The organism is Haloplanus sp. HW8-1, from assembly GCF_023703795.1.
In the GTDB taxonomy this organism is placed as follows: Archaea; Halobacteriota; Halobacteria; order Halobacteriales; family Haloferacaceae; genus Haloplanus; species Haloplanus pelagicus.
The window spans coordinates 54,098-282,766 of the sequence record NZ_CP098518.1; the positions used below are offsets into that span (position 1 = coordinate 54,098).

Consider the following 228,669-nt stretch of genomic DNA (forward strand, 5'->3'; position numbering starts at 1 on the left):
GCGATCACGCCCCCCAGCGGCGGCGCCGATTCTCACACCTGAAAACACGAACGGCACGTTGAAACCTCCGGACCTCGACGGCTTCGACGAGACTTCCCCATGGATTCGACCGTCGGCCGATTCGCGTTCGCCACCCTGGTGGTCGCCGCCGGCGTCGTCGGCCTCGTTCCCACCGCGGACGTCGTCGGGGCGGCCTCGCCTGCCATCACCGTCACCGTCGACGGGACGAACGTGGCCGACGGTAACACCACCCTAATCGAGTCCGACCCGACCGTCGAGGTCAGCGTCGACGCCGAGCAGTCCATTCGCGTCGTCTCCGTACGCGTCGACGGGACGACCGAGCGGCGCTACACGCCGAACGCCACCTCGCTCGACGAGTCGTTCACGCTCGACCTGCAGAGCGGCGAACACACCCTCTCAGTCGTGGTGAAGACCGACGGCGTCACGACCCACGAGGTGACGGTGACGAAAGACACCGCACGACCCTACGTCGCCTACACCGCACCGTTCGAGACCGATGCCTACGATCCGCCGCCGACCAGCGTGACGGTGAACCGGTCGCGGATCACCCTCGCCGGCGAGTTCACGGACGTGACCGGCGTCGACCACCTCCGCATCGTCCGGACCACCGAGTATCAGGTCGGATCGCTCACCCAGACCGACCGCAAGGTCCACACCGCCACGAACCTGAGCGACTCGTTCGAACGGGAACTGTTCCTCGGCACCGGTCGGAACAACGTGACTGCGTGGTACTACGACGAACTCGGTCACGTCCGGATCCACCACCTCGAAATCACGGTTCAGGACACCGCGCCGCCGACGCTCGCGAACCTCTCGGCGATCAGGCAGGCGCCGGACTCCCTCCGTGTCAGGGGGGAGGCGACCGACAACAGTCAGATCCGGAGCGTCTCGATCACCCCCGTCGACGACGCCGGCACCACCTACCTGCTCCAGCCGGGACTCGGCCAGCCCGATCCCGACCGCCAGCGGACGACGTTCGACTCGAACGTCTCCCTCCACCCCGGGTCCAACGCCGTCGTCGTGCGCGCCACCGACGCGGCGGGGAACACCATCGAGCGAACCGTGACCGTCCAGCGGACCGTCGTGCCCGAACTCCGGTTCGACCGCGGTGGCACCCGCTACGTCAACGGCAGCACGGTCGTCGCCCGGGGTGTGGCGACCGACGGTGAAATCGTCGCTGCGAGCGTCGAGACGGTCGATCCCGAGACGGGCGAGGTAGTGGACATCGCGTCGCTCCACGGCGGCGGCATCGTGACCGACCTCACCTTCGAGCGACACCTCGACGCGCCCGAGGGCCGAACCGCAGTCGTCCGACTCCGCGTCATCGATTCTTCCGGAACCGAACACGTCACCCGGCTCGACCGGACGCTGACGGTCGAGACGCCGACCGTGGCGCCCGACGCGACGCCGACGGCGACCGCCACCCCGGCGAGGACGGCGTCCCCACCGATATCGACGCCGACGCCGACGCCGGCACCCGACTCGTCGGGGCTGACCGTTCCCGTGCTCGGTGTGACGATACCGGTGCCGTCGGTGCTGGGAGCGTCCGTCACCGTTCCGGCCCCGTTCGTCGGGCCGTTCGACGTTCCGATCGTGCCGGTGGCCGCACTGTTCGTCCTCGGCCTCGTGGCCGCCGGTCGCCGCCGATGACCGGACGGCGGTCCCGGAGTGGGTCCGCCACAGTCGTTTTCCGACAGCGACACCAATCCCGCGAGGAGGTGATGGTATCCTGTCCGATCCTCCCGTGGCGAGTACACTCCACCTGACCGACACGCCGACGACGGTCGAGGCACGCACGTGCGAAAGCGTCACACCTCCCGCCTGCACGGAGCAGGACACCCCGGGGATCATCGTCGTCGCCCTCGCGGGATCGCCGGTTCGGTGGCTCGACGGCTGGGAGTCGGCGATCGACACCGACACAGATCGGGCGACGTTCGTCGTCGACGAGGCCGCCTCGTGGCTGGCCGGCGACGCCAAAGACCGCCTCGACGCCGAAGCACCCCCCGCCACGGACGTGTGTGTCCGGACCGTCGCGTCGCCCGGCAACCTCACCGACCTCGGCGTGACGCTGACCGAGGCACTGGAGACGCAGTCGGCCGATCCAACGCTCCTCTGTTTTCAGTCGCTGACGGTCCTGTTACAGTACTCGCCGTCCGACGAAGTGTACCGGTTTCTCCACACGCTCGTTACACACGTCGACCGAGCCGACGTGACGGCACACTTTCACCTGCACGAGGGCGCCCACGAGGCGGAGACGGTCGCCACCCTGCGACCCCTCTTCGACCGGGTACGAAGCGACGGGCAGGCGTGATCAGGCGACCGCCACGTAGCCGAAGTACCCGCCGGCGAGGACGAAGACGAGGCCGAGACCCTGAACCAGGCGGCGCCAGCGGGCGGGCGGCGCCGCGTCGGCGCCGTACTCGCCGCCCCGGTCGTGTGGCCGACGTCCGACGGTGTGGACGCGCACCACGGCGCCGGGTGCCAGCAGACAGATCATCCCGAGCAGGAGTCCGAGCCCCGCCGCGAGGAGCGTCCGGAGGTCGGCCATCAGCTCCGGAGGCGTTCGATCCGCTTTTCGACCGGCGGGTGGGTCGACAGCAGGCTCCCGAGGCCGTCCCCGTCGCCGAAGATACAGAGCGCGTTCACCTGCTCGTCGACGCCGGCGTCATCGCGGCGCGTGGCGGTTCGGCTGATCTTCTCCAAGGCGTTCGCGAGCGGCTCGCCGCTGCCGATTTCTCGGGCTGCGTCGGCATCGGCGACGTACTCACGGTACCGCGAGATGGCGAAGACGAACAGCATCACCAGCATCTGTGTGAGTTGGCCGACGACGATGGCGAGAAAGAAGTCCGCGATGTCGTTGTCGCCAGTCAGGAGGACGGCCCACTGCGCGACGATGGCGACGATGGAAGCCACGCCCTGTCCCAGCACCATCATCACCACGTCACGGTTGCGGATGTGGGCGAGTTCGTGAGCCAACACGCCCTCCACCTCGTCGGGTTCGAGCTGTCGGAGGAGCTCCTGGCTCACGACGACCGTTCCGGCGCCCTTCCGCCCCACGGCGAAGGCGTTGGGGACGCCCATGCGTGCGATCATGAGGCGGGGCTTGTCGATGCCCATATCGCGTGAGAGTGACTCGACGCGGCGGTGGATCTCCGGATAGCGGTCCTCGGCGAGATCGTCGGCGCCGACGCTGCGCAGTGCCATCCACTTGCCGAGCTTGTACTGGACGGCCACGAAGGCGACGCTCCCGAGAAGGACGAGCGCGAGCGGCCAGCCGAACACCCCCATCACGACGACGGCGGCGACGGCGTAAAACGCGAACAGGATCGACCCGACGACCGCCATCCGTGCTTTCAGTCCAACGTGGCGCATATCCACGGGTCTCGCCCGAGGACACTAATGCTCGGCGGTTCGATCACGGTACTGGGTCCCACGCGTTCGGGTGTCACCCGACCCGCGTCCCCTCGATCCCCCGAGACCGGCCGACAGTGTGGATGTCTGACGTACCTTTATACGTCCAGGGACGCCTGGTAGGGGCATGAGCAACAGGGTGGAGGAGCTCGAATCGCAGGTCGCGGAACTCCAAGCCGCCGTCGACGGTCTCACCGAGGAACTGGTCGAGACGCGGGAACGGCTGCGCCAGCTCGAAGCCGACGAGGGCGTCGACCACTCCCGGGCGCCGGAGCGACGGGAGTCCGCCGGCGACGCAGATCCCGAGACCGACGACGAGCCCGCCGAGACGGCACACGGCGACGCCGAAGTCGGACCCTCCGACGCCGAGGCCGACCCCGAAACCGAAGCCGACGACGACTCCGATTCCGACGGGAACGACATCATCGTCGCCTGATCGGGGTCGCCACCCCTCATGCATATCACCGAGCTCGTACTCGACGATTTCAAGAGCTTCGGCCGGAAGACGCGGATCCCGTTTTACGAGGACTTCACCGTCATCACCGGTCCCAACGGCTCCGGCAAGAGCAACATCATCGACGGCGTCCTCTTCGCGCTCGGCCTGGCCCGAACCCGGGGCATCCGCGCCGAGAAGTTGACGGACCTCATCTACAACCCCGGTCACGAGGACGACGCGGAGCGGTCGGGCCCCCGCGAGGCAAGCGTCACCGTCGTCCTCGACAACGGCGACGGTACCCTCGACCGGTCGCAGGTGGTCAACGCTGCCGGCACCGAGGACGTCGGCGACGTGGACGAGATCGCGATCAAGCGACGGGTGAAAGAGACCGAGGACAACTACTACTCCTACTACTACCTCAACGGGCGGTCGGTCAACCTCTCGGACATCCGGGACCTGCTGGCGCAGGCGGGCGTGACCCCCGAGGGGTACAACGTCGTCATGCAGGGCGACGTGACCGAGATCATCAACATGTCCGCCGGGCAACGGCGCGGCATCATCGACGAGATCGCGGGCGTCGCGGAGTTCGACGCGAAAAAGGAGGACGCCTTCGAAGAACTCGACGTCGTCGAGGAGCGTATCGACGAGGCCGACCTCCGGATCGAGGAGAAGGAGGACCGCCTCGATCAGCTCGAAGACGAACGCGAGACGGCGCTGGAGTACCAGTCCCTCCGCGAGGAAAAAGAGGAGTACGAGGGATACCTGAAGGCCGCCGAACTGGAGGACAAGCGGGCGTCGCTGGAGCGCACCGAAAAGCGCATCGAGGCGACGGAGCAGGAACTCGCCGACCGGCGGGACACCCTGGCGGAGCGGGAGGCCGCCGTCGCGGATCTCGAAGACGACCTCGACGCCCTCACCCGCGAGATCGAGCGGAAAGGCGAGGACGAACAGCTCCGGATCAAAGGCGAGATCGAGGAGATCAAAGGCGAGATCGGCCGCCTCGAAGCGACCATCGAGAACCAGGAGGAGAAAATCGAGGCGGCCGAACAGGAACGCCGGGAGGCGTTCGTCACCCTCGATCGGAAGACGGAGAAACTCGACGACCTGGAAGCGGAGCAGCGATCGATCAAAGTGGAAAAGGCGTCGGTCAAAAGCGACATCGAGGCGAAAGAGGCGGAACTCGCCGAGGTCGAGGCCGAGATCGAAAACGTCGACACCGCGTTCGACGAACTCAAAGAGGAACTCGCGGCGCGCAAGGAGGAACTGGAGGAAAAGAAGACCGAACGCAACGACGCCCAGCGCGAGAAGGACCGCCTGCTCGACGAGGCGCGTCGTCGCTCCAACCGCATCAGCGAGGCCCAGTCGGAGCTCGAAGCCGCCCACGAGCGGATTCCGGACCTGAAGGCCGACCGCTCGGACCTGCACGGCGAACTCGACCGCGCGGAGCGGAACCGCGAGAAGATCGACTCGGCCATCGAGGAGTTGCGCGCGGAGAAGGCGGACCTGAACGAGGACCTCGACGAAATCGAGGACGACCTCCGCACCAAGCAAAACGAGTACGCGGAACTCGAGGCACGCGCGAGCCGCGACGGCGACGACTCCTGGCCGCGCTCGGTGACGACGGTCCTGAACGCGGGCATCGACGGCGTCCACGGCGCGGTCGGTCAGTTGGGGAGCGTCGACGCCGAGTACGCCACCGCCTGTGAGACCGCGGCTGGCGGCCGTCTGGCGAACGTCGTCGTCGACGACGACGGCGTCGGATCGACCTGTATCGACCACCTCAAATCGCGGTCGGCGGGACGGGCGACCTTTCTCCCCATCACCGAGATGGATCGGCGGGGACTCCCCCGCGAGCCGTCGCATCCGGGCGTCGTCGACTTCGCACGGAACCTCGTCGATTACGACGACCGCTACGCCGGGGTCTTCTCCTACGTTCTCGGATCGACGCTCGTCGTCGAGGACATGGACACCGCCCGTGAGTTCATGGGCGACTTCCGGATGGTGACCCTCGACGGCGACCTCGTCGAGAAGAGCGGCGCGATGACCGGCGGCTCCGGCGGCGGGTCGCGGTACTCCTTCACGAAAAGCGGGAAGGGGAAACTCGAACGCCTGGCCGAGGAGATCGAGAGTCTAGAGGACGACCGCCGGGCGGTCCGCGAGGAAATCCGCGACGTGGAGTCACGACTGGACGACGCCCGCGACCGCAAGGCCGACGCGGCCGAGCGGGTCCGCGAGGTCGAAGCGGAGATCGAGGACGTCGACGCCGACATCGAGGCGGCCAACGCCGAGATCGAGGAGCTGGAGGCGGAACTCGCCGATCTTCGCGAGGAGCGCGAGGCGGTCGACGAGCGGATGGGTGACCGCGAGGACCGCATCGCGACGCTCGACGACGAGATCGAGGCCATCGAAGCCGACATCGCGGAGCTGGAGGCGGAACTCGCGGACTCTCGGGTGCCCGAACTCACCGAGCGCAAGGAGGGGATCGAGGCCGACATCGCGGAGTTGGACGACCGGATGGACGACCTCGACGCCCGTCTCAACGAGACGGGACTGGAGGTCGAGTACACCGAAGAGGCCATCGACGACCTCGAAGCCACCATCGAGACGGCCCAGAACCGCAAGGCCAAAGCCCAAGAGCGGATCGACGAGGCCGAGTCCGAGATCGCGTCCCACGAGGAGACCCTCGAGAAGAAGCGGGCGGCCATCGAGGAGTTGGAGGACGAACTCGGGGATCTGAAAGCCGAGCGACGGGAGTTGCAGTCCGACCTCCGCGAGGCGAAAGGGACACGCGACGAGGCGCACGACCGGGTGACCGAGGTGGAATCGACAGTCGAGGACCTCGAAGAGGACGCCGAGCGCCTGCGCTGGGAGATCGACGAACTCGAGAGTGAGGTCGGCGACTACGACCCCGAGGCGATCCCGGACCACGAGGAGGTCGAACGGAACGTCGAGCGCCTCGAAGCCGCGATGCAGGAGCTAGAGCCCGTGAACATGCTCGCGATCGACGAGTACGACGAGGTGCAGGACGCCCTCGACGATCTGCAGGAGCGCCGTGACACGCTCGTCGACGAGCGCGACGCCATCGAGGAGCGTATCGAGGCCTACGAATCCCAGAAGAAGGCGACGTTCATGGAGGCGTTCGACGCCATCGACGAACAGTTCCAGGACATCTTCGAGCGGCTGTCGGCGGGGACCGGCGAACTCCACCTCGAAAACGGGGATGATCCCTTCGACGGCGGCCTGACGATGAAGGCCCAACCGGGGGATAAACCCATCCAGCGACTGGACGCGATGAGCGGCGGCGAGAAGTCCCTGACCGCCCTCGCTTTCATCTTCGCCATCCAGCGACACAACCCCGCACCCTTCTACGCGCTGGACGAGGTGGACGCCTTCCTCGATGCGGCCAACGCCGAGCGGGTGGGCGAGATGGTCGACGATCTGGCCGGCGAGGCACAGTTCGTCGTCGTCTCGCACCGCTCGGCGCTGCTCGACCGCTCGGAACGTGCGATCGGCGTCACGATGCAGGGTGACAACGTGAGCGCGGTCACGGGGATCCAGCTCGACGACGCTCCGGAGGTGACGGCGGATGACTGAGCACCTCCCGGACGACGTGGACCTCCCCGAGACCGACGACGACGAGGTCGAACCGGTCGAACTCCTCGTCCAGATGGCCGAGGACGGCGAGATCGACCCTTGGGACATCGACATCGTCGACGTGACCGACGCCTTCCTCGATCGCCTCGACGGGACGGACCTCCGCACGTCCGGTCGGGCGCTGTTCTACGCGAGCGTCCTCCTGCGGATGAAAAGCGACAGCGTCCTCGACGACGGAAGCGAGGAGGAGCCGGAGATGGAGCCGTGGGAGGTCGCCATGGAGGGCGGCGAGGACTCCCGGAGTCCCCACGGCCCGGACCCGATCGACGCGTTGGACGCCGAACTCGACCGGCGACTGGAGCGGAAACACGCCCGCGGATCGCCGGAGACGCTCGACGAACTCGTGCGCGAACTCCGGGAGGCCGAGCGGAACTCGTGGTGGAAGGAGTCCCGTTCCTACGACACGTCGGGGTCGCCCCACGGGTACGACCGCGGGACACAGACCCTCGACTACCACGCCGCCGACGACTTCCGGGAGGGTGGCGAACCGACCGAAGGCGACGTGACCGCCACGACCCACACCGAGGACATCGAGACGACCATCGACACCGTCCGGGACACCGTGCGCACCCACTACGACGCCGGCCGCGCCGAGGTGCTGTTCGCGGAGGTTCGGGGGGCGGGCGGCGCCCCGGTAGATACCTTCCTCGCCTTGCTCTTTCTGGCCCACCGTGGGGAGATCCATCTCCGGCAGGACGACCTGTTCGGGGACCTGTGGATCCGCGACCCGTCGGCGCCGACGGTCGGCGACGAGGCGGTCGCGGACTGAGACCGCAGGCGTGGCGTCGACGGTCGGCGACGAGGCGGTCGCAGACTGTACGGCCGGCCCCGAACGGATCGGTGTCCGATAAGCCGGTTCCGTCGATGGAAATATGTGTGACGATACCAACCCACGACCATGGTCTCTCGATCGCCGGGCGACATCTACGCCGAGACGCTGGCCGTCTTCGATCGGGACCGGTACGAACCGCTCACGACGCCTGAGGTGGCGGCGGCACTGGACGCCGAACGCCGGACCGTGTACGAACGGCTGCGAACGTTGGCCGACCGTGGCGAGTTGGAGACGAAGACGACCGGTTCGAACTCCCGCGTCTGGTGGCGACCGCCGACGGAAGATGGGACACGCGACGGCCGGGACTCCGAACCGCGGTCCCGGGCCATGGCCTCCGTCATGGACGGCGTGGGCATCGTCGGCGAGGACGGGACGTACCGCTACGTCAACGAGCCCCACGTGGAGGTGTACGGCTACGACGACCCGGAGGACTTCGTCGGCGAGAACTGGCGGATGTGCTACGACGAGGCGGAACTGGACCGGTTCGAGGCGGAGATCCTCCCGACGCTCTCCGAGGAGGGGTCGTGGCGGGGCGAGACGATCGGTGAACGCAAGGACGGCTCGACGTTTCCGCAGGAACTCTCCCTGACCGTCGCCGACGACGGTGGGATCCTCTGTGTCGTCCGCGACATCACCGACCGCAAGGAAGACGAACGGAAACTCCGCGACGCCCGCCGGTTCAACGAGGAACTGGTCGAGAACGCCCCCTTCGGGATGTTCCGCCTCGACGAGGACCTCCGAATCACCTACGAGAACCCGCGTGCGGAGGAGATCATCGGCCTGCCCGACGGGAAAGCGGAGTCGGACGCCATGGGTGTGGACATCAGCGAACTCCCGCCGATCGTCGAGACGGGGCAGGCCGACCTGTTCAAACGACTGCCGAACGGCGAGACGATCGAGTTCGCGTTCCCCTTCGAGTCGATCTACGGCAAGGAGGCGTACTTCACGGGGCGTGCCGTCCCGGTGTATCGCGACGGCGAGTTCGACGGCGCGATCCTGATGGCCACCGACATCTCGGAGCGCAGACAGTACGAACGGGAACTGGAACGCCAGCGCGAGCAGTTGGCCGCACTCGACGAACTCAACGACGTCGTGCGTGGCATCACCGAGGCGGTCATCGAGCAGTCCACCCGTGAGGAGATCGAACAGGTCGTCTGCGAACGCCTGGCGGACTCCGACTCGTATCGTCTCGCCTGGATCGGCGCGGTGAGGGCTGGACCGGAACTGGAACCACGGGTAGAGGTCGGGACCGACGGCTACCTCGACGACCTCCCGTTCTCGCCCGACCCGGACGGGGCGACGGATCGAGGGCCGGTCGGCGACGCCCTCCACAGTCAGGAGATCCGGATCGTCCGGAACGCCCGCGAGGCCGACGACGAGTCGGTCCGGGAGCGTGCGCGTGCGTTCGAGTACCGGTCCGCGGCCGTGATCCCGATCGTCCATCAGGAGGCGCTCTACGGGATCCTCGGCGTCTGCTCTGAGCGCCCCGACGCGTTCGCCGAGGCGGAGCGGGAGGTCGTCGGGCAGTTGGGTGACGTGATCGGACACGCCATCGCCGCGATCGATCGGAAACGCGCGCTCATGAGCGAGGAGGTCGTCGAACTCGACATCCGGGTACCGAGGCTGCTTCAGTCCCACGGCCTCCCGGCGCCGAACGACGGCGAGATCACGATCGAGCGGCTGACGCCCCTGGCCGGCGACGAGTATCTCGCGTACGGGACCGCGACCGGCGACGCCACGACGACGCTTCCCCTCTTCGGCGAGCACCTCCCGAACTGGACCGACGTGCGCACGTTCGACGAGACGGGATCCCAGGTGCGGTTCGAGGGACGTCTGACCGGTGCGCCGATGACCTCGATCCTCGCGGACCACGGGGGGAACTTCGAGCGCGGACGGATCGAGGACGGCAGCTACGCCGCGACGATCCAGCTACCACCCGGGACGGACGTACGGCGCGTCGTCGACGCCATCCAGGAGACGTACCCGACCGTTCGCGTCGCCCGTCAGCAACGGGTCGCACGCGAGGCGCCGTCGTCGGAACCGTTGCTGAGCGTCCTCGCGGAGGACCTGACCGAACGACAGCGGGTGGCGCTCGAAACGGGGTATTTCGGGGGCTTTTTCGACTGGCCGCGGCTCAGATCCGGCGAGGAGGTCGCGGATTCGATCGGCATCGGCGCCTCGACTTTCCACCAGCACGTGCGAAAGGCGGAGAAGAAGCTCCTCGATGCGGTGTTCGCCGACCGATAGCGACGATCACATATTTTGGGCGCCTGAATTATGCGCCTGTGCAGTGTGTCGTCTTGCATGGACAGTGAGCCGGAACCACCTCGGGGGGGGACGGAGTATCCTGCGGTGTCGTCGATACTCGGGGACCGCCGCCACCGTCTGACGGTCGCGATTTTACTGGAGCGGTCACGGCCAACGACGATCCACGACCTCGGCGTTCGACTCGCAGCCCGGGAGGCCGACGTCCCGCCGGCTGACGTCACCGCCGCGGAGAGCCGCTCGATTCGTGTCGACCTCGAACATCGGTGTCTCCCGAAACTCGAAGCGGTCGGCTGGATCGAACGCCGATCCGAAGGGGTCGTCGCCGCCGAGCCACCGTCTCTCGGGATCGAGGCGCTGTCGCTCCCCGACTTTCGGGACCCCGACCATCCCTCGTGGGACGCCATCGGCGTCCTCCTCGCACGGCCGCGTCGGCTGGATCTGGTGGCGATCCTGGCCGACCGGCGGCACCCACTCTCCCTGGACGATCTGATCGCCGAACTCCGCTCGTCCTCCCACCGGGACTGGCCCGACGACGACCGCACCCTGTCGACGACCCTCCACCACGTCGATCTGCCGGCGTTGGCGGCGGCCGGGCTGATCGAGTACGACGCCGACGACGGGATGGTCGCCCGCACCCGTCGCCTGTTGACGTTCGTCGAGCGGACGGCGTTCGATACCGACGCGCTCGAACTCGCGTCGGGGTGATCGACGTGGGCGGCGTCTCCGCCCGCCCGTGTCCTGCGATGTCGGCGGCCCGACTACTCCCGCGTGGGGACGCTGTCGGTGACGACGAGCAGAATGACGAGTCCGAGGAGCGCGAGCAGGACGACGGCGACTCGGACGTCAAGCAACAGGTCGACCGCGGCGGTGATGCCGGTCTCGTGGGCGATCTCGACCGTCTCACTCCGGACGACGCCGAACGGCGGGACGTGGACGGCTGTCAGGATCGCGACGACGACGACGAGCAGATAATCGAGACCGTCTCTCTCGCGCATTCGTCCGACATGGGTCGGCCCCCGGCTTAAACGTCGTGGCCCGCGTCTCAGAGAAGTATCCCCGACTGTAGGAGGGCGATGAGGGCCGTGAGGAGGGGAACGCTCAGGATCGTCGTGACGAGGACGGTCGTGCTGACGAACTCCGCGACAGAGAGGCCGTCGACGGTGGACTCACCCCCGAACTCGACGACGAGCAGAAGGGGGGTGATGGCCGCCGGCGTCGCACACTCGAGGACGAACGTGCGTGCGACGGTGGGGTTCCCGAACCCGACGAGAAGGGCGATGCCGGCGCCGACGACGGGCGCGACGACCATCTTCAGGAGTGTCGCCGTACCGACGCTCGACAGCGCCGCTCCGAAGTCGGTGTCCGCGAGTTGGATACCGAGAATCAGGAGGAGCAGCGGAATCGCGGCGTTACCGACGAGTTCGACCGTCGCCATCGCAGTGCCGTCGACGGGCGGGACGAGTCCGAAGTAGCGCGCGAGGAGGGCGGCGACGACGGCGTAGACGAGCGGAATCTCGAGGGCGCGCTTCATGCCGGCGAGTCCGCGGGACCCGCCGCTTCGCTGGGCGATGTAGATGCCGCCGGTGTAGACGAGGATCGCCTGGACGGTCAGGTAGATGACCGCGGTGTTCCGTCCGTCGGGGCCGAAGGCGAACCCCGAGAGCGGGATGCCGTAGTTGCCGGAGTTGGGGAAGGCGCTGACGAGGACGAGTGCGCTCAGGATGGGTTCGCGCACGTCCGTGAGTCGGCCGACGGCCTCCGCGACGACGACCATCACGAACAGGTAGGCCGCGGTGGCGACGCCGATGCGGGCCAGCGTCGATCCCGCGAGCGTCGCGGTGGTGATGCTGTGGAAGATGAGCGCGGGGACGAGGACGTACACCGTGACGGTGTTCAGGGGCGCGATGTCGACGTCGCGGAGGCGACCGAGAGCTACCCCGACCCCCGCGAGAGTGATGATGGGAAGGATCGCCGTCGCGAAGATCGAGAGCAGCGAACTCACGCGGGGGCTCCCGGGGGGAACGCCGTCTGTCGTCCCCGCCACGAGGGCGGCGCCGTTCGGCGCGGGTGGCGCACGTCAGGCCAGTTGCCAGGCGCCGTCCGCCGATTCGACGACGCCCCGGCGCTCCATCTCCGCGAGCACCTCGTCGAGGCGGTCGGGTTGAGCGATCTCCATCTCGATGCGCTGGATGTCGTGGTAGGTCGCCAGATAGCGCCGGATGTCCGCCCGTTCGAACCGCTTGTCGTCGGCGCGTTCCATGACCCCCTGGATCAGGTCGATCATGTCCTCGATGAAGTTCCACGGGTAGACGATCCACGCCCACTCCTCTAGGCGCTCGCCGACGAAATCGGGGTCGAACTCGCTGGTGTCGAGGAGTTGGAGGGTGGCCGTCCGGACCGCCGAGGGGTCGCGCTCGACGACGTACTCGTGGGCGTGGTGGAGCGACTCGCCGGTGTCGGCGATATCGTCGACGATCAGTACGTCCTTGCCCTCGACGCTCCCCTCGGGCATCGGATACCGCACCTCGGGATCGGACGCCTTCGCCGCCGTGCCGACGTAGTGTTCCATCTTCAGGCTGGTGAGGTCGTCAAGCCCGAGGAAGTCACAGCAACACCGGCCGGCGAACCAGCCGCCGCGGGCGAGGGCGACGATCACGTCCGGGTCGAACTCCGCGCTCCGAACCTCGTCGGCGACGTCCCGACAGAGGCCGTAAATGTACTCCCAGTTGGTGATCGTGCAGGTGAAGTCGTCCGGGAGGTCGCTCATGGACACGACTCCCACGCGCGTCGGGTAAGGGTTTACGGGACGCGCCGAACCCCCAACGTCTTGTCCTCCGCGCCACAGGACGGTGCCATGGATCTGGATACGCGCCGGACGCTCCTGATCGACGCCTTCACGGACGAACCGCTCGCCGGCAACGCGGCGGGTGTCGTCCCTGACGCCGCGGGTCTCGCCGCCGACCAGATGCAGGCCATCGCCCGCGAACTCTCGGCCAGCGAGACCGCCTTCCTCACCGACGATGCCGACGCCGACCGCCGGATTCGCTACTTCACGCCGACCCAGGAGGTCGACCTCTGTGGCCACGCGACCGTCGCGAGTCTGGCCCTCCTCCACGAGGAGGGCGCCCTCGACGCCGGCGAGGGGTCGCTCCGGACGAACGTCGGCGTCCTCGACGTCGCGGTGACCGAGGACGGGGTAGCGTGGATGACCCAGGACGAGCCGACGGTCGAGGTGGTCGATCTGGACCACGACCACGCTGGCTCGGCGCTCGGCGTCGATCCGGCGGCGCTGCGCGACGTGGGCGCCGACCTCCCCGCCGCCGTCGCCTCGACGGGCCTCCCCTTCCTGATCGTGCCGGTGAACTTCCTCGAACACCTCGGAAACGCCGACCCCGACATGGACGTACTGGCGGCGCTGGCGGCCGATCACGGCGCTACGGGGGTCTACGCCTTTACCTTCGATACGCTGGAGGCCGACTCGACGCTGCACGGGCGGATGTTCGCGCCGGGCGCCGGCGTGCCGGAGGATCCCGTCACTGGCACCGCGAGCGGTGCCTGCGGGGCGTACCTCCACGCCGTCGACGCCTTCGACGACCCGCCCGACGAGATGCGGTTCGAGCAGGGACATTTCGTCGACCGGTCCGGGATCGTCAGGGTGCGCGTGGCCGACGACGTCCGCGTGGGCGGGCGCGCGGTGACGGCACTCGACGGATCGATCACCGTCCCGCCGGCCGACGAGGACGACATTCTGGAGGCGTGACGACGCCGGGGTCCGGCAAACGGTCGATCGCGGGCTATCGCCGCAGAGAGTTCCTCTTCCGCCGGATACGTTCGTCGATCCCGGACCCGGCCGATGGCCGCCGTTGCGCGGTTCGAAACCTTCTTTATCGCTCTGGTGGGAGTTGCGGATACCAAATGGCTGTAGCTTGGCTGGAGGACGTGCGATCCACCGATCTGGGGACGGTCGGTGGGAAGGCGGCGTCGCTCGGCGAACTCACGGAGGCCGGGTTGCCCGTCCCGCCGGGATTCGTCGTGACGGCCGACACCTATCGAACGTTCATCGAGGAGGCTGGCATCGACGAGGAACTGTTCGAGGCCGTCGACGTCGACAGCGAGGATTCGGCGGCGCTCGCGGCGGGCCACGAACGCGCCCACGAACTCATCACGGGGACGGACGTTCCCGCGTCGGTGCGTGAGGAGATCCTCGACGCCTACCGGTCGATCGGCGACGGTGAGGCGTTCGTGGCCGTCCGCTCGTCGGCCACGGCCGAGGACCTCCCCGACGCCTCCTTCGCCGGGCAACAGGAGACGTTCCTCAACGTCACCGAGGACGACCTCGTCGAACGGGTCAAGGAGTGCTGGGCGTCGCTGTTCTCCCAGCGGGCCATCTACTACCGGAACAAGCAGGGGTTCCCACACGACGAGGTCGACATCGCCGTCGTCGTCCAGACGATGGTCGACGCCGAGAAGAGCGGCGTCATGTTCACGAGCCACCCCTCGACCGGCGATCCCCGGATCATCATCGAGGCTGCGTGGGGCCTCGGCGAGGCGGTCGTCTCCGGTTCCGTCTCCCCGGACAACTACGTCGTCGACCGGGAGACGGGCGAGGTCGAGACGGCGACCATCGCCACGAAGAAGCTAATGCACGTCAAAGACGACGAGACGGGCGAGACCGTCGAGCGCGAGGTGCCTGCGGACAAGCGGGACCAGCGCGTGCTCACCGACGCCGAGATCGAGCGACTGGTGGAACTCGGCAGGCGGGTCGAGGACCACTACGGCGACCCACAGGACGTGGAGTGGGCGGTCGCGGGCGGCGAGGTGTACATGCTCCAGTCCCGACCGATCACGACCATCGACGACGACGCCGGCGACGAGGCCGACGCGGGCGACGAGGGCGACGGTGACCACCTACTGACGGGACTCGGGGCCAGTCCGGGGACCGCGAGCGGCGCCGTCCGGATCGTCACGAAACTCGACCACCTCGATCAGGTGAGCGACGGCGACGTGATCGTCACCGAGATGACGATGCCGGACATGGTGCCCGCGATGAAACGGGCGTCGGCCATCGTCACCGACGAGGGGGGGATGACTTCCCACGCGGCCATCATCTCCCGGGAACTGGGCGTGCCGGCGATCGTCGGCACCGGCAGCGCCACTCGCGTCCTCGAGGACGGACAGGTCATCACCGTCGACGGCGAGCGGGGGACCGTCCGCGAGGGCCAAAGCGTGGCGGCCGACGCCGCGCCCACGACCGAATCGGCGCCGGCCGAGTCGGGGAGCGACGGTCCGTCGGCGGCCCCGGCCTCGAAGCCCACCCCCAACACGGCCACCGAGGTGAAGGTGAACGTCTCCATCCCCGAGGCCGCCGAACGGGCGGCCGCGACCGGCGCCGACGGTGTCGGCCTCCTGCGGATCGAGCATCTGGTCCTCTCGCTCGGCAAGACGCCGGAACGGTTCATCCGGGACGAGGGCGCCGACGCCTACGTGACGGCGCTGACCGAGGGCGTCCGGAAGGTGGCCGAGGAGTTCTATCCCCGGTCCGTCCGGGTGCGCACGCTCGATGCTCCGACCGACGAGTTCCGGCAACTCGAGGGTGGCGACGAGGAACCCCACGAACACAACCCGATGCTCGGCTACCGGGGGATCCGCCGTAGCCTCGACCGCCCCGACGCGTTCGAATACGAACTCGAGGCGTTCAAGCGCCTCTACGAGAAGGGCTACGAGAACCTCGAGATCATGTTCCCGCTCGTCAACGACGGCACCGACGTCGCTCGCGCCCGGGAACACATGGCGGCAGTCGGCATCGACCCCGAGAAACGCGAGTGGGGCGTGATGGTCGAGACGCCGGCAAGCGCCATCGGGATCGACGACATCGTCGACGAAGGCGTCGATTTCGTCTCCTTCGGGACGAACGACCTCACCCAGTACACGCTCGCGGTCGACCGCAACAACGAACACGTCTCGGATCGGTTCGACGAACTCCACCCCACGGTGCTCGATCTGATCGGCGAGGTCATCGAGAGCTGTCGGGCGGCGGACGTGGACACGAGTATCTGTGGCCAGGCCGGTTCCCATCCCGAGATGGTCGATTTCCTCGTCCGGAAGGGTGTCACCTCCATCAGTGCCAACATCGATGCGGTCGGCGATGTACTGGAGACCGCCGACAAGGTCGAGCGGCGTCTGATCCTCGAATCGGTGCGCTGAGAGCGGAACGGCTATACCCCGCCGTCGGTAGCCGTTAGGTATGCAGCAGGCGGCTCCACAGTCGTTCGATCGCGTCCTCTCGAGCATGTGTACGCGCCCCCACCCGACCGCGCGCGACGCGGCCGAACGATTCCTCGCGACCAACCCCGGCGATCCCGACACCTACCGGACCGTCGCCGACCTGGAGACGAGGGTGATCGCGGGGCTGGGCGAACTGACGGGGCTCGCCGACCCCCAGGGGTACGTCGCCAGCGGCGGGACGGAGGCGAACGTCCAGGCGGTGCGGGCGGCCCGCAACCGCGCCGACGCCGTCACGCCGAACGTCGTCGTCCCCGAGAGCGTGCACTTCAGTTTCCAGAAGGCCGCCGAGGTGCTCGACGTGTCGCTGCGGACGGTCCCCGTCGACGCCGATCGGCGGGCCGATCCGGACGCGATGGCCGACCGGATCGACGCCGACACGGTTCTGGTCGTCGGCGTCGCCGGCACCACGGAGTACGGCCGGGTCGACCCCATTCCGGCGCTCGCGGACCTCGCGGCGGACGCCGACGCCCGCTTCCACGTCGACGCCGCGTGGGGCGGGTTCGTCCTCCCCTTTACCGACCACGACTGGCACTTCTCGGATGCCCACGTCGACACGATGGCCATCGACCCACACAAGTTCGGGCAGGCGGCCGTGCCGGCGGGGGGATTTCTCGCCCGCGAGGCGGCGACACTCGACGCGCTGGCGGTCGAGACGCCGTATCTGGAGTCGACGTCCCAGGCGACGCTCACGGGCACCCGGAGCGGCGCGGGCGTCGCCAGCGCGGCCGCCGCCCTGGACGCCCTGTGGCCCGAGGGGTACCGCGAGACCTACGAGCGCGCGCAGTCGAATGCGGCGTGGATCGCCGACGAACTCGACGCCCGGGGGTTCGACGTCGTCGATCCCGTCCTGCCGCTGGTTGCGGTCGACCTGCCCGGGCACCTGTTCGACGCGCTGACCGAGCGTGGGTGGCGCCTCTCGCGGACCGCCCGCGGGGAGCTTCGACTCGTCTGTATGCCCCACGTCACTCGGGAGACGTTGCGCGAGTTCGTCCGGGACCTCGACGCGTGTCGCGATGCCCACTGAGTCGGGCGGTCGGCGGAACCTGAAAGACTTACGTCGCCCCCGTGGGAGAGTGGGGTGTGGAGACATTGGTCCCCCTCGTCGCGTTCGACCCTCCCGGACTCCACTGGTTGACGCGCCTCGTCGAGACGGCCACCGGCTGGGGCGGTCTCGCGATCATCTTCGTCTACTCGTTTCTCATCGCGTTCGCGCTCCCGGGCGTCAGCGAGGTGGTCCTGCTCGCCCCGCTCGACCTCGGTCTGTCGACCGAACTCCGACTGACGATCATTATCGTCGTCTCGGCGCTCGGCAAGGCCGCCGGCAGCGTCTTCGCCTTTCACATCGGACAGGAGGCCAAGGAGTCCGGCCCGCTGATCCGGTGGCTCCGGAACTCCCGCTTCGACGTGATCGGGTGGTCTGAACGCCGGACCGTCGAACTCGCGCGTCGCTGGGGCTACGCCGGCCTCGCGGTCGCGCTTTCGGTCCCCTTCTTCCCCGACACGCTCTCCATCTACGCGTTCGCTGTGTTGGAGGAGGATTACCTGCGCTTCGCGGCGGCGACTTTCGCCGGGAGCGTGGGGCGGTTGCTGGTGACACTTGGGTTGAGCGCCGGCGTGGTGGCCATCGTCTGAGGCGCGCGGTCGCCGCCGCCCGGGGCGGACCGACGCTCAGTCGCCCCGGAGGCGCTGGAGTTCGTTTCGCAACAACAGCACCGACTCGAACCGGTCGCCTTTCTCCTTTTCGAGTGCCGTGAGGAGCACGTCGTCGAGTTCGGGCGGCAGGGCCGCCACCTCGCTCGGGGGCGCGGGCTCCTCGTTGAGCACGCGGTGCATCGCCTCGGCGGGGGCTGTACCCTCGAACGGCGGCCGTCCCGTGAACAGTTCGTACAGCACCGCGCCGAGCTGATAGACGTCCGTGATGTCGTCGGCCGCCCCCCGGTCCGTGTCGAACTGTTCGGGCGCGGCGTACTGGGGGGAGAGCCCCTCGACGCTCTGGGAGTGGTCGAGCAGGTGCTTCGAGAGCCCCCAGTCGGCGACCTTGGGGACGTCCCACGCGCCCTCCACGCCGCGGAAGAGGACGTTCGCCGGCTTGAGGTCGAGATGGGCGACCCCGCGCCGGTGGGCGTGCCGGACGCCTTTGGTGATCGCGACGGCGGTCCAGAGCGCCTGGTCGAACTCGAGGTCGCCCGCCCGCTCCGAGAGGTCACCCCCGTCCATGTACTCCATGGCGATCCAGGGGACCGGCTGGGCGCCGTAGTCCACGACGCCCACGACGTGGTCGTGATCGTCGAGTTTGTCCCACGTTTCCGCTTCGTCGAGCATTCGATCGATCGCGTCGGTGTGGAGGGTTCCGCTCATCCGTGGCCGCTTGATCGCGAGGGTCACGTCACCGTTCGTGGTAGGAAGGGTCGCCCGCACCACGTCTGCGTTGCCGCCGGCACCGATCGGCTCCTCGTCGGTCAGCGCGTCGTAGTCGACCCTCACCGCCGGCGCTCGCGGAATCCGCGTCGGGGGACCGCCGGTCAGCGACGCCTCCGCGTCGGCCAGGAGGGAAGCCCGCTCGGATTCGAGGGCCGCCACCGTCTCCTGCAGGTCGTCGAAGCCCATCTCGCCGGCCCGGTCACCGAGGGCGCTGATTCGCGATTCGAGGGTCGACAGGCGCTCGCTGGCCCGTTCGGGGTCGTCGTCGACGCGGTCGGCGGCGTGGTCGAGGTCCGCCCGCAGCGCGTCGCGGCGGGCGGTCAGGCGGTCCCGACGGATCTCCCGACGGTCGTCGTCGACGGCCGTCAGTCGCCCCTCCGCCTTGCCGGCGTCGAGTCGGTCGGTCGAGCGCGCGGCATCGAGGGCGTCGAGGTACGCCGTCTCGGCGTCGTCGAGCCTCGCGAGCGCCTCGCGGTGGTCGCCGCGGTCGGCCAACGCCGCCGCCTCCTGCCGGCGCTCGTCGCCCGTTTCGAGGGCGTCGGCGTGTGTGTCGACGCCCGGTGGTGGCGAGTCGTCGACGACGGCGGCTCCCGCCGACCCTCCGCCCGGGGACCCCGTGTCGACGCCGCCCGATCCGGGGCCGTCGTCCGGGGTGGTCGCCGTCCGCGTCCCGCCGCCCGAGGTGTCCGCCGCCCGCGTCCCGCCGCCCGGCCGGTCGTCGGCGTCGGACTCCGTACTTCCCTGTCGCCGCCAGTACCAGAGCCCACCGAGGGCGGCGATGCCGCCACCGAGGGTGAGAATCGCTTCGGTCTGGCCGCTGCCGCCCGTGTCGCCACCGCCACCGCCACCGCCTCCGCCGCCCTCGCCGTCGCCGAACTCGTCGTCCGCGGGGACCGGGGTCGCCGTCGGCTCCGGCGTCGGCTCCGGCGTCGGCGTCGCGGTCTCGCCGGTCAGCGCGTACACGTTGCTGTCGTTGGCACCGATGTAGACGGTGCCGTTCGCCACCGCGGGCGACGAGACGACCGACTCCTCGCCCGTCCCGAAGGACCACTGCTCCGTCCCGTCGTCCGCCGACACCCCCACCACCTTTCCGCTGTCGTCGCCGACGTAGACGGTGCCGTCGACGACGGCCGGCGACGAACTCGGTCCGAACCCCGTATCGAACGACCAGCGTTCGGTGCCGTCGTCGGCGTCCAGTGCGTACAGATGGTCGTCCCAACTCCCGACGTAGACGGTGCCGTTGGCGACCGCCGGCGACGACTTTATGGTGTCGTCGGTCTCGAACGACCAGCGTTCGGTGCCGTCGTCGGCGTCCAGTGCGTACACGCTGTTGTCGCCGCTCCCGATGTAGAGCGTGCCGTCGACGACCGCGGGCGACGACTCCCATATCCTGTCGCCGGTCTCGAACGACCAGCGTTCCCGTCCGGTGTCCGCGTCGAGCGCGTACACGGTGCTATCGCCGCTGCCGATGTAGACGGTGCCGCCCACGACGGCCGGCGACGAGCGGACCGACGCCCCCGTTTCGAACGTCCAGCGTTCCCGTCCGGTGTCCGCATCGAGCGCGTACACCCGGCCGTTGCTGGACCCGACGTAGAGGGTGCCGTCGACGACCGTCGGCGACGAGTCGATGTCGTTCGGCCCCGACGCCGATTCCGAGAGATACTGCCACTGCTCCTCGCCGTCCGCCGCGTCCAGCGCGTACACGGAGTCGTCACTGCTTCCGATGTAGACGGTGCCGTCGGCGACCGCCGGCGACGACGTGACGCCGCCGTTCGTGACAAATCGCCACTCCTCGGTGCCGTCGTCGATGTCCACCGCGTACACCGTGTTGTCGACCTTCCGTCCGACGTAGAGCGTGCCGTCCACGACGGCCGGCGACGACCACTCCGCTCCGTCTTCTCCCAGGTTTTCCGACGTCTCGAAGACCCACTCCGGGGAGACGTCGGCTACCGGTCCGACGTTGCCCGGTGCGTTCCCCGTCCGCGAGTCGTCGTACCTGAACTGCGGCCACGACTCGCCGGTCTGACCGGTCGCGACGTCGGCAGTCCCCGACACCAGCGCCCCTCCGACCAGCGAGCCACCGATCGTCCGCAGCGTCCCCCGACGCGTCCACTCCGTCCCCGAATCGGCCATTACGTCACCGTGTCACACGATCCATAATAAGTGATTCCCCGTCCGACGCCGTCGCGTCGGGGCCCCGTCGCGCCGTTACTCCACCAGCGCCTCGGGCGGCCCGCCGGGCAGTCGGTCCCGGTCGTGACCCTCGGTGAAGTCGACGTCCGGACCGACGGGAACCAGTCGCTTCGGGTTCACGTCGCCGTGGCTCACGTAGTAGTGCCGGACGATGTGGTCCATGTTGACGGTGCGCTCGATACCGGGCGTCGTGTAGAGGTCCTTCGTGTACCCCCAGAGGTTGTCGTACTCGTGGATAGCCCGCCGGTTGCATTTGAAGTGGGTGTGGTAGACTAACGCCACTACTTTGTGAATAGTCCCTAATCTATAAGCCCCTCCGGTGTAACTGTGCGACCATGACGACGCCACGGGAGAACCTTCGTGAAGCCAAAGGAACGCTTCGCCGCGCCGCGGAGAGAGGCGACGTGTCGGAAGCCGACGCCGACCGTATTGGGGAACTGTGCGCCGCCTTCGACCCCGACGACATGACGACGCCGCTCCCAAGTGACGGGGAGTATGCCGAGGACACCAAGCCCAAGCAACCGAACACGCTCCGCGGCTGGATGCAGTACCTCAAGCGAACCGCCGAGCGACTTCAACGGGGCGAGTTCGATACCACCCTCTCCGACGCCGGCGCCGACACGATCAACCAGTTGATGACCGATATGCGGAGGGGGAACCACCCGGATGTGAAAGATAGCGGACTCTCGAATAACTCGATTCGGAACTATCAGGCGGCCGCCCGGCGGTTCTATCGCTATCACTCCGACCTCGGGGTCGACGCGCAGGATATTGTGCTCATCACGGGCGACGACACGCACGTCGACGACCGGGATATGCTCACGAAAGACGAGATTGAGGCCATTCGTGACGCCGCCGAACACCCCCGCGACTTGGCGATTTTCGACCTCCTCCTCTACACGGGGCAACGGAACACGGCCATCCGGTCGCTTCGGATCAAAGACATCGACTTGGACGAAGGTGTGTACTATCTGAACACCGACGCGGAAGGACTCAAAGGCGCCGACGAAAACGGGACGAAGCGCCCGCTCCTCGGTGCCGTGGGATCGATCCGCGAATGGCTCCGGTATCACCCTGCGCCCGACAACCCGGACGCCTACCTCATCACGCAAAAGCCGCGTTACCGGAACACGGACGGGACGGAGATGGTGTCGCGGAACACGCTCAACTACGCCATGCAACAATTGAAGGAGAAAGCCGAGGTGGACAAGCCGCTTAACCCTCATAGCGTCCGACACAACTTCGTCACGATAGCCAAGCGGGAATACAAGATGGACGACGCGACGGTCAAGCACCTTATCGGTCACTCTCCGGATTCGGACGTGATGGAATCGACGTATTCACACCTCTCCGACGAGGACCACATCCGCGCCGCCGAGGAGGCGGCCGGGATTCGTGACCCCGAGGAGCAGAGTAGCCTGTCGCCCGACATTTGTCACTGTGGCGAACCACTCCCGGACGCCGCGGCCGCGTGTCCGCGCTGTGGAACGGTCTACCGGCCGGACGCCCAAGCAGCTCAAGAGCAGATTCAGGACGACGTGAAACAAGACTACCGCGACACCGACCCCGAGGACACGGACACCCAAGACAAGATCGACACGCTTGACGAACTACTTGACGACCCCGAGGTGAAGGCCGCCCTGTTAAAGAAACTCAACGAGGAGTAGCTACTCGTCGGCGATATCAAACTCTTCGCGGATATTATCATCTGGACCATACATTCCTGCGTTGCTGTCAGATATGATCTGGTCACGGATACGGTTGATCCGATCCCGATATTTATCTGGTTTTGCTCCCTGTAGATCAAACATCTCGGTTATGGTGAGCGATTTTATCCCCTCACGTTCGATCTTCTCCTCTAAGGATGCTATGTATCCCTTTTTTCCTCTTCGCACACCTGTCTGTATTGCACCTTCTACGGCAAAGCCAGGTTTCGCGTCTCCAAGAAGATACAGCACGGTCACCAAGCTACTAATCCCCTCGGTCAATTCGGAGGGGGTGAAATCTTTCACTACTGTATTCTCATTAAGCTCGCCCTCCTCGAAAGCGTCTGCAATAAGTTCGGCGTCGGAAGTTATAGCCGCCCGGACTCGCTTATAAATTCTCTTCCGCATCTGCCGCTCATGCGCGACATCTTCGCCTTCCAACCACGCCCGTTGTGAATCCGTGAGGATCGAAGCACTATCGTCGTTTGCCATACACGATATTCTGTATACGCATAATAATAAATGTACGGTACATACGTATTCGTATGCCAGAGGCGCCAACCCGAGTCATCGAAGACGGTCGGATTACGATACCGGCTCATGTACGACGAGACCTCGGATTAGAGAAGGGCGACTACGTCATGGTCGACGTTCGTCCTCTTGAGGAGGCGAATGTCGATGATTGAGGCTGTCGAACGGAACCGCGACGACCTCGAAACCCTCGCCGAGCGTGACGACTTGCGGGTGTCGAAGTACGCTGAGGCACTCCTCGAAATGACGGAGACGGAGGGATAGTCGAATGGCCCGAAAGACGACGGCCGTGGGCGCGGCCGCCACCGGCGACGAAGTTGAGGACGACGACGTACACCGCCGGAGGTGTCTGCCGTCGTGAACGAGTACACACGCCGACACTTTGAAGATTGCGACGCTTCCCCAAGCGCCGGCTGGCGCGGCGTGTACGCCGCCATGCACGTTTCTACGGGAGGTGATGGCGGTGAGTGACGACCGTCCACCTCGGCCGACTCCGCTCGCGTTCTCTCCCGACCCGATCCCCGATGAACTACGCCGGCGCGAGCAGTGGGTCGCATGGCGCTACGAGTGGGACGCCGACCGCGACGAATGGACGAAAGTCCCGGTTGACGTCGACACCGGCAGGTACGCCTCGTCGATGGATTCGGACACATGGGCGTCTTTCGAGGACGCCGTCGCCTATCACGACCGTGACGGCATCGACACGGACGGTGTGGGATTCGTGGTATCTGACGATGACCTCCTCGTCGGGATTGACCTTGATGACTGTCGCGCCCCCGACACGGCTGCCTTCGAACCGTGGGCCGAGGAGTTAGTCGACGATGTCCCGACCTACGCCGAGGTGTCACCGAGCGGAACCGGCCTTCGACTATTCGCGTTCGGATTCGTCCCGGACGGAGGGAGCCGTGACGATGTCGACGGCGCGGAGGGTCACCTCGAAATGTACGACTCCGGCCGTTACCTGACTGTCACCGGCCACGCGCTCGATGACGCACCGGCGGATGTCCGTCAGGTGAACGATGAAATCAGCGAGGTTCATGCCGAGTATATCGCTGACGGACAAGCGGACGCTGAAGCGACGACGCCAGCCAGCGACGGCGGTGTGCAAGCCGATACTCCGGCCCCAAACCCTGGGCTTGAGGCTGGCGGATCGGGTTCCGGCGACGGGCCGGACGCCCTTTCCGACGACGAACTACTCCGGCGAGCGAAACGCGCCGATAATGGCGAGAAGTTCGCCCGCCTGTGGAACGGAGACACGTCGGCCCATCCATCTCACAGCGAAGCGGACTTGGCGCTGTGTTCGATGCTGGCCTTCTGGACGGCCGGCGACCGCGGACGGATCGAACGCCTGTTCCGCCGAAGTGGATTGTGTCGGGACAAATGGACCGAGCGAGAGGACTACCGCCGGCGCACAATCGACACGGCGTTGGACGGCGTTAGCGACGCCTACGATCCCGACCGCGACAACGGAGGCGACGTGTCGACGGCGCTCCCGAACGACCCCACACCACCGGAGGGCGCCGTTAGCGACGACGGTACGGGCACCGAACTACGTCCAACGACGGTGAAAGCCCAAGCGTCTCTCGGGGAGGACGGTCAGGTGTCAGACCTTAACGACCGGGAGAAAGCCGCGTGCGTGTGGGACTTGCTCAAGCACAGCGACCGCTATCACGTCCGCGTTCGGCGGGATAACGGATCGTTGTGGGCCTACGACGACGGCGTTTGGACGGCAACGGGCGAGCGGGCGCTCCGTCATGCGGGTCGGCAGGCGCTGGGGTCGATGAACTACGGATCGAACGTCTTGGGCGAACTGAAAGCCCAGGCGCGAGGTGACCCGGTGGCCGAAGTGGCGGCCGACGACTTCGGCGTGCAACCCGGAACCGTCGCCGTCGAGAACGGACTACTCGACCTTGACGCCGCCGCCGAGAACCACGGGACAGACGCACTCCGTGACCTTCGGCCCGACGACTACGCGCTTGCACAGCTGCCCGTCGAGTACGACCCGACCGCCACATACGACGAGTGGGCCGACTACGTCGACGAGTGGGCCGAGGACGGCCGTGCTGACGCGCTGCAAGAGTACGTCGGGTATTGCCTTCACGTCGGTGCCATGCCGATCCACCGGGCGCTACTGCTCGTCGGTTCGGGTGCGAACGGGAAGGGGACGTTCCTCTCGGTGGTCCGTGCCTTACTGGGGCGGGAGAACACGTCGTCTATCGAACTACAGACGCTTGCGAACGAATCGGACGCCGTGGCCGACTTCTACGGCTCCGTGGCGAACATCGACGACGACCTGTCCGCTCGAAAACTCGGCGCCGGCCTGGGGATGTTCAAGAAACTCGTCGCCGGCGACCGCGTGCGGGCGCGACGACTCTACGAAAACGGCTTCGAGTTCGACGCCACGGGGAAACACCTCTACGCCGCAAACGAAGTCCCCGACGTGAACGTCCCGGACGAGGACGAAGCGTTTTGGCGACGGTGGCTCCTCGTTGAGTTCCCGAACCACTACCCGCCGAACGACCGTGACCCGACCCTTCGGGACGAATTGACCACCGACGACGCCTTGTCCGGTGTGTTGAATTGGGCTATCGCCGGTTGGAAGCGCCTACTGGAACAGGGCCACTTCACGAACGAAGATCACCACGCCCACGCCAAACGCGAACGCTGGCAGGCGTGGGGTGACTCCGTTGAGCAGTTCGTTAGCGAGTGTGTTGAACACGACCCCGACGCGCCTCGGCTCACCACCCGTCAAGCCCACCGTCGTTATACGGCGTGGTGTCGGGCGAACGGCGAGGAGCCTGTCGGACAGCAGAAATTCACGAACACGCTCAAGAACGAAGATGTCGGCTACGGCCGCCACCGGATCGAGGGCAAAAGCCAGCGTGGGTACAAGGCGCTCGGCCTGTCCGACGATGTTCCCGATCCCGACGACGGTCCCGACGGAGGGCAGACGAATCTCACATGATCCCAACTCTCTCCGCATACCGACCGGCCCACTCCGGCAATTCGTGTCTGCAATCCGATAGGTGTGTGCGGCGTGTACGGCCTGGATTCACCCCTTCGCGTGACGCGCGCGGGAAATCTCCAGAAAAGAAGTATTGGCTTGTCCCCGTACACGCCGTACACACTTCTCCTTGTGTGACGACGTTCGAGCGACAGCGACGGCGCCCGCCACGGAGGCGCCAAACAAATATCTGGGGTCGTGCCGGCTTCGGCCGGTATCGTCGCCAGGGGCCGCCTCGTCACCGGCCCCTCGCTCATATCATGTCACGTCGGGAAGTCGGCCCCCGGTCAGGGTCCCCGGGCGGCCGCTCCCCGTCTCCCCACGCCGCGCCAGCCGGGTTCAACTCCCGGCGACGCGACGACGTTCAACCAACCAACTCACAACCATGACGACCGGACAAACACCCACTGAATCGGTTGTAGAGGATTGTGACGAGCCGAACTACTCGGCCGTTGACCTCCCCTCGAAAGACCGGACGGAGTACAGCTACGTCGAACGCCGCGCCGAGTTGCTACAACTCATCAAAGAGGCCGGCCACCCGCGAGCACTCAACCAAACGGAGGTGGCCGACCGCTACGGCGTCAGTCAGCAACAAATCTCGAAAGACCTCGACCGACTTGCCCGCCATATCCGCGAGCGTGTGGCTGACCGGAGTCGGCGGGCCTTCGTCGTCGACGCGACGGTCAACCGTGCGATCCGCGGGTTGCTCGACGAAGGCGAGTATCGGAAGGCCGCCCGGACGGCGATGGAATACGACGAGTGGGCGACCGAGTTCGCGGACTTGGAACGTCTCCAAGCCGAAGTGGACCGACTCAAAGAACGACAGGAGGACACCTAATGACTCGAAAGAGCCGACGCGACGTAGAGCGTGACCTTGACGCACTCAGGGACGGAGACGAACAGACGGAGACATTCATCCAGCAGGCGCTTGCCGTCGCGGCTGACGAGCGTGAACAGGTGACTGTCTCACCGCCGTCCAAGGACTTCCTCACACTTGTCGCGGCGGTCGCAAAGGCGGGTAGCGTCTCCCTTGCCGACGCCCACGCCGCGGTTGCGACGGCCGACGGTGTCGAACCGGAACCACTCGCTGACTTCACGGAGGCAGATACGTGACCCGGAAAACCCGGCGGGAGATAGAGGAGACACTTGAGGAGTTAGAGGAGGAGTTAGATTCGGATGAGGAGTTCGAGGCCATCGCACTGACTCCCGAGGAAAAAGAGTGGCTCGCCGAGGAGTTCGACGTAGACCCGTGGGAGGAGGGCAAAGAGATGGGGCTAACCGACCTCCTACTTGACGACAATACGGAGGACGCATGACCCGACGCTCAAAGCGGGAGTTAGAGCGCGCGCTCGACGACCTCGCCGGCGACGCCGATGACGACACCGATGCCGACGAGTACAACGTCACCGCCGACTGGGTCGAGTACGACGACAACGGCGACGACGCCGAGGTGGTGGCCAACTATCAGGTGGTCATGCGACGCGAGCGAGCCGAGCGCGAAGGGGTTGAGATACTGGGGCCGGTGGACGGCCCCGGCGATTTGGTTCGGATCGACTGGGACGAGAGGGCCGACCAGTGAAATTCAGACCCACCCGCGCCGTTGGGTACGACGCCGTCCTCCCCATCGACCCGAGTGTCTACGAAATCATCGAGGACGCCCGTGGCCGGGCCTACTGTTTCGACCTGGAGGAGAAGCGTGGGGCTGTCGGCGACGCTGTCCGTCGGGCGCTCGGCGACCATGCCGAGGCCGTCGAACGCCTCACTATCGAACCAGGCTACCTTCGGGTTAGGTACGCCCCGCGTGGCGACCCTGACCTGTCAGGATTCCTCGACTCGCTCAAACAGGTTGGAAGCGTCTACAACGATCACCATGCCAGGCGGGCGGACCTCGACGGCCTGACGGTTGACCGGGCGAACATCTACGTCGGCGCCTACACCCCCGAGGACACCCCGAGCGCCGAGGCGTTCCTCAACCGTCGCGTGACCGACGACCGCTATCCCGACGGCGACGACCCGGTGTATACCTACGAGCGCGATAGTGACAGAGACGTGTTTGGCGGCCCGCGCCGGTTCCGGTATCGGTTCCTGCTTCCCTTCGACCCGGAGATGTACGTTCCGAGCCAACCAAACAAAGTCGAAACGCCACCGGTGGACTGGCGCCGTGACGCTGTCCGCGACGCGCTGGAGAAAACAATCCAGCGGACCCCCGAGTGGCCAGGCTTGCCGAAAAGCTACCCTCGAATAGCGGTGTATCGGTCACACGTCGCCGTCAATCACTACACCTCCAGCCTCCAGGACCCCGCGGTCCGGGCGGCCAGGGCCGCCGGCGCGCTGCTGTGGTACAATCGCGTGCGACCGGAGCGGCCGGAGCTGGGTCCCGAAGACATGACGGTTCAACACTCCCCGTTGTCGTTCGCGAACAAACTATACCTCGGGGTTGTGGAGGGGCCAGGCACCGAGGAGTGGATTAGCGACCACGGTCTTGACGCTGTTGACGGCGAACCCTTCGACCCCGAGCCGGAGGACGCCGAGCAGAGCGACGACACGGGCGGGGTACTCAGTCGCTTCACCGGCTGAACAGGCCGCGCCGAGGGCCTGCTCGAAATTCTCGGGATACTGGTATAGGAGAGTTAACCAACAATCTGCCTACGACTATCGGGTGTTGGTTAAGACATATTTTGACCACCGCTCCGTTTCCATCGGCGTGGCTATCGGCCTCAACGAGGGATACCTTTCGGGCAGGAAGTGGAAACAGATGGCCTACGTTCTAATCAGGATACGGTGGTCACAACTCTGCCATCGACGCGTCAATAGATTCGTCTTTTTCAAATTCAATATGTAAGCTTGAGTCGTAATTGGCTGTGTAGTATTGATTCTTTTCTGCGATTAACGACGCTTCTGACACAGTGTCAGGGACACCCGTAAGAAGCCATCCGTTGTCACTCTCTCCCGGCTCAAGTAATGCACTTCCGAGTTGGTGTTTACCGAGAGGCATGTCGAACGTGTAGATCTGACCGGCCGCTTGAAGACCAAAAATGGCACTTACCAAATCGACATTTTCCTCACCGATGTTTTCAACGGACGCTCTCACAAGCACTAATTTCTCACTATCAGACGATTGAAACCCACCATTCATAAAATCAGGATTGACCGAGTTTTGGGTATTTGAATTGAAGTCGACTGTAAGTCGATAGATAGCATTACTATCGATTAAATCAACTGGGGAGACAGTCACCGAGTCGATATTGGGTGCTTCAGTTGTTCTAATGGGTGTGTCTGTTTCGGTTACAGTGTTGGTCGGCATATCTTGGGAAGTAGCGGACGGGGCGTCAGTTAGTGTCTTGGTTTCGGTGTCGGTGGCCGTCGGTTCCGGCGTTTCACTCTCCCCCCCACTACTACAACCAGCTCCTAACGCGCTAATCACCCCAAGGAATGCGCGCCGATCCATGTGGGGTACTGATCTGTCGTTTGATAAAAACGTGTCCCTGGCAATTCACAGATTATCCCGTCCGTGAGGTTCGGTTAGCCCCAAGTCGATGTCGTCCGGATCGTGGGTGTCCAAGTTCGGGGAACCGGGAGACGCATAGTGTCGGACGATATGATCCATGTTCACCGTCCGGTCGATTGAATCGGTCTGGTAGATGTCCCGCGTGTAGTTGAGGAGATTGTCGTAATCCCGGAGGCGCTTCCACTTCTCGGGACGTGGGTCGTCCACGCCACGGTAGTCTTTTGCGAAAGTAGTGGGGATAGTGTGGTAGACGTGATCGAAGCGCACGAGGGTGGCGAACATGGCGAGGTCCGCCTCGGTCAGTCGATCGCCGGCGAGATACCGCTGGTTCGCCAGTCGGTCGTCGTACCGATCGAGGGCGTCGAACAACTCCGTGACCGCCTCGTCGTAGGCGGCCTGTGAGTCCGCGAAGCCGGCGCGGTAGACGCCGTTGTTGATCGGATCGTAGATGTCGTCGATCAGACGGTCCACCTCGTCGCGGTAGCCCTCGGGGTAGAGGTCGACGTCCCGGGTCGCCAGTTCGTCGCCCGCTACGTCGAGCATTCGCATTATCTCTGCCGATTCGTTGTTGACGATGGTCTCCGTCTCCGTGTCCCAGAGGACGGGCACGGTCGGCCGGCCGGTGAAGTCCGAGTCGGCGCGGACGTAGATCTCTCTGAGGTACGCCTCGCCGTAGAGCGGGTCCGAATGCTCGTCCGAGAACTCCCAGCCCTCGTCGTAGCGTTCCGGCTGAACCAGGGAGAGCGAGATGGCGTCGTCCAGTCCCTTGAGCGCCCGCGTCATGGCGACGCGGTGGGCCCAGGGACACGCCCGACAGATGTAGAGGTGATAGCGCCCGGCCTCGATGGGGAACGATCCGTCGGGGCCGAGCCGGTTTCGGAACGCCTGTTCCTGGCGCTGGAACTCGCCGTCCTCGTCGGTCTCCAGATCCGCGTCGGCGATCCACTCGCCCTCGACGAGTCGACTCACCGCTCGCTCACCTCGTGCATACCACGGGGTTCGGGGGCAGCGGCGAAAAGCCTTCGGCGGCGTTGCACAAGCTATTTCCACCACCAAGTGTTACCACTGGATGGTATGTCTTCGTACGAGCAGTTCAGTCAGGTCGGCGAAGCGGACGTGACACGGGCGATCGGACAGGAGTGGACCGAGGAGTTCATGGATTTCTCGGACTCGGACGTCCTGATCGTCGGCGGCGGTCCCTCGGGACTGATGGCCGCGAAGGAGCTCTCCGAGCGCGGCGTGAAGACGATGGTCGTCGAGAAGAACAACTACCTTGGAGGCGGATTTTGGCTCGGCGGCTTCCTGATGAACAAGGTGACGGTGCGGGACCCGGCCCAGGACGTGTTGGAGGACCTCGACGTCGACTACAAGCCCGCCCAGGACACCGAGGGGCTGTACGTCGCCAACGGGCCGGAGGCGTGTTCCGGCCTGATCAAGGCCGCGTGCGACGCGGGGGCGAAGATGCAGAACATGACTGAGTTCACCGACATCGTGATCCGCGAGGATCACCGCGTCGGCGGCATCGTCATGAACTGGACGCCGGTCCACGCCCTGCCCCGGGAGATCACCTGCGTCGATCCCATCGCCGTCGAGGCGGATCTGGTCATCGACGCGACGGGTCACGACGCCGTCGCGGTCACCAAACTCGACGAGCGGGGCGTCCTCGACGCGCCGGGCATCCAGCACGCCAAGGAACACAACAAGGGGATGGACCAGACGGGCGACGACTCCTACGGCGCACCGGGCCACGACTCGCCGGGCCACGACTCGATGTGGGTCGGCGAGAGCGAGGACGCCGTGGTGGAGCACACGGGACTCGTCCACGACGGCCTGATCGCGACGGGGATGGCCGTCGCCACCACCTACGGCCTGCCGCGCATGGGGCCGACCTTCGGCGCGATGCTCGTCTCGGGTAAGCGTGCCGCCCAGGCCGCCATCGACGAACTCGGCGTCGACGCCGCCGACGTCGAACTCACGTCGCGCGCGCCCGCCGACGACTAGGCCCGATGGTCGAGACGGTCACGCTCTATCGCGCGCCGACGACGGCCGCGGACGCGGACGCCATCGCCGAGTGGCTTCGCGACCGGATCGACGCCGACGTCCGGGTGCGGGACCGACTACTCGGGCGTCTCGCCGGCGACGACCTCCCCGAGGCGCTGGCGGCGGCCCGCGTCACCGATCCCTACGATCGGGAGACCGGGAACACGATGGTCGGTATCGTCCGCTACGAGGAGCGGGCGCTCTCGGCCCCGGAGCGGGCGGGCGGCGTCGTCTACGACGGCCGCGCGGTCCAGCGGGCGCTGAACGCCCGCCTCCCCGGCGAGCAGGGACTCGATCACCTGCACGTCCCTCTGCTCGACCGGGTCATCGGAACTTGGGGCGAGCACGACGGCCGCTGGCACAAGCGCGTGGCCGTCCTCGGCCAACCGGCGCTCGTCTCGGTCCCCGGGCTCTACGAGGCGCCCGCGAAGCCGGAGGCCTACTACGAGGCAAAGAGCAAACACGCCATGCTGACGGGCGACGCGCCGCCCCGCGAGGTGCTGGAGGCCGAAATCGAGGGTGAGTTCCTCGTCGCCGACGACCCTCGGACGACCGAGGCGCTCCGGGGATACGTCCTCGCGGCGGTCGACTTCCTCGAGACGGGGACGGCGTTCTGTGACGAGGCGGACTGTCGGCTGTACGACGCCCACCGACAACCGGGCGTCGTGCGGGCGCAGTTGCGCGACCCCTCCTTCTGTGCGGCTCACGCCGCGCGGTACGGGTAGCCGTTCCCGGGACGGGCTACCGACGCCCGGCGCTCAGGTAGGCGAAGCCGCCGGCCCGCGTTTCGTGATCCGTCTCGACGCAGGCGTCGAGTACCGCCCGGTGTGCGGCGGCCACGCGCCGGTCGAGCACCCGGACGGGCGCGTCGTCGTGGTGGTCGCGCGTGCCCGGGGGCGCCGTCGCGGCGACGACGGCGCCGAAGGCGTGGTTCAGCGGGCGGCCGGGGAAGCGGTGGCTCCGGGCGAGATCGAGGAGGACGATCCGGTCCGGGTCGACCTCCGTCAGCCACGTCTCGACCGTCGCCCCCGGATCGGGAAGCATCCCCACGAGGAAGGTCGCGAGAACGGCGTCGGTGTCGTCGAGGGGAAGGCGGGTGGCGTCGCCCCGACAGACGTGGACGTTCTCCCACTCGGTCCGGGTCACGTAGTCGCGGGCCCGGGTCACGGCACCCGGAGCGAAGTCGACGCCGAGGACGGTCCCCGTCGGCCCCACCTGCTCGCGGAGGTGCGGGAGGTTCGCGCCCGTCCCACAGCCGACGTCGACGACGGTCTCACCGGAAACGAGGTCGAGGGTCGCGACGGCGTCGCGTCGGAGGCGGCGGACGCCCGGTGTGTGCCGGGCGAGTCCGTCGTAGAGACGCGCCCACCGCGAATAAAATCCCTGGGCTGCGGCCGCACGGTCGAGGTCGGGCGTCGCTCCCGTCACCGTCGGCAGTGGTCGCGGACGATCCGGGCCACCGCGGGGGCGTCGTCCCCGAGGACGTAGGTTATGGGTTCGATGCCGAAGCCGCCGGTCTGATAGAGGACGAACGGTGAGTCGGGACCGGCGTCGCCGACGGCGTCGACGACGCCCGCCCGGGTAGTCTCGCCGTCCTCTCTCCCCTCGCGCTCGACCGTGAACTCGACGGTTCGGTAGCCGGCCGCGCGCAGGTCCGCGATCAGGTCGGGATCGTAGCGGAGGTTGACCGCCCCCCGAACCGGCGCGCCGGCGGCGCGGGCCGACAGCAACACCGAGGCGACGTGTTCGCTGACGCCGAACTCGGGGTCTGAGGGCACCGTCGCGGTCCCCCGTACGTCGAAGATGCGCCCGGGGACGGCCGCCACGTCCTCGACGTCCGTCGCGTCGGGGAGACACTCGACGAGGTTCGACCCGACGTTGGGGACGAGAGCGGCGAACCCCGAGGTGTTCCGCAGGATGCGAAGTCCCCGACGCACCGACGAGCGGACCTCCTCGGTCGTTCGCACGGCGCTGTCAGGGTCGTGGACGTCGAAGTCGCCGCCGTGTTCGCGGAGTTCGGGCATGACCTCGCGGTGACGCTCGGCTAGGAGGTCACCGTCCTCCAGTCGGCGGATCGCTACCTCGATTTCGACCAGCGCCTGCACGCGGCTCATATCGCCCGTCGCCAGTCCCGTGCCGACCCGCTCGACGAGGTCCTGCACCCGGTCGTCCCCGCTGATCGCATCGCTCGTGGTCACGTCACCGTGGGCGTACTTCGAGACGGCGGACTGCGAGATCCCGAGGGCGTTGGCCACCTCGCGCTGGGTGAAGCCGCGGTCGCGGAGATCGGCCGCGAGCATGGAGCGGACCGTGGGCAGGAACTCCTCGACGACGATCTCCTCGATGAACTTCATGGCTCGAACTCGGGATCGTCACCGATGCGGGAGGCCTGTGGCCCCTCCTGGTCTTGGTACTTCGAGCCACGGTCGCTGCCGTAGGGACGGTCCGCCGGCGAGGAGAGTTCGGTGAAGACGAGTTGGGAGACGCGCATGCCGGGCGTGAGCGCGACGGGTGCGGTGCCGAGGTTCGACAGTTCGAGGGTCACCTGGCCGCGGTAGCCGGGATCGACGAAGCCGGCGGTGGCGTGGACGACGACCGCGAGTCGGCCGAGCGAGGAGCGGCCCTCGACGTTGGCGACGAGGTCACCCGGCATCTCGATGCGCTCCCGGGTCGTCCCCAGGACGAAGTCACCGGGGTGGAGGATGAACTCCTCGCCGTCCTCGACGACCGTCTCGGCGATGTACTCGCTGACTTCGCCCTCGCGGGTGGGATGGATACAGGAGATGTTCGTCCGCTGGAACTCCAGGAACTCCGCCCCCAGACGGAGGTCGACGCTGGCGGGCTGGACCTGCTGATCGACGTCGTCGAGCGGGTCGATCACGAGGTCACCCTCACCGAGACGAGCGAGGATGTCGGTGTCCGACAGGATCATACCTAGGCCGTAGCGCCGAGCGGTAAAATCTCCCCGGTCGACGGGGCGACGATCCCGGTCCCGGCTCCGGTACCGCCCCGGTCCGCGAGGCGGAGTGGTCCCCCGACTGCCCGGCGGTCGCGTTCGTGACGACGGAGTGAGGGGAAACGGCAACGCTTTTTTGAGACGGTTCGAAATCGGTAGGGTATGTCTGACGAGGTCAAGCGGGGGCTGGATGGCGTGACCGTCTCGGAGTCCCGGCTGAGCTACATCGACGGCGAGGCCGGCGAGTTGGGCTACCGCGGGTACGCCATCGAGGACTTCGCACGCGAGGCGAGCTACGAAGAGGTGCTGTCGTTGCTCTGGAACGGCGAGTGGCCGACGCGGTCCGAACGCGACGCGTTCGCCGCCAGACTGGCCGACCAGCGGACGCTCGACCCGGCCGTCCACGACCTCATTGCGGAACTCGCCGATCGAGACGCGAACCCGATGGCGGCGATGCGGACGGTCGTCTCGACGCTCTCGGCGTACGACCCCGACATCGGGGCCGATCCCGACGACCGAGAGGCCAACCTCTCGAAGGGCTGTCGGATCACCGCCAAACTGCCGACGGCACTCGCTGCCTTCGCCCGTCGTCGCAACGGCGAGGATCCCGTTTCCCCTCGGGCGGAACTGGATCACGCCGCGAACTTCCTCTACATGCTGAACGACGAGGGGCCCGAGGACGTGGCGGCCGAGGCGTTCGACACGGCGCTCGTCCTGCACGCCGACCACGGGTTGAACGCGTCGACGTTCTCCTCGATGGTGACCACGTCGACCATGTCCGATATCCACAGCGGCGTCACGAGCGCCATCGGAACGCTGGCCGGGGCCCTCCACGGCGGCGCCAACCAGAACGTCATGCGGATGCTGAAAGAAATCGACGACAGCGGGAAGGAACCCCGTGAGTGGATCGAGGATGCGGTCGCGGCGGGCGAGCGCGTCCCCGGATTCGGGCATCGCGTCTACAGCGTCCGCGACCCGCGGGCGGCCATCCTCGAAACCTACTCGAAGCGACTCGGCGAGACGGCCGGCGATCCCCGGTGGTACGACTACTCCGTCACCATCGAGGAGTATATGGCCGACGAGAAAGGTCTCTCCCCCAACGTCGACTTCTACTCCGCGTCCATGTACTACCAGATGGGGATTCCGATGGATCTCTATACGCCGATCTTCGCGGTCTCACGCGTGGGTGGTTGGATCGCTCACATGCTCGAACAGTACGAGGACAACCGCCTGATCCGGCCCCTCGCCCGGTACGTCGGCGAGCGCGACCGCGAGTTCGTCCCCATCGACGAGCGATAGCCCGCGGTCACCCATGGACGTGTTCGTCTACGGGACGCTCACCGAACCGGAGCGGGTGGGGGCCGTCCTCGACTCCTTCGTCTTCGTCGGTGCGGCGGTTCTCGAGGGCTGTCACCCCGTTGCCGGCCGGTATCCGACGCTCGCGCCCGGTGGCGAGACGGCCGGCCGTCTCCTCCGAACCGCCGAGGTCGACGCTCTCGACGCCTACGAGGGGGTCGACAGCGGTCTCTACGTGCGCGTGTCCGCGCCACGAACCGACGGGGGAACGGCCGCCGTCTACGTCGGTGATCCCGACGCGCTCGCGAGCGAGGAGTCGATCACGTGGCCCGGCACGGGACCGTTCGCCGAACGGGTTCGGCGCTACTTCGACGGCGGCGAGGTGGTCGTCCGACCGGTCCACTCCTGAGGCTCCTCCCACGCGCGCCGCTCGTCCGACTCGCCTCGGATCCCGATGCCGTCGGTTACTTTCACTTTCGCCCCGCCTTCATGACGTTTATATGCATCGCCGGTCATTATCCAAGCGCACGTCACACGCGTGCATTCCCCTTTCGACATCCCCGAGCGGCCGCCGGGGACGTCCGTACATAAACCGTTAACCAGCACCGTCGGGTATAGGGCGTATGCTCACCTTCGAGGACGTTCTCGACGCCCGGGACCGGGTGTCGGCCGTCGCCCGCCATACGCCGCTCGAGTACTCCTATGCGTTCTCCGATATGACCGGCGCCGACGTCCACCTCAAACTGGAGAACTTCCAGCGCACGGGCGCGTTCAAGATCCGTGGCGCGATGAACCGGATCGAGACGCTCGCCGAGACGGACAAAGAGGCCGGCGTCGTGACCGCGAGCGCCGGCAACCACGCCCAGGGTGTCGCGTTGGCGGCCACCCGCGCGGGCGTGGACTCGAAGATCGTCATGCCGGACCACGCTCCGGTGTCGAAAGTCAAGGCGACCGAACGCTACGGCGGCGAGGTCGTCCTGCACGGCGCCGACTACAGCGAGGCACAGGCCGAGGCCCACCGGATCGAAGCGGACGAAGGACGCACGTACGTCCACGCATTCGACGACGAGATGGTGATGGCCGGGCAGGGGACCATCGGTCTGGAGATCGTCGAGGACTGTCCCGACCTCGACACCGTGATCGTCCCCATCGGCGGCGGCGGCCTGATCTCGGGTATCGCCACCGCGGTGAAAGCCCACGACCCGGACGTGCGCGTGATCGGTGTCCAGGCGGAGGGTGCCTCCAGTGCGGCCGAATCACTCCGGAAGGGCGAAATCTACGAGCGTGAGGGCGTCGACACCATCGCGGACGGCATCGCGACCCGCCGCATCGGCGACCGTACCTTCGAGGTGATCAAAGAACGCGTCGACGAGGTGGTGACCGTCGACGACGAGTCCATCGCCATCGCGCTCACCTACCTGCTCGAACGCGAGAAGGCGCTCGCGGAGGGTGCCGGCGCCATCTCGCTGGCCGCGTTGCTCTCCGACGCCGTCGAATACGACGAGGGCGAGACCATCGTCCCCGCGCTCTGTGGGGGGAACATCGACCTCAACGTGTTGACGACGGTGGTGATGCGGGGACTGGTGGCCACCGGGCGGTACCTCCGGTTCCGGACCATCCTCAAGGACCAGCCCGGCGCGCTGGTCGAACTCGGGACGATCATCGCCGAACATCGCGCGAACATCACCGCCTTCCACCACGACCGCACCTCGCGGGACGTGGCGATGAACGACGCACGCGTCGAACTCGAAGTCGAGACCCGGGGGCCGGACCACGTCGACGAACTGCTGTCCGCGCTCCGGACGGCGGGCTACGAGGTCGAAATCGTCAACGGCTACCAGATGTCTGTCTGATTGGTCCTGCCCCCTCGACCGTGACCGACCGGCGGCGGCAGGAACGGCCGTAGGCGTGTACCTTTAACCGGATCCCGCGTGACTTCGGGGTGTGAAACGAACCATCAGTACCGACGACGCCCCCGCCGCGGTTGGCGCGTACAGTCAGGCGACGACCAACGGTTCGCTGCTCTTTACCGCGGGACAGCTCCCGCTGACGACCGACGGCGAACTGCTCGACGACGAATCGGTCGCGACACAGACCGAGCAGTCGCTCGACAACGTGCTGGCCATCCTCGCGGAGGAGGGCGCCGACGCGAGTGACCTGCTGAAGGTGACCATCTTCCTCGACGACATCGACGACTTCGACGAGATGAACGAAACCTACGGGACCTACTTCGACGCGGAGCCGCCGGCGCGAAGCGCCGTCGAAGTCGGGAACGTGCCGAAGGGCGCGGCCCTCGAGATCGAAGCCATCGCCGACGTGGAGTGACGACCCAGCGCACGTCCAGTCTCCTGTGGGGACTGGTGGGGACGCTCGCCTTCCTCGTGCTCGTGCAGGGATACCGGCTGGTCGTCGGCCCGATCGGTCCGGGGGCACTCGTCCTCGGCGGCGTCGCCGTCCTCGTCGGCGCCGCGTCTGCGGGACTCACCCACGTGCTGGAGCCACGGATGCGGGGAAACAAAAGGAGTTAAAGGGTCGAACGGGTATCCCTAACTGAGCCGGGATGGCCGAGTGGTAAGGCGCACGCCTGGAAAGCGTGTTCCCTCTGGGATCCGGGGTTCAAATCCCCGTCCCGGCGTTTTTCCGTGTAACCCACCCGAACGATGTCTCACGTCCGCGCTGTGTGGTACGTGCCGTCACGGATGTGGTGGGACTTGAACCACGCTCGTTCTGTTCTTCGTTTCATTCCCTGATTCAAATCCCACGAGGAGTTTAGCGTCCCTCGCTGTCGCTCGGGCACGCCGTCACGGATGCGGTGGGATTTGAACCACGCGAGACGAGCGTGAGCGAGTCTCGCCATCGGGTTCAAATCCCCGTCCCGGCGCTTCTCTAACTCATCGCGTCGCGTGGCATCACCAGGTCGCCGCCACAGGCGGGACATCGCGTGAACGACCCCGTCACGCCGGTCGTCGTCCGGTACTCGGCGTAGTCACAGTCGGTACAGACTGCCTCGGCGACGTATCTGCGAACGCCGGCTGGTTTCTCCTGACCGACCTCGGTCCCGCCCTCTTTCAGTGACATGGTAACGCTTCACACTCGATCCACTTAACACACACGGCGGGCTTTCGCGGCAGTCGGTGGCTGATCGTCGCTCGATCTCGACGATTATCCGCCGATCGAACGGTTCCGTGGGGTCCCGACGCGGAGAAAGGTTCATGTGGTGGGCGCCCGTCTCCTTGTATGACAATGCCTGACACGAAACGGGGTCGCGAACAAAACGGCCGGAACAAGCGCGCGCAACTGCGGCGGCGGCTCTACGAGGAAGAACTCGAAACCCTCGACGAAGATGCGGAACTGCCGGAGTTCGGCGAGGGGGAGGAGGCGGCGTTCGACGAACCGTAGTCGGGGTCGGCGCTCTTATGACGGCCCCGTCCCAACCGGTCGTCCGTGCCACCCTGTGCGAACTACGCGACGATGTTCGTCGGCGCGCAGCTCGCGCCGGAGCGCCGGCAACTGGATCTTGACTGGGCCGAGAACGCCGGCGACGAGACGGCCGCCCACGAGTTCGAGGTGCCGACCGACGACGCCTTCGACGGCTACGTCGGCATCCAGGCCTTCGACGTCGGCGAGTACGGCCACGACATCCTGATCAACGGCGACCCGATGAGCGGGTTCGACATCCCGCCCAACGACGGCTGGCAGTACTGGGTCGACACGTTCGGCGACGCCGTCGAACTCGTCGCCGGCACCAACGACCTCCGCATCGTCCGCGCCGGCGAGAGCGACGACGCCTTCGCCGTCGGGACGGTCACTGTCCACTGGAAGGAGCCCGAAGCCCCGTGACGGTCCGGCCGCCGTGAACACACTTACTTAAACACCGGTGAGCTGACGAGCGATCGCCACATCCTGGCCTGTGATAACAGTTGTCAGTCGCACCACGAGATCACTCACGTCTACCGATTTTTCACGAACGAGCGTGTCTGCTTGATCGTTACCGCTCTGCCGATGACCTCACCTTTTATATAGAAGGACAAACAATCAGTCGATGAACCATGAGTCAGCGAATGCAGCAGGGTCAGCCGATGATCATTATGGGCGAGGACGCCCAGCGCGTCAAGGACAAAGACGCTCAGGAGTACAACATCTCGGCGGCCCGCGCAGTCGCGGAGTCGGTACGCTCGACGCTCGGTCCGAAGGGGATGGACAAAATGCTCGTCGACTCGATGGGCAGTGTCACCATCACCAACGACGGCGTGACCATCCTCCAGGAGATGGACATCGACAACCCGACGGCAGAGATGATCGTCGAGGTCGCCGAAACACAGGAGGACGAGGCCGGCGACGGGACGACGACGGCCGTCGCCATCGCGGGAGAACTCCTGAAAAACGCCGAGGATCTCCTCGATCAGGACATCCACCCGACGGCCATCATCAAGGGATTCAATATGGCGGCCGAGCGTGCCCGCGAGGAGGTCAACGACGTCGCGGAGCGCGTCGATCCCACGGACGAGGACCTCCTGCGGAAGGTCGCGGAGACGTCGATGACGGGCAAGAGCTCGGAACTCGACAAGGATCTGCTCGCCCGGCTGGTCGTGGAGGCGGTGCAGGCTGTCACCGTCGAGGCCGAGGACGGGAGCCACGTCGTCGACCTCGAGTTCGTCGAGGTCGAGACCCAGACCGGCCGCTCCGCCGCGGAGTCCGAACTCCTCAACGGCGCGGTCATCGACAAGGACCCCGTCAACGACGACATGCCCGTCGAGTTCGACTCGGCGGACGTGCTCCTGTTGAACGAGGCGATCGAAGTCGAGGAGACCGACGCCGACGCGTCGGTCAACGTCGACAGCCCCGATCAACTCCAGCAGTTCCTCGACAGCGAGGAACAGCAACTTCGCGAGAAGGTCGACCAGATCGTCGCCACCGGCGCCGACGTGGTGTTCTGCCAGAAGGGCATCGACGACCTCGCGCAGTACCTGCTGGCCCAGGAGGGCGTCCTCGCGGTGCGCCGGACGAAGAAATCCGACATGGGCTTCCTGCAGGAGATCCTCGGCGCCGAGATCGTCTCCGATCTCGATGCCGCCACCGACGCCTACCTCGGCACCGGTCGGATCACCCGCGACGCCGACGCCGGCCTGTTCTACGTCGAGGGATCGGACGCCCACGGCGTGACGATCCTCCTGCGAGGCTCGACCGAGCACGTCGTCGACGAACTCGAACGCGGGATTCAGGACGCCCTCGACGTGGTGTCCTCGACCACGGCCGACGGTCGCGTCCTCGCGGGCGGCGGTGCCGTCGAGGTCGAACTCGCCGGTCGCCTGCGTGACTACGCCGACAGCGTCAGCGGCCGCGAGCAACTCGCGGTCGAGGCCTTCGCCGACGCCGTCGAGGTCGTGCCGCGCGTCCTCGCCAGCAACGCCGGCCTCGACAGCATCGACACGCTCGTCGACCTGCGTGCCGCCCACGAGTCGGGCGATACGCGCGCCGGCCTCAACGTCTTCACCGGCGACGTGGTCGACACCTTCGACGCCGGCGTCGTCGAACCCGCCCACTCGAAAGAGCAGGCACTCTCCTCGGCCACCGAGGCCGCGAACCTCGTGCTGAAAATCGACGACATCATCGCCGCGGGCGACCTCTCGACCTCCGGCGACGAGGACGAGGGTGCCGGCGGTCCCGGCGGCGGCATGGGTGGCATGGGTGGCATGGGCGGCGCGATGTGACGTAGGCATACGCCCACCTCCCTCGACACGTTCGTCCCCCGATCGACGCACGCTTTCTCCCCCGTCTTCGACACAAGGTCCTTACCCCCGACGCCGGTAGCCCGGCCTATGCCCTCCAGCAGACGGACGCTTCTCGCGAGTATCGGTACCGCGGCCGCGGGATTGGCCGGCTGTCTCGGTCCGTCCGGATCGACCGGGTCGCCGACGTCGACGCCGACATCGACGGCCACCCCCGGTTCCCCCGCGTCGGAGCCGGTCCCCCTCGGGCGGTCGGTCGACGTCAACGGCGTGACCGTCACCGTCTCCGACCCCGCCGTGGCCCACTCGGCCCGGTATCTGTCCGCCCCCGACGCGTTCGACGTCGTCGCGGCCGGCACCGACCAGTTCCTCTTCGTCACCGTGGCCGCGGAAGGCGGGAGCCGTCCCCCATCGCCCGACGCGTTCGGCGTCGTCGTTGCCGACGTGCGGTACGGTGCCGGAATCGAGGCGCTCGGTCCGGCGCGCGTCGACGCCCCCGTGAGCGGACGCCGATACGGCGACGCGGGGCGACACGGCTATCTCGCCTTCCGTCTCCCGGCCCCCGTCGCGACGACGGACCTCGCCGTCGTCCTCGGCGAGGGGGCGCGGTGGACCCTCCCCTCGTCGGCGGCCGAAGCCCTGCGGTCGCCGCCGCCCGCGTTCGAAACCGGCGTCGACGTCCCCGACGCCGTCCCGGCGGACGAACCGATCCCCGTCACCCTCGACGTGACCAACGCAGGCGACGGCCCCGGCGTCTTTCGCGGGGCGATCAACCACGGGGGACCGCTCTACTCGGCGGCCGGATTCGACCTGTCGCTCGCGTCCGGCGAGTCGACGACTCACGAGGTCACCGTCGACTACCACGTCGGGAGCGAGACGCCCCCCGACTGCGTCCAGTTCGCGGTGGTCGGTCCCGGGGTCGACCGGTCGTTCGAGGTGGGTATCGAGGGTGGCGGGACGGGGACCGGGGCCGGGTCGGGCACCGCCACCGGTACCGCGACCCGGTGACTCCCGCGAAACGGGTAACTCGCCGGAGGCGCTAGGGAGACCATGGAGACCCTGCTTCTGGACGGCGAGACCGTCGAGAACAACGCCCCCATGGAATCGCTCGTCGACGCCGTCGAGGCGGCCTTCGCAGCCTACGACCGTGGCGACGCGACCATGCCACCGAAGTCCTACGTCGACCTTCCGCAGTACGACGGCGACTTCCGGTCGATGCCGGCCTACCTCCGGGCCGACGACTGGGACGCCGCGGGCGTGAAGTGGGTGAACTCCCACCCGCACAACGAGGAGCGTCACGGCCTTCCGACGGTGATGGGGACGATGATCTACTCCGATCCCGAGACGGCGGTTCCCCTCGCGATCATGGACGGCACGGCGCTGACGACCCGGCGGACGGGCGCGGCCGCCGCCGTCGCCACCGACCATCTGGCGGTCGCGGATGCCACCTCGATGGGACTCGTCGGTGCGGGCGTCCAGTCGGTCGCCCAACTCGACGCCGTCGCGACGGTCCGCCCTATCGACACCGTCGTCGTCGCCGACGCCGACGCGGACCGGGCGCGGGCGTTCGTCGACGCGGTGAGCGACCGGTTCGACGCGCGCGTCGGGTCCATCGCCGAGGCGGCCGACTGCGACGTGCTCTCGACGGTGACCCCCGTCCGGGATCCGATCGTCGAGTCCGTCGGCGACCACACTCACGTCAACGCCGTCGGCGCCGACGCGCCCGGCAAACACGAACTCGCCGACGACCTGCTGGCGGTCGCGAAACTCGTCGTCGACGACCACGCCCAGTGTACCCACTCCGGCGAGATCAACGTCCCCTACGGGTCGGGACGGCTCACCGACGCCGACATCCACGCCGAACTCGGCGCGGTAGTGACCGGTACGAAGGCGGGCCGAACCCCCGAGGACGGCGTCACCGTCTTCGACAGCACTGGCCTCGCCATCCAGGACGTGGCCGCCGCCCACGTCGTCTACGAACGGGCCTCGGCCGCGGGCGCGGGGACGGCCTTCGACCTGCTCGGTCTCGGCCGTGACTCCGCATGACCGCGTCCAGTACCTCGACGATCAGTTGGGCGAGAACCAGAAACGCGAGCAGGGGGTGAGGAGGGTCAACATCCCCAAGCAGACACTCCAGCCGACCACGTCCCTCCCGGCGTCGGGCCGGGTGCGAAACCGCCCTCCGGGGGTTCGGTAGCCCGTCCCGCCCGCCTCGTCGTCGCTCGTGTCCCGTCGGTAGGCCTCCGTCCGACTGAATCCTGATCGGGTGGCTACTCGATGTAGATCGCCGGACGGAAGGGGACGGCGTCGCTCGCCTTCCCGCCCGGATCCGGCGGATCGGCGTCCTCGGCGTACACCGACACCTCGGCGTCGAACTCCCGTTCGAGGAAGGGTACGGCCGCCTCGTAGACCGCCATCTCGTCGAGGCCGCCCATGGCCGCGACCGTCTCGTCGTCCATATCGCGCACGAGGTCGACGAGTTCGCCCGCGAGGTCGTTGACCGCGTCGCCCCGTTCGCGCAGGTCGGGGTCGCTCATCGCCTCGCTCATCACCGCGCCCACGTCCGGGCCGACCTCGGCCACCGCGTCGAACACTGCCCGCTTCCAGTCGGCGGCGACGTACACCCACACGGCGTCGGGGTCGGTTCCAGTCACGTCGACGATGTCGTTGACGTCCTCGGTGAGGCGTTCGATCCGTCGCTCCTGCAGTTCCGTGTCGGTGCGCTCCAGGTCGGGGTCGGCCTCCGGCCACGGGACGTCCTCGGCCGGGTCGCCCGTCAACCGCTCGTGGAGTTCGTTCGCCATGAACGGGACGAAGGGCGCGAGGAGGCGCAGACGTGTCTCGAGGGCGTGGCGGAGCGTCCACTGCGCCCCCGGTCGATCCAGGTCCGTCCGGCGGCGGTACCACCGGAGCGACTCCTCGAACCCGTAGAAGGCGGTCTGGCTCGCGGTCCGCGTCTCCGCGCCCTCCATCGCCTCGGCCGTCTCGCGGACGGTCCGCTGGAGTTTCGAGAGCAGCCACCGGTCGATATGTTCGAGGTCCCGTGCCGCGGGGTCGTCGGCGAACGTCGACGCCGGCTCCTCGGGCAGCAGTTCGGTCGCGCGGTTCCAGAACCGTTCGAGCTGGTCGCGGACGCTCTCGACCTGGTCGGCGCGCCAGTCGTAGTCCTGCCACGGCTCCGCGGAGTTGAGCAGGAAAAAGCGCACCGTGTCGGCGCCGTACGCCTCGATGGCCTCGTCCGGAAGGACGACGTGACCCTTTGAGGAGGACATCTTCCGTCCCTCCAGCAGGCCCATGCCCATGATGACGATGCCCGCCGGCCACTGCGGTTCGTCGAACAGCTCCGCGTGGTGGAACAGATAGAAGGTGAGGTGATTCGAGATGAGGTCGTTCGCCGAGAAGCGGTAGTCGACGGGGTACCAGTAGCGCCACTCCTCCCGCAGGTCGAGCGCTCGCGGATCGGGGTCGTCGACGGCCTCGGGCCCGTAAAACAGCGCGTCGAAGAACTCGCGGTCGAGATCCTCGACGGGAATCTCGCGCAGGCGAGGCGCGAGCGTGTAGTAGGCCATGTAGATCGTCGAGTCCGAGAGGGGCTCGATGACGAAGTCGTCGTCCCACGGCAGCCGGGTCCCCAGCCCGTAGTTGCGGATGCAGGGCCACTCGTTGAGCCAGTCGATGGTGTGGTCGTACTCCCCGCGGGTGTTCTCGGGGATGCACTCCATGTTCTCGACGACCCGCTTGGTCGCTGCCTTCCAGTCCTCGTCGTTGTATCGGAGGAACCAGGTGTCCTGTTCGGCCACCTCGACGTCGCCGCCACACCGGCAGATCACCTCCTCGGAGAACTCGTACATGGTGTCGAAGTGACCGGCCTCGACACCCGCCGCTCGGTAGGCTTCGCGCACGTCCTCGATCACTTCGCCCGCGAACTCGCCGTAGTCGTCGTGGAGGCGACCCGTGTGGAACTCGCGGTTGTACAGTTCCTGGGTCACGTCCTCCAGTTCGGGGTCGTTCGAGGACGTGACGTCCGCCGACTCGACGGCGTCCCTCGCCGGGATCTTGCCGTACCCCTCGACGCCGAGGATCGGCACCGGATCGATAGCGGCGACGACGGCGGGGTCGACGCCGTAGCGCTCCATGCGTTCGTCGTCCGCCTTCGCCTCCTGGAGCGCCAGGTAGTCGTCCGGGGAGTGAGCGGGCACCGACATGACGACGCCAGTGGCGTTGTCGGGATCGACGAACGTCGCCGGCAGGATCGGCACCTCGTCGCCGGTCACGGGGTTGGTGACCGATCGACCGACCAGGTCCGCGCCGACGAACGTCTCCGTCACGCTCACGTCGTGTGCCTGTAGGCGGAGTTTCTCCGTTGCCGCCTCGGAGGCCAGCCACGTCTCGTCGTCGACCGTCGCCCGGACGTACGTGGCGTCGGGATCGACGTAGGCGTTCGTGACACCCCGGACCGTCTCGGGCCGCAGCGTCGCCATCGGCACCACCGCATCCTCCAGACCGAAGCGGATCAGGGTGTACTCCTGGTATTCGGCCTCCTCGCCCTCCAGCAGGTCGTGGGTGGTGACTGGCTGTTCCTCGTTCGTGCAGTATTTGACGGGGTGGAGCCCCTTCTCCAGGCGGTTACGCTCCCGCAGCGTCTCGTACTGCCAGGTGACGAACTTCGAGTAGCGGTCGTCGTTGGTGGTGAACTCGCGGCGCCAGTCGATGGAGAGCCCCAGCGACTTCATCCCCCGCTTGTAATGTTCCTCGATGAAGTAGCGGGCGTAGCCCATCGGCGTCTCCAGGTCCTGGAGGGTGTTCTCGGGGACGTCGTAGGTGTCCCGCAGTACCGACAGCTGCTCCGACTCGCCTTTCTTCAGGCGCTCGACGGCGCCGATGATCGGCGTGCCGGTGACGTGCCAGGCGATGGGAAAGAGGACGTTGTCGCCCTGCTGTCGACGGTAACGAGCGTACACGTCGGGGACGGTGTACGTCCGGACGTGGCCCATGTGCATCCCACCGCTCGGGTACGGGTAGGGGACGGTGATGAACGCCGCGTCCTCGCCGTCGCCGTCCGGGTCGGCCTCGTACCGGCCCGTCTCGGCCCAGCGCTCCCGCCAGCGCTCCTCGATGTCCTGCGGGTCGTAGTCCATATGCCGGATCAGGTCCCGCCGACCTAAAATAACTCCTATCCCGTCGGCCGACACGACGCCGGCACCGGCCGTCGTCGCAGCCCCCCGGATAAGAGTCATTACTCTCGGTCCGCGCGGCGGTAAGCGACCATTATCTATCCGTGTTCCCGACACAGGGGTTGGCGAATACAGTCGTGAGTGAGTCGTCGTCCGGACGGATCGCGGGCGCAGTGGGGCTCGTGAGCCTCGCCGGGGCGGTGCTCGGCGTCTGGATCGTCGCCCTCGACAGCGTGCCCTGGCGTGCGCTGTCGCCCGCGACCGCCGCGCCCACCGGACTGGTGCTCCTCCTCCTCGTTGCGGCCGGGTGGGTCCTCCGGAGCGACCTCGACGGCACGACCGCCCTCCACGTCCCAGTCGCGTCGCTCGCGGGGATGGTTACGTTCGGCGGCTTCGCGCGGGTCGTGATCCTCGATACCCTCGTCTCGGCGACCGGCGTTCGACCGACGCTGATCGTGTTGAACTTCGTGGGTGCCGGTGGTGCCGCCGGCCTCGTCGCTGGCCTGTTCACGGCGAAACAGTCGGCGACCATCCAGTCGCTCCGCAACGCCCGAAACGAGTACCGGGACCTCTTCGACGGCATCGGCGAGACGGTGTTCGTCCACGACACACGGGGCCGGATCCTCGCGATCAACGAAGGTGCGGTCGATCGACTCGGGTACGGCCCCCCGTCGCTCCGTGGCCGGTCCATCGACGACGTGGTGGGGAACGGCGAGGCTCGCGGGCGGTACGTCACCGACGACGATCGCATCGTCTACGAAACCGTCCAGCTGACCGCCGACGGGGAGGTCATCCCCGTCGAGGTCAGCGCCAGCGTCGTCCGGTATCACGGCGCGCCGGCGGTGCTCTCCGTCGCGCGGGACATCAGCGAACGCCGCGCCTCCGAGAACGAACTGGAGCGTGCACGCGACCAACTCCGCGCGCTCAACCGCGTGCTCCGTCACGACATCCGCAACGACATGCAGATCGTGACCGGGCTCGCCGACCTCCTCGACGAACACGTCGACGAACCGGGACGGGAGTACCTCGATACCATCACCGCGACCGGCGAACACGTGGTCGAACTCACCCGGAGTTCCCGGGAACTCGCCCGCACGGTCGCCGGGGAGACGGAACTCCCGCTGGAACCGGTGTCGCTCGCCGAGACGCTTCAGGGCGAACTCGACCGGCGACGCAAGGCCTTCGACCACGCCACCCTCGCCCTCGACGGCGAGATTCCGGACGTGCGGGTGCAGGCGAACGATCTGCTCGCCTCCGTGTTCCGGAACCTGCTGAACAACGCGGTCCAGCACAACGACCGCGAGGAGCCCACCGTCACCGTCTCTGCGGACCTGCTGCGTGGCGACCACCGGGTTCGGGTGCGAGTCGCCGACGACGGCCCCGGCATCCCGGCTGAACTGGAGGGGGACGTCTTCGGTAAGGGGGAGAAGGGCCTCGAGAGCGCGGGGACGGGGCTCGGTCTCTATCTCGTCGACTCGCTCGTCGATCACTACGGCGGCGAGGTGTGGATCGAGGAGAACGAGCCGCGGGGAACCGTCGTCGTCGTCGAACTCCCCCTCGCGGAGACCTGACGGCGGGCTACTCCACGTCGATGCGGTGGACGTCGTCGTCGCGTTCGACGGGGATCGTCACCGTGAGCACGCCGTTCCGGTAGGTCGCCGACGTGCCGTCGTGGTGGCCTCCGGCCGGTAGCTGAATCGTGCGGTGCATCGAGCGGTGGTGGCGCTCGCGGCGCAGGTAGGCGTCGTCTTCCGACGACTCCTCCAGTTCGGACTCGGCGTGGATCGTCAGGCGGTCGTCGTCGATGGAGACGTCGAGCGCCTCCCGCTCGAATCCGGGGACGTCCGCCGTCACGACGATTTCGTCGTCGTAGTGGGCGATGTCGACGGCGAAGTCACCGCTTCCCCCGGATCGGCTGCCCGTCCCGAGGCTCCGGTTCATCCGCTCGAACAGGTCGTCGAACTCACTGACGTAGTTGGGTTGCATGGGGTACGTCACCGACATCTCGTACGCTCGATGAGGGGATAAAGCTAGCAGGACGGGAGCTATCCACACGCACGGTAGCGGGACTGTACCTCGGAGTCACGCCGATTCAGACGACGTGTCGCGTGTCGTAGGACCCGAGTCGGCGAACCCACCCGTTGGCCGCGATATCCTCGACCTCCTCGACGGCGGCCGCGGCGTGGTCCTCGTACAGGCCGGCCTCGAAGTCGATGTGGAAGAGGTAGTCCCCGAGGCGGTCGCCCGTGGGCCGGGACTCCACGCGGGAGAGGTTGATGTCGCGGTTGGCGAAGGCCTCTAGCAACTCCAGGAGGAGTCCGGGGTAGTTGGCGTTCGGGTTGACGACGATCGTCGACTTGCCGCCGGCTGTGGACCGCTCCTCGGCGGGCGAGATGACGAAAAACCGGGTGGCGTTCGAGCTTCGGTCTTGGATGTCCTCGGCGAGGATCTGCAGGTCCTCGTCCGCGTTGTCGGGGTGAGCGATGGCGGCGACGCTTCCGTCCTCGCGGGCGTGTTCGACGCCGCGAGCCGTACTCGCGACGGCTTCGAGGGTCACGTCGGGGTACTCGGCTTCGAGGAACGTCCGGCACTGGGCGAGCGCCTGCGAGTGACTGGCGACGACGTCGAACGACTCCGACTGCGCCAGCAGGGCGTGTCGAATCGGCGTGACGACCTCCTCGACGACGCCCACGTCGTAGTCGGACAGGGCGTCCAGGGTCTCGGTGACGCTTCCCTCGATACTGTTCTCGATGGGGACGACACCGCGGCGGTACTCGCCGTCGGCGACCGCCTCGACGATGGCCGTCACCGACTCGCTGAACGTGACCTCGTCGGCGGCCGCCCGCGCGGCGCGGTGGGAGTAGGTCCCCGCCGGACCGAGCGTGATGGCTTCCATGGACCGAGGATCGCGTGGCGCGGTGAAAAACGCGTCGGGTCCGTCACGTCGCCAGGTCGAATCGGAGGGCAAACACGGTCCCGCGAGGGTCGTTGTCCTCGATCCACACCTCGCCGCCGTAATGATCGACGAGCGTGTACACCAGGTGAAGTCCCAGTCCCGTCCCCGCGCTCTCGAGGCCCTTCTCCCCCTTACCGAAGACCGTCTCCTTCCGGTCGTCGGGGATGCCGGGGCCGTCGTCGGTGACCCGGACGATCACGTCGTCACCCTCGACGGCGGCGGAGACGGTGACAGTGGGTTCCTCGCGATCGCTGTGCCGGACCGCGTTGTTCAGCAGGTTCCGGAACACCGATCCCAGCATGTCGTTGGCGACGATCTCGACGAGCGGGACGTTCCCCCGGCTACGGATCGCCGCGTCCGGATAGCTCGACTGGGCCTCCCGCACTTCCCGGTTCAAGACGTACGAGAGTTGCACCGGTTCGAGGGTCGAATCGGCTTCCGCGACGAGCGTCTCCATCAGCTCTCCCATCACGTCCGTCAGTTCGATCACGTGATCCGTGCGGCTACGGACCGTCTCGAGTTGTGGCCGGTTCGTCTCGCCGACGGCGGTGTCGAGCAGATCGGTCATCCCCTGGATGAGCTGCATGTCGTTGCGGATGTCGTGGCGAACGATCCGATTGAGGAGTTCGAGGCGTTCGTTCTGCTCTTCCAGCACCCGCTGGTACTCGCGGGTCTCGGTGACGTCCTTGATCGCACCGTCGATATACGACTCGCCGTCGGCAGGATCGAACCGACAGACGGTGAGCAGTCCCCAGAAGGTCTCGCCGTCGAGCGTCCGAAGCTCCAGTTTCTCGGTGACGACGCCGCTCTCGGCCACGGCGTCGAAGAACTCGCGACGGTCGTTCTGGTCGGCGTAGATGTCCGTCACCGGCGTCGAGAGCAGGCGGCCCCTGTCGTCGGCGCCGAACAGGTCGACCATGGTGGGGTTGACTTCGAGGAAGGTCCCGTCGGGGTCGTCGTGGGCCCGAAAGATGCCCGTCGGCACGTGTTCGACCAGTTCCTCGAACCGGCCGAGTTCGTCCCGCCGACGCTTCCGGTCGGTCACGTCCCGGACGGTCGACAGGACACACGACTCGCCGTCGAGTTCCACGGGCGACGCGGAGAGTTCGGCCCAGAAGGACTCCCCGTCGCGCCGGCCCAGTAACCACTCCACCGCCGCCGCGTCGCCTCGGGCGGCATCGAGCAGTCGGTCGGCGGGGGGTTCCGGTCGCCAGCCGTCGGCGACCAGATCCTCGACGTGTTGGCCGACGAGGACCTCCCGGTTGTACCCGGTCAGGTCGGCGAACCGACCGTTGGCGGCGCGAACGACGCCGGTGTCCGGGTCGTGAACCAGGACACCGTCCGGGAGCCGCTCGAAGAGGTCGCGGGCGTCGGAGCCGGTCGCAGTCGCGATCGATTCGTCCACGTCCTCCCTTCCGACGAGGTCAGTATAAAAATACGGCTCCGATTATCAGTCCGGAGAACAGATGTCGACGAAGTTTCGAAGGATCGTCAGTCCCGTCTCGCCGCTCTTTTCGGGGTGGAACTGCGTTCCGAAGACGGTTCCGTCATCGTTCGCGATAACGGCGGGGAAGGTGCGCCCGTGGTCGGTGGTAGCGACGACGGCCCGGTCGTCCTCGGGGACGGCGTAGTAAGAATGGACGAAGTAGGCGTATTCACCGTCGACGGAGCCGCCGCGGTCGCTCCCCGTGACACCCGTGACCAGCGGGTGATCGCGCTCGACCGACAGTTCGTTCCAGCCCATGTGGGGGACCGTCTGCCCTTCGTCGAACCGCACGTTTCGGCCGGGGACGAAGTCGAGGCCGACGACTTCGCCCTCGCCGGCGTGGTCGGCCTCCTCGCTCGACGTGAGGAGCATCTGCATCCCCAGGCAGATGCCGAAGACCGGTTGGCCACGGGACACGGCGTCGGCGAGGGCCTCGCGGTAGGGGCCGGCGTTCTCCATCCCCTCGCGGAACGCGCCGACGCCGGGCAACACGATGCCGTCGGCGGCGGCGAAGTCGTCGGGGTCGTCGGTGATGGTCACGGCCGCGCCGGCGCGTTCGAGGCCTCGCGTCGCCGACCGGAGGTTGCCGAGGCCGTAGTCGACGATGACCACGTCCGCGAGCGCCTCCGACGGGGGTTCGGACAGGCTCATACCCCCCACTCCGTGGGCGGGGGGCAAGTGACTTTTCGTTACGACGGCGACTCGTACGTATCGCCGCATCCGTCTCCCGGCGGACGACGGTCCGTCTCAGTAGTCGCCAAGCCGCGACTGGCCGCTTCCGTCGGTCGCGGCCCCCACGAGGTCGGCCGCCTTCGCCACCGCGTCGGTGAACGCGTCGCGCTGGCTCCGGTCGTACAGCGTCGCCGCCGGATGCAGACAGACGAGGACGCGTCGACTCTCGCCGCCGAGACGGGCGTCGACGACCGACCCCGCCTCCGTCGTCACCGCCACCGAGCGATCGAGCAGTCGCTCGCCGGGCACCTTGCCGAGCGTGACGATCAGGTCGGGGTCGACGTGTTCGATCTCGCGGTCCAGAAACCCGGCACAGTTGTCGAGTTCCGCGGCGTGTGGATCGCGGTTCTCGGGCGGGCGACACCGCACGCAGTTGGTGATGCGGACGTCCGCCCGCGAGAGGCCGGCCTCCCGGAGGGCGTCGTCGAACACCGATCCCGAGCGGCCGACGAAGGGTTCGCCCCGTTCGTCCTCGTCGGCTCCCGGCGCCTCGCCGACGAACAACAGGGCGGCGTCGGCCGGCCCGACCCCGTTGACGATGCGACTCCGTGACTCGACGAGTGCCGGACACCGTTCGCAGGCCGACACGTCGGGACCCTCGGATTCCACCATGCCGGGTTGGGGCTCGCCGCCGGCTTAAGTGTCCTCGTCCGCCCGGAGGCGTCGCGCGGCGCGTGCGGCCAGTCGCGCCACTCGGAGCGGTTCCGGCCGCCCACCTTCGGGGGTGAACGCCCGCACCAGGTCGGCGGCGCCCGCGTCGTCGACGCCGACGGCCCGGACGTACACGTCCTCGCCGTTTACCTCCAGTCGCCGACGCGGCGGGAGGGCGCGGTAGGTTCGGAGCCGACGGTCGAGGGCGTCCCCGGAGAACTGTTCGCGGAGCGCCGGTTCGAGGCCGGGACTGGCCTCGAACGACACCGAGAGCACCGGGCGGTCGGCGGCGTCGTGGACCGCCGACAGGTCGACGACGTTGAACCAGGCGGGTGCGACCCCCGCGATCAGGAGCGCGCGGACGTCCTCGCGGTCCAGCGCCGACCAGAGGTCCGCGACGGCGGCGGTGGCGTCGGTGCCACCGACGGTACACGAATCGAAGGCGAAGCCATCGGCGATGCGGTCGCGACGCAGAACGGCACCACAGAGTACGCTTCGATCCGCTTCGGAAAAGGATTCAGCGACGCCGAGCGCTCGCGCGCCTGACTTCACTCGTCTTTGATCTCTTTGAGACGGTCGATCAGTTCGTCGTTCGACGCCCCGATTTCGAACTCGACCGACCCCCGGTGGTCGTTCTCGGACGTCTCGACCCCCTCGTTGTCGTCGAGGTCGGCGTCTAACTCCTGGTTCTCCTGTTCGGATTCATCGTAGCTCCCGAAGCCCATACGAGTGAACGTAGCGCGTGCACGACCAAAAAAGATTTGCAGGGCGGGAACCACGTCTATCGGCCCGTTTTTTGTCCCCGGCCCCGGGAGGCTGTGGTATGGACGTGCACAACGTCACTGCGGACGCCGAGGAGTTCACGTGCAACGCGTATCTGGTCACGGGCGAGTGCCCGGCCCTCGTGGACGCGGGGTCGATGCCCGGCGTCGTCGACGTCATCGCCGACCACGTCGACGCCCTCGACCGGGTGGTGCTCACCCACCAACACCACGACCACGTCGGCGAACTCGACGCCGTCCTCGACGCGTTCGACGCCGATCTGTACGCCTACGCGGACCACCCGCGCCGCACTCACGACCTCTCGGACGGGGACGCGGTCGAGGTCGGCGACGAGTCCTTCGACGTCGTCCACACGCCGGGCCACGCCGACGACCACGTCTCCCTGGTGAGCGACCGCACCCTGTTCAGCGGCGACGTGGTCGTCTACAACGACGGCGCGTTCGACGACGGGAGTTTCGGCCGTACCGACATGGCCGGCCAGTCGCGCGAGCGCCTCATCGACAGTCTGGGGATGCTCCTCGACCGACTCCCGGATTCGGTGGCGGCGATGTACGCCGGCCACGGCGACCCATTCCACGCGGACGGCGAGAGCGTCCGAGCGGTGATCGAGCGGGCGCTCACGCGGGCGGAGCGACGGGAACCGAAGTACGACTAGAACTCAGGCGTTGCGCCGCTCTTTGGCCTTGGGTCGGAGCTTCTTGTATCCGCACTTCCGACAGCTCTCGGCGCGGGCGGCGTTGCGTGCGTTACACCGCATACAGATCTGTTTCTCGAGGATGCGCCGTTCCGCCTTCTCGAAGGTAGCCATACGCCTGGGTTCCGGGGCGACCGGCATAACGCTTGCGAGTGCGCGCGACCGGCGGTCGCCACAACGCAAGCGTTTAGACGACCGGTTGAGTACGTCGTGGTATGGCGAACTGTCCGCTCGCCGACGACTGCCCCAGTTTCTCGGAACGCATCCAGGGTATGGGGTGCCAGCACTACGGTGACCGCGGGGGTGCCGAGTGGTGTAACCACTACGATATGCCCATCTCCGACCTGAAACAGCAGCCGGTGAAACCGGGCGAGGAGCTCGTCGTCGAGGTGACCGACATCCACGAGAGCGGGTCCGGCGTCGGTCGCACCGAGGACGGCTTCATCGTCTTGGTCGACGGGACGCTCCCGCCGGCGCGAGCACGCGTCCGGATCCACCGGGTGAAGGCCAACCACGCGACCGCCGACGAGGTCGAACGTCTCCCGATGGACCCCGACGAGGACGAAACTGAGGGGGACGACGGGGACGCGAGCGCCGAGACCGACTCGGGGACGGCAGGGTCCGACGACGGGCCGGGTCGTCCCGATCAGCTGGGCAGCCGGGACAACTTCTGGGGCGGATAGGCGTCGACGCCCGGACGGCGTCGGGAGCGGACAGTCCGATGTGTAGCTTTTAGGTGCCGAACGCATACACCGAATCATGGAAGACGACCCGGACGCGGACGCGCTGCTCGAACGCGCCGGTTTCGATCCCGAGGAGAGCGTGTTGACACGTCGACAAGCGGAGGTGCTCGCGCTTCGCGAGCGGAACGTACGCCAGTCCACCATCGCGGACCTACTCGGTACGTCCCGCGCGAACGTCTCGAGCATCGAATCGAGCGCCCGCGACAACGTCGCGAAGGCCCGCGAGACCGTCGCGTTCGCCGAGGCGCTGACGGCGCCGGTTCGCGTCGAGGTCGACGAGGAGACCGACCTCTATAACGTCCCCAAACTCGTCTACGACGCCTGTGACACCGCCGGCGTCAAGGTCAACCACACGGCCCCGGATCTGATGAAACTCGTCAGCGACGAGGCGGGCGACGCGGTCAAGGGCCGGGAGATACAGGCGCCCCTGCTGGTCGGCGTGACCACCGACGGCACCGTCCGCGTCCGGCAGTCGAAGTGAGCCGACGACTCGATCAGAACTCCCCTCGGGACCGTAGCTCGGCCACCAGATCACGAACCCGCTGAGCCGCCGCCTTCGGCACCACGAGCACCCGGTCGTCGTACGCGACGACCGCCAGGTCCTCGACGCCGACCAGCGAGACGTGGACGTCGTCGCCCGCGACGACGTTGTTCGTCGCGTCCACCGCCGCCACGGTTGCGTCGCCGGCGACGACCGTTCCGTCCCCGTCGGCCGGCAGGAGGCGTTCGAGCGCGTCCCACGTCCCCAGGTCGTCCCACTCGACCGTGAGGGGAACGACGACGACGTCCCCCGCCCGCTCGAACACCGCGTGGTCGACGCTCACGGGGTCGACCGCCTCGAACCCCGCGTGGTCGACGCTCACGGGGTCGACCGCCTCGAACCCCGCGTCGGGGTCGTCCCGCTCGAGGGCGTCGACCAGCGGTGAGAGGGGGGAGTCGGCGGCCGCCGACAGGAAGGCAGCGGGCGTCCACGCGAAGAGGCCGGCGTTCCAGTAGTAGCCCCGGTCGACGTACCGTCGTGCCGTCCGGGCGTCCGGCTTCTCGTGGAACGCCGCCACCTCGGCGTAGCCGTCCCGCTCGGCCCCCGGTTCGATGTAGCCGTAGCCGGTGTCCGGGCGTTCCGGCTCGACGCCGAACGTGACCAGCGCGTCCGTCTCGGCGGCCACTCGCGCCCCCCGGCGGGCCGGCGTCTCGAAGTCGCCCGCGACGTGGTGGTCGCTCGGGAGGACGAACACGACGGGGTCGTCGAACCGTTCCGCGATCCGGTGGGTGGCGTAGGTCAGCGCCGGTCCGGTGTCCTTCCCCGCCGGTTCGACGAGCACCGACGCCTCGGGCACCGACTCGCGGACGGCGTCGGCGAACGCGGGTCGGGTCGAGACGATCACCTCGTCGGCGAAGGTGGCGCGGGCGACGGTCCGTTCGAGGAGCGTCTCCTCTCCCGCGAGCGCGAGCAACTGCTTCGGGCGGTGGCTCCGACTCGCGGGGTAGAGCCGTGAGCCGACGCCGCCCGCGAGCACGACTGCGACGACCGGTCGATCCATGGCAGTCATTGGGCGATTCGGGACAAAAGGACACCGTTCACCACGTCTCGACGACGCCCTCACGGACGTCCTCCAGACAGCCCTCGCAGTCGGGGTGGCCGCCCTCGAAACATTCGGGGCGGGCGTCGTCGTCGAGGGCGACGGCGCGACGTTCGGCCGCCCGGCGACAGACGATCCTGACGCGTCCGTCGTCGTCGTGGGGGAGGTCGACCGACGACTGCCCCTCGCGGTAGGCCCTGCGGGCCTCCGCGTAGCGGCGGCCGGCCGAGCGGAAGGTCGTCCGCACGAACCGTTCCAGTCGGTCGTCCATACACGGCCTTGCAGGGGCGGGCTCAAAGACCCGTCGGCGTCGTCGCGGGTACGCCACTCCGGCGCCGAACTTCACTTTCGCTCCGGTCGCGGAAGTTTTTATACCGTCCCGCACCAATCGGCGTGTGCCTCCCCACGAGAACAGACCGGAGGCGAGTGAAACCATGACTGATTTGCATACCCACGCGGAGGACATCGTCGCGCAGTTCTCGGATCATCTCGATCTGAGCGTCGACGAGGTCGAGGAGCGACTCGACAACCTCGTCAACGAGTACCGGGTCCCGGTCGACGAGGCCCGACGGAGCGTCGTGAACAGTTACCTCGACGAGGCCGGACTGGAGCGTGACGCCCTGGGCGGGGGCGACAACGCCTCCGTCGGTCTCGCCGAGATCGACCAGGACGAACAGTGGCTGGACGTGACCGCGAAGGTCGTCGAACTGTGGGAGCCACGGAGCGACTCCGTGGCCCAGGTCGGCCTGCTGGGCGACGAGTCGGGCACCACCAAGTTCGTCGCCTTCGAAACGTCTGATCTCCCCCACTTGGAGGAGGGGTCGGTCTACCGGCTGGAGAACTTGGTGACCGACGAGTACCAGGGCAACTTCTCGGTGAAGCTCAACCGGACGACGACCATCACCGAGGTCGACGAGGAGATCGAGGTCGGCGACGACGCCGAAACCGTCGAGGGCGCGCTGGTGGACATCCAGAGTGGGAGCGGCCTGATCAAGCGCTGCCCCGAGGACGACTGCACTCGCGTCCTCCAGAACGGCCGGTGTTCCGAACACGGCAGTGTCGAGGGCGAGTTCGACCTGCGAATCAAGGGCGTCCTCGACGACGGCGAGACGGTCCACGAGGTGATCTTCGACCGCGACGCCACCGAGTCTCTGACCGACATGACGCTGGAGGAGGCCAAGGACATGGCGATGGACGCCCTCGATACGACGGTCGTCGCCGACGAGATGCGCGCGGACACGCTCGGTCGGTACTACCGGGTGAGCGGGCCGCAGTTCGGCCGGTACGTGCTGGTCGACGAGTTCGAACGACTGAGCGATCCGGTCGACGCCGAGGCGGCCCTCATCGAAGCGAGGTCGATCTAACATGAGTCAGGCACCTTCCCGCGAAGTCGCACGCCGCGCCTTCGCCCGCGAGTTCAACGACGCGAGTCACACGTTCAAGGAGTCCGAGGACGAACGCGCCCCCGTCTACCTCCTCTTGCCGACCGGCGAGCGTGCCAACCGCGTCTTCCTCGTCGGTACCCTCACCGAGAAGGAAGACGTCGGCGAAGACGACGAGTACTGGCGGGGACGGATCGTCGATCCGACGGGGACGTTCTTCGTCTACGCCGGGCAGTACCAGCCCGACGCTGCCTCGACGCTCCGGGACCTCGAACCCCCGGCTTACGTCGCCGTCGTCGGGAAGCCACGCACCTACGAGACCGACGAGGGGAACGTCAACGTCTCGGTCCGTCCCGAATCGATCACCGCCGTCGACGCTACCACGCGCGACCGCTGGGTGGCCGAGACGGCGACCCGGACGCTCGAACGAGTCGCCGCATTCGACGACGAGGGAGCGGAGTACGCCCGGATGGCTCGCGAGGAGTACGACCCCGAAATCGACGACTACCGCGGGATGGCCCTCGCAGCCCTCGAAGGCCTCGACGAATCCGACGAACTCGGCGCCGACGGCGCCGCCGACGCCGACGTGCCCGCCGGGCAGTGAACGACGTCGGCCGCCACGTCAGCCGTCCGTCGGCGGTCCGTCACCCTTCCGTCTGACAAACCGTTAAGTGAGTCGCGGTTAGAAATCGGGGTGACAATGGGCAACAAAAACAAAACCATCTCGTTTCGCGTCAACGAAGACGCGTTCGAGACCCTGCGCGAGATCGCCGAGGAGCGCGACCTGTCGCTCTCGGCGGTGTTTCGCGACTACGTCGACATGCTCGTTGCCCACGACGGCCAGGTCCAGGTCGTCCCCGAACACGAACTGGAGAGTGGATCGGGCGACGGCACCAGCTTCCCACCCAAGGTGGAGGTGCCAAAGAGCTTCGTTCGTGAGCACGAACGCCTCGAACTCGAAGCCGAGCACCTGCGGGAGCAACTCGACGAGCACAAACGCTACGTCAACCACCTGCGTGAACAGTTGGAGGAGGGTGGCGAGGACGTCATCCAACTCGAGGACTTGGACGGCGGCGAGCGTGACGAACCGTCTTTCAGACTAGGCTGACAGGGTCCGGCGCGCCTCCGCGGCGCGGCGCTCCATCGCGTCGTCGCCCTCGACGGCGGCCAGCGACTCGACCGCCTCCAACCGCCGCACCGCCCGGTCCAGAAATGAGAGTACATCGCCCGGGTAGGCATAGAGCATATAGTCGTCGCTCATCACGTCGACGATGGCGTCCGGTCCCAGTCCCTGTGCCCGGAGATCCAGCAGATAGCGGACGAACTGCCGCTCCGGGTAACCGGTATAGAGGTCGTCGGGGTCCTCGCAGTCGAGGAAGTCGGTCGCGAAATCCAGCAGGCGGTCACGGGTAGCGTCGTCGAGTTTCGAGAGCCCATCGCCGCTGTAGAGCACCTCCATCGTCGCCCCCTTGAACGCCCCCTTGGGGATGGACGTGTCCAACTGTGAGACGATCTGCCGATGGTTCTTCAGATAAACCTTGTCGGTGATAGCCACTGGTCACCGGTAGGCGACTGTGAAACTAAAACGTCCCGACTCGACCGTGCGCCTCTCCCACATCCTCGTTCCGAGTCGTAACCTACTTTACTCACAGCGCAGTACGCTACTCCGTGTCCGGGTTAGGGTAGTGGTTATCCTTCAGCCTTGTGGAGGCTGAGACGCGGGTTCGATTCTCGCACCCGGACTTCTCACGACGACCGCAGGGAAGAGTCGAAAAGCCGTCGCACTCGGACTTCTCCGCGAAGAACGCCGTGGCGAGCGGCCGGTCCACCGTAAGCGACCCGAAGGGCAGTGGAACGACTGTGGGTCGATTCTCGTATCCGGGCCCTTCGTTCTCGCGTGATCGCTCGCTCTCCCTCTCGCCGGCGTTCCCCATCGTCGTCGAGAACGGCGCGATGAGTTCGACCTGGCCGCGACACGGGGCCAGTCCGGCATCACTACGTACGGTGACCCCGTGGACGTCGGCGGCGGAGCGGCCCGTCCCTTCACGACCGAGACGCTCTCCCGAGAACCGACCGGCGCGCAGACACTTCACCACGATTTTTCACCCATGCGGTGAATGACCCGGTAGACATGGACGAACGACGCGCGATCGTCGCCCTCTTCGGATTCCTCGTCATCGCCACCATCGGTTTCATCGCCTACCAGTTCGTCGCCGCTCTCACCATCGCCGTGTTCGTTTACTATTCGACACGACGATTCTACAGGGCACTCGGTCGCCTCCATCTCCCGAAGCGGGTTCGGGCAGTGGCGGTGATCCTCCTGCTTGCCCTCCCCTTACTCCTGTTGCTCAGTTACACCCTGGTCTTGCTCGTCACCGAGACGCGTCGGTTCGTCGATACGTATCCGGTCATCGAGACGGCCGCCGCCAACGTGGCGTGGCTGGAGGGTATGGAGGACCTTCCTAGCCTCACGTTCGCGGGCGTCGTCGAGGCGTATCGGGCGGGGCAGTTCGACGCGATCATCGACTTCCTGGTGGAGAACGCTGCCTTCCTGACCAGCGCGATCACGGGCTTTTTCCTCAACCTGTTCATCGTGGTGGTCGTCAGCTACTATCTCCTGATCGACGGCTCGCGGCTCCACGGCTGGCTCCGACGGTTCGACGACGACGCCATCGTCCGCGAGTTCCTGGAGGCCGCGGACCGTGAACTCGAAGCTATCCTCTTTGGCAACCTCCTGAACGTAATCGCCATCGCTCTGATCGGCGTCGGCGCGTTCAAAGGGTACAACGCGCTCGTCCCGGCGGCCGTCGAGGTTCCGTATCCAGCGCTGGCAGGCGTCCTCACGGGCGTCGCGAGCCTCGTCCCGGTCGTCGGGATGAAGATCGTCTACGTACCCATCGCCGCGGCGATGTCGGCGCCGATCGCCTTCCGCGGTGAGTACTCTCTGTTGGTGTATGTCGCCGCGTTCATAGCCGTAGCGGTCGTCGTCGTCGACACCATTCCCGACCTCGTCCTTCGGCCGTATCTCAGCGGCGAGCGAACCCACGTCGGCTTGCTGATGCTCGCGTACATCTTCGGCCCGGTCGTGTTCGGCTTCTACGGGCTCTTTTTTGCACCCATCATCCTCGCCCTCGGAGTGACCTTCGCCCACACGGCGCTCCCACGGCTCCTCGGCGGCGACGAGGCGGTCGACTCCGGACTCCCGCCGGACCAGCGCCGTCTCGACGACTTCTGACCGGGTCGATCGGCGCGGACCGACGCCGGTGACTCTGCCCGCCCGTCCGCTCGCCGTCGAGGAGCGGGCCGTCTATCGGCCGGGCACCGTAGGTTCACACTCCACGGGAGGTACCGCACCGCCGTGAGCTCCGACCGTCGCCGTTTCGCTTCGACCGACGAATACATACCAACTTACAATGTATTCTGTAATATATATATAATTCTGACGACGATCACGAACGCCGACACGAGAGAAGAGACCGGGAAAATATGATACAGTAGACAAATATGTTACAATATCCGGGAATAAAAAGAGAAAACTAGAAATAATGTCTTAATAAAGAAAATATATAAGTTTTGCACGCCTCGTTCTCGTACTGGCGGACATCGGTTCGGAGACTACGCTGTTCGGGACGAAAGACTACGAATACAGTGCTTTGGAGCCTGAAACGCTCGGTTTGTCCTCGTTCGTATCCTCTTCGGGGAGATCGACGACGAAGTAGCGACTACATCCCGCTTTCAGAATAATACAATAGAAAAATCACTACTGACAATACATACAAATACTGGTATATTTATCAGGAGGGGCAACGAGGGCGTCGTCGGCCAGTTGCCAGTATCTGCCCGGAACTACCGTGTCGCGACGCCGCTGCCATCAAATAACGAGTATAGTTTTGTTAGGATCTTTCTTCCCTGCGGGAACGATCCGGACGTGTCCGTCGTTCCCTTCGATTCCAAGAGATGCTACCGTGTCACCTAGAAGAGTTCGGCGATACTGAACGATAGGTGTGAACAGTTACGATCGTCGTCCCGATCTACAGTGCGCTACTGGCGAAAATTCACGATTATGGGGTAAGACCCCGACTCTCCCATTTGTGAACACTTCGATGCGTGAGTATAACGAACGAACACGACCGTGTGTGATAAATAATTAAAGTCACATTGGTGTTTTTGGCGCAAGCATGCCTCGATGTCGGGCCCTATACGCGATCATACTCTATGTTCTTTATATTCAGAATGGGTGAACAATGTTCCCACTCTAGTGAACGCGTTCCGTACAGCGATCTGATCGGAGATGGACATCCAATACCGTTTCTGGACTGTCTACGTACGATATATCGGTATCAACGCTGGTTTTCGGCGGCACGATCGTAGTCGGTCAGCCGAGCCGCCTACCCCCGTCCGTTCAGTATCGGTGTACGTGTTCGTAGTGGGTGGTGCTGTGAGAACGATCGCCCTCGAAGCGTTCCGGAGTCGGAACGAACGGGGCGTCTGTCCGCCCGATGATCGAGGAGAGAGACGGAGCAGGTCGGTGGTGTTACTCGACGTCGACCGTGCCACCGGTGTCGGGATCGCCGCGGGCGAACCGCTTTCCGGTGGTGGTGTTGAACAGGTACAGCGTCGGTACTTTGGGGAGGATCGTCGCGTGTTCGTCCTCCGGAATCACCTCTTCGACGGGGACGACGGCGCGCATCTCCCCCTGTGGCCCTTCGAGGTACATGTGTACCTCGTCACCGAGTGGCTCGTGTAGGTCCACGGTCGTCTGGATGCCGGGGGTGTCCGGATCGGGGGTTGCCTGAATCTTTCGCGGCCGGAAGCCGAGCTTGATGTCTTCGCTCGCCTCGTCGGGAAGGTACTCCCCGATGTTGAACGAGAACCGCGGACCGTCGTCGACGTCGACGACGGCCCGTTCGTCGTCGATATCGACGACCGTGGCGTCGAGCAGGTTGATCTCGGGCGATCCGATGAACTCGGCGACGAACGTGTTGTTGGGGATCCGGTAGACCTCCTCCGGGTGTCCGACCTGTTCGATCTGTCCGTCGTTCATCACCGCGATCTTGTCCGACATCGTCATCGCCTCCTCCTGGTCGTGGGTGACGTAGACGATGGTGGCGTCGAGTTCCTTGTGGATTCGGCTGAGCTCCTTGCGCATCTCGCGTTTGAGCTTCGCGTCCAGGTCGCTCATCGGCTCGTCCATCAGGAACGCGACCGGCTCGCGGACGATCGCCCGGCTGATGGCGATCCGCTGTTGTTGCCCGCCGGACAGCTCCCCGGGATACTTGTCGAGCAGCCCGTCGATCTGGACGATCTCGGCGGCCGTTTCGACCCGTTCGGTTCGCTGCTCCCGGGACATGCCGGCCAGCTTGAGCGGGTACTCGATGTTCTCCCGCGCCGTCATGTGGGGGTACAGTGCGATCCGCTGGAACACCATCGCGAGGTCGCGGTCCTGCGGGGAGGTGTCGATCGCTTCCTCGCCTTCCAGGTAGAGTGTCCCCTCCGTCGCCGTCTCGAGGCCGGCGATACAACGGAGAGTCGTGGTCTTCCCACATCCACTCGGGCCGACGAGGGTGACGAAGTCACCCTTCTGGATGTCGAGGTCGACGCCGTCGACCGCCACCTCGATGCCCGACGGGATGTCGAACTCCTTGCGAAGGTTCTGAAGCGATATCTGTGTCTGGTCGTCCGGCAACGAACTTCGGTTCCGATCTGTTTTGCTCATTGTTAGAGTCCTCCGGTGCGGAATCCTTCGAGGATGCTTTCCTGCAACTTGTACACCAACAGGAACGGCGGGATCGACATCAGCGTCGACGCCGCCATGATCTGCCCCCAGTAGACGTAGTTCTGCTGGACGAACGTCTGGACTGCGGGTGGCAGTGTCTGCATGGAACTATCCGGGAGCAGGATCGTCGCCATCGTGAAGTCGTTCCAGCTAACTGCGAACGTGAAGATGGCCACGGCGACCATTCCGGGTTTCGCCATCGGGATCGCCACGTCCTTGAACGAGTGGAACTGTGAGGCCCCGTTCATCCACGCGGCCTCCTCGTACGCGATGGGGACCGTCTGGAAGAACTTCCACATCATCCACATCGCGAACGGCAACGAAATGGCGATGTGAGCGACGCTGATCCCGATGTAGCTGTTCAGCAGGCCCAGCCGCCGCCAGATCTGGTACTGCGGGAACGCCAGCAGGATCGGCGGGAACATGTAGCTGAACAGGATCAGCCGGGCGAAGTTCTTTCGGCCGCGGAACTGGACCCGGGTCAGGCCGTAGCCCGCCAGCGTGGACGCGCCCACGGTCGAGACGATCGCGATCACGGCCACGAGGACGCTGTTGAAGTACCAGCGTTCGAAGTTACGGTCGGCGAACACGCTGATGTACGCGTCGATCTGCAGGGCGGCGAGCACCTGCGTCGGGAACCACGTCGGGGTCCGCACGATGTGGTCGTACGGCTGGACCGACGCCACCAGCATCCAGTACATCGGGAACATCATCACGGCACACGTCAGGACGACGACGGCGTACAGCGCCACCTTCCTCACCTGCAGGCGCTCCTGGTAGGGGAGGATTCCCGAGAGGGTCGACTGGATCCGGTTCGAGATCCTATCGGTGAATACCATCAGCGACCCACCTCCTCAGCGGGGTTGAAGCCGACGAAGTAGACGATGGCGCCAGCCCCGAGGAACGCGAACAGCGTCCCGGCGATCGCACCGGCCTGGCCGAGTTTGAAGTCGAGGAACGCCACCTCGAAGATGTAGATCGGGAGCGTCGTCGTCGCCGATCCCGGGCCACCGGTGGTCATGATGTAGATGATGTCGAACTTGTTGAACATCCAGATGCCCCGCAGCAGCAGCGTGAGCAGAATGACGCCCTTGATCTGGGGAAGTGTGATGTCCCGGAACTTCCGGAGCGGCCCCGCCCCGTTCATCGTGGCCGCCTCGTAGAACTCGTTGGGGATCGACTGTAGCCGGGCCAGCACCATGATCGTGATGAAGATGGCGAACTTCCAGGAGTTCGCGACGATCAGGGTCGGCAGGGCGATGTCACCCGACGACAGCCATCCGATGGGCTGGTTGATGAGCCCGATGTCGACGAGGAAGACGTTGATGATCCCGTAGTTCCCGTTGAGCATCAGCCGGAACACCATCCCGACCACCACGGTCGGAATGAGATACGGGAGGAAGATCATCGCTCGCGCGAGGACGACGCCCCGGAACTCCCGCGAGAGCATCAGCGCCGTGCCGACGCCGATGACGAGCTGGAGCGCGACCGAGCCGAAGCCGAACGAGACGCTGCGCCAGAACGCGTTCCAGTAAGACGGGCTGTTCAGCACGCCGATGTAGTTCTCGATACCCACCCACGTCCACGTCGGCGACAGGGCGCCTGCGTCGTAGAGGCTGAGATTGAGCGCCCACAGGATCGGCAGGAACGACGCGAACAACATCAACAGCGCGGCTGGCCCGACGGTCAACCCGATGAGGGCCTTCTTGTCCCCAAACAGGCTTTCGAGCAGTCCATCCCAGGATTTTTTCGGTATTCTGAACCAGTTATTAACTGTGTCTTGTAATGTACTCATGCTTTGTGTGTGTGGTTATCGGACACGTGGGGTTGGTTGTCGATATTCACAATAAAAATTTGTGGTAACGCTTCGGTCAGCGCGCGGGAGGACTGCGTGAGGCCAGTCTCACAGGGCGCCCTGCATCTGGGTGACTGCGGCCTCGATAGCGCTGTCCAGGGAGTTGCCTTGGTTGACGTACTCGTACACCAGGTCCCCGAGGCCGAAGGTCGTGAAGGCCGAGGAGGCCTTGTAGTTCGGCGGCTGGGTCTCCGCGGCGATCGGCTGTCCCTTCGGAATCTGGTCGAGGTAGAACCCGATCTGCTCCGACGTCATGGAATTGTTGACGAGGTCCACGTCCCACATCGGGTGGGACGGGTCACGCCGGGACTCGCTCAGCGGCGCGTTGTGCACCGGCGTGATCTGGTAGAACTCCGTGAGGAGGTCGTCGTCCATCATGATCATCGAGACGTACTCCTTGGCGGCTTCCGTCGCCTGGCCGCCATCCATGATCCCCCAGCCGGAGGGGAAGGTGTAGTCGACGTCGTTGTCGGCGTCGGGGTTGTTGGGGAAGGGCCCGAGTGTGACGTCTTGCGCCCAGGACCGGCCGCGCTTGTGTGCCTGCACCTGCGGGCGAGCGCCGCCGTAGAAGCTCTCGCCGACGTCGCCGTTGGCGAAGGCGTCGGTCGTCTCGGTCCAACTCCAGTTCGCCGTGTCGGCGGAGTACTCGTAGAAGTCCTTGAGGTAGTCGAGGGAGGCCTTGATCTCCTGTTTGTAATCGGGCAGGGCGGCCTCGATCTGTTCGTTGCTGTCGCTCGCCCACTGGGTGGTCCGGGCACCGCTCGCCCAGATGTGACAGAGCGTCGTGTTGGTCCCCAGGAACGTCGCCCCGGTGGCGATGCTCCCGCCCGCCATGTCGTCTTTCTCCTCGTCGACGGTCTGCATGAAGTCGCCCCACTCCTCGTAGGTGGTCGGCGTTCCGAGGGCGCTGGAGCCTTCGAAGCCGACTTCCTCCATGACGTCGCCGCGGTACCACCGAACGTTCGGAGCACAGAACGAGGGGAACCACCGATCGCCGCCCTCGTATTTGATCCGGTACTGGCTCGGGAAGTTGGTCTTCTCCTTGAAGTCGTCGACGACGTCGGTGACGTCGGCAAGCAGGTTCTGGGTGACGTACTGACCGACGTTGAACTCCTCGAGGTTGATGACGTCCGGCGGGTCACCCGCCTGGAGCAGTTGGGCGATCCGCTTGTTGTATCCCGTGTCCCACGCGTAGGTCACGTTGACCGACGTGCCGGTCTGTTCCTCGAACTGGCTCCCGGTCTTGTTCCAGAACTCCTTGAACGCCGGGGACTGCTCCATCGAGATGAAGTGGACGGTCTCGCTGGTGGAGGAGCCGCCACCGTCGCCGCCACCGCCGTCACCGCCGTCACCGCCGTCACCGCCGCCGCCGTCACCGCCGTCACCGCCGTCGCCGCCGTCGCCACCGCCGCCACCGCCGCCGGAACAACCGGCGAGCATCGTGGCGCCGCCCGCGGCAGCGGCCGAAACCCCTTTCAGGAAGTCCCGCCGCTCGGGGTCCTCTTCCGCTTGGCTTCCTTCCGGACTATTCATCACGTCGTCTACCGAGTCTGGCTGATCTGTCATAGGTTGCTCGCTATGTGTGACTCCCGTTCGTGGCAGGCTTTCACACTTCGGAACAACGATAGTGAGGTTGTTATAAAAAAATAACTATTATTTTAGGGTGCGATATGTAGTGATAAAATACAATGTATATCTCGTCGGCCGGGACGGGAGAAGTAGTAGTCAAACAAGCGAAAAATCTGGGGACTCCGAGACGCCGGGGCGTTCGAGATGTCTCAAACGGTCCCGATCCGTTCTGACCAGTACCGGACGGGGGTCGTCGGTCGGCCTCCGAATCCACGGTCGCTCGGGCGGGCCGAGGGAGGGACCCGCCGAGTTCCCTTCGCGGCACGCCGAACGGCTACTTTTCGAGGTCCGCCGGGTTCCCGTCCTCGTCGACGGTGTACGTATCCCCGTTCAGGACCGCGGGCGAGTGGATGAACATCGCCCGGAACGGCCCGTCACGGTCCGCCGGATTCCGCGGGTAGTGTGGCACTCCCGGCGGAATGAACACGAGGTGGTCGTCGGCGTGACAGGGCACCGACTCGCCGTCGACGACGATCTCACCTTCGCCGTCGAGTCCATAGAAGGTCTCCCCGCTATACCGGTGGACGTGCGGCGTGACCGATTCCCCCGGATCGACGGTGATGATCCCCTGATCGAACATCTGCGTGTCGCCCTGATCGACGTTCATCAGGAACTGAATGTCGATCCCGAGGCGGTCTCTGACTTCCGGTTCGTCGACGTCGTAGAGGTGGTACGACTGCGAGTGATCCATGGCTCCGGATTCCGTTTGTGAACGGACCGTGTTAACGACTGTCCATCGACGTGATCGGTCGTCGACGCCCCGACTGGCCCGGCCGACGGGGACGTCACTGCACCCGGAGCCAGCAGAGACACGCGGTGCTACCGAGAAAGAACGGCAGGAGCGCCGCGAAGGCGAGTTCGTAACTGAACGCCTGCGCCACCGTGCCGATGTACGTCGGTCCCAGACTCCCCAGGAAGATGAGGAGCGTTCGGGTGCCGCCGTAGTCTCCACCCATACTCGCGTCGGGAAAGAGGCCCATGAGATACGCGTTGACGACGGGCGGAAAGCCGGTGATCCCTACCGCGAGCAGTCCCAGACCGACGAGGACCGGTCCCGACGATTCCGCGACGAACAGGACGAGAAGTCCCGCCATCCCGACCAGCGCCGACCCGATGGCGACCGTAAGATGCCGTATCCGGTCGCCGAGCGCCCCCGCCACGACGCGGGCGACCGCACCGATCATGAAAAAGCCGATGAAGGCGTTGTTCGCGAACGTCTGTGGGTAGCCCTTCCCGAACCGGAGAAACGCTGGGAGAAACCCCAGGATGCCCTGAAAGATGAAACTGTACATAACGTAGGCCACGACGGTCCAGCGGACGAGCGGATTCCCCAGGATCCGCGAGACGGTCCCCCGCACGTTCAGTTCGCATCCTCGGATGCCGGTTTCGTAGGTCCCCCGGTGGTGGACGTGGAGCGCCGCGGCGACGCCGACGAGCACGATCACGACCGGAACGAACGAGACGTGCCACGTCGTCGCGACCGTGATGCCGCCGACCCGCCACGTCGTGACGGCGAGGACCCCAACCGCGAGCGCGCCAGACAGCGACGTGCCCGTGTCGATCGACGACGTGTAGAGGCCGAACGCCTGTCCCCGGCGCGCGTCGAACAGAGCCGCGAGCTGTGCGTACGAAGACGGCGTGAACAGTCCGGCTCCGAGGCCCATCACGACGAGGCCGCCGACGAACCCGGCGTACGTCGTGACCTGCGTGAGGAGCACGAACCCGGTCGACATGACCGCCATCGCCCCGATCAGCACCGTCTTGTACGATAGCTGGTCGGACAACAGGCCGCCGGGATACTGCGTGAGGGCGATCGAGGCCCACATCACGGTGAGTGCGATTCCTGCCTCGGCGGACGTGATGTCGAGCGTCTCGATGATCGCCGGCAGCAAGGGGCCGAAGATGTTTCGCCCGACGAAGGCGGCGACCGTCCCGACGAGGATCAACGTCAGGAGCCGTCCGGGGTAGCCGGTCAACAGCGGTTCCCGGTCCGTCTCCGTGTTCGTGGCTGAGTGGTCCGTCATTCTCTGGGTGACAGGTGTGTCGTGTCGCGCGCCGCGTTCGTCACGGCGTCGGTACGGCCTCGAAGAGCGTGCTGCCGACGGTTCAGGCGTCTTCAGGTCCCCACATGTCCTCGGTGGCTGGCGCGTGTTCCTGGAGGTTCGTATCGTCTCCTCCCGTTCGGGGGAGGATCGCGTCGGTGCGGAGCACCGACGACGCGAACTCCGTCGCGGTGTCGAGCGCGAGCCGTTTGATGCCGATGGGCTCGATGATCCCGGTCTCGTATGCCGACGTGACCTCGCCGGTGTCGACGTCGAGCGCGGCGTCGCGCTCGCCCGCGTCGTGGTCGCTTCGCAGACGGGGGAGTACGTCGAGCGGGTCGTACCCCGAGTTCCGTATCAACTGTGCGACCGGTGTCTCCAGCGCCTCGGCGAACGCGTCGACGGCCAGTTGCTTCTTGCCGGCCGTCTCGGCCGCCGACGCCCGGACGCCACTGGCGGCGACGAGTTCCGCCGCGCCGCCGCCGGGGATCGCACGCGGATCGGCGGACACGGATGCCAGCGCCCCGATCCCCTGCTTGAGGATGCGTTCGGTCAGATCGCCGCCGGTCGCCGTCCCCGCGTTGACGACGACCGACGCGATGTCGGTATCGGCGCAGTCGGCAAACAGGGTACCCTTGATCGATCCCGAGCCGAGTTCCGTCACCGTCACCCGCCCCGAGTGACCGAGCGTCGCGTCCGCGATACCGCCCGGTGCGGCGACGTCCCCTCCTACCGCCGCACGGACGCGGTCGAACTTCTCGTCCGTGAGTTGGTGGAACGCGAGGATCCCGGCGTCCGCGAGGGCGGCGAGGGTCTCACCGTTGAGGTGTCCCGCACAGACGACCACGTCCGCTCCGCTGTCACAGAGCGTTCCGAGAGCCGCCTCGTACTGCTCGTCGCGGGAGTCACTGATCGCGCTCATCGCTTCCGGTCCGGAGACGTCGACCCCGTCGATCGCGCTCAGATCCTCGACGTCGAGTCGGGAGACCGGGTCGGAAAGCAGGAGGACGTCCGCATCGACGACGTCCTGTGGCATCCCGTCGTGGGGTACGTCGCTGCGCAGGATCGTCCCCTGGATGACCCGCGACTGGTCGATCCCGAGTCGGATGTCTTGTTCGAAGTGGACGTCGTCGAGCGAGAAGTCCGGAGCCAGGACGCTGGCGACGTCGATGGACACCTGCCGGAGGTGATCGATCTGCGAGTCGACGAACCGGCCGTTGATCGCGGTGGTGACGAGTGCGTATCGCTCCCGATCGGTCCGTTCGAGTTGGAGCGCCACGTCGTCGAGGGCTTCGACCGCGGTCGTCGCCGCCCGTTCGTACCCCCGTGCGACCGTGACGGGAGATACCCCTCGTTCGACGAGTTCCTCGGCCTCGTCGATCAGTGCCGCGGCGAGCAGGACCCCGAAGGTCGACCCATCGGGGAGGCGGTCGGCGTCCCCACACGCGTCCACGAGCATTCCACCGACCGGATCGCGAACGTCGAGGCGATGGAGGATGTCGGAGCCCTGATTCGAGACGAAGCCGTCGCCGTGCGGGTCGACCATCAGTTTGTCCCGTCCGTGTGGCCCGTAGGTTGCCCGGACGATGTCCCCGAGGGAACGGACGGCTCCGAACGCTGCCTCCTGGAAGTCGTCGGCCTCGATGCGTTCCGCCGACGAGATCCGATTTACCTCTCGTTCACTCATCGTCCGGGCCGAGGACACCGAACCATTTGTATGTTCGGACACGCCGAGCGCCGGGCCGGCGCGTGTCGGGTCCGAGACTGGAGCGGCGAGGGGACGACTCGACCGGCGGCCGACCGCTCGTCCCCCCGATCAGGTTTCCGGGGTGAGCACCGCGTGGGTGATATCCGGCGTGAACTCGTCGCCGGGGAGTTGTTGTTTGATCGCCGTCTCGGCGTCGCTGACCGCGAACTCGTGGGTGTTGATCGCCGCGATGTCCTCGCCCCGTCTGGCGACGATGTCCATCGCGCGTTCGACGTTGAGTGCCTGCCCCCGACCGCCGATGAGCATGACTTCGTCGTGGACGAGGCTGTCGGTGTCTATCTCCGTCGTCTCCCCGACCAGTCCCGGCAGCACGACCCGTCCCTTGGGCTCGACGACCGACAGGCCGAGCTGGATGGCCTGCGAGGACGGGGCCGTCACCACGACGACCGACGCGCCGTCACCCCCGGTGAGGTCGTCGATCCGCTCTTCGGTGTTCGGTTCGTCGACGAACACGGTGTCCGTCGCGCCGAGCGACGTGCCGACGTCGAACCGATGGCCGTCCGTCGAGAGGCCGGCGAGGACGATCGGGTCCGCGCCCGCCTCGTCCGCGACGACGACGGACGCGAGCCCCTGAGCGCCCGGGCCGATGATCACCACGTCGTCTCCCGGATCCACGTCGCCTTTCTCGACGACCCATCGGACGCCGTTGCCGATCACCGAGCCGAGACAGGCGGCCTTCGCCGGCGTCGCCTCGTCGACCGCGTGGACGCGGGTGTTCGGCGGGAGATACATGTACTCGCCGTACCCGCCCCAGAGGTGTGGCGGTTCCGAACAGCTGATCGAGACGCCGAAACACCGGTTCTCCTCGCACATGTGGTAGTCCCCGGATTGGCAGTACTCACAGTCGTAACACGGAACGTACGGCTCGGGCATCACGCGGTCACCGACCTCGACGCCCATCTTCGCGAGGCTCTCCTCGGCCCCGTCGACGACGCGGCCGACGACCTCGTGACCCATGACGAGCGGCAGGTTGGAGAAGTGCTCCTGTCCGGAGTAGAGGCCGATGTCGGTCCCACAGACCGACGTCATCTCGACGTCGAGGAGCGCGCCCTCCGCCGAGACGTCCGGGACCTCGAACTCGCGAAGTTCGAGCGTTTCCGCGTCGGACAGCACCATCGACTCAGTCGTCTCGTTCGCTGGCATGTATGCCCGTGACACGCCCTCTGTAATAAATCCCTCCGCGGGGGACTTCGATTACAGCATTTCGAGGCGAAAGCCCCCCTTCAGGGGTGGGATGAAGCCGACAGCCGGCGAAACGTTGATTATGTCGGCGCTCGTCGGTCGTGGCGCCGAGTCCGAGGTAAGGATACGCACCCTTCGCGGGGGTAGATGAAGCCCGCTATCTCGGTCGGGGGCCGTACTGGCACGGCCCACAACCCCACCGCGTACGAGTGGGGAACCTCCCGCCGTGGACTGCCCGGCCTGTGGTCGGGAACCCCACGCCTTTAGCCGTGGGAGGATGTCAGACTTCGTGGCGGATGCCGAGGGTGAGGCCACCGTCGACGGTCAGCGTCGTCCCGGTGATGTACGACGATCGGTCGGAGACGAGAAACAGCGCCGCGTCGGCGTGGTCCTCGGGTTCCGCCCAGCGATCGAGCGGGATCTTCTCTCGCGTCTCGCTGCGCTCCTCCGGCGTCGTCAACTCCTCGATGAGCGGCGTGAGCGTCCCGCCGGGACAGAGCGCGTTGACGCGGATGCCGTACTCGGCGAGGTCCCACGCCATGTGTTTCGTGAGGCCGATGACACCCCACTTCGAGGCGGTGTAGTTCGCCGGCCCCTCGTAGCTGATGTTCTGGCCCGCGATCGAGGAGATGTTGAGGATCCGCCCGCCGTCCGCCTCGGCCATCTCCGGAGCCGCTTGGACCGAGCAGTTGTACACGCCGTTCAGGTTGACGTCCATGACCTGTTGCCACTCCTCGGGCGTGATGTCCTGGAAGCGCTCGCCACGCGAGATGCCGGCGTTGTTGACCAGGATGTCGAGGCTTCCGAACTCCTCGACCGTCCGCTCGACGAGTCGCTCCGCGTCCGCCATCGACGAGACGTCACACTCGACCGCGGTGGCCGTGATCCCCGACGATTCGAACTCGTCGGCGGTGTCGGCCGCCGCCGCGGCGTCGATGTCCGCGACGATCACGTCGGCCCCTTCGGTCCCGAGTTCCTCGGCGATCCGCCGACCGATTCCCTGCGCTGCACCGGTGACGATAGCCGTCCGTCCGGCCAATCGAGAACCCATACCCGCAGTGGCGTGTGACGTGGTATTAATTGTGGGGGTCTCGCGGCGACGGGCGTCCGGCCTCCGCGACGTCGTCGGCCCGCCCCGCGGACGGTCGACCGGTGGCGTGGCGTGTCATGGCAAACTATATTAGAGAGGCTGCTCCCCATTTGGACGATGTCAGCCGAACATCCCCAACCCGGAGGGCACTATATCGCCGGCCAGTGGCGAGACTCCGCCGGCACCGACTACACTGCCGTTCGCAATCCAGCGACCGAAGAGGTGCTCGAGGAGTATCCGAACGCGACCCCAGCGGAGGTTCGGGAGGCGATCGACGCCGCCAACCAGGCACAGGTCGACTGGGGGCGACGTCCGGCGAAGGAGCGTGGGGATCTCGTCCGCGAGGTTGCGGACCTACTGCTCGCCCACCAGGACGAACTCGCGAGTCTCCTCGTCGAGGAGCAGGGGAAGCCCCGCTCGGTCGCCGAGGGCGAAATCGCAGCCTCGGCCGATCTCGCGGAGTACATGGCCGAGTGGGATCGACGGATCGAGGGAGACATCCTCCCCGGCGACAGCCGGGACGAGAGCATCCACCTGCAGCGACAACCCGTCGGCGTCGTCGCTGGCATCATCCCGTGGAACTACCCCATCGCGGTCTTCATTCGGAAGTTCGCGCCGGCGCTGACCGCCGGGAACGCGCTGGTGGCGAAGCCGAGCGAGGTCACCCCGATGGCGACGATCCGCCTCGCCGAACTCATCGACGAACACGTCGACCTCCCGGACGGGGTGTTCAACCTCGTCCTCGGCGCCGGCGAGACCGGCGAGGAACTGGTGACCTCGCCGGACGTCGACATGATCTCGATGACCGGCAACGTCGAGACCGGGAAGCAGATTATGCGTCAGGCCGCCGACAACCTCACCGAGGTATCGCTCGAACTCGGCGGGAAGGCCCCCGCTATCGTCTGGAAGGATGCCGACATCGACGCGGCCGTTGAGGACGTCCTGACCGCCCGCATCACGAACACCGGACAGGTGTGTACGTGCGCGGAGCGCGTGTACGTCCACTCTAGCGTCCGCGAGGAGTTCGAGGAGAAGTACCTCGACGCGGCCCGGGAGATCAGCGTCGGCCCGCCCGAGGACGACCCCGATATGGGTCCACAGGTCAACGAACGCGAGTTCGAGAAGACCGAGGCGGCCGTCCAGCGTGCCCGGGAACAGGGTGCCGAGGTCCGTCTCGGCGGGAGCGAACCCTCGGGTGAGGCGTTCGAGCGGGGATACTGGTACGAGCCGACCGTCGTCACCGGCGTCGAACAGGACATGGACATCATGCAACAGGAGGTCTTCGGCCCGGTGACCCCGATCATGGAGATCGACTCCCTCGACCAGGCCATCGAGTACGCCAACGACTCCCGGTACGGGCTGTCCGCGTACCTCTTCACCAACGACTACCGGGTCGCGATGCGTGCCGCCGAGGACCTCGAGTTCGGCGAGACGTACATCAACCGGACGCTGGGGGAGTCCTGGCAGGCCCACCACATCGGCTGGAACGAGTCCGGCATGGGCGGCGAGGACGGCAAGTACGGCTTCCTCAAGTACACCCAACTGAAGACCGTCTACCACAACTACTCGTGAGCGCGCGAGCCAACCGCACCGACCGACGACCACGACCGACCGACAGCGAACCTATCCACGACACGACAACATGATCGGAACATCCCACCACTACGGCGTTACCGTATCGGACATGGACGAAGCGCTCGAGTTCTACCGGGACACGCTCGGTATGGAACAGATGGACAGCCTCTCCTTTGCGAGCGAGGAGTTCAGCAAGTTCGTCGGCGTCGAGGGCGTCGACGTCGACCTGACGTTCCTCGACGCGGACGGCTGTGCCGTCGAACTGCTCGAATACCACGAACCCCCGGGCGGCGACGCGAACGAAGGCGTCTCCAACAACGACGTCGGGGCCGCACACTTCTGTCTCGAAGTCGACGATATCGACGCCGTCTACGAGGACCTCTCGGACGAGGTCGAGTTCGTCAATCCGCCCCAGACGCTCGCGAACGGCGCGGAAGTCGCCTACATGCACGATCCCGACGGTAACATCGTCGAACTGCTCTCCGAGTAACTCCTCCGGCCGCTGCGCCGGACACGGCGCCGTGTCGCCGTGATTCCACCCCGCCACCATTTTTTCGACCGCTCTCCCGCCGCCGCGGCGTCCCGTCTCCCGATCGTGAGGCGTGTCAGTCCGGTAGCTTGATTAGACGAGATACAGACAGTGGGAGTGATGTTCGAGCAAGTGCACCACGTAGCTTATACCGTGGACGACCTCGACTCGTATCAGACGTTCTTCGGTGACGTCCTCGAGATGGAGAAGGTGGACTACCGGGAGATGCCCGACGACGGATACAAGGCGGCGGTGTACGATGTCGGCGGCGTCTACATCGAGGTTCAAGAACCGATGGGTGAGGACACCGACATCAAAGCCGAGATGGACGAGTTCCTCGAAGAGCAGGGGAACGGCCTCAACCACGTCGCCTACGAAGTCGACGACATCGAGGCCGCCGTCGAGCGGTGCGAATCCGAGAAGGGGATCCAGCGCGAGTGGGACGAGCCCATCGTGGCCCCCACGTTCCCCGACTGCAAGCTGATCGACATGGATCCCGACACCAGTCGCGGCATCTACCTGCAACTCGTCGAGGAGATGGACTGACCGGCGATGCTCAACCTCCCACCGCAGCTTCAGGACCGAGACGAACCGATCGACGTCGGCGTCATCGGCGCCGGCCTGTTCGGGACGAAACTCGTCGACCAGATCGAGCGGGTCACCGGTATGCGGACGGCCGCCATCGCCGACCTCGACCTCGACAAGGCCCAGCAGGCGTACCGGGAGTCCGGCGTTCCCGTCGCCGACGTGACCGAGACCGACGGCCTCGCCGGGCTGAACGCGGCCATCGCCGACGGGCAACAGGCCCTGATCGACGACGGTCCCACCCTCGCCCGAAGCGACGTCGACGTGATCGTCGAGTCGACCGGCATCCCCGAGGTCGGTGCACACCACGCCTACACCGCCATCATGGAGGAGACCCACGTCGTGATGGTGAACGTCGAAGCCGACACGGTGGTCGGCCCCACTCTGGCCGACCTCGCGGAGAAAGCCGGCGTCACCTACTCGATGGCGTACGGCGATCAGCCGTCGCTGCTCGCCGAACTGTACGACTGGGCCCAGACCGTCGGCCTCGACGTCGTCGCCGCCGGAAAGGGCAACCCGTTCGTCGAGGAGTACCGGTACGGGACGCCGGACGACGTCTTCGACCGATGGGGGTTCGACGAGGATTTCGTCGAGGAACACGACCTCAACCCCTGGATGTACAACTCCTTCCTCGACGGTACCAAGGTGGCCGTCGAGATGTGTGCCGTCGCCAACGCGACCGGGCTGACTCCCGACGTACAGGGGATGCACCTCCCCGACGCGTCGATCGAGGAGATACCCGAGAAACTCCGCCCGAAGGAGGAGGGCGGCGTCCTGAACGACACCGGCGTCGTCGACACCGTCAGTTCGCTCCGTCCCGACGGCACGGAGATCGACGACAACATCAGCTTCGGCGTCTTCATCGTGACGACGACGCCCAACGAGCGGGTTCAGGAGTATCTCGAACAGAGCAGCGGCTCCGGTATGTACGTGGCCAGCGACGGGAAGTATCAGGTGTTCCACCGTCCCTACCACCTCCCCGGCACCGAGACGTCCGTCAGCGTCGCCAACGCAGCCATCCGGAACGAACCGACCGGCGTCCCGCGGTCGCGCGAGGCCGAGGTGGTCGGCGGCGCCAAACGGACGCTGGAACCGGGCGACGAACTCGACGGCGGCGGCGGCTACACCGTCTACGGACTGCTCGAAGACGCCGACGTGGCGGAGGACCGAAACCACGTACCGTTCGAACTCCTCGACGGTGCCGAGGTGGTCTCGGAGATCGAACGAGACGAGATCGTTACCTACGACGACGTCCGCCTCGACGAGGACTCGTTCATCTACCGGCTTCGTCGACTGCAGGACGTCGTCTGAGCGGTTTCCGTTCGATCGGGCCGCGTCCGTCGCCAGTCGGGCGGTCCCGACCGGCCTGACCGCCGGTCCGGGCTCCGATCACCCGCCCGATTCGGCTCGGTCCACCAGCGCTCGAAGCTGATCGACGACCGGTTTGTCGACCGCCGCCCCCTCGATCACGGCCACGCCCTCCTCGGTCGCCTCGAAGGCCTCGATGACCCGCTTTGCGCGGGCCACCTCCTCGGCCGACGGCGTGAAGACGTCGTTGATGACCGCCGCCTGCTCGGTCGTCATCGCCGCCTTCCCGTCGAAGCCGACGGCCTTGGCCGCCCGCGCCTCGGCCCGCGTTCGCTCCTCGTCGTGGACTGCGGCGAGGTTGGGTTTGTCGACGGCGTGGATTCCCGCGCCGTTTGCCGCCATCGACAGCAGGAACCGCGGGACCGAGAGGTCGGTCTCGTCGAGGATCGACATCCCCATGTTCATCTGGAAGTCGATCGCCGCGAACATCAGGCCGTGGAGCCGTTCGCTCACCCGGGCGATCCCCTGGGCGTCGAACAGTGCGCTCGGCTTCTCGATCAGCGGATGGAGGCCGACCCCGGCGTCGTACTCGTTCAGTACGTCGTCGACGAGACGGACCTCGCTCGCGTCCCGCACGTCGGGGAGCAAGAGCAGATCCGGGCGGACGTCGGCGGTCGCGATGGCCCGGACGTCCTCGATTCCGCGCTCGGTGTCGACGCCGTTGACGCGGACGGCGAGGCGCTGTGACCGCTCGTCGTGGTCGGTGAGCGTTTCGAGCGTCCGCGTCCGTGCCGCCGCCTTCGCGTCGGGGCTGACGGTGTCTTCGAGGTCGACGATCACGACGTCGGCGACCGAGCCGATGGCCTCGGCGACGCCGTCGGCGTCGGAGCCGGGAACGAACAGGTAACTGCGATCGACGGACATGACGACGCTCGCTACGGCCGCCGGGTAGTAAACGTTGGGTACCCGGTCGAGGGGATCGGCCGGGACCCGGCGGGTCACTCGGGGACGAGCGACGCCCGGGCGACGTCGCGCTCGTCGGACCGGCGGATGGCGGCGTCGACTTCGTCGAGCGGATAGCCCTCGCCGACCAGTTCCTCGAACGGGTAGTCGTCGCCCGTCTCGTGCAGGAACTCGAGGGCGGTCCGGAGATACCAGGGGTCGTACCGCATCACGGACCGCACGTCGATCGACTTGCGGGTCATCGCGCCGGGGTCGAACTCGGTCGTGTGGCCGGGAACGACGTTCCCCATCTCGAGGTAGCGCCCGCCGGCTCTGAGGAGTTCGATCCCCTCGGCGAACGCCTCGGGAACGCCGGCGACTTCGACGCCGACGTCCGCCCCGTCGCCCCCGGTCAACTCACGGACCCTCTCGGCCCGTTGCTCGACCGAGTCGTACGTTCGGAGGTCGACGGTGTGATCCGCACCGAAGCGTTCGGCCAGGTCGAGGCGGTCCGCCACCCCGTCGATCACGATGGTCTCGGCGCCGCGCTCGCTCGCCGCCGCGACGGTGTTGAGTCCGAGGCCGCCGGCCCCCTGGACGACGACCGTATCCCCCCACCCCACGTCGACCGCGTCGAGGCCGCCGAGTACCTGCGCGAGCGCACAGTTCGCGCTCGCGGCCGGGCCCTCGTCGAGTTCCGGGGGTACCTTGTAGAAGAACTGGTCGGGGTAGACGTAGTAGTGGGACGCGAACGTGCCGTGGAAGTGCGGCGGTACGTCCGCGGACTGGGACCAGTGGTCGTAGGCGTGTTCACAGAGGCGGAACTCGCCGGCGCCACACCGAGTACACGACTCACAGATCGCGAAGTACGTCGGGACGATGAGGTCGCCCTCCTCGACCGGCCGCCCCGCGTTGTCGGTCGTGACGTTCTCACCGAGTTCGACGATGCGGCAGAGTCCCTCGTGGCCGAGGGGGCCGTCGTCGATCTTCGGGTGACCGCCCCGCCACATGTGCAGTTCCGACCCACAGACGTTGGCACGGACGATTTCGGTCACGATGGCGTCCGGCCCCGGCGAGGGAACGTCGAACTCCTTCAGCTCGACGTTTTTCGTTCCGTTCAGACAGGCGATGCGTCCGCGAGTGTTCGATGCCATGACCGTACGTGCACGAGGGGCGAGCCTAAAACTATCGCCGGGGGTCGGGATCGACGAGGTCGAGCGGCGTCTCGATCCGGACGTCAGGCGACGGATCGACGTCGTGGCCCGCCCGGCAGTGCAGCGAGACGAGGATGCTGTCGATCCCCGCGCGGTTGGCGCCCGCAACGTCCGCACTCGGCGTGTCTCCGACCATCGCGACGGGCCGTGTCGAGATCCGGCCGAGCGCCCGGTCGAACAGCGGGGCGTTCGGCTTCCCCACGACCGTCGCTTCCGTGTCGCTCGCGGCTTCGATCGCCCGGAGGATCGCACCCGTCCCCGGTGCGACCCCGTCGCCGGACGGGTAGGAGGTGTCTCCGCTCGTCGCGACCAGCGGCAGGTCCCGGTCGTAGACGAGGCTGGTCGCCGTCGCGATGTCGTCGTACGTGACCGTCGGATCGAACCCCACCACGACGGCGTCGGCGTCGCGTTCACGGTCGGCGATCCCCCGCTGGCGCAACTCCGCCCGAAGGCCGTCCATTCCCACGAGGTAGACGCTCTCGACGCCCCGATCCGCGAGATACTCGGCCGTCGCCGACGCAGCGCTCGTGATCTCGACCGGCCGGGCGTCGATTCCGAACGCCGCGAGCTTCTCGGCGAACTCCCGGCGCGTGTGCTGTGAGTTGTTGGTGACGAACTGGATCTCCTTGCCGGCGTCCCGGAGTCGTCGGAGCGTCTCGACGGCACCCCTGACCGGTTCGTCGCCGACGAAGACGACGCCGTCGAGGTCGAAGAGAAGCGCCTCGTACTCGTCTGCGAGCATCGACGATGGCTACGACGACGGCGGCCTTGACTCTTGTGCGCTCCCGACGTCCGGTGACGCGGCGACCACCCGTGCCTTCGTCGGTCCGGCTCCGGGGGCAGGATTAATAGCCGACGCCACGCGTGTCTTCCCCATGGCGGAGCGCTTCACTGCGACCTACCGGATCGAGACCCCGGAGTCGCCCCAGGCGGCGGCCGAGGCGATGGCCGGCGAGCAGTCGGCGAGCACGTTCGTCGACGTTCCGGGCCAGACGGATGACCTACAGCGGCGCCACGGCGCGACGGTCGTCGACGTGACCGAACTGGAGACGACGACGGAGCCGACGCTTCCGGGCGTCGACGCCGACGCCGACGAGTACACCCGCGCCACGGTGCAGATCGGATACCCCCTCGACAATCTCGGGGTTTCGGTACCCCAACTCCGCACGACGGTCGCCGGCAACGTCTTCGAGATGCAACCGCTCTCCGGGGTGCGACTGATGGACATCGACGTGCCGGCGGCGTACGGGTCGGCGTGTCCGACCCCGCAGTTCGGGATCTCGGGGACCCGCGACCTGATCGACGTCCACGACCGCCCGATCGTCGGAACGATCGTCAAGCCGAGCGTGGGGCTGTCGCCGGGGGAGACGGCATCGCTCGTCGAGACGCTCGTCGAGGCTGGCGTCGACTTCATCAAGGACGACGAACTCATCGCCGATCCGCCCTACTCCCGGTTCGAGGAGCGGGTCGAGGCGGTCATGTCGGTCATCAACGAGCACGAATCGGAGACGGGCAAACGGGTGATGTACGCGTTCAACGTCACCGGCGACGTCGACGAGATGCGGCGCCGCCACGACGTGGTCCGCGACGCCGGCGGGAGCTGTGTCATGGTCAGCCTCAACAGCGTCGGCCTCGCGGGCGTCCTAGCGCTGCGCCGGCACAGCGACCTGCCCATCCACGGACACCGGAACGGCTGGGGGGCGCTCTCGCGGTGTCCCTCCCTCGGCTTCGAGTATACGGCCTACCAGAAGCTCTGGCGCCTCGCCGGCGTCGACCACCTCCACGTCAACGGCATCCGGAACAAGTTCACCGAGTCCGACGAGTCGGTCGTCGCCTCCGCGCGGGCGGTCCAGCGACCGATCCCGGGGGACGACGGCGCCCTCCCCGTGTTCTCCTCCGGCCAGTGGGCCGGACAGGCCCACGACACCTACGAGGCGCTGGGCAACGTGGACCTGATGTATCTCGCCGGGGGCGGGATCATGGGGCACCCGGACGGCCCGGCCGGGGGCGTCGACGCGCTGAAGCAGGGCTGGGAGGCCGCCATGGCCGGCGTCTCGCTCGCGGAGTACGCGACCGATCACGCGGCGCTCCGCCGCTCGATGGAGGCGTTCGGGGACGATGAGTGACGACGACCTCCTCCTCGCGTACTACGGGGACGACCTGACGGGATCGACGGACGCGATGGAGGCGCTCGGTCTCGGCGGCGTGCGCACGGCGCTGTTTCTCGAACCGCCGACGGAGTCGGAGCTGACGGGGCGGTTCGCGGACCTCGATGCGGTCGGCGTCGCCGGCCGGAGTCGGTCGATGTCGCCCGACGAGATGGACGAGGTGTTGCCGGACCACTTCGAACGACTCGCGGACCTCGACCCGGCGTTCGTCCAGTACAAGGTCTGTTCGACCTTCGACTCGGCGCCCGACGTCGGGAGCATCGGCCACGCCGTCGACATCGGCCAGGACGTGTTCGACTCTCCCTTCGTCCCCGTGGTGGTCGGGGTGCCGGCCCTGGAGCGGTACGTCGTCTTCGGGAACCTGTTTGCGACCGTCGACGACCGCACCTACCGCATCGACCGCCACCCGACGATGAGCGACCACCCGGTGACGCCGATGACCGAGGGCGACCTCTGTCGACACCTCGGCGACCAGACGGACCGGCGGACGGACCGTTTCGACGTGCTCGCCCTCGAGAGCGGGGGGGTCGACGCCGCGTTCGCACGTCTCGTGGCCTCGGACCCGGAGGTCGTCCTCTTCGATACGCTCGACGACTCACACTTACAGCGGATCGGTCGTCTGCTCTGGGCGTATGCGCTCGAACTCGCGGGCGGGGACGCGGACACGAACACGGACGACGACGGTCCTCTCTTCGCGGTCGGTTCCTCGGGACTGGGGTACGCCCTGACCGCGTACTGGGCCGAGACAGGTGCCGTCTCGCCGCCCGAATCGATTCCGACGGCGGACCCCGTCGACCGCATCGCCGTCATGTCCGGGAGCGCGTCGCCAGAGACGGCCGCACAGATCGACGCCGCTCTCGCCCGCGAGGACTTCACGGGCGTCAGACTCGACACCCCCGCGCTCGTCGACCCCGAGCGCGTGGCGACAGAGCGCGACCGGGTCGTCGACGCGGCGACCGACGCGCTCGCCGCCGGCGACAGCGTCGTCATGTACGCGGCCCGGGGGCCGGACGACCCGGCGATCGAGCGGACCCGTGCGGCCGCCGAGCGCCAGGGGATCGACGACGTTGGCGGCCGGATCGGTCGCGAGCAGGGTGCCATCTTCGAGGCCGTCCTCTCCGAGTCGGACGTCTCGCGGGCGTGTATCGCCGGTGGCGACACCAGCGGCTACGTCGCGCCGGCGCTCGACATCTACGCGCTGGAGTTCCACAGTCCGATCGCCCCCGGCTGTCCGCTCTGTATCGCGAGTTCCGACACCGAGGAGTTCGACCGCCTGCAACTGTCGCTCAAGGGCGGACAGACGGGCGGGGAACGGTATTTCGAGAACGTCCGACGCGGCCAGTCCGACCACTGGCCCTGAGCGGGCGGGTCAGTCCTCCTCTTCGGGCATGACGACCGTCACCGGCCGGTCAGCCTGCAGGAGGATCGACTGGGTCGTACTGCCGAAGATCGCCTTCCCGACCGGCGACTGCTTCCGACCGCCGATGACGAGGTACTCCGCGTCGACGTCGCGGGCGAACTTGAGGATCTCCTTGGCAGCCCCCCCCACGCGCCCGGCCGTTTCGACGTCTTGCAGCGATCCGAGGGCTGCCTCGGCGACCTCGGCGGCCACCTCCGCGGCGTCGTCTTCCCCGTCGTTGAGCGTGTAGGTCGCGTCGGTCGACGGCTGGCTCGCGATGTTCGTCTGGCGCTCCTTGAACAGGTCCTGGGGGAGGACGTTGAGAACCATCAGTCGCGTGTCGTACTTCTCCGCGAGGTCCTTTGCGACCGTCAGCGTCCGACTGTTGTCGCCGTCGTCGTCGACGGCAGCTACGATTGCCATACGCGCAGTCATTCAGTTCATCGCACAATAAACGTGGCGACGCGGCGGACGGTAGCTTTTTTCGACGACCAGCGGTACGTCACACCATGGCATCCCAACCGACCGATCGGAGGTCCGTCTTCGTTCCGAGCACCGACCCCGACGCCGTCCTCGATGCGACGCGACCGCTCGACGCGGTGTCGTTCCCGAACGTCCGTACGCCGGTCGACGTCGATCGGATCGTCGACCGCCTCGCCGACGCCGTCGGCCACGGCGACTTCGAGCATCACCTCGGAACGCTCGCGGAGTCGGCGCGATGAGGGTCACGCTCCTCGCCACCGGCGGAACGATCGCCTCGACCGGGGACGACGGCGACGGGGCGACACCGGAACTCGACGCGGCGGCGATCGAGCGTCGCGTCCCCGAGGTCGACGGGGTGGACGACGTCGCCGTCGAGACGTTCGCGACCATCCCGAGCCCGCACATGACGGTCGAGCGGCTGTGGGCGTTGACCGAGCGGCTCCGCGACCTCGAACCCGAGACGGACGCCGTCGTCGTGACCCACGGCACGGATACCCTCGAGGAGACCGCCTACTTCCTGGACCTGTGTTACGACGGCCCGCTCCCCGTGGCGATCACGGGCGCGATGCGGACCGCGTCCGATCCGACCCCGGACGGCCCGATGAACGTCGAGGCGGGGCTCCGGGCGGTCGCGAGCGACGGCGCCCCGGCGGGGCGGGTCGTCGTCGCCTTCGCCGGCTCCCTCTATGCGGCCCGCGACGCGAGCAAGACGCATACGACGGCCATCGACGCGTTCGAATCGAGGGAGTTCGGTCCCCTGGGCACCGTCGATTACTCGGGCGTCACGTGGCGGCGTCGCGAGACCGGTGTGGAGACCTACACCCCCGATCCCGACGCCCTCTCGAACGACGTCTTCGGGATGACCGTGACCGCGGATCTGCCGCCTTCGCATCTCGAACCCGGCACCGAGAGCGACGCCGTCTGTCTGGCGTCGCTGGGCGCCGGGCACGTCCCGCCGGCCGTCGTCCCGGCCGTCGCTGAGATCCGGGACGCGGGCGTCCCCGTCGTGGTCACCTCCCGGTGTGGCGCCGGACGGCTCGCCAGCACCACCTACGACTACTCCGGGAGCGAGCGGTTCCTCGCCGAACTCGGCTGTCACGTGACCGACCTCCAGCTCCCGAAAGCGCGGATCAAAACAGTCGTCGCGCTGGCCGCCGACCGACTCGACGACGCGTTCGAGCGTCGGTGAGTCCGGTCCGCGCGGCGGGCCGAGTTGCCACTCACAACACTTTTGTACTGGTTGCTTGTGCAACACCATGCACGATGTCAATCGGAGTCATCGGACTCGGTAAGGTAGGCAGGGGTATCGCCAAAAACCTCGTCGCGGCCGGCTACGACGTCGTCGGGTTCGACCTCGACGAGGACGCCTGCGCGAAGGCGAGCGAGCACGGCGTCGACGTCGCCGAGAACAATCCCGAGGTGGCGCGGCGCTGTTCGACGATCATCCTGTCGCTGCCCCACCCCGACGCGAGCCAGGCGGCCGTGGAGGCCATCGTCGAACACGGGGAGCCCGGGACCGACGTGTTCGATACGAGCACGCTCTCGGCGCTCCGGGCACAGGAACTCGCCGCCCTCGCGGACGAGGGTGGCGTCCACTACTTCGACTGCCCGATCACCGGCGGCGAGGTGGGGGCACAGGCCGGCGAACTCACGATCATGGCAGGCGGGGATCCGGACCGCATCGAGGCGAACGCCGAGGTTCTCTCGGTCATCTCGACGGACGTCTACCACATCGGCGAGGTCGGCGACGCGCAGTTCGTGAAACTGATCCACAACCACGTCGGCCAGACGACCCTCGTCATCTTCATCGAGGGGCTGTTGCTCGCCGACGAGTTCGGCGTCGATCCGACCGTTCTCTACCGGACGCTGCGCCACTACACGCAGATCTACGACGACAAACTCGACAGTTTCTTCTCCAACAACTTCGGCGAGGAGTTCGAGGCGCACTTCCGCCCCGAGGGCGAGGAGGGCATCTACCGGAACCGGTTCAACCTCGACGTCGCCCACAAGGACCTGGTCGAACTGAAGAGCCTCGCCGACAAGTACGAGACGTATCTCCCGCTCGGTAACTTCGTCGAGCAGTTCCACCGCGAGGGGATGAACGCGGGGTACGGCGACAAGCCCCACCCGCTCCTGCTCGAGTACTTCGAGGAGAACTTCGACACCGAAATCGAAACGACCGAGCAGGGCCGCGAGAAGAGCCACGGCAAGATCGTCTGAGCGCGCCGGCGACCCACTCGAACCGTTCCGTAACGTCGGGCCCCGCCGGGGTGAAACACTTAACACCCCGAGCCTCGTTACTCAGCGGGTAATGGAAGCCACGTTCTCCGGATTCAGACGAGACGACGGCCGCATCGGCGTCCGAAACCACGTCGCAATCGTTCCGACGTCCGTCTCGGTCAGTTCCATCGCGAGTACGATCGCCGACGAGGCCGGCGAGTGGGCGCGCGCGACGCCCCACCAGATGGGGACGTCCCAACCGAAGGGTACGCGCGAACAGACCCGACGAACGCTGGCCGGCATCGGTACGAACCCGAACGTGGGCGGCACGCTCGTCGTCGAACTCGGGACCGAGGACCTCGACGCCGAGGGGTTGGCCGACGACATCGCGCGGGCGGGTACCCCGGTCAGCACGCTCACCGTCCGCGAGGTCGGCGGGACCCGCGCGGCGCTCGACGAGGGGGAACGCCTCGCGGCGGCGCTCTACGACGAGGCCCGGAACGCCCGCCGCGAGGAGGCGGACGTGAGCGAACTCGTCTTCGGCGTCGAGTGTGGGGGCAGCGACGCGACCAGCGGGATCGCGGCGAACCCGGCGGTCGGTCACGCCTGTGATCGCCTCGTCGAGGCCGGGGGGACGGTCTCGTTCAGCGAGACGCCGGAGTTCATCGGGGCCGAACACACGCTGGCCGAACGCTGTACCGACGAGGAGACGCGCCGCCGCCTGCTCGATCGGGTCGACCAGCGGGAGAGCCAGGCCGAACTCATGGGCGTCGACCTGCGGGGCGCTCAGCCCACCCCCGGCAACAAGGAGGGCGGACTCACCACCGTCGAGGAGAAGAGCCTGGGTGCGATCGCGAAAGGTGGGACCACACCCGTCGAGGGGATGGTCGACTACGCCGAGCGACTCCCGACGGGCGCCGGCCTCGTCCTGATGGATACACCCGGCTACGACGTCGAGAGCGTCGTCGGAAAAGTGAGCGGCGGTGCGCAGGTGGTTGCCTTTACCACCGGCCGCGGGAGCACGACCGGGAACCCGATCGCCCCCGTGATCAAGGTGACCGGCAACCCGAACACCTGGGAGGAGATGTCGAGCAACATCGACGTGAACGCCAGTACCGTCGTCGACGGGGCGCCGATATCGGCGGCCGGCGACCGCGTCTACGAGACGCTCGTCGCGGTGGCCGACGGCCGGCGGACGGCCGCCGAGCGGCGTCACCTCGAGGAGTTCGCGATCAACGAGATCCAGCCCAACGAACTCGCCTCGACGGAGGTGGACGTATGAAAGGCGAGACCTTCGAGGACGTCGCCCTGCGGATGGACGACCGGGACGACGTCGCGACCGCGCTGGCGGATCTCTCGGCCGGCCGCAATCTCGATGTCGGCGAGAACACGGTCACGCTCGCAGAGGACGTCCCCTTCGGCCACAAACTGGCGCTGCGACCGCTCGGCGCCGGCGACGAGATCGTCAAGTACGGCGAAGTGATCGGCGTCGCGAGCGCCGACATCGACGCCGGCGAGTGGGTCCACACGCACAACTGCGAGAGCATGCGCGGTCGCGGCGACAAGGCCGCCACGGAGGGATCGGCGTGACCGACGCCGGATCCGTCGGGTCGCCACAGGGGTCGGTCGTCCGCGACGACGGGGCGGTCGGCGTCCGGGACCGGGTGCTCGTCCTCCCGTCGGTGATCTGTTCACACGTTGTCGCCGAGCGCATCGCCGAGCGGGTCCCGGGTGCGGTCGCCACGCCCCACGACCACGGCTGTGCACAGCTCGGAGCCGACATCGACCAGACCACCCGGACGTTCCGCAACCTCGCGAGGAACCCGAACGTCGCCGGCACGCTCGTCGTGGGGCTGGGCTGTGAGGGCGTCCAGAGCGACGACGTGGCCGCCGACCTCGACGCCCGGTCGGTGCCGGTTCGCGAGGTGGCGATCCAGGACGTCGGCGGCACCGACGCCTGTATCGACGCCGGGACGACGCTGGCGCGTGACCTGGTCGACGGCGGATCGGCGTCGAGCCCCTCCGGGCGCGTCTCCCTCGGCGACCTCACCGTCGGCGTCGTCGTAGGCGCCCCACACGCGTCGAACGTCGACGTCGCCGAACCGGTCGTCGGCGAGTTCGTCGCCGACCTGGTCGACGCCGGGGGGCGGGCGATCCTCGCGGGCGCCGAACGGTTCGTCGCCCATCCCGAGGCCGCACGCGAACGGGCGACGCCCGCGGCGGCCGACGACGTGACTGCGCTCGTCGAGCGCCACCGCGACCGCCCGGCGAAGGTGCGGCGGTTGCAGCGCATGGCGGAGAGCGAACCCTTCGACGAACTGACCCGGGCCATCCCGGACCGGCCGATCGAGGAGATCGTCGAGTACGGTGCTCGGGCTGCGACGCCCGCGGGCGTCGCGTTGCTCGACTCGCCGTCGGAGTTCGCCGAAGCGGCGACCGGCCTCGTCGCCGCCGGCGCACAGTTGATCGTCCACGTCACCGCCGACGGCGTGACGACCGGCCACCCGCTGGCGCCCGTGGTCAAGGTAAGCGGCGACGGGACGACCGTCGACGCGCTGCCGGACGACATCGACGTGGACGCGCGGTCCGTAACGGCCGCCGACCTCCGCGAGCGCGTGCTAGCGATCGCCGACGGCGAGCCCTGTCGTGCCGAGCGACACGGCGTGACGTCGTTCGCGATCACGCGCGTCGGACCGTCGATGTAGCTCGCTCGGGGTCGCGGTCCGGCCACGGACCGGCGGGTAGCACAACAACTAAACCGCTATCAGTTCACCTCGGCGTATGCCACTGGATCCGCCGAATCTCGATCCGTTGCTCTCCCCAGAATCGGTCGCCGTCGTCGGGGCGAGCCCCGATTCGTGGTACTCGTCGCGGCTGCTCGACAACCTCCTCGAGTACGGCTTCGACGGGACCGTCTACCCGGTCAACCCGAACCGCGACGAGGCGTGGGGCCGAACGTGTTACGACGACCTGTCCGCGGTGCCCGAACCGGTCGATCTAGCGGTCGTCAGCGTGCCACGGGAGTACGTCGTCGAGACGGTCGCCGAGGCCGGCCGAGAGGGAATCCCCGCCGCGCTCGTCATCACGGCGGGATTCGGCGAGGCCGACGACCGAGGGGCGGAACTCGAAGCCGACCTGGCCGAGGTGGCGAGCGACCACGGCGTCCGCCTCGCCGGGCCGAACTGCATCGGCCTCGCGAACGCCGTCGAGGGGACCGTCCTGACGAGCACCTGTTCGCGACGGCCGGAGCCGGGACGGATCGGGCTGGTGAGCCAGTCCGGCGCGCTGGCGTTCACGACGTTCTTCGAGCGCGGCGCCGACGAGGACACCGACTTCGCGTACGTCGTCTCGACCGGGAACGAGGTCGACCTCTCGGTGACGGAGTACGTCGAGTATATGGCCGCCGATCCGGACGTCGACGTGATCTGTGCGTACGTCGAGGGGATCGACGACCCGCAGGCGTTCATGCGCGTCGCCGACGAGGCGGTTCGCGCCGGAACCCCCGTCCTGACGGTCAAGGTCGGCCGCTCGGGCGTCGCGGAGGCGGCGACGCTCTCTCATACGGGATCGCTGACCGGGAGCGACGACGCCTGGAACGCCGCCTTCGAACAGACGGGGGTCGAACGGGTGCCGGACATCCCCGACCTGCTGGCTCGGGCGAGCGCCCACACCGAGTTCGAGCCGCCGTCGTCGGATCGGCTCTGTATCGCCTCGACCAGCGGCGGCCTCGCGAGCCTGCTCGCTGACATGGCCGCCGAGCGCGGCCTCTCCTTGCCCGCCATCGACGGCGCCACCGAGCAGCGACTGCTCGATATGGACGACCTCCTGACGTTCGGCGAGATGCACAACCCCGCGGACATCCGCGGCTACGGGGCGGACGCCATCCCCGAAATCGCGGCGGCGCTGTTCGACGACGACGGCTTCGACGTCTACGTGTTCGCAATCGCGCTCTCGGCCGTCGACGCGGACGCCGCGGACATCGCGACCGATCTCCTGAGAGTCCGGGAGATGGCCGACGATCCCGTCCTCTTTCTCTGGACCGGGCGAAAGGAGCCGGCCGACCTCGACGACCCACAGCCGTACGAGCGGGTCAGCGAGGCGGTCCCGCTGTACTACGATCCGTCGCGGTGTCTCGACGCCGTCGAGTCGCTGGTGGCGGCCGGCGAGGCCCAGCGCCGATCTTCGCCCTCGCGGGCCACCCTCCGGAGTGAGAGTGACGGGAACCGGGCGGGTGAGCTTCCGGCCGACCGCGTCCTCACGTGGACCGAGGCCGCGTCGTTGCTCGACGCGTACGACATCGACGTGCTGGAAACGCGGGTGGCGACGTCGCCGGCCAAGGCCGTCGAGTACGCGTCGGCGTTCGGCTATCCGGTCGCGATGAAAGTCGACTCCGTCGACGTCCCCCACCGGACCGACGCCGACGCCGTCCGGGTCGGCCTCGAGGACGACGCGGCCGTCAGGGAGGCGTACGCGGCGATCCTCGAGAACGTCGCCGACTACGATCCGGCGGCCGACGTCGAGGGTGTCCTCGTCCAGCCACAGGTCGACGAGGGCGTCGAGGCGCTCGTCGGCGTCGCCGACGAGCCCGGCTTTGGCTCCGTCGTGACGGTCGGTCCCGGCGGCACGCGCGTCGAAGTGCTCGACGACGTGACGGTCCGTGTCCCACCGCTCTCGGCGGCCGACGCGCGAAGCGCCGTGGCGGGGACGGCGCTGTCGGATCTCCTCGCGGCCCACCGGGGCCGGGCGGCGGCGGACGCGGAGGCGCTCGTCTCGCTCGTCCGGCGCGTCGGCCGACTCGCCGCCGACGTCGACGACCTGGCGGCGCTCGACCTCAACCCCGTCGTCGTCCACGAGGACGGTATCAGTGTCGTCGACGTGCTGGCTCGGACCGAATAGCGGGCGACGATGGCGGGGCCGGGCGTGTGACCGAACCCCGCACGCTGATGTGTGTCGCCACGATAGGTGACCACGTCGCATGATCGATCCACCGAATCCGGACCGACTCGCGGAGATCAACGATGCGTCGATCGGCGAGTTCCCCGATCTGGTTCTGCTCGAACGGACGCGCGACCAGCCACAGGTCGACGACGTCGAGGCAGCGACCCGAGCGGCCGTCGACGACGTCCTCGACGCGTCGGCACTCGACGACGGCGCAGAGGTTGGCATCACCGCCGGCTCCCGTGGCATCCACGACATGCCGGCGATCCTCGCGGCCGCCGTCGAGCATCTGCAGGGGAACGGCTACGAACCGTTCGTCCTGCCCGCGATGGGCAGTCACGGGGGTGCGACCGCGCAGGGGCAGCGCGACGTCCTCGAGAGCCTCGGTATCACCGAGGCGTCGGTCGGGTGTGAGATCCGCTCTTCCATGACGGTCGAGACGGTAGGGCGGGACGCGGCCGGGCGGCCGGTGTACGCCGCCACCGACGCCCTCGACGCCGACGCCGTGTTGCTGGCCAACCGCGTCAAACTCCACACGGACTTCCACGGCGACGTCGAGAGCGGCCTGAGCAAGATGGCGGTCATCGGTCTCGGCAAGCAGCGCGGCGCCGACGTGACCCACCGGGCGGGGCTGGACGAGGGTCTCGACGTCGCCATCCCGGAGCGGGCGGCCATCCTCTTCGAGGAGACGCCCATCGTCGGCGGGATCGCCATGTACGAGAACGCGGCCGACCGCGCGGCCCACGTCGAGGGCATCCCAGTCGACGCGATCCCGGACCGGGAGCCGGAACTACTGGCGGCGTCAGAGGAACTGTTCCCGCGTCTGCCGGTCGACGACCTCGACCTGTTGATCGTCGACGAGATCGGCAAGAACGTCTCGGGCACGGGCATGGACACGAACGTGATCGGGCGGATGAACTACCACGGCCAGCCGGAGCCGGACACGCCGAACTACGACCGCATCTACGTCCGCGGACTCACTCCGGAGTCACACCACAACGCCATCGGAATGGGGCTCGCGGACTTCGTCCACGGCGACGTCGTCCCGGAGATCGATCTGACAGATACGTACATCAACGGCGTGACCGGTGGTGAACCGTCCCGGAGCAGCCTGCCGGTGATCGCGCCCTCCGACGAGGTGGCGCTCCTGTTGGCTTACTCGTCGGTCGGCCGTGGCTCGCCGGCCGACCTCCGGATCGGCTACGTCGAGAACACGCTGGAACCGGACCGGATCGCCGTGTCGGCGCCAGTCGCCGCGGAGGTAACCGACCGGAACGATATCGAGGCGGTGAACGAGGTTCCACTCCGGGTGCACGACGGCGACTTCGCGTTCGATCCCTTCCGGTCGTAGGCCGTCGGCGTCGGGACCCGCCGTCCCGTCGACGCGATGGCTATTTGAACGGTGGTCGCGAAGCCTCGCGCATGCCGGACTCGACCCAGGCGGAGGTCAGATCGAACTGGTGGATGGCGAACGCGGCGACCGTCGTCTGGTTACTGCTCCTGTACGTACTCGTCGTCCTCCAGGCGTTCGTCTTCGAGGCCTCACGGGCCGCGGCGCTGCTCGCAGTCCAGGGGTGGCTCTTCGTCTACCTCGTGTTCTCCATCGCGGCACTGTTCGGGTTCTACTACGACGCAGCCGAAATCGTCGACGCGGGCCGGGATTGGCACCCGTACTGGTGGCTCTACGTCGTTGCGTCGTTTCTCTTTACTCCGTCGTTTACCTCCTTCGTCTACCTCGTCCAGCGTGGGCGTCACATCGGGCTCTACGTCAGCGGGCGCAAGTTCGGCCCGACGGTCTGATCCCCGCCTTCCGGTTCCGAGGGGAGGAGTGCGTGACTTCCGAGTCGATGACCCGGCGCCTGCTGTTCAGGCCGCCGGATCGATGAGTTCGACCGGGTGTCGCGGCGTCGGTCCGAGCAGGTCGTCGAGTTGCTCCATACAGGACGTGCCGCTCGCGACGACCGTCCGGTTCTCGGCGGCGTCCGCGAACTGGTCGGCGAGTCGCTCGCCGACGTCCATGCTCAGTTCGTAGAACTCCGTCTTGTACCCGAAGCTCCCGGCCATGCCACAGCACTCCACGTCGGACGTCAGCACGTCGTACCCCAGGCGATCGAGGACCGCCTCGGTGTAGGGTTCGAGACCGAGCGTCCGCTGTTGACAGTGACTGTGGTAGGCGACGCCGTCGGCGTCGCCCCCGCCGGCAGTCAGGGGGGACGGATCGGCCCCGTTCTCCAGCAGGCCGTAGACGTACTCCAGCAGTTCGAAACTGTTCGACGACAGCGTCGCGTGGTCGTCCGCGTCGACGAGGCGTTCGTACTCCCGGTCGAACATCGCGAGGTCGCTCGGCTCGACGACGACGACGTCGTACCCGCGGTCGACGTAGGGATCGAGCGTCTCGCAGACGGACGCCGCCTTTTGCTCGGCCGTCGCGATCATCCCCTGTGACAGCGGGGCGCGGCCGGAGCCACACACGTCCGGCACCACCACCTCACAGCCGAGGGCTTCGAGCACCCGGACCGCGGCCTTGCCGCGGTCGGTCTGGACGTAGTTGGTGTAGACATCGGGGTAGAGGGCGACCCGCCGACGCGGGTCGACGACCGGATCGCCGGCGTCGCGAGCGCTCGCCCAGTCGCGGAGCGTGGTTCGCTCGAAGGTCGGGAGGTCACGCCGGGCGTCGATGCCGAAAAGCGACTCCATGACGCCGCGGACCGGCCCCGCCGAGGCCACCGCGTTCGAGAGGGGGGCGGTCGCACTGCCCAGTTTGGCGGCGGTCTCGAAGTTCCCGAAGAAGCGCTTCCTGAGCGGCGTTCCTGCCGTCTCCTCGTCCGGGACGAGGCCGTCGACCAGTAGGTCGTCGAAGCCGGGATCCGTCCCGCGGTTCACCCGGTCCCGGACGACGGTGTTGATCCACGGGATGTCGATCTTCACCGGACAGGCGTTGACACACCGGGAACAGCCGGTACAGAGGTCGTTGAACTCGGCGGCCGTGTCGAGGGACTCGACCCCGGCCTCCCAGCCGGTAGCGATGCCGCCGGTGTACGTCTCGCCACCGAAGGCGTGGCCGCCGACGGACTGGAAGTTGCCACAGGAGTTCGCACACGCCCCACACCGGATACAGTACAGCGTCTCCCGCAGGTCGTCGTCCTCGCGCATCGCCATCCGACCGTTATCGATCAGGACGAGGTGAAAGTCGCGGTCGGCGTCGTTCCCGCCGAAGTTCGGGTCCGTGGCCGCCTCGAAGTCGACCGTCGGCGTCTCGACCGGCGGCGTCAGGATCGAGAGATACTGCGGGATGTGTTGGCCCGTCGCGGCCCGGGAGATGAGTTCCGCGAACGGGTGGAGGTCGCCGATCCCCGGGATGATCTTCTCGATGCCGGCCACGGCGACGTGTGTGTCGGGAACCGACGCGCATTTTCGGGCGTTGCCCTCGTTGGTCACGAGTGCGATGGAGCCGCTATCGGCCAGCACGAAGTTCGCCCCGGTGATCCCGACGTCGGCGGCCTCGATCCGCTCGCCGAGGTAGTCCCTGGCGAACGCGGTCAGTTTCTCGGCCGTATCGAGCGGTTCGTCGTGGTCGAACTCGCGTTCGAACAGCGCCGTGACGTCCTCGCGGCTCCGGTGAAGCGACGGCCCGACGATGTGCGAGGGCGCCTCCTCCGCGACCTGGACGACGAACTCGCCGAGGTCGGTCTCCCAGACGTCGGTTCCCGCCGCTTCGAGCGCCTCGTTCAGTTCGATCTCCTCCGTGGTCATGGACTTGGACTTCACGACGCTCTCGGCCCCGTTGCCCTCCACGACCTCGGTGACGTAGCGGTTCGCGTCGTCGGCGTCGTCGGCGACGTACACCGTCCCGCCGTTGGCCTCGACGGCTTCCCTCGTGCGCTCGATCAGTTCCGGCAGTCGGTCGATCGCGTCCTCCTTGATGCGTCGGGCTTCGGACCGGTACTGCTCGTGGGTGTCGGCGCCGACCTCGTCGATCCTGTCGTAGCGTTCCGCGTTGAAGTGGCGGGTGTTCTCCTTGATCCCCTCGCCCTCCGAGCGGAGGAGCGCACGGATGGCGTCGGCGTCGAGTCCTTCCGGCTTACTCATCGTCGGCGAGCACCATCACGTGGACGTCTTCCGGCCCGTGGACTCCCTCGACGAGGGCGCCCATGTCGCCGGTCGCGCTCGCGCCGGTCGCGAGGACGAACGACCGCTCGCCCTCGTCGAACCGGCCTTCGAGCCAGTCGAACGCGGCGTCGAGGTCGGGGCACAGGTCCCGTTCCCGAACGACGACGACGTGGGTTTCGGGGTGGATGGAGACGAGTTCGTCCCCCGCCGCTCTCGACTGGATCGCGACGGTTCCGAGCGACGCGACGCCGAGCCCTGCGGCCGTCACCCCGGTTTTCGCCTCACGGAGCTGTGCCGGCGTTGGGTTCAGCGTCACGGGCGCGTCCGCGAGGTCGACGTCCTCGAACGGAAGCGCGGCCCCGACTGCGGGGCGGTCGACGACCGCCGCGAGGGTCTCGGCGAACGTCTCGGGCGTGGTCACCGTCGACTCCGTGTTCGACTGTGAGAGTGACTGCTGGAACTCCGCTACGGAACTCATACCCGGATCAACGGCGAGGAGTCGAATAAAACTGTGTGATTCCGCGTCACCCTCGGTTCCGGCGTGCTGTCTGCCGGTCCTCCGTACCCGTCGGCGACGGGCGGGGTGGCGGCCGATGTACGGATTGGACGGTACCGTTCAGCCGTCAGTCCAGGGGGTTTTGGCCATGTCGAATCGCTCGTACAGGTCGTGCAACGCGAGCAACGCCTCGTCTCGCTGTTCGTACACAGCCTCGGGATCGGCGTCGGACCAGTCGTAGACTCCCTCGCCGGATTTCAGGCCGTACGCCTCCTCCTCGATCCGCTCGGCGAGCGATCGGTTCGGGGTGGTCCCGCGGTCGAGTTCGGGCAGGAGATACTCCACCACGTCGTGGTGGACGTCGAGTCCGGAGTGGTCCGCCTTCTCGAACATCCCCAGCAAGGGGAGCCGGAACCCGAAGCCGGCCTTGATCGCCCTGTCGATCGCCTCCGGGCTGGCGACCCCGCGATCGAGCAGCGAGAAGGCCTCGTAGGCCATCGCCATCTGGAGTCGGTTGCCGATGAAGCCCGGGACGTCCTTCTCGACTCGAACCGGCGTCTTCCCGAGGCGTTCGAGGAGCGCGTAGGTGGCGTCGACGACGGCGTCGCTCGTCTCCGCCCCGCGGACGACTTCGACGAGCGGGACGACGTACGGCGGGTTGAACCAGTGGGTGCCGACGACCCGCTCCGGGCGGTCGGTCGCCGACGCGAGTTCCGTTATCGACAGACCGGACGTGTTCGACGCGAGCACCGCCTCGGGATCGGCGTGTGTCGACAGGGCCTCGAAGACCTCCCGCTTGATGTCGGGGTCCTCCACGACCGCCTCGGTGACGAACGTCGCGTCCTCGACTGCGGCCGGCAGCGAGGTGGTCCGGTCGATCCGAGCAGCCGCGTCGTCGGCCGTCCCGACGTCCACCTTGCCGGCCGCCACGAACGTATCGAGCACCGACCGAACGCGGGACTCGCTCTCGGCGAGCGTCGCCTCGTCGACGTCGTAGAGGCTGACGGACCGCCCGTCGAGTGCGAACGTGAGCGCGATGCCGTGACCCATGAGTCCCGCGCCGACGACGGCCACTTGGTCGAAGTCCTCGGGGACGTCCCGGGTCATGGGCGGCCGGTTCCCCGTCGCCGCGTTGCCCCGGAAACTCCCCGGGGGTCGCTGGCCGACGTTTCGTCACGGTTCGGCTCCGGACCGGACCCACCGACGGTCCGGACACGTTCACGATCCGCGATCGGTCTCGTTCGTGTCATACGCCGACCGACGAAGCCCGGTGATATATAACTGGGCGTCGTCACCTCGTCGGGGCCGCGAGGGGGCAAACCGTCGGGTGTGCCCCAGTCTTTTTGTTTCGTGACGGCAACGAGGTGGGCATGGATTCCGACGCCGATGCCGATAACGACGCGTACGGTATCGAACGGCTCCGCGCGGGAAAACCGGTCGCGGCCAACTGGATCACGATGATGTCGCCGGCGGTCGCCGAAATCACGGCCGACATCGGCTACCAGATCGCGTTCGTCGACACCGAGCATACCACGGCGTCGCTGTCGGACGTCGAGACCATGGTCAGAAGTCTCGAAGCCGGCGGCGACACCGACGCCATCGTTCGGGTTCCCTCCGACGATCCGACGTACCTGAAGCGGGTGCTCGACGTCGGCGCCGACGGGGTGATGGTTCCCATGATCGAGACGGCGTCCCAGGCCGAGGCGGTGGTCGACGCGACTCGGTATCCGCCGGCGGGCATCCGCGGAACCGGCGCCGGCCGGGCACAATCCTACGGGGCCGACATGGCCGACTACGTCGACTCGATCGACGATCGGCTACTCCGAATCGCCCAGATCGAGACGCCGACGGCCGTCGAGAACGTCGCCGAGATCGCGGCGGTCGACGGTATCGACGCGCTGTTCGTCGGTCCAGTCGATCTCTCGACGGGACTCGGCGACCTCGGTAACACGGAGAGCGACGCATTCGTCGACGCGGTCGAGACCGTCTTCGACGCTGCCGCGACCGCGGACAAACCGGTCGGAACGCTCGCCACCAGTGAGGCGGATATCGAGTACTACGAGCGACTGGGGTTCGACTGGCAGATCGTCGGCGTCGACGTCCTGTTGCTCCGTGAACGGACGAGCGAGGTCCGTTCGACCTACGCGGACCTCGTGAGCGAGTGACGCCGCCCCGGTCGGGGCGACTCATACGGATTATTGTACCTGTTTACCGGTGGTTCGCCGAGACGGTCCGGCGACCCACCGGAATGACTTACAATACTCCGTATCAGCCCAGGCTGAACGGGTCCGAGACCTCGCCCGACTGGTCGTACCAGACCGACTTGGTCTGGAGATACTCCTCTAGGGCCTCCCTGCCGTTCTCGCGGCCGAGGCCGCTGTCCTTGTAGCCGCCGAACGGCACCTTGTGGGAGACCGCGCGGTACTCGTTGACCCACACCATCCCGGCCTCGATCCGTTCGACCAGCCGGTTTGCCTGCCGCATGTCCTCCGTCCAGACGCCCGCCGCCAGTCCGTAGTCGGTGTCGTTCGCGAGGTCAATCACCTCCGCCTCGTCGGCGAAGGGGATCACGCTGGCGACGGGACCGAAGATCTCCTCCTGTGCGACGGTCATGTCGTTGTCCACGTCGACCAGGATCGTCGGCTCGATGAAACACTCGCCGGGGAGGTCGTTCGGGCGGTCGCCACCGAACGCGACCGTCGCGCCCTCCTCCGCACCGCGGTCGACGTAGGACGCGACCGTCTCCCACTGCTCGGGGAACGCGATCGGTCCCATCTGGGTGTCGGGATCGAGCGGATTTCCGAGGCTGATCTCCGATGCGCGGTCGGTGAAGGCGTCGACGAACTCGTCGTGGATCGTCTCGTGGACGAACACCCGCGATCCGGCAACGCAGGTCTGGCCCGTCGCCGCGAAGATGCCCTTGATGACGCCGTTGACCGCGTTTTCGAGGTTCGCACTCTCGAAGACGATGTTCGGGCTCTTCCCCCCGAGTTCGAGCGTGACGGGGATCAACTGCTCCCCGGCCACCTTCGCGATCTCACGGCCCACGGTCGAACTTCCGGTGAACGCGAGTTTGTCGACGTCGTCGTGATCGACCAGCGCCTCGCCGGCTTCGGGTCCGTACCCCGGGACGACGTTGTAGACGCCGTCCGGTAGATCCGTGCGTTCGGCGACGAGTTCGGCAAAGCGCAGGGCACTCACCGGCGTCTCCTCGCTGGGTTTGTGGACGAAGGTGTTGCCCGCCGCGAGGGCGGGCGCGAGCTTCCACGTGGTGAGCATCAGCGGGGAGTTCCACGGGGTGATCGCCCCGACGACGCCGAGCGGTTCCTCCCGGGTGTGGACCGTCATCCCGCCCGTCTCCGCCTTGTTCTCGACGGGGATCGATCGGCCGCCCAGATCCTCCGCCAACCCGCCGTAGTAGCGGTACCACTCGCCCAGACTCTCCATCTGCCCCCGCATCTCGCGTATGAGCTTGCCGTTCTGTCGGGTTTCGAGTTCGGCGAGTTCGTCGGTGTGGGCCTCGATCACGTCCGCGATCTGATCGAGGACGCGCCGGCGCTCGCTCCCGCCGAACGTCCCCCACTCCCCCTCGAACGCGTCACGGGCAGCCGCGACCGCCTGGTCGACGTCGGCCGCGGTGCCGCGGGGCACCGTCGCCCACACGCTCCCGTCGTAGGGAAACGTCACGTCGATCCGGTCCCCGCTCGTACCGGATCGGAACGCTCCATCGACGAACAGGCCGTACTCGTCGTCGCCGTCGGCTCCGTGGTGTTGACTCATCGACGAGAGGTTGGCTTGCCGACAGCATAAATACACCGCCGACGGCGGCAGCGCCGTAATGATCCGCGATTCGGGAGTGCGTCCCGTAATACGGGAAGCGTAATGTACTCGGTATATAACGGACCGAAAGTGCGGGAACGTGGCTGCCCTCGCGCCGAAGAACCCGGACTACGGCGTCAATACCCGGTTTCGACGCGTTGCCGCCGCCAGATCAGTAACGTACGATTCTTTAGATAAGTTCGAATATATCCGTCCGTCGATCAGCGCGCTGTCCCCGACTGTGTCAACGACGTCGCGACACCCTCTACAAATAACAAAATTAAGGCCGTTATGTCGGGTCGGATCTGTCGTGTCTCCATCCGAACGGGTTGCGATCGGTCGCCGTCACCGTGCGTCCGGGGTGGTCTGAATACTCGTTCATCTCTACAGAACGGATCGTACTCCGCGAGTCGACGGCGCCGAACCGGTCGCAGAGCGGTTGCCCGCCGCCCCGCGAACGCCCGAAAATCCCCTCCAGGACCCACGTACACCCGATATACTGCCGACCAGTGTCGCGGTGACTCATCGACCGGTCGGCCGAAGGACCCCGTCGCTCACCAACACTGCTCGTCGATTGCGTTCACTATCGGTGAAATCGCGTCGTGTGGGTGCGTGTCTCGGAACGATTCGGTTCACATATCGGCGCTGTTCGATATTACTGGACCACAGTTCAGTCTTGATGAACGCGAATCTTAATTACCGTGGCCGGTGAAGCGAGGGTACGGATGACGACCGAATCCCCGAACGCCGTGAAAGCCACCGAGACGAGCCTCCTCATACTCGAGACGCTGAAGGATCTCGACGGTGCAGGCGTCACGGAGGTTGCTACGGAACTCGACATCCCCAAGAGTACGGTTCACAATCACCTGTCGACTCTCCACAACGCGCAGTATATCATCAAGAGGGACGGGAAATACTACGTCGGCCTCCGGTTTCTGGAGTTCGGCGAGCACACGCGGAACCGCAAGCGCATCTACGAGGCTGCACGTCCCGAAATCGAGAACCTCGCGGAGAAGACGGGCGAACTGGCGAATCTCGCCGTCGAGGAACACGGACAGGGTGTCTATCTCTATCAGTCGGAGGGACAGCGGTCCGTGAGCACGGACGTGTACGCGGGGATGCGTTCCAACCTCCACTGTACCGCCCTCGGGAAGGTGATCCTCTCGGCGTACCCCCGTGAGCGCGTCGACGACATTCTCGACCGACACGGGCTCCCGAGACGGACGAAAAACACGATCTGTGATCGCGACGCCCTTTACGAGGAACTCGAAGAGGTCTCCGAACGGGGATACGCCTACGACGTCGAAGAGCGACTCCGTGGCCTTCGGTGCGTGGCTGCGCCGATCACCACGAACGACCAGGTGTACGGGGCCATCAGCGTCTCCGGTCCGACGAACCGCATGCAGAAAGAGCGGTTTCACGAGGAGATTCCGGAGATGCTACTCAACGCCGAGAACGTCATCGAACTCGACGTCACGTTCTCGTAAGCGACGCCGGTGGGGCCACAGCGTGCCGACAGCCACCACTGCCGACCGAGGACGACCGTGGATCCGGGACGTGGCGCCGCATCGGAGCCGTTCCGCCCCCCGAAGAGAGTAAGATTTAATCTCCGACGCACGGTATCTACGCCCGCTCAGGTCCGGAAAATCCCACATCCACGGAGATCATCACGTCCACTTGGCCTAGCTACGCCACCGCGTTACACTCCCCACCCGAGTGCGGGTCGTCTGTTACCCGGACGGCTCCCCCCACGAGGGAGTCGTCCCCTCAGCCGTGGCCGGTGCACTCACCCGGCAGCGGACGCTCCGTGTGGTCGGGGCCGGTCGAGCAGTCGCCAGTGTTTTGACGGCCCCGAGGTGGTCAGTCGCGGGACCTCCGGGGGGCGCGAACTCGGCGAACGATCCTCACACGATGCGGTCGACGGCGAGATCGATCTCCTCGGCCGTCGGTAGGATCTCGTCCTCCAGGGGCGGGCTGAACGGAACGGGGGTGTCGGGTACGCCGACACGCTGGACCGGCACGTCGAGCGAGTAGAACTCGTTTTCGACCACGCGCGTCACCACCTCGGCGTGGAACCCGTAGGAGAGGGGGCTCTCGTCGGCGACGATCAGCCGCCCGGTCTTCTCGACGCTCTCTGCGATCGTCGCGGTATCGAGCGGCGAGAGCGACTGTGGATCGATCACTTCGACGTCGACGTCGGTCCGCTCCTCGGCCACGGAGAGCGCCTCGGCGACGAGTTGCTGTGTGGCGACCACCGTCACGTCGGCACCCTCGCGGAGGACCGCCGCCTCACCGATGGGAATGGTAAAGTCCTCGTCCTCGGGAACCGGTCCCGTCTGCTCGTAGATGTTCTTGTGTTCGAAGAAGACGACCGGATCGTCCGACCGGACGCAGGCCTTCATGAGCCCCTTCGACCCCCGGGGTGTCGCGGGTGCGACCGCCTTGAGTCCGGGCAGGTGAGAGACGAGCGTGTGGACGGTCCCGGAGTGCTGGGCCGCGGCGTTGAAGCCGGCCCCCTCGATGGCGCGGACGGTGAGCGGCATCGTCGTCGCCCCGGCGAACATGTACTGCATCTTCGCGGCCTGATTCATCAGCGGTTCGAAACAGATGGCGATGAAATCGGAGTAGCTGACGTTGACGACGGGCCGAAGCCCCGTGGCCGCCGCGCCGACGCCGGAGCCGACTTGGGCGGTCTCGCTGATCGGCGTATCGCGCACCCTGTCCCGCCCGAACTCCTCGTAGAGGCCGGCCGTCACCTCGAAGGAGCCGCCGTCCTCCTCGTCTTGCCCCATCAGGAAGACGTCCCCGTCTTGGGCGAGTTCCTCGCGTAGCGCCGTCCGGAGCGCCTCCCGGACCGACAGTTCCTCGCCGGTCGCATCGAGCGCGCTCATCGGCCGGCACCTCCCGTCGATCCCGCGCCGTCGCGGCGCTCCCGGAAGTACTCCACGTCGGGATTGGGCTCGACGAACACGTCGTCGTACGCCTCCTCGGGGTCGGGGAAGGGGGCGTCGCGGGCGTACTCGATTGCGGCCTCGATGTCCGCCTTGACGGCCGCCTCCATCTCCTCGCGGTCCCCCTCGTCGATGATGTCCTCCTCACGGAGGCGTGCGGCGAAGGTGTCGATGGCGTCCCGGTTCTCTCGCCACTCGTCGACCTCGGCCTGTGTCCGGTACGGCTCCGGATCCCCCTCGTAGTGGCCGCGGTACCGATACGTCTTCGCCTCGATGAGCGTCGGGCCGTCGCCCCGGGCGGCGCGCTCCCGCGCCTCCGTGACCGCCTCGTAGACTGCCTCGACGTCCATCCCATCCACGACGACGCCCGGGATGCCGTACGCGGCGGCGCTGTCGGCGAGATCGTCGACGTTGTGCTGTTTCTCGAACGTCATCCCCTCCGAGTAGAGGTTGTTCTCGATGACGTAGATCGCGGGGAGATCCCAAGTGGCGGCGAGGTTGATCGACTCGTGGACCTGTCCCTCCGCGACCGCACCGTCGCCGAAAAAGGAGAGTCCCACCCAGTCGCGGTCGTGCAGCTGCGCGGTGAGTCCGGCTCCGGTCGCCAGCGGGACGCCCGCCCCGACGATCGGCTGGGCGCCCAGCATCCCCTCGTCGAGGTCGGCCGCGTGCATCGACCCGCCTTTCCCCCGACAGTACCCCTCGCTGCGTCCGTACAGCTCCGCCATCAGCCTCCGCTCGTCCATCCCCTTGGCGAGACAGTGGCCGTGTCCGCGGTGGGTGCTCGTCACGTAGTCGTCATCGGTCAGCGCGGCACAGGCGCCGACCGCGACGGCTTCCTGTCCGAGGTAGAGGTGGACGAATCCCGGTATCTCGCCGTCGGCGAAGTTGTCGCGTACTGCCCGTTCGAACTCGCGGATGAGTAGCATTCGTCGAAGCGCCTGCCGCCGATCCGACGGTGCGGTCATGTCTAATGTTGCCATCAGTCGTTCCTACGCCGCACGTCGAAGACGAATAATGTTTCGGGGTCAGGGTGGGCTGACACCCCGCGCCGGATATTTATTTCACCGTCGCGTCGGTGTCGCCATGGCGACCGTTCTCGATACCATCACGAGCGTCGACGGCGACCGACACGGCGGCGACGTCGTCGTCGCCGGCAGCCACGGCGGGACGTACGCCGGCTACCTCGCGCTGAAGGCCGGGGTTCGGGGCGTGATCCTCAACGACGCCGGGGTCGGCAAGGACGAGGCCGGCGTCGCGTCGCTCCCGCTCCTCGACGAACAGTCCGTTCCCGCCGCGACGGTGGCTCACCGGAGCGCACGCATCGGCGACGGCGAGGACATGCACCGTCGGGGGCGGATCAGCCGTGTCAACGATGCGGCAGCGGCGCTCGGGTGTGCGTCCGACCAGTCGACACGCGAGTGTGCGTCGCGCATGGCCGACGCCACCCTCGGCGAGGTGACGGTCCCCGAATACGGACAGGGCCGTCACGTCCTCCGGGACGACGGCGTCCGCGTCCTGGGGCTCGACTCCGTGTCCCTCCTCCGCGAGTCGGACGCCGGCGACGTGCTCGTCACCGGGAGTCACGGCTCCCGTCTCCCCGGCGAGGACGACCACGGGTCGTACGTCGCCGTCGACGTCGCCGGCATCACGTTCAACGACGCCGGTCGGGGTGCGGACGGGGCGGGGACGACCCGCCTCCCCTATCTCGACGAGCGTGGCATCCCCGCCGTCGCCGTCGACTGCCGAACCGCCCGCATCGGCGACGCCCGCTCCGCCTGGGAGACGGGGGTCGTCAGCGTCGCGAACGACGCCGCGGCCGCCCTCGGCGTCGACGCCGGAGACGCCTGCCGTGCCTTCGTCGCGGCCGTGGTGGATCGCTGACCACGCGGGACAGTCGCCCCGGCGGGGCCCGTGCCGGGGGTCTCCCCGGTGTGGCGGGGTCACGCTTTTGGTTCCCCCCGCTCCGGTGATACCATGGGCTACGCAGTACGGATGCCGAAGATGGGGATGACGATGGAAGAAGGGACGGTGGTCGAGTGGCACGCCGACGTCGACGGCGACGTCGAGGCCGAGGCCCCACTCGTCGACGTCGAGAGCGAGAAGTCGATCAACGAGGTGGTCGCGCGGGAGGACGGCACGCTCCTCGCTCGGTTCGTCGACGCCGGCGAAACCGTGGTTCCGGGCGACCCGATCGGGTACGTCGGCGCGGCCGGTGCAGACGTCCCCGAAGACGTCCGCCGCGAGGTCGAGGACACGGCCGAGGAGGGGACGGCCGACGCCGAGGCGTCGGCACCGACGCCCACCCCGAGCGCCGACGGCCCGGTGTCCGTTCACGAACTCGACTCGGACGTCTCGCCGCGGGCCAGGGCGTACGCCACCGAGGCCGGCGTCGGCGCGAGCGACCTGGACGCCATCGCGGGCTCCGGGCCGGACGGGGCCGTCATCGAGCGGGACGTGATCGAGGCGGTCCGAACGGGGGATACCGGCGACGCGGCGAACGGGTCGCCGGCGACGACCGACGACGGACCGACGATCCGGGAAGTCCGGGAGCTGACCGGCCTGCGCCGGTCCGTCGCCGATCGGATGACTGCGTCGGCCCGCGAGGCACCGCAGGTCACGCTGAACCGTCGGGTGGACGTCGGGGCGACGCTGGATACGGTGGACCGCCTCGCCGCCGACCGGGGCGTCGAGGTGTCGATCACGGACTTCCTGCTCGCCGCGGTCGCCAGCGCCGCCGAGGAGTATCCGGCGCTGAACGCCCGCTTCGTCGACGGTGAGCACCGCATCGCCCGGGACGTGAACGTCAGCGTCGCGGTCGACGTTGAGGACGGCCTCGTCACCCCCGTCGTCGAGCGCGTCCAGGACCGACCCGTCGAGGGGATCGCACGGGAGCGGGCGTCGCTCACCGACGCGGTCCGTTCGGGGGCGTACGATGCCGACGACCTGCAGGGTGGAACGTTCACCGTCACGAACCTCGGCATGTTCGACGTCGACAGCTTCGATCCGCTGTTGAACCCGCCGCAGGTCGCGATCCTCGGCGTCGGCCGCCTTCGCACCGACGACGACAGCGCGGAACTCCCCCTCTCGCTCACGTTCGACCACCGCGTGGCCGACGGCGCGGACGCCGCTCGGTTCCTCTCCGCGATCGCGGACGCGCTTGCCCGGCCGCTCGACCTGATCGGCGGTCCCGGCGACGCCGAGTCCGCGACGGCCGCCTCACCCGACGAGGGGGAGGCACCCGCTCCGCCGGAGGGCACGGTCCGTGCCCGCTCGACCGAGGGACTGGCGGCCACCGTCCGCGCCCGCGAGTTCGAGTGGCAGGTGGACGAACCCGAGGAGCGGGGAGGGACCGACAGCGCCGCGACGCCGGTCGAGCAGTTCCTCGGCAGCCTCTCGTCGTGTCTGGCCCTGACGACGCGGCTGATGGCCGAGCGACGCGAGGTCCCCCTCGACGACATCACCGTCGACGTGACGCCCGAACCCTCGATCCACGAGATCGACGCGCTCGACGTGCGGGTCGCGGTGCGTTCGGCGGCGGCGCCGGCGGACGTCGAACGGGTCGTCACGGTCGCGGAGCGTGCCTGTCCGGTCAACGGGATCGTCTCCGACGACGTCGCCCGATCGATCGAGGTCTCCGTCTCGGAGCCGTCCGGGTAGGCGACGCCCGACCCCGCGTGGCCGACGCAGTCCCGGGATCGGCCGATGGACGGGGTGAAGTTATACCGTCCCCGCCGCAAGGGAGGGTATGCTATCCGATAGCGTGCTGATCCTCACGGGTGCGGGGCGAGGCATCGGTCGGGCGGTCGCAATCGAACTGGCGGGGGAGGGAGCGACGGTCGTCGTCAACGACCTCGGGACGTCGGTCGACGGCGAGGGAACGGCGGCGGATCCGGCGACGGAGACCGCGGCGGCGATCGAGGAGGCGGGCGGGACGGCTACGGCCCACGTCGGCGACGTGACCGATCCGACGTACACGGAGTCGCTTCTCGCGGACACGGTGGACGCCCACGGCCGCATCGACGGCGTCGCCAACTTCGCGGGCATCGTCGATCCGGCGCCGATCCACGAGATGTCCGTCGACCAGTGGGAGCGGGTCCTCGACGTCCACCTGCGGGGGCACTTCTGCCTGCTCAAGAGTGCTGCACGGCAGTGGATCGACACCGAAACCGACCGCCAGCGGTCGTTCCTCTGTGTCTCCAGCCAGTCTTCTCTCGGTCACTCCGCGATGGCGAACTACGCCGCCGCGAAGGCCGGCATCCTCGGTCTGATGCGCACCGCTGCGAACGAACTGGTCGAACACGGCGTTCGGGTGAACGCGCTCTTTCCGAGTGCGACGACGCGGATCTCCGACGCGTTGACCGACGACGCCTACCGGGACCCCGTCCCGCCCGAACGGGTCGCACCGATGGTGGCGTACCTGTTGAGCGACGCCGCGGCCGACGTCACCGGGTGTACGCTCCGGGCCGGCGGCGAGGAGATCGGATTCGTCAGCGACCCGGAGATGTCCCGTCTCGCCTACCGCGAGGGCGGGTGGACGACGGCGACCGTCGCCGAGCAGTTCCCCGATTCGATCACCGCCGGGATCGACCTCGATCGGTCAGCGACGCTCGTGAGCGAGCGGTACGGCCTCGACGCCGACGGGATGGGGAGCACGTAGCGATCGGGTCGTCGACCGACGGGCGCGGCCCCTGCGCCCCCGCATCTTTATATCCTCCCCGCCGTCCCTGCGCACATGGCGAACGTCACGTACGACTTCGACGACGAGACGGTGATCGTGACCGGCGGGAGCTCCGGCATCGGCCGGGCCATCGCCGTGGCCTTCGGCCGGGCGGGGGCGACGGTGATCAACGCGGACCTGCGAGCGGGACACCACGGCGACGAAGAGATGGTTCCGACCCACGAGGTCGTCGACGCCGAGGGCGGCCGCGCCACGTTCGTGGAGACGGACGTCTCCGACCGCGAGGCGATCGAGTCGGTCGTCGAGGCCGCACGCGAGTTCGGCGGCGTGGACGTGATGGTCAACAACGCCGGCGCGCACGTCTACGGCTCCGTCCTCGACGTCACGGACGAGGAGTACGACCTGATGGAGTCGGTCAACGTCGGCGGCGTGCTGTTCGGCTGTCAGGCGGCCGCGAGCGACATGCTCGACCGCGGCGTCGAGGGATCGATCGTCAACACCGCCTCGATCCGGACCGACACGGCGCTGGCCGATCAGGTCCTCTACAACCTGACGAAAGGTGCGGTGAAGATGATCACCCGAACCGCCGCGGTCGAACTCGCCGATCGGGGCATCCGCGTCAACGGCATCTCGCCCGGACGGACGGTGACTCCGCTGGCCGAGGGATCACGGAAGGCCGAGGAGTGGTCCGAGGGGGACGACCTCGCCAAGCCGATCCCGATCGGGCGCCCGGCGACGCCCGACGAAATCGCGCCGGGCGCGCTGTTTCTGGCCAGCGACGCGGCCAGTTACGTCACCGGCGAACTCCTGACGATCGACGGCGCCTGGTCGGTCTACTGACCGCTCAGGGGATGATCAGCGTCTTCAGCGACTCCTGTTCGTCGGCACACTCCGTCTCCCCTTCGAACACCGACGGGAGTTCGTCGAGCGAGTAGCGCGCCGAGTTGTCGAGGATCGTCTGGACGTCGAAGACGTCGCGTTCGACCGCGCGGTAGGCCTCCCGGGCGTACTCCACCGCCTGCAGTTCGGTGTAGTGCATCGCGTTGAGGTTCTGGACCTCCAGTCCGTCCTCGTGGAAGCGGTGGAAACAGAACTCCTCGATCGGCTCGTAGTTGTCGCCGTACAGGGCGAGGACGCCGTTGTGGGCCACCATGCCGAGCGCCTGCTTGATCCCGATGCCCGTGCCGCCGACGGCCTCGACGGCCACGTCGACGCCCTCGTCGTCGGTCAGTTCGTCCACCCGTTCGACGGGGTCTTCCTCGCTCGCGTCGATGGTCACGTCGGCGCCCATCTCCTCGGCGATGGACAGTTTCTCGTCGACGACGTCGACGGCGATGACCTGGGACGCGCCCGACTCGATCGCTCCCTGCAGCATGATGTTCCCCGCGAAGCCGACGCCGTTGACCGCCACGGTGTCGCCGAGTTTGACGTCCATGCGCCGGGCGGCCCAGGCCGCACACGCCAGCGCCTCGTACAGACAGCCGACTTCGAAGTCGACGCCGTCGGGAATCGGCTGGACGTTCGAGACGTCGGTCACCCAGGAGTCGGTGTAGGTCGGATAGTAGAGGCTGCCGACCCGGTCGCCGACCGACACCGCGCCACCGCCCAGATACTCGTCGACCGCGGAGCCGACGGCCTCGATGGTCCCCCCGCCCTCGTGGCCGAGTGGCCCCATCGGGTAGGAGTGGCGACGCCCCTCGCCGCCGTGGTACTCCCCGCCCTCGGTGGGTCGCCCGCGCGCCTCGTCCTCCTCGCGCACGGTGATCCCCCGGTAAAAGTACCGTTCGGACCCACACACCGACGCCTGCTGTGTGTCGATCAGTACGTCGTTGGGGCCGAGTTCGGGCAGTTCGACCGTCTCCATGGTGATCTCTCCGACGTCGAGATACGCAACTCTCGTCTCCATGGCCGTGGCACGCGGGTCCGATAGAAAAAACCTCGCCTGACGCGGGGGGCGGTGTTTAGTTTGGGGCATTGTGCCAGCGAGCGAAACTCTGCAACCAGTTTTCAGCGGTCTCCGGTTCGACGTGGCTGAAACAGTTTGAAAACGAAGAGGTTCGTCGTTTTACTTCTCTAAATATACGTTCAATGGCATTCCGATTTCCGTGACGTTCTGTCTGAAATCGGAGCCCTGATCGGCGGAGTGCTGTTTGGAGATGTTTGGCACCATCGACGAGGAACATGGCGGATTCGACATCGTGTTTCTCCCGTAGTTCGTTGAGAAAGAATCAGTGAGAGCGGTTGTAGTGGTCGAAAACAGCCGTAGATACAGTAATTCGTTCGTCTGTGGATCCGCGGCGGCGTACAGCCAGAACGGCTGGTCGTTGATGCGAATCACGGTTTCGTCAACCGCAACCTGATTCGGAGCCTTCCCGCTGAGCGGCTGTAGATCGGCTTTCTGTACCCAATCGTGAACCGCTTTTCGAGAACGTTCGACACCCAAACTATAAAGAGCAGAGACAGTACTCGAAAGTGATAATCCAGCCAGATGCATCTGAATACCGAGCTTCATCGCCGGCACGGGTGTCCGCTCTCGCTCCACAAAATCCAAATCAATCCAGTCGCTATGTCCGCTGAGGCGGGCGATTTCTGGCATAGAGTACCAAGAAATTCTCCCGCCTCGCTTTTCACGCTTAACTAAACACCGCCCGACGACCGTCGATAACCGTTATGCGCGTCCAGCCCCGTCATTCGTTATGGCAGGAGACCGGGCACGGCAGAACCTGAAGACGCTCGAGACGGCCTACGAGGTGCTCGATTTCGTTCGGGCCAGCGACGACGTGACTTTCTCGGACGTCAGGGCCGAGTTCGACCTCGCCAAGAGCACGGCACACGGGTATCTGGCGACTCTTGAGGACCTGGGATTGATCACCAAACGCGACACGAGATACAGGCTGGGGATCGAATTCCTGAACTTCGCCAAGGAGGCTAGGAATCGAGAGGAGGAGTTCCGATTCGTCGAACCGAAGGTCAACGAACTGGTCGCGGAACTGGGGGAGGGTGCGGACTTCATGGTCTTCGAGAACGACCAGCTCGTCACCCTGTACCACAACGTGCCGAACGACCGCGACCCGAACTTCCAGGACGGGAAGCTCTTCGACGTACACAACTCGGCCGGTGGCAAAGCCGTCCTGGCCGAACTACCGGACGACGAAATCAACGCGTTGCTCGACGAGCGGGGTCTCCATCGCGTGACGGAGAACACCATCACGGACCGGGATGAACTGTTCGAGGGAATCGAACGCATCCGCGACAGGGGATACGCGGTGTGCGACGAAGAGTACATGAACGGCGTTCGGTCGGTGGGTGCCGTCGTTGAGTACCCTGACGGGAGCATCTTCGGTGCACTCGGGGTCGGCGGCCCCACGTACCGACTGACCGACGAGCGGTTGTCGGACGAGATTCCGACGACGTTACTGCGAGTCGCCGACGAACTAGAGCGAGAACTAGAGGAACACTCTCGAAATAGCACTCCTCCGACCCAGATATAATCATTCACGTCGACAACGGACGAACATTCCGACATCTTATCTATAGAATTCTACCTAAGGTCGTGTTCAGATGAGCTGATTCCATGCGAAGGCAAACGCTTGTAACCAATTTTCAGCGGTGCTCGGTTCGACATGGCTGAACATATTTGAAAACTGGTTAGTTCGTCGTTTTACTTTACGAAAGACATGTTCGACGGCATTCCGATTCCCATGTGTAATATGCTGGAATCGGAGTCCGTGACGGTGGCAAGCCGCCTGCAGCCACGGTGCACCGTCGACGAGAAAGACTGCGTCGCCAACCTGATGTTTCTCACGTAATTCCGAGAGAAACATCGAGGTGATTGCGGTGTTTCTCGTCGGATAGAGCCGAACATGGAGCAGGCGGTTGGTATCGGGATCGACAGCAGCGTACAGCCAATATCGTTCATCATTCGGTTGAATCATGGTTTCGTCGACCGCAACGTGATTCGGATCAGCACCGTCTGTCGGCTGTAAATCGGCCTTCTGTACCCATCGATGCACGATGCTTCGGTGACGGCCGACACCCAACATTTCAAGAATAGATATTGTATCCAAAAGTGATACTCATGCCAAATGGAGTCGGATCCCGAGCTTCATCACTGGCTCGGGTGTCGCCTCTCGCTCCAGAGATTCTAACTCGATACAACCGCTATCGCTGCTGAGGCGATCGAACGAGAGCATAAGCCACTCAAGTCTTCGACCGTCTCGTTCCTTATCGCAACGCTACCCTGGAGGGGCGGAGGGCACACCAGAACGTGCCTCCGAGCACCAATGTCAGAGGAACGTACCCTCACGGCCTGTGAACGGCTTCGCATTAACCTCCGCGAAGCCCGCCGCAGGACCGACTCGCCAATCGTGGAAGCATAGTTAGACGCTGCGCTGGACGCCTGGAACGACCTGCCGCCCGGTTCGCATCGTGGGGAGCGGAGGCGGTCACCGGAACGGTCCGGGCGGCATGGGGAGTTGGCGCGTCGGCGCCGTCCGTGAACCCGGCGTCCCCTCGACGCCCCGGACCCCGTCGTGTTCGCGGACATCGGGAGCTCCGCGTCTTCGCAGTTCGACCGATCGCGGTCCACCCGTCGCATCGGCGCTGACGGTGCGCGGGGATGCGACTCCACCGTGGAGCGAGGACTCGTACATTCATTCCGACGATACATACACGGATACTGCCGTTCTGCCAATCCCCCCCGAGACTGTCTAATTATACTCCCGATTTAGGTTCCACTTTCACTAATGCGATGTCCTGTTTGCCGAATTCGAAATCGTAATCTGGAGATATTGATATCGAAAGAGGATTTTACGCGTAGATCGAGTGGCCCGGCGGTTCGGAGCGCGTTGCCGAGAGACTGCCGGGACCCGGCGGTGACGACCGGACGGCACGGCGTCGGTCGGGACGGAGCGGCCGGGCCGGTGGAAGCGTCGTCTCGCGCCCGAGCGACGACTACGGGACGTGAATCGCCTCGTCGATCGCGTCCTCGCAGGCCTCCAGCACGGCTTCCGAGAGGGTCGGGTGAGCGTGAATCGTACCGCCGACATCCCGGGCGGTGAGACGGGCGTCGAGTGCGACCGCGAGTTCGCCGACGAGTTCGGAGGCGTGTCGGCCGACGACCTGTGCGCCGAGAACGGCCTCCGACTGCTCGTCGACGACGACGCGGACGAAGCCGTCGGGTTGACCCGCAGAAAGCGCACGTCCGTTGTTGCTGAACGCCATCCGTCCCACGACCGGGTCGTGGCCTGACTGGCGAGCCTCCGCCTCCGACAGTCCGACGGTCGCGACTTCGGGGTCGGTGAAGACGACCGCCGGAACGTGACGGTCGCTCATCGATACCTCCCTGCCAGCGATGGTCTCGGCGGCGACGACGCCCTCAGCGCTGGCCTTGTGTGCGAGCATCGGTTCGCCTGCCACGTCGCCCACCGCGAACACGTGTTCGCGGGAGGTCCGGCACTGCTCGTCGACGTCGACGAACCCGCGTTCGGTCAGTTCGATCCCCATCGCGTCGACGTCGACCGTGTCCGTCACCGGTCGGCGACCGACGGCGACCGCGACCCGGTCCGCCTCGCGACGGGTCTCGGCACCGTCCTCCGACTCCGTCGTGACCTGAACGCCGCCGGCCGTCGGGGTGCAGGCTGTCGCGCGTTCGCCGAAAGCGAACTCGACGCCGAGCGACTCGAGGTGGTCGCGGATCGTTCGCCGCAGTACGCCGTCCCAACCGGGGAGCACGCCGCCCTCGAGTTCGACGACGGTCACTCTCGTCCCGAGCTTCGAGAACAGCGTCGCCAGTTCGAGACCGATGTAGCCCGCACCGACGACGAGCAGACGCCCGGGGATGTCGGACAGTGAGAAGACGTCGCGGGACGTGAGCACGGCGTCGTCGTCGAACGGGAACGCGCCGGGTTCGACGGGACGACTCCCGGTCGCGATGACGGCGCGTTCGAAAGCGAGCGTCCGCTCCGTCCCGTCGGGGGCCGCGACGACGGCCTCGTGGTCGGCGACGAAGCGGGCACGGCCCGTTACGAGTTCGACACCGACGTCGCGACACAGGTGAGCGACGCCGTCAGTGAGCGTGGACACGACCCCCGACTGCCACTCCAGAAGTTCGTCCCAGTCGACGTAGGGGTCGGCATAAATACCCATCGACTCGCGGTGGCCCGCGTCGTGGACTGTCTCGGCGGCCGAGAGCAGCGCCTTCGAGGGGATACACCCGTAGTTCAGACAGGTCCCACCGAGAGCGTCGGCGTCGACGAGCGTCACGTCGAGTCCGAGTTGTCCGGCGCGAACGGCGGCCACGTAGCCGCCCGGTCCTGCACCCACGACTAGTACCTCCGTCTCGGATGATGCGGACATACTCGTTTGCGGGTTCCGTTCCGGACGGCATATGAGTTGTGGTTCGACGGGCCGGGAAATCGGGGCGGGCGGTCAGAGGACCCGCTTCACCGCGCGCTCGACGTCCGGCGCGTCGGGGAGGACCTCCCCTTCGAGGTCGGGTGCGAACGGAATAGGCGTGTCGGGGACGCCGACGCGTTGCGGGGGCGCGTCCAGCGTGAAGAAACCGTCCTCTACCACCCGGGCCATCACTTCCGCGTGGAAGCCGTAGGACATCGGACTCTCGTCGGCGATCACCAGCGCCCCCGTCTTCTCGACACTCTCCAGGATGGTCTCCGTGTCCAGCGGGTAGATCGTCCGCGGGTCGATGACCTCGACGCTGGCCTCGCCCGCGAGGCCGTCCGCGACAGACAACGCTTCGCCCAGGAGCCGCTGGGTGGCCACGACCGTGACGTCCTCGCCCACGCGTTCGACGCTGGCCTCGCCCAGGGGGACCGTGTAGCTCTCGTCGGTCGGGACCGGTCCTCGTTCGTTGTAAATCGTCTTGTTCTCGAAGAACATCACGGGGTCGTCGGAACGGATACTCGCCTTGATCAGGCCCTTGGAGGCCGCAGGCGTGCCCGGAGCGACCACCTTGAGACCAGGCAGGTGGGCGACGAGCGTGTGGACAGTGCCCGAGTGCTGGGCCGCCGCGCTCTTCCCGCCGCCCTCGGTGGCGCGCATGACGACCGGGACTCGGCTCTCCCCCCCGAACATGTAGCGCGTCTTGCCCGCCTGGTTCATGAGCTGGTCGAAGCAGACGCCGATGAAGTCGGAGAAGCTCACCTCGACCACGGGCCGGAGACCGGTCGCCGCCGCGCCGACTGCCCCGCCGACCTGCGCCGCTTCGCTGATGGGCGTGTTCCGGACGCGTCGCTGACCGAACTCCTCGTACAGGCCGTCTGTCACCTCGAAGGACTCCCCACTCTCTTCGTCTTGGCCGTACAGCATGACCATCTCGTCCGCCTGCATCTCCTCGCGGAGGCCCTCGCGAATCGCCTCCCGCACGCTCATCGTCTCTGTTCCGTTCTCGTTCGTGGACTGGGTTCGTGACATCAGTATACGCTCCAGTTGGGTTCTCGACGTGCGACGCGTTCCCGGTGTGCCGCTATCTCCGGCGCGGGTTCGACGAACACGTCGTCGAAGGCGACGTCCTTGCTCGCCGTCTCACTCTCGCGGGCGAACTCGACGGCGTCGGCCAGTTCAGACTCGACCGACCGCTCGAGGTCGGCCACGTCGTCCTCGGTCAGGACGCCCGTCTCGAGCAGTTCGTCGACGTAGTTGTCGATGGGGTCGCGTTCGGTCCGCCACTCGTCGACCTCCTCGGCGGTCCGATACGGCTCCTGGTCCCCCTCGAAGTGGCCGCGGTAGCGGTAGGTCTTGGCCTCGACCAGCGTGGGCCCCTCACCATCCAGCGCCCGTTCGCGGGCCTGCGAGACCGCGGCGTTGACGGTCTCAACGTCCTGTCCGTCGACGGTCTCACCGGGGACGCCGTACGACGCCGCCATGTCCGCGAGGTCCTCGATGTTGTGTTGGTCGTCGAACGGCATCCCCTCGGAGTAGAGGTTGTTCTCGATGACGAAGACGACCGGCAGTTCCCAGGTGGCGGCGAGGTTGAACGCCTCGTGGACCTGTCCCTCGGCAACCGCACCGTCGCCGAGAAACGTGAGGGACATCCAATCTGCATCGGTGTACTGGGCGGTGATGGCCGCGCCGGTTCCCAGTGGAACGCTCGCGCCGACGATGGGCTGGGCGCCGAGCATGCCGACCTCCAGGCTGGCGACGTGCATCGAACCGCCCTTCCCGTCACAGTACCCCGTCTCTTTCCCGTAGAGTTCGGCCAGCAGGCGGTCAGGGTCGAGCCCCTTCGCGAGGCTGTGGCCGTGGGCGCGGTGGGTGCTCGTGACGTAGTCGTCCTCGGTGAGCGCGCCGACCGCGCCCACGGCGACGCCCTCCTGTCCCTGGGAGAGGTGGACGAAACCCGGAATCTCGCCGTCGGCGAACCGGTCCCCGACCGCGTCTTCGAACTCCCGAATGAGCATCATGCGGCGCAATGCCTCTGTCCGTTCCCGTGGCTCGTTGAAGTCGATCTGAGCCATCGATGCTACGTTGATGTGCACGTGTATTGAGTGTTTGGGTCGAACTGGCTAGTGCTGTCGACTGCGCGTCCGGGTCAACCCTCGACCAACTCGTCCACGCGGTCGAGCGCGGACGCCAGCGTCTCCAGGAACCGTGCGGCGTCGGCGCCGTCGACGACCCGGTGGTCGAAGGAGAGGCTGAACGTCATCGTCTTGCGGAATTCGATTCCCCGATCCGTCTGGCGTGGCTCCTCGTCGGCGGTGCCGACGCCGAGGATGGCGACCTGCGGCGGGTTGATTATCGGGGTGAACGAGTCGACACCGAACGGGCCGAGGTTGGAGACAGTGAACGTTCCCCCGCGCAGGTCGGCGGGGTCGTGTCGACGGTTCCGGACCCTGTCAGTCAGGACCCCGCGCTCGTGTGCGAGCTCGGTCACGGGGGTGTCCCGAACGTCGCGGAGCACCGGTGTGACCAGTCCGTCTTCGAGGTCGACGGCGATACCGACGTTGTGCTCCTCGTAGACGCAGTGGACGCCATCCTCGAAGGTTGCGTTGAACTCCGGGTGCTCGGCCAGGGTCTCGCTCACCGCCAGTAGCAACACGTCGGTGACGGACACGACGTCATCCGCGTCGGCGGCGGCCGCAAAGACGGATTCGACCTCGACGGTCCGGTCGACGGTGACGTGGGGTGCCTCCCAACTCTCGCCGAGGCGACGGGCTATCGTCGACCGCATCCCGGAGAGGGACCGTTCCTCGCGGACGGTACGTCCCGCTCCGTCGTCGCTCACGGGCGTCTCTCCCCCCTCGACTCCGTCGGTGCCGGGCGTGGTAGCGCCGTCCACGTCGTCGGCGCGAATCGAACCGTGCGGTCCCGTCCCCCGAACGTCCCCGAGGGTGACGCCACGTTTGTGTGCCAGCTTCCGCGCTCGCGGCGTCGCCAGTACCTCGCCGTCCGCCCCCGCGGCCGACGTTCCGTCGTTCGCGGGCCGGTCGCGCACCGCATTCTCGACGTCCGCGACGGTCACTGCGCTCTTCGGACCGGTGCCACGGACCGACGCGAGAGAGACGCCCGTCTCGTCGGCGCGACGGCGCGCCTTCGGCGTCGCCCGGACCGTGTCGGACTCGCCGCGGCGGGCCGTCCCGTCTGCGCCCCGGGGCCCCGGTCCCGGTTCAGACGCCGCGTCCGCGGTCCAGTCGGCGTCGTCCGGCGCGGCGTCGGTGCCCGTCCGGTCGTCGGTCTCGACACCCTCGTCCTCGACGGTCGCGAGGAGATCGTCCACGTCGGCGTCCGCCGGGGCCACGATGGCCATCGCGGTCCCGGGAGCGACTTCCGCACCCTCGTCGAGGAGCGTCCGCCGGACCACGCCCGACTTGCGGGCGGTGACCTCGGCGGTCGTCTTCTCCGACTCTATCTCCGCGATGACGTTCCCCTCGTCCACCGATTCACCCTCCACCGCGACCCAATCGAGGAGGACGCCAGTCTCCATCTCGACCCCCATCTTGGGCATGCGTACAACGTACGCCATCTACCGTTAGCCTCCGGGGTGTCGTACAAAAATCCTCCGCTCCGACCCGCCCCGTCACCGCGATGATGGCGTGACGGTCGAGTCACCGACCGACCACTCGGACGCCGCCGACGGCCACCTATCGGCGAGTTCAATATATGTGAACTACCAGGAGTGGAGGGCGGCGCGCAAACGCGTCTTCGCTCGCCACGGGGATTACAGACCTATTGATGTAAACCTCAGGAGCACACGTCGCGAGTTCACGGTCACCGGTGTCGCTGACTCGCCGTCCCCCTCCCCGTTCGGCAGGATTCTGCGGTGGACTGCTCAGCCACCTCACTGCCGGTGCGCGCGCCACGTCGTTCGATATATGTGAACTGCCCGGACGTCGATGCGTCAGTGAGTCGACGACCGCCGAGTTCCAGACCGTCGTTTCGGCCAGTCGGTCCGAGCATTGGGAGGCGAAGAGCCATTTGTTTCCAATATTACAAAATCTAACTCTATTAGGCAGGGCGGTGTTCAGATAAGGATGAAGGATGAGGCGGTGCGATTTTTGAGTGCCTATGCTCGAAACCGCCCGCCCCACGGTGGTAGCGACCGCTTCGAGTTAGGCTCTGTGGAGCGAGAGGTGACACCCGAGCCAGCGATGAAGCTCGGGATCCGACTCCGTTTGGTTGTAATATCAATTTCCAATACAATTCTAATTCTTGATAGTTTGGGTATCGAACGGTGTCGGCCCACCGTTCATAACTGGGTACAGAAGGCCGATTTACAGCCCACAGATGGTGCCAACCTGGATCACGTTGCGGTCGATGAAACCGTGATCCAGCTCAATACCGAGCGATATTGGCTGTACGCCGTGATCGATCCGGATATCAATCGCCTGCTCCATGTACGGCTATTTTCGACGAGAAAACAGGGATTGACCGAGATGTTCCTGTCTGAACTCCGTGACAAACATCTCGTCGACGACGTGATCTTTCTCGTCGACGGTACTCCGTGGTGTCAGGCGGCCTGCCATCGTCTCGGGCTGCGATTCCAGCATGTTACACGTGGGAATCGGTATGCCGTCGAACGTATCTTTCGAGAATCAAAACGACAAAAACACCAGTTCTCAAATGTTTTCAGTCACGTCGACCCGAGTACCGCCGAAAATTGGTTGCAAGCGTTCGCCTTCGCATGGAACCAGCTTATCTAGACACTACCACCCGGGGGGCACAAAGTATAATTATCGGGACAGTGACCCCTCGGTGATGGTAGATTACGAGATAGGTACTGACATCGGGGGGACCCACACCGACACGGTCGTCCTGACGTCGGGGGGCGAGCAGTACATCGCCAAAGCCCCGTCGACGCCGGACGACTTCAGCGTCGGTGTCCTCGACAGTCTCCGGGTGGTCTGTTCGGAACTGGGCGTCGATCTCGAGGAGTTGCTCGCGAACACCACGCGGTTCGTCAACGGGTCGACGGTCGCGACCAACACGATCGCCGAACTCCAGGGAGCCGAGACGGGACTGATCACTACCAAGGGCTTCGAGGACACGCTCAAGATCGCCCGGTCGCCCCGGGAGGTGAACGTCTTCGACCTGCACGAGCAGACCGGGCCGCCGGAGATCGTCGAGAAACCGAACATCGTCGGCGTCCCGGAGCGCATCGACTACACCGGCGACGTCGTCGTTCCGCTTGACCGCGAGGCGGCCGAGGCTGCGGTCGACGAACTCGTCGCGGCGGACGTCGATACGATCGCGGTCTGTCTGCTCTGGTCGTTCGAGAACAGCGCTCACGAGGAACTGATCGGGGAGATCATCGAGACGAAGTACCCGGAGATGCACTACTCGCTGTCCCACCAGATCTTCCCCGTCATCCGAGAGTACGAACGGATGACGACGACGGTGTTCAACTCCTACGCCGGACCGAGCGTGGTCCAGTACACGGAGAACCTCCGGGAACGCCTCGGCGAGCACGGCCTGTCGGTGCCGATCCTCATTATGCACTCCGAGGGGGGGTACACGTCGGTCGAGGAGGCGAAAGAACGCCCGGTGTCTCTGGTCTCCTCGGGGCCGGCAGCCGGCGTCATCGGCGCCAACGAACTCGGGAAGCAACTGGGCGTCGAGAACATCATCACCGCAGATATGGGCGGAACGAGCTTCGACACCTCGCTCATCCACGACAACGAAATCCGGATGCGGACACGGGCGAGAATCGGTGACTTCGACACCGGACTGCACCTGGTCGACGTCGAGGCGATCGGCAGCGGTGGGGGGTCGATCGCCTGGATCGACGAGCGGGGACAGCCGAACGTCGGTCCACGATCCGCCGGAGCGGACCCAGGGCCAGTCTGCTACGGTCGCGGCGGCACGGACCCGACGGTCACCGACGCGGCGCTCGCGCTCGGCTATCTGAACCCGGAGTACTTCCTCGGCGGTCGGGACACACTCGATTTCGACGCAGCGCGGACGGCGATCGCGGAACGAATCGCCGAACCGCTCGACCAGAGCGTCGAGCAGGCCGCTGTGGGCATCTTGACGCTGACGGTCGCGAAGATGAGCAACGCGGCGCGTTCGGTCTCCATCGAGAAGGGATACGACCCACGCAACTTCTCGATGATGGCCTTCGGGGGAACCAGTCCGCTGTTTGCCACGTGGATCTGTGAGGAACTCGACATCGACCGGATCGTGATCCCGGACGACGCGGCCAGTTTTTCGGCACACGGTCTCCTCGAGGCCGACCACAAGCGAAGTTACGTCGAGACCTATCACTCGGTAATCGACGAGGAGACCATCGCCGACCTGGCGACGCTCTACGAGTCGATGGAAGCCCAGGCCCGGGAGGACTTCGAGACGGAGGGCCAACGCCCGGAGGATGTCGAGTTCGATCGCGAAATCGACCTGCGGTTCGCCGGCCAGGCGTCCGAACTGACGATCTCGCTGCCCCAGCGAGATCTGAGCGGGGTCGATCCGGCGAGCCTCGAGTCGCAGTTCGTCGACGAGTACGAGACGCTCTACGGGGAGGGGACCGCCTGGGAGGACGCTCCCGTCGAGGTTCAAAACGTGCGCCTCGACGCGGTGGTGCCCATCGAGACGCACGACCTCAGACGTGCGGACACGAGGACGGGGACCGATCGGACGGAGCCGACCCAGAGAGAACGCAGAACGATCCACCTCCCGATGCGAGACGAGACCCGAGAGGTCCCGGTGTACGACGGACGGACCCTCGCCCCGGGGTTCGAACTCGAGGAGACCGCGATCATCGAGAAGCCGTACACGACGGTCTTCTTGCCCCCGGCGGCACGACTGCACGTCGACGACCGCGAGAACATCGTCATCGAGAGGAACTGACCGTGGTCGAGATGGAACTCGACGTCGATCGTGAAACCGTACTCGACTCGATGCCCGGAGAGCGGAGGCGAAACGACGACGCCCTCGACGAGGACGCCACCGAACGCCGGCGCGACCGCATCAGGACCGAACGGCTTGCGAACGCGACAACCAGCGGTGATTCACAATGACCACGAACGAGATCGAGACGAGACGCATCGACATGTACCTGAACCTCGTTGACGAGAACGGCGACCGGCGCATCGAGTGCCGGGAGTGCGGTGCGAGGATCTGTGACGGGAGCGAGGAGTGGCTCGAGAACGTCCCGATTCGCAAACGCGAGATCTCCGGACGCCTAGAGGAGTTCGGTATCTGGGTGAAAGAGCGCGAAGCCGACGAACGGATCGAACTCCACGAGCGCTACTGCCCGAACTGCGCGATCCAGCTCGGGGCACAGGTAACCGTCGCGGGAGAGGACCGACCGCTTCAGGTCGATCCCGACTTCCTCTGAACGACCGAACACACGACAGCCGACTACCAATGACACACGAAACGAACTCCGACGCCGAATCGGCCTACGACCCAACGACGGTGGAGGTGCTCCGGATGCGGTTCGACAACACCGTCCAAGAGATGGGAGCGACGCTGAAGAACACGTCCGGGTCGCCGATCCTCACCGAAGCCCAGGACTTCTCGGTGGCGTTGCTCGACCACGAGGCACAACTCACCTCGTACGTCGGCTACGTCGTCGCCCACATCGGCCCGTCGCGGGTCTCGCTGGAACGCATCCTCGAGAAGTACTCGAAAGCGGAGATACAGCCGGGAGACGCGTTCATCGACAACGACCCACACGACAGTGGCGCGCTCCACAAGAGCGACGTCGGGGTGTTGACCCCCGTGTTCTACGACGGCGAGATCGTCAACTGGCTCTGGTCCGAGGCACACGTCTTCGACGTTGGCGGCATCGCCCCGGGGAGTTTCTCCCCACAGGTCATCGACACCTACGGTGAGGGGTTCAAGATACCCGCGCTGAAGATCCTCGAGGAGGGCGAGATCAACGAGATGGTAAAGCAGATGATTCAGAGCAACTCCCGGTTGCCCGTCCGGGTGTTCAACGACATCAAGAGCCTCATCGCCGGAAACAACGTCGCACGCGAGCGCATCCACGACATCATCGACGACTACGGCATCGAGACGTATCGCGACTACGCCGGACACATCCAGTCGCTCTCCGAGCGCGCCGTCCGTCGCCGAATCGAGGACATCGCCGACGGCACCTACACCGTGGTCGACTGGTCCCAGCACGACGGCCACGAGAACCGCCTCTATCGCATCCAGTGCGAACTCCGTGTCGACGGCGACGAGTTGACCGTCGACTTCTCGGGGACCGATCCGGAGGCACCGGGGGTCATCAACGCCGGCCAGGGGGCGCTGATCGGCTGTGTCTGGTCGGTCCTCACCCAGTTGCTCTGCTGGGACATTTACTTCAACTCGGGCTGTATGGAGCCGGTGACCATCACTGCCCCGGAGGGGTCTGTGGTGAATGCGAGCCGGACGGCTGGCGTCGGGTACGCCCACATGGATGCCGGTATCAAGGCTGCAGACGCGCTCACGACGGCGTTCTCGCAGGCGCTCCGGGCCAGCGAGGACGAGGCACTCCAGGAGCGGGCGATGGGCGAGATGAACGACACGTGGTCCATCGAGACCTGGGGCGGGACCGACCAGTACGGGGCGCCGTTCGCCTGGCTCAACATGGACGGCGGCGGCATGGGCGGTGGTGCACAGACGTCCGTCGACGGCCTCGACGTCGCGGGACTGATCACGCAGGTCGGCAACGCGATTCCGGACATCGAGTGGAAAGAGCAATCGTATCCCGCCTTGCACCTCTGGCGCCGTCTCGAACCCAACAGCGGCGGTCCCGGGAAACGACGGGGGGGACGCGGTCTCGACTTCGCTTGGACCATGTGGGATACCCCCGACGACGAGTTCACCGGCGCGATCTGCTACACCTCGAACGAGATCCCGAATCGAGGTCACGGTGGCGGGATGCCAGGGACCCCTGCCCGCATCTACCTCGAGCGAGACACGAACGTCGCCGAGCGACTGGCCGACGACGTGTATCCGACCCCGGAGACGATCGAGGGGGAGACGGAGTTCCCGGCCCCCAAGGAGGCGCCGGTGAGCCTCGAGACGGGCGACGTGGTCCGTCACTACACCGGCGGTGGGGCCGGCCTCGGCGACCCCATCACGCGCGACCCCGACCTCGTCGCCAAGGAGGTCCGCGACGGTTGGCTCGACCCCGACGTCGCCGAACGGGCCTACGGCGTCGTCCTCGACGAGGACGGCGCCCTCGACGAGGACGCCACCGAACGCCGGCGCGACCGCATCAGAACCGAACGGCTCGAAGAGGCCGAGGACTGATCGTCGACGCTCACGCTCACCCGTACTTCGGCGACTGGTTCCCGGGCGAGACTGAGCCCGGGGCGAATCACGATCCCCCGCCGTCCTGGGATCGCACCTGTGAACGGATGCACGGCCGCTCGGTGACGCTTTCTCGCCTGGCGCTACGAGAACGTCTACGTCGACCTCTCGTTCATGCCCGAGACGTATCTCGACCGGCTTCCGTGGGAGTACTACGCAGAGACCATCGGTGACTCGATACTGCTCGGGAGCGACTACCCGCTGGTCGACCCGGCCGACCTGCTCTCGCTGTCGACAGCGTCACTGCTTCGTCCGGTCGTTCCTTCCGAACCGGTAGAACGGCCGCTTCGTGTGTCCCATGTAGGACATGTCGAGTTCGCGTTCGGGCCCGTCGTCGGGGACGAAGAGGCCCTCCGCGTCGGCCATCTGCCAGTAGAGGACGTTGTAGCCCGTGTTCAGGTAGTCCCAGAGGTAGTACGCCCGCGCGTAGGCGCTGGCGGTGTAGTCGACGACGGCCCGGTCGGACTGCATGTTCACGTGCCACTCGACGGGGATGCGGATGCCGCTTCGCGGGTCGTCCCAGTAGGCGACGTCGTGGAACGTGACGTCGTCGTAGCCGAAGCTGTACACCTCGCCGTCGGCGAGGACGCGACCGATGGCGCTCTCCGAGTTCGGTTCGATGGTGAGAAAGACCTGAATGTCGTCCTGGAATCCGGTGTGCCAGCGCCACCACTCGCCGCCCACCCAGTCCCCGCGCCCAAACGAGTCCTCGAGCATGTCCGGGTCGACGAAGTGGAACTTCTCGTGCTGACCGAACCCCTCCGGAGAGTACGTCTCACCGTCTACCGCGATCGTGCCCTCGGCGGTCGCCGTCTGCTCGAAGCCGTTGATCTGTTCGAGGTCCTCGTCGGCCCAGAACGCCGGACCGGTCGCCTCGAAGGTCAAGTCCACGTCGACGCCGGCCTGCTCGCCGGTGTTGTGCCAGACCGGCGGTCGGCTGACGTGCTCGCGGTCGCCGATGCGCCAGCGGACCTCTTCGTCGCTCTCTTCGGTCTCCATGGCCTCGGGCGAGAAGTACTCGTGGAAGTGTGTGCCGGCGACGGTGAAGTCGTTGTCGTGCATCCGATCGCGTTCGTCCGGCGGAAACTCCCCGTGAACGAAGATCGTCTGCGGAAAACAGACCTCGTCGACCGCGAACTGTCCGCCGGGTGCGCCTTTGAGGAGGTAGAGCGCGTCCCAGAGCATGAACTCGTGGTCGCCGTCGGCGCCCCGGAACAGCCAGCCGTGGTTCTCCCACAGTTCCTCCTCGTCGGCGACGGAATCGCGGTGCACGCGGTCGTCGTCGGGATCGACGTTGTACTCTCCATCGGACATGGTGTGTGTGAGCGACGACCGATCGGCTCAAAAACTTCCCGGTGACAGCTCACTCGTCCGTTCTCGCGAATTCGCGCAACAACGCCGGGCGCTGGGAGGCGACGGCGGCTCCGGGGGAGTCACAGCCCTGGGCGCGTGCAAGTTCCAGCACGAGCTGGAGGTCCTTGCTCACGATGTCGGCGGCGCCCTCGTATCCGGTCGGGTGCGTGTCGCCCCACTCCTCGCTGATGAACGCCCAGTTGTCTACCACCCAGCTATCGGCCGTGTTCTCTCGGAACAACGCCAGCAGTGTCTCGCGGTCGATGCCGTAGGCCGCGCCCAGACGGACCCCCTCGGCGGTCGTCATGACGTTCGAGAGGCTGACGAGGTTGTTCGAGCGTTTCCCCGCCCGTCCGGCGCCGAGTGCCCCCACGTGGAACACCGCGTTCCCCATCGTCTCGAAGGCCGGCCGGCAGTGCTCGACGAGGTCGGTCTCGCCCCCAACGATCAACGAGAGGTCACCGGTGACTGCGTCGACGCGCATCCCGCTGACGAGGGCGTCGACGACTTGCGTAGCCGCGGGCGCATCCTCGGCGGCCTCGAGACACGTCTCCGGTCGGACGGTGCTGTGGACGACGACGAGCGTCGGTCGCTCTCCAACGCCGGCGAACACTCCCCGTTCCCTCCGGAGCACGTCGTTCACCTGGTCGTCGTCGCGCGCGGCGACGTGGTTCGTGTTGATATCATCTTTGAATACTTCATTGATTATTTAGAAGATGGGCAATCTCCGCCATCGACTCACGGTCCATCGGTGACTGCGGACCGCCGAGTGCAGCCCCCGTGGTGGCATCACGGCTCACGCTGTGCCCGACGGCCCGTGATTCGACCCGCCGCCGAGCGATATTGGCCGTACACCGCCGGTACAGGGATCGAATCTCCGTTCCACGTCCCCTTGATTCCACGGGACCCACCGCGATTCCTCGACGGTTCTCGCTGAACGTCGGAGAGCCGTCGAGTTACCCACGCGATCCGCTCGCGACGGCACACCCCGATTGTGGACGGTCTGACGGCGATCGAAAGCCGACTTCAGCCCGTTCCACGGGGCCTCGGATCGTCGTCGGTGGGACCGTCGCCACACTCGCCGAGGCGGCTGGGAGATCGCTCGACCTCGTCGACATCCGCTCCGACCGGCACCGGCGAGAATTATTTATCATATATATTGTAGAATATGTGTAATATCAAGAAACAATTACTTTTAGTCCTGTGGAACGCAGCCTCGCTGGTGGACACCATCGGTCAGGGTTCCGCGTCGGTTCCGAACGGACCCCTCGTCGGTCCCGCGCCGACGCGACGGCCGGCGGCCGCTGCCCGGATTCCTCGGTCACGGCCCGTTGCGGCCGCCCGTCTACGTCTCGGCGTCGCACCGTCACGCATCCCTCCCGGGGCAGGACCGCTACGATCCTAACATAGCTACTGTTGTTATTTATTCTGTCGGCGGGCGGAACGAGTCCATTTCACGGGACGAAACGAAGTCGGCGACCCACCGACGGCGAGGAGCAGAGCGCCCGGCGTGACGGGCGAATCGCGGGGACGTACTCCCGGGTCGTCGCCCGGGTCACACGGTTCCGCGTTTCGAACGGTGAAACGCCCGTCCCTCCCGGTCGTCGTCCCCTCGTCCCGCCGCCGTCGGCGGACGACACAGTGTTTAATACGTCCCGTCGAGAACCATCGGTCGACAGCATGACGATAGACACACGTACGCGTGACAGTAGAACGGTATGACGCGCCCGGCTGACGTGGTCGTCTTTCGGCGGGGCACGGAGGGTCTCCTGCCGGCGGCGTACGCCGAGGAGATTCGGGAGCGCCTTCCGGACTGGAACGTCGAACTCGCGCGAACTCCTCGCGAGGAGCGCGAGTTCCTCGCCGACGCGCGCGTCGCGACGGGCATATCGATCACCGAGGAACAGGTCGTCGGCGCCGATGACCTCGAGTTGTTCGTCGTCGCCTCGTCGGGGACGGATCACCTCCCGGTCGACGCCCTCCGAGAGAACGACGTCCTCGTTGCGAACGCGTCCGGCATTCACGCACCGGGGATCGCCGAACAGGTCCTCGGCTATCTCCTCTCCTTTGCCCGTCGGATCCACCGCGGGATCCGCCAGCAGGCCGACAACGAGTGGCGCCACTACCAGGCGACGGAACTCAAGGGGTCGACCGTTACCGTCGTGGGTCTCGGGTCGATCGGACGGGCGGTCGTCGACCGCCTCGACGGGTTCGGCGTGGACACGATCGGCGTCCGCTACACGCCCGAGAAGGACGGGCCGACCGACGAGGTCGTCGGGTTCGACGAGGACTCGCTCCACGCCGCGTTCGCGCGGACGGACTATCTCGTCCTCTGCTCGCCGCTCACCCCCGTGACGAGGCGGCTGATCGGCCGCGAGGAGATCGAGACGCTCGGCCCGGACGCAGTGGTTGTGAACGTGGGGCGCGGTCCCCTGATCGACACCGACGACCTCGTATACGCGCTGCAAGCGGGTGATATCGGCGGGGCCGCACTCGACGTGACCGATCCCGAACCGCTCCCGAACGACCACCCGCTCTGGGACCTCGATAACGTGATTCTGACGCCGCACATGGGCGGACATACGCCACAGCACTGGCCCCGACTCGCCGAGGTTCTCGCCAGCAACGTGCGGAGCATGGACGCGGGTGCCGACAGGGACGAGTTCGTCAACCTCGTGCAGTGGTAGACGAGGACGATCAGCCCTCGTAGGCGACGTTCTCGCCGAGGTAGGCCTCCCGGATCTCCGGGTCGTCGAGGGTCGAATCCGCGGGACCGTGGAAGCGGGTCCGGCCGTCGTCCATGACGGAGGCGTAGTCGCCGTATCGCAGTCCGGTCCTGACGTTCTGCTCGATCATGAAGATCGTCACCCCGAGTTCGTTCGTCGCCTGGACATACCCGAAGAGGACGGCTCGACGTCGCTCGTACCGCCGGACACGACTGCACGCATCACCGCGTTCGGGAACGTCCACATCACGCCGCAGCCCGCCGCGGGCGAGCCGGCGGTGTCCCGTCCGTCGGGGACCGAACGTTTATGTGAGTCGCCGGCGGACGGTCTCTATGGAAGTCGTAGATCACGACGATGCGGAGACGTACGAACCCGACGAGGGGTGGGAGCGCCGCGCCCTCGCCGGTAGCGAACAGTTCTCGTTCGAGTGGTTCACGAAACCTCCGGGACACGCCTCCCCGATGCACGATCACGAGAACGAACAGGTGTGTATCGTCCTCGAGGGCGAACTCACCCTCCACGCCGAGGACGGGTCGTCGGTGACACTGGGACCGTACGATTCGGCCTGGCTCGAACCGTGGGAGTCCCACGCGGTCGAGAACACGGGCGACGAGATGGCGGTCGGCCTCGACGTGTTCGCACCCGGCCGATCGTTCGACTTCTGGACGGATCGGGAGGACGAGGAGTAGGAACCGACCGACGATACGTCGAACTGTTACGGGTACTGTTTTTCGAACGTTGGTTACTTCGGCGACTAGCTGTTCGATACCCAAATATTCTTGCGGACCGCGCCGTAGATGCCGCCGATGGCGAGTGAGCCAATCGAGCTGTTGAAAGCACTGGTCTGCATCGAGAGTCACGAGTCGGTCGACGAGATCCGCGACTACCTGGTCGACACCGTCGAGAACGCGTCGATCCACGAGGAATCGGGGTGTGTCGTGGCGCGGAAGGGGGCGACGGACGGCACGCCACACGTCTTCCTCAACTCGCATATGGACGTCGTGACGCCGCACGTTCCGCTCCGCGAGGAGGACGGCGTCGTCTACGGACGGGGGTCGTGTGACGCGAAGGCCAGTCTCGTGACGATGATCCGTGCGTTCGAACGCGTCGACCCCACGGACGGGACGGTCACGCTCGTCGTCTCGCCCGACGAGGAGACGTACTCTGAGGGACTCTACGACTTCCTCGCCCTCGAAGGCGAGCACGGGGATATGGCGATCAACGGCGAACCTACCGGGCTCGACGTCTGCAACGCCGCTCGCGGCAGTCTGAAGTACATCGCCGAGTTCTCGGGCAGCGCCGCCCACGCCGGAACGCGTGAGAGCGGCCAGTCGGCGGTATCCTGTGCCGCGGAGGCGGTCAGGCGGCTGGAGTCGATGGACCAGATGGAAGACGAGTATCTCGGGCGGACGAGTCAGACGGTGTCGTGGCTCACCGGCGGGCTGGTCGGCGAGCTGACGAGCCAGGTTCCGGAGCGCGTCCGCCTGTTCGTGAACCGCTGGAGCGTTCCGCCCGAGACGCCGGACGACTTCATGGCGAAGATGGAGGCGGAACTCGCCGACCTCGACTGTGAGACTACGGTTCGGTATCCGTACCGGCCGAATCGGTTCCTCGAGAGCTACCACCTCGACGCGGACGAACCGGTGATCCAGGAGATGGTGTCCGCCGTGGAGACCGTGACCGGGTCGACGCCGGCGGTCAAGCCCTTCTCCGTCGCGGCCGAATCGTCGTTCTTCCAGCGGTACATGCCGGTCGCCGTGTTCGGTCCCGGCAGGATCGCCGACGAGGAGGGGCCGATCGCCCATTCGGAGCGCGAGTACATCGAGACCGACGAGGTCGAAACCGCGGTTGACGTCGTCGAACGGTTCCTCACCCGGACCGTCTGATACGGTTTATCGTACGTCATCACCGGTGGTTCGCCGGACTGACTCGGCGAACCACCGGTACACAGGGACAACGATCCGTATGAGCCGTCCGGCACGCGGCACAGCGGAGCCGCCGGGAGTCCCACCCGCGACGGCCCGGTTCGGCCTCCCCCGCCGACCGGTCGTCCGATGTGACCCACACGGAACCTATTAGTGCGGTCTGGCGTGAGAACGAACCGATGGTAACCCTCAACGTGTACGGTGAAGTCGTGACGATCGCCGTCGATCGCGTGGTCAACGCGGGGTACAGCGGCCGGGACGAGGACGCGGTCCAGGCCCACATCGACGAACTCGTCGAGGACGGCATCCCCGCCCCCGAACGCGTGCCGACGACCTACGAACTCGCGCCGAACGTCCTCCGTTCCGACCCCGGAACGATCGGCGTGGTCGGGGACGACACCTCGGGCGAGACCGAGTTCGGCCTGCTCGTCACCCGGGACGACGCCTACGTCGTCGCCGCCAGCGACCAGACCGATCGGACGCTGGAGCGAGAGAGCATCCAGAAGGCGAAACGGATCGCCCCGAACGTGATTTCGGCGCGGGCCTGGCGACTCGCCGACGTCCGCGACCACTGGGACGACATCGAGATTCGGGCGTGGAACACCGTCGACGGCGACCGGGAACTGTACCAGGAGTCGACGCTCGGCGCCATCCGCGAACCGGAGGCGCTGTGTGACGTCGTCCGCGAACGCTACGGGGACCCGCTCGACGGCACCGCGGTCCTCTCGGGGACCGTCGCGACGGTCGGTGGGGAACTCTCCCCCGGGTCGGCGTTCGAAGTGGAACTCGTCGATCCGATCGAGGAGCGGTCGCTGTCGGTGAGTTACGGCGTCGAGACGCTCTGATCGCCGGACTACGTCGCCGACTCGTACGCGGCAGCGACGTCGACGACCGTCGCGTCGTCGTACCACGAGCCGACGAACTGCAGGCCGACCGGCAGGTCGTCGACGTCCGCACACGGGACGCTGATGCTCGGATGGCCGGTGAGGTTGGTCGGATGCGTATCCCAGTTGACCGGCGGCGTCGTTCCGCGGTCGAATCCGCCGATTTCGAGCGCGGTCGTCGGCGTCGTGGGCGTGACGAGGACGTCCACCGCCCCGAGGGCGGCGTCGAACTCCCGTTTGAGCGCGGCCCGGAGGTTCCGGCCACGAACGTAGTGGTATCCGTCGTGGGTCCGGTTGACGTGTCCGCCGAGCACGAGCATCTCCTTGACGTTGGCGCCGAGGTCACGGCTGGCCGACCCCCGAATGCCGGCGACGCCCGCCACGACGCTCGGATCGACGGGGCCGGTCCGCCAGAGGCCGGACATGTTCGTCGCGTACGCCGCGGCGAACTCCGCCGGGGCGATGCCCCACCACGCCTCGCGGGAGTACTCCAGCGTCGGCACGTCGACGCTCCGTATCTCGGCCCCCGCAGCCGCCAGCGCGGCGATGGCGTCCCGGACGGCCCGCTCGACTTCGTCGGTGACGTACGTCTCGAAGAACCGCTCCTCGACGCCGACGACGAGTTCGGAGAGGTCGGTTCCGGGATCGTCGCCGAACGGGCCGTCGACGCTCGGGTGGGCGTCGGTGATGACGTCGAGCCCCCGGGCGGCAGTCTCGACGTCCCGCGCGAGCGGGCCGACGTGGTCCATGGAGTACGACATCTCCGCGACGCCGACGAGCGACGCGAGTCCGTAGGTCGGCTTGATGCCGACGATCCCACAGTAGCTCGCCGGAATCCGAACGCTCCCCCCCGTGTCCGAGCCGAGTGCGAGGTCGACCTCGCCGGCGGCGACGGCGGCCGCGCTCCCGCTGGAGGAACCGCCCGCCACGTGGTCGGTGTCCACCGGATTCGCCGTCGGTCCGAACGCGCTCGTCTCCGAGGTGGGGCCGAACGCGAACTCGTCCATGTTCGTCTTGCCGACGACCGTCGCCCCCGCGTCGAGCAGGGCGTGCACCACGGCCGCGTGGTCGCCCGGAACGAACCCCTCGAGCGCGCGCGATCCACAGGTCATCTCCACCCCGCGAACGCACATGTTGTCCTTCACCGCGACGTCGAGGTCGTCGAGCGGTCCCGCCGCGTCGGGTCGTTCCAGTCGGAACCGCGTGATCCACTCGTTGTAGGGGTTCTCGTCGGCCTCGGGACGCCACGGGGTCGTCTCGAACACCTCGCCGTCGGCCCCGTCACTCGCAACCCCCCCGCCCGGGGAGTTCTCGAGCGACGCGTAGATGTCCGAGAGGGCGTCGATGCGGTCGACGGCGGCGAGCGCCTCCTCGGGCGTACAGCTGAGATCGAGTGACGCCGCGAGTTCCGTGACTTCCTGTTCCGAAACCGAACTGAATCGACTCATGACGGAGCCGTTCACCCGCCCGGCTCAACTAGCTTTCGCCCGAGAGCGTGCGGTCGCCGGTTCCGGGGACGAGCGTGGTCAGCGGTACGTGGCGTTCAGAGCGATCACGGTCGCGGTGTTTTCCACCTGATCGACGAGCGTGGACTCCAGGCGGTCGTCTTTCATCCGGCTCGCCGGTCCGGAGACGCTGACCGCGCCGAGGACGGTGCCCTCGTTCGTCGTGATCGGAGCCGCGACACAGCGGACGTTGGCGGCGCGTTCCTCCCCGTCGAACGCGACGCCACGCTCCCTGACGTCCGCGAGGACGTCCTCGAGTCGATCCCGGTCGGTCACCGTTCGGGGCGTCTCCGCCGGCAGTTGCCACCGGTCGACGATTTCGTCACGCCGACTCGAGGGCAGGTGCGCGAGGATCGCCTTGCCGAGCGCGCACGTGTGGAGATACTGTTCGCTCCCGACCGACGTGTCGAGATTGATCGCCTCCGCTCCCTCTTCGATGGCGACGTAGATCCCCTTCCCGTTCTCTTCGACCATCAGATTCGCCACTTCGCCGGTCTCCTCCGCGAGTTCTCGGAGCGGGCCGGTTCCGGCCTGGTAGACGTCCTTGTGCTGGAGGATTCGCTGTCCGATTTCGAAAAACTGGAGGCTCGGCTCGTACGTCCCGTCGTCGGTGACGAGGTAGCCGTGGTCGGTCAGGGTACTCAGGTGGTGGTGGACGGTCGCCTTGCTCCGACCCACCTCCTCGGCGATCTCCGTCACGCCCGCCGAGCCGAGATCGACGACGGCCTCGGCGATCTCGATCGACGTCTCGACTTATTTGACGGAATTTCTCGATTTCTCTTCCATTCGTTCACTAAAACTGGTTGGAAAGGCTTAATCGTTTGGCATGCGGGAACGTGAGCACCCGTATCAGCATCCCGGCGGAGCGACGCGAACGTTCGACCGATCCGTGGCACGCTCCGTCCCGTCGGGGTGCGTCGCTTCGGGGGTGGTCGGTGGGTGGTGCTATTCGCCCCGGCGACGACCCTCGGTATCCGTCCTCGGTCCACTACATATCATTTTTAGATATAATCTTTAGTTCTGACTATTCGAGGCGACGATGTCGAGTCCCGGACCGCCGGCAGCGTCGTCGGATTCACGCCGTGTTCGACGAGAACGTGCGCAAAATCGACTAAAACGGCATTTTGTGGCAGCCTGGGGGATCGTCCCATCGTCACGTTCGACGGGGATGTGGGCGTTCGTCACGTGCGCCGTTGGAACTCGCGGAAAAACGCCCGGAGGCGGCACGTCGCCGCCGCGGACGAGGTCGAATCGCTCGGGATTCCGTTTCCAGCGCGAAACGCTCGGCCCCGACTCTGGATATATAATTCAAATTTGAATACACCAAAATGATAAATTTCAGATAACGTTTGACCACGTCGAACGAGTCCCGCCGAGACGGGGCTACGAGTTCCGGTAGGATCGGCTGCACGCGACGCCCCGACGGTCGGTCCTGAGACGCCGCCCGTCGCCGGCTACCGGCGAAGAAAGTCGGCGCCGTTCGACAGGCGTCCGATCCCGGTGCCAGTGCCGGTCGCCGCGCCGCCGGTCCGGATGATGTTGAACGCCGTCACCAGGTCGGAACGGGAGATGAGGCCGACGAGTTCGCCGGCGTCGTCGACGACGGGCAGGCGGCCGACGCCCTCCTGTTGCATCGTCGAGATGGCGTCCATGGCCTCGGTCTCCGGCGTGATCGTCACCAACTCCGTGGCCATCACGTCCTCGACGCGGTAGGCGTCGCGCTCCACCTCGCGCACCTCGCGGGCGTCGTCGAGGGTGACCATTCCGACGAGACGCCCCTGACGAAGGACCGGGTAGCCCGTGTGGCGTTCACGGAACATCCGGTCGGTGAGCGTCGCCAGTGAGGTGTCGGCGGTGACGGTGTCGAGTTCGCCCGCCGGCGTCATGATGTCGCCGACGGTCACGCCCTCGAACGCCGCCCGCATCACCGTCTGCTGGGCCTCGCTCGACGCGCCGATGTAGATAAAGAAGGCGAGTGCGACCAGAAACAGGTTGGCGAAGATACCGACGATGGCGAGGACGACGGCGAACAGTTTACCCACTTCCGCGGCGATCTGTGTCGCCTGGGCGTGCGGGCGGGTTCGGGCGAGCAGCGCCCGGAGGACGCGGCCGCCGTCCATCGGGAAGCCCGGAAGCATGTTGAAGACGGCCAGCGCGACGTTCGTCAGGGCGAGGTAGGCGAGGACGAACTGGACGGCCGGGAGGCGTCCGGGCACGACGAGGAAGCCGACGTACGACACGACACCGAGGGCGACGCTGACCAGCGGGCCGGCGACGGCGATGGTGAACTCCTGTTTCCAGTCCTCGGGCATCTCCGTGAATCGGGCGACGCCGCCGAACAGCCAGAGGGTGATCGAGTCGATCTGGTAGCCGTAGCGCATGGCGACCAGGGAGTGGCCGAACTCGTGGAGCAGGACACAGACGAACAGGCCGGTGGCCGCCGCCGCTCCGAGGATCCACCGCAGCGATCCCGCGGTGAGGGCGTCGGCGGGCATCGCGGCGCCGAAGACACCGTTCAGGACGCCGACTAGATTCCCCACGTCCGACCCGATCAGCCACGCGAACAGGGGCAAGACGAGCAGAAAGGTCAGATCGAGTTTGATCGGAATACCGAACGCGCTCCCGATACGTATCCCGCGCATACCGACTGTAGCGGGGGAGTCGACTTAACTCTTGCAAGCGGGGTGGTCGTCCGGCGGCGTCGCCGTCGAGCGACCGGTCAGTTCGTGTTCGTCACCGGCGTCACCTCGAAGACGCCAACGGTGCCGCTGATCTCGAAGCCGACACAGAGCAACGGGTTCCGGATCGGGCTCTCGGACGCCGGGACGAAGTGGACGCCCTCCGGGGCGAAGTCGCCGGCACGGGCCGGATTGTCGCCCTGGGCGTCCTCCTCGGCCGCCGCGGCGAGGTCGTCCTCGCTCACGCTGTAGTCGCGGTTGACGGCCATCTGCGTGTACGTCGGGTTCTCGGGACTCGTCACGTCGTAGGCGGTGATACCGCTTCCTTTCTCCTGCCCGATGAACGCGAAGGTCCGGTCGCCGACGACGCCGAGTTCGGCGCTTTCGGTCTCCGGACCGCTCTCGACGACGTTCACGTGGCCGTCGGGGTACTGCTCGGCGAACGTCCGCTCGAACCGGCTCCCGCTGTCGAACGCGAGTCGCAGGCCGTCGTCCTCGACCTGCCACACGGAGAACGACCGGCCGCCGATGGCGTAGATGTCGGTGTAACCGTTCGGCCCACCGGCGAACTCCGCCATCGCCGCCTCGTTGACTTCCATGTTGCCGAGATTCTCGGGCCGTTTCAGTTCCTCGACGCTGTCGACGTAGGGGTTCTCCGAGAGGTCGAAGCCAGCCGGATCGAGGTCGAGATTCTTCAGCACGCTCACCTCGAAGTCCTTTGCGTCACCTTCGTTGGCGGTGACGACGAACGTGTCGCCACCCACCTCGTAGGCGTCGATGGCGTCGGGCTGGTACATCCCCTTGAGCGGCCAGTTCTGGAGGCTGCTGCCGTCTACGTCGCTCGTGTCGAGTTCGTTGCCGGGGAGCGAGAAGTCCTTGAACCCGAGGCCGTCGATGCGTTCGACCGTCGCCGACGCGAGGTCGACCGTCGCGATGGCGTTGTTCTCCTGAATGCTGACGAACGCGCGTTCGCCGTCGGGCGCGACGGTGACGAACTCCGGCTCGATGACCGTCGAGGCGACGGCCTCACCGTCACCGGACGTGACGAGGTGGACGGCCTCATCTCGGAGCGCGGCCTCCTGCCCGTCGAAGGCGCCGAACGTCGCCGTCGAGACGCTGGCGTTCCGTGCGCCGTTGCTGATGTCGATCACGCTGACCGAACCGGCGGGGTCGGTCGACCCGCCCGGCTCGCCCTCGTTGGCGACGACGACGTAGTCCCCGTTGGGGGTGATAGTCACCTTGTCCGGAAGCGGGCCGACCGACACCGCGCCGACGAACTCCAGCGACGAGGGGTCGTAGAACGCGACGGCGCCGTCGTCGGTCGCCGGGTCGGCCTCGATGGCCGCCGCGACGAGGGACCCGTCGACGTCGACGCTGTTGGTCCCCCCGACCGACGAGACGACGTCGCTCTCGGCGCCGACGAGGTCGCTCGCGTTCAACACCGCGTCCTGTGTCGGGGTCGACGGGTCCGAGAGGTCGAGCACTTCGACCTGTCCGGCGCCCGAGTTGACGACGAACAGCCGGCTCCGGGGGGCGTGGAAGGCGACGATCTCCGCCCCGCCGAGCGCTTCGCCGGTCGCGTACCGGCCGATGCGGTTCAGCCGTACCGTCTCGACGTCGGTACTGCCCCCGCCGAACTGCGCCGCGAGGCCGGACGGAATCGCCGCTCCGGCCAGTAGTCCGAGTGCGCTGCGTCGGCTCAATCCCAACTCGTTCGGTGTCACACCAACAGCCGATCGCCGCCGGGTAATACCTGCTTATAATACCGGTACGTAGTCCTCCCGATCGATGGGTGGGGATGGGAAGACCCCCAGGTGCCCCCGACGCCAAACGCTTTGTCCCAGGGTCGCCTACCGGCGTGCATGAGCGAGCAGTCACCGACGCCGGCCGTCAAGCGCGCCGACGAGATTGACTACGAACCGGTCGACGCCGCCGCCGGCCTCTCGAAGGGCGTCCTGATCGGCGACTCCGACGGTGCCCCCCACTTCGCGATGCGTCGCTTCACCCTCGAACCCGGAGCCGAGGTGCCCTCCCACACCAACGCGGTCGAACACGAGCAGTACGTCCTCTCGGGGGAGTACGTCGTCGGCATCGGCGACGAGGAACACACCGTCTCGGCCGGGGACTCGCTTCTGATCCCCGCCGGCGTCCCACACTGGTACCGCAACGAGGGCGACGAGGCAGGCGCGTTCCTCTGTGCGGTGCCCAACGGCGACGACACCATCGAACTCGTCGAGTAGCACGGAGTCGAACGGCTGAAATACCCCGTCCACCTACCGCAGGTCGTGTCACGGCAGGTCGGACGGGTCGAGACGCTCTTTCTGCACGGTCGCGACGGCGACTTCCTGGTCGCCGTCACCCGCGACGGTGACCGGGTGTTCCGGGCGGTCCTCGACCTCAAGGAGACGGACGCCGGTCCCCGTCCCGCTCGCTTCCGGATCAAGCGCGGGTCAAGCGAGGAGCCGCGCGACCCGAGCCAGTTCGTCGAACTCGCGCGCCGCGCCGAGCGCATCCGGATCTCCCAGCAGACCTCGGCCGCGGACCGAGAGCGTCTGGAGTCGATGCTCGACGGCTACCAGCTCGACGCACTCACGGTCCGGACCTGTCGCTACTGCGCCGCCGACGGCCGCTACTCGCCGATCACGGCGGACACCGCGATCAAGGCCGATCGGGACCACATCTGTCCCGACTGCGCGAAGCGGGAACTCGACGGCGAACTCGCGTACGCCGGCGGACTGACCGGGGCCGCACAGGACCGCCTCGAAGACCTCCTGCTGGAGGTACAGGACCTCGACCGCATCGTCAACCTCCTCCAGGGGGAACTCGATCCCGACCTCACGAAGTTCGACGAGATCGGGGCGACCGTCGAGGACGTCGACCCCGTCCCGACGGCCGACCTCGACCTCCATCCCGACCTGAAGGCGCAGGTCACCGACCGCTTCGACTCCCTGCTCCCCGTCCAGAGCCTCTCGGTCCGGAACGGTCTCATGGACGGCGACGACCAGCTCGTCGTGAGTGCGACGGCGACAGGCAAGACGCTCGTGGGCGAACTCGCCGGCATCGACCGCGCGCTGACGGGCAAGGGAAAACTGCTCTTTCTCGTTCCCCTCGTCGCCCTCGCCAACCAGAAGGAGGAGAACTTCGAGGAGCGGTACGGCGACCTCGTCGACGTGACGATCCGCGTCGGCGGCAGCCGCGTCACCGACGACGGGACGCGGTTCGATCCCTCGGCCGACGTCGTCGTCGGCACCTACGAGGGCATCGACCACGCCCTGCGGACGGGCAAGGATCTCGGCGACGTGGGGACCGTCGTCATCGACGAGGTTCACACTCTGAAGGAGGGCGAACGCGGGCACCGCCTCGACGGGATGATCTCGCGGCTCAAACACTACTGCGAGCGTCGGGCGGCAACCGGCGGCGACTACGACGGCGCCCAGTGGATCTACCTCTCGGCGACCGTCGGCAATCCCGAGTGGCTGGCTCGCAACCTGGGCGCCACCCTCATCGAGTTCGAGGAGCGGCCGGTCCCCATCGAGCGCCACCTGACGTTCGCCGACGCCCAGGAGAAGACCCGCATCGAGAACCGGCTGGTCCGGCGGGCCTTCGACAGCAAGTCCTCGAAGGGCTACCGCGGTCAGACCATCATCTTCACCAACTCGCGGCGACGCTGTCACGAGATCTCACGGAAACTGGAGTACGACTCGGCGCCCTACCACGCCGGCCTCGATTACGGCCGGCGCAAGCGCGTCGAACGCCAGTTCGGAAACCAGGACCTCGCGGCGGTCGTCACCACCGCGGCGCTGGCCGCGGGCGTCGACTTCCCCGCCTCACAGGTGATCTTCGATACGCTGGCGATGGGCATCGAGTGGCTGTCGGTTCAGGAGTTCGAGCAGATGCTCGGCCGGGCCGGCCGCCCCGACTACCACGATCAGGGCGTCGTCTACCTCCTGGTCGAGCCGGACTGCGCCTACCACAACAGCATGGAGATGACCGAGGACGAGGTGGCGTTCAAGTTGCTGAAAGGCGAGATGGAGGACGTCCGCACCGTCTACGACCTCTCGGCGGCCGCCGAGGAGACGCTGGCGAACGTCACCGTCGCGGGGAAGGGGGCCAAGCGACTCAACGACCGAATGCTCGGCGACGTGCCGACCAAACGCGCCATCGCCAAACTGCTGGAGTGGGACTTCATCGACGGACTGGCGCCGACGCCGCTCGGGCGGGCGGTGACCCGGCACTTCCTCGCGCCCGACGACGCCTTCGCCATCCTCGATCGCATCCGCAGGGGGATGGACCCCTACGACCTCGTCGCCGAACTCGAACTCCGGGACGACGAGGGTTAGTCGGCCCGGGCCTCCTCGCGTCTAGCCTCCATTCGATCCACCCACGCCGCCGGGAGCGGCCGCGACCCGTCGCCGTCGGGGTCGACGTACACCTGCACCGTCTCGGCCGTCGCGGCCACCCGCTCGCCGACCCGGACCTCGTAGCCCATGGTGACGCTCGATTTGCCGATCGAGCGCATGCCCATGGCGACGGTCACCTCGTCGTCGAGTTCGATCTCGCTGCGGTAGTCGATCTCCAGGTTGACCAGCACGGTGTCGATGTCGTCGAGGCCGACGCCGAGGACGTCGGCGTAGTAGTCGACCCGTGCCTGTTCGAGGTAGGTCGCGTAGACGGCGTTGTTGACGTGGTGCATGGCGTCGACGTCCCGAAAGCGCACCTGCAAGTCGGTCTCGTACTCGAACGTGGACATACTGGACGGTGGACGACCGTGCATTTGTGCCTACCGGCGGGGGCAAGGCCGGAGGTTTATGCCCCCGACAGCCGTCCGTCCGGTCGATGTCAACGACCACGCCATCGGCACCGGCGGCGGTGACCGTCGTCGGCGCGGGGACGATGGGTCACGGGCTCGCGGTCCAGTTCGCCCGTCACGGCGCGGGCGTGACCCTCGTCGACCACCGCCAGTCGAACCTCGACTGGGCCCGCGACGGCGTCGACGATGCTCTCGCCTTCCTCGACGCGGAGGGGTTGCTCGACGCCGCTCCCGACGCCGTCCGCGGCCGGATCGACTACACGCTCGACCTCCCGGTGGCGGCGTCGGACGCCGCGCTGGTGATCGAGAGCGTCTCCGAGGACCTCGACACGAAAGCGGCGGTCTTCGGGGAACTCGCGGCGGCGGCGCCGGCCGACGCCGTCCTCGCGACGAACACCTCGGGCATCCCGATCACCGACATCGGCGAGGCGGTGCCGGCGGTCGCCGACCGAATCGTCGGCTGTCACTGGTGGAATCCGCCGTATCTCCTGCCGACCGTCGAGGTGGTTCGCGGCGAGGCGACGAGCGACACGACCGTCGACCGGACGGCGGCGTTCGTCGAGGCCGTCGGCCGCGATCCGATCGTCGTCGAACGCGACGTCCCCGGCTTCGTCTGGAACCGAATTCAGTTCGCCGTCCTCCGGGAGTGTACCCACCTCGTGACCGAAGGCGTGGCCTCGCTTTCGGACGTCGAACGGGCGGTCCGGGACGGCTACGCCCTCCGAACCGCCGTCGTCGGCCCGTTCGAGACGGTCGACCTCGCCGGCCTCGACCTGTTTCGAACCATCGCGGAGAACCTCTATCCCCACCTGAGCGACGCGACGGAGCCGGGACCCCTCTTCGAGGAGCGACTGGCGGCCGGTCGCGGCGGCGTCGAGGACGGCGCGGGATTCCACGAGTACGACGACGACCCGGCGACGCTGATTCGACGCCGCGACGAGCGCGTGGCGGCCGTCCGGCGGGCGCTCGCGGACGACGACTGACCTCGGTCAGCGCATCTCGTCGAGGTGTTCGAAGGCGTCGGCGTCGGCGGTCAGCCAGTGGGTGAGCCGCTCGACCTCGCTCGCGCCCGGCGGGTAGAGCGTCCGTCGATCCGCGGCTCCCTCGTAGGTGACGACGACCGACCGGAGGCCGGCGTCCGCCGTCGATTCCTCGACGTCGGGGGCGGCGTCGTCTGGCTGTGAGGTGTTCGACATGACTCACGTCGGAATCGACGGCGGGGACGGTTAACGGCTGCTATGTGAACTCCGGGGACCGGTGGGACGCCCCGTGTCGCCCAGTACGTCAACGTATCACAACGTGACGATCCCGACGATTTCGACTGGAGGTGGATCATGACGGCCGTTTCTTCGCGAGGACGGTGCGATCGAACGCACACACCAGTCGGTCGTCGCCGGCGTACGCCTCCACGTGCATCGTGACTACGCCCCGGTCGCCGTCGCTGGTCTCGCGCTTGTCCGTCACCGTGGTCCGGGCGCGGAGCGTGTCGCCGGGGTAGACGGGCGCCGGATGCTCCACGTCGTCGTAGCCGAGGTTGGCGACGATGGTGCCGTCGGTCGTGTCGGGAATCGTCAATCCCACCGCGAGGCTCATCGTGTAGAGACCGTTGACGATGCGCTCCCCGAACTCCGTTTCGGCCGCGAACTCGGCGTCGAGATGGAGCGGTTGCTGGTTCATCGTCATGTCGCAGAACCGCTGGTTGTCGCTCTCGGTGATCGTCCGCCGTTTCTCGTGTTCGAAGGTCCGACCGACCTCGAACTCCTCGTAGTAACACCCGGTCATGGGGGCGACGTGGGCCGCAGCGGGCAAAGTGATTCCGCCGGTTCCGCGACGGGCTCAGAGGATCGTCCCGTGTTTCTTGTCCGGTCGGTCCTTCTCGACCGTCTCGTAGAAGTCGAACCGGCCGACCAGTTCCTCACGGAGCGTGCTCGGCGGCACGAGTTCGTCGATCACCACGTCGCTCGCCATCCGGTGGACGTCGATCCCCTCCCGGTACTCCTCGCGCAGTTCCGCCTCGCGCCGTTCGCGCTCCGCGGGGTCGTCGACCTCGGCGAGTTTGCGGGCGTAGACCGCGTTGATCGCCGCCTCCGGGCCCATGATCGCGATTTCGGCCCCCGGAAGGCCAAGCGTCGACTCGGTGTCGTAGGCCGGCCCCGACATGGCGTAGATGCCCGCGCCGTAGGCCTTCCGCACCACGACACACTGTTTGGGCACCGTCGCCGCCGAGGTGGCGTAGATCATCTTCTTGCCCTGCTCCAAGATCCCCTCCTTCTCGACGCCCGATCCGGCCATGAACCCCGGCGTGTCACAGAGGTAGAGCAGTGGAATCCCGTAGGCGTCACAGGTCCAGACGAACTCGGCGGCCTTCGCCGCGGAGTCGGGGAAGATGGCGCCCGCCCGGACGGCCGGCTGATTGGCGACGACGCCCACCGGTCGGCCGTCAAGGCGTGCGAAGGCGGTGACGATTTCGCTCCCGAAGTCGGGTTTCAGCTCCAGCACCGACCTCTCGTCGGCGATCCGGTCGAGCAGGGTCCGCACGTCGTACCCTTTCCGCCGCGCCTCGGGCACTACCGAATCGATTCCCTCGGGCGACTCCGCCGGCGCCCTCCCCTCGGTTCGGGGCGGGTCGGCGTCGGCGTTGTCGGGGAGATAGGAGAGTAGTCGAGCGACGAGCGAGCGGGCCTCACCCTCGTCGGCCGCGACGAGGTCCGCGCTCCCCGACTCGGCGGCGTGGACCGCTGGCCCACCCAGGTCGTCCATGCTGATCTCCTCGCCGGTCACCATCTCGACCATCCGCGGGGAGGCGATGGCCATCGCCGATCCCTCGACCATGACGGTGAAGTCGGCGAAGACGGGGGTGTACGCCGCGCCGGCGATGCAGGGTCCGTACAGCACGCAGACCTGTGGGACACGCCCCGAGAGCCGCGAGTGGTTGTAGTAGAACTTCCCGATCCCCTCTCGGTTGGCGAAAAACCCCGTCTGCTGGTCGATTCGGCCGCCCGAGGAGTCCATCAGGTAGAGCACTGGGCGTCCCGTCTTGAGCGCCCGCTCTTGCATCCGGAGGAACTTCTCGACGCCCTTCTCGGCCATCGACCCCGCCTTGACGGTGTAGTCGTTGGCCATGAAGTGGACCGCCCGCCCCTCGAAGTCGGCCGCGCCGGTAAGGAGACCGTCCGCAGGCAGGCGGTCGTCACTCTCCTCGGTGTCCGGCGCCGACGGGTGCCACGCGTCGAAGTTGGCGAACGTACCGTCCTCGAACGTGAGGCCGTCGGGGAACCAGAGATCGAGGCGGTCGCGGACGAACAGTTTTCCCGCCTCGCGCTGTCGCTGCCGGTATTTCTCCGGGCCGCCCGCGCGGATGTCCGCGATCTCGTCCCACAGCCGTTCCTCGCGCTCGGTGGGACCCGCTTCGGCGTCGGCCGTCGCCTCGGCGCCACTCGGCTCCGCACCGTCGGGCGGGTCGCTCTCGGCGATCGGCTCGCCCTCGCCCCGCCCCGCGAACACGCGGACGCGCTCGCCGAACCGGGTCGCGAGCGCGCGGGCGATGGCCGTCGCCTCTTCGGTCGTCGTATCGGCGACGCGTACGTCCATCAGTACGACCTCGGGAACCCCAGTTCGGTCGCGATGTGGTTGTACGCCATCTGCTGGGTGACGGGCGCGAGACGGGTGAGGTTGATCTCCCGCCACCACCGCTCGATGTCGTACTCGACGGCGTACCCCCATCCCCCGAAGGCCTGCATGGCGTGGTAGACGGTGTCGATACCCGCCTCTACCGCGGCCGCCTTCGCGACGTTCGTCTCGTAGCCACAGTCCTCGCCTCGGTCGAACAGCCACGCCGCCTTCTGTCGCATCAGCCGTGCCGTCTCGACGTTGGTGTAGGCCTGCGTGATGGGAAAGGAGACGGCCTGGTGGGTGCCGATCGGGGCGTCGAACACCTCGCGGTCGTTGGCGTAGTCGACGGCCTTCGACACTGCGAGTTCGGCGATGCCCGTCGCGGCCGCCGCAAAGCCCACGCGTTCGGGGTTGAGCGTCTCGACCAGGTGCCACCAGCCCTCGTCCGCCTCGCCGAGCAGGGCCGTCTCCGGGACGCGGACGTCCTCGAGGAACACCTCACACGAGTTGGAGTAGTTCATCGCGTGTTTCGGGATCGGCGACACCTCGATACCCGGATCGTCCATGTCGACGAGAAAGAGGCTGAGCCCGCGGGTCGGCTTCGACACCTCGTCGCGCGGCGTCGTCCGCGTGACGAGGATCATGTCGTCGGCGCGGTCAGCGAAGGTGATCCACGCCTTCTTGCCGTTCAGGACGTACTCGTCGCCGTCGCGTTCGGCCCGCGTGCTCACGTTCAGCGTGTTCGTTCCCGCCTCGGGTTCGGTGATGGCAACGGAGAAGATCCGGTCGCCCGCCGCGATGTCGGGCAGGTACGTCCGTTTTTGCGCCTCGGTTCCCGACTCCCGGAGCGCGATGGCAGCCATGCCGGCGGTGACGACGAGATACCAGGTGCCGGCCATCCCGCAGCCCTCGGCACACAGCGTCTCCATCGCCAGCCCCATCTCCTGGAGCCCCATGCCGGCGCCGTCGTACTCCTCCGGGATCAACAGGCCGTGAAACCCCGCCTCGCCGAGTTCGTCCCAGAAGTCGGCCGCGAACTCGCCCTGCTCTTCGCGCTCGCGCCAGTACTCGGGGCCGTACTCGGACGCGACGTCGCTGGCAGTCGAACGGATCAGCGCGTGTTCGGGTGACGTTTCGAACTCCATACCGATACTCCGTAGCGCGGGACCGTATAGTTGCGGCCGCCCTAACCGTCCACGATGGTCAGGGTCCCCGAGTCGGACACCTCCCCGTTCACGCCGACGGTGACGGAGTCGTCGCCTGCGTCCGGGTTCTCGACGGCCTCGTATTCGACGATGAGTGCGTCTCCGCCCTCGAGGTCGTGGTTTCCAGACAGTTCGATCGTGAGCGTGTTGCCGCCGTCGGAGACGATCACGCCGTCCCCGGGCGGGCAACACTCCACGTCGGCGGTCGCGTCGACTTCGACGCTGCCGTCGCGGTCCCCGTCGATCCCGACCATCTCGATTTCGGCCCGTTCGTCGACCGACGCCACGTCCGCCGACCCGTCGGGGTACTCGATGACGAGGCTGTTCAGGGAGTTGCCTGCGGCGTCCGATCCCGGTGCGATGGAGTAGTTCACCACGTGGGACGTGACCTCGTTTGCCTCGTCGTCGCGTGCCCAGACGAGTTCCGACCGGTAGGCATCTTCCGTGTCCTCCACCGTAGAGCCTCCCGTCAGATCCGCCACCAACTCGCGCTCGGTCCCGAAATCGGCCATCCCGACCGCGGCGGCGGCAAACATCGACGCCAGCAACAGGGTGAGGACAACGACAAGTACCGCGCCCACGAGCGGCGAGATGCCCCGTCGGTCCATTGGCGACGGTTCGCCCCGCAGCGACAACAAAGTCACGCGACGATTTTCAGAAGTGAAAATTGCGGTCGGTGGCCGCGTCTTTTGTGCCGGCCGGCCCCACGGAGCGTATGATCGATGCCGATGGGGGGTGACGACGACCGGTCCCGTTAGTCTTTAATCATCGGCCGTGTAAGCCCGCGCAATGACTGCGCAGGCGCTCCAGCAACGTGATCTCGCGGTCGTCATCGGGCTGGAGGTCCACGTTCAGCTCGAAACCGACACGAAGATCTTCTGCGGCTGTTCGACCGAGCCGGCCGACGACGAGGAGCCGAACACCCGGACCTGTCCGGTCTGTCTCGGGTTGCCCGGCGCGCTCCCCGTCCTCAACGAGGCGGCCGTCGAGGCCGCGGTGAAGGTGGGTAAGGCTCTCGACGCCGATATCGCCGCGGAGACTCGATTCCACCGGAAGAACTACTACTACCCCGACCTCCCCAAGAACTTCCAGATCACCCAGTACGACGCGCCCATCTGTGCCGACGGAACGCTCTCGGTGAGCGTCGAGGGCGACCGCCGGGAGATCGGGATCGGCCGCGCACACCTCGAGGAGGACCCCGGGAGCCTCCAGCACGAGGGCGGCAACATCGAGACGGCCGACTACACGCTGGTCGATTACAACCGTGCGGGGACGCCGCTGATGGAGATCGTCACGGACCCCGACTTTCGCGGCCCCGGCGAGGTCCGTGCCTTCCTCGCGAAACTGGAGGAAGTGCTGGAGTATCTCGGCGTCTTCGACGCCTCCCGTGACGGCAGCCTGCGGATCGACGCCAACATCTCGCTGGTCCCCGAAGACGAGATGGACGACGGCGACGCCGACGAGGCGACGCTCGCGGCTGCCAACCGCACCGAGGTGAAGAACATCTCCAGTCACAAGGGCGCCGAGCAGGCGTTGGCCTACGAGGTGACTCGACAGAAGAACGCGATCGAACGCGGTCGCGAGGTCGAACAGGAGACGCGCCACTGGGACGAGAGCCGCGGCATCACCGTCTCGATGCGCTCGAAGGAGGAGGAGAAGGATTACCGCTACTTCCGCGAGGCGGATCTCCCACCCCTGCAGGTCGCCGACTGGACGGAGCGCATCCCGATTCCGGAACTCCCGGACGCGCGCCGCGAGCGCTTCCGGGAGGCGTACGGCCTCGACGCCGAGTCGGCGTCGAAGCTCACCTCGACCAAGGAGGTCGCGGACTTCTTCGAGGACGTGGCCGACCGGTTCGACGCCGACCTCGCGGCGACGTGGGTGGCTGACGACCTGCTCGGCGAACTCAACTACCGCGACATGCGCATGACGGACGTCGAGGGACGACTCGACGAGTTCGCCCGCCTTATCGAACTCGTCGACGCCGACGAGATCACGGAGAAGAACGCCCGAGAGGTGGTCCTGCGGACGATGCTCGACGAGGGCCTCGATCCCGACGCGGTGGTCGACCGCGAGGGCCTCGGCAAGGCTGGCGACGACGCCGTCGCGACGGCCGTCGCCGAGGCCATCGAGGAGAACCCCGAAGCGGTCGAGGACTACCACGCCGGCGAGGGTGGCGCACTCAATTTCCTCGTCGGGCAGGTCATGAGCAAAACAGGGGGAAGCGCCGATCCCGGTACCGTCAACGGTCTGCTTCGCGATCGTCTCGACGACTGACGTCCCGGTTCGTCGGCGTACGTGTTTTCTACCTATACAGTTAAGACGTCTCACGTCTTCCAGTTCTGCGGAGTATCACATGGCAGACCCCGTCAACGACATCGTCAAGGAGATTCCGTTCGCCGAACTCGTCCGAAAGGCCGCGCTGGCGGTGGCCGACGGACAGACTGCGCTGGATCTCAACTCGGTACAGACCGCCCAGACGCTCGCGGACATGGAACTCGACGCTGGCGCCGTCATCCTCGGCATCGTCGAGGAGACGGACGCCGACGGCAACGTCACCAACGTCTCGACGCTGACGAACGACCAGCCTCTCTCCCTGCTGGCGTACGGCGTCACCCCGACCTTCTACGAGTTCAGCGAGACGGAGATCGACCTGAAATTCTGGGTGCGCTGGCACACCCGCAGCACCCACGTCGAGAGCGACTCGACGTTCTCGCGGGACCTGCGAACGAGCTACGAGAGTTCGCGCAAGAAGTACGGCGGTGGCGGCGGCGTCGGCCTCAACCTCGGCTTCTTCTCCATCGGGGGGAGCGGCGGCTACCAGAAACAGGAGGTCAAGGGCGAACGCGAGGTGGAACTCGACGTGCGCTCGCACACCGAGTACGACAGCAAGGTGTACGGGCTGGACGCGAGCGCGGCCTGCCGGCTGTCGACGACGCTCGTGCCCAAGCCCGCACCCGACCGCTCGGTGCCCGAAATCATCACGCGGCCGGCCGAGGGTGGGACGTCGTGAGCGGCTCGGCGACCGAACCGTGGGCCGCCCGTCCCCTCGGCGAACTCGTTACCGGGGTCGCCCGTGCGGTCGCGGACGGCCAGACCGAACTCGACCGGGCGTCGCTCTCGACGCGGCGGGACATCCGCCGGGCGGTCGAGGCGGGCGAACTGGAGACCCCCATCGAGACGCCCTGGTTCCGGTTCGCGGGCGTCGAGGCCGACATGAACGTCTCGCTGTCGATGCGCGGCCGCCCGGAACGGGACGCCAATGGCGAGGTCAGGGCGTACCGACCGACGCTCGTGGCGGCGCCCACCGATCCCGAGTTCACGACCCGCAACGACTACGACGTCGCGGCGTCGAGTCGCGTCCGCCTCGATATCGTTCCCGTCCCCGGTTCGGAGTGAGATGCCCGGCGACGACTTCCGGTTCACGACGGAACTGACCTCCCTCGACGTCTCGAAACTCGACCGTGCCGAGGCCCGCGAAGTGGAGGGGCTGTACCGAGCCAAGGAGTATCTCGTGGCGGAGCTTCGGGACCGGGTTATCGACGTGGAGAGCGACCGTGACCTGCTCCGGATGCGTCTCGACCGCAGCCAGGCGGAGCGCGATCGACTTCGATCGCGACTCGACGCGCTCGAATCCGACCGGGGCACCGTCGCGCCAGACCGGCTGGTCGCGTCGCTCGGCGACGCCCTCGCGAGCGCCCGCGACGACCTCTCGACCGTCGACTACGCCATCGGCCGGATCGAGGTCGACCTGAAGGCGAACGTCGTCGGCGGTTCGGACGGCCCGCAGTTCCAACTTCCCGACCTCGCCGAGTCGGTGGATCGCGAGGCGCTGAGCACGCTCCGGTTCGACTTCCGACCGGCCGTGGGGGACGCGCAGACGGCCACCTACGACCCGATCCCGGACGTGCGCGGCCGGTCGCTGGACGAGGCGCGCGAGGCGATCCGGCGGGCGGGCTTCGCCGTCGGCGACGTGACGACCGAACCCGGCGACGCCGACGACGTGGTGACCGACCAGTTCCCTTCGCCCCGCGCGGTCGCGGAACCGGGGGCGGCGGTCGATCTGACCGTCTCGGAGCGGCGTGCGGTCGACGTCCCCGCGGTGATCGGTCACGGCCTCGGCGACGCCACGGCGGCGCTCGACGCCGCCGGCCTCGCGGTCGGCGAGGTCGACGCCGAGACACGCGACGATCCGGCCGACGTGGTGATCGGCCAGTCGCCGCCCGCGGGCGAGTCGGTCCCGGCGGGGGCCGCCGTCGATCTGACCGTCTCCGCGGGGCCGGCGACCGAGGAGGACCACGCGAACGAGGACGGGAACGAGGACGAACGGCGGGCCGACGTCGACGCCGAGACGGGCGAGACCCACGACGTCGGCCTCCGGGACGTGGACGGCATCGGCCCGACATACGCCGACCGCCTGCGCGCGGTCGGCGTCGACGACCTTCCCTCCCTCCTCGCCAGCGATCCGGCCGAGGTGGCCGACGTGACCCGCGCCTCGCGGAGCCGCGTCGAGGGGTGGTTCGAGCAGGCAAAGCGCCTGCTGGAGGGGGCGTGAACGCCCACCTCGTCGCGTTCGACCCGTCGAGCGACGCGGCGTCGGTCCAGGGGGTCCTCGAACGCGTCGTCGCCGCGGGCGGCGAACTCGTCGTGGTCGCGGACCGCGGCGTGATCGTCCGCGCGCCCGACGCCGTCGCGGAGTCGCTCGCCGACGAGCCGCCGGTGGCTCACGTCGGCGGCGTGGCGCTGCCGGACCGGACGCCGATCCGGATCCGTCGGCCGCCGACGGAGTGAGACGACACCCACCGATACGCCTCCCGGCGTGGTCACCGTTCACACCCGCCACGTCCGCCGATTACGCCCCGCGAAAGTTTTAGGCGCGTGGTCGGCGTACGGCAGGTCGATGAAACGCGGCCCCGAACTGATCGTGACGGAGAAGGACAACGCCGCCCGCCGCATCGCGGACATCCTGAGCGGCGGCTCCGCGGAGGCCGAGCGGGTGAACGGCGTCAACGTCTACAAGTGGGGCGGCAAGCGCTGCATCGGCCTGTCGGGTCACGTCGTCGGCGTCGACTTCCCCCCTGAGTACAGCGACTGGCGCGACGTGGAGCCGGTCGAACTCGTGAGCGCGACGGTCGAAAAGCGGCCGACCCAGGAGAACATCGTCGCCGCACTCCGACGGCTGGCGCGAAACGCCTCCCGGGTTCAGATCGCGACCGACTACGACCGCGAGGGCGAACTCATCGGCAAGGAGGCCTACGAACTCGTCCGCGAGGTGAACGAGGAGGCGCCCGTCGACCGGGTGCGCTTCTCCTCGATCACCGACCGCGAGGTGACGGAGGCCTTCGCCGACCCGGACGACCTCGATTTCGACCTCGCGGCCGCCGGCGAGGCGCGTCAGATCGTCGACCTGATGTGGGGGGCGTCGCTCACGCGGTTTCTCTCCCTGTCGGCCCGGCAACTCGGCGACGACTTCATCTCCGTCGGTCGGGTACAGGGTCCGACGCTGAAACTGATCGTCGACCGCGAACGCGAGATCGACGCGTTCGACCCCGAGGACTACTGGGAGCTGTTTGCCGACCTCGCCGAGGACGACGAGTCGTTCGAGGCGCAGTACTTCTACCTCGACGACGACGGCAACGAGGCCGAACGCGTCTGGGACGAGGCGCAGGCCGACGCGGTCGACCGAACTCTCTCGGCGGCGTCGACGGCCACCGTCGACGAGGTCCGCCGACGCACCCGGACCGACGATCCTCCCGCCCCGTTCAACACGACGCAGTTCATCCGCGCCGCGGGCGGTGTCGGCTACTCGGCCCAGCGCGCGATGAGCATCGCCGAGGACCTCTACACGGCGGGGTACATTACCTATCCCCGGACCGACAACACGGTGTACCCCGAGGATCTCGATCCGCGGGAACTGCTGGAGGCGCTGTCGGCCGGCCGGCAGTTCGGCGACGACGCCGCCACCCTGCTCGACGCCGGCGACATCACGCCCACCGAGGGCGACGAGGAGACAACCGACCACCCGCCGATCCACCCGACCGACGAGCTTCCCTCCCCCTCGGATCTCTCCGAGGACGAATGGGAGGTGTACGAACTCGTCGTGCGACACTTCCTCGCCACCGTCGCCGACGCGGCGACCTGGGAGCATCTGCGCGTGGTCGCGAGCGTCGCCGGGGAGGACGAGGCGTGTTCTCTGAAGGCGAACGGCAAGCGTCTGGTCGACCCGGGCTATCACGCGGTCTACCCCTACCGCTCGGCGAGCGAGAACCACGTGCCGGACGTCGAGGAGGGCGAGGAACTCGCGGTGACGGCGACACGGCTGGAGGCCAAGCAGACCCAGCCCCCGCGACGGTACGGCCAGTCCCGCCTCATCGAGACGATGGAGAAGATGGGAATCGGGACGAAGGCGACGCGCCACGACGTGATCCAGAAGCTCTACGATCGGGGGTACATCGAGGGCGATCCGCCACGCCCCACCCGCCTGGCCCGCGGCGTCGTCGAGGCCTCCGAGGAGTTCGCGGACCTCATCGTCAGCGAAGAGATGACGGCGCAACTGGAGGCGGACATGCAGGCCATCGCCCGCGGCGAGGCGACGCTCTCCGAGGTGACCGACGAGTCCCGAGAGATCCTCGGACGCGTCTTCGACCGCCTCGAAGACTCACGGGAGGCGCTCGGCGATCACCTGCGCGAGTCGCTAAAAGCCGACAAGACCGTCGGCCCGTGTCCCGAATCGGATCACGACCTCGTGATCCGACGGAGCCACGACGGCTCGTACTTCGTCGGCTGTGACGGCTACCCCGACTGCGAGTACACCCTCCCGCTCCCCTCCACGGGCAAGCCGATCCTGCTCGATGACGCCTGCGGGGAACACGGCCTGCACGACGTGAAGATGCTCGCCGGCCGCAAGACGTTCGTCCACGGCTGCCCGCTCTGTGCGGCCGAAGCGGCGGAGGAGGAACCGGACCTGGTCGTCGGTCCCTGTCCCGACTGTGGCGACGACCACGGCGGTGAACTTGCGGTCAAGCGCCTCCGTTCGGGTGGTCGGTTGGTCGGATGTACGCGCTATCCCGCCTGCGACTACTCTCTCCCCATGCCCCGCCGGGGCGAGGTCGAACTCACCGACGACGTCTGTGCGGAACACGACCTCCCGGGACTCCGGATCACCTACGAGGAGTCGGAGCGAGAACCCTGGGAACTCGGCTGCCCGATCTGCAACTACCGGGAGTATCAGGCCCGGCAGGCGGGGACGGAACTGGAGGCCATCGACGGCATCGGCGAGAAGACGGCCGAGAAACTGAACGACGCGGGCATCGAGGACGTGGCCGGGCTGAAATCCGCCGAACCGGACGCGCTGGCAGACGAAATCGACGGCGTCGGCGAGGATACGGTCCGCAACTGGCAGGCCGACGCTGACTGAGCCGTCGGGAGTCGGACCCTTTTTATCGGATCCGCGGAGTAGACACCTGCAATGACCACGCCGTGGGACGAGTGGGACCACGTCCTCAAGGTCGACCCCGACAAGGACCTCGTCGCGGGCGAGACTTTCGAGGACGTCTGTGCCACCGGAACGGACGCCATCGAGATCGGTGGGACGACGGGCATGACCAAAGGGAAGATGGAGACGGTCGTCGACGCCTGCGCGAAGTACGGCGTGCCGCTCTACCAGGAGCCGTCGAACCCGGCCGTCGTCATCGACGACGACGCACTCGACGGCTACCTGATCCCGACGGTGTTCAACGCCGGCGACAGTTTCTGGGTCACCGGTGCCCACAAGGAGTGGGTCCGCATCGAGAACGGTCTCGACTGGAGTCGCACGCATACGGAGGCGTACATCGTCCTCAACCCGGATTCGTCGGTCGCGGAGTACACCGACGCCGACTGCGACCAGTCGCCCGACGACGTGGCCGCCTACGCCGCCGTCGCGGAGAAACTGTTCGGCCAGGATATCGTCTACGTCGAGTACTCGGGGACGTTCGGCGATCCCGAAATCGTCGACGCCGCGAGCGACGCCCTCGACGAGGCGACCCTCTTTTACGGTGGCGGCGTCGGCGACTACGACACCGCCCACGAGATGGGCCAGCATGCCGACGTGGTCGTCGTCGGTGACCTCCTCCACGACGAGGGCTGTGACGCCGTCCGCGAGACCGTCGAGGGCGTCAAAGACGCCCACGCCGACGACTGACCGCGCCCCGGGTTTTTACTCACCGCCCGCCGAACCGACGGCCGATGCAGATCACCGACGTACGGGTCGAGCGGATCGAGGTACCGCTGGAGCGACCGCTGGGCGTCTCGCGGGATCGATCGATGGACGTCCGCGGTGCTGCCTTCGTCGTCGTCGAGACGGACGCGGGGATCACGGGCCTCGGCGAGGGCGTCGGCCCGGAGTCGCACATCGTCGAGCACATCGTCGAGGAGAAGTACGCCCCGCGCCTGATCGGTGAGGACCCACTCGACATCGAGCGTCACTGGCAGGCGATGGTGACCGACGACGTGTACAAGGACCGCAAAGGACAGGGCCTCTCGGCCGCCAGCGGCGTCGACATCGCGCTCTGGGACGTCGCGGGCAAACACCACGGCGTCCCCGTCTACCGACTGCTCGGTGGCCCGGTCGACGGCGACTTGAAACCGTACGCGAGCGATCTGTTCTGGCAGGACGCCGAGACGATGGCCGAGCGAGCGGGGTCGTACGTCGACCGCGGGTTCGCGGGCGTGAAGACCCACCTCGGTCGCGGCATCGACGCCGACGAGGAGCGCGTGGCGGCGATGCGCGACGCCATCGGCGACGCCGCCCTGATGGTCGACATGAACTGCGGATACGACCGACCAGACGCGCGCCGGGTCGGCCGGATGCTCGCGGAGTACGACGTCTACTGGTACGAGGAGCCGCTGTCGCCGTACGACGTGGACGGACTGGCGGGCCTCCGGGACGAACTCTCGGTACCCATCGCCGCCGGCGAGAACGAGTACACGAAGTGGGGCTTTCACGACCTCTTCGCGGCCGACGCCGTCGACTACGCGATGCCCGACGTGATGCGCTGTGGCGGCATCACGGAGGCGACGAAGATCTGTACGCTCGCGGAGACGTACGGCACGGTCGTCACCCCCCACTGTTTCACCACTGGCGTCGGCCTCGCGGCGACCATGCACGTGATGGCGGCGTCGCCGGCCTGCGAGTGGCTGGAGTTCGATCCCACCGACTTCCCGGTGTACGGGTCGCTGTTCGAGACGCCGCCGGAACTCGACGACGGGCGGATCGCCTTGCCCGAGGACCCCGGCCTCGGTGTCTCCCTCGATGAGGACGTGATCGGGGCGTTCCGCGTGGAGTAAAACGGTCGCGTTTAAGGCGCGGGCACCGATACGGGTGGATATGGAACACCGAACCCACGCGGCCGACGTCGCCGCCGGCGAGACGGCAACGGTCGCCGGCTGGGTCCACGAGATTCGGGACCTCGGTGGCATCGCCTTCCTGATTCTCCGGGACAGAACCGGCAAGCTCCAGATCAAATTCGAGAAAGACGAGATGGACGACGGACTGGTCGAGACGGGTCTCGGCGTCCACCGCGAGAGCGTCGTCTCGGTTTCCGGTGCCGTCGAGGAGGAACCACGCGCGCCGACGGGCCTGGAGATGGTGCCCGACTCGGTCGAGGTGCTGGCTGAGGCGGACCCCGAACTCCCCCTCGATCCTTCGGGGAAGGTCGACGCCGAACTGCCGACGCGGCTGGACAACCGGACGCTCGACCTCCGCAAGCCCGAGGTGAAGGCCATCTTCGAGATCCGGAGCGAGATCCTGCGTTCGGTCCGGGAGTACTTCCGCTCGGTCGGTTCGACGGAGATCAACACGCCGAAGATAGTCGCCACCGGTACTGAGGGCGGCACCGAACTCTTCCCGATCACCTACTTCGGGAAGGAGGCGTTCATGAACCAGTCGCCACAGCTGTTCAAACAGTTGATGGTCGGCAGCGGTCTCGAACGCGTCTTCGAGATCGGCCCCATCTTCCGGGCCGAGGAGCACAACACGCCCCGGCACCTCAACGAGGCGACGATGATCGACTTCGAGTCGGCGTTCGTCGACCACCACGAGGCGATGGACGTCTGTGAGGGGACCCTCAAGGCGGCCTACGCGGGCGTCGCCGAGAACTGCGAGGCGGAACTGGACCTCCTCGGCTACGAGGACTTCGAGGCGCCGGACGAGGACTTCCCGCGACTCACCTACGAGGAGGCCATCGAGCGGGTCAACGCCACGGGCGAACTCGACGAGCAACTCGTCTGGGGCGACGACCTGTCAACCGAGGCCGAGAAGGCGCTCGGTTCGGACGTCGGCGGTCACTACTTCATCACCGACTGGCCCTCCGAGATCAAGCCGTTCTACATCCAGGACTACGACGACGACCCGCAGCTGTCGAAGGGGTTCGACCTGATGCATCCGCGGATGGAACTCGTCTCGGGGGGACAGCGCGAACACCGCTACGACGAACTCGTCGCCGGCTTCGAACAGCAGGGGCTCGATCCCGAGCAGTTCGACTACTACACCCGCATGTTCAAATACGGGATGCCGCCCCACGCCGGGTGGGCCTACGGCGTCGAACGCCTCGTGATGACGATGCTGGGGCTGGACAACATCCGCGAGGCGGTGTTGTTCCCGCGAGACAGGCAGCGTCTGAGCCCGTAGGGCGAAGACGATCCTGTCGAGCGGGTGCAGGGAACGAGCGGAGCGACGTGACCGTATACCGGGCGCCTCGACGGCCCCGTTCCGACAGGGCTTAACGACTCCCCGTCTACCGTCGGAGACATGAGCGAGCAGTCACGGGCCGACGGCGCGGCCGCGTTCGTCCCCGGTCACGTCACCGGCTTTTTCAGCCCTTCTCCCAACGACGACCCGGCGCGTGCCGGATCGCGGGGGGCCGGGCTGACCCTCTCGGACGGCGTCCGGGTGGCGGTGCGGCCGGTCGACGGCCACGGTGCCTCCCGGATCGCCCTCGACGGCGAGGGGCTCTCGATGGCGGCCGTCGAGACGGTGCTGGAGGGGTTGGGAGTGGCCGATCGGGCGCGGGTCGTCGCGGAGAGCGACCTTCCCCTCGGGACGGGCTTCGGCGTCTCGGGGGCGATGGCGCTCGGGACGGCGCTCGCGGCGAACAGGGCCTTCGACCGGGAGCGGTCGGCGAACGCGCTCGTGACCCTCGCCCACCGGGCCGAGGTGGTCGCGGGGACGGGGCTCGGCGACGTGGTCGCCCAGGCCCGCGGCGGGGTACCGATCCGCCTCGCCCCCGGTGCGCCGGTACACGGGCGGCTGGACGCCGTGCCGGACCGGGCACGCGTCGAGTATCTCTCCCTCGGCGACCTCTCGACGACGGACGTTCTCGCCGGCGATACCGACCGACTGGCCGTCGCCGGCGAGGACGCCCTGTCGCGACTGCTCGACCGGCCGACGCTCCCGACGCTGCTTTCCGAATCCCGCCGTTTCGCCGGCGAGACGGGGCTGGTGACCGACCGGCTCGCGGACGTGCTCGCCGCCGTCGACGACGCCGGCGGCCGTGCCTCGATGGCGATGCTCGGGGAGACGGTGTTCGCGCTCGGATCGGGACTCACGGACGCCGGCTACGACGTGTCGGCCTGTCGGATCTGTGACGCCGGCGCCCACCTCGTGGCCCGTGACTGACCGGGGCGTTTTTATCCGGGCCAGCGCATCGGTCGCGCATGGGCGAGGTCGAGATTCCCGAGGACCACCCCCGTCACGACTCGCTGGTGACCCGTCACCGGATCGAGGCGGGCGTCGAGAAGGGCATCACCAGCAGACAGGGACTCATCGCACAGGGTCGCGGGGAGGCCTTCGACTACCTCCTCGGGGAGCGGACCCTCCCCTCGGCGGACGCGGCGGCGCGCGCGGCGGCCGCACATCTCCTGCTCGCCGACCATCCGGTCCTCTCGGTGAACGGGAACGCGGCGGCGCTCGTGCCGGCGGAACTGGTTGCGCTCGCCGACGCCGCCGGCGCGGATCTGGAGGTGAACCTGTTCAACCGAACCGACGAGCGGATGCGGGCCATCGCCGACCACCTCCGCGACCACGGGGCGACGGCGGTGAAGGGACTGGCCGCGGACGCCCGCATCCCGAACCTCGATCACGAGCGTGCGAAGGTGGACGCCGACGGCATCGCCGACGCGGACGTGGTGCTGGTTCCGCTGGAGGACGGCGACCGCGCCGCGGCGCTGGCCGACCTCGGGAAGGTCGAAATCGTGATCGACCTCAACCCACTGTCGCGGTCGGCACGGGTGGCCGACGTCCCGATCGTCGACAACATCCTGCGGGCGATCCCGGCGATCACGGCCCACGCCCGCGACTTGGCGGACGCCGACCGCGCCACTCTCGAACGGATCGTCGCCGACTTCGACCCCGAGGCGACACTCGACGCCGCGGAACGGACCATCCGGGAGGGCGACTTAGACGAGAGCGCCGATCGACCCTCTCGGGTCGGATGAGCCGCCGGGGACGTTCTAAGTCGTCGGCGACGATCCGGCGGTTCGCCGGCTCCCGACTCCTCCCGTGAATCGTGCTGTTGCGCTACCGGGCGTCGTCGATGGCGCGTTCGAGGCGGTCGAAGCCGGTTTCGAGTCGGTCGAGGCTGTTGGCGAAACTCAGGCGGAGCCAGCCGGTGCCCGCTTCGCCGAAGCCGTCGCCGGGAGCGAGGACGACGCCGTACTCCCGGAGGAGGTGTTCGGCCATCTCGAGGCTCGTCCCCGGCAAATCCGGATCGAGGAAGGCGTAGAACGCGCCCTCCGGTCGGGGGCAGGCCAGGCCGTCGATGTCGGCGACGCGGTCGACGACGTAATCGCGTCGCTCGCGGAAGGCGTCGTACATCTCCTCGGCGGCGTCCTGGGGACCGGTCAGCGCTGCGAGCGCGGCGTGTTGGCTCACGCTCGGCGCACACGAGGTGGTCGATTCGTGGATCTTCGTCGCCTGATCGACGATGTCGGTCGTCCCCGCGAGCCACCCGACCCGCCACCCGGTCATGGCGTAGCGCTTCGAACAGGAGTTGACCGTGAGGACGTTCTCGGGGTTGCCCGTCATCGCGGCGACGCTCCGGGGATCGTCCTCGTAGGAGAGGCCGAGGTACACCTCGTCGGCGACGACGTAGGCGTCGTGGTCCGCGGCGGCGTCGACGACGGCGCGGACCGTCTCGGGGTCATACGTCCGCCCGGTGGGGTTGTTCGGCGAACAGAGGATCACCAGCGCCGTGTCGGGGCCGATGGCGTCGACGAGACGGTCGGCGTTGAGGTCGAACCCCGACTCCGCGGGCATGGGAACTGGCGCGGGGACCCCGTCGGCCAGTCGCGCTTGGACCCAGTAGTTGGGGAAGCCGGGCGTCGGGAAGACCACCTCGTCGCCGGCCGAGACGGTACAGAGCGCCGCGAGGTGGAGCGCCTCCATCCCGCCCGTGGTGACGATCACCTCGTCGGGGTCGACCCGAGTGCCGTAGTCCCTCGCCATGTGGTCGGCGATAGCATCGCGGAGCGCCGGGTTGCCGGCGTTGGTGGTGTAACTGGTGTGGCCGTCCCGTGCCGCCCTGCAGGCGGCGTCGGTGACGTGTGTGGGCGTGTCGAAGTCCGGGATGCCCACCTCCAGTCGCACGAGGTCGTCGTCGACTTCCTCCGCGATGTCGAACATGTAGCGGATGCTGGACCGCTCGACTGAACGCACGCGGTCGGTCGGACCGAGGGTCATAGTCGGGGGTGGCCCGGTGGGAGCAAAAGGAGTTCGGTCCCCGGTAGGTACATTCCGCCGCGGATCGATCACACTCCCGTGTCACTCCGACCGTACTTTTTCGGTGTCTACCACTGGCGCGAACGACTCGCTCGGATCGCCGCCGCGTCGGCCCTCGTCGCGGCCGCTATCGTCGCTTTCCGCCGCGGCGGGCGGACGCTCCGTGCCGTCGCCGTGGGGATCGGCACCGGCGCGCTCTACCGCGGTGGCGACGCGACACGCCGTCTCCTCTCGCCCCCGCCGTGGGCACTCGACCGGCCGAAGTACGACGCCCTCGGCTCGATCCTCCGGATCGACGACGCCGACCGCATCCTCGACGTGGGGTGTGGCACCGGCCGGTCGCTGGTGGGACTGGCGCCACACCTGCCCGACGACTGCGAGGTGGTCGGCTGCGACGTCTTCGACGACCGGGTGATCCTCGGCAACGGGCCGCGACTGGCGCGGTACAACGGCGCCCGCGCCGGCCTCGCGGTGTCGCCGGTGGCGGGCGACGCCTCGCGACTCCCCTTCGGTGACGAGGCGTTCGACGCCGTCACCGCCAGTCGGGTCCTCCACGACGTCCCCGAGGAGCATCGGGACGCGGCGTTCGCGGAACTCCGTCGGGTGTGTGCCGACGATGGGACCGTCGGACTGCTCGAACTGCCGGTCACGCCCGACGGGATCGACGATCACGAGGCGTACTGGCGGGGACGTCTCGACGACGCGGGGTTGGTCGTCGAACGGGTGGCGACCGTCGCACGGCCGACCCGCGAGGGGACCTACGTCGCGATCGTGGCGACGCCCGGGAGGACGTGATCGGCACGCCCGGAACCGGCGGGCTTTAGGGGTCCATGCTCCAGAGGACACGTATGAGCCACGAGGAGTTTCCCACGGATCGGCCAGCGGTGGTGACCTGTGGGTTGCCCTACGCCAACGGCGACCTCCACATCGGGCACCTGCGAACGTACGTCGGCGGCGACGTGTACGCCCGTGCGCTGCGCAAACTCGGCCAGGAGACGGCTTTCGTCTCGGGGTCGGACATGCACGGGACGCCGGTCGCGGTCAACGCAGAGCAGGAGGGCGTCTCCCCCGAGGCGTTCGCGCTCGAGTGGCACGAAACCTACGAGGCGACGTTCCCGAAGTTCGGGGTCGACTTCGACAACTACGGCCACACCCACGACGCGACGAACGTCGAGACGACGACGGAGCTCGTGCGGACCCTGGAGGAGAACGGTCACGTCTACGAGAAGGAGATCATGGTGGCCTACGACCCTGCGGAGGAGCAGTCGCTCCCGGACCGGTACGTCGAGGGCACCTGTCCCTACTGCGGGGCACGGGCCCGCGGCGACGAGTGCGACGAGGGCTGTGGTCGCCACCTCGAACCCGGCGAAATCGAAGACCCGGAGAGCACGATCACGGGCAATCCGGCCGAGTACCGCGAGCAGACTCACAAGTTCTTCCGAGTCTCGGACTTTCAGGAGTACCTCGGTGAGTTCATCGATCGCCTCGAGGGCACGCCGAACGCGAGGAACCAGCCCCGCGAGTGGATCGAGGGCGAACTCCGCGACTGGTGTATCACCCGCGACATGGACTGGGGCATCGACTACCCCAGCGAGGAGTCGGACCTCGTCCTCTACGTCTGGGTGGACGCCCCGATCGAGTACCTCTCGTCGACGAAACAGTACACCGAGCGCGTCGGCGCCGACGTCTTCGACTGGGCGGAGGCGTGGAAGGGTTCGCCGGACGAACACGGCGAGTCCGGCGGTGAAATCGTCCACGTCATCGGCCGCGACATCATCCAGCACCACACCGTCTTCTGGCCCGCCATGCTCCGTGGTGCCGACTACGACGAACCACGCGCCGTGATGGCAAGCGGGTTCATCACGCTCAACGGCGAGGGCTTTTCGACCTCCCGTAACCGCGCCGTGTGGGCCGACGAGTACCTCGACGAGGGGTTCGAACCGGACCTCCTGCGCTACTATCTCGCCACCAACGGCGGCTTCCAGCAGGACGTGGACTTCTCGTGGGAGCGGTTTCGCGAGCGCGTCAACAACGAACTCGTGGGGACGGTCGGCAACTTCGCCTACCGCTCCCTGCTGTTTGCCTACCGCGAGTTCGGCGGGACGCCCGACGCCGACCTCTCGCCCGAGGTTCGCGAGCGCATCGAGGACGCGGTCGATGACTTCGCCGCCGCCGTCAACGACTACTCGGTGCGTGACGCCGGCGACGCGGCCGTCGCCCTCGCCGGATTCGGCAACGAGTATATCCAACAAAACGAGCCGTGGAACCTCGTCGACGACGACCCCGAGCGAGCGGCACAGGTGCTCCGGGACTGCGTGCAGGTGGCGAAGGCCGTCGCCGTCCTCTTTGCCCCCGTCGCGCCCGACACCTGCGAGCGCCTGTGGTCGCAGGTCGGCGGCGAGGGCTCGGTCCACGACGTGACCGTCGACGCCGCCCTCGAAGCGCCCGCCGCGACGTTCGACGAACCGGACGAACTCTACGAGAAGATCCCCGCGGAGCGCGTCGAGGAACTGAACGCGAAGTTGGACGAGCGGGTCGAGGCGGCGGCGTCCGGCACGGACGAAAGCGAGGCAGACGAGGGAGACGCCGACGGTGACGTCGCGGCCGACGAGGCCACGCTCGACCTCGACCCCCTGGAAGCCGAGCGCATCGGGTTCGAGGAGTTCGAGTCCCTCGACGTGCGGGTCGGCGAGATTCTGGAGGCCGAAGGGATCGAGGGCGCGGACAAACTCGCGCGTCTCGTCGTCGATATCGGCGTCGAGGAGCGTCAGATCGTCGCCGGCATCAAGCAACTCCACGACCTTGAGGCGTTGCCGGGGACGCGCGTGATCGTGTTGGCGAATCTAGAGCGGGCCGAACTGTTCGGTGTCGAGTCGAACGGGATGGTGCTCGCGGCCGGCGAGGAGGCCGACCTCCTGACCACCGTCGACGACGCGGTGCCGGGCGAGCGGGTGCGGTGACGCGACCGTCGGTCGGGGGCAGCGACCGGCTTTTTCACTCGGACTGTCGAAGGGGACGGCATGCGACGGGCAAAGATCGTCTGTACGCTGGGACCTGCTTCCGACGACCGACCGACGATCCGCGGACTCGCGGACGCCGGGATGTCGGTGGCCCGCCTCAACGCGAGTCACGGCACCCACGAGGATCGTGCGACGGTGATCGAGCGGGTCCACGAGGTCGACGCAGCCGTCGACGATCCGCTCGCGGTGATGCTCGACCTCCAGGGGCCGGAGATCCGGACGGCCACGCTCGACGAGCCGATCAACCTGTCGACCGACACGACAGTCCGGTTCGTCGAGGGCGGGACGGCCACCCCCGAGGAGATCGGCCTCTCGTATCCCATCGGCGCCGTCGAACCGGGTGACCGCGTCCTGCTCGACGACGGCCGGATCGAGACGCGTGTGGAGGCGGTCGACGGCGACGTCGTGACCGCTCACGTCGTCTCGGGCGGCGAACTCGGGAGCCGCAAGGGGGTGAACGTCCCCGGCGTGGACCTCGATCTGGACGTGGTGACCGAGGGGGATCGTCGGGATCTCGAAATCGCCGTGGAGAAGGGAGCCGACTTCGTCGCGGCGAGTTTCGTCCGCGACGCCGAGGACGTCCTCGCCGTGACCAACACCATCGAGGATCTCGGCGGCGACATCCCGATCGTTTCGAAGATCGAACGGGCGGGAGCCGTCGACAACATCGACGAGATCATCGAGGCGTCCGCCGGCGTGATGGTCGCCAGGGGCGACCTCGGCGTGGAGTGCCCGCTCGAAGACGTTCCGATGGTGCAAAAGCGGATCATCCAGGGCGCCCAGGATGCGGGCGTGCCAGTCATCACCGCGACGGAGATGCTGGACTCGATGATCACTGCCCGGCGGCCGACCCGGGCGGAGGCTTCCGACGTGGCCAACGCGGTGCTTGACGGCACCGACGCGGTGATGCTCTCCGGAGAGACGGCCATCGGCGATCACCCCGTCCGTGTCGTCGAGACGATGGACCGCATCGTCCGCGAGGTGGAAGACAGCACGGAGTACGTCGAGACGACCGAGGATCGGGTGCCTGCGGCCGCCCGGGAGTCCCAGACGGAGGCGCTGGCACGCGCGGCGCGGTATCTCGCCCGAGACCTCGGTGCTGCGGCGATCGTCGCCGTCTCGGAGTCGGGATACACGGCGCGTGCGACCGCGAAGTTTCGACCGAGCGTTCCGGTCGTCGCGACGACACCGCGGGACCGAGTGCGCCGACAACTCGCGCTCTCGTGGGGCGTCGACGCCCAGTACGCCGCCTACCGCGAGGACATCGAGGGGATGATCGACGCCGCGGTCGGCGCCGCTATCGACGCCGGCGCCGCCGAGAGCGGCGACACCGTCGTCGTCCTCTCGGGGATGATGACCGAACTCGAGGGGACCGACTCGACGAACATGCTGAAGGTCCACATCGCGAGTGAGACGGTCGCGACGGGCCGGAACGTCGTCGCCGGGCGCGTGGCCGGCCCCGTCTACCGGTGTCCGGAGGGCGACCTCTCGGGTGCATCCGACGGAGCAATCGTCGTCCTCCCGGCCACCTTCGACGGGACGTTCTCGGGTGACACCGGCAAGATCGGCGGAATCGTCGACGCGCGGCCTGGAATGACGAGCTACGCCGCCATGGTCGCGCGAGAACGCGGTGTTCCGATGGTGAGCGGGGCGCCGTTACCCGACGACGTTGCCGAGGGGACGACGGTGACGATCCACGCCGACCGTGGCGTCGTCTACGAGGGTGACGTGACGCCGCGCGAACGGCAGCGGTGACGCCGCGCAGGTCGGTATCCCTTTCCGTGGGCACCCGCTACCGGGTGGTATGAGTGCAGTCCCGGAGGAGGATCGCGACGGCGACGAGTCCCAGTGGCGATTCGCCCTCGACGAGGTCGGCGAGGACGCCGAAGCCGCCGGCCCGGAGCCGATCGAACCGGGGGCGCCGACACTGGAGAACACGGTGTTCGTCCTGCTCGGAATCACCCTCTCGGTCCTGATCTTCTACGTCGCCCTCGGTAGTCTCTGAGGCGGATCGGCGTGACCGTTCACCGACCCCCCGACGACCACGGTGACGGCGACGGTCGGAAACGATTCACGACGGCCCTCGTGGGGTGGCCCCGACCACGGGCCGGTAGTATAAACCCCCACAGCCCGAAGAACGGGCATGATCGACCCCACGAATCTCCTTCAGGCGGGGATCGAACTCGGCCCCGAGACGCTCCCGCTTCTCCTGGTCGTCGCGGGGCTCGGGCTCTCCATCGCGGAGGCGATGGCGCCGGGTGCGCACTTCGCGGTCCTCGGTGTCGCCCTGCTCGGTGCGGGGATCGTCGGTCTCCTCCTCGGGCCGGTCGCCGGCCCCCTCGTCCTCGCCGTCCTCGTTCTCGTATTCGGCGGTCTGGCGCTCGCCGGCTACCGACGGTTCGACGTCTACGGGGATTCGGGCATCGGACAGACGAGTGATTCCAGCTCCCTCCGCGGTCGGACGGGTCGCGTGACCGAACGGGTGACACCCCGGTCGGGCGGGGTAAAACTCGATCGGGGCGGGTTCAACCCCAACTACAGCGCCCGCTCGATGGACGGCGAGATTCCCGTGGGAACGGAGGTGCTGGTGATCGATCCCGGCGGCGGAAACGTCCTCACCGTCACTGCCCTCGACGACGTGGCCGACGACATCGATGCCGAACTCGCCAGGGGAAAGGCGGCGGAGTCGGAGGACAGCGACGATGCCCCGACACGCGAGGAGGAGTCCGAGCGGGCCTGACGTCCGCGAGGGGCGGAGCCAGTCCCGCGTCGGCCGGCCGTCGACGGCCTGACCGTGGCGTTTAAATCGCCGCCGGACCGAACGGGACACAATGGCTTTTGAGGAGTTGCTGAGCGATCCGGTGATCCAGAAGTACCTCCACGAACTCGTCGGTCCGACGGGGATGCCGGTCGCCGCCGCGCCGCCGGACGGGGAGGTGACGGACGAGGAACTCGCCGAGGAACTGGAGCTCGAACTGAACGACGTGCGCCGGGCCCTGTTTATCCTCTACGAGAACGACCTCGCCAGCTACCGCCGCGTCCGCGACGAGGACTCCGGGTGGCTCACCTACCTGTGGACCTTCGAGTACGAGAACATCCCGGAGAACTTAGAGGAGGAGATGTACCGTCTACTCGACGCCCTCGAAGAGCGTCTGGAGTACGAACGAACCCACGAGTTCTACCTCTCGGAGCCGGCGGGCATCCGCTTCGAGTTCAGCGAGGCGATGGAGTTCGATTTCCAGTGTCCCGAGACGGGGGCGCCGCTCGAACCGATGGACAACGACGATCTCATCGAGTCGACGGAACGACGGATCGAGGAGCTTCGGAACGAACTCAACGTGGAACTCACCCGCTGATGGTCGTCCTCGCAACCAAATGTTACGTCGAGGGCGACGCGAGAGAGCGGGCACTCGACGGGATGCAGGCGCTCGTCGACAACGTCGTGGGCGACCTCGACGTGACCTGGGAGGTCGGCGTCCGCCACGACGACTTCGTCTCCGTGACCATCGAGGGCGACGACGCCGTGGCCGCGCGCAACGCTCTGGGCGAGGAGTGGGGGACCATCGGCACCGGCTTCGAGGACGGGGAGACCTACGTCGGCACGCTCGAATCGTGGGACGAGGACGGGATCGTCCTCGACGCGGGCGAACGGGTGCGGATTCCGGCCGACCAACTCGGTCTCGGCCCGGGATCGCCGTCACAGATCCGGGATCGGTTCGGCCTCGTCCAGCACCTCCCGATGCGGTTCGTGGCGGGCGAGCCACCGCGACTCGCCGACGCCGAGCGTGATCGCCTCTTCGAGTGGACACGCGGCGACGGGCGTCTGAACGTCAACAGCGCCACGCGGGGCGAGGTGCGGGCGACGATCAACCGCGCCGGTCACGCCCGCGACATCGTCACGGTCGAACGCCTCGGCTTGCTCGAACAGAGTGCCGTCTGTACCGAGGGAACCGATCCGCCGGGACTGCTCGCCAGCGTCGGCGAGTACCTCCCTGCGGAGCTGAAATGTGTCGTCCCCTGAGCGATGAGTCGCCGTCGCCTGCTTCCCCTCGTTGGCCTCGTGGCGCTCGTCCTCACGGCCGGCTGTGCCGGCTTCTTCGGCTCCCAGCCCGTCTCCGACGAGCAACTCGACGAGGACCCACCGTCGCCGTACGTCTGGGACAACGAGGTGAACGCCCACATCACGATCACCGAGAACGCACGGTTCCAGGCTGTCTATCGGCTCGATCGGACGCGGATGGAACTGTTCCGCCGCGACGGCTTCGGCGGCCGGAACGCCATTCCCGTCTCGGCGGTCCGGTACCGCTACCCCAACGGGACGGTCATCACGGGCACCGAACTCGTCGCCCGCGGCGGGGCGATCAACCGCTCGCGCGAGCGAGTGTCGGTCCGGCTCCCGGCCGACGCCCCGGACGATGGCGGCGGCCGACTCGCGTTCACCTCCTCAAGTACGCCCAAGCGGTTCAGCCTCCCGACGTTCGTCAACGGTTCGTACGCGGTCGTGTTGCCGCCGAACCGCCGGGTCGAGATGTTCCCGTTCGGGAAAGTCAGCCCCCGCGGGTACGAGGTGACCCCGGCGGATGATCGACGGGTCATCCGTTGGGACAGCGTGGAGAGCGACTCCGTCTCGGTGCAGTTCTACCTGCAACGCGACCTGCTGATCTTCGGCGGCGCCGCGGTCGGGCTGGGTATCGTCGGCGCCGTCGGCGCCCTCTACTACAAGCGTCGCATCGACGCGCTCAGGGAGCAACGCGAGGAACTCGGTCTCGACGTGGACACGGACGACGAGTTCCGCGACGATCCGCCGCCGGGCATGGGCTGATCGTATCCGGGTCGCGACTGTTTTCAACGTCCCCCGTCTACGCCACGCCATGCGAGTCGCGGTCGTCACCGTCGGCGACGAACTGCTCTCCGGGGATACGGTCGACACGAACGCCTCGTGGCTGTGTGCTCGCCTCGACGACCGCGGGGTGAGCGTCGAGCGGATCACGACCGTTCCGGACCGGATCGCCGATATCGCCCGCGTGGTCAACGAGTACCGCGCGGAGTACGACGCCGTCGTCGTCACCGGTGGTGTTGGCCCCACTCACGACGACGTGACGATGGACGGCGTCGCGGCGGCGTTCGGCCGGGAGGTCGTTCCAAACGAGGCGGCCGCGGCGTGGATCGCCGACCACGGCGACTACACGGCCGCCGACCTCACCGAGGGGACGACCCACCTCCCGGCCGGGGCACGCATGCTCCCGAATCCCGAGGGGGTGGCACCGGGTGCGGCCCTCGATTCGGTGTACGTCCTGCCGGGCGTGCCGGCGGAGATGAAGGCGATGTTCCAGACGGTTGTCGACGAGTTCGAGGGGGAGCGAACGCACGTCGAGGAGGTGCGCACGGTCGAACCGGAGAGCGCACTCATCGACCGTCTCGACGAGGTTCGGGCGGCGTTCGACGTCGCGGTCGGGAGCTACCCCGGCGAGTCGGTTCGGCTGAAGGTGATCGCGACCGACGCGGCGACGGCCCGCGCCGCGGCCGACTGGCTCCGCGACCGCGTCGACCTAGCGCCGGAGGTAGAGCAACCAGAGCAGGGTGACGCCGAGACTGACGAGTAGTACGACCGCACCGGTCGCCGCGATGGGAAGGGGTTCCCCGGACTGGAGTGGGATCATAGGTGGCCCTATCGACGGCAGTCGCTTAAACGTTCGTTAACCGAATCGGACGGTCGTCGTCGCGCGGTCGCGACGCTTTTCACCGTGCCCCCGTAGCTCTCACCATGCGACTCGGGTTCGTGGTCAACCCCATCGCGGGTATGGGTGGACGAGTCGGCCTGAAGGGTACCGACGGGAAGGTCGAGGAGGCGCGCGCCCGCGGTGCCGAACCGCGCTCGCCCGACCGGGCACGACGTGCGCTCGAGGCTCTCGCCGACAGACTCCCCGACGCGACGCTCTTGACGTGGGGTGCCCCGATGGGTGCCGACCTCGCCCGCGACGCGGGGTTCGATCCCACAGTGCTGGGGTCGCCCGCGGGGTCGGAGACGACCGCGGCCGACACGCGGGCGGCCGTCGAGACGTTCGCCGACGCCGACGTCGACCTCGTCGCGTTCGTCGGCGGCGACGGCACCGCCGCGGACGTGGCCGCCGCCTTGGAGGGGAGCGGGACGCCGATGTTGGGGATCCCCGGCGGCGTGAAGGTGTACTCGTCGGTGTTTGCGGTCTCGCCCGAGGATGCGGCCGACGTGATCGCCTCCTTCGAACGGACCGAGCGCCGGGAGGTGATGGACATCGACGAGGACGAGTACCGCGAGGGGGCCGTGAACCCGGAACTGCGGGCGGTCGCGTGGGTGCCGGTCGGCGAGAGCCTCCAGTCCTCGAAACAGACGGGAAGCGGGAACGTCGAATCGTTGGCCGAGGGCTTCGCCGACGGCGTGGAGGCGGGGGTGACGTACGTCCTCGGCCCCGGGAGTACCGTCGGGGCGATCAAGGACGCCCTCGGCGTCGAGGGTTCGCCCCTCGGCGTGGACGTGTGGCGCGACGGCGAGGTACTCGCCAGGGACGCCACCGAGGCGGAGATCCTCGACGCACTCGGCGACCACAACGTGATCGTGGTCTCGCCCATCGGCGGCCAGGGATTCATTTTCGGACGGGGGAACCCACAGCTCTCCCCGGCGGTCATCCGGCAGTGCGAGGTGGCGGTCGTCGCCTCCCGGGCGAAACTCGACGATATCGGACAGTTACGCGTCGACACCGACGATCCGGATCTCGACGCGGACCTGCGGGGCTGGACCCGGGTCCGGGTCGGTCGGTTCGAACGGCGACTGATGGAGATCGCCTAAAACCACCAGACATCAACATCATTCATGGGGTATAATGTCCCATAGTGAAGATTAAGGCCATTGGAATAGATACGTGTGCTATGGAAACACGGAAAGTGCAACGGCTGGGACCGTCGACGTTGGCGATGACGCTCCCGGCGGAGTGGGCGAAAGAGCACAACGTCGAGAAGGGCGACGAGGTGTCGCTCCGGATGGGCGGGAAGGGCACGCTAACGGTGCTTCCGGAGTCGGCGAGCACCGAGGGGTCCGAGGCGACCATCCACGCCGACAACCTCGACTCCGGGGCGCTCGAACGGGCCATCGTCGCCCAATACGTCCTCGGTCGGCGGGTCATCCACATTCAGAAATCCGAGGACGCCCTCGACAGCGAGCACATCAACGCCGTCTACCGCGCCGAGACACAGTTGATGGGACTCGGTGTCATCGAGGAGACGCCCGAGCGCATCGCGATCCGCTGTTCGGTCGACCCGGAGGACTTCACCCTCGACAACCTCCTCGAACGCCTGGAGAACACCGGGAGTACCATGCGCGGCGAGTCGGTCAAGGCGCTGGCCCACGGTAACGCGGACCTGGCCGAACGGGCGCTGAACCGCGAGCGACAGGCGAACAAGATCTTCGTCCTTCTGCTTCGCCTGATCTTCATGGCCTACCAGAATCCCAACCTCGCCCGGGCGGTCGGCCTGGAATCCGGCTTCCCGCTGATCGGCTACCGCTCCGTGGCGAAGAACCTCGAACTCACCGCCGACAACGCCGAGGACATCGCCAACATCGCGCTGGACGCGAAGAACAACACCCTCGACGTCGACGGTTCGACAATGCGGGCGATTCGCGAATTCACTGATCAGGTCGACGAGATCACCGCCACGGCGGTCGAAGCCGTCGTCGAACGCGACTACGACAAGGCGATCGCAGTCGGGCGGATGTTCGCGGAGATCAGCGACCGCGAGATGGAACTGATCCGGAGCCTGCCAGACATGCCGAAAGTGGAACTCCTGCGGACCCGCGAGGTGCTGGTGAGCCTCCAGCAGACGGCACAGTACGCCATGCGTAACGCCGAGATCGCGGCGAACCTCGCGCTCAACGAGGAGTCCGAACACGTCACCATCGAGTAACGATCCCCGCCCCTGCCCTATCGCGTTCGCGTCACCGGGATCGTCCCGCTAGGGACCCCGACGGAGAGCAGTCCGTCGTCGGGCGTCGGTGTCGCGGTCCCGCTATCGGGCGTCGCCGTGCCGTCCTCCCCGCCGTCGAGGAGGCCGTCGTCGGGCGTCGGCGTCGGTGTCTGCGTCGGCGTCGGTGTCTGCGTCGGCGTGGGTGTCGCGGTCCCGTCGTCCGGCGTCGCCGTCCCGTCCTCGCCGTCGAGGATGCCCCCGTCGTCGGTCGTGGTCGGTGCCGGCGTCGGCGTGGGGGTCGCCGTCGCCGTCCCGTCCCCGTCCGCCGCGTCGTCGGGCTTGTTGTCGAACATGTCCGTCTCGACGGTGCGGGTCACCTTCGGCGCGCCGAAGGACGCACCGAGCGCAGACGAGTGGACGTCGGCGTTGACGGCGAGTGCGGTCCGTTCGCCGTTGCGGATGTGGCTCGTCCACCACGCGGGGATGCGTTCGTTCGCGAGGCGCGTAGTCATCGGCACCGTCGAGGGTCCCTGGGGGATCGAGACCCCCTCCTTGACGCCCGTCGCCATCCGGATGCCGTTCATGTCGATGGCGTAGTCGACGGTCAGTCCACCGAGACTGGCGCCGACGGGATTGGGATTCCGGACGGACAGGTTGCTCTCGACGACCGTCGTCGTCTCGTTGACGCCGGCGAACCGGTTGTCGATCCCCGACACCGACGGTTGGCTGAAAAAGAAAAGGGCGAGACCGGCGAGTAAAAACGCGATGACGACTCCCCCCACGACCTGCTTGGTCGATGGCATACGGGTGGTCTCGGTTGGACGGGACAAACGACTTGTGGCTTCCCGTTCCGGAGTTCCGACGATGTCGCCCACGAGACTTTTTAACCCCTCGGTCGTAACGCGCAACCGCTCCGAATGTCTCGACACGCAGCTAGGCCTCCCGGTGACGAAGCCGACCTCGACTGGTGCCACGAGGCGGTCCAGGGTGTCTCCCGAACGTTCGCGTTGACCGTCGACGTGCTCGACGAACCGATGGCGTCGTACATCTGTGTCGGCTACCTCCTCTGTCGCGTGCCCGACACCGTCGAGGATGCGGACCACATTCCGCCGGCGGCCCAGGCACGTCTCCTCCGCGAGTACGACCGTGTGCTCGACCCGACCGACGACGCCGACGCCGACGCGTTCCGCGACACGGTCGACGAGTGGCTCCCGGCACCCGAGGCCCGCTCCGAGGACTGGGAGGTCGTCGCCAGCACCCCGCGGATCGTCCGGACTTTTCGGGCGCTTCCCGACGACGTGTGCGAGGCGGTCACGCCGCCGGCGCGCGAACTCGTCCAGGGGATGTCGATGTTCGTCGAGCGGTACGCCGACGAGGGGGGCCTCCGCATCCAGTCCCGTGAGGAACTGGAGGAGTACTGTTACTACGCCGCCGGCACCGTCGGCACTCTCGTCACCAACCTGCTGGCACGCGGCGACCTGAGCGAGGGCCGTCGCGCCCGCCTCTACGACACCGCCGAGGAGTTCGGTCTCCTGTTGCAACTGGTCAACGTCGCCAAGGACGTCTACGACGACTACACCGAGGAGGACAACGTCTACCTCCCGGCGGAGTGGCTGGCCGCCGAGGGGGTCCCCCAGGAGGAGGTCGTCGCCCCCGAACACGAGTCCGGGGCGGCGGCCGTCGTCCGGCGCACCGCGCGTCACGCGCGCTCCTTCCTCGACGACGCCCAGACGTATCTGGAGACGGTACCCACGACCGACGGCAACACCGTCGCGGCGTGGGCCATCCCCTTCTTACTCGCAGTCGGGACGCTCCGCGAACTCCTCGCACGCCCCGAGGACGCGCTCTCGGACACCGGTGTCAAGATATCGCGCCAGGAGGTGTTCGCCGTCGTCACGGAGATGACCGGCACCGATCCGGATGGCCGCGGGACGCTCGCGGACCTCCGGGAGGACATCGCCGGGCAGCCCTACCACCGGGCCCGCGGACAGGCCGACTGATGGTCCCCTACGTGACGACTGCGTAGGTCAACAGGAAGCCGAAGTAGAGTGCGACCAGCGCCGCGAGCGCGAGGAGTCTGAACCGCCGCAGGGCGGCCTCCTCGTCCTCGCGGGCGTCGTCGAACGCCTCGCGTTCTCCCGCCGATAGCTCCTCGCCGTGTTCGAGTCCGCGATGGAGCGCCAGCCGTCCCGCTCCGGCGAACGGTCGACCACACCGCTCACAGACGTGTGCGGTCGCGTCCGCCGGGACGTGGATGTCGACGTCGGGGTCGGGGTCGGATGCCCTGTCGGTCACGGTCACGAGGCGATGAAGGGTGGGGCGACGTACGGTTCCGCGACGATCCAGAGGCTGAGCATGGTGTAACAGATCATGGCGGCGGTCACGCCGTACTGGCTGCGGACGGCTTGCAGCCGGGAGGGAAACAGGTCGTAGGCAGTCGCGTGGGCGACCCAGACGGCCAGCAGGTGGCCGAGAAGGACAAAGGCGAGTTCGAGGCCGCCGAACCACGCCGGCAGGCCGGCGAGTTGTGGCGGCGACGGCGGCGGCGAGAGAGGGGAAACGGCGACGGCGGCGAGCGTCGGCCCCAGGACGAGCACCGAGCCGAGGTTGTGTGCGAGGTGGTAGCCGGCGGCGATGGGGAGCAGCGAGGGCACGAAACGCCGTGCGATTTCGGTCACCGAGAGATACGTCTCGGCGCGTCGCCGACCGAGACGCGCCGCCGTTCGGTAGGCCAGATAGAACAGCGCGGCGCCGACGAGATAGGCGCCGAGGTAGGCGACGACCGGCGGCACGCCCGCGCCGACGACGGCACGAACGCCGGCCGCCCAGGGCCCGGTCGCGACGAAGCCGTCGTAGGTCGTCACGAACAGGAGCGTGACGACGAAGGCCACGTCACCGCGCTCGTCGAGGGTCGTCTCCGGGAGCACGCCACCCGGGAGACGCAGGTGGAGGCGACCGTCCTCGATGCCGAGCGGTGCGAGTCGCCCGTAGAGACGAAACGCCCGCGAGAGTGGGTCAACGCTTCCGAACCAGCGGTCGGTCCCGAAGACGACGGCGCCCAGGAGCGTCACGACGGTGTACGCCACGAGGACGGCGACGAGCAGTCGGGCGTCGTCGGCGAGGGGTGCGGTGACTTCCACCCACACCAGCAGGAGGAGGCCGGCGACGCTCGGCCACGCGCCGAGGCGGTCGGGGTACCGTCGGTCGAGGGAGGGGAGGCGTTCGGCGACGGTCCAGAACGGGCCGAGCGCCGGCCAGGTGTTCCCGACCAGGTACGTCGAGGCCACGAAGCCACCCCACCAGGCGACCCAGACGACGAGCACCGCGAGATTGCGGACGCCGGTGGCGTCCTCGACGACACCGACGGCCACCGTGACCGTGAGGACGACGATCCCGGCGGCGCCCGCGAGGGCGTGTAGCGCCCGTCCCGGAGTGGGGAGCGGCCGGCGCCAGTCGTGGACGGCGGCGACCAGCCGGCGGTCGGTGACGAAGCTGGCGAGCAGAAACGAGACGCCGACGACGCCGCCGCCGGTGAGCAAGAAGAGCCACGTCGGGACGGCGATCGGATCGCGTGTCGCCCCGCGGAGACTCCCGCTGTGGGCAGCGACGCGGCCGACGCCCGCGACGAGGACCCAGGCGACCGCGAGGACGGCGCCCACGGCGCGTGACCGCCGTCGCCGTCGCCGTCGCCGCCGCGATTCGGAGGCCATCGATCGACGGTTGGGGTCTCCCCGTGGAGTAGCTTCCGGAACCGAGCGAGTCCCCGGCGGCGGCGGTTGGGAGGATTTTTGGTAGTCGAATCGCAACGGAGGAGTATGAGTACGGATCACGGCGGGGACGACCACGGACACCACCTCCCGGCAGTCGAGGACTGGCCGCGGGGGTTCGGTGAGGCGAGCTGGTGGCCGTTCGTCACGGCGCTCGGCGCCGGCGGCATCTACGTCGCTGCCGCCTTCTTCATCGTCGCAGGCGGGCAGGACTCCACGATCGATCCCATGATCGCCCCGCTGTTGGCGGCCTCGAGCGTCGGGGCGTTCCTCTTTGGCCTGTACGGCTGGCTGTATCACGCCTTCGTCGCCGAGTTCTGGTCTCGTGGCAGCAACGAGACGAGTGCGTCGGCGCTCCGCTGGGCGATGATCGCCTTCCTCGGCTCGGAACTCGCCACCTTCGGCGCGGTGTTCACCTATTACTTCTTCATCCGCGCGGGGACGTGGCCGCCGGGCGAACTCCCGCACCTGACTGGATCGCTGGTACTCATCAACACCGCCATCTTGGTGGCGTCGAGTCTCACGCTCCACTGGGCACACGTCGCCATCCGCAACGAGGACCGCCGGAAGTTCCTCCTCGGCCTGCTGACGACGCTCGTCCTCGGCATGGTCTTCATCGGCGGGCAGGTCTACGAGTACTACGAGTTCATCGTCCACTCGAACTTCACGATCACCTCGGGCTTTTTCGGATCTGCCTTCTTCGGTCTGACCGGTCTCCACGGACTCCACGTTTCCCTCGGTGGCGTCCTCCTCGCCGTCGTCACGATCCGTGCGCTCGCCGGTCAGTACTCCGCCGAACGCCACGTGTCGGTCAGCACCGTCTCGATGTACTGGCACTTCGTCGACGTGGTCTGGATCTTCCTCGTCGTCGTGCTGTACGTGGGCGCGTCCATCGGCGCCTGATCGGGCGGCGACCCCTGTCGCCGCGGCCAGCGCCGTAAATTTATGTGGGCTCACGCGACAGTTACTGCATGGAGGATTTCGAGCAGCTCGTGTCGTCGCTCACGCCGCGAGAGGAGAACGACGAAATCAAACTCTACCAGAACACCGTCTCGGTAGCGTGCCCCGTCTGTGAGGATCCGTTCGACGACCTCGTGGCCTGCAAGAAGACCGAGACCAGCCTCGAACAGATCGAACCGCTCGACATCTGCGTCACCGTCCACGAAGGGAGCCCCCTTCTGTTCACACACAAACACTGACCGCGGCGCCGCCCGATTTAAGCCGCCGCCCCGACGACCGCGTGGTATGTCACGCGAAGTGACCCACACCGCAACCGGCCCGAAGATCGTCACACCGGACGATATCGACGACGAGAAGGGTGACGTGGCCATCTGCCTGTGCGGCTTGAGCGAGGCGTATCCCTTCTGTGACGGTTCGCACCGCCGGGCCGAGGGCGAGGACCCCGACGAACGCTACAAGTACGTCGACGGGGAGCGACGTCGCATCTCCATCGAGTTCGTCGACGAGTAGCGATAGTCCGTTGCCGGAAAGTATTTGGCTCGCATACGTCCATATCTTCACAAATGGACGGCGAGATTCTCGACACGGTGACCGAGTGGGGGTCCCGTCCGGTCGCCGATGGCGTTACCGGGTTGCACGACCTCGCTGACGAGGAGTTCTCGGGCGCCGTCACCGACGGATCCGCCTGGACGTTCGTCCTCAACGGTCGGTATCTGGGGGTGTTCGACGGCGATATCGGGGACTTCGAGGACGCGTCGCTCACCGCCTACACCGCACCCGACATCTCACTGCCGCTCCTGTATGCGATGCGATCCCGTGGCGGCGAGACGCGCGGGCAGTACTACTCGAACGAGACGTCGCTCGGCGAGATCGACGACACTCTCTCTGCGGGCAGCTTCGTCGGCTACGTCGAGCTCTCGGAGAACGTCCTTTCGGGCGATTACTACGTCGTCTACTACGGTGGCCGGTCGCTCCCGGTCGCCTACGTCGGCAACAGCCGGCGCCTCCTCACGGGCGACGAGGCGTTCGAACGCGCCGCCGACGAAGTCGGCATCTACTCCGTCGTCGACGCCGATATCGAGGTCGTCGACCTGCCCGAGCGGCCGGACCAGGCCCGGTCGGACGACCCCGAGACGGGCACTCCGTCCGGTGCTGCGGTCGCCGCCGACGGGGCCGAGGCGGACGCGACGACCGACGACGGCGTCGGCGACGTCGCGTTCGACGAAGGGGCGACCGACGGCGTCGCCACGGACGACGATCCGGAGACGACCGACTCGGGCGTCACCGCGGCCGACGGGACTGCCGACGCCGACGATGGCACGGGAACGACGCCCGACTGGACGACCCCGGCGGTCGCCGATCCCGACGACCCGGCCGACTCGGACCACGTCGACGAGGGGTCGATCGAGACGGAGCCAGAACCGGAACCAGCAACCGCCGACACCGACACGACGACCACCGACACCGACACGACGACCACCGACACCGACACGACGACCACCGACACCGACACGACGACCACCGACACCGACACGACGACCGCCGACACCGACACGACGACCACCGACACCGACACGACGACCACCGACACCGACACGACGACCACCGACACCGACACGACGACCACCGACACCGACACGACGACCGCCGACGACCCGGGTACGGTGGCCGTCGAGGACGCCGGCACGGTGACGACGGAGGACGTTGACGTCGGGGTGGCCCAAGGGGCGGAAACGGGAGACCGGACCACCGAGAGCGCCGAGGCGGCCGACGCCCCGCCCGCCGAGCCGTCGGGAGCGGAGGCTGACCCCGACTCGGTCACCCCGGATCAGGTCGTTCGACTGCGGCGGGAACTCGAGGCCGCCAGAGCCGAGAAGGCGGAGGCAGAGGCGGAACGCGAACGCATCGAGCGTGAGCGAGACGAGTCTCGCGCCACGGTCGAGCGACTCCGGAACCGGGTCGAGGAACTGGAGGCGGAACTCGAACGACTGGATGCAGACGCCGCGGGCAGCGCTGCCGCCGCCGCGGAGCGGACGCTCACGCGCGATGAGGCGCTCTCGGGGACGAACCTGTTCGTCAGATACGAGGACAAGACCGAGGGGACGCTCGAACGCGCGGCCGAGGGACGGATCGACGAGTCGACGCTGCGTGCAAACCTGCGGATCGACTACCACACGGAGTTCGAGACCACGGGGTTGTCCGTCGACGGGCAGCCGTTCGAGTCGTTCCTCCGTGCGACGCCGGAACATCGGTTCGCGGAGTGGCTGTTGACTGCGGTGACCTACGAGATCCGTCGGACCGACACGCGCGCCGAACTCTCGAAACTGTACGAGGCCATCGAGCGGGTCGACCGCATCGACCTCGACGGCGAGGTGGACGTGATGGCCGACGGACGGGCGGACACGACGACGGAATCGTTCGACGTCGTGTTCCGGAACAAGATGGGTGATCCGCTGTTCGTCGCTGCATTCGAAGACGGTCGCGATCCCACGGGTGCGTCGGCCATCGAGTCGCTGCTCGACCGGACGAGACGGGTGAGCGACGCGGAGGAAACGCTCGCGGCCGCCTTTTTCGTGACGACGAGTTACTTCGACGCCGATGCGATGGAGGTCGCCGTCGACGCCACCCGTGGTGGTCTGTTCAGTCGGAGTTCCCGACGAAGCTACGTGAAACTATCACGGAAATCCGGGTTCCACCTCGGACTGGTCGAGGCGCGAGACGAGGACTTCTTCCTGACCGTGCCGGACCTCTAGCTCTGAATCTCGGCCGTCTCTTCGATCTTCATCGAATCGAGTTTGTCGACAATGGCGTCGATCTTTTCGTCGAGTTCGTCGACGAAGTCGGCCGTATCCTCGGTGGTGATCGCACCCTGGCTCGACGGTTCGATCAGGTTCTCCTCCTCGAGGACACGGAGGGAGTACCGGACCTTGTGATGGGGGTACCCCGTCTCGTTGGACATCTTCACGATCCCGATGGGTTCGTTCCCGATGACCATCTTTAGCACCTGCAAATGGCGTTCGAGCATGTCGACTTCTTTCTCGAGCCTGTCTATCATGACACTTGTTAACTTGTCTTTGCGGGTTTTAAAAGTTGCTGTGGGAACCAGCGAACTGGAATCGGTCGTTTGAACGTGGGTGGTGAGAGTAATTAACGCTTCGGGTCGTGGCCGCATCGACCGATGCCGGCGGCGGCCCGGCGCGACACGTCCGGTCGGGCCACTCCCGCTCCGGTCGCCGTGGGCGTATCGTAATCGGTTTAGCGAGGCGGCTGGAACCTCCGGGCGGACATGACTGTCACTATCGTCGGATCCCAGCTCGGAGACGAGGGCAAGGGGGCCCTCGTCGACCTGTGGGGTGGGAACGCCGACATCGTGGTCCGGTACCAGGGCGGGGACAACGCCGGCCACACCGTCGTCGAGGACGGCGAGGAGTACAAACTGTCACTAGTACCGAGCGGCGCCGTCCGCGGCAAGGTCGGCGTCCTCGGGAACGGCTGTGTCGTCAACCCGCGCACGCTGTTCGACGAACTGGAAACGCTCCGCGAGCGGGGGCTGGACCCCGACGTGCGTGTCGCGCGCCGCGCTCACGTCATCATGCCGTATCACCGCGTCATCGACGGAATCGAGGAGGAGGCGAAAAGCGACGAGGACCTGGCGGCCGGCACCACCGGCCGCGGTATCGGACCCACCTACGAGGACAAGGTCGGACGGCGCGGCATCCGGGTCGGCGACCTGCTCGACCCGGACGTCCTTCGTGACCGCCTGGAGTACGTCGTCCCGCAGAAGCGCGCCCTCGTCGAGGACGTGTTCGGTCTGGAGGCCGGCGAAGAGTTCGACGTCGACGCGCTCCACGAGGAGTTCGCCGACGTCGGTCGTCGCCTCGCCGCGGAGGACATGACGGTCAACGCCGGCGACTTCCTCGGGGCCGAACTCGACGACGGCGCGAGCCTGCTGTTCGAGGGCGCACAGGGCACCTCGATCGACATCGACCACGGCATCTACCCCTACGTCACCTCCTCGAACCCCACGGCCGGCGGCGCGTCGACGGGGAGTGGCGTCGGACCGACGGTGGTCGGGCGCGGCGAAGTGGTCGGTATCGTGAAGGCGTACCTCTCCCGCGTGGGGACAGGTCCGCTGCCGACCGAACTCGACGGCGACGACGAGGAGTTGGCCGACTACATCCGCGAGAAGGGCGGCGAGTTCGGCACCGTCACCGGTCGGCCGCGCCGCATCGGTTGGCTCGACGTCCCGATGCTCCGCCACGCGGCCCGGGTGAGCGGTTTCACCGGCATCGCCGTCAACCATCTCGACGTCCTCGCCGGCCTCGATACGGTGAAAGTCGGCGACGCTTACGACCTCAACGGCGAGCGACTGGAGACGATGCCCGCGACGACCGAGCGGTGGGCCGACTGCGAGCCGATTTTGAAGGCGTTCGACCCGTGGCCCGAGGTGGACTGGACGGCCGCCGCCCAGGACGGGTACGACGCACTCCCGGTGAACGCTCGCACGTATCTGGAGTACCTGAGCGACGAGGTCGGTGCCCCCATCTACGCCGTCGGCGTCGGCCCGGACCGTGCCGAGACCATCGAACTCGTCGATCCCTTCGAGCACGACGGATAGGCGGCGAGGAGCCCAGGCGCACTCTTTCTTCCCGGCGGCCAGGGCGGGGCAACGGTTTTACCGCCGCCTCGCGCACGTATACACATGGTGACCACGACCGAGCGGGACGGTATGACGTGGTACGAGTGTGAGGTCTGTGGGATGTTGTTCGACGACCGCGACGACGCCGCACAACACGAGGACAACTGCGACAGCGACAGCGCCGATCCCTCCTATCTACAGTAGGTCGCCTACTCGCTCCCGTCGACCAGTTCGTACGACTTCTCGCCCCAGTCGTCCTCGACGAAGACGAACACGCGACCACGCGCCACCGCGAGGTCGGCCTGGATCCGACATCGCATCCCGTCCGGTGACCCGACGGTGACGCCCGGGAATAGCTCCTCGGTCTCGCCGCCGTCGAGGACGATCCGTCCGACGCCCGTCGACTCCAGGATGTCCTCGTGGGTCTTGCGGTCGTTGACGTACATCATCACGCCCTCGGTCCCGTCGGGGCCGGTCACGAGGACGTGAACCTCCTTGCCGGGAGCAGTCGAGAGCGTCTCGGCGCTCCGCTCCGGGACGCCGCGGTAGAACGTCGTTCGGCCGTCGAGGTACTCCACTTCGACGCCGCCCTCCCGGAGGGTCACGGGGAGCGTACTCGGCGCCACGTCGGTGCGGATGGTCATACTACCGTTACCGGACGGCCAGTCAAAAACGTCGCGTCACGCGTCGCCCGTTCGACCACGCGCAGGGATACCGTTATGTCGACGGCGACGCCCATTGGGTGTGTGTTCGACCTCGATCATCCCGCCTGGCGAACCGCCGGCGCGACCGGCGTGGCCTACGCCCTCGCGATCGGTGGCCTGTTTCTCGTGCTGTTCGTTGGACCGTACCTGCTCTTTCGGATCCCGTAAGCGAGTCGGCTCGCGGTTCAGGCGAACGCTCGTGAGACGCTCTCGTCGGCCGACTCGGCGCTGATCTTCCCCCACGCGGAGACGAAGTCGTCCATGTAGATCTCGGTCCGGTCGTCGCGGATAGCGAACATCCCGGCCTCGGTGCAGACGGCCTTGATGTCGGCGCCCGAGGCGTCGTCGGCCATCTCGGCCAGTTCGCCGAAGTCGACGTCGTCGGCGACGTTCATATCGCGGGTGTGGATCCTGAAGATGATCTCGCGGCCCTCGTCGTCGGGTTTCGGCACTTCGATCAGGCGGTCGAAGCGCCCCGGACGGAGGATCGCGGGGTCGAGCATGTCGAAGCGGTTGGTGGCCGCGATGATACGGACCTCGCCGCGCTCCTCGAAGCCGTCCATCTCGGAGAGTAGTTGCATCATCGTCCGCTGGACCTCGGCGTCGCCGGAGGTCTTCGAGTCCGTCCGCTTCGACGCGATGGCGTCGATCTCGTCGATGAAGAGGACGGCCGGTTCGTTCTCGCGGGCCACCTCGAAGAGGTCGCGCACGAGTTTCGCGCCCTCGCCGATGAACTTGTGGACGAGTTCCGAGCCGGCCATCTTGATGAAGGTGGCGTCGGTCTGGTTGGCGACCGCCTTCGCGAGCATCGTCTTCCCGGTACCCGGCGGCCCGTGCAGGAGCACCCCCGAGGGTGGGTCGATACCGACGTCCTCGAACATCTCCGGCCGGTCGAGCGGCATCTCGACTGTCTCGCGAACCTCCTGCATCTGCTGGTCGAGTCCGCCGATGTCCGTGTATGTCACGTCAGGGCTGTGGTCCACCTGCATCACGCGGGCTCGCACGTCGGTCTCCTTGTCGAGGCGCTTGACCACCGAGAGGGAGTTGTTGACCGCGACTCGCGAGTCGGGTTCGAGGTCCGACCGCATCTCGTCGGTGACCTCCGTCAGCGCCTCCTGGTTGTTGCCGTGCTGTTTGATGATGACGCCCTCGTCGGTCAGTTCCTGGACCGTCGCGACGAACAGCGGCGACTGCTTGAGTTTCTTGTTCTCGTGTGTGAGACGCTCCAGTTTCTGCTGGTACTTGTTGTTCTCCGCGTTCGCATCCAGCAGTTTGTCGCGCATCTCCTCGTTCTGTCCCTCCAGCACGTCGAGTCGCTCGCGGAGGGCCTCGATTTTTTCCTGCTGCGACGTCGCCTCCTCGTCGTACGGGAGGTCGACATCGTCCACAGTATCGGTCATTGTCCGGTTTAAGGCGCAGACTCATAAGAGACTTCGGGTGAGTGCGGTCTTCGCCGCACGCCGCACGCCCGTCCCGCGATATTACCTGAAGGAATCAAACTCGATAGCAAATATTATCACCTTGTATTCGGGAATGTGTAGTAAGATGAGTACGACCGAGGCAGTCCCCCATGACGCGGAGTCGGACCGGTGGGCCGACGTACGTGACCTGCCGCCGAGTGCGAAACTCGTCGCGAAGGTGCTCGACTACAACGAGACGCTGAGCCAGAGTCAGTTGGCCGACGAGACGCTCCTGCCGCCGCGAACCGTCCGATACGCGCTGACGCGACTGGAGGACGCCGAGGTCGTCGAGTCGCGGTTCTCCTTTTCCGACGCGCGAAAGCGACTCTATTCGCTGAAGATTTAATCGGGAGCGGGAGCCATCCCGTGTCGTGACCGAAGACGTACGCGACGCACTCAGCGCGTTGGCGAGGGGCGAGTCCGCGGATCCGGCCGCCCGGACGATCGACGAGGCCGTTTCGGCGCTCGACGACGTGGCCGACCTCGCGGCGTTCGTCGACGACGACGGGGACGAACGACTGCGCCGCGCAGTCGAGGCCGCGGACCGGGCGGGCGACAGGGCGGCCGCCCGCCGGGGGCGACGGGCGCTCGCGACCATCGATCGCTGTCGGGACGCGGCGGCCGATCACTTTCGCTCCGGTCGCGGAACGGTTTTGTGGACCGGGGATCAACCCCCGGAGCAATGACACGGGTGATCCACACCGGCGACACCCACGTCGGCTACCGCCAGTATCACTCGCCGGAGCGCCGGCAGGACTTCCTCGACGCCTTCGAGGCGGTAATCGACGACGCGATCGGCTCCGCCGCCGACGGCGATGACGCCTCTTCCGCCGGCGGGCGGACGCCGTCCCTGGACGCCGTCGTTCACGCGGGTGATCTCTTCCACGACCGCCGTCCCGACCTCCCCGACCTCCTCGGCGTGCTCTCGGCGCTCCGCCGCCTCGCGGCCGCCGACGTGCCCTTCCTGGCCGTCGTCGGCAACCACGAGGCGACGCGCGGGAGCCAGTGGCTCGATCTCTTCTCGGATCTCGGACTGGCGACCCGTCTCGGCGACGAACCGACCGTCGTCGGCGACACCGCGTTCTACGGCCTCGATCACGTCCCCCGGTCCCGGCGCGACGCCCTCGACTACGACTTCGCCCCGCACGACGCGGACGCCGCCGCGCTGGTGGCCCACGGGCTGTTCACCCCCTTTGCCCACGCGGACTGGGACACAGAGACGGTGCTCGCGGAAGCGACCGTCGACTTCGACGCGATGTTGCTCGGCGACAACCACGTCCCCGACCGCGCGCAGGTCGACGGCACGTGGGTCACCTACTGCGGGTCGACCGAGCGGGCGAGTGCCGACGAGCGTGACGCACGCGGGTACAACCTCGTCGAGTTCGGGCGCGACGTGGGCGGCGACGAGACGGTCGACGTCCGGCGCCGATCGCTCGACACCCGCCCGTTCGTCTTCGTCGACGTGGAACTGGCCGCGGGCGAGGGGGTCGATCGGGTCCGCGAGCAGGTCCGCCAGCACGACCTGGCCGACGCGGTGACCGTGGTGTCGATCACCGGCGAGGGCGACCCCGTCACCCCCGCGGGGATCGAGGAGGCGGCGATCGAGGAGGGGACGCTCCTGGCGCGTGTGACCGACCACCGGGCGGTCGGCGGCGACGCGAGCGCCCCCGACGCGGAGGTCGAGTTCGGCGACCCCGACGCCGCCGTCCGTGAGCGTGTCCGCGAGATGGATCTCTCGACGACCGGTCGGCGCCTCGACGAGACGGTCCGAGACGAGGGACTGGCGGATGCGAACGTCCGCGACCGGGTCGCCTCCCTCGTCGCCGACGCCGTCGACGACGGCGCCCTCGACGCCGACACGGCCGACGATGCGGATGCGGACCCGACCGCGACGGCGGATCCCGAGAACGGGACGGCCGACCCCGACGACCAGGTGTCCATGGAGGACTTCCTGTGAGGTTCGATCGGATTCGCCTGCGGAACTTCCGGCCGTACGCCGACGCCGACCTCGACCTGCGCGACGGCGTGACGGTGATCCACGGGCTCAACGGGAGCGGCAAGTCGTCGCTGCTGGAGGCGTGTTTCTTCGCGCTCTACGGCTCGAAAGCGCTCCCGGGAACGCTCGACGAGGTGGTGACCAACGGCGCCGACGAGACGGAGATCGACCTGTGGTTCACCCACGACGGCGCGTCCTATCACGTCCACCGTCGTCTCCGACAGTCCGGGGACCGGACCTCGACTGCGGACTGTACCCTCGACGGCCCGGACGTGACCGTGGAGGGGGCTCGGGACGTCCGTGGCTTCGTCGCCGACCTGCTCCGCATGGACGCCGAGGCGTTCGTCAACTGTGCGTACGTTCGACAGGGAGAGGTAAACCAGCTCATCAACGCCTCGCCGGACCAACGACAGGACGTGATCGACGACCTCCTGCAGTTGGGGCGTCTGGAGGAGTACCGCGAACGCGCCGCGACCGCCCGGTTGGGAGTCGAGGACGTCCGCTCGGAAAAGCGGGGTGAACTCAGCAAGGTGGCGTCACAGATCGAGGCGAAGGAAGCCGAGAACCTCCACGGCCGACTCGACGACCTGGAGACCGATCTTTCGGACGTGAACGACCGCATCGACCGGTACGAGCAGCAACGCGAGAAGGCCGAGCGCACCAAAGACGAGGCGGAGGCGATCCTCGAGGAACACGAGACGAAACGGGAGCGCCTCGACGAGGTCGAGGCCGAGATCGAGGAGCTAGAGGCGTCGATCCGGGAGGCCGAGTCCGAACGCGAGACGCGTCGCGAGCGGATCCGCGAGGCCCGCGAGCGGATCGACGAACTCGAAGCGGCGATCGACGAGCGCCTCGACGCGGCGGGGCTCGACGGGGCGACGACCTCGGCGATCGAGCGGCGACGCGAAGAACTGACGGCGCGCGAGGAGTCCGTCCGCGAGGCGCGCACGGAGGCGAACGCGTCGGCGACGGGGCTGGACAACCAGGCGACGAACCTCGCGGAGAAGGCCGAGGATCTGATCGACCGCGCCGACCGCGCCGACGAGCGGGCCGCGGAGTCGCGCGAGGCGGCGCGGGCGGCCGAGGAGTCCGCCGAGGAACACGAGAGCCGGATCGAGGAGCTCGCTGCGGAGGAAGCCGACTTGGTCGCCGCGTTCGAGGACGCGCCGGTCGCACGCGGCGAGGCCGCGGACCGGCGTGCGGACCTCCGCGAGCGTCGCGCCGAGGCCCGGGAACGGGTCGCGGAACTCGACGCGACGCTCTCGTCGGTCCGGGAACGGGTCGCGGAGGCCGAGGAGTTGCTGGCGGCCGGGAAATGTCCGGAGTGTGGACAGCCGGTCGAGGACTCGCCACACGCCGACCGGATCGAGGAGGACCGCGGGCGGGTCGCGGAACTGGAGGCCGACCTGGCGACCGCCCGGGAGCGCGTCGCCGACCTCGACGACCGGATCGAGACCCTGGCCGACCTGATCGAGGCGGAGACGCGGCTGTCCGATATCGAGGACGAGCGCGATCGGCTCGAAGACCGCGCAGCGGAGCACCGTGAGGAGGCGACGACCCACCGCGAGACGGCCGCCGAACACGAGTCGGAGGCAGCCGACCTGCGAGAACGGGCGGCCGAGACCCGGGAGGTCGCGGCGGAGAAACGCGAGGAGGCGGCCGAGGCCGACGACCGGGTCGAGGAGCTGACGACCGAACTGGAGACCATCGCGGAGACGCGCGACCGGATCGACGCCGTCGAGTCGCGACTGGATCGCGTCGCGGACCGGGACGACGAGATCGACCGCCTCCGCGAGGAGGCGACGCGGATCGAGGAGGCGAACGACGAGCGCCGCGAGCGACTGGCCGAGAAGCGGGCGGGTCGTGACGAGTTGCGGGAGGCCGTCGACGAGGATGCCATCGAGGCGGCCCGGAAGAACAAGCGAAACGCCGTAGAGTATCTCTCGGACGTGGACGAGGAACTCGATCGGCTGGCCGAGCGGCGCGACGACCTCCAGGCAGAGATCGGCGGGGTTCGGAACGAACTGGAGGCACTGGAGACGCTTCGAGCGGAGCGAGACGCGCTCGCCGACCGTGTCGAGGCCCTCGACGACCTCCACGAGGAGGCCGAGCGTCTCGAAGCCATGTACGGCGACCTGCGGGCCGAACTCCGCCAGCGGAACGTCGAGACGCTCGAACGGCTGCTGAACGAGACGTTCGATCTGGTGTACGGCAACGACGCCTACGCCCGCCTGCGACTCGACGGCGACTACGAACTCTCGGTGGTCCAGAAGGACGGGAGCGAACTCGACCCGACCCAGCTATCCGGCGGGGAGCGAGCGCTGTTCAACCTCAGCCTGCGGTGTGCGATCTACCGGCTGCTGGCCGAGGGCATCGACGGTGCGGCGCCGATGCCGCCGCTCATCCTCGACGAACCCACCGTCTTCCTCGACGCCGGTCACGTCTCGCGGCTGGTGGACCTCGTCGAGGAGATGCGCGATCTGGGGGTGGCCCAGATCGTGATCGTCAGCCACGACGAGGAACTCGTCGGTGCGGCCGACGACCTCGTGCGCGTCGAGAAGGATCCCCGAACCAACCGATCGACGGTGTCGCGGTCGCGACCGGCGGTCGTCACCGAGGACTGACTCGGTCGCCCTCACGGAGTGTCTCGACCGCCTCTCGCGTCGTCTCGGTCGCCTCGTAGCCACGCTCGCCGGCGACCCGTGCCTCCGCGATCAGGCCGGCCGCCCGAAACTCCGCGAGCAGTCCGTGGAGATCACTCTCACAGAGATCGTAGGCGTCGAGGAGCGTCCGGACCGCGACCGGACCGCGATCCACGAGTTCGACGAGGAGGCCGAGGGCACGGTCGTTCGGCGTCGCGGTGAGGACTCGTCGCACCGCCGGGGGGACCGCCCCCGCGGCAGTCGTCAGCGGTGCGGTTCCGTCGTCGACGGACAACTCGTCGTTCGACACGTAGCGTTCGGCCCCGGTCTCGGGGTCGCGGACGAGACTCGACTCCGACGACCGCTTCACGAGCAGATAGCGATCTCCGTCGTCGTCCCGGACGGTTCGCATGGTCGGCGCGAGGTGGGCCGTGGAGTTAGGGGTTCCGCTCGGACGGGTCCTCGTGGTCGTCCCGGCCCTGGAAGATGCGGTAGAGGTGGTACACGCGGAGACCGGCGAGGAGTCCGATCAGGACGACCCCGGCACCGACGGTCCACTGTCCCCTGAAGAACGCGAGCATCGGGCCGAAGGCGAGACAGAACACCGCCACGTTGGCCATGAGTACGCTCCGCCAGAACAGCCCCCGGATCTCGGGATCGACGTCGCTGGGGTCGGTGTCGGGCGACGGGGCGGTCGGCGGATCGGGGCCGAGTCGCGCCGCCCGCTCTTCGGGCCCGAGGTCGTCGGCGTCGTCGCCCTGCGGATCGACCGGCACGCTCGGAGGGAGCGAACGTGACGGCAAAAGGGTTCGGTTGTCCTCAGGCGAGTTCGTGGATCGGTACCGCCGCCGACGATTCGACCCACGCGAGCGGGTTCTCGGCGTCGTAAAGCACCGTCCCGTCTTCGACTTCGTACGCCTCGACGGTGTCGATTCCGTCGTGATCCGGACGGCGTTCGTCAGTACTGTCCCACCGGCCTGCGTCGACGTGGTCGGACATCGTCACGGAGCTTGGTATGGGATGACATGGTATATGTCTTTTCGTCGTGGCAGCGTTTCCGGGCGGAGTGACTGGGTTTTTATCGGGGAGCGTCGAAGTGGGCGGCATGGAACAGGCGGAGCTCACCGGGTCCTGGGGGACCGACGACGCCGACAGACCGGAGGCGGAGGCCGTCGCCGTCGCCGGGGACGTCGGGCAGTCGGTCGCCGAAGTCGTCGACGCCGCGGACCTGAAGTTTCCCGACCCCGAGGGGACCGTCGACCTCGCGGTCACGCAGGTCGACTACACGATCGAGGGACAGGGGTCCGACGAGTACCCCGTCGTCCACGTGTTCGGGCGGACGCCCGACGGCGACGCCGAACACGTCCGCGTCCTCGGGTTCGAACCGTACTTCTACGCGCCGACGGCGAGTCTCGACGACGACGACCTGGACCGCGACGTGATCACGCGAACGGAGACCGGCTACGAGAGCATCCGCGGCGAGCAACTGACGAAGATCTGTACGCAGACGCCGCGGGACGTCGGGCAGATCCGCGACGAGTTCGACCACTTCGAGGCGGACATCCTCTTTCCGAACCGCCTGCTGATCGACAAGGACATCGGCGGGGGCGTTCGCGTCCCGGTCCGCAGGCTGGAGAGCGGGGCGATCCAGGTCCCCCACGACGAACTGGTCGCGGTCGATCCGCCCGAGACCGACCTCCGGGTGAACACGTTCGACATCGAGGTCGACGACCGCTCCGGCTTCCCCGAGGACGGCGAGGAGCCCATCGTCTGTCTCACCAGCCACGACTCCCACGAGGACGAGTACGTCGCGTGGCTGTACGATCCTGGTACGGGAGTGACACCACCGGAAGCGCTCGACGAGTACCAACCCTTCCGGGACGACATCGAAGCCGACGTGCGTGTTTTCGAGACTGAGGAGGCCATGCTGGACTCGTACGTCGACTACATCGAGCGCGTAACCGACCCGGACGTGATCACCGGCTGGAACTGTCTTCCCGGTGACGCTCGGGTTCTTTTGGCCGACGGCACGGAGCGAGTCATCCGAGACGTACAGGTCGGCGATACGGTCGTCGGCAACGAGGACCAACGGACGACCGTCGCGGAAGTGACCGACAAGTGGAAGAGTGAGAAGCCGGTCCTCGAGTTTGACCTCGCCGATGGGACGTCGCTTCGGTCGTCGAGCGAACATCGAATCATGATCGGCGACGACGACTCCGTCGACTGGAAAGAAGGCGGGGATGTCGAACCGGGGGAGTACGTTCTCAAACCCAGAAAGCTGACCGTCGAGGACGAGACCGTTCCGGCGCTTTCGGAGCTGGTTCCGATCGAAAACCAGCGATTCGCCGATACCGACGCCGTCAGGTCGTTCAAAGAGACGCTCCCGCACGGCGCGGTCTCCGACCTCGCGGACCAGTTCGACCTCGCGACGGGAACTCTCTACCACCCGAGGACGGACGTGTGGACGCCGAAGCGATGCTCGATCGCAGCCGAGGAGTTCGACGTCCCGCTTCCGGATGGGGGTCGGACGTATCGTCGTACCCGTGCCGATCTCGACAGACAACTCACCGAACGGGAGGCGTATCTCGCTGGACTCGTCCTGACGGACGGAACGATGTCGCTCGACGATGGAGTTCGGTTTTACAACACTCGAACGGAACTGCACGATCAGTTCGCCGATGAGAACGAGTTACTGCCCGACGGGACGGGTTGTTACGCGCAGAACGTCCTCGATTACGCGATGTTGCACGCGTTCAACGGCCTTGGAATCCCGTTCGGTGACAAAAACGACGGCCCTGTCGATCTCTCGACGGTGTACGAACTACCCGAGGAGTACATCGCCCGGTTCCTTGCGGGCGTCATCGATGGCGACGGCAACGTCTCAGACTCGGTTACGGTCGCAGCGGAAAACCGATCCATCGGCAGATGGTACGCCAAGCTGTTCCGACGACTCGGCGTCTACGCCCACCAGCGGGAGAACGTCGTTCGGATTCCCGATGCCGAGCGTGACCTCGAGCGACTGAAGGAAACCGTTCTCCCGCATATGTGTCACTCGGAGAAATCACGGGCACTTTCGAACCTCAGTGGGGGTACAAGCGGACGGACGGAAGACATCCCGTACGCCCTCTTCGAGGCCGAATCCGGCAGTGACGCTCGGCGTATCGCTCGGGACAAGCACCGGCGAGACATCGCGCTCAAGCGTCACGAAACGACCGTCGAGGCGTGGGAAGAGTACGTCTTCGTGGCCGTCGAGAACGTCGAACAGGTGGGGACCGAAACGACCTACGACATCGAGACAACCACACACAACTTCGTCGCCGACGACTGTCTCGTTCACAACTGTGACGACTTCGACGCGCCGTATCTCATCGACCGGATGGAGGAACTGCAGGGGCCCCACCACGAGTACGACCTGAACCCCGAACGACTCTCCCGGATCGACGAGGTGTGGCGCAGCGACTGGGGCGGCCCCACGATCAAAGGTCGGGTCGTCTTCGACCTCCTCTATGCCTACAAGCGCACGCAGTTCACCGAACTGGAGTCCTATCGCCTCGACGCGGTGGGCGAACAGGAACTCGGGGCGGGCAAGGAGCGGTACACCGGCGACATCGGCGACCTCTGGGAGGAGGACCCGACGCGGCTGCTGGAGTACAACCTCCGCGACGTGGAGCTCTGTGTCGAACTCGACCGCAAGCGCGACATCATCTCTTTCTGGGACGAGGTGCGGACGTTCGTCGGGTGCAAACTGGAGGACGCCCCCACGCCGGGCGACGCCGTCGACGTGTACGTCCTGCACAAGGTCCACGGGAACTTCGCGCTCCCCTCGAAAGGGCGGGCCGACGCCGAGGACTACGAGGGTGGCGCGGTGTTCGATCCGATCACCGGGATCAAGGAAAACGTAAGTGTTCTAGATTTGAAAAGTTTGTATCCCATGTGCATGGTGACCATCAACGCCTCCCCGGAGACGAAAGTCGACCCCGAGGACTACGCCGACGACACCTACCGCGCCCCCAACGGCACCCACTTCAGGAAGGAACCGGACGGCGTCATCCGGGAGATGGTCGACGAGTTGCTGGCGGAACGGGAACAAAAGAAGGCCGAGCGCAACGACCACGACCCCGACAGTCAGGCGTACGAGCAGTACGACCGACAGCAGCAAGCTGTCAAGGTTATTATGAACTGCTTCACGTCCGACACCGACGTGTTGACGCCCAACGGCGTCCGGAACATCCGAGACCTCGAAGTCGGCGACGACGTGTACTCGATCGACCCCGAGACGATGCGGATGGAGACCAAGCTGGTGACCGAGACGCACGCGTATCCGGAGTACCGGGGCGATCTCGTCGACGTCGAGACGAGCAAGGTCGACTTCAGCGTCACGCCGAACCACCGGATGCTCGTCCGGAAGGACGACACCAACGGCGTCTCGTGGGACGAGTTCCGGTTCGTCGAGGCCGGCGACCTGAACGAGTCGTCACACTACGAACTGCCTCACGGTTGGGGGTTCTCGCATCAGGATGCGCTTGGAGAGACGATGGACGTGATCGACCTTGTGCGCGAACACACGGATGTTGACATCACGCTATCCGACGGAGGGACGAAAGCCGCCGCGAAGTACGGAACGCCAAACGTTTCTGACCGTGTTGAGACTGATGCGTTCCTCGAATTCCTCGCTTGGTACATCACAGAGGGGAGTCTCTACGAGGCAGACACCGCAAACTATCGAGTGAAGATCGCACAGGAGGAGCAGACAGAACGTGAACGAATTGCAAACCTCGTGGAACAGTTCGTCGATTACTACTACGCCGACGATCGCTCGGTTAGCTTTTCGAGTCGCCTTTGGTCGGCGTTGCTAGGGGAACTGTGTGGCCGGGAGAGCGAAACCAAACGAATTCCTGAACTGGTATTTGAGGCTAGCCGCGAGCAAAAGGAACTATTTCTCGATACGCTCATCGCGGGCGACGGTGACCGTCAGGTGAACAGTTGGCGCTACTCAACGGTAAGTGACCAATTACGCGACGACGTGCTCCGCCTTTGTGCCCACCTGGGCTTGACCGCGAGCTACAACCGTGACAGCGGGACGTGGCGCATCTACTGCACCGAGAACGCCAAGAACAGTATCCGGATGCATCGCTCGGGCGGGCGAAGCACCGCCGACGACGGCGTCTACTGTGTTACTGTTGCGGACAATAATACGCTCCTCGCCGGTCGTAATGGGAAATTCCAATTCGTTGGTAATTCACTGTACGGCGTTCTCGGATGGGACCGCTTCCGCCTCTACGACCGCGAGATGGGCGCGGCCGTCACCGCCACCGGCCGCGAGGTCATCGAGCACACCCAGTCGGCCGCCAACGACGTGGGCTACGAGGTGGCCTACGGCGACACCGATTCAGTCATGTTAGAAATCGGAGAGGAAGCCGTTGCCGAGGAGGTTCCCGACGAGGTCCGGGAGGCCCACCCCGACGCCGACGAGTCGGATCTCCGACAGATCACTGGCGCCATCGAGACGGGCTACGAACTCGAGGAGAGCATCAACGACTCCTACGACGAGTTCGCACTGGAGGAACTCAACGCCCACGAGCACCGCTTCCAGATCGAGTTCGAGAAGCTCTACCGGCGGTTCTTCCAGGCGGGCAAGAAAAAGCGGTACGCGGGCCACATCGTCTGGAAGGAGGGCAAACACGTCGACGACATCGACATCACGGGCTTCGAGTACAAGCGCTCGGACATCGCACCCATCACCAAGGCGGTCCAGCGCCGCGTCATCGAGATGATCGTCACGGGCGAGGACGTCGACGACGTCGAGGAGTACGTCCACGACGTCATCGAGGACTTCGAGGCCGGAAACGTCGACCTGAACGACGTGGGCATCCCGGGTGGCATCGGGAAACGCCTGACGGCCTACGATACGGACACGGCACAGGTCAGGGGGGCGAAATACGCCAACCACCTCCTCGGCACCAACTTCCAGCGGGGGAGCAAGCCGAAGCGACTGTACCTGAAGAAGGTTCACCCCGAATTCTTCCGACGGCTGGAAGCGGAAGAGGGGTTCGACCCACAGAGCGACGCCCTCTACGGCGAGTTCAAGCGCGATCCGGACGTGATCTGTTTCGAGTACGCCGACCAGATCCCCGACGCCTTCGAGATCGACTGGGACAAGATGCTGGAAAAGACGCTCAAGGGACCGATCGCCCGAATCATCGAGGCGCTCGATCTCTCGTGGGACGAGGTGAAAAGCGGTCAGCGACAGACCGGACTCGGTCAGTTCTGAAAGGCGAGTTCGTCTTATCGAAATATTCGTTGTGGTTGGCGAAACTCGAAGGGGGAGAATGCGTAAGTATTATGCGTGTTACACCCCAGTCGTTCCGTAGGGAAATGGCTACATTACAGATCACCAATCTTCACGCGAAAGTCGCAGAAGAGGGCGGCGAGAGCATCCTTCGCGGCGTCGACCTGTCGGTCGAGTCGGGCGAAATCCACGCTCTGATGGGGCCGAACGGCTCGGGGAAGTCGACGATGGCGAAGGTGATCGCCGGGCACCCCGCCTACGAGGTCACCGACGGCGAGATCACGCTGCTCCTCGACGACGCCGACGTGGCCGACATCGACGAGGACGTACCCGCGGAGATGCGGGAGTGGGATCTGCTCGCCCTCGAACCCAACGAGCGCGCGGCGCTCGGTATCTTCCTCGGCTTCCAGTATCCGGCCGAGATCGAGGGCGTCACCATGACGAACTTCCTCCGGCAGGCGCTCAACGCCAAACACGAGGAGCGCGAGGAACTGTTCGAAGAGGACGACGACGCCGACGTCGACGAGGACGACGAGGCGGGCTACGACACCTCCCCGATGGAGGGCGAGGCCGACGACGGTGAGATCGGCGTCGCCGAGTTCCAGCAGCTCCTGAAAGGAAAGATGGAACTGCTGGACATGGACGAGAAGTTCGCCCAGCGATACCTCAACGCCGGCTTCTCCGGCGGCGAGAAGAAACAGAACGAGGTACTCCAGGCGGCGATCCTCGAACCCTCGATCGCGGTGCTCGACGAGATCGACTCCGGGCTGGACATCGACCGCCTGCAGGACGTCTCCGAGGGGATCAACGCCCTCCGCGACGAGCAGGGGACGGGCGTCCTTCAGATCACACACTACCAGCGTATCCTCGATTACGTCGAACCGGATCACGTGCACGTGATGATCGACGGTGAGATCGCACAGAGCGGCGGTGCGGATCTGGCGAAGAAACTCGAGGACGAGGGCTACGACTGGGTCCGCGAGCAGGTCTACGAAGCGGCGTAACGTGAATAGTTTACGCACAAGCATATAAGCAAACAGGATTAACAACACACGTATGAGCTCAAACGAGGATCTTAAAGACACCAACACCGAAGCCCGCTTCGAGTTCAAGAAAGAGGAGCGCTCGTCGTTCCAGGCCGAGAAGGGGTTGACCGAGGAGACGATCCGGGTTATCTCCGAGGACAAAGGTGAGCCGGAGTGGATGTTGAAGCGACGACTCCGGGCGCTCGAACAGTTCCAGGAGATGCCGATGCCGACCGACTGGCCCGGTCAACCCGACCTCTCCGAGGTCGACGTGAACGAGATCGTCCCGTACATCCGACCGGACGTCGAGACACGCGAGAGCGTCGACGACTGGACGGATCTGCCCGAGGACATCAAGGACACCTTCGACAAACTGGGGATTCCGGAAGCCGAGAAGAACGCCCTCTCGGGTGTCGGCGCCCAGTACGAGTCCGAGGTCGTCTACCAGAACATGCAGGAGCGCTGGGAGGAGAAAGGCGTCGTCTTCTGTAACATGGACGAGGCGGTCCAGGAACACGAGGATCTGGTCCGGGAACACTTCATGACGAAGTGCGTCCCGCCGAGCGACAACAAGTTCGCGGCGCTCCACGGTGCCATCTGGTCCGGCGGGTCGTTCGTCTACGTCCCCGAGGACACGGTCGTCGAGATGCCCGTACAGGCGTACTTCCGGATGAACTCCGAGGGGATGGGGCAGTTCGAGCACACGCTCATCATCGCCGAGGAAGGCTCGGAAGTGCACTACATCGAGGGCTGTTCGGCGCCGAAGTACTCGGCGTTCAACCTCCACTCCGGGGGCGTCGAGGTGTTCGTCGGCGAGGACGCACACGTCCAGTACTCCACGGTGCAGAACTGGTCGAAGAACACGTACAACCTGAACACGAAGCGTGCGCTCGTCGAGGCCGACGGACGGATGGAGTGGATTTCGGGATCGATGGGGTCGAAGGCGACGATGCTGTACCCGTCGACGGTGCTGAAGGGTCGCGGCGCGTCGGACAACCACATCACCATCGCGTTCGCGGGCGAGGGCCAGAACATCGACACGGGCGCGAAGGTGTACCACAACGCGCCGAACACGAAATCGACGATCGAGTCCAAATCCATCAGCAAGGACGGGGGCCGCACCAACTACCGTGGCCTGGTCCACATCGCGGACGGCGCGTCCAACTCCTCGACGTCGGTCGAGTGTGACGCGCTGATGTTCGACAACGAGAGTACGTCGGACACGATGCCGTACATGGAGATCAACGAGTCGACGGTGGACGTTGCCCACGAGGCGACCGTCGGCAAGATCGGCGACGAGGACGTGTTCTACCTGCAGAGTCGAGGGTTGGACGACGACGACGCCAAGCAGATGATCGTCTCGGGGTTCATCGAGCCGATCACGGAGGAACTGCCCATCGAGTACGCGGTCGAACTCAACCGTCTCGTCGAACTCGAGATGGAGGGGAGTCTCGGATAATCATGAGCACGCAGGTACCAGCAGATCTCTCGGAGGCGACCGTTCACGAGATCGCCGACAGCCGAGACGAACCGGACTGGCTCCGCGAGACGCGACTGAAGGCGCTGACGGCCATGGACGATCTGGAGATGCCCGACGTCATCCAGACGCCCGGCCGTCGGTGGACGAACCTCGACCAACTCGACTTCGACGAGTTGGCCGACCCGCTGAACCAGTCCGACGACACCGAACGCGTCACCGCCGAGGGCGTCGAGGTGCTCTCTTTTGCCGAGGCGATGGAGGAGCGCCCCGAACTCCTCGAAGCGAAGTTCGGCTCCGTGATCGAACCGGAGACGAACTACCTGACTGCGCTGTCGGTTGCCCTCTTTACCACGGGCACGCTCATCTACGTCCCCGAGGGCGTCGACGCCGAAGACGTGACCATTCGGACGACGATGAACTCCCGGTCGCTGTTCAGCCACACTCTCGTCGTCACGGAGGACACCTCGTCGGTGACGATCCTCGAACGGATCGACTCCGGCGACGCGGACGTCGAGGGGGCGCGCTACCACAGCAACCTCGTCGAGGTCGACGCGGGCGAGAACGGCTACGTCCAGTACGGCTCGCTCCAGACGCTCGACGAGGAGACGTACAACGTCACGCTCAAGCGCGGCGACGCCGACGTCTACGCCACCATCGATTGGATCGAGGGGAACCTTGGCTCCCGGCTGACCCGCTCGGACATCGAGACGGAACTCAACGGCGATAGCTCCGAGACGCAGATCGTCGGAGCCTTCTTCGGCCACGACGACCAGCATTTCGACGTGAACGCGCGGGTCTGGCACCAGGCCGAACACACCACGGCCGACCTCGTCACCCGCGGCGTCCTCGACGACACTGCTCGATCGGTGTACGAGGGCGTTCAAGACGTGGGTCGCGAGGCGTGGGACACCAGCTCCTACCAGCGCGAGAACACGCTCATGCTGAGCGACGACAGCGAGGCCGACGCTTCGCCGAAGCTCATCATCAACAACCACGACACCGAGGCCTCCCACTCGGCGACGGTCGGCCAGGTCGACCGCGAGGATCTGTTCTATCTCACCTCGCGGACGATCCCCGAACAGGACGCCCGAAACATGCTCGTCGAAGGCTTCTTCGTGCCCGTCCTCGAGGAGATCGAGGTCGAGGAACTCCGCGAAGCGCTCGAATCGCGGGTCGCGGCCCGGCTCCGCGAGTAGGCCGCCGCAGGGAACGGCTTAAGTTCCCCTCTCCCCGATTGCCCCGTATGACCGTCCGACCCAAACGCATACCGAGGTGGCATCCGCTCGCATGAGCGTCAGCCACCGGGTCGGGTCCGATCATCAACTCGCCCGTCTCCTCCAGATCGGGATCGTCCTCGAGGAGGTCGTCGAGGCGCGGGCCCACCATCACTACCAGTCGCTCGACGCCGACCGGACGCTCGATCCCGAGATCGAAGCGCTCCTGGCCGACGCCGCCGAGGAGTCGGCCACCCACCGCGAGCGACTGGAGGCGGTGATCGCCGACCTCGACGCGGAGTCCATCCCCTTCGAGGACATCGAGACGCTCGTCGAGGCACAGTACGCCCAGACGAAGCCCGACGACTTCGACGGCGTTCTCTACGATCAGCTCTGTAACGAGGAGACGGCGTACAAGTTCTACGACGACCTCGTATCGGCGATCGAGGCCAGCGACGCCCGGTTCTCCGTGGACCGGGACCGACTGCTCGACGTGTTGCGGTCGATCCGTGAGGAGGAGGCCGACGGCGTCGAAGAGGTGACGAAAATCATGGAGAAACGCGATTAGCGATGAACACGGCAGACCAGTACCTCAAGGCGATCTATCTGATCCAGGAGATGGAGGACGGTCCGGCGGCGACGGGGGCGCTCGCGGACATGCTCGACGTGAGCCCCGCCAGCGCCAACGAGATGATCGGCAAACTCGAGGCCCGAGAACTTGCGGAACACGAGAAGTACAAGGGCGTCCGCCTTACCGACGAGGGAATCGCCCGGGCCCGTGACGCACTCCAGACGTACTGCATCATCGAGCGGTTCCTCGCGAACGTCCTCGACGTTGAGGACTTCCAGGGAGAGGCCCGCGAACTCGAAGCCGTCATCGACGATACGGTCGCCGACCGTCTCGACACGATCATCGACCGAAATCCGAACTGTCCGGACTGCTTCGACGCCGAGACCGACGCCTGCCGCGAACTCGAAGTCGAGTGTGAACCCCCGGCCGACTGACGGCGCGAAAGACGGGATTTATACGTGACGGCTGCCGAACGTCGAGACGACGTTCCGTGGTGGCGAAGGGAACGGCCCCCGAGTCTCGCGGGACGGCGGATCGGAAGTCCCGTGGTGTAGCGGCCAATCATCTGGGCCTTTGGAGCCCAGGACGGCGGTTCGAATCCGCCCGGGACTATTCTGCTGCGACCGGACGTGAGCAGCGAATAGCGGACGGTGGATTCGATCCCAGAGGACGCGAGGATTCGTGTCCTCGCGGTTCGAATCCGCCCGGGACTATCGTGTGCCGAACAACCCCGTGAGGCGCCGATATCTTCAGCGGTTCGAACCCCGCCGACTTCGGTCGCTTCGCTCCCTTGTCGTCTGGTTCGAATCCGCGCGCGACGCTGACGTTCGAGGTTCGCATTTTTGTACGAGGCGCTCGTCCGGAGGGGTATGGACGCCGAGCCAGTCGCTCCGGCGGTGCTCGACCGGCTAGAGAAGTGTTCGACGGCCGCGATAGCCGACACGAAACACGAGGGTGTGGCAACGCTCTCCCCCGAAATCAAGCCGATTCACACCGACTGTGCGTTCGCCGGAACGGTGCGGACGGTCGTGCTCGATCCGTCGGCGCTGTGGGCGCCCGTCCGGACTCTCGACACGGCGCGCGAAGACGACGTCGTCGTGGCCGCGATCGGCGACAGCGCCGACGAGGCCGTCTGGGGCGAGTTGCTCTCGACGTACGCGGTCACGAACGGCGTGCGGGGGATGGTCACCGACGGCGCCGTGCGGGACGTCGCCGGGATACGTGACGCCGGCTTCCCCGTCTTCGCGCGGGCGGTCACGCCGCGCGGACCGAGCGGGGACGAGGAAGTGGCACGGAACGTCGAGGTCACCGTCGGCGGCGTACGGATCGCCCCAGGGGACGTCCTCGTCGGCGACGAATCCGGCGTGGTCGCCATCGAGGGCGATGCCGTCGAGGCGGTCGTCTCGGCCGCCGAGGCGGTCGCCGAGACGGAAGGGCAGGTGGCGCGCTTGATCGACGACGGGCGGTCCCTCGGAGGGGCCTTCGAGGACGCCGGACTGGGCGGATAGCCCCCATCGACGAACGCACCGATAGGATCGTTCCCCGACTCCGTCGTACGGCCACGTGTTGGACGTCTGATTGATCGGTCCCCGTGACATCACCGACGGGTCGGCGTGACGGGTGCACTCTCCGTCTGGCCGATGGCTGAGTCCGTCGAATCCACGGGACCAGCCCGATCACGTCCGCCGTCGTCGTCGGTCCGCTTCGATCGGAATCACCGAGACCATCCCCGGTATGGAGCACGTCGTCTCGGGCCGTGGCCGACACGATCGACGACGAGTTCGTGGGACTGCGTCCACCGGCGGCGTGACCGTCGCTCACTCCCCATCGTCGACGCGGAACTCGAATCGCGCCCCGCCGTCGTGGCCGTCGGTCACCGAGACCGTCCAGCCGTGGGCGTCGGCGATCTGATCGACGATCGCCAGCCCGAATCCGGTGCCGTCCGTCGCGGTGGTGAACCCGCGCTCGAACACGCTGTCCCGTTCCGCCGGGGGAATCCCGGGGCCGTCGTCTTCGACGGCGAAGCCCGCGGAGAAATCGAGAGGTCCGACCCGGACGTTGACCCCATCCCCACCGTGTTCCACCGCGTTGCGGAACAGGTTCGAGAGCAGTTCGCGCAAGCGATCGGGGTCGGCGTCGATATCCGCGTCGTCGACCGAGAGGTCGGCCCCGTCGGCGTCGACCTGTTCCCACGCCTCGGTCGCGAGCGCCTCCAAGGAGACGGACTCGGCGTTCAGCACTCGCTGGCCGTGCTCGGCCATCGTCAAGAGGTCCTCGATCAGCGTCTCCATCCGGTCGACGGTCGTCTCGATGCTCGTACAGAGGTCCCGAACGGCCGCGGCGTCGACAGTCCCGGATTCGTCCGTCGTCGCCGATTCGCCGTCGGATTCCGGCGAGACGGTGTTTCCGTCCGCCGATATCGGGGCCGCCTCGGCGTCCATGGCCGCCCGGAACTGTTTGAGTTCGGCGTCGAGGAGGGCAAGCGGATTCCGGAGGTCGTGCGCGACCGTCTGGCCGTACTGTTTGAGTCGGTCGTTCTGTGCCTTCAGTTCGCGTTCGTAGGCTTTGAGTTCGGTCACGTCGCGGTTGATCGCGACGAAGCCGGTGATCTCGTCGCCGTCGCCGGTGATCGGGGCGATGGTTTGGTCGACGACGTACTGTTCCCCGTCCTTGCGTTCGTTGGTCACCTCTCCATGCCAGACCTCACCCTGGAGGATCGTCTCCCAGAGGTCGCGGTAGAACGTCTCGTCGTGTTCGTCGGAGTTGAGTAGGGCGGGCGTTCGACCGACCGCCTCCGCGGCGGAGTACCCGCTCAGTTCCTCGAACGCGTCGTTGACGTACTCGATGTGGCCGTCGGCGTCGGTGACGAGGACGCTGTGGCCCGCGTGTTCGACGGCGCTCCGAAACCGTTCGAGATCCCGCTCCTGTCGCTTGCGCTCGGCCGCGTCCCTGACCGTGTTCACCTGGTAGGGCTCGCCGTCGATGTGTACCCGGGACGTGACGACTTCGACGGGGCACCGTTCGCCGGTGTCGAGACGCTCGATTCGTGTATCGTAGATCCGTCGCTCGCCGTCGTCGAACGACTCCCAGTACGCCGGAAACCGATCTCGGTCGAGGGACGGATCGAGCGAACCCATGTGCCGGGATCGGAGGTCCTCCCGCGTCGTTCCGAACAGTTCGGCGAGCCGTTCGTTGACGTACGTCGCGTATCCGTCGGCGCCGTAGGTCCCGATGCCGATACCGGCCTGATCGATGGCCCGTTTGAGGAACGCCAGGTTCAGTTCGCGCTCCTTGCGGTCCGTGATGTCGCGGTTGATGGCGACGAAGCCGGTGATCCCGTCGTCGTCGGTGATGGGGGCGATGGTCTGGTGGATGACGTACCGGGTGCCGTCCTTGCGCTCGTTGACCACCTCGCCCTCCCAGACCTCGCCCGACGAAATCGTCTCCCAGAGATCGGCGTAGAACGCCTCGTCGTGCTGGCCGGACTGGAGCATCGACGGCCGGCGACCGACGGCCTCCGACGGCGCGTAGCCGGTCGTCGTCTCGAACGCGTCGTTGACGTACGTGATCTCCCCGTCCGCATCGGTGAGCAACACCACGTGCCCGGCGTGTTCGACGGCACTCCGGAACTGTCGATTGCGTCGCTCGCGACTGGCGCGGGTCTCGGCGCGATCGAGGGCGTCGGCGACGTTGCTCCCGACCGTCGTCAGTGTCTCGCGCTCCCTGTCATCGAAGGTCTCCGCGCGATCCGCGTACGCGTGTAAGACGCCGTGGAGCGTCCCGTCGGCGATCAGTGGGACGGCCACGGCGGCACGACTCCCGGCGATGAGTCCCCCGTCGCCCAGAGGAACGTCGCCGGCTGTCGCGCGGTCGCTCACCACTGGCTCGCGCGTTCGGACTGCCCGTCCCGTCTCACCGCCACCGGATGCGACCTCGATCTCGACGCCATCGAGACTCCCCACGTCGTCACCGGCGGCCGCTCGCGGCTCGACGACGCGCCGCTCGGCGTCGTAGGCGCCGATCCAGACGGCGGCGTAGCGGCCGACGTCGTCGAGGATCTCACAGACGCGCCGTTCGATCTCGGTTCTGGTTTCGGCACCGACGAGTGCCCGGCAGACCGCGCCGACGAGTCGGTCACCGCGTTCGACCGCCGTCGCTCGACGGATCGCACGATACCGTTCGACCGCGTGTTCGATCCGATTGGCGAGCAACTCGTCTTCCCTCGGTCCCGATCCGTTCGGCACGACGTCGACGCCGTCGTAGGCGAGCACCTCGCGGACGAGGGACGTCCGGTCGGTGTCGGTGACGAGGAAAAACGGAACTTCGTCGGACATCTCCCGCACCGCCTCCAGGACCGCGAGGTCGTCCCCCTCGTGGACGACACAGTCGACCGCAGTCGTCGAGAGTCGATCGACCGCCTCATCCACGCCCACGACGGCCTCGATGAGGAGGCCGTCACTCAGTGTCTCGAGACGATCCGCTGTCGCCGCCGCGGACTCTCGGTCGTCGCCGACGTAGAGTACGCGGCCCGGCTCGGTCGTCTCGCCCATACGTTCCGATGGGCCGAGCGCTCATAAATAATCCTCGCAAGTTCCCGGCACGCAGTACGGACACGAAATCGGACTGAGTTGTGATCGCCCACCGACTCGTCCGTCGACGGCGTCGCCGAGCGTCCTGCCCGTCACACGCAAGTACTCCTCCAGCAAGGGGGGAAACTGCCCGTCACGGACGTACCGGAGACCGAACTCGTCGGCCTGGGAGTGATGCCTCGATTTTCGGTTACGACGCCGGCGCCGAGTTCGCGAGCGAGGACGAGCAGATCGAAGGCCTCCTGCGAGTCGAGGACGCCCTGCCGGAGCGCCCGGCGGTACTTATCGCGCATGTTCGAGAGCACGCGGTCGGCGGTGGTCATGTACTCGTCGGGTCGCCGGCGGTCAGACCCGCCGGCTCGAGCCGGACTCTTCCGGCGGGTGGCCCCCGGGACGAATGGCCCGATCCGTGGCTCCGCCCAACGCTACAATATATCAGAAAAAGTACTGTATCGATCAAATTAATTTTTTTAATCATTCAGTTCGGTCCTCGGAGCTACCGATAGAAACCATGTCGACGACGGTCCGTAACCCTGTCTGCGGTAGCCGGGCCGACTCGGCTGAAACACGTCGAGATCGGTGGATTCATCCGATCAGTTCCCTACACGTCGGCGACGTCCGTCCCCCCGGTGTTCGTCTCCACCGACCCGTCTCCGGCGAGCGAGACGGTCGTCGGCCGTCCGTCGAACGACTGCGAGACATACGTCCGAGACCAGTCAGCGGTGGCAAGCCGCCAATATTGCCGTCGTTGGGTCACGGTATCGTGGTGTGGGACGTGATTCTGGGCCACCCGGACCTCCGACCGCCGATCGATTCCGTTGCATCCGGTCGTGTACCGCCGTTCGGGATCCCCCGACACCATACATTCCGGATATGAATACTATCTCTAAATATGATGTTTCTGGGCGAGCGTCCGCGTATCGAGCGTTGTCGGCTCGGCGCCCCTCGGTCCGAGACGGCGCACTCGCCACGACCACCATCGCCGTGAAGGCGGCCGCGCCGACCACGAATCGCCAGGCTCCCTCGATGGTCGTCCCCTCCTTCCGCCAACCGCCGCGTCCGGACGTCGTCTCGTTCCCGACACGGCCCCGTGATCGGGCGTGCGATCCGTTCCGGACGCGATCACACACGCGACGTCGTCAGTGCATCGAGATCGTACGTCGTTAGTGGGTCGTCGACGGCGACGTCGAACGCGATGTGCTGGCGGACGTCTCTGTCGACGTCGACGCCCGGTGCGATTTCCGTCAGTACGAGTCCGTCGTCGGTGACGTCGAAACGGCCCCGTTCCGTGATCACCGTGATCTCCGATCCGGCGCCGAGTGCCGCTTGGCCGTCGAGTGTCACCTCGTCGACCGTCTCGACGAACTTTCGATTGCGTCCCTCCGACTCGACGGTCAGTTCACCGTCGTCGACGGCCACGTCGAGGCCGCCGGCCGTGAGCGATCCGCAGAATACGAGGCGGTCGGTCCGGTTGGTGATGTCGATGAAGCCGCCGGGGCCCCGCAACATTCCGGCGAAGTTGCTGTTGTTGACGTTTCCGTCCCCGTCGATCTGTGCCAGACCCAGAAACGAGACGTCAAGCCCCCCGCCCTGGTACAGCCGGAAGATGTCCGCCGACTTCAACTGCGACTCGAAGTTGTAATGTGACCCGAACTCCTCCGGGTTCGGCGTGCCACCGATGTTTCCGTGTTCGGTCGTGAACGTGATCCCGTCGAACCGGTCGCGTTCCTTGGCGACCGCGGGGAGATAGACGGGCATCCCGACGCCGAGGTTGACCAGATCCCCCGCCTTGGCCTCAGCCAACCCTCGACGGAGGATGATCCGCTTTCTGAGTTCGAGGGCGTCGACGTCCGACCGCTCCTCGGGCTGGAGCGACCGGTGGATGCGTCCCGTCAGGGCCTCCTCGACGCAGTCGTGGCCGAGAATCTGCCGTTGTGACGGGTCGACGACGACGTGGTCCACGAGAGCGCCCGGAACCGCGATCGAGCGCCCGTCCCCGTGTGTGGACTCGGCGATCCGTTTCACCTGAGCGATGACCGTCCCGCCGGAGTTGCGGGCGGCCATCGCCATGTCCCGTATCCCGAGTTCGTTGGGCTCGTGTTCGATGGAGACGTTTCCGTGGCGGTCGACGGTGGTCCCTTTGAGTATCGCGACGTCGATCGGGACGGTCCGATAGAAGAGATACTCCTCGCCGTCGACTTCGCGCACCTCCACGAGGTCCTCCGTGGCCCGGTTGTATTTGGCTCCCTTCCGCCGCGGATCGACGTAGGTTCCGAGCCCGACGTCCGTCAGGAGGCCCGGCGATCCGGCGGCCTGTTGTTCGAGCAACTGAAACGAGATTCCCATCGGGAAGGCGTAGGCCTCGATCGCATCCGTAGTGACGAGTTCGCTGATGCCGGGCTGTGTCGCCGTGTTGAAACTCCCGGTGATCAACCGTTCGAGAAGTCCCTCGTGTGCCAAGTGTTCCAGCCCGGTCCCCTCGTTTCCGGCCCGGATCGGGGTGAACACCGTCAGGTTCTCGGGTGTCCCGTCCGACAGATACGACTCTTCCAGCGCAGCGAGGGTCATCTCCGGGCACAGCATGTTCCCCAAGCCGGAGATCGTGATCGTGCTGCCCGGGGTGATGCTCGACACAGCCTCCGCGGGGTCCGTGAGTTTTTCGCTGACCGTGTGAACCATCGACAGCCGTATTTCTGGGGTCGTCACATAATCCTGGCGGGTGGGTGACTCGTCGAGACGCTACTCGATGACGTCGCTCTCGCGGAACGCCTCGAGGGTGGTCTGTGAGTATCCGAGTTCCCGGAACACCTCGTCGGTGTGTTCCCCGAGTCGGGGCGCCTTCGAGACCGTGGGTGCATCGCCGTCGAAACGAATCGGGACGCCCGGAGTGGGAATCTCCTCGTCGTGGCTCCCGTCGCTCTCGACGTGGTTGATCATGCCCCGGGCGTGTAACTGTGGGTCCGACGTGACCTCGGCGAGCGTCTGGACGGGGGCACAGGGGATGCCGCGTTCGTTCAGTCGGGTCGCGACGGCGTCTTTCTCCTGGGTCTCGACCCACGCCTGGACGAGTTCGTCGACCTCGTCGACGTGGTTCGCTCTGTCGACTTTCGTCGCGAACCGGTCGTCCTCGGCCAGCCAAGGTTCGCCCATCTCGTCGGCCAGGCGAGCCCACTGCTCGTCCGTGACGCAGATGACGACCACGTATCCGTCCGTGGTCTCGTAGGCGTTGTACGGCGCGAGGGACCCGCCGGCGTGTCGGTTACCGAACCGTAACGGCTCCTCGGCGCCTTCGAGATGTGCCGTGACCGGGGAGGCCAGCGTCGGGTAGACGCAGTCGAACATCCCCACGTCCACGTACGTTCCTTCACCCGTCCGGTCGCGCTCGTACAACGCGCCGACCACGCCGGTCGCGAGGTGGATCCCGCCGAGGATATCGGCGATGCCCGGCCCGGCTCTGATCGGCGGCCCGTCTGGGAACCCGGTCGTCGTCATCACGCCCCCTCTCGCCTGTATCGCCAGGTCCATCGCGGGGTCGTCCCTGTACGGTCCGTACTCGCCGTATCCGGAGCCGTGCGCGTAGACGAGTTCCGGGTTCACCTCGCTGAGCGCCTCATATCCGAGTCCGAGGCGGTCCATCGTCCCCGGCCCGAAGTTCTCGACGAGGACGTCGGCTTCGGCGACCAGTTCGCGGAACAGCTCCTTTCCCTCCGCCGATTTCAGGTCTATGACGACGTCCCGCTTGTTCGAATTGTAAAAGTAATACGCCGGCGGATAGCCGTCGTCGTCCCGACTGCGGATCGTCTCACCCCCCGGGGGTTCGATCTTGACGACGTCGGCGCCGAGCCCGGATAGCACGAATCCGCAGTACGGGCCCATGAAGATCTGTCCCAGGTCGAGTACTCGAACCCCGTCCAACGGACCGTTCATGTCCCCTGATCCGTGAGCATGGTGATAGCTCTTTTGCCGGGGCCGCGGTCCGAGCGCTCGGGGTTCCGGCGTTCCGGGAGGGGAGATACGATGCGGTGGAGACGGCGCCGATCGGGAGTGTCAGTCATCCCGTACCCGCGGAAGGACCTCGCGTCCCAGCCGCGTGAGCAGATCCCGCTCCTCCTCTCTGTGGAGTGGCATTACGATCCCGTCGACGGCACCGGTCGCCTCGATCGTCCGTATCTTCTCGACACAGTCGTCGACCGTCCCGACGATGGCATAGCGGTCGGCGAGGTAGTCGGTCAGGCCGAGTTCCTCGACGAGCCGTTTGTTCGTCGTCTGGCCCGTCTCCTCGTGTTGGTCGGGGTCGTACCGCTTCACCAACTCCCGCAGGTCGTCCTCGTACTCCCCCGGGACGCTCTTTCCCTCGAAGGTGAACTGCAGCGAATGGTGGGCCGAGGCCGCGATCCCCATCTTGATCTCGTCGACGGCAGTCGGGTAGCTATCCGCGATGTTCACCTGGGACAACAACCAGATGTCCACGTCGTCCGGATCTCGTCCCGCGTTTCGCGCACCCTCCTCTACCGCCGCGACTGCCTCCTCGATCACCTCCGGGAGCAGGCCCAGACCGATGATCACCCGGTCGGCGATCCCCCCGGCGGTCCGCAGTGTTTTCGGTCCCTCGGCGGCGAACATGATCGAGACGTCGTCTGCCATCCCCGTTTCCGGGAGCCACCGAAGGGAGACCGAGTTCTCGTCGAACTCGGCCGATTCTCCCCTCCAGAGCGTTCGCAACTTCCCGATGGTCTCTTCGAGTTCGGCCAGTCGTGCGGGACGTTCGCCGAGCGTGTAGACCGCGCTATCCCCGGTTGCGATCCCCAGGATCGCTCGCCCGCCGGTACACTCCTGTACCGTCGCGATCCCGCTCGCGGTTACGGCGGGATGTCGCGTCACGGGGTTGGTAACGACCGGCCCGACCTCCATCGACGAGGTGGCCTGCGCCACGACCCCCAGCGTCGTGTACAGTTCTCGGGCGACACACTGGGAATCGGCGACGCCGAACAGGTCGAAGCCCATCTCTTCGGCTTGCTGGGCCTTCCCCACCATCGTCTCCACGTCGTGCGGGAGGAACGAAATACCGAACTCCATACTGCTCCGAACGTCCGTGTCCGATAAATAGCTTCGCCACGCGGCCGTCTCCTGCCGGTCGAGGACGATCTGCTTGCCTCGCGTCTCCGTCGGTTCCGGTCGTTACGTTACTCGGTGACGGCGTGGTTGTTCTCTAGGTAGTACGTCGCCGTTTTCAGGTACCAGCCCTGCGCGTATCCACTCGGCGAGAAGACGTCTTCCGACGTCAACTGTTCGTTCGGGTCGTGGGTGGTCACGTACGTCGCACCGGTGACGACGCCGTCGTCGTCGACCGATGCCCCGATCGCATCGAACGCCTTTCTCGCGGCCATCTCGTACTCCTCCGGAACGACCCCGATGTCGATCCCTCGCCGGAGTACGTACGCGTATATCGTCGTCACGGACGTTTCGAGGAACGTGGTGTCGTCGTCGAGTACGTTCCACCAGTACCCACACTCGTCTTGCAACGACACGATCGTCGCGAGGTGGTCGTGGAAGAGTTCGAGGAGGTCGTCTCGCCGGTCGTGGTCGTCGGGAATCGCTTCGAGGATCTCCAGGATTCCGGCAGCGGCCCACCCGTTGCCACGCCCCCAGAAGGAGCCCTCCGGATAGTCGTTGGGCGTTTCGGTCCAAATGTGTCTGAACAGTCCCGTCGCGTCGTCCTGCAGGTGCTCCGCGTGCGTGAGTACCTGCTTTGCCGCCTCGTCGTGGAGATCACCGTCGTCGAGTGCGCTCCCGAGTTGGGCTATCGGTGGGTGCATCAGGTAGAGCGAATCGACCCAGAGCTGTGGGCTGTCCTTGTTGTGCGAGATGCCACCGTTCCCGACGCGCGGCGCCTCGAGGACGTACTGGACCTGTCGCTCGGCCGCGTCGAGGTAGCGCTCGTCGCCCGTCCGGTCGTAGAACTCGAGGACGGACGTCGCGAGCGCACAGGGTGACGTGTAGAAGTTCCGATCACCGTAACTCAACTCGCCGGTTCCGACCTGTGTTTCGATGCTTCTATCGACGAGTCGCTTCGCGTGTTCCAGATTCTGGGACAGCCCGGTCGCGATCAGTCCCTCGATCGCCATGAACTTCGCCCCTCCAGGGATCGGTTCGCGTTCGAGGGCCATCGATCGCGTGTATTCGGAGACGCGCTGGATATTCCTCTCTATGCTTTTCGGCGTGCTAACGGCCATACCCCGCTGATCACCAGCGGAATATAAATATTTTGTCATTCATTCCATATCTATCGGGCCTGCATCTTGGATCGGGGTGGCGGATCGTCGCCGTGTACTGGCCGTTCTCGTGAGGAGGCCCGTCGGTCGGATCCGGCGACTTCGTCCAAACGTTTATGCGCCGGTCTCGTAACGGTGCCGTATGGGCAAACCTCCGTTCGAGGAGCGGTACTTCGAGGAGTTCGACGTAGGTGACGAGTTCTCCGTCGAGGACGTCCGGACGATCACCGACTCGGATATCAACACCTTCGCTGGGCTCACGGCGGACGTCCATCCGATCCACATGAGCGATCCCTACGTCGAGGATCACCCCGTTCTGGAGGAACGCGTCGCTCACGGGACGCTGGTGTTTGCGATCGTCTCCTCGTGGGCCGCCGGTATCGTCCTGACGCGTCTCTCCTACGGCTACGAGTCGATTCGGTTCGTCGAGCCGGTGTACGTCGGCGACACGCTGTCGATCCACAGCGAGGTCATCGAGACGTCCGACCACAGCGAGCAGTACGGGAAGGTCGTCGAGCGATACGAAGCGACGAACCAGCGCGGCGAGACGGTGTTGGTCGCGGAGCACGTTTCGCTCGTCGAACGCCGGGAGTAGCGCGTCGGACGCCGCCGCCCCGCGTGGGGACACCCGCTTACTCCGTCGACGACTGCGGGTTGCCTTCGTATCTGAGGCGTAACTCGAGTTCGTTCACCGCCTCGTCGAGTCTGGCCGGCAGTTCCTCCGTCAGGCGTTCTCCTTTGAGGCGGGAGGCCGGGCCGGCGATGGTAAAGGCTCCGATGGCGCTGTCGTCACCGGGAGCGAGCGGGACGCTGACCGCGTGGACGCCCTCCGCGCTCTCCTCGTTGTTGAACGCGACGCCGGTATCGCGGATTCGCTCGATCTCCGTAAAGAGCGCGTCGGCATCGGTGGTCGTGTTCTCCGTCGCCTCCGGCAATCCGTGCCGGTCCACGATCGTCCGTATCTCCTCGTCGGACATCGTCGAGAGGATCGCCTTCCCGGAGGCGACCTGGTGCATGTACAGCCGCTGACCGACGTTCGCACGGGTCTGGACTCCCGTCTCCCCCCGGAAGGCGTACAACATGACCGCCCGCCCGTGTTCCTCCGTCGTGAAATGCGTCATCTCTCCAGTCCGGTTGGCGATCGTCTTCAACGTCTCCCAGATCCGATCTGCGGGGAGCACTGCGTTCCGGACGTATCCCCCAAGCGTCAGGAATCTGAGCCCCAGTCTGTACTGGTTGTCCTCCTTGACGACGAAGTCGTGCTTGCGGAGCGTGTTCAGGTACTTGTACGCCGTGCTGTTCGCGAGGCCGGTCCGTTCGGCGACCTCGCATACCCGTCCACCGTCGAGTTCCCGCAGGCCCTCGACGACGGTGATCGCCGTTTCGACCGACTTCAGGGGTTCGGTGCGACCCGGAGTCGAGCGGTCTGTCATGGTATCTCGTGGCATCTTTATCATTATGAAACTTTCTGTGGTGTCTACCCATTGTGGTTTCCCATTGTGACTCGTTCATATCCTCTCGGAAACTCGACCGACCTTATATTGATTATAGTACTTATACCAACACATTGGATAACAAGAATACGATTGTTATTTAGTGGGTTTGGGCCGGCGCGGGCCGGTGGGTCCCGTCGTCCAATTATTTCGAAAGACGAAATTCCGGTCCCGCTGAGACGAGGCCGTATCGTTGCCCCGAGAACCCGGTCCCCCGGGCCGGTGCCGTTCCGAACGCTCGGGACCTCCCGAACGACGGTCAGTGGCGGGTTTCGACCGGACCCTGTCGTCGACAGCTCGACGGCGAGCGATCACGTCCCGACGGCGATCGGTCTCCCGGAGCAGGGGCGGGACACGACCGAGATTTCGCATACGGAACTACACGGTGCGGGGCGTCCCCCCCCGGAGCTAACGGTCTAGCTCATCCGCGTTGACGGTCGTGTCTGGGAGTCGCCCCTGGTACCTCTCGCGAACGCACTCGGCAGCCCCTGTCGACATGCGTCGCATCGCCTCGCTCGTCACGCCACCGATATGCTGAGAGAGGATGACGTTATGGAGGTCGAACAACTCGTTATCGTCGGCCGGCGGTTCGTCCTCGAAGACGTCGATTCCGGCGCCGAAGATCACGTCGTCCCTCAGTGCGGTTACGAGGGCGCTCTCGTCGACTATCGGGCCCCGCGCCGTGTTGATGAGGATGCCTTCGGGGCCGAGTGCTTGCAGTTCGTCCGTCGATATCGCGTGATTGGTCTCGTCCGTCAGCGGCGAATGGATACTGATCGCGTCCGACCGCTCGAAGAGCGTGGACGTCTCCTCGACTTTCGTTATGACGTCCGGGAGGTCGTCTTCGTCGAGGTACGGATCGTACCCGAGGACGTCGAGGCCGAGCCCGGCGACCAGTTCGGCCAGTACCTGACCGATGTCTCCACAGCCGAACAGGCCGACCGTCTTGCCAGCGACTTCGTCGGAGATCCATCGCGGGCGGTCCCACTCTCCGTCCCGCGTCGCCGAATCCATGGCGACGAGTCGGCGGTTGACACCAAGAAGCAGCGTGAGCGCGTGTTCGGCGACCGAACGCGCATTCGCGCCGGGGGTGTTGCACACGACGATGTCGTTTTCGCTCGCGGCGTCGATGTCGACGTTGTCGAGCCCGACACCGTGCTTTGCGATGATCTTCAAGTCGCCCGCTGCTTCCAGTACCTCCCGGGTCAGCTCCGCGTTCCGGAGGATGATCGCGTCGAACCGACCGATGTGTGGCTTCAGATCGTCCGGGGCGAGGCCGAACTCGCTGACGGACGTGAACGATGCGATGTCGTCGATCGACTCCGGACCGGCCGGATCGATATCCTGCGGAAGGAGGACGTCCCACTCTCGTTCTGTCATAGTACTCGTCTCCGTTCGGCTCTCGCCGCTCGGCGAGTTAGTGTTTTGGGTTCCGTCGAACGGATCACACACTCGATGGCTCGAAGTCGACACACCGATCCGCCTCCCAAGCCCCGGATCCGGGATGGTCCGCGGGACGTGATCGGACACGCGGCAGGGAGGTCGCCGACGTTCTCGGCCCGTCGCGTGATCAGCGACGGCGGAGCGAGCCGCTACGGCGGAGACGGCCCCGACCGGACGCGATCCGCGATGCCGTAGCCTATCGTCACGATGGCCGTCAGGGCGATGGCCGTGTACACTGCTCTGTACACCAGCGAAACCTTGGTCGGCTCGGTCACGGTCAGGTAAATGAACGCGAGCGCGACCGCCGCGCCGATGAAGATGGATCGGACTTCCATAGCGTGCCAATTACTTTCGTACCGATTAAAATTTTGGGTGGTGTGACGGTCGCCCGCTCCCGACCTCGCGTTCGCTCTTTCGTCCCGTACTTCCGGATATCGTCACTCTCGCTCTGTCGGGATGGCCGTTTCGACCCACGAGACGAACTCGTCGCTCTCCATCTCGTAGACCGTATACCCGTGCGGGGACCGATGGCGTCCGATCGTCCCGAGTCGATCACCGTCGACGTACACCTCCCACTCGTCACCGTAGGATACGTTCATACCGACGAACCGAAACCTCACGTCGTAGCGGTTTTCGAGACGGTCGACCACCACGTGCTTCAGCGTTCCGTCGGAAAAACGCGGCGGCCGGTACGGCCGGAGGTCGTGCTCCTCGAACTCCTCGATCGCCCGCCGCCACCAGGGAGGCAACGCGGAGATGTCGACGTCCGCGTACACCTCCTCGTCGGCCTCGCCTGGCTCCCGAGCCCGTAGCTTCTCGATTTCGGCCTGGGTATCCGACGTATCGTCCACCATGCGTGTCCGGTCGTCGGTCCCGTCCCCTAATATGATGTCGGTGCCGGACGGACGTCACACCCGTCCTCGAGCAGCGGTCCGTCCTCCGCACCGCAGACGGCCGTCGGTCCGGAGGTCGCCGCGGTCTCTCCCACTAGGCCGTCGGCGACTGGGGGACCGGCGCCGACGTGCGAGCCACGACGACAGCGACGAGTCCGACCACCCCGGACAGGAGGCCGGTCGCGACGATCACCCACCGCAGTGCGGCTTCGGGGGGGAGCACCGACTCCGCCGAGACGAGCGAGATACCCACCACGACCGGTGTGGCCGTGACGACGATACGCGCGCCCGATTCGGCGAGACTGACCAGCCCCCCCCGCAACTGTTGGGGGGCCAGTCCCGTGATGATGCTCCGATACATCGAGAACGTGAGGCCGACGCCGATGCCGACCGCGAGCACTGCCGGCACCGCGAGGATCACGGACGGCGAGGCGGCGAAGCCCGCGAGTCCCCCACCCAGAAACACGTTCGCCGCGAGGAGCGGTATCGTCGGACTGTCGAACCGACTGAGGACGCGGCCGGTCTGTGTGGCCACGATCGCGTACATGACGCTGAACAGGGCGACCACGAGCCCCGCCTGTCCCGCCGAACCGGCCTGCAGTCGGATCACTACCAGCGAATTGTACGTAAGAAACGTGACGAACGGTAACACGACGGTCGCGCGCGCGAAGAGGTACGCTGCCACGCGGCGACGGCGCACGAGTCCGAGGAGGTCGGCGACGTACTCCATCGTGGTCCGGGACTCCGATTCGGGAGGCCCGTCGTCGCCGTCGGTTGGTTCGTCCAACCAGGCCGCGACGACGGCGGCGACGGGAAACGCGAGCCCGTAGATGAGAAAGGGATACCGCCACGAAACGACGACGATAGCCCCGGCGATCGCCGGAAAGACGGCCTGTGACACGCCGCTGACGCCGAACCGGAACCCCTGGGCCGTCGCCTCCGCGTTCCCGTCGTAGATGTCTCCGAGACAGGTGATGATGTTCGGGGTGACACTCGAGAAGCCGATCCCCTGGAGCACTCGCAGGCCGAGGATGACACGAAAGTCGGTCGTGAACGCGATGCCGACGCCGCCGATTCCGAACAGCAACAGGCCCGCGACGAGCAGGGGCTTGCGACCGAGCCGATCGGAGAGCAGCCCCATGATGGGAATAAACACGATCGACGGGGCGGCCACCGCCGTGACCAAGAGTCCGATCTCGGCTGCGGAGACGTTCAACGGTCCCGTGAGAGTTTCGAGGATCGGCGAGACGAGCGCCGTCCCGAGAGCTCCGATAGCGTTCGCCAGGAGCAAGAGACGCATGTCCCGGTCCTGGAGGATGACCGCCTCCTCTCCGAGCAGGTGCTCGATCCGTATCACTGATCGAACACCGATACTCTCCACAATAGAGGTACTGGTACCGAGAGACGGCGTACACGATGCGAATCTTTAACACTCAGGTGATGGCCCCTGCGGGCGAACGGAAGGGTCACCGAAACGGGGTGCCGACTCACACCGGGCCGACGACCGCGCGGCGTCGCCTGTTCATCGGCGACCGTCCGCGATCCGGTGGCGTCCGATCACTCGCCGTCCCGGAGTTCGGCGAGGTCGTCCAAGCGGGTCCCCAGGACCTGCTGGGCGGATTCGAACTCCCCGCCCAGTCGGATGATCCGGTAGCCGGCGTCGATCTTTTCGTTCGCCAACTCGGGATCGTGAGCGATCCCCCCGACCGGCACGGACGCATCCCGGCCGGCAGCCACGATCTGATCGATCGTCTCCTGTACCTCCGGATGGTCCCGGTTGCCGGGGTGACCGAGCTGGACCGATAGATCGCCGGGGCCGATGAACACGAACCCGAGTTCCGGCACGGAGAGGATCTCCGAGAGCTCCGAGACCGCCGTCGTCTTCTCGATCATCACCCCGAGACAGACGTTCTCGTCCTCGCGTCGCACGTAGTCGTCCGCGTTTCCGTAGGCACTCGACCGGCCGCCCGCGATTCCACGCTCTCCCGGCTCTTCATCGTACACGAACCGCGTCGCTTCGACCGCGCGACGTACCTCCGCTGCGCTGTCGATACGCGGGATCAGGAGGTTCCTGACGCCCGCGTCGAGCACCTTCCGGATCAGCGCCGGGTCCGGCGCCGGCAGACGGACGAACAGTTCGATGTCGCCCGCCTCGGCGGCCCGTGTGAGGTCCTCGAAGACCATGGAGTCCCAGGGACTCTCCCCGGTGTGTTCGAAGTCCAGCCAGACGAAGTCCAGTCCGAGGTTTCCGTAGATCTCTATCAGTGCGGGCGAGAAGGTCGACGCGCGTGCGCCCAGGACGGCCTCGTCGTTCTCGATACGCTCCCTGAATGCGTTGTGTTGCTCCATCGCCTGTAGAGTGTCTCTTTCTAGTTACAAAAAGCTACTTCCGGGACCCGGATGGGTCCGGCGATCACGGATCGATTCCCGGAGAGGACCGCCCTCGCACCCACCCCCATCTTTAACCTGAAGGCTCCTGAATTCCGCCCGAGATGACGACGGACGAAATTCGCGTCGACAGCCAGAAGCTGAAGGAGTTCACTCGATCAGTTTTCTCGCGGGCGGGGCTCACCGACGACGTGAGTACCGTACTCGCCGACGGACTGGTGACGGCAAACCTGCGGGGCGTCGATTCACACGGGGTCGTCCGCCTCGAACCCTACACCCTGAAGTTGGAACGGGGCGGGTTCAACGACTCGCCGAACCTCTCCGTCACCGGGACCCGTTCCGGGACGTTTCGCGTGGATGCCGACGACGGCCCGGGTCAGTACGCGACGGTGGAAGCGATGGACCGGGCGGTCGAGCGAGCGAAGGAGGTCGGCGCCGCGTTCGCCGTCGTCGAGAACAGCAACCACTTCGGGACGGCCGCGTACTATACGGAGCGGGCTGCCGAGAGCGACTGCATCGGCTTTGCGATGACCAACGTGGGGCCGAACGTCGCCCCGTTCGGCGGCATCGATCCGTACTTCGGAACGAACCCGCTCGCGTACTCCATCCCGACGCTGGAGTCGCCGACGATCACGCTCGACATGGCCACGAGCGTGGTCGCGAAGGGAAAGATCATCCTCGCCGAGGAGGAGGGCGAGTCGATCCCCGAGGAGTGGGTACTCGACGAACGGGGGGCCCCGACGACGGACCCCTCGGAGTTCCACGCACTCCGTCCCGTCGGCGGGCCGAAGGGATACGGGCTGGGGCTCCTGGTGGACGTCTGTTCCGGCCTTCTCTCCGGGATGGGGAGCAGCCCGAGCGTCGATTCCCTCTACGACGATTACGCGAAGCCACAGCGGGTCGGGCACTTCGTCGGCGCGATCGACGTCGGCGCGTTCCGCGACGTTGAGGCGTTCAAGGGTGACGTCGAGACGATGATCTCGGAGCTGAAATCACAGCGGACGGCCGAGGGAGTCGACGAGGTGCTGTTGCCCGGGGAACCCGAGGCGCGGATTCGCGCCGAACGGGAGCGAGATGGGATCCCCCTCGGGGACGGCGTGCGGGAAACGCTCTCGGAGATTGCGGCCACGTACGATCTCGACACGCCCTGGGACGGATAGCCGACCGCAGTCCGCGGCTCGGCGGGGCAGTCGGGTTCTGGCGGCCGGTGTGCGACCTGCCCTCGAATTTATGTGATCGTGGCGCATGGACGACGTCATGGACGCAGTCATCTGTCACGACTTCGGCGACGCCACGGTAGACGACGTCCCACGCCCGGAACCCGGGGACGGCGAAGTCCTCGTCCGCGTGTCACGGGTCCAGCTCAGCGTGACCGAATGTCGGATCTACCACGACATGTACGAATCGGGGTACGAGGACGTTCGAAGCCGGATCACCGACGGCGACGGTCGCCTCTTCGGCCACGAGTTTTCCGGCGTCGTGACCGCCACCGGGAGCGGCGTCGACGCGTTCGAGGACGGTGACCGCGTCTACGCGCCCGGAAAGAGCCCGTGCGGCGAGTGTGTCTACTGTCGAGCGGACGAGGAGACGTACTGTCGGCACCCGCGAACGATCGGGATGCATCGCCCGGGCGCGCTGGCGGAGTACGTGGCTGCGCCGGCGGAGACGCTCTGTACGGTTCCCGATGCGGTGTCCGACGCCGAGGCGGCCGCCTTACAGCCGCTGGCAGCGGCGCTCGTCTCGGTCCACGATGCCGGTATCGACTCCGGCGACACCGTTGGCGTCGTCGGCACCGGCGTGATGGGATACCAACTCGGACAACTGGCGCTGAACTACGGGGCCAGCCGTGTCTTCGCCGTCGACGTCGACCCGGCGAAGGTCGAACTGGCAAAAGAGCAGGGGATGGTCGGAATCGACGCCGGGGAGACTGATCCCGTCGAACGGGTCCACCGGGCGACCGACGGTATCGGTGTCGACGTCGTGTTCGAGGCGGTCGGCGGCTCACAGCCCCATTTGACCGCCGGTTCGGGCCCCGTGACGCAGGCGTTCGAGATGGTCCGACCCGGGGGGACGTTCGTGCCGGTCGGCCACCTCACGGACGAGGTGACGGTCGACCCGTCCGCGCTGCGGAAAAAATACCTGACGTGGATCTCGCCGAAGGACAAGGCGGGCGTCATCTCGCTGAATCCCACCACCGACACCGGAATCTTCGCCACGGAACTGGTCGCGAGCGGTCGCGTGTCCATCTCCGATTATCTCTCCCACGAACTCGACGGCCTGGAGGACTTCGAGCGTGCGGTTTCGATGACGCTCGATAAGGAATCCTCCGACGCTCTCGGTCCACCTCAGCTGGTTCTCCACTGAGTGGGCGTCAGCGGCGGGGTACGTCGACGCGGGTCGACGGCGGACGCGGCGCCCCCTCGCGACGGTGCCGCCCGAGTGGGCGGCGAACCGACGCGGGAAGTCGGCGCCCGTCCTCGGCGGAACGGTGCCCCGGCAGGGTGACGGACTCCGCCCGGTTACTGTGTTTTGTAGTGGATCTTCTTGTCCGAGAGGACGTTTTTCCCAGTCGCCGCGTCGAACAGGTGCAGCGAGTCCAGTTCCATCGCGACCTGGAGGATATCGCCCTCCCTGGCGGTGCTCTCCGGCGGGACCCGGACGGTAAACTCCTCGGTGGCCTGCGTGATAACCTCACCTTCCGTTCCGGCGCTCGTGATCGGCTCCTCGGACGGGTCGTGATCGGGTTCGATCATCGTGAGGAACTTGTCGGACCCGAGGGGTTCGACGATCTTCACCCGGGAGTCGAAGACGTGGTGTCCTTGGGTTTCGTCGATGAGTTCGGCGTCGGTGATATCCTCCGGGCGGATGCCGAGGATCGCGTCCTCCAGCGCCGAGCCACGCTCCGATAGCTTCTGAGTGAACCGATCCGGGAGCCGAAAGTCGAAGTGCTGAGAGCTGACACCGTATCCGTCCCCGGTTTCCTCGACATTCACCGGGAAGAAGTTCATCGGTGGCTCGCCGATGAACCCCCCCACGAACAGGTTGACGGGGTTGTCATAGAGCGTCTGTGGCGGCCCGACCTGCTGGATCTCGCCGTCACGCATCACCGCCACGCGGTCACCCAACGTCATCGCCTCCGCCTGGTCGTGGGTCACGTAGATCGTCGTCTTGCCGACCTTCTGGTGGAGTTCGTTGAGCTCGGTCCGCATCTGCAACCGGAGCTTCGCGTCCAGGTTCGACAGCGGTTCGTCGAGCAGGAACACGTCGGGCTCGCGAACGATGGCTCGGCCGAGCGCGACGCGTTGTTGCTGGCCACCGGACAACTGCTTCGGTCGTCGCTCGAGGAGTTCGGTGATGTCGAGCAACTCCGCGGCGTTTTCGACCCGCTTCGTAATCTCGTCTGAGGGGTAGTTCCGAACCTCCAGGGGGAAACTCATGTTCTGGCGGACCGTCTTGTGCGGATACAGCGCGTAGTTCTGGAACACCATCGCGATGTTCCGCTGACGCGGGTCTTGGCCGGTGACATCCTCGTCGTTGATGATGATCTGGCCCTCCGTCGGCGTCTCCAGCCCGGCGACGGTCCGGAGCGTGGTCGTCTTCCCACAGCCCGACGGCCCGACGAACACCAGGAACTCGCCGTCCAGAATATCGAGGGAGAGATCGTCGACGGCGACGACCTCCCCCTCTTCGTCGTCCTGGAAGATCTTCGTGATGTGGTCCAGTTTGACGTTCGTTTTCGATCCCGATGCGCTTTCGTTGGTGTCCGTTTCCCCTTGGTCGATCGACATTCTGTCGGTATCTGACATTATTATATACCTCGTAATCGTCTATCTGTCATGACACAACTCCCTGCGATGGCAATAAAGGTTTTGTCGGTGTTCCGGATCGGCCGGCCGCGATTCCGTGGCGCCGCGCGGATATCCTCCGCGAGGGAGCGCTATTTTTCCGCGCGCGCCTCGTCACCAGCCATCATTTCCAGTACCTGCATGACGCCGGAGTTGTCGTCTTTCCCCATGTCGTTTTGAACCATCGACTTGTACAGTTCGTGTGCCAGTTCCGTCTGGGGCATCGGGGCGCCGAAGGCTTCACCGGCGTCGGTCGCGATCCGGAGGTCCTTGTACTGGTATTCGGCGAAGAATCCCGGGTCGAAATCCCCGTGGATCATGTCGGGCGCGCGTTCGTCGAGCGCCCAGCAGCCAGCGGCCCCGCCGCTGATCGCGTCGACGACGGCTTCCAGGTCCGCGCCGGCCTGTCCCGCGAACACCAGCGCCTCGCTGACGCCGACCATCTGTGCGGCGACGACGATCTGGTTCGCGGCCTTCGTCGTCTGCCCCGCCCCGTTCGGACCGCAGTGTGTGATCGTCTCCCCCATGGCTTCGAGGACCGGCATCTGTTCGGAGAGGACCGCTTCGTCGCCACCGACCATGATCGAGAGGGTCCCGTCGATCGCGCCCCCCTCGCCGCCGGAGATGGGGGCGTCGAGCATAGCCACGCCCTGGTCGTCGAGTGTTGCTGCGATCTCTTCGGTCACCGTCGGCGAGATCGTCGAGTGATCGATGAGCGTCATGCCCTCGCGTAGCCCGTCGACGACAGGCGCGTCCTCCTCGTCGCCCCCCAACACGACCCGCTTGACGTCGGGCGAGTCCGGCAGACAAAGCAGGACGACGTCGCTCCCTTCGGCGACGCCCGCCGGCGATCCGCCGTCTTCCCCTCCGTATTCGACGAGTTCGTCGACCGGAGCGTCGGAACGATTGTATCCGACGACGTCGTATCCCGCGTCGATGAGGTTCTTGGCCATCGGCAGGCCCATGATTCCGAGTCCGACGAATCCGACCGTTTTGTCTGACATGCGGACGGACAGTCGGCCTCCGGTTTTAAATGCATTTGGCTCGGCTACCCCGTCTCGCGGGAACGCCCCGAGTCGTCGTCGGATCATCGCAACAGCAGGACCGCGACGTACGTGTTCACCCCCATTCCCCGCCTACTCATGCACCTGAACCGTCTGGCATCAGATAATAAGATACTTGTCAATTAGTACCGCCGTTTAGCTGTGATTCTGTGAATCGACAGACACCGTTTTCATCGTCGAAATCATGCCAGCCAAACATCGAATGAGGGTGCCATAGAGCGAGTAATACTCCAAAGAGCAGGGTAAACACCGAGTGTCTTCGCCTCGTCGTCGCCATCATCAACTACGAACGTGGAGACGATCTGGGACGCACGATCATCACGGTGTGTGCAGAGTTCTATGACACCCTCGCGAAACACGTATCAAAAGTGTCAATCAACAAATATATACCAAAAGTATTAATACGTCAATTTGTGAACATCGGCGACGGAGACTTCAAATGGAAAATCACCAAGCAGAGGACGGCCACATAGCGATCCTACTAGAGCCCGGGGACCTGGTTCTCGAATCGATCCAGGAGACGTGTGATGAATACGACATCGACTCCGGGGTCGTCGTTTCGGCGATCGGCACAGTACGGAACCTCAACTATCACTACGTCCCGACGGCGGATCTGCCGAAAGAAGAGAAGTGGCGCAACGAGACCTTCGAACTGCTCGGGGCGTGGGAGATCGGGACGATAGACGGAATGATCGCGAACGGGGAACCCCATCTGCACCTCGTCGCGTTCAACGGCGAGCAGACTGTCGCCGGACACTTGGAAGAAGGCTGCGAGGCCCACATCGTCGGTGAGATCGTCATCCGGCCTATCGAAGGGCTGGAACTAGAGCGACGGTCCGACGAGAACGAATACAATATCAGCCAGCTAAAACAGCGGTCGGACCGGTAACTGGTTGACTGCCGTCCCCGCTCGTCACTGCGGTCCGACGGGGATGTCCTCCTCCCCCGTCTCCTCTCGATGTCCTTGGGGTCGTGGTGTGTTCACTGGGACGTTCCATAACAGTGACTGCACCCAATACTACCCGACCCGCTCGTGCCGGGGTAGCCTCGACACCCTCGGTTCGAGACGGCGGTTACGCGGCCTCACCTGAACTGCCCGATGGGCCTCTCGTTCGGTTGTCTTGTACCACAATCATAAAGTCGTCTCAGGGGCTCCGAATCCGTATGTCTTCAGCAATAATCACCGGCTCCTCCCGCGGACTCGGACGTGCGATCGCGCTCCGTTTTGCGGCTGACGGCTACGATATCGCGGTGAATTACCACGAGAACGATAAGAAAGCGGAGCGCGTCGCCGACGCGATCCGCGACCGGGGTCGATCCGCCATCACGGTTGGAGCAGACCTCTCGGATCCGTCAAGCGCCGACCGTCTCGTCGACTCGACAGTCGACGCGTTCGGTGGGGTCGACCACGTCGTGAACAACGCTGGCATCGATCAGCACCTTCACACGGCCGAGCTCGCTCCCGAAGATTTTGACCGCATCATGGACGTCAATGTCAATTCGGCGTTCAACGTGACGAAGTCGGCCCTCCCGTACCTTCACGATTCCGACGACGATCCGTCTATCACGAATATGTCGTCGATGCTCGCTCATACGGGAGCCGCGATAGAGTGTCACTACGCGGCTTCGAAGGGCGCGGTGCTCTCACTGACTCGAAGCCACGCCGTTGATTTCGCCCCCGACGTCCGCGTGAACGCAGTTGCACCGGGTCACATCGAGACTGACATGACCGCGGATCGGACTTCCGCGGAGAAACAGCAGGAAATCGAGTCGATCCCGTTGCGTCAGTACGGCGACCCCACAGATGTAGCCGATGCCGTCGCGTACCTCCGTGACGCGTCGTTCGTCACCGGGGAGACGCTGAACGTAAACGGAGGGGAAACGATGCGCTGACACCGATCCCGAACGCTGTGGTATCTCCCGGAGGATCGAACGTCACACCCGAATTCCGCCGGTGCTGCCAGTGGTCTCACTGAACTACCGTCGGCACGGCTTGCACCTCTCCTCGGATCTGCCCAACGGCTCAGGTCCCGCTGCGGAGTTCGTCTCCGGCCCCCGTGGTTTCCCCTTTAATGCGAGCGACCGAAGCTTTTTGTATTTGTTTAACAACCCAGTGCTATGACAAATGGTACCACTCTCGTGATCGGAGGCGGGGCCATCGGCACGAGCGTCGCCTACTTCCTGGCCAAGAACGGTTCGGACGTCGTTCTCCTCGAGCAAAACCAGATAGCCTCCGGAGCAACCGGTCGGGCGCTCGGTGGCGTTCGGAACCTGTTTTCCCATCCGATCACCGTAGAGCTGATGAACCGCAACATCGAGTTCTTCTCAAACTTCTCCGAGAACGTCAGCGACGAGTTCGAGTTCCATCGTTCCGGCTATCTCTTTCTCCTTCGCAACGAGGAGATTCGGTCGGTCTGGGAGCAACGGATGGACCTCTATCGGCGATTGGGCGTCGACGCCGAGTTCATCACGCCCTCCGAAGTAGAAGAACGGATCGACTGTATCGACGTGAGCGATTTCGAGGGGGCGCTGCTCGGTAACGATTGCGGGTTCATCGACCCGCATCTCACGACCCAAGCGTTCGCCAACGCCGCGAAAGCCGAAGGGGCCGAAGTAAAGACCGGGACGCCGGTGGAGGACGTTCTCGTGTCGAACGGTCGAGTGACGGGGGTCGAAACGAGTATCGGCCGGTTCGACGCGGACAACGTCGTCAACGCGACGGGTGCGTGGGGGAACGAACTCTCCTCGAAGGTCGGCGTCGAACTCCCGGTTGATTTCGTCCAGCACGGATACCTCGTCCTCGACACGCTCGGCATCCGTGATTCCCCCCTCATTATCGACGAGTCGCGCGACACGAACTTCCGAGCGGAAGCAAACGGAGAGACGGTGGTCAGCCTCGAAAAAAAGCCCCTGGAAAACCGCGTCGATACGCCCCGAGTCCGTCAGGAAGACAAGATACGCGCCCTCGAGAGGGTGAGTGGGCTCATACCGGGCATCTCCGATCTCTCGATCAAGAACCACTGGACCGGAGTACTAGCGACGACGCCGGATGGTCACCCCATCGTCGGTGAAACGGACGTCGACGGGCTGTATGTCGCATGCGGATTCTCGGGACACGGCCTGATGATGTCACCTACCGTCGGGATGGCGATCTCGGACGCGATCGTCACCGGCTCGACCGACGTCATCGATTTCGACCAGCTCGGTCCGGATCGATTCGATGGCCCGGAACGACTCACGCCCGAGGCGAAAACGACGAGCGGCACGCAAACGAACGAGTGAACACGGGTATTAGAGAGACGGAACGTTGGACACCCGTCCGCGTAGCCGAGGGCGATCTACCGGCGTACCGTGGCGCCGGAACTCGCTCGTCGGAGCGACGACCAGTGCTCGCGTCACCGCCGGATACTGACTCGCATCGGGGCTGACGACGCCCGCCGCAGTGTCAACAAATCCTTACGCCGACTTGTGATTTACTGGAGCTAAACACGTACACCGCGACAACCGACAGCAGCAACGCCGCCAGAAAGCCGAACGAGATCGCCAAGTCGAACGCATCGGCGACCAGCCCCATCATCGCCGGCCCGAGGGACGCGACGATCATGTATATGGTTCGCACCAGCCCGAACCCGGCGTTCTGTTCCTCGTCCGGGAGTTCGTCCAGGATCCGTTGCATCACCGCCGGTCCGAAGCTCATTCCGACGCCGACGAGGCCGACGCCGACCGCGACGGCCGCGAAGACCGGGGCGGCGATGATCAGCCAGAACCCGAACGCGCCGGCGAGCATACAGCCGACGATCGCGTTGTCGTGTCCGATCCGGTCCGAGACGGTTCCGACCCCCACCTGTGCGAACCCCTGTACGACGAAGTACGCCGAAAAGAGGGCACCGGCCGTCGTCGTCGACTGTCCGCGATGCTCGACGAGGAACGTCGGGAGGAAGGACGCGGTTCCCAGCCAGGCGAGTTCGCTGAGGACGGCGACGTACAGCGTGACGCCGATCGACGGGCTGGAAAGCAACCTGCGCACGAACTCGGGGCTGAACCGGTCCCGTATCGCCGGCGTCGACGGACTCCGCTCGATCGGCCGGATCAGCCGGGCGAACAGCAGGGTCGCGGGAATCCCGACGACTGCGACGGCCGCGAGCGCCGGGCGCCACCCGTATCGGACTGCGATCCACGTGATCACGATAGGGGTGAGCAGGCCGGCGACCGTCCCGCCGGCGTTGTGTATCCCGATGGCGGTACCGACCCTCTCCTGTGTCCCTTCGAGGAAGCTTATCGCGACGCTGAAGTGGAGTCCTGCGACGCCCCCGAGCAGGAGCGTCGCGAGTACGAAGACGACGAACGCCGGCACGAACGCGATCGCGAGGCTGACGACGGCCGTCCCGCCGATCGAGACGACGATGACGAGCCGTTCGCCGTACCGCTCCGCGAGGATACCGCTCGGATACTGAGCGATCCCGTACGTGAGCCACATCCCGGTCAGGGCGACGCCGATGACCGTGTTCGAGACGTCGAACGTGTCGATGATGTCGGGAACGAGGGGACTGATCGCCAACCGCCCGGCCATCGTGACGAAGAACGCGAGCGTACACAGCGTGAGTACGGTATCGCTGTACTGCCAGCGTCTCACTGCCCGATCAGGTCTTCCCCGCCAGCGCAGTGGCGATCGGTTCCGGCCCCGTCGGGTCCCACAGCCGTCGCTGCTCCGTCGGTCCACCGCGCTGGGCTCGACGCACCGACGTTCGGACGGACGGCCGCATCATGACGACGGCTCGCTCCCGGATCGGTCGGCGAACGTCCGTGTCGGGACCGAGAACTCCCGGCGGTCACCCGCTACACGGTGGTGCTCTGTCCGCGAACCTGTCGGAGGATGACGAACAGCGCCGGGAGCATGAATATGAGGAACATCGCCACCACTACTCCGATAATACTGGTCTCGCCCAGTCCACTCTGGAGCGACCCACGCCGTGCGTAAATCTCCGCCGTCACCGAGGCCCAGAACCCTGTCCAGACGATGGCGATACCGGCGATGACCAACCGGCGTAGGTAGTTTCCCGCGCGCTGTGTTCCGGTCTCGTCGGCCTGTGTCTCTACCGTCATGATGGCTCTGCCGGAGTTGTAACCTCGTCCGCATATTAACGTTGCGGTGTGAGACCGTGTACCGTGGGGCGATGGTGGGGCACCGAGACCGCCGATCCCTTCCGGTGAGGACGGACCGGCGGGCCCCTGCGTCGTCCGCCCGACGGCGTACGCGGACTCAGTCGCCGCTCGCCACGTCGACCCCGCCCACCATGTTCTCCAGGACCTTGATGACGGCCGTGTTCTTCTCCTGGCCGTGGCCGGATTCGACCGTCGATTTGTACAGTTCGTGGGTGACGGCCGCCGTGGGCACCGGCGCCCCGTACTCCTGTGCCGCCTCGATCGCGTAGGAGAGGTCCTTGTACATGTACGAGGCGTAGAACCCGGGCTCGTGGTCCCCTTCGACCATGTGGGAGCCGTGGTGGTCCATGACGAATCCCCTGCAGGAGCCGCCGCTGATGGCATCGTAGACGGTCGCGGGGTCCGCTCCCGCCTGGTGGGCGAACACGAGCCCCTCCGCGAGGACCTCGATCATCCCGCTCACCACCAGCTGGTTGCACGCTTTCGTGATCTGTCCGGTTCCAGGCTCCCCACAGTGCGTGATAGTCTCACCGAGCGTCTCGAAGACGTCGTCGTGGTCGTCGACCACGTCTTCGTCGCCGCCGATCATGATCGAGAGCGTTCCCTCGACCGCACCGCTTTCGCCGCCGCTGACCGGTGCGTCCATGAAGTGGACGTCCTGCTCGGCGAGTCGGTTGGCGACCTCCTCGGCAACTGGGGGCGAAATCGTCGACATGTCGATCACCGCCTCGCCGTCGTTGAGCCCCGCTGCGACCCCGTCGTCCCCGAGGACGACCTCCTCGACCGTCTCCGAGTCGGGCAGACAGGTGATGACGACGTCCGCCTTCGCTGCCGCCTCCCGTGGCGTCCCTGCCCCGTCCCCCCCGTACTCGACGAGTTCGTCGACGGGTTCCCGGGATCGGTTGTGACCGACCACTGGATATCCCGCATCGAGGAGGTTCTTGGCCATTGGCAGTCCCATGATTCCGAGTCCGACGTACCCGATCGTCTTCGCGTTCATTGTACGCTCGTGTGCAGAATCCGCTGCATTTTAAAATGTGTGATGGTCTCTCACAGTATCTCCCTGGTTCCTCGACGTCCCGTCCCGTCCCGTCCCGTTCGTGGCGGGAACCGGACGGACGGGCTTTCCCATTCCCCTGCCGGGGAACGTTATTTGTACGTCGGAGTGGTGGTCGAACTCATGTCACACGACGACACGTACCAGTATCTCGACTACGAGGGCGACGGACCGGTCCGAACGGTCCGGATCGACAACCCGCCGGTGAACCTGCTGACGAGCGATCTGAAGGCGGAACTATTCGACGTGGTCGAGCGGACCGAGGCCGATCCCGAGGCGCAGTGTCTCCTCTTGCGGGGTCAAGAGCGGGGAACGTTCTCCGGCGGCCGGGATCTGAACGAATCGCGGTCCTGGATCGAATCCGCGGAGACCGAAGCCGAAATCGAGGCCGCGTGGAACAGGGGACGGGACCTGATCGAGGAGATGATGACGTCGTCGACGGTGATCGTCGCCGTCGTCGAAGGTGTCGCGGTGGGTGGCGGTGCAGAACTACTCCTCCACTGTGACGTCGTGTTCGCCTCGGCGGACGCCGAGATCGGATTTCCGGAGATCAAGCGGGGGTTGTTCCCGGGGACCGGAGCGATCGAACTGCTCCCCGAACTCGTCGGCAGGCGAAAGGCGCTGGAGATCCTCCTCACGGGAGAGGTCTACTCGAGTTCGGAGCTGGCGGATCTGGGTGTCGTGACGCAGGTCTGTGAGCCGTCGGACACGTACGCGGCGGCGACGGCGTTCGCGGAGACGGTCGCTCGGCGTCCTGCCCCGGCCGTCGCGGCGATAAAACGGACGTTAGAAGCGTACCGAACCGAGTCGAAAGAGCGGGCCAGGAGCCGCGAGTTGGCCCTATTCAAGCAGGTGTTCACGTCGCCCGAAGCTTCGGAGGGTGTACGGGCGTTCTTCGAGGACCGAGAGCCGGACTTCGGTGCCGGTGAGTGACCGCAACCTACGGGACACCGACGAACCTGTGTCGGTTGTACAGGTAGACGCCACCGGCGACGGGACCGGCGAAGGGAAAAAACAGAAGTACGGCCAGGTACAGCCCCACCGTCGGTTCCCACTCCGAGTGTTCCCCGACGTACTTCGCGTCGAGGAAGGTCGATAGCAGGAGAATCCCCCACGCCAGCGCCAACACGAACACGAAGAGATACCGGACGCCGGACGCCAGGGCTCCCGCTCCGGGGACGGCGCCGATCACCCCGAACGTGACGAAAAAGAGCGCGAGCCCGACGAGGATTCCCTTCCACCAGTGCTCCGATTCCTGTCGTTCGAGACTGACGATCGTCCGCACGATCCGTTCGTCCACCTTGGCCAACAGCGCCCGAATGGTTCCCATCGTCGTATGCCACACGTCGGTTCGAAATTTATTAAAAACCCCGGTGAGTGATCCGTCACGGTTCCGACCGACTGCGATCGGCGCCCCGAGTGCAGCCACCCGGATCGGCGTCACCCGTAGGTTCGGGAACCGGTACGGTTGGCCTCGATGTAGTCCCAGTCGTACTCGACCCCCAGGCCGGGGTCGTCCGGAACGCCGACGGTGCCGTCCGCGTCGATGGTGTCGAGGAAGTCCTCGTACTCGCCGGCGTACACGGGCGGCTGGGTGTTCCGACAGTCCGGGTGGACCAGCGCCATCTCGTAGTAGTTGGTGTTGCGGATCGCGGCCATACAGTGGCGTTTCGCGGGACCCGGGGCGTGGACCTCGACGTCGAGTCCGAACCCCTCCGCGACCCGAGCGATCTTCATCGCCCCCGTGATGCCGCCGTCGTACTCGGGGTCCGTCCGGACGAAGTCCGTCGCCTCGCTTGCCACGAAGTCGGCGTGCTGTTCGAGCCCCCGCACCCGCTCGGTCTGGAGGAGCGGAGTCTCCAGACGCTCCCTGAGTTTCCGGTGGCCGTGTGCCGAGACGCCGCCGTCGCGATACGGATCCTCGTACCAGAGGAAGTTCTCCTCGTCGCAGGCTCGCCCGACCTTGAGTGCGTCGGCGAACGTCTCGTACTCGCAGGACGGGTCGAGCATCAGATCTAGGTCGTCTCCGACGCGCTCCCCGACGGCGTGGACGGTTTCGATCTCGCGGTCGACGTTTCGGGCGACCGCCGCCCCACCCCAGCCGTGGATCTTGAAGCCACCGTACCCCAACGCCGCACACTCCTCGGCGAAGTCCGCGAACGCTTCGGGGGAGTCGAGCCCCCCGGCGTCGTCGGCGTGGTACGTCGACGCGTACGCGGGCAGGCGCTCGCGGTAGGTACCCAGGAGTTCGTGGATCGGCGCCCCCCGGTGTTTGCCCTCGAGATCCCAGAGTGCGATGTCGACCGGTCCGATGCCCATCTGGTCGTAGTTCCGCAGGCCGCGCCTGATCTCGCTCCAGTGGCGCTCCCGTTCGAGGGGGTTCTCCCCGATCAGATAGTCCGCGAACTGGTTGATCTGGGCGAACGCCGGCGAGTTCCCGCCGACGTACTCGCCCGTGACGCCCGCGTCGGTCTCGATGCGGAGGCCGAACAGTTGCCGCATCGTCGTCGTCCCGGGGTCGTAGACGAGGTTGAACCCGTTCTCGTCGGTGCCCACGTCCTCGAGCGGGTATTCGAACTCGACGCTCTCGATCCGCGTGATCGTCGGTGCCATACCTACCCGTCTTCCATCGGATTCAAAAACCTACGGAGGGCGGTGGCAGTGTCCCCGCGCGAACGCGCAGCCTCCGTCGGTTCGCTCCGTCACGATGGCGATCGAGTCCTCGCTTCGGACGGCCCGTCCCCCACGGAAGTTATATGTCAGCCGACACCGATGACCCGGTCATGCAGATCACGGACGTCGAGAGCGGAGCCGTATCCATTCCGTTGGACAGTCCGGTCGCCTTCGCGACCCGCGAGGTCGAGGCACGCGACTACGCACTGGTGTACGTCCGGACCGACGAGGGCGTGGAGGGCCTCGGCTACACCCTGGGCTACGGCGGCTCCCACCTTATCGCCGACGCGGTCACGGACATCCTGGCACCGATGATCGAAGGCGAGGATCCCCGGGACACGGAGCGACTCTGGCGGGAGATGTACGACGGCACGGTACAGATCGGCCGCAAGGGACTGCTCGTCAAGGCGATCTCGATTCTGGACATCGCCCTGTGGGATATCCGGGCCAAGCAGGCGGGCCAACCCCTCTATAAGTACTTGGGTGGGTACACCGATTCGGTCCCCGCATACGCGAGCGGCGGCTACTACCGCGAGGGGAAGGGGACCGAGGGCCTCCGGACGGAGATGCAGCGGTACGTCGACCGAGGTCACGACATCGTGAAGATGAAGGTGGGGCGGATCCCGCCGGCGGAGGAGGTCGAACGCATCCGGGCAGTGCGCGAGACGATCGGCCCCGACCGGACGTTGCTACTCGACGCCAACGGCGCGTGGTCGACCGAGCGCGAGGCGATCGACGCGTTGCGCCGGTTCGACGAGTACGACCCGTACTTCATCGAGGAACCCGTCATGCCGGACCTCGTCCCGCTCATGGGGACGGTCAACGACGCCATCGACTACGCCGTCGCTACGGGAGAACTCGAGTTCACACGATACGGATTCCGGCACCTCCTCGAAGCGGGCGCGGTCGACGTCATCCAGGCCGACGCGACCGTCGTCGGGGGCGTGACCGAGTGGCTGAACGTCGCCAAGACCGCGGCCACGTTCGACGTCCCAGTTGCCCCCCACTACAACTGGAACCTCCATACGCATCTCGTCGCGGCCGTCGAGAACGGACTCTGGATGGAGTACTTCCACGCCGACTCCGCGCCCACGGCCTTCGACGCCATCGTCGAGGACCCGCTCTCCCCGGAGGACGGGATGATTCGGGCACCCGACCGCCCGGGACACGGCGTTTCGCTCGACCGGTCGAAAGTCGACGACTACAGGATCCGATAGCAGGGGCGTCCGCCAGTCGCGGGAACCGACGACCTGGGCCTACGTTTGCCCCTCCCCGATCGCTCAGTCGTACTCACGGGCCTTCACGGGGCAAAATTTCTTGTAGTCGCGACTGGATCCTTAGTACATGGGCAAACAGACAACTCAGACCGAGACCGTAACGTCCCTCGAACATCTCGAAACCGTCGTCGACTCCGATTTCCACCTGTCGGAGCAACAGGACGACTTCCTCTCGTATCTCCCGAGTCCCTTTCACGACATGCTGTTCCACGAGAGTCGGGACATTCCCATGGGATACCTCAAGGATTTCTATCCGACGGCGGGTCTGTTGACGCCGGTGGCGACCGGGAACGTCGAGATGAACAAGGTTCGATCACAGGCGGACATCATCGAAGGCAAGGACCTCCTGAACGTCGACCGGGCCATCGTGACCCCGACGCTGAACCTCTATCTTGGCGGTGTCCACCACGACGACCTCGCGGCGGCGCTGGCACACGCTTACAACGAGTGGGTGCTCGACGAGATATACAACCCCGACGAGGGGATCTACGGACCGGTGGTCGTGGCGCCCCAGAAGCCACAGGAGGCGGCCGCTGAGATCGAGGATCGGGCCGGGGAAGACGGGATCGTGAGCGTCTTCATCCCGAGTGGCGGCGTCCACCCGCCACTCGGGAACGAACAGTACTTCCCGATCTACGCGGCGGCCGAGAACGCCGGGCTTCCCGTCCAACTCCACAGCGCGTCGGGCACGCAGATGTTGAGCTTCCCGCTCCAGTTCCACGGGTCGAACCGGTATCTCAGCAACCACGCCCCGACCCACGCCATGGTCCACATGACACATCTGACCGACATGATCACGCGGGGTGTCCCGGTCAGGTTCCCCGACCTGGACATCGTCTTCCAAGAGGCCGGTCTCGGGTGGGTGCCGTACATGACCCGTCGACTCGACAACGAGTACTCCGAGAAGCGATCCGACGCCCCGATGCTGGAGAAGATGCCGAGCGAGTACGTCGACGACCAGTTCTACTTCACGAGCCAACCGGTCGAGGGAGCGAAGGACCCGGACTACATCGGTCCGATCGTCGGTCTCATGGGCCCCGACAACCTCATGTTCTCGTCCGACTATCCGCATCTGGACTTCGATCACTCCGACTACCTGTTCTCCGCGCTGCGGAGCAACTTCGAGTCGTCGGACGTCGCCAACGTGTACGGCCAGACCGCTCTAGAGATCTACGACTTCTAATCCGATCTATGACCACCACAGACGATTCACCGGAGACGGAGTCCCTCCACTACGTGGCCGACGTCGACGAGATCACGGACGGCGACCGCGTGATCGTCGACGTCGAGGGACGGGAGATCGCCGTGTTCAACGTCGACGGGGCGTTCCACGCGCTCTCGAACTACTGCATCCACCAGGGTGGACCG

215 protein-coding genes, 3 tRNA genes and 5 pseudogenes (1 of these 223 running past the window's edge) are annotated in these 228,669 nt (G+C 66.5%); 127 read left to right on the top strand and 96 right to left on the bottom strand.

Annotation, left to right across the window (positions count from 1 at the left end; translation table 11 throughout):
• Positions 1-99 precede the first annotated feature (99 nt).
• Positions 100-1,671 (top strand): hypothetical protein, encoded by a 1,572-nt coding sequence (locus NBT82_RS00365; protein WP_251329615.1) that lies wholly within the window; start codon positions 100-102, stop codon positions 1,669-1,671.
• 94 nt (positions 1,672-1,765) lie between these two features.
• Entirely contained in the window at positions 1,766-2,332 is a 567-nt protein-coding gene (locus NBT82_RS00370; protein ID WP_251329616.1) for a DUF7504 family protein, read from the top strand.
• Here NBT82_RS00370 and NBT82_RS00375 read toward each other — a convergent pair whose 3' ends face one another.
• Together NBT82_RS00375 and NBT82_RS00380 are read right to left on the bottom strand one after the other, a co-directional pair.
• Positions 2,333-2,569: a hypothetical protein gene (locus tag NBT82_RS00375; protein WP_251329617.1), complete on the bottom strand. Its 237-nt coding sequence runs from the start codon at positions 2,567-2,569 to the stop codon at positions 2,333-2,335.
• Positions 2,569-3,393: a M48 family metallopeptidase gene (locus NBT82_RS00380; protein WP_345780667.1), complete on the bottom strand. Its 825-nt coding sequence runs from the start codon at positions 3,391-3,393 to the stop codon at positions 2,569-2,571. The genes NBT82_RS00375 and NBT82_RS00380 overlap by 1 nt, the downstream gene beginning before the upstream one ends.
• Before the next feature lie 166 nt (positions 3,394-3,559).
• Between NBT82_RS00380 and NBT82_RS00385 the strand changes: the two genes are divergently transcribed.
• From NBT82_RS00385 to NBT82_RS00405, 5 genes are all read left to right on the top strand, one after another.
• Positions 3,560-3,868: a DUF7518 family protein gene (locus NBT82_RS00385; protein ID WP_251329618.1), complete on the top strand. Its 309-nt coding sequence runs from the start codon at positions 3,560-3,562 to the stop codon at positions 3,866-3,868.
• An 18-nt stretch (positions 3,869-3,886) separates the two neighbouring features.
• Positions 3,887-7,462 (top strand): chromosome segregation protein SMC, encoded by a 3,576-nt coding sequence (gene smc, locus NBT82_RS00390; protein ID WP_251329619.1) that lies wholly within the window; start codon positions 3,887-3,889, stop codon positions 7,460-7,462.
• Positions 7,455-8,291 carry a segregation and condensation protein A gene (locus NBT82_RS00395; protein ID WP_251329620.1) on the top strand — a complete coding sequence of 279 codons (837 nt, stop codon included), beginning with the start codon at positions 7,455-7,457 and terminating at the stop codon, positions 8,289-8,291. Before smc ends, NBT82_RS00395 begins: the two co-directional genes overlap by 8 nt.
• 129 nt (positions 8,292-8,420) lie before the next feature.
• Positions 8,421-10,601 (top strand): bacterio-opsin activator domain-containing protein, encoded by a 2,181-nt coding sequence (locus NBT82_RS00400; RefSeq protein WP_251329621.1) that lies wholly within the window; start codon positions 8,421-8,423, stop codon positions 10,599-10,601.
• A gap of 57 nt (positions 10,602-10,658) precedes the next feature.
• Positions 10,659-11,327 carry a DUF7344 domain-containing protein gene (locus NBT82_RS00405; RefSeq protein ID WP_251329622.1) on the top strand — a complete coding sequence of 223 codons (669 nt, stop codon included), beginning with the start codon at positions 10,659-10,661 and terminating at the stop codon, positions 11,325-11,327.
• A gap of 53 nt (positions 11,328-11,380) precedes the next feature.
• Here the strand turns inward: NBT82_RS00405 and NBT82_RS00410 are convergent, their stop codons facing one another.
• From NBT82_RS00410 to NBT82_RS00420, 3 genes are all read right to left on the bottom strand, one after another.
• Positions 11,381-11,617, bottom strand: a complete 237-nt coding sequence (locus tag NBT82_RS00410) for a hypothetical protein (RefSeq protein ID WP_251329623.1) — start codon at positions 11,615-11,617, stop codon at positions 11,381-11,383.
• A gap of 47 nt (positions 11,618-11,664) precedes the next feature.
• Positions 11,665-12,624 carry an AEC family transporter gene (locus tag NBT82_RS00415; RefSeq protein ID WP_251329624.1) on the bottom strand — a complete coding sequence of 320 codons (960 nt, stop codon included), beginning with the start codon at positions 12,622-12,624 and terminating at the stop codon, positions 11,665-11,667.
• Between the two features lie 75 nt (positions 12,625-12,699).
• Positions 12,700-13,389, bottom strand: coding sequence for a phosphoribosyltransferase (locus tag NBT82_RS00420; protein ID WP_251329625.1), 690 nt, complete (start codon positions 13,387-13,389; stop codon positions 12,700-12,702).
• Between the two features lie 93 nt (positions 13,390-13,482).
• Here NBT82_RS00420 and NBT82_RS00425 point away from each other — a divergent pair, with 93 nt between their 5' ends.
• The 4 genes from NBT82_RS00425 to NBT82_RS00440 all read left to right on the top strand — a co-directional run bounded on the left by NBT82_RS00425 (position 13,483) and on the right by NBT82_RS00440 (position 18,539).
• On the top strand, positions 13,483-14,382 hold the full coding sequence (locus NBT82_RS00425; RefSeq protein WP_251331317.1) for a PhzF family phenazine biosynthesis protein: 900 nt from the start codon (positions 13,483-13,485) through the stop codon (positions 14,380-14,382).
• A gap of 155 nt (positions 14,383-14,537) precedes the next feature.
• Positions 14,538-16,826 carry a phosphoenolpyruvate synthase gene (ppsA, locus tag NBT82_RS00430; RefSeq protein WP_251329626.1) on the top strand — a complete coding sequence of 763 codons (2,289 nt, stop codon included), beginning with the start codon at positions 14,538-14,540 and terminating at the stop codon, positions 16,824-16,826.
• 40 nt (positions 16,827-16,866) lie between these two features.
• Positions 16,867-17,931 (top strand): tyrosine decarboxylase MfnA, encoded by a 1,065-nt coding sequence (gene mfnA / locus NBT82_RS00435; protein WP_251329627.1) that lies wholly within the window; start codon positions 16,867-16,869, stop codon positions 17,929-17,931.
• A gap of 65 nt (positions 17,932-17,996) precedes the next feature.
• Complete coding sequence (locus NBT82_RS00440; RefSeq protein ID WP_251331318.1) at positions 17,997-18,539, top strand: YqaA family protein; 543 nt, start codon at positions 17,997-17,999, stop codon at positions 18,537-18,539.
• Positions 18,540-18,575: 36 nt separating this feature from the next.
• Here the strand turns inward: NBT82_RS00440 and NBT82_RS00445 are convergent, their stop codons facing one another.
• Complete coding sequence (locus tag NBT82_RS00445; RefSeq protein WP_251329628.1) at positions 18,576-21,461, bottom strand: outer membrane protein assembly factor BamB family protein; 2,886 nt, start codon at positions 21,459-21,461, stop codon at positions 18,576-18,578.
• 75 nt (positions 21,462-21,536) lie between these two features.
• Positions 21,537-21,794, bottom strand: a pseudogene (locus tag NBT82_RS00450) (glutathione S-transferase family protein); the annotation flags it as partial.
• 62 nt (positions 21,795-21,856) lie between these two features.
• On the opposite strand from NBT82_RS00450, the gene NBT82_RS00455 reads away from it, so the two are divergent.
• Entirely contained in the window at positions 21,857-23,188 is a 1,332-nt protein-coding gene (locus NBT82_RS00455) for a site-specific integrase (RefSeq protein ID WP_251329629.1), read from the top strand.
• On the opposite strand, the gene NBT82_RS00460 is transcribed toward NBT82_RS00455, so the two are convergent.
• Positions 23,189-23,719: a hypothetical protein gene (locus NBT82_RS00460; protein ID WP_251329630.1), complete on the bottom strand. Its 531-nt coding sequence runs from the start codon at positions 23,717-23,719 to the stop codon at positions 23,189-23,191.
• Between the two features lie 53 nt (positions 23,720-23,772).
• Here NBT82_RS00460 and NBT82_RS20235 point away from each other — a divergent pair, with 53 nt between their 5' ends.
• The 7 genes from NBT82_RS20235 (at position 23,773) to NBT82_RS00490 (ending at position 29,339) form a co-directional block, all read left to right on the top strand.
• Positions 23,773-23,913, top strand: coding sequence for an AbrB/MazE/SpoVT family DNA-binding domain-containing protein (locus NBT82_RS20235; protein WP_425601760.1), 141 nt, complete (start codon positions 23,773-23,775; stop codon positions 23,911-23,913).
• 308 nt (positions 23,914-24,221) lie between these two features.
• The gene (locus NBT82_RS00465) at positions 24,222-26,723 is read left to right on the top strand and encodes a phage/plasmid primase, P4 family (protein ID WP_251329631.1); all 2,502 of its coding nucleotides are present in this window, start codon (positions 24,222-24,224) and stop codon (positions 26,721-26,723) included.
• 424 nt (positions 26,724-27,147) lie between these two features.
• A complete protein-coding gene (locus tag NBT82_RS00470) occupies positions 27,148-27,600 on the top strand; it encodes a hypothetical protein (RefSeq protein WP_251329632.1) in 453 nt (150 codons plus the stop codon).
• Complete coding sequence (locus NBT82_RS00475; RefSeq protein ID WP_251329633.1) at positions 27,600-27,875, top strand: hypothetical protein; 276 nt, start codon at positions 27,600-27,602, stop codon at positions 27,873-27,875. The genes NBT82_RS00470 and NBT82_RS00475 overlap by 1 nt, the downstream gene beginning before the upstream one ends.
• Entirely contained in the window at positions 27,872-28,078 is a 207-nt protein-coding gene (locus NBT82_RS00480) for a hypothetical protein (RefSeq protein WP_251329634.1), read from the top strand. The genes NBT82_RS00475 and NBT82_RS00480 overlap by 4 nt, the downstream gene beginning before the upstream one ends.
• Positions 28,075-28,341 (top strand): hypothetical protein, encoded by a 267-nt coding sequence (locus NBT82_RS00485; RefSeq protein ID WP_251329635.1) that lies wholly within the window; start codon positions 28,075-28,077, stop codon positions 28,339-28,341. The genes NBT82_RS00480 and NBT82_RS00485 overlap by 4 nt, the downstream gene beginning before the upstream one ends.
• Entirely contained in the window at positions 28,338-29,339 is a 1,002-nt protein-coding gene (locus NBT82_RS00490; RefSeq protein WP_251329636.1) for a hypothetical protein, read from the top strand. The genes NBT82_RS00485 and NBT82_RS00490 overlap by 4 nt, the downstream gene beginning before the upstream one ends.
• Positions 29,340-29,547: 208 nt before the next feature.
• On the opposite strand, the gene NBT82_RS00495 is transcribed toward NBT82_RS00490, so the two are convergent.
• Positions 29,548-30,210, bottom strand: a complete 663-nt coding sequence (locus NBT82_RS00495) for a hypothetical protein (protein WP_251329637.1) — start codon at positions 30,208-30,210, stop codon at positions 29,548-29,550.
• Between the two features lie 45 nt (positions 30,211-30,255).
• Positions 30,256-31,239 carry a glutathione S-transferase family protein gene (locus tag NBT82_RS00500; RefSeq protein WP_251329638.1) on the bottom strand — a complete coding sequence of 328 codons (984 nt, stop codon included), beginning with the start codon at positions 31,237-31,239 and terminating at the stop codon, positions 30,256-30,258.
• Between the two features lie 105 nt (positions 31,240-31,344).
• Between NBT82_RS00500 and NBT82_RS00505 the strand changes: the two genes are divergently transcribed.
• Complete coding sequence (locus tag NBT82_RS00505; protein WP_251329639.1) at positions 31,345-32,271, top strand: sulfide-dependent adenosine diphosphate thiazole synthase; 927 nt, start codon at positions 31,345-31,347, stop codon at positions 32,269-32,271.
• Positions 32,272-32,276: 5 nt separating this feature from the next.
• The gene (locus NBT82_RS00510) at positions 32,277-33,035 is read left to right on the top strand and encodes a DUF7001 family protein (protein WP_251329640.1); all 759 of its coding nucleotides are present in this window, start codon (positions 32,277-32,279) and stop codon (positions 33,033-33,035) included.
• Between the two features lie 16 nt (positions 33,036-33,051).
• Here the strand turns inward: NBT82_RS00510 and NBT82_RS00515 are convergent, their stop codons facing one another.
• From NBT82_RS00515 to dcd, 3 genes are read right to left on the bottom strand one after another with little or no spacing between them, the layout of a single operon-like run.
• Complete coding sequence (locus tag NBT82_RS00515; RefSeq protein ID WP_251329641.1) at positions 33,052-33,738, bottom strand: class I SAM-dependent methyltransferase; 687 nt, start codon at positions 33,736-33,738, stop codon at positions 33,052-33,054.
• A complete protein-coding gene (locus tag NBT82_RS00520) occupies positions 33,735-34,664 on the bottom strand; it encodes a thiamine-phosphate synthase family protein (protein WP_251329642.1) in 930 nt (309 codons plus the stop codon). Before NBT82_RS00520 ends, NBT82_RS00515 begins: the two co-directional genes overlap by 4 nt.
• Complete coding sequence (gene dcd, locus NBT82_RS00525; protein WP_251329643.1) at positions 34,661-35,242, bottom strand: dCTP deaminase; 582 nt, start codon at positions 35,240-35,242, stop codon at positions 34,661-34,663. Before dcd ends, NBT82_RS00520 begins: the two co-directional genes overlap by 4 nt.
• Before the next feature lie 186 nt (positions 35,243-35,428).
• On the opposite strand from dcd, the gene citZ reads away from it, so the two are divergent.
• The 6 genes from citZ to NBT82_RS00555 all read left to right on the top strand — a co-directional run bounded on the left by citZ (position 35,429) and on the right by NBT82_RS00555 (position 39,197).
• On the top strand, positions 35,429-36,565 hold the full coding sequence (citZ, locus tag NBT82_RS00530; RefSeq protein WP_251329644.1) for a citrate synthase: 1,137 nt from the start codon (positions 35,429-35,431) through the stop codon (positions 36,563-36,565).
• 13 nt (positions 36,566-36,578) lie between these two features.
• The gene (locus NBT82_RS00535) at positions 36,579-36,971 is read left to right on the top strand and encodes a gamma-glutamylcyclotransferase family protein (protein ID WP_251329645.1); all 393 of its coding nucleotides are present in this window, start codon (positions 36,579-36,581) and stop codon (positions 36,969-36,971) included.
• Positions 36,972-37,185: 214 nt separating this feature from the next.
• On the top strand, positions 37,186-38,415 hold the full coding sequence (gene ilvA, locus NBT82_RS00540) for a threonine ammonia-lyase (protein ID WP_251329646.1): 1,230 nt from the start codon (positions 37,186-37,188) through the stop codon (positions 38,413-38,415).
• A 91-nt stretch (positions 38,416-38,506) separates the two neighbouring features.
• On the top strand, positions 38,507-38,887 hold the full coding sequence (locus NBT82_RS00545; protein ID WP_251329647.1) for a Rid family detoxifying hydrolase: 381 nt from the start codon (positions 38,507-38,509) through the stop codon (positions 38,885-38,887).
• Positions 38,884-39,090 (top strand): DUF7981 family protein, encoded by a 207-nt coding sequence (locus NBT82_RS00550; protein WP_251329648.1) that lies wholly within the window; start codon positions 38,884-38,886, stop codon positions 39,088-39,090. The genes NBT82_RS00545 and NBT82_RS00550 overlap by 4 nt, the downstream gene beginning before the upstream one ends.
• A 26-nt stretch (positions 39,091-39,116) precedes the next feature.
• Positions 39,117-39,197: transfer RNA gene (locus tag NBT82_RS00555), tRNA-Ser, on the top strand.
• A gap of 251 nt (positions 39,198-39,448) precedes the next feature.
• Here NBT82_RS00555 and NBT82_RS00560 read toward each other — a convergent pair.
• Positions 39,449-39,640, bottom strand: a complete 192-nt coding sequence (locus NBT82_RS00560) for a hypothetical protein (protein ID WP_251329649.1) — start codon at positions 39,638-39,640, stop codon at positions 39,449-39,451.
• A gap of 165 nt (positions 39,641-39,805) precedes the next feature.
• Between NBT82_RS00560 and NBT82_RS00565 the strand changes: the two genes are divergently transcribed.
• From NBT82_RS00565 to NBT82_RS00585, 5 genes are all read left to right on the top strand, one after another.
• Positions 39,806-39,961, top strand: coding sequence for a hypothetical protein (locus NBT82_RS00565; protein WP_251329650.1), 156 nt, complete (start codon positions 39,806-39,808; stop codon positions 39,959-39,961).
• Between the two features lie 45 nt (positions 39,962-40,006).
• A complete protein-coding gene (locus tag NBT82_RS00570) occupies positions 40,007-40,402 on the top strand; it encodes a DUF7383 domain-containing protein (RefSeq protein WP_251329651.1) in 396 nt (131 codons plus the stop codon).
• 239 nt (positions 40,403-40,641) lie between these two features.
• The gene (thsB, locus tag NBT82_RS00575; RefSeq protein WP_251331319.1) at positions 40,642-42,273 is read left to right on the top strand and encodes a thermosome subunit beta; all 1,632 of its coding nucleotides are present in this window, start codon (positions 40,642-40,644) and stop codon (positions 42,271-42,273) included.
• Between the two features lie 108 nt (positions 42,274-42,381).
• Positions 42,382-43,299 carry a hypothetical protein gene (locus NBT82_RS00580; RefSeq protein ID WP_251329652.1) on the top strand — a complete coding sequence of 306 codons (918 nt, stop codon included), beginning with the start codon at positions 42,382-42,384 and terminating at the stop codon, positions 43,297-43,299.
• Between the two features lie 42 nt (positions 43,300-43,341).
• Positions 43,342-44,337, top strand: coding sequence for an ornithine cyclodeaminase family protein (locus NBT82_RS00585; RefSeq protein WP_251329653.1), 996 nt, complete (start codon positions 43,342-43,344; stop codon positions 44,335-44,337).
• A 224-nt stretch (positions 44,338-44,561) separates the two neighbouring features.
• Here the strand turns inward: NBT82_RS00585 and leuS are convergent, their stop codons facing one another.
• Positions 44,562-47,429, bottom strand: coding sequence for a leucine--tRNA ligase (leuS, locus tag NBT82_RS00590; RefSeq protein ID WP_251329654.1), 2,868 nt, complete (start codon positions 47,427-47,429; stop codon positions 44,562-44,564).
• A 173-nt stretch (positions 47,430-47,602) separates the two neighbouring features.
• Here leuS and NBT82_RS00595 point away from each other — a divergent pair, with 173 nt between their 5' ends.
• Positions 47,603-49,036: a two-component system sensor histidine kinase NtrB gene (locus tag NBT82_RS00595; RefSeq protein ID WP_251329655.1), complete on the top strand. Its 1,434-nt coding sequence runs from the start codon at positions 47,603-47,605 to the stop codon at positions 49,034-49,036.
• A 7-nt stretch (positions 49,037-49,043) separates the two neighbouring features.
• Here the strand turns inward: NBT82_RS00595 and NBT82_RS00600 are convergent, their stop codons facing one another.
• The 7 genes from NBT82_RS00600 to NBT82_RS00630 form a co-directional block, all read right to left on the bottom strand.
• Entirely contained in the window at positions 49,044-49,463 is a 420-nt protein-coding gene (locus NBT82_RS00600) for an Hsp20/alpha crystallin family protein (RefSeq protein ID WP_251329656.1), read from the bottom strand.
• A gap of 94 nt (positions 49,464-49,557) precedes the next feature.
• Positions 49,558-50,361, bottom strand: coding sequence for a prephenate dehydratase (pheA, locus tag NBT82_RS00605; protein WP_251329657.1), 804 nt, complete (start codon positions 50,359-50,361; stop codon positions 49,558-49,560).
• A gap of 43 nt (positions 50,362-50,404) precedes the next feature.
• On the bottom strand, positions 50,405-51,826 hold the full coding sequence (locus NBT82_RS00610; protein ID WP_251329658.1) for a sensor histidine kinase: 1,422 nt from the start codon (positions 51,824-51,826) through the stop codon (positions 50,405-50,407).
• A 45-nt stretch (positions 51,827-51,871) separates the two neighbouring features.
• Entirely contained in the window at positions 51,872-52,558 is a 687-nt protein-coding gene (hisH, locus tag NBT82_RS00615; RefSeq protein WP_251329659.1) for an imidazole glycerol phosphate synthase subunit HisH, read from the bottom strand.
• Positions 52,559-52,654: 96 nt separating this feature from the next.
• Complete coding sequence (locus tag NBT82_RS00620; RefSeq protein ID WP_251329660.1) at positions 52,655-53,251, bottom strand: uracil-DNA glycosylase; 597 nt, start codon at positions 53,249-53,251, stop codon at positions 52,655-52,657.
• A gap of 24 nt (positions 53,252-53,275) precedes the next feature.
• Positions 53,276-53,842 carry an endonuclease dU gene (locus tag NBT82_RS00625; protein WP_251329661.1) on the bottom strand — a complete coding sequence of 189 codons (567 nt, stop codon included), beginning with the start codon at positions 53,840-53,842 and terminating at the stop codon, positions 53,276-53,278.
• Positions 53,839-54,015: a DUF5786 family protein gene (locus NBT82_RS00630; RefSeq protein WP_157689402.1), complete on the bottom strand. Its 177-nt coding sequence runs from the start codon at positions 54,013-54,015 to the stop codon at positions 53,839-53,841. Before NBT82_RS00630 ends, NBT82_RS00625 begins: the two co-directional genes overlap by 4 nt.
• A gap of 98 nt (positions 54,016-54,113) precedes the next feature.
• On the opposite strand from NBT82_RS00630, the gene NBT82_RS00635 reads away from it, so the two are divergent.
• Positions 54,114-54,728 (top strand): MBL fold metallo-hydrolase, encoded by a 615-nt coding sequence (locus NBT82_RS00635; RefSeq protein ID WP_251329662.1) that lies wholly within the window; start codon positions 54,114-54,116, stop codon positions 54,726-54,728.
• Between the two features lie 3 nt (positions 54,729-54,731).
• Here the strand turns inward: NBT82_RS00635 and NBT82_RS00640 are convergent, their stop codons facing one another.
• Positions 54,732-54,881, bottom strand: a complete 150-nt coding sequence (locus tag NBT82_RS00640; protein ID WP_251329663.1) for a 50S ribosomal protein L40e — start codon at positions 54,879-54,881, stop codon at positions 54,732-54,734.
• 101 nt (positions 54,882-54,982) lie between these two features.
• Here NBT82_RS00640 and NBT82_RS00645 point away from each other — a divergent pair, with 101 nt between their 5' ends.
• On the top strand, positions 54,983-55,450 hold the full coding sequence (locus NBT82_RS00645; protein ID WP_251329664.1) for a TRAM domain-containing protein: 468 nt from the start codon (positions 54,983-54,985) through the stop codon (positions 55,448-55,450).
• Positions 55,451-55,526: 76 nt separating this feature from the next.
• Positions 55,527-55,991 (top strand): Tfx family DNA-binding protein, encoded by a 465-nt coding sequence (locus tag NBT82_RS00650; RefSeq protein WP_251329665.1) that lies wholly within the window; start codon positions 55,527-55,529, stop codon positions 55,989-55,991.
• Positions 55,992-56,004: 13 nt separating this feature from the next.
• Here the strand turns inward: NBT82_RS00650 and NBT82_RS00655 are convergent, their stop codons facing one another.
• Positions 56,005-57,051, bottom strand: a complete 1,047-nt coding sequence (locus NBT82_RS00655; protein WP_251329666.1) for a mannose-1-phosphate guanylyltransferase — start codon at positions 57,049-57,051, stop codon at positions 56,005-56,007.
• 37 nt (positions 57,052-57,088) lie between these two features.
• On the bottom strand, positions 57,089-57,361 hold the full coding sequence (locus NBT82_RS00660; RefSeq protein ID WP_251329667.1) for a DUF7091 family protein: 273 nt from the start codon (positions 57,359-57,361) through the stop codon (positions 57,089-57,091).
• 163 nt (positions 57,362-57,524) lie between these two features.
• On the opposite strand from NBT82_RS00660, the gene NBT82_RS00665 reads away from it, so the two are divergent.
• From NBT82_RS00665 to NBT82_RS00675, 3 genes are all read left to right on the top strand, one after another.
• On the top strand, positions 57,525-58,454 hold the full coding sequence (locus NBT82_RS00665) for a replication factor A (RefSeq protein ID WP_251329668.1): 930 nt from the start codon (positions 57,525-57,527) through the stop codon (positions 58,452-58,454).
• Between the two features lies 1 nt (position 58,455).
• Positions 58,456-59,076, top strand: a complete 621-nt coding sequence (locus NBT82_RS00670; protein WP_251329669.1) for an RPA family protein — start codon at positions 58,456-58,458, stop codon at positions 59,074-59,076.
• Between the two features lie 96 nt (positions 59,077-59,172).
• Positions 59,173-59,580, top strand: coding sequence for a DUF8146 domain-containing protein (locus NBT82_RS00675; protein ID WP_251329670.1), 408 nt, complete (start codon positions 59,173-59,175; stop codon positions 59,578-59,580).
• On the opposite strand, the gene NBT82_RS00680 is transcribed toward NBT82_RS00675, so the two are convergent.
• A complete protein-coding gene (locus NBT82_RS00680; RefSeq protein WP_251329671.1) occupies positions 59,572-60,027 on the bottom strand; it encodes a DUF5814 domain-containing protein in 456 nt (151 codons plus the stop codon). The genes NBT82_RS00675 and NBT82_RS00680 overlap by 9 nt on opposite strands.
• A gap of 116 nt (positions 60,028-60,143) precedes the next feature.
• Between NBT82_RS00680 and NBT82_RS00685 the strand changes: the two genes are divergently transcribed.
• Positions 60,144-60,215, top strand: a tRNA-His gene (locus NBT82_RS00685).
• Positions 60,216-60,603: 388 nt separating this feature from the next.
• Entirely contained in the window at positions 60,604-61,707 is a 1,104-nt protein-coding gene (locus tag NBT82_RS00690) for an AI-2E family transporter (protein ID WP_251329672.1), read from the top strand.
• A 1,299-nt stretch (positions 61,708-63,006) separates the two neighbouring features.
• On the opposite strand, the gene NBT82_RS00695 is transcribed toward NBT82_RS00690, so the two are convergent.
• From NBT82_RS00695 to NBT82_RS00735, 9 genes are all read right to left on the bottom strand, one after another.
• On the bottom strand, positions 63,007-64,188 hold the full coding sequence (locus NBT82_RS00695; protein ID WP_251329673.1) for an ABC transporter ATP-binding protein: 1,182 nt from the start codon (positions 64,186-64,188) through the stop codon (positions 63,007-63,009).
• Between the two features lie 2 nt (positions 64,189-64,190).
• A complete protein-coding gene (locus NBT82_RS00700; RefSeq protein WP_251329674.1) occupies positions 64,191-65,087 on the bottom strand; it encodes a carbohydrate ABC transporter permease in 897 nt (298 codons plus the stop codon).
• Positions 65,087-66,043, bottom strand: a complete 957-nt coding sequence (locus NBT82_RS00705) for a carbohydrate ABC transporter permease (protein WP_251329675.1) — start codon at positions 66,041-66,043, stop codon at positions 65,087-65,089. Before NBT82_RS00705 ends, NBT82_RS00700 begins: the two co-directional genes overlap by 1 nt.
• 108 nt (positions 66,044-66,151) lie before the next feature.
• The gene (locus NBT82_RS00710; protein WP_251329676.1) at positions 66,152-67,669 is read right to left on the bottom strand and encodes an ABC transporter substrate-binding protein; all 1,518 of its coding nucleotides are present in this window, start codon (positions 67,667-67,669) and stop codon (positions 66,152-66,154) included.
• A gap of 337 nt (positions 67,670-68,006) precedes the next feature.
• Complete coding sequence (locus NBT82_RS00715; RefSeq protein ID WP_251329677.1) at positions 68,007-68,423, bottom strand: cupin domain-containing protein; 417 nt, start codon at positions 68,421-68,423, stop codon at positions 68,007-68,009.
• Positions 68,424-68,517: 94 nt separating this feature from the next.
• Positions 68,518-69,756 (bottom strand): MFS transporter, encoded by a 1,239-nt coding sequence (locus NBT82_RS00720; protein WP_251329678.1) that lies wholly within the window; start codon positions 69,754-69,756, stop codon positions 68,518-68,520.
• Positions 69,757-69,838: 82 nt separating this feature from the next.
• The gene (locus NBT82_RS00725) at positions 69,839-71,461 is read right to left on the bottom strand and encodes a TCP-1/cpn60 chaperonin family protein (RefSeq protein WP_251329679.1); all 1,623 of its coding nucleotides are present in this window, start codon (positions 71,459-71,461) and stop codon (positions 69,839-69,841) included.
• 129 nt (positions 71,462-71,590) lie between these two features.
• Complete coding sequence (locus NBT82_RS00730; protein WP_251329680.1) at positions 71,591-72,685, bottom strand: zinc-dependent alcohol dehydrogenase; 1,095 nt, start codon at positions 72,683-72,685, stop codon at positions 71,591-71,593.
• A 319-nt stretch (positions 72,686-73,004) separates the two neighbouring features.
• The gene (locus tag NBT82_RS00735) at positions 73,005-73,775 is read right to left on the bottom strand and encodes an SDR family NAD(P)-dependent oxidoreductase (protein WP_251329681.1); all 771 of its coding nucleotides are present in this window, start codon (positions 73,773-73,775) and stop codon (positions 73,005-73,007) included.
• A 156-nt stretch (positions 73,776-73,931) separates the two neighbouring features.
• Between NBT82_RS00735 and aldA the strand changes: the two genes are divergently transcribed.
• From aldA to NBT82_RS00755, 4 genes are all read left to right on the top strand, one after another.
• The gene (aldA, locus tag NBT82_RS00740; RefSeq protein WP_251329682.1) at positions 73,932-75,386 is read left to right on the top strand and encodes an aldehyde dehydrogenase; all 1,455 of its coding nucleotides are present in this window, start codon (positions 73,932-73,934) and stop codon (positions 75,384-75,386) included.
• Between the two features lie 70 nt (positions 75,387-75,456).
• Positions 75,457-75,879 (top strand): VOC family protein, encoded by a 423-nt coding sequence (locus NBT82_RS00745; protein WP_251329683.1) that lies wholly within the window; start codon positions 75,457-75,459, stop codon positions 75,877-75,879.
• A 159-nt stretch (positions 75,880-76,038) separates the two neighbouring features.
• Positions 76,039-76,464 carry a VOC family protein gene (locus tag NBT82_RS00750; RefSeq protein WP_256476659.1) on the top strand — a complete coding sequence of 142 codons (426 nt, stop codon included), beginning with the start codon at positions 76,039-76,041 and terminating at the stop codon, positions 76,462-76,464.
• 6 nt (positions 76,465-76,470) lie between these two features.
• Positions 76,471-77,814 carry an NAD(P)H-dependent oxidoreductase gene (locus NBT82_RS00755; RefSeq protein ID WP_251329685.1) on the top strand — a complete coding sequence of 448 codons (1,344 nt, stop codon included), beginning with the start codon at positions 76,471-76,473 and terminating at the stop codon, positions 77,812-77,814.
• Between the two features lie 78 nt (positions 77,815-77,892).
• On the opposite strand, the gene NBT82_RS00760 is transcribed toward NBT82_RS00755, so the two are convergent.
• From NBT82_RS00760 to NBT82_RS00770, 3 genes are all read right to left on the bottom strand, one after another.
• A complete protein-coding gene (locus NBT82_RS00760; protein WP_251329686.1) occupies positions 77,893-78,735 on the bottom strand; it encodes an HpcH/HpaI aldolase/citrate lyase family protein in 843 nt (280 codons plus the stop codon).
• Between the two features lie 74 nt (positions 78,736-78,809).
• A complete protein-coding gene (locus NBT82_RS00765) occupies positions 78,810-79,907 on the bottom strand; it encodes a zinc-binding dehydrogenase (protein ID WP_251329687.1) in 1,098 nt (365 codons plus the stop codon).
• Between the two features lie 31 nt (positions 79,908-79,938).
• A complete protein-coding gene (locus NBT82_RS00770) occupies positions 79,939-80,709 on the bottom strand; it encodes an HAD-IIA family hydrolase (RefSeq protein WP_251329688.1) in 771 nt (256 codons plus the stop codon).
• Positions 80,710-80,842: 133 nt separating this feature from the next.
• On the opposite strand from NBT82_RS00770, the gene NBT82_RS00775 reads away from it, so the two are divergent.
• On the top strand, positions 80,843-82,093 hold the full coding sequence (locus NBT82_RS00775) for a ribulose-bisphosphate carboxylase large subunit family protein (RefSeq protein WP_251329689.1): 1,251 nt from the start codon (positions 80,843-80,845) through the stop codon (positions 82,091-82,093).
• The gene (locus NBT82_RS00780; protein ID WP_251329690.1) at positions 82,086-83,495 is read left to right on the top strand and encodes a four-carbon acid sugar kinase family protein; all 1,410 of its coding nucleotides are present in this window, start codon (positions 82,086-82,088) and stop codon (positions 83,493-83,495) included. Before NBT82_RS00775 ends, NBT82_RS00780 begins: the two co-directional genes overlap by 8 nt.
• A gap of 9 nt (positions 83,496-83,504) precedes the next feature.
• Here the strand turns inward: NBT82_RS00780 and NBT82_RS00785 are convergent, their stop codons facing one another.
• Positions 83,505-83,957, bottom strand: coding sequence for a universal stress protein (locus NBT82_RS00785; RefSeq protein ID WP_251329691.1), 453 nt, complete (start codon positions 83,955-83,957; stop codon positions 83,505-83,507).
• An 86-nt stretch (positions 83,958-84,043) separates the two neighbouring features.
• Between NBT82_RS00785 and NBT82_RS00790 the strand changes: the two genes are divergently transcribed.
• From NBT82_RS00790 to NBT82_RS00830, 9 genes are all read left to right on the top strand, one after another.
• Positions 84,044-84,256 carry a hypothetical protein gene (locus tag NBT82_RS00790; RefSeq protein WP_251329692.1) on the top strand — a complete coding sequence of 71 codons (213 nt, stop codon included), beginning with the start codon at positions 84,044-84,046 and terminating at the stop codon, positions 84,254-84,256.
• Positions 84,253-85,206: an asparaginase gene (locus NBT82_RS00795; protein WP_251329693.1), complete on the top strand. Its 954-nt coding sequence runs from the start codon at positions 84,253-84,255 to the stop codon at positions 85,204-85,206. The genes NBT82_RS00790 and NBT82_RS00795 overlap by 4 nt, the downstream gene beginning before the upstream one ends.
• A 74-nt stretch (positions 85,207-85,280) precedes the next feature.
• Positions 85,281-86,237, top strand: a complete 957-nt coding sequence (locus NBT82_RS00800; protein ID WP_251329694.1) for an NAD(P)-dependent oxidoreductase — start codon at positions 85,281-85,283, stop codon at positions 86,235-86,237.
• A gap of 91 nt (positions 86,238-86,328) precedes the next feature.
• Positions 86,329-87,519, top strand: a complete 1,191-nt coding sequence (locus tag NBT82_RS00805; RefSeq protein WP_251329695.1) for a UxaA family hydrolase — start codon at positions 86,329-86,331, stop codon at positions 87,517-87,519.
• Entirely contained in the window at positions 87,516-87,827 is a 312-nt protein-coding gene (locus NBT82_RS00810; RefSeq protein ID WP_251329696.1) for a UxaA family hydrolase, read from the top strand. The genes NBT82_RS00805 and NBT82_RS00810 overlap by 4 nt, the downstream gene beginning before the upstream one ends.
• The gene (locus NBT82_RS00815) at positions 87,824-88,942 is read left to right on the top strand and encodes a UxaA family hydrolase (protein WP_251329697.1); all 1,119 of its coding nucleotides are present in this window, start codon (positions 87,824-87,826) and stop codon (positions 88,940-88,942) included. The genes NBT82_RS00810 and NBT82_RS00815 overlap by 4 nt, the downstream gene beginning before the upstream one ends.
• Before the next feature lie 76 nt (positions 88,943-89,018).
• Entirely contained in the window at positions 89,019-91,133 is a 2,115-nt protein-coding gene (locus NBT82_RS00820; protein ID WP_251329698.1) for an acetate--CoA ligase family protein, read from the top strand.
• Between the two features lie 79 nt (positions 91,134-91,212).
• Positions 91,213-92,526, top strand: a complete 1,314-nt coding sequence (locus NBT82_RS00825; RefSeq protein WP_251329699.1) for a nickel pincer cofactor-dependent isomerase, group 22 — start codon at positions 91,213-91,215, stop codon at positions 92,524-92,526.
• Between the two features lie 71 nt (positions 92,527-92,597).
• Positions 92,598-92,975 (top strand): hypothetical protein, encoded by a 378-nt coding sequence (locus NBT82_RS00830; protein ID WP_251329700.1) that lies wholly within the window; start codon positions 92,598-92,600, stop codon positions 92,973-92,975.
• Positions 92,976-93,041: 66 nt separating this feature from the next.
• Here the strand turns inward: NBT82_RS00830 and NBT82_RS00835 are convergent, their stop codons facing one another.
• The 3 genes from NBT82_RS00835 to NBT82_RS00845 all read right to left on the bottom strand — a co-directional run bounded on the left by NBT82_RS00835 (position 93,042) and on the right by NBT82_RS00845 (position 96,888).
• On the bottom strand, positions 93,042-95,264 hold the full coding sequence (locus NBT82_RS00835) for an LUD domain-containing protein (RefSeq protein ID WP_251329701.1): 2,223 nt from the start codon (positions 95,262-95,264) through the stop codon (positions 93,042-93,044).
• Entirely contained in the window at positions 95,257-95,763 is a 507-nt protein-coding gene (locus NBT82_RS00840) for an LUD domain-containing protein (protein ID WP_251329702.1), read from the bottom strand. Before NBT82_RS00840 ends, NBT82_RS00835 begins: the two co-directional genes overlap by 8 nt.
• Positions 95,764-95,901: 138 nt before the next feature.
• Positions 95,902-96,888 carry a 3-hydroxyacyl-CoA dehydrogenase family protein gene (locus NBT82_RS00845; RefSeq protein ID WP_251329703.1) on the bottom strand — a complete coding sequence of 329 codons (987 nt, stop codon included), beginning with the start codon at positions 96,886-96,888 and terminating at the stop codon, positions 95,902-95,904.
• A 263-nt stretch (positions 96,889-97,151) separates the two neighbouring features.
• Between NBT82_RS00845 and NBT82_RS00850 the strand changes: the two genes are divergently transcribed.
• Positions 97,152-97,946 carry an HpcH/HpaI aldolase family protein gene (locus NBT82_RS00850; RefSeq protein ID WP_251329704.1) on the top strand — a complete coding sequence of 265 codons (795 nt, stop codon included), beginning with the start codon at positions 97,152-97,154 and terminating at the stop codon, positions 97,944-97,946.
• A 103-nt stretch (positions 97,947-98,049) separates the two neighbouring features.
• On the opposite strand, the gene NBT82_RS00855 is transcribed toward NBT82_RS00850, so the two are convergent.
• Complete coding sequence (locus tag NBT82_RS00855) at positions 98,050-99,561, bottom strand: aldehyde dehydrogenase (protein WP_251329705.1); 1,512 nt, start codon at positions 99,559-99,561, stop codon at positions 98,050-98,052.
• A 764-nt stretch (positions 99,562-100,325) separates the two neighbouring features.
• On the opposite strand from NBT82_RS00855, the gene NBT82_RS00860 reads away from it, so the two are divergent.
• Positions 100,326-101,087, top strand: coding sequence for an IclR family transcriptional regulator (locus tag NBT82_RS00860; RefSeq protein WP_251329706.1), 762 nt, complete (start codon positions 100,326-100,328; stop codon positions 101,085-101,087).
• A 417-nt stretch (positions 101,088-101,504) separates the two neighbouring features.
• Here NBT82_RS00860 and NBT82_RS00865 read toward each other — a convergent pair whose 3' ends face one another.
• Positions 101,505-102,491: an alpha-ketoacid dehydrogenase subunit beta gene (locus NBT82_RS00865; RefSeq protein WP_251329707.1), complete on the bottom strand. Its 987-nt coding sequence runs from the start codon at positions 102,489-102,491 to the stop codon at positions 101,505-101,507.
• The gene (locus NBT82_RS00870; protein ID WP_251329708.1) at positions 102,488-103,534 is read right to left on the bottom strand and encodes a thiamine pyrophosphate-dependent dehydrogenase E1 component subunit alpha; all 1,047 of its coding nucleotides are present in this window, start codon (positions 103,532-103,534) and stop codon (positions 102,488-102,490) included. The genes NBT82_RS00865 and NBT82_RS00870 overlap by 4 nt, the downstream gene beginning before the upstream one ends.
• Positions 103,535-103,637: 103 nt before the next feature.
• On the opposite strand from NBT82_RS00870, the gene NBT82_RS00875 reads away from it, so the two are divergent.
• From NBT82_RS00875 to NBT82_RS00890, 4 genes are all read left to right on the top strand, one after another.
• Complete coding sequence (locus NBT82_RS00875; protein ID WP_251329709.1) at positions 103,638-104,435, top strand: hypothetical protein; 798 nt, start codon at positions 103,638-103,640, stop codon at positions 104,433-104,435.
• 93 nt (positions 104,436-104,528) lie between these two features.
• A complete protein-coding gene (locus NBT82_RS00880) occupies positions 104,529-106,211 on the top strand; it encodes a 2-oxo acid dehydrogenase subunit E2 (protein WP_251329710.1) in 1,683 nt (560 codons plus the stop codon).
• Positions 106,212-106,299: 88 nt separating this feature from the next.
• Positions 106,300-107,211: an SDR family NAD(P)-dependent oxidoreductase gene (locus tag NBT82_RS00885; protein ID WP_251329711.1), complete on the top strand. Its 912-nt coding sequence runs from the start codon at positions 106,300-106,302 to the stop codon at positions 107,209-107,211.
• Positions 107,212-107,286: 75 nt separating this feature from the next.
• Positions 107,287-108,072, top strand: coding sequence for an SDR family NAD(P)-dependent oxidoreductase (locus tag NBT82_RS00890; protein ID WP_251329712.1), 786 nt, complete (start codon positions 107,287-107,289; stop codon positions 108,070-108,072).
• 4 nt (positions 108,073-108,076) lie between these two features.
• Here NBT82_RS00890 and NBT82_RS00895 read toward each other — a convergent pair whose 3' ends face one another.
• Positions 108,077-109,138, bottom strand: coding sequence for a zinc-dependent alcohol dehydrogenase (locus NBT82_RS00895; RefSeq protein ID WP_251329713.1), 1,062 nt, complete (start codon positions 109,136-109,138; stop codon positions 108,077-108,079).
• A 55-nt stretch (positions 109,139-109,193) separates the two neighbouring features.
• Positions 109,194-109,828, bottom strand: a pseudogene (locus NBT82_RS00900) (IS6 family transposase).
• Positions 109,829-109,928: 100 nt separating this feature from the next.
• Between NBT82_RS00900 and NBT82_RS00905 the strand changes: the two are divergent.
• Positions 109,929-110,723 carry an IclR family transcriptional regulator gene (locus tag NBT82_RS00905; RefSeq protein ID WP_251329714.1) on the top strand — a complete coding sequence of 265 codons (795 nt, stop codon included), beginning with the start codon at positions 109,929-109,931 and terminating at the stop codon, positions 110,721-110,723.
• 66 nt (positions 110,724-110,789) lie between these two features.
• Here the strand turns inward: NBT82_RS00905 and NBT82_RS00910 are convergent.
• The 5 genes and pseudogenes from NBT82_RS00910 to NBT82_RS00930 all read right to left on the bottom strand — a co-directional run bounded on the left by NBT82_RS00910 (position 110,790) and on the right by NBT82_RS00930 (position 117,211).
• A pseudogene (locus tag NBT82_RS00910) lies at positions 110,790-111,425 on the bottom strand (IS6 family transposase).
• Between the two features lie 760 nt (positions 111,426-112,185).
• On the bottom strand, positions 112,186-113,589 hold the full coding sequence (lpdA, locus tag NBT82_RS00915; protein WP_251329715.1) for a dihydrolipoyl dehydrogenase: 1,404 nt from the start codon (positions 113,587-113,589) through the stop codon (positions 112,186-112,188).
• A gap of 72 nt (positions 113,590-113,661) precedes the next feature.
• The gene (locus NBT82_RS00920) at positions 113,662-114,663 is read right to left on the bottom strand and encodes an alpha-ketoacid dehydrogenase subunit beta (protein WP_251329716.1); all 1,002 of its coding nucleotides are present in this window, start codon (positions 114,661-114,663) and stop codon (positions 113,662-113,664) included.
• Positions 114,663-115,706, bottom strand: coding sequence for a thiamine pyrophosphate-dependent dehydrogenase E1 component subunit alpha (locus tag NBT82_RS00925; protein ID WP_251329717.1), 1,044 nt, complete (start codon positions 115,704-115,706; stop codon positions 114,663-114,665). Before NBT82_RS00925 ends, NBT82_RS00920 begins: the two co-directional genes overlap by 1 nt.
• A 74-nt stretch (positions 115,707-115,780) precedes the next feature.
• On the bottom strand, positions 115,781-117,211 hold the full coding sequence (locus tag NBT82_RS00930) for a dihydrolipoamide acetyltransferase family protein (protein ID WP_251329718.1): 1,431 nt from the start codon (positions 117,209-117,211) through the stop codon (positions 115,781-115,783).
• Between the two features lie 508 nt (positions 117,212-117,719).
• Here NBT82_RS00930 and NBT82_RS00935 point away from each other — a divergent pair.
• From NBT82_RS00935 to NBT82_RS00955, 5 genes are read left to right on the top strand one after another with little or no spacing between them, the layout of a single operon-like run.
• A complete protein-coding gene (locus tag NBT82_RS00935; RefSeq protein WP_251329719.1) occupies positions 117,720-118,388 on the top strand; it encodes an IS6 family transposase in 669 nt (222 codons plus the stop codon).
• 55 nt (positions 118,389-118,443) lie between these two features.
• Positions 118,444-120,528, top strand: a complete 2,085-nt coding sequence (locus tag NBT82_RS00940; RefSeq protein ID WP_251329720.1) for a hydantoinase/oxoprolinase family protein — start codon at positions 118,444-118,446, stop codon at positions 120,526-120,528.
• A gap of 11 nt (positions 120,529-120,539) precedes the next feature.
• Positions 120,540-120,698, top strand: coding sequence for a hypothetical protein (locus NBT82_RS00945; protein ID WP_251329721.1), 159 nt, complete (start codon positions 120,540-120,542; stop codon positions 120,696-120,698).
• Complete coding sequence (locus NBT82_RS00950) at positions 120,695-121,018, top strand: acetone carboxylase subunit gamma (RefSeq protein ID WP_251329722.1); 324 nt, start codon at positions 120,695-120,697, stop codon at positions 121,016-121,018. Before NBT82_RS00945 ends, NBT82_RS00950 begins: the two co-directional genes overlap by 4 nt.
• A 29-nt stretch (positions 121,019-121,047) precedes the next feature.
• Positions 121,048-122,928: a hydantoinase B/oxoprolinase family protein gene (locus NBT82_RS00955; RefSeq protein WP_251329723.1), complete on the top strand. Its 1,881-nt coding sequence runs from the start codon at positions 121,048-121,050 to the stop codon at positions 122,926-122,928.
• A 300-nt stretch (positions 122,929-123,228) separates the two neighbouring features.
• Here NBT82_RS00955 and NBT82_RS00960 read toward each other — a convergent pair whose 3' ends face one another.
• Positions 123,229-124,302, bottom strand: coding sequence for a lipocalin family protein (locus tag NBT82_RS00960; RefSeq protein WP_251329724.1), 1,074 nt, complete (start codon positions 124,300-124,302; stop codon positions 123,229-123,231).
• A gap of 49 nt (positions 124,303-124,351) precedes the next feature.
• Positions 124,352-125,050, bottom strand: coding sequence for an NAD(P)-dependent oxidoreductase (locus NBT82_RS00965; protein WP_345780705.1), 699 nt, complete (start codon positions 125,048-125,050; stop codon positions 124,352-124,354).
• Between the two features lie 1,009 nt (positions 125,051-126,059).
• On the opposite strand from NBT82_RS00965, the gene NBT82_RS00970 reads away from it, so the two are divergent.
• On the top strand, positions 126,060-127,028 hold the full coding sequence (locus NBT82_RS00970) for a D-2-hydroxyacid dehydrogenase (RefSeq protein ID WP_251329726.1): 969 nt from the start codon (positions 126,060-126,062) through the stop codon (positions 127,026-127,028).
• A gap of 10 nt (positions 127,029-127,038) precedes the next feature.
• Here NBT82_RS00970 and NBT82_RS00975 read toward each other — a convergent pair whose 3' ends face one another.
• Positions 127,039-127,311, bottom strand: coding sequence for a P-loop NTPase family protein (locus NBT82_RS00975; protein WP_251329727.1), 273 nt, complete (start codon positions 127,309-127,311; stop codon positions 127,039-127,041).
• An 88-nt stretch (positions 127,312-127,399) separates the two neighbouring features.
• On the opposite strand from NBT82_RS00975, the gene NBT82_RS00980 reads away from it, so the two are divergent.
• The 3 genes from NBT82_RS00980 to NBT82_RS00990 all read left to right on the top strand — a co-directional run bounded on the left by NBT82_RS00980 (position 127,400) and on the right by NBT82_RS00990 (position 129,837).
• A complete protein-coding gene (locus NBT82_RS00980) occupies positions 127,400-127,756 on the top strand; it encodes a cupin domain-containing protein (RefSeq protein ID WP_251329728.1) in 357 nt (118 codons plus the stop codon).
• Between the two features lie 117 nt (positions 127,757-127,873).
• Positions 127,874-128,953, top strand: coding sequence for a M20/M25/M40 family metallo-hydrolase (locus tag NBT82_RS00985; RefSeq protein WP_251329729.1), 1,080 nt, complete (start codon positions 127,874-127,876; stop codon positions 128,951-128,953).
• Positions 128,954-129,171: 218 nt separating this feature from the next.
• Positions 129,172-129,837 (top strand): DUF2848 family protein, encoded by a 666-nt coding sequence (locus tag NBT82_RS00990; RefSeq protein WP_251329730.1) that lies wholly within the window; start codon positions 129,172-129,174, stop codon positions 129,835-129,837.
• A gap of 8 nt (positions 129,838-129,845) precedes the next feature.
• Here the strand turns inward: NBT82_RS00990 and NBT82_RS00995 are convergent, their stop codons facing one another.
• The 4 genes from NBT82_RS00995 to NBT82_RS01010 all read right to left on the bottom strand — a co-directional run bounded on the left by NBT82_RS00995 (position 129,846) and on the right by NBT82_RS01010 (position 135,783).
• Complete coding sequence (locus tag NBT82_RS00995; protein WP_251329731.1) at positions 129,846-131,324, bottom strand: amidase; 1,479 nt, start codon at positions 131,322-131,324, stop codon at positions 129,846-129,848.
• A 78-nt stretch (positions 131,325-131,402) separates the two neighbouring features.
• Positions 131,403-132,080, bottom strand: a complete 678-nt coding sequence (locus NBT82_RS01000) for an IclR family transcriptional regulator (protein ID WP_251329732.1) — start codon at positions 132,078-132,080, stop codon at positions 131,403-131,405.
• Between the two features lie 755 nt (positions 132,081-132,835).
• The gene (locus NBT82_RS01005) at positions 132,836-134,023 is read right to left on the bottom strand and encodes a CBS domain-containing protein (protein WP_251329733.1); all 1,188 of its coding nucleotides are present in this window, start codon (positions 134,021-134,023) and stop codon (positions 132,836-132,838) included.
• Between the two features lie 77 nt (positions 134,024-134,100).
• Complete coding sequence (locus NBT82_RS01010; RefSeq protein WP_251329734.1) at positions 134,101-135,783, bottom strand: choice-of-anchor I family protein; 1,683 nt, start codon at positions 135,781-135,783, stop codon at positions 134,101-134,103.
• A gap of 138 nt (positions 135,784-135,921) precedes the next feature.
• On the opposite strand from NBT82_RS01010, the gene NBT82_RS01015 reads away from it, so the two are divergent.
• A complete protein-coding gene (locus NBT82_RS01015; RefSeq protein ID WP_251329735.1) occupies positions 135,922-136,299 on the top strand; it encodes a cupin domain-containing protein in 378 nt (125 codons plus the stop codon).
• A 45-nt stretch (positions 136,300-136,344) separates the two neighbouring features.
• The gene (locus NBT82_RS01020; RefSeq protein WP_251329736.1) at positions 136,345-138,399 is read left to right on the top strand and encodes a DEAD/DEAH box helicase; all 2,055 of its coding nucleotides are present in this window, start codon (positions 136,345-136,347) and stop codon (positions 138,397-138,399) included.
• Here the strand turns inward: NBT82_RS01020 and NBT82_RS01025 are convergent.
• Entirely contained in the window at positions 138,396-138,809 is a 414-nt protein-coding gene (locus NBT82_RS01025) for an acyl-CoA thioesterase (RefSeq protein WP_251329737.1), read from the bottom strand. The two genes, NBT82_RS01020 and NBT82_RS01025, sit on opposite strands and share 4 nt — an antisense overlap.
• An 86-nt stretch (positions 138,810-138,895) precedes the next feature.
• On the opposite strand from NBT82_RS01025, the gene NBT82_RS01030 reads away from it, so the two are divergent.
• Positions 138,896-139,852 (top strand): 3-hydroxyacyl-CoA dehydrogenase family protein, encoded by a 957-nt coding sequence (locus NBT82_RS01030; RefSeq protein ID WP_251329738.1) that lies wholly within the window; start codon positions 138,896-138,898, stop codon positions 139,850-139,852.
• Positions 139,853-139,858: 6 nt separating this feature from the next.
• On the opposite strand, the gene NBT82_RS01035 is transcribed toward NBT82_RS01030, so the two are convergent.
• From NBT82_RS01035 to NBT82_RS01055, 5 genes are all read right to left on the bottom strand, one after another.
• Positions 139,859-140,065 (bottom strand): DUF7511 domain-containing protein, encoded by a 207-nt coding sequence (locus NBT82_RS01035; RefSeq protein WP_251329739.1) that lies wholly within the window; start codon positions 140,063-140,065, stop codon positions 139,859-139,861.
• Between the two features lie 136 nt (positions 140,066-140,201).
• A complete protein-coding gene (locus NBT82_RS01040) occupies positions 140,202-140,651 on the bottom strand; it encodes a MaoC family dehydratase (protein ID WP_251329740.1) in 450 nt (149 codons plus the stop codon).
• Positions 140,652-140,705: 54 nt separating this feature from the next.
• The gene (locus NBT82_RS01045) at positions 140,706-142,460 is read right to left on the bottom strand and encodes an acyl-CoA carboxylase subunit beta (protein WP_251329741.1); all 1,755 of its coding nucleotides are present in this window, start codon (positions 142,458-142,460) and stop codon (positions 140,706-140,708) included.
• Positions 142,460-143,626, bottom strand: a complete 1,167-nt coding sequence (locus NBT82_RS01050; protein ID WP_251329742.1) for an acyl-CoA dehydrogenase family protein — start codon at positions 143,624-143,626, stop codon at positions 142,460-142,462. Before NBT82_RS01050 ends, NBT82_RS01045 begins: the two co-directional genes overlap by 1 nt.
• A gap of 41 nt (positions 143,627-143,667) precedes the next feature.
• A complete protein-coding gene (locus tag NBT82_RS01055) occupies positions 143,668-144,294 on the bottom strand; it encodes a type IV pilin domain-containing protein (protein WP_251329743.1) in 627 nt (208 codons plus the stop codon).
• Between the two features lie 181 nt (positions 144,295-144,475).
• On the opposite strand from NBT82_RS01055, the gene gatB reads away from it, so the two are divergent.
• The 11 genes from gatB to NBT82_RS01110 all read left to right on the top strand — a co-directional run bounded on the left by gatB (position 144,476) and on the right by NBT82_RS01110 (position 156,160).
• The gene (gene gatB / locus NBT82_RS01060; protein ID WP_251329744.1) at positions 144,476-145,963 is read left to right on the top strand and encodes an Asp-tRNA(Asn)/Glu-tRNA(Gln) amidotransferase subunit GatB; all 1,488 of its coding nucleotides are present in this window, start codon (positions 144,476-144,478) and stop codon (positions 145,961-145,963) included.
• Positions 145,964-146,042: 79 nt separating this feature from the next.
• The gene (locus NBT82_RS01065) at positions 146,043-146,699 is read left to right on the top strand and encodes a hypothetical protein (protein ID WP_251329745.1); all 657 of its coding nucleotides are present in this window, start codon (positions 146,043-146,045) and stop codon (positions 146,697-146,699) included.
• Complete coding sequence (locus NBT82_RS01070; RefSeq protein WP_251329746.1) at positions 146,696-147,085, top strand: hypothetical protein; 390 nt, start codon at positions 146,696-146,698, stop codon at positions 147,083-147,085. Before NBT82_RS01065 ends, NBT82_RS01070 begins: the two co-directional genes overlap by 4 nt.
• 1 nt (position 147,086) lies before the next feature.
• Positions 147,087-148,241: a PASTA domain-containing protein gene (locus NBT82_RS01075; RefSeq protein WP_251329747.1), complete on the top strand. Its 1,155-nt coding sequence runs from the start codon at positions 147,087-147,089 to the stop codon at positions 148,239-148,241.
• Positions 148,238-148,477: a hypothetical protein gene (locus NBT82_RS01080; protein WP_251329748.1), complete on the top strand. Its 240-nt coding sequence runs from the start codon at positions 148,238-148,240 to the stop codon at positions 148,475-148,477. The genes NBT82_RS01075 and NBT82_RS01080 overlap by 4 nt, the downstream gene beginning before the upstream one ends.
• A gap of 109 nt (positions 148,478-148,586) precedes the next feature.
• The gene (locus NBT82_RS01085; protein ID WP_251329749.1) at positions 148,587-151,103 is read left to right on the top strand and encodes a DNA topoisomerase I; all 2,517 of its coding nucleotides are present in this window, start codon (positions 148,587-148,589) and stop codon (positions 151,101-151,103) included.
• A gap of 51 nt (positions 151,104-151,154) precedes the next feature.
• On the top strand, positions 151,155-151,868 hold the full coding sequence (locus NBT82_RS01090) for a phosphoglycerol geranylgeranyltransferase (protein WP_251329750.1): 714 nt from the start codon (positions 151,155-151,157) through the stop codon (positions 151,866-151,868).
• Positions 151,869-151,912: 44 nt separating this feature from the next.
• The gene (locus tag NBT82_RS01095; RefSeq protein ID WP_251329751.1) at positions 151,913-153,013 is read left to right on the top strand and encodes a mandelate racemase/muconate lactonizing enzyme family protein; all 1,101 of its coding nucleotides are present in this window, start codon (positions 151,913-151,915) and stop codon (positions 153,011-153,013) included.
• A 40-nt stretch (positions 153,014-153,053) separates the two neighbouring features.
• Positions 153,054-154,355, top strand: coding sequence for an aspartate--tRNA(Asn) ligase (gene aspS / locus NBT82_RS01100; protein ID WP_251329752.1), 1,302 nt, complete (start codon positions 153,054-153,056; stop codon positions 154,353-154,355).
• Between the two features lie 120 nt (positions 154,356-154,475).
• A complete protein-coding gene (locus NBT82_RS01105) occupies positions 154,476-155,342 on the top strand; it encodes a pantoate kinase (protein WP_251329753.1) in 867 nt (288 codons plus the stop codon).
• 38 nt (positions 155,343-155,380) lie between these two features.
• Positions 155,381-156,160 (top strand): 4-phosphopantoate--beta-alanine ligase, encoded by a 780-nt coding sequence (locus NBT82_RS01110; protein WP_251329754.1) that lies wholly within the window; start codon positions 155,381-155,383, stop codon positions 156,158-156,160.
• Between the two features lie 82 nt (positions 156,161-156,242).
• On the opposite strand, the gene NBT82_RS01115 is transcribed toward NBT82_RS01110, so the two are convergent.
• A complete protein-coding gene (locus NBT82_RS01115) occupies positions 156,243-157,403 on the bottom strand; it encodes a pyridoxal phosphate-dependent aminotransferase (protein ID WP_251329755.1) in 1,161 nt (386 codons plus the stop codon).
• Between the two features lie 78 nt (positions 157,404-157,481).
• Here NBT82_RS01115 and NBT82_RS01120 point away from each other — a divergent pair, with 78 nt between their 5' ends.
• The 11 genes from NBT82_RS01120 (at position 157,482) to NBT82_RS01170 (ending at position 168,397) form a co-directional block, all read left to right on the top strand.
• Complete coding sequence (locus NBT82_RS01120; protein ID WP_251329756.1) at positions 157,482-158,237, top strand: class I SAM-dependent methyltransferase; 756 nt, start codon at positions 157,482-157,484, stop codon at positions 158,235-158,237.
• A 53-nt stretch (positions 158,238-158,290) separates the two neighbouring features.
• On the top strand, positions 158,291-160,402 hold the full coding sequence (gene metG, locus NBT82_RS01125) for a methionine--tRNA ligase (protein ID WP_251329757.1): 2,112 nt from the start codon (positions 158,291-158,293) through the stop codon (positions 160,400-160,402).
• 60 nt (positions 160,403-160,462) lie between these two features.
• Positions 160,463-162,217, top strand: a complete 1,755-nt coding sequence (pyk, locus tag NBT82_RS01130) for a pyruvate kinase (RefSeq protein ID WP_251329758.1) — start codon at positions 160,463-160,465, stop codon at positions 162,215-162,217.
• 49 nt (positions 162,218-162,266) lie between these two features.
• A complete protein-coding gene (locus tag NBT82_RS01135; protein WP_251329759.1) occupies positions 162,267-162,467 on the top strand; it encodes a DUF7312 domain-containing protein in 201 nt (66 codons plus the stop codon).
• Between the two features lie 138 nt (positions 162,468-162,605).
• Positions 162,606-163,202: an NfeD family protein gene (locus NBT82_RS01140; RefSeq protein ID WP_251329760.1), complete on the top strand. Its 597-nt coding sequence runs from the start codon at positions 162,606-162,608 to the stop codon at positions 163,200-163,202.
• A 91-nt stretch (positions 163,203-163,293) separates the two neighbouring features.
• Positions 163,294-163,818, top strand: a complete 525-nt coding sequence (locus NBT82_RS01145; RefSeq protein WP_251329761.1) for a transcription factor — start codon at positions 163,294-163,296, stop codon at positions 163,816-163,818.
• Positions 163,818-164,483 carry a DUF2110 family protein gene (locus NBT82_RS01150; RefSeq protein ID WP_251329762.1) on the top strand — a complete coding sequence of 222 codons (666 nt, stop codon included), beginning with the start codon at positions 163,818-163,820 and terminating at the stop codon, positions 164,481-164,483. The genes NBT82_RS01145 and NBT82_RS01150 overlap by 1 nt, the downstream gene beginning before the upstream one ends.
• Before the next feature lie 3 nt (positions 164,484-164,486).
• On the top strand, positions 164,487-165,284 hold the full coding sequence (locus tag NBT82_RS01155; RefSeq protein ID WP_251329763.1) for a DUF5803 family protein: 798 nt from the start codon (positions 164,487-164,489) through the stop codon (positions 165,282-165,284).
• Positions 165,285-165,333: 49 nt separating this feature from the next.
• The gene (locus NBT82_RS01160; RefSeq protein ID WP_251329764.1) at positions 165,334-166,065 is read left to right on the top strand and encodes a competence/damage-inducible protein A; all 732 of its coding nucleotides are present in this window, start codon (positions 165,334-165,336) and stop codon (positions 166,063-166,065) included.
• Between the two features lie 161 nt (positions 166,066-166,226).
• Positions 166,227-167,285, top strand: a complete 1,059-nt coding sequence (locus tag NBT82_RS01165) for an ATP-NAD kinase family protein (RefSeq protein WP_251329765.1) — start codon at positions 166,227-166,229, stop codon at positions 167,283-167,285.
• A gap of 80 nt (positions 167,286-167,365) precedes the next feature.
• On the top strand, positions 167,366-168,397 hold the full coding sequence (locus NBT82_RS01170; protein ID WP_251329766.1) for a phosphate signaling complex PhoU family protein: 1,032 nt from the start codon (positions 167,366-167,368) through the stop codon (positions 168,395-168,397).
• A gap of 17 nt (positions 168,398-168,414) precedes the next feature.
• Here the strand turns inward: NBT82_RS01170 and NBT82_RS20100 are convergent, their stop codons facing one another.
• Positions 168,415-169,200 (bottom strand): LEA/WHy family protein, encoded by a 786-nt coding sequence (locus tag NBT82_RS20100; RefSeq protein ID WP_305882158.1) that lies wholly within the window; start codon positions 169,198-169,200, stop codon positions 168,415-168,417.
• Between the two features lie 114 nt (positions 169,201-169,314).
• Here NBT82_RS20100 and NBT82_RS01180 point away from each other — a divergent pair, with 114 nt between their 5' ends.
• Positions 169,315-170,397 carry a phytoene/squalene synthase family protein gene (locus tag NBT82_RS01180; protein ID WP_251329767.1) on the top strand — a complete coding sequence of 361 codons (1,083 nt, stop codon included), beginning with the start codon at positions 169,315-169,317 and terminating at the stop codon, positions 170,395-170,397.
• A gap of 7 nt (positions 170,398-170,404) precedes the next feature.
• Here the strand turns inward: NBT82_RS01180 and NBT82_RS01185 are convergent, their stop codons facing one another.
• Positions 170,405-170,692 (bottom strand): DNA-binding protein, encoded by a 288-nt coding sequence (locus NBT82_RS01185; RefSeq protein ID WP_251329768.1) that lies wholly within the window; start codon positions 170,690-170,692, stop codon positions 170,405-170,407.
• Positions 170,693-170,694: 2 nt separating this feature from the next.
• Positions 170,695-172,107: a hypothetical protein gene (locus tag NBT82_RS01190; RefSeq protein WP_251329769.1), complete on the bottom strand. Its 1,413-nt coding sequence runs from the start codon at positions 172,105-172,107 to the stop codon at positions 170,695-170,697.
• Positions 172,108-172,212: 105 nt separating this feature from the next.
• On the opposite strand from NBT82_RS01190, the gene NBT82_RS01195 reads away from it, so the two are divergent.
• The 4 genes from NBT82_RS01195 (at position 172,213) to NBT82_RS01210 (ending at position 175,877) form a co-directional block, all read left to right on the top strand.
• Positions 172,213-173,067: a cytochrome c oxidase subunit 3 gene (locus NBT82_RS01195; RefSeq protein ID WP_251329770.1), complete on the top strand. Its 855-nt coding sequence runs from the start codon at positions 172,213-172,215 to the stop codon at positions 173,065-173,067.
• 68 nt (positions 173,068-173,135) lie between these two features.
• A complete protein-coding gene (locus NBT82_RS01200; RefSeq protein ID WP_251329771.1) occupies positions 173,136-173,363 on the top strand; it encodes a DUF7385 family protein in 228 nt (75 codons plus the stop codon).
• 46 nt (positions 173,364-173,409) lie between these two features.
• The gene (locus tag NBT82_RS01205) at positions 173,410-173,634 is read left to right on the top strand and encodes a CDGSH iron-sulfur domain-containing protein (protein WP_251329772.1); all 225 of its coding nucleotides are present in this window, start codon (positions 173,410-173,412) and stop codon (positions 173,632-173,634) included.
• A 53-nt stretch (positions 173,635-173,687) separates the two neighbouring features.
• Complete coding sequence (locus NBT82_RS01210) at positions 173,688-175,877, top strand: DUF7527 domain-containing protein (protein ID WP_251329773.1); 2,190 nt, start codon at positions 173,688-173,690, stop codon at positions 175,875-175,877.
• Here NBT82_RS01210 and NBT82_RS01215 read toward each other — a convergent pair.
• On the bottom strand, positions 175,874-176,179 hold the full coding sequence (locus NBT82_RS01215; RefSeq protein WP_251329774.1) for a hypothetical protein: 306 nt from the start codon (positions 176,177-176,179) through the stop codon (positions 175,874-175,876). The genes NBT82_RS01210 and NBT82_RS01215 overlap by 4 nt on opposite strands.
• Positions 176,180-176,410: 231 nt before the next feature.
• Between NBT82_RS01215 and NBT82_RS01220 the strand changes: the two genes are divergently transcribed.
• Positions 176,411-177,742, top strand: a complete 1,332-nt coding sequence (locus NBT82_RS01220; protein ID WP_251329775.1) for an adenylosuccinate synthase — start codon at positions 176,411-176,413, stop codon at positions 177,740-177,742.
• Between the two features lie 84 nt (positions 177,743-177,826).
• Positions 177,827-177,967 (top strand): DUF7128 family protein, encoded by a 141-nt coding sequence (locus tag NBT82_RS01225; protein WP_251329776.1) that lies wholly within the window; start codon positions 177,827-177,829, stop codon positions 177,965-177,967.
• Between the two features lie 5 nt (positions 177,968-177,972).
• Here the strand turns inward: NBT82_RS01225 and NBT82_RS01230 are convergent, their stop codons facing one another.
• Complete coding sequence (locus NBT82_RS01230) at positions 177,973-178,407, bottom strand: DUF5796 family protein (protein WP_251329777.1); 435 nt, start codon at positions 178,405-178,407, stop codon at positions 177,973-177,975.
• Between the two features lie 102 nt (positions 178,408-178,509).
• Here NBT82_RS01230 and NBT82_RS19985 point away from each other — a divergent pair, with 102 nt between their 5' ends.
• A complete protein-coding gene (locus NBT82_RS19985; protein ID WP_256476661.1) occupies positions 178,510-178,635 on the top strand; it encodes a hypothetical protein in 126 nt (41 codons plus the stop codon).
• Between the two features lie 17 nt (positions 178,636-178,652).
• Here NBT82_RS19985 and pan1 read toward each other — a convergent pair whose 3' ends face one another.
• Positions 178,653-179,867 carry a proteasome-activating nucleotidase Pan1 gene (gene pan1, locus NBT82_RS01235; RefSeq protein WP_251329778.1) on the bottom strand — a complete coding sequence of 405 codons (1,215 nt, stop codon included), beginning with the start codon at positions 179,865-179,867 and terminating at the stop codon, positions 178,653-178,655.
• Positions 179,868-180,012: 145 nt separating this feature from the next.
• On the opposite strand from pan1, the gene NBT82_RS01240 reads away from it, so the two are divergent.
• Genes NBT82_RS01240 through rad50 form a run of 4 tightly spaced genes read left to right on the top strand, consistent with a single transcriptional unit; the run spans position 180,013 to position 184,547 of the window.
• Positions 180,013-180,273 (top strand): MarR family transcriptional regulator, encoded by a 261-nt coding sequence (locus tag NBT82_RS01240; RefSeq protein WP_251329779.1) that lies wholly within the window; start codon positions 180,013-180,015, stop codon positions 180,271-180,273.
• A gap of 25 nt (positions 180,274-180,298) precedes the next feature.
• Positions 180,299-180,613: a DUF7966 family protein gene (locus NBT82_RS01245; protein WP_251329780.1), complete on the top strand. Its 315-nt coding sequence runs from the start codon at positions 180,299-180,301 to the stop codon at positions 180,611-180,613.
• Positions 180,610-181,884: a DNA double-strand break repair protein Mre11 gene (gene mre11 / locus NBT82_RS01250; RefSeq protein ID WP_251329781.1), complete on the top strand. Its 1,275-nt coding sequence runs from the start codon at positions 180,610-180,612 to the stop codon at positions 181,882-181,884. The genes NBT82_RS01245 and mre11 overlap by 4 nt, the downstream gene beginning before the upstream one ends.
• Entirely contained in the window at positions 181,881-184,547 is a 2,667-nt protein-coding gene (gene rad50 / locus NBT82_RS01255; RefSeq protein WP_251329782.1) for a DNA double-strand break repair ATPase Rad50, read from the top strand. The genes mre11 and rad50 overlap by 4 nt, the downstream gene beginning before the upstream one ends.
• On the opposite strand, the gene NBT82_RS01260 is transcribed toward rad50, so the two are convergent.
• From NBT82_RS01260 to NBT82_RS01270, 3 genes are read right to left on the bottom strand one after another with little or no spacing between them, the layout of a single operon-like run.
• Positions 184,534-184,977 (bottom strand): DUF7346 family protein, encoded by a 444-nt coding sequence (locus tag NBT82_RS01260; protein WP_251329783.1) that lies wholly within the window; start codon positions 184,975-184,977, stop codon positions 184,534-184,536. The genes rad50 and NBT82_RS01260 overlap by 14 nt on opposite strands.
• A gap of 25 nt (positions 184,978-185,002) precedes the next feature.
• Positions 185,003-185,341, bottom strand: coding sequence for a DUF7322 domain-containing protein (locus NBT82_RS01265; protein WP_251329784.1), 339 nt, complete (start codon positions 185,339-185,341; stop codon positions 185,003-185,005).
• 43 nt (positions 185,342-185,384) lie between these two features.
• Positions 185,385-185,564 carry a DUF7331 family protein gene (locus NBT82_RS01270; RefSeq protein ID WP_251331320.1) on the bottom strand — a complete coding sequence of 60 codons (180 nt, stop codon included), beginning with the start codon at positions 185,562-185,564 and terminating at the stop codon, positions 185,385-185,387.
• A 106-nt stretch (positions 185,565-185,670) separates the two neighbouring features.
• On the opposite strand from NBT82_RS01270, the gene NBT82_RS01275 reads away from it, so the two are divergent.
• From NBT82_RS01275 to NBT82_RS01310, 8 genes are all read left to right on the top strand, one after another.
• Entirely contained in the window at positions 185,671-190,836 is a 5,166-nt protein-coding gene (locus tag NBT82_RS01275) for a DNA polymerase domain-containing protein (protein ID WP_251329785.1), read from the top strand.
• Between the two features lie 104 nt (positions 190,837-190,940).
• A complete protein-coding gene (locus NBT82_RS01280; protein WP_251329786.1) occupies positions 190,941-191,858 on the top strand; it encodes an ABC transporter ATP-binding protein in 918 nt (305 codons plus the stop codon).
• Positions 191,859-191,910: 52 nt separating this feature from the next.
• On the top strand, positions 191,911-193,338 hold the full coding sequence (gene sufB, locus NBT82_RS01285; protein ID WP_251329787.1) for a Fe-S cluster assembly protein SufB: 1,428 nt from the start codon (positions 191,911-191,913) through the stop codon (positions 193,336-193,338).
• Between the two features lie 2 nt (positions 193,339-193,340).
• Positions 193,341-194,555, top strand: coding sequence for a Fe-S cluster assembly protein SufD (gene sufD, locus NBT82_RS01290; RefSeq protein WP_251329788.1), 1,215 nt, complete (start codon positions 193,341-193,343; stop codon positions 194,553-194,555).
• Positions 194,556-194,646: 91 nt separating this feature from the next.
• Positions 194,647-195,141, top strand: coding sequence for a ferritin-like domain-containing protein (locus NBT82_RS01295; protein ID WP_251329789.1), 495 nt, complete (start codon positions 194,647-194,649; stop codon positions 195,139-195,141).
• A 2-nt stretch (positions 195,142-195,143) separates the two neighbouring features.
• Entirely contained in the window at positions 195,144-195,578 is a 435-nt protein-coding gene (locus NBT82_RS01300; RefSeq protein WP_251329790.1) for a metal-dependent transcriptional regulator, read from the top strand.
• Positions 195,579-195,683: 105 nt separating this feature from the next.
• Positions 195,684-195,756: transfer RNA gene (locus NBT82_RS01305), tRNA-Gln, on the top strand.
• Between the two features lie 257 nt (positions 195,757-196,013).
• Positions 196,014-196,652: an RraA family protein gene (locus NBT82_RS01310; protein WP_251329791.1), complete on the top strand. Its 639-nt coding sequence runs from the start codon at positions 196,014-196,016 to the stop codon at positions 196,650-196,652.
• 309 nt (positions 196,653-196,961) lie between these two features.
• On the opposite strand, the gene NBT82_RS01315 is transcribed toward NBT82_RS01310, so the two are convergent.
• From NBT82_RS01315 to NBT82_RS01345, 7 genes and pseudogenes are all read right to left on the bottom strand, one after another.
• Complete coding sequence (locus tag NBT82_RS01315) at positions 196,962-199,694, bottom strand: PAS domain S-box protein (protein ID WP_251329792.1); 2,733 nt, start codon at positions 199,692-199,694, stop codon at positions 196,962-196,964.
• Positions 199,695-199,820: 126 nt separating this feature from the next.
• A pseudogene (locus NBT82_RS01320) lies at positions 199,821-200,065 on the bottom strand (PIN domain-containing protein); the annotation flags it as partial.
• A gap of 269 nt (positions 200,066-200,334) precedes the next feature.
• A complete protein-coding gene (locus NBT82_RS01325) occupies positions 200,335-200,595 on the bottom strand; it encodes a hypothetical protein (RefSeq protein WP_251329794.1) in 261 nt (86 codons plus the stop codon).
• Between the two features lie 260 nt (positions 200,596-200,855).
• On the bottom strand, positions 200,856-202,412 hold the full coding sequence (locus NBT82_RS01330; RefSeq protein WP_251329795.1) for a CoA-transferase: 1,557 nt from the start codon (positions 202,410-202,412) through the stop codon (positions 200,856-200,858).
• Between the two features lie 60 nt (positions 202,413-202,472).
• Positions 202,473-203,660: a CaiB/BaiF CoA transferase family protein gene (locus NBT82_RS01335; RefSeq protein WP_251329796.1), complete on the bottom strand. Its 1,188-nt coding sequence runs from the start codon at positions 203,658-203,660 to the stop codon at positions 202,473-202,475.
• A 120-nt stretch (positions 203,661-203,780) separates the two neighbouring features.
• Positions 203,781-204,809, bottom strand: a complete 1,029-nt coding sequence (locus tag NBT82_RS01340; RefSeq protein WP_251329797.1) for an LLM class flavin-dependent oxidoreductase — start codon at positions 204,807-204,809, stop codon at positions 203,781-203,783.
• A gap of 107 nt (positions 204,810-204,916) precedes the next feature.
• On the bottom strand, positions 204,917-205,966 hold the full coding sequence (locus NBT82_RS01345) for a glycoside hydrolase family 88 protein (protein ID WP_251329798.1): 1,050 nt from the start codon (positions 205,964-205,966) through the stop codon (positions 204,917-204,919).
• Positions 205,967-206,147: 181 nt separating this feature from the next.
• On the opposite strand from NBT82_RS01345, the gene NBT82_RS01350 reads away from it, so the two are divergent.
• Positions 206,148-206,600: a MaoC family dehydratase gene (locus tag NBT82_RS01350; protein ID WP_251329799.1), complete on the top strand. Its 453-nt coding sequence runs from the start codon at positions 206,148-206,150 to the stop codon at positions 206,598-206,600.
• A gap of 37 nt (positions 206,601-206,637) precedes the next feature.
• Here NBT82_RS01350 and NBT82_RS01355 read toward each other — a convergent pair whose 3' ends face one another.
• From NBT82_RS01355 to NBT82_RS01380, 6 genes are all read right to left on the bottom strand, one after another.
• Positions 206,638-207,438: an IclR family transcriptional regulator gene (locus NBT82_RS01355; protein ID WP_251329800.1), complete on the bottom strand. Its 801-nt coding sequence runs from the start codon at positions 207,436-207,438 to the stop codon at positions 206,638-206,640.
• Between the two features lie 468 nt (positions 207,439-207,906).
• Positions 207,907-208,878 (bottom strand): hydroxyacid dehydrogenase, encoded by a 972-nt coding sequence (locus tag NBT82_RS01360; RefSeq protein WP_251329801.1) that lies wholly within the window; start codon positions 208,876-208,878, stop codon positions 207,907-207,909.
• Between the two features lie 212 nt (positions 208,879-209,090).
• The gene (locus tag NBT82_RS01365; RefSeq protein WP_251329802.1) at positions 209,091-209,276 is read right to left on the bottom strand and encodes a hypothetical protein; all 186 of its coding nucleotides are present in this window, start codon (positions 209,274-209,276) and stop codon (positions 209,091-209,093) included.
• A 102-nt stretch (positions 209,277-209,378) separates the two neighbouring features.
• Positions 209,379-209,795, bottom strand: a complete 417-nt coding sequence (locus NBT82_RS01370; RefSeq protein ID WP_251329803.1) for a hypothetical protein — start codon at positions 209,793-209,795, stop codon at positions 209,379-209,381.
• Positions 209,796-209,928: 133 nt separating this feature from the next.
• A complete protein-coding gene (locus tag NBT82_RS01375) occupies positions 209,929-211,191 on the bottom strand; it encodes an MFS transporter (RefSeq protein WP_251329804.1) in 1,263 nt (420 codons plus the stop codon).
• 200 nt (positions 211,192-211,391) lie between these two features.
• A complete protein-coding gene (locus NBT82_RS01380; protein ID WP_251329805.1) occupies positions 211,392-212,183 on the bottom strand; it encodes an HpcH/HpaI aldolase family protein in 792 nt (263 codons plus the stop codon).
• A gap of 143 nt (positions 212,184-212,326) precedes the next feature.
• Here NBT82_RS01380 and NBT82_RS01385 point away from each other — a divergent pair, with 143 nt between their 5' ends.
• Both NBT82_RS01385 and NBT82_RS01390 read left to right on the top strand, forming a co-directional pair.
• Positions 212,327-213,382 (top strand): Ldh family oxidoreductase, encoded by a 1,056-nt coding sequence (locus NBT82_RS01385; RefSeq protein ID WP_251329806.1) that lies wholly within the window; start codon positions 212,327-212,329, stop codon positions 213,380-213,382.
• Between the two features lie 97 nt (positions 213,383-213,479).
• A complete protein-coding gene (locus NBT82_RS01390) occupies positions 213,480-214,586 on the top strand; it encodes a zinc-dependent alcohol dehydrogenase (protein ID WP_251329807.1) in 1,107 nt (368 codons plus the stop codon).
• Between the two features lie 155 nt (positions 214,587-214,741).
• On the opposite strand, the gene NBT82_RS01395 is transcribed toward NBT82_RS01390, so the two are convergent.
• Entirely contained in the window at positions 214,742-216,028 is a 1,287-nt protein-coding gene (locus tag NBT82_RS01395; RefSeq protein ID WP_305882159.1) for an ABC transporter ATP-binding protein, read from the bottom strand.
• A gap of 131 nt (positions 216,029-216,159) precedes the next feature.
• On the bottom strand, positions 216,160-217,158 hold the full coding sequence (locus NBT82_RS01400) for an NAD(P)-dependent oxidoreductase (protein ID WP_256476662.1): 999 nt from the start codon (positions 217,156-217,158) through the stop codon (positions 216,160-216,162).
• 412 nt (positions 217,159-217,570) lie between these two features.
• Here NBT82_RS01400 and NBT82_RS01405 point away from each other — a divergent pair, with 412 nt between their 5' ends.
• From NBT82_RS01405 to NBT82_RS01415, 3 genes are all read left to right on the top strand, one after another.
• The gene (locus tag NBT82_RS01405) at positions 217,571-218,020 is read left to right on the top strand and encodes a PPC domain-containing DNA-binding protein (RefSeq protein ID WP_251329809.1); all 450 of its coding nucleotides are present in this window, start codon (positions 217,571-217,573) and stop codon (positions 218,018-218,020) included.
• 275 nt (positions 218,021-218,295) lie between these two features.
• A complete protein-coding gene (locus tag NBT82_RS01410) occupies positions 218,296-219,024 on the top strand; it encodes an SDR family NAD(P)-dependent oxidoreductase (RefSeq protein WP_251329810.1) in 729 nt (242 codons plus the stop codon).
• 225 nt (positions 219,025-219,249) lie between these two features.
• Entirely contained in the window at positions 219,250-220,413 is a 1,164-nt protein-coding gene (locus NBT82_RS01415; protein WP_251329811.1) for an NAD(P)/FAD-dependent oxidoreductase, read from the top strand.
• 163 nt (positions 220,414-220,576) lie between these two features.
• Here NBT82_RS01415 and NBT82_RS01420 read toward each other — a convergent pair whose 3' ends face one another.
• The 4 genes and pseudogenes from NBT82_RS01420 to NBT82_RS20395 all read right to left on the bottom strand — a co-directional run.
• Entirely contained in the window at positions 220,577-221,764 is a 1,188-nt protein-coding gene (locus NBT82_RS01420) for an MFS transporter (protein ID WP_251329812.1), read from the bottom strand.
• 203 nt (positions 221,765-221,967) lie between these two features.
• A complete protein-coding gene (locus tag NBT82_RS01425; RefSeq protein WP_251329813.1) occupies positions 221,968-222,234 on the bottom strand; it encodes a hypothetical protein in 267 nt (88 codons plus the stop codon).
• Positions 222,235-222,391: 157 nt separating this feature from the next.
• On the bottom strand, positions 222,392-222,817 hold the full coding sequence (locus NBT82_RS20390; protein ID WP_305882181.1) for an NAD(P)-dependent oxidoreductase: 426 nt from the start codon (positions 222,815-222,817) through the stop codon (positions 222,392-222,394).
• Positions 222,815-223,297 (bottom strand): annotated as a pseudogene (locus tag NBT82_RS20395) (NAD(P)-dependent oxidoreductase); the annotation flags it as partial. The pseudogene NBT82_RS20395 and the gene NBT82_RS20390, both read right to left, overlap by 3 nt.
• 177 nt (positions 223,298-223,474) lie before the next feature.
• On the opposite strand from NBT82_RS20395, the gene NBT82_RS01435 reads away from it, so the two are divergent.
• A complete protein-coding gene (locus NBT82_RS01435; protein WP_251329815.1) occupies positions 223,475-224,284 on the top strand; it encodes an enoyl-CoA hydratase/isomerase family protein in 810 nt (269 codons plus the stop codon).
• A gap of 7 nt (positions 224,285-224,291) precedes the next feature.
• On the opposite strand, the gene NBT82_RS01440 is transcribed toward NBT82_RS01435, so the two are convergent.
• Positions 224,292-224,681, bottom strand: coding sequence for a hypothetical protein (locus NBT82_RS01440; protein WP_251329816.1), 390 nt, complete (start codon positions 224,679-224,681; stop codon positions 224,292-224,294).
• Between the two features lie 110 nt (positions 224,682-224,791).
• A complete protein-coding gene (locus NBT82_RS01445; RefSeq protein WP_251329817.1) occupies positions 224,792-225,964 on the bottom strand; it encodes an enolase C-terminal domain-like protein in 1,173 nt (390 codons plus the stop codon).
• A gap of 170 nt (positions 225,965-226,134) precedes the next feature.
• Here NBT82_RS01445 and NBT82_RS01450 point away from each other — a divergent pair, with 170 nt between their 5' ends.
• The 3 genes from NBT82_RS01450 to NBT82_RS01460 form a co-directional block, all read left to right on the top strand.
• A complete protein-coding gene (locus tag NBT82_RS01450) occupies positions 226,135-227,241 on the top strand; it encodes a mandelate racemase/muconate lactonizing enzyme family protein (RefSeq protein ID WP_251329818.1) in 1,107 nt (368 codons plus the stop codon).
• 127 nt (positions 227,242-227,368) lie between these two features.
• Complete coding sequence (locus NBT82_RS01455) at positions 227,369-228,484, top strand: amidohydrolase family protein (RefSeq protein WP_251329819.1); 1,116 nt, start codon at positions 227,369-227,371, stop codon at positions 228,482-228,484.
• 8 nt (positions 228,485-228,492) lie between these two features.
• Positions 228,493-228,669 carry the start of a Rieske (2Fe-2S) protein gene (locus NBT82_RS01460; protein ID WP_251329820.1) on the top strand. The gene runs 207 nt beyond the window's last position, so 177 of the gene's 384 nt are visible here — the first part of the coding sequence; the start codon lies at positions 228,493-228,495; the stop codon falls past the right edge of the window.

Excerpts from the sequence above, each read along its gene's own strand:
- NBT82_RS00365 (WP_251329615.1), top strand. The coding sequence starts at position 100 with ATGGATTCGACCGTCGGCCGATTCGCGTTCGCCACCCTGGTGGTCGCC.
- NBT82_RS00375 (WP_251329617.1), bottom strand. The coding sequence starts at position 2,569 with ATGGCCGACCTCCGGACGCTCCTCGCGGCGGGGCTCGGACTCCTGCTC.
- NBT82_RS00380 (WP_345780667.1), bottom strand. The coding sequence starts at position 3,393 with ATGCGCCACGTTGGACTGAAAGCACGGATGGCGGTCGTCGGGTCGATC.
- NBT82_RS00385 (WP_251329618.1), top strand. The coding sequence starts at position 3,560 with ATGAGCAACAGGGTGGAGGAGCTCGAATCGCAGGTCGCGGAACTCCAA.
- smc (WP_251329619.1), top strand. The coding sequence starts at position 3,887 with ATGCATATCACCGAGCTCGTACTCGACGATTTCAAGAGCTTCGGCCGG.
- NBT82_RS00395 (WP_251329620.1), top strand. The coding sequence starts at position 7,455 with ATGACTGAGCACCTCCCGGACGACGTGGACCTCCCCGAGACCGACGAC.
- NBT82_RS00400 (WP_251329621.1), top strand. The coding sequence starts at position 8,421 with ATGGTCTCTCGATCGCCGGGCGACATCTACGCCGAGACGCTGGCCGTC.
- NBT82_RS00405 (WP_251329622.1), top strand. The coding sequence starts at position 10,659 with ATGGACAGTGAGCCGGAACCACCTCGGGGGGGGACGGAGTATCCTGCG.
- NBT82_RS00410 (WP_251329623.1), bottom strand. The coding sequence starts at position 11,617 with ATGCGCGAGAGAGACGGTCTCGATTATCTGCTCGTCGTCGTCGTCGCG.
- NBT82_RS00420 (WP_251329625.1), bottom strand. The coding sequence starts at position 13,389 with ATGAGCGACCTCCCGGACGACTTCACCTGCACGATCACCAACTGGGAG.
- ppsA (WP_251329626.1), top strand. The coding sequence starts at position 14,538 with ATGGCTGTAGCTTGGCTGGAGGACGTGCGATCCACCGATCTGGGGACG.
- mfnA (WP_251329627.1), top strand. The coding sequence starts at position 16,867 with ATGCAGCAGGCGGCTCCACAGTCGTTCGATCGCGTCCTCTCGAGCATG.
- NBT82_RS00445 (WP_251329628.1), bottom strand. The coding sequence starts at position 21,461 with ATGGCCGATTCGGGGACGGAGTGGACGCGTCGGGGGACGCTGCGGACG.
- NBT82_RS00455 (WP_251329629.1), top strand. The coding sequence starts at position 21,857 with ATGACGACGCCACGGGAGAACCTTCGTGAAGCCAAAGGAACGCTTCGC.
- NBT82_RS00460 (WP_251329630.1), bottom strand. The coding sequence starts at position 23,719 with ATGGCAAACGACGATAGTGCTTCGATCCTCACGGATTCACAACGGGCG.
- NBT82_RS20235 (WP_425601760.1), top strand. The coding sequence starts at position 23,773 with ATGCCAGAGGCGCCAACCCGAGTCATCGAAGACGGTCGGATTACGATA.
- NBT82_RS00470 (WP_251329632.1), top strand. The coding sequence starts at position 27,148 with ATGACGACCGGACAAACACCCACTGAATCGGTTGTAGAGGATTGTGAC.
- NBT82_RS00475 (WP_251329633.1), top strand. The coding sequence starts at position 27,600 with ATGACTCGAAAGAGCCGACGCGACGTAGAGCGTGACCTTGACGCACTC.
- NBT82_RS00485 (WP_251329635.1), top strand. The coding sequence starts at position 28,075 with ATGACCCGACGCTCAAAGCGGGAGTTAGAGCGCGCGCTCGACGACCTC.
- NBT82_RS00495 (WP_251329637.1), bottom strand. The coding sequence starts at position 30,210 with ATGGATCGGCGCGCATTCCTTGGGGTGATTAGCGCGTTAGGAGCTGGT.
- NBT82_RS00505 (WP_251329639.1), top strand. The coding sequence starts at position 31,345 with ATGTCTTCGTACGAGCAGTTCAGTCAGGTCGGCGAAGCGGACGTGACA.
- NBT82_RS00510 (WP_251329640.1), top strand. The coding sequence starts at position 32,277 with ATGGTCGAGACGGTCACGCTCTATCGCGCGCCGACGACGGCCGCGGAC.
- NBT82_RS00520 (WP_251329642.1), bottom strand. The coding sequence starts at position 34,664 with ATGAAGTTCATCGAGGAGATCGTCGTCGAGGAGTTCCTGCCCACGGTC.
- dcd (WP_251329643.1), bottom strand. The coding sequence starts at position 35,242 with ATGATCCTGTCGGACACCGACATCCTCGCTCGTCTCGGTGAGGGTGAC.
- citZ (WP_251329644.1), top strand. The coding sequence starts at position 35,429 with ATGTCTGACGAGGTCAAGCGGGGGCTGGATGGCGTGACCGTCTCGGAG.
- NBT82_RS00535 (WP_251329645.1), top strand. The coding sequence starts at position 36,579 with ATGGACGTGTTCGTCTACGGGACGCTCACCGAACCGGAGCGGGTGGGG.
- ilvA (WP_251329646.1), top strand. The coding sequence starts at position 37,186 with ATGCTCACCTTCGAGGACGTTCTCGACGCCCGGGACCGGGTGTCGGCC.
- NBT82_RS00560 (WP_251329649.1), bottom strand. The coding sequence starts at position 39,640 with ATGTCACTGAAAGAGGGCGGGACCGAGGTCGGTCAGGAGAAACCAGCC.
- NBT82_RS00565 (WP_251329650.1), top strand. The coding sequence starts at position 39,806 with ATGCCTGACACGAAACGGGGTCGCGAACAAAACGGCCGGAACAAGCGC.
- thsB (WP_251331319.1), top strand. The coding sequence starts at position 40,642 with ATGATCATTATGGGCGAGGACGCCCAGCGCGTCAAGGACAAAGACGCT.
- NBT82_RS00580 (WP_251329652.1), top strand. The coding sequence starts at position 42,382 with ATGCCCTCCAGCAGACGGACGCTTCTCGCGAGTATCGGTACCGCGGCC.
- NBT82_RS00585 (WP_251329653.1), top strand. The coding sequence starts at position 43,342 with ATGGAGACCCTGCTTCTGGACGGCGAGACCGTCGAGAACAACGCCCCC.
- leuS (WP_251329654.1), bottom strand. The coding sequence starts at position 47,429 with ATGGACTACGACCCGCAGGACATCGAGGAGCGCTGGCGGGAGCGCTGG.
- pheA (WP_251329657.1), bottom strand. The coding sequence starts at position 50,361 with ATGGAAGCCATCACGCTCGGTCCGGCGGGGACCTACTCCCACCGCGCC.
- hisH (WP_251329659.1), bottom strand. The coding sequence starts at position 52,558 with ATGAGCCTGTCCGAACCCCCGTCGGAGGCGCTCGCGGACGTGGTCATC.
- NBT82_RS00620 (WP_251329660.1), bottom strand. The coding sequence starts at position 53,251 with ATGGTGGAATCCGAGGGTCCCGACGTGTCGGCCTGCGAACGGTGTCCG.
- NBT82_RS00630 (WP_157689402.1), bottom strand. The coding sequence starts at position 54,015 with ATGGGCTTCGGGAGCTACGATGAATCCGAACAGGAGAACCAGGAGTTA.
- NBT82_RS00635 (WP_251329662.1), top strand. The coding sequence starts at position 54,114 with ATGGACGTGCACAACGTCACTGCGGACGCCGAGGAGTTCACGTGCAAC.
- NBT82_RS00640 (WP_251329663.1), bottom strand. The coding sequence starts at position 54,881 with ATGGCTACCTTCGAGAAGGCGGAACGGCGCATCCTCGAGAAACAGATC.
- NBT82_RS00645 (WP_251329664.1), top strand. The coding sequence starts at position 54,983 with ATGGCGAACTGTCCGCTCGCCGACGACTGCCCCAGTTTCTCGGAACGC.
- NBT82_RS00650 (WP_251329665.1), top strand. The coding sequence starts at position 55,527 with ATGGAAGACGACCCGGACGCGGACGCGCTGCTCGAACGCGCCGGTTTC.
- NBT82_RS00655 (WP_251329666.1), bottom strand. The coding sequence starts at position 57,051 with ATGGATCGACCGGTCGTCGCAGTCGTGCTCGCGGGCGGCGTCGGCTCA.
- NBT82_RS00660 (WP_251329667.1), bottom strand. The coding sequence starts at position 57,361 with ATGGACGACCGACTGGAACGGTTCGTGCGGACGACCTTCCGCTCGGCC.
- NBT82_RS00665 (WP_251329668.1), top strand. The coding sequence starts at position 57,525 with ATGACTGATTTGCATACCCACGCGGAGGACATCGTCGCGCAGTTCTCG.
- NBT82_RS00670 (WP_251329669.1), top strand. The coding sequence starts at position 58,456 with ATGAGTCAGGCACCTTCCCGCGAAGTCGCACGCCGCGCCTTCGCCCGC.
- NBT82_RS00675 (WP_251329670.1), top strand. The coding sequence starts at position 59,173 with ATGGGCAACAAAAACAAAACCATCTCGTTTCGCGTCAACGAAGACGCG.
- NBT82_RS00690 (WP_251329672.1), top strand. The coding sequence starts at position 60,604 with ATGGACGAACGACGCGCGATCGTCGCCCTCTTCGGATTCCTCGTCATC.
- NBT82_RS00695 (WP_251329673.1), bottom strand. The coding sequence starts at position 64,188 with ATGAGCAAAACAGATCGGAACCGAAGTTCGTTGCCGGACGACCAGACA.
- NBT82_RS00700 (WP_251329674.1), bottom strand. The coding sequence starts at position 65,087 with ATGGTATTCACCGATAGGATCTCGAACCGGATCCAGTCGACCCTCTCG.
- NBT82_RS00705 (WP_251329675.1), bottom strand. The coding sequence starts at position 66,043 with ATGAGTACATTACAAGACACAGTTAATAACTGGTTCAGAATACCGAAA.
- NBT82_RS00710 (WP_251329676.1), bottom strand. The coding sequence starts at position 67,669 with ATGACAGATCAGCCAGACTCGGTAGACGACGTGATGAATAGTCCGGAA.
- NBT82_RS00715 (WP_251329677.1), bottom strand. The coding sequence starts at position 68,423 with ATGGATCACTCGCAGTCGTACCACCTCTACGACGTCGACGAACCGGAA.
- NBT82_RS00720 (WP_251329678.1), bottom strand. The coding sequence starts at position 69,756 with ATGACGGACCACTCAGCCACGAACACGGAGACGGACCGGGAACCGCTG.
- NBT82_RS00725 (WP_251329679.1), bottom strand. The coding sequence starts at position 71,461 with ATGAGTGAACGAGAGGTAAATCGGATCTCGTCGGCGGAACGCATCGAG.
- NBT82_RS00730 (WP_251329680.1), bottom strand. The coding sequence starts at position 72,685 with ATGCCAGCGAACGAGACGACTGAGTCGATGGTGCTGTCCGACGCGGAA.
- NBT82_RS00735 (WP_251329681.1), bottom strand. The coding sequence starts at position 73,775 with ATGGGTTCTCGATTGGCCGGACGGACGGCTATCGTCACCGGTGCAGCG.
- aldA (WP_251329682.1), top strand. The coding sequence starts at position 73,932 with ATGTCAGCCGAACATCCCCAACCCGGAGGGCACTATATCGCCGGCCAG.
- NBT82_RS00745 (WP_251329683.1), top strand. The coding sequence starts at position 75,457 with ATGATCGGAACATCCCACCACTACGGCGTTACCGTATCGGACATGGAC.
- NBT82_RS00750 (WP_256476659.1), top strand. The coding sequence starts at position 76,039 with ATGTTCGAGCAAGTGCACCACGTAGCTTATACCGTGGACGACCTCGAC.
- NBT82_RS00755 (WP_251329685.1), top strand. The coding sequence starts at position 76,471 with ATGCTCAACCTCCCACCGCAGCTTCAGGACCGAGACGAACCGATCGAC.
- NBT82_RS00760 (WP_251329686.1), bottom strand. The coding sequence starts at position 78,735 with ATGTCCGTCGATCGCAGTTACCTGTTCGTTCCCGGCTCCGACGCCGAC.
- NBT82_RS00765 (WP_251329687.1), bottom strand. The coding sequence starts at position 79,907 with ATGGCATCGAACACTCGCGGACGCATCGCCTGTCTGAACGGAACGAAA.
- NBT82_RS00770 (WP_251329688.1), bottom strand. The coding sequence starts at position 80,709 with ATGCTCGCAGACGAGTACGAGGCGCTTCTCTTCGACCTCGACGGCGTC.
- NBT82_RS00775 (WP_251329689.1), top strand. The coding sequence starts at position 80,843 with ATGGCGGAGCGCTTCACTGCGACCTACCGGATCGAGACCCCGGAGTCG.
- NBT82_RS00780 (WP_251329690.1), top strand. The coding sequence starts at position 82,086 with ATGAGTGACGACGACCTCCTCCTCGCGTACTACGGGGACGACCTGACG.
- NBT82_RS00785 (WP_251329691.1), bottom strand. The coding sequence starts at position 83,957 with ATGGCAATCGTAGCTGCCGTCGACGACGACGGCGACAACAGTCGGACG.
- NBT82_RS00790 (WP_251329692.1), top strand. The coding sequence starts at position 84,044 with ATGGCATCCCAACCGACCGATCGGAGGTCCGTCTTCGTTCCGAGCACC.
- NBT82_RS00795 (WP_251329693.1), top strand. The coding sequence starts at position 84,253 with ATGAGGGTCACGCTCCTCGCCACCGGCGGAACGATCGCCTCGACCGGG.
- NBT82_RS00800 (WP_251329694.1), top strand. The coding sequence starts at position 85,281 with ATGTCAATCGGAGTCATCGGACTCGGTAAGGTAGGCAGGGGTATCGCC.
- NBT82_RS00805 (WP_251329695.1), top strand. The coding sequence starts at position 86,329 with ATGGAAGCCACGTTCTCCGGATTCAGACGAGACGACGGCCGCATCGGC.
- NBT82_RS00810 (WP_251329696.1), top strand. The coding sequence starts at position 87,516 with ATGAAAGGCGAGACCTTCGAGGACGTCGCCCTGCGGATGGACGACCGG.
- NBT82_RS00820 (WP_251329698.1), top strand. The coding sequence starts at position 89,019 with ATGCCACTGGATCCGCCGAATCTCGATCCGTTGCTCTCCCCAGAATCG.
- NBT82_RS00825 (WP_251329699.1), top strand. The coding sequence starts at position 91,213 with ATGATCGATCCACCGAATCCGGACCGACTCGCGGAGATCAACGATGCG.
- NBT82_RS00830 (WP_251329700.1), top strand. The coding sequence starts at position 92,598 with ATGCCGGACTCGACCCAGGCGGAGGTCAGATCGAACTGGTGGATGGCG.
- NBT82_RS00835 (WP_251329701.1), bottom strand. The coding sequence starts at position 95,264 with ATGAGTAAGCCGGAAGGACTCGACGCCGACGCCATCCGTGCGCTCCTC.
- NBT82_RS00840 (WP_251329702.1), bottom strand. The coding sequence starts at position 95,763 with ATGAGTTCCGTAGCGGAGTTCCAGCAGTCACTCTCACAGTCGAACACG.
- NBT82_RS00845 (WP_251329703.1), bottom strand. The coding sequence starts at position 96,888 with ATGACCCGGGACGTCCCCGAGGACTTCGACCAAGTGGCCGTCGTCGGC.
- NBT82_RS00850 (WP_251329704.1), top strand. The coding sequence starts at position 97,152 with ATGGATTCCGACGCCGATGCCGATAACGACGCGTACGGTATCGAACGG.
- NBT82_RS00855 (WP_251329705.1), bottom strand. The coding sequence starts at position 99,561 with ATGAGTCAACACCACGGAGCCGACGGCGACGACGAGTACGGCCTGTTC.
- NBT82_RS00860 (WP_251329706.1), top strand. The coding sequence starts at position 100,326 with ATGACGACCGAATCCCCGAACGCCGTGAAAGCCACCGAGACGAGCCTC.
- NBT82_RS00865 (WP_251329707.1), bottom strand. The coding sequence starts at position 102,491 with ATGAGCGCGCTCGATGCGACCGGCGAGGAACTGTCGGTCCGGGAGGCG.
- NBT82_RS00870 (WP_251329708.1), bottom strand. The coding sequence starts at position 103,534 with ATGGCAACATTAGACATGACCGCACCGTCGGATCGGCGGCAGGCGCTT.
- NBT82_RS00875 (WP_251329709.1), top strand. The coding sequence starts at position 103,638 with ATGGCGACCGTTCTCGATACCATCACGAGCGTCGACGGCGACCGACAC.
- NBT82_RS00880 (WP_251329710.1), top strand. The coding sequence starts at position 104,529 with ATGGGCTACGCAGTACGGATGCCGAAGATGGGGATGACGATGGAAGAA.
- NBT82_RS00885 (WP_251329711.1), top strand. The coding sequence starts at position 106,300 with ATGCTATCCGATAGCGTGCTGATCCTCACGGGTGCGGGGCGAGGCATC.
- NBT82_RS00890 (WP_251329712.1), top strand. The coding sequence starts at position 107,287 with ATGGCGAACGTCACGTACGACTTCGACGACGAGACGGTGATCGTGACC.
- NBT82_RS00895 (WP_251329713.1), bottom strand. The coding sequence starts at position 109,138 with ATGGAGACGAGAGTTGCGTATCTCGACGTCGGAGAGATCACCATGGAG.
- NBT82_RS00905 (WP_251329714.1), top strand. The coding sequence starts at position 109,929 with ATGGCAGGAGACCGGGCACGGCAGAACCTGAAGACGCTCGAGACGGCC.
- lpdA (WP_251329715.1), bottom strand. The coding sequence starts at position 113,589 with ATGTCCGCATCATCCGAGACGGAGGTACTAGTCGTGGGTGCAGGACCG.
- NBT82_RS00920 (WP_251329716.1), bottom strand. The coding sequence starts at position 114,663 with ATGTCACGAACCCAGTCCACGAACGAGAACGGAACAGAGACGATGAGC.
- NBT82_RS00925 (WP_251329717.1), bottom strand. The coding sequence starts at position 115,706 with ATGGCTCAGATCGACTTCAACGAGCCACGGGAACGGACAGAGGCATTG.
- NBT82_RS00930 (WP_251329718.1), bottom strand. The coding sequence starts at position 117,211 with ATGGCGTACGTTGTACGCATGCCCAAGATGGGGGTCGAGATGGAGACT.
- NBT82_RS00935 (WP_251329719.1), top strand. The coding sequence starts at position 117,720 with ATGAAGGATGAGGCGGTGCGATTTTTGAGTGCCTATGCTCGAAACCGC.
- NBT82_RS00940 (WP_251329720.1), top strand. The coding sequence starts at position 118,444 with ATGGTAGATTACGAGATAGGTACTGACATCGGGGGGACCCACACCGAC.
- NBT82_RS00945 (WP_251329721.1), top strand. The coding sequence starts at position 120,540 with ATGGAACTCGACGTCGATCGTGAAACCGTACTCGACTCGATGCCCGGA.
- NBT82_RS00950 (WP_251329722.1), top strand. The coding sequence starts at position 120,695 with ATGACCACGAACGAGATCGAGACGAGACGCATCGACATGTACCTGAAC.
- NBT82_RS00955 (WP_251329723.1), top strand. The coding sequence starts at position 121,048 with ATGACACACGAAACGAACTCCGACGCCGAATCGGCCTACGACCCAACG.
- NBT82_RS00960 (WP_251329724.1), bottom strand. The coding sequence starts at position 124,302 with ATGTCCGATGGAGAGTACAACGTCGATCCCGACGACGACCGCGTGCAC.
- NBT82_RS00970 (WP_251329726.1), top strand. The coding sequence starts at position 126,060 with ATGACGCGCCCGGCTGACGTGGTCGTCTTTCGGCGGGGCACGGAGGGT.
- NBT82_RS00980 (WP_251329728.1), top strand. The coding sequence starts at position 127,400 with ATGGAAGTCGTAGATCACGACGATGCGGAGACGTACGAACCCGACGAG.
- NBT82_RS00985 (WP_251329729.1), top strand. The coding sequence starts at position 127,874 with ATGGCGAGTGAGCCAATCGAGCTGTTGAAAGCACTGGTCTGCATCGAG.
- NBT82_RS00990 (WP_251329730.1), top strand. The coding sequence starts at position 129,172 with ATGGTAACCCTCAACGTGTACGGTGAAGTCGTGACGATCGCCGTCGAT.
- NBT82_RS00995 (WP_251329731.1), bottom strand. The coding sequence starts at position 131,324 with ATGAGTCGATTCAGTTCGGTTTCGGAACAGGAAGTCACGGAACTCGCG.
- NBT82_RS01005 (WP_251329733.1), bottom strand. The coding sequence starts at position 134,023 with ATGCGCGGGATACGTATCGGGAGCGCGTTCGGTATTCCGATCAAACTC.
- NBT82_RS01015 (WP_251329735.1), top strand. The coding sequence starts at position 135,922 with ATGAGCGAGCAGTCACCGACGCCGGCCGTCAAGCGCGCCGACGAGATT.
- NBT82_RS01025 (WP_251329737.1), bottom strand. The coding sequence starts at position 138,809 with ATGTCCACGTTCGAGTACGAGACCGACTTGCAGGTGCGCTTTCGGGAC.
- NBT82_RS01030 (WP_251329738.1), top strand. The coding sequence starts at position 138,896 with ATGTCAACGACCACGCCATCGGCACCGGCGGCGGTGACCGTCGTCGGC.
- NBT82_RS01035 (WP_251329739.1), bottom strand. The coding sequence starts at position 140,065 with ATGTCGAACACCTCACAGCCAGACGACGCCGCCCCCGACGTCGAGGAA.
- NBT82_RS01040 (WP_251329740.1), bottom strand. The coding sequence starts at position 140,651 with ATGACCGGGTGTTACTACGAGGAGTTCGAGGTCGGTCGGACCTTCGAA.
- NBT82_RS01045 (WP_251329741.1), bottom strand. The coding sequence starts at position 142,460 with ATGGACGTACGCGTCGCCGATACGACGACCGAAGAGGCGACGGCCATC.
- NBT82_RS01050 (WP_251329742.1), bottom strand. The coding sequence starts at position 143,626 with ATGGAGTTCGAAACGTCACCCGAACACGCGCTGATCCGTTCGACTGCC.
- NBT82_RS01055 (WP_251329743.1), bottom strand. The coding sequence starts at position 144,294 with ATGGACCGACGGGGCATCTCGCCGCTCGTGGGCGCGGTACTTGTCGTT.
- gatB (WP_251329744.1), top strand. The coding sequence starts at position 144,476 with ATGACTGCGCAGGCGCTCCAGCAACGTGATCTCGCGGTCGTCATCGGG.
- NBT82_RS01065 (WP_251329745.1), top strand. The coding sequence starts at position 146,043 with ATGGCAGACCCCGTCAACGACATCGTCAAGGAGATTCCGTTCGCCGAA.
- NBT82_RS01075 (WP_251329747.1), top strand. The coding sequence starts at position 147,087 with ATGCCCGGCGACGACTTCCGGTTCACGACGGAACTGACCTCCCTCGAC.
- NBT82_RS01085 (WP_251329749.1), top strand. The coding sequence starts at position 148,587 with ATGAAACGCGGCCCCGAACTGATCGTGACGGAGAAGGACAACGCCGCC.
- NBT82_RS01090 (WP_251329750.1), top strand. The coding sequence starts at position 151,155 with ATGACCACGCCGTGGGACGAGTGGGACCACGTCCTCAAGGTCGACCCC.
- NBT82_RS01095 (WP_251329751.1), top strand. The coding sequence starts at position 151,913 with ATGCAGATCACCGACGTACGGGTCGAGCGGATCGAGGTACCGCTGGAG.
- aspS (WP_251329752.1), top strand. The coding sequence starts at position 153,054 with ATGGAACACCGAACCCACGCGGCCGACGTCGCCGCCGGCGAGACGGCA.
- NBT82_RS01105 (WP_251329753.1), top strand. The coding sequence starts at position 154,476 with ATGAGCGAGCAGTCACGGGCCGACGGCGCGGCCGCGTTCGTCCCCGGT.
- NBT82_RS01110 (WP_251329754.1), top strand. The coding sequence starts at position 155,381 with ATGGGCGAGGTCGAGATTCCCGAGGACCACCCCCGTCACGACTCGCTG.
- NBT82_RS01115 (WP_251329755.1), bottom strand. The coding sequence starts at position 157,403 with ATGACCCTCGGTCCGACCGACCGCGTGCGTTCAGTCGAGCGGTCCAGC.
- metG (WP_251329757.1), top strand. The coding sequence starts at position 158,291 with ATGAGCCACGAGGAGTTTCCCACGGATCGGCCAGCGGTGGTGACCTGT.
- pyk (WP_251329758.1), top strand. The coding sequence starts at position 160,463 with ATGCGACGGGCAAAGATCGTCTGTACGCTGGGACCTGCTTCCGACGAC.
- NBT82_RS01135 (WP_251329759.1), top strand. The coding sequence starts at position 162,267 with ATGAGTGCAGTCCCGGAGGAGGATCGCGACGGCGACGAGTCCCAGTGG.
- NBT82_RS01140 (WP_251329760.1), top strand. The coding sequence starts at position 162,606 with ATGATCGACCCCACGAATCTCCTTCAGGCGGGGATCGAACTCGGCCCC.
- NBT82_RS01145 (WP_251329761.1), top strand. The coding sequence starts at position 163,294 with ATGGCTTTTGAGGAGTTGCTGAGCGATCCGGTGATCCAGAAGTACCTC.
- NBT82_RS01150 (WP_251329762.1), top strand. The coding sequence starts at position 163,818 with ATGGTCGTCCTCGCAACCAAATGTTACGTCGAGGGCGACGCGAGAGAG.
- NBT82_RS01155 (WP_251329763.1), top strand. The coding sequence starts at position 164,487 with ATGAGTCGCCGTCGCCTGCTTCCCCTCGTTGGCCTCGTGGCGCTCGTC.
- NBT82_RS01160 (WP_251329764.1), top strand. The coding sequence starts at position 165,334 with ATGCGAGTCGCGGTCGTCACCGTCGGCGACGAACTGCTCTCCGGGGAT.
- NBT82_RS01165 (WP_251329765.1), top strand. The coding sequence starts at position 166,227 with ATGCGACTCGGGTTCGTGGTCAACCCCATCGCGGGTATGGGTGGACGA.
- NBT82_RS01170 (WP_251329766.1), top strand. The coding sequence starts at position 167,366 with ATGGAAACACGGAAAGTGCAACGGCTGGGACCGTCGACGTTGGCGATG.
- NBT82_RS20100 (WP_305882158.1), bottom strand. The coding sequence starts at position 169,200 with ATGCCATCGACCAAGCAGGTCGTGGGGGGAGTCGTCATCGCGTTTTTA.
- NBT82_RS01180 (WP_251329767.1), top strand. The coding sequence starts at position 169,315 with ATGTCTCGACACGCAGCTAGGCCTCCCGGTGACGAAGCCGACCTCGAC.
- NBT82_RS01190 (WP_251329769.1), bottom strand. The coding sequence starts at position 172,107 with ATGGCCTCCGAATCGCGGCGGCGACGGCGACGGCGACGGCGGTCACGC.
- NBT82_RS01195 (WP_251329770.1), top strand. The coding sequence starts at position 172,213 with ATGAGTACGGATCACGGCGGGGACGACCACGGACACCACCTCCCGGCA.
- NBT82_RS01200 (WP_251329771.1), top strand. The coding sequence starts at position 173,136 with ATGGAGGATTTCGAGCAGCTCGTGTCGTCGCTCACGCCGCGAGAGGAG.
- NBT82_RS01205 (WP_251329772.1), top strand. The coding sequence starts at position 173,410 with ATGTCACGCGAAGTGACCCACACCGCAACCGGCCCGAAGATCGTCACA.
- NBT82_RS01210 (WP_251329773.1), top strand. The coding sequence starts at position 173,688 with ATGGACGGCGAGATTCTCGACACGGTGACCGAGTGGGGGTCCCGTCCG.
- NBT82_RS01215 (WP_251329774.1), bottom strand. The coding sequence starts at position 176,179 with ATGATAGACAGGCTCGAGAAAGAAGTCGACATGCTCGAACGCCATTTG.
- NBT82_RS01220 (WP_251329775.1), top strand. The coding sequence starts at position 176,411 with ATGACTGTCACTATCGTCGGATCCCAGCTCGGAGACGAGGGCAAGGGG.
- NBT82_RS01225 (WP_251329776.1), top strand. The coding sequence starts at position 177,827 with ATGGTGACCACGACCGAGCGGGACGGTATGACGTGGTACGAGTGTGAG.
- NBT82_RS01230 (WP_251329777.1), bottom strand. The coding sequence starts at position 178,407 with ATGACCATCCGCACCGACGTGGCGCCGAGTACGCTCCCCGTGACCCTC.
- pan1 (WP_251329778.1), bottom strand. The coding sequence starts at position 179,867 with ATGACCGATACTGTGGACGATGTCGACCTCCCGTACGACGAGGAGGCG.
- NBT82_RS01240 (WP_251329779.1), top strand. The coding sequence starts at position 180,013 with ATGAGTACGACCGAGGCAGTCCCCCATGACGCGGAGTCGGACCGGTGG.
- mre11 (WP_251329781.1), top strand. The coding sequence starts at position 180,610 with ATGACACGGGTGATCCACACCGGCGACACCCACGTCGGCTACCGCCAG.
- NBT82_RS01260 (WP_251329783.1), bottom strand. The coding sequence starts at position 184,977 with ATGCGAACCGTCCGGGACGACGACGGAGATCGCTATCTGCTCGTGAAG.
- NBT82_RS01270 (WP_251331320.1), bottom strand. The coding sequence starts at position 185,564 with ATGTCCGACCACGTCGACGCAGGCCGGTGGGACAGTACTGACGAACGC.
- NBT82_RS01275 (WP_251329785.1), top strand. The coding sequence starts at position 185,671 with ATGGAACAGGCGGAGCTCACCGGGTCCTGGGGGACCGACGACGCCGAC.
- NBT82_RS01280 (WP_251329786.1), top strand. The coding sequence starts at position 190,941 with ATGGCTACATTACAGATCACCAATCTTCACGCGAAAGTCGCAGAAGAG.
- sufB (WP_251329787.1), top strand. The coding sequence starts at position 191,911 with ATGAGCTCAAACGAGGATCTTAAAGACACCAACACCGAAGCCCGCTTC.
- sufD (WP_251329788.1), top strand. The coding sequence starts at position 193,341 with ATGAGCACGCAGGTACCAGCAGATCTCTCGGAGGCGACCGTTCACGAG.
- NBT82_RS01295 (WP_251329789.1), top strand. The coding sequence starts at position 194,647 with ATGAGCGTCAGCCACCGGGTCGGGTCCGATCATCAACTCGCCCGTCTC.
- NBT82_RS01300 (WP_251329790.1), top strand. The coding sequence starts at position 195,144 with ATGAACACGGCAGACCAGTACCTCAAGGCGATCTATCTGATCCAGGAG.
- NBT82_RS01310 (WP_251329791.1), top strand. The coding sequence starts at position 196,014 with ATGGACGCCGAGCCAGTCGCTCCGGCGGTGCTCGACCGGCTAGAGAAG.
- NBT82_RS01315 (WP_251329792.1), bottom strand. The coding sequence starts at position 199,694 with ATGGGCGAGACGACCGAGCCGGGCCGCGTACTCTACGTCGGCGACGAC.
- NBT82_RS01325 (WP_251329794.1), bottom strand. The coding sequence starts at position 200,595 with ATGGTGTCGGGGGATCCCGAACGGCGGTACACGACCGGATGCAACGGA.
- NBT82_RS01330 (WP_251329795.1), bottom strand. The coding sequence starts at position 202,412 with ATGGTTCACACGGTCAGCGAAAAACTCACGGACCCCGCGGAGGCTGTG.
- NBT82_RS01335 (WP_251329796.1), bottom strand. The coding sequence starts at position 203,660 with ATGAACGGTCCGTTGGACGGGGTTCGAGTACTCGACCTGGGACAGATC.
- NBT82_RS01340 (WP_251329797.1), bottom strand. The coding sequence starts at position 204,809 with ATGGAGTTCGGTATTTCGTTCCTCCCGCACGACGTGGAGACGATGGTG.
- NBT82_RS01345 (WP_251329798.1), bottom strand. The coding sequence starts at position 205,966 with ATGGCCGTTAGCACGCCGAAAAGCATAGAGAGGAATATCCAGCGCGTC.
- NBT82_RS01350 (WP_251329799.1), top strand. The coding sequence starts at position 206,148 with ATGGGCAAACCTCCGTTCGAGGAGCGGTACTTCGAGGAGTTCGACGTA.
- NBT82_RS01355 (WP_251329800.1), bottom strand. The coding sequence starts at position 207,438 with ATGACAGACCGCTCGACTCCGGGTCGCACCGAACCCCTGAAGTCGGTC.
- NBT82_RS01360 (WP_251329801.1), bottom strand. The coding sequence starts at position 208,878 with ATGACAGAACGAGAGTGGGACGTCCTCCTTCCGCAGGATATCGATCCG.
- NBT82_RS01365 (WP_251329802.1), bottom strand. The coding sequence starts at position 209,276 with ATGGAAGTCCGATCCATCTTCATCGGCGCGGCGGTCGCGCTCGCGTTC.
- NBT82_RS01370 (WP_251329803.1), bottom strand. The coding sequence starts at position 209,795 with ATGGTGGACGATACGTCGGATACCCAGGCCGAAATCGAGAAGCTACGG.
- NBT82_RS01380 (WP_251329805.1), bottom strand. The coding sequence starts at position 212,183 with ATGGAGCAACACAACGCATTCAGGGAGCGTATCGAGAACGACGAGGCC.
- NBT82_RS01385 (WP_251329806.1), top strand. The coding sequence starts at position 212,327 with ATGACGACGGACGAAATTCGCGTCGACAGCCAGAAGCTGAAGGAGTTC.
- NBT82_RS01390 (WP_251329807.1), top strand. The coding sequence starts at position 213,480 with ATGGACGCAGTCATCTGTCACGACTTCGGCGACGCCACGGTAGACGAC.
- NBT82_RS01395 (WP_305882159.1), bottom strand. The coding sequence starts at position 216,028 with ATGTCAGATACCGACAGAATGTCGATCGACCAAGGGGAAACGGACACC.
- NBT82_RS01400 (WP_256476662.1), bottom strand. The coding sequence starts at position 217,158 with ATGATCCGACGACGACTCGGGGCGTTCCCGCGAGACGGGGTAGCCGAG.
- NBT82_RS01405 (WP_251329809.1), top strand. The coding sequence starts at position 217,571 with ATGGAAAATCACCAAGCAGAGGACGGCCACATAGCGATCCTACTAGAG.
- NBT82_RS01410 (WP_251329810.1), top strand. The coding sequence starts at position 218,296 with ATGTCTTCAGCAATAATCACCGGCTCCTCCCGCGGACTCGGACGTGCG.
- NBT82_RS01415 (WP_251329811.1), top strand. The coding sequence starts at position 219,250 with ATGACAAATGGTACCACTCTCGTGATCGGAGGCGGGGCCATCGGCACG.
- NBT82_RS01425 (WP_251329813.1), bottom strand. The coding sequence starts at position 222,234 with ATGACGGTAGAGACACAGGCCGACGAGACCGGAACACAGCGCGCGGGA.
- NBT82_RS01435 (WP_251329815.1), top strand. The coding sequence starts at position 223,475 with ATGTCACACGACGACACGTACCAGTATCTCGACTACGAGGGCGACGGA.
- NBT82_RS01440 (WP_251329816.1), bottom strand. The coding sequence starts at position 224,681 with ATGGGAACCATTCGGGCGCTGTTGGCCAAGGTGGACGAACGGATCGTG.
- NBT82_RS01445 (WP_251329817.1), bottom strand. The coding sequence starts at position 225,964 with ATGGCACCGACGATCACGCGGATCGAGAGCGTCGAGTTCGAATACCCG.
- NBT82_RS01450 (WP_251329818.1), top strand. The coding sequence starts at position 226,135 with ATGCAGATCACGGACGTCGAGAGCGGAGCCGTATCCATTCCGTTGGAC.
- NBT82_RS01455 (WP_251329819.1), top strand. The coding sequence starts at position 227,369 with ATGGGCAAACAGACAACTCAGACCGAGACCGTAACGTCCCTCGAACAT.